General features: G+C 67.5%; 205 protein-coding genes and 1 pseudogene (1 of these 206 cut by a window edge). 116 read left to right on the plus strand and 90 right to left on the minus strand.

Annotated features, from left to right (window positions below):
- On the plus strand, positions 1-74 hold the 3' end of the coding sequence (gene ggt, locus HWX07_RS27865; protein ID WP_175878468.1) for a gamma-glutamyltransferase. The gene continues 1,648 nt to the left of window position 1, outside the view; 74 of the gene's 1,722 nt are visible here — the last part of the coding sequence; the start codon falls outside the window, past its left edge; it ends in the stop codon at positions 72-74.
- Positions 75-176: 102 nt separating this feature from the next.
- Here ggt and HWX07_RS27870 read toward each other — a convergent pair whose 3' ends face one another.
- On the minus strand, positions 177-1,100 hold the full coding sequence (locus tag HWX07_RS27870; protein WP_175878469.1) for an alpha/beta fold hydrolase: 924 nt from the start codon (positions 1,098-1,100) through the stop codon (positions 177-179).
- Between the two features lie 351 nt (positions 1,101-1,451).
- Here HWX07_RS27870 and HWX07_RS27875 point away from each other — a divergent pair, with 351 nt between their 5' ends.
- Positions 1,452-1,901, plus strand: coding sequence for a helix-turn-helix domain-containing protein (locus HWX07_RS27875; RefSeq protein WP_175878470.1), 450 nt, complete (start codon positions 1,452-1,454; stop codon positions 1,899-1,901).
- A gap of 183 nt (positions 1,902-2,084) precedes the next feature.
- Here the strand turns inward: HWX07_RS27875 and HWX07_RS27880 are convergent, their stop codons facing one another.
- Positions 2,085-3,401 (minus strand): TolC family protein, encoded by a 1,317-nt coding sequence (locus HWX07_RS27880; protein WP_244130042.1) that lies wholly within the window; start codon positions 3,399-3,401, stop codon positions 2,085-2,087.
- A gap of 380 nt (positions 3,402-3,781) precedes the next feature.
- Here HWX07_RS27880 and HWX07_RS27885 point away from each other — a divergent pair, with 380 nt between their 5' ends.
- From HWX07_RS27885 to ppk2, 7 genes are all read left to right on the plus strand, one after another.
- Complete coding sequence (locus tag HWX07_RS27885) at positions 3,782-3,955, plus strand: hypothetical protein (protein ID WP_006495012.1); 174 nt, start codon at positions 3,782-3,784, stop codon at positions 3,953-3,955.
- 224 nt (positions 3,956-4,179) lie between these two features.
- Complete coding sequence (locus HWX07_RS27890) at positions 4,180-4,365, plus strand: hypothetical protein (RefSeq protein WP_006479215.1); 186 nt, start codon at positions 4,180-4,182, stop codon at positions 4,363-4,365.
- Positions 4,366-4,507: 142 nt separating this feature from the next.
- Positions 4,508-6,628, plus strand: a complete 2,121-nt coding sequence (locus tag HWX07_RS27895; RefSeq protein ID WP_175878472.1) for a peptidase domain-containing ABC transporter — start codon at positions 4,508-4,510, stop codon at positions 6,626-6,628.
- Positions 6,625-7,629, plus strand: a complete 1,005-nt coding sequence (locus HWX07_RS27900; protein ID WP_175878473.1) for a hypothetical protein — start codon at positions 6,625-6,627, stop codon at positions 7,627-7,629. The genes HWX07_RS27895 and HWX07_RS27900 overlap by 4 nt, the downstream gene beginning before the upstream one ends.
- A 12-nt stretch (positions 7,630-7,641) precedes the next feature.
- Entirely contained in the window at positions 7,642-8,937 is a 1,296-nt protein-coding gene (locus HWX07_RS27905) for an HlyD family efflux transporter periplasmic adaptor subunit (protein ID WP_175878474.1), read from the plus strand.
- 4 nt (positions 8,938-8,941) lie between these two features.
- Entirely contained in the window at positions 8,942-10,336 is a 1,395-nt protein-coding gene (locus HWX07_RS27910) for an OmpW family protein (protein ID WP_175878475.1), read from the plus strand.
- An 87-nt stretch (positions 10,337-10,423) separates the two neighbouring features.
- Positions 10,424-11,374, plus strand: coding sequence for a polyphosphate kinase 2 (ppk2, locus tag HWX07_RS27915; RefSeq protein WP_175806316.1), 951 nt, complete (start codon positions 10,424-10,426; stop codon positions 11,372-11,374).
- A gap of 77 nt (positions 11,375-11,451) precedes the next feature.
- Here ppk2 and HWX07_RS27920 read toward each other — a convergent pair whose 3' ends face one another.
- Positions 11,452-12,039: a YigZ family protein gene (locus tag HWX07_RS27920; RefSeq protein WP_175878476.1), complete on the minus strand. Its 588-nt coding sequence runs from the start codon at positions 12,037-12,039 to the stop codon at positions 11,452-11,454.
- Positions 12,040-12,311: 272 nt separating this feature from the next.
- Positions 12,312-13,169, minus strand: coding sequence for a LysR family transcriptional regulator (locus HWX07_RS27925; protein WP_175878477.1), 858 nt, complete (start codon positions 13,167-13,169; stop codon positions 12,312-12,314).
- A 130-nt stretch (positions 13,170-13,299) separates the two neighbouring features.
- Here HWX07_RS27925 and HWX07_RS27930 point away from each other — a divergent pair, with 130 nt between their 5' ends.
- Together HWX07_RS27930 and HWX07_RS37210 are read left to right on the plus strand one after the other, a co-directional pair.
- Entirely contained in the window at positions 13,300-13,878 is a 579-nt protein-coding gene (locus HWX07_RS27930; RefSeq protein ID WP_175878478.1) for a DUF4865 family protein, read from the plus strand.
- Positions 13,875-14,000: a hypothetical protein gene (locus tag HWX07_RS37210; RefSeq protein ID WP_279607900.1), complete on the plus strand. Its 126-nt coding sequence runs from the start codon at positions 13,875-13,877 to the stop codon at positions 13,998-14,000. Before HWX07_RS27930 ends, HWX07_RS37210 begins: the two co-directional genes overlap by 4 nt.
- An 82-nt stretch (positions 14,001-14,082) precedes the next feature.
- On the opposite strand, the gene HWX07_RS27935 is transcribed toward HWX07_RS37210, so the two are convergent.
- Both HWX07_RS27935 and HWX07_RS27940 read right to left on the minus strand, forming a co-directional pair.
- Positions 14,083-16,284 carry a glycoside hydrolase family 3 C-terminal domain-containing protein gene (locus tag HWX07_RS27935; RefSeq protein WP_175878479.1) on the minus strand — a complete coding sequence of 734 codons (2,202 nt, stop codon included), beginning with the start codon at positions 16,282-16,284 and terminating at the stop codon, positions 14,083-14,085.
- Positions 16,285-16,765: 481 nt separating this feature from the next.
- On the minus strand, positions 16,766-17,872 hold the full coding sequence (locus HWX07_RS27940; protein ID WP_226209777.1) for a polysaccharide biosynthesis/export family protein: 1,107 nt from the start codon (positions 17,870-17,872) through the stop codon (positions 16,766-16,768).
- A 520-nt stretch (positions 17,873-18,392) separates the two neighbouring features.
- Between HWX07_RS27940 and HWX07_RS27945 the strand changes: the two genes are divergently transcribed.
- The 13 genes from HWX07_RS27945 (at position 18,393) to HWX07_RS28005 (ending at position 34,973) form a co-directional block, all read left to right on the plus strand.
- Positions 18,393-19,439 carry a dehydrogenase gene (locus tag HWX07_RS27945; protein ID WP_175878481.1) on the plus strand — a complete coding sequence of 349 codons (1,047 nt, stop codon included), beginning with the start codon at positions 18,393-18,395 and terminating at the stop codon, positions 19,437-19,439.
- Entirely contained in the window at positions 19,436-20,017 is a 582-nt protein-coding gene (locus HWX07_RS27950) for a D-sedoheptulose 7-phosphate isomerase (RefSeq protein ID WP_175878482.1), read from the plus strand. The genes HWX07_RS27945 and HWX07_RS27950 overlap by 4 nt, the downstream gene beginning before the upstream one ends.
- On the plus strand, positions 20,014-20,745 hold the full coding sequence (locus HWX07_RS27955; RefSeq protein ID WP_034174839.1) for a nucleotidyltransferase family protein: 732 nt from the start codon (positions 20,014-20,016) through the stop codon (positions 20,743-20,745). Before HWX07_RS27950 ends, HWX07_RS27955 begins: the two co-directional genes overlap by 4 nt.
- Positions 20,735-21,307, plus strand: coding sequence for a D-glycero-beta-D-manno-heptose 1,7-bisphosphate 7-phosphatase (gene gmhB / locus HWX07_RS27960; protein WP_006479202.1), 573 nt, complete (start codon positions 20,735-20,737; stop codon positions 21,305-21,307). Before HWX07_RS27955 ends, gmhB begins: the two co-directional genes overlap by 11 nt.
- Positions 21,308-21,534: 227 nt before the next feature.
- Positions 21,535-23,757 (plus strand): GNVR domain-containing protein, encoded by a 2,223-nt coding sequence (locus HWX07_RS27965; RefSeq protein WP_226209775.1) that lies wholly within the window; start codon positions 21,535-21,537, stop codon positions 23,755-23,757.
- A 42-nt stretch (positions 23,758-23,799) separates the two neighbouring features.
- A complete protein-coding gene (locus HWX07_RS27970) occupies positions 23,800-24,981 on the plus strand; it encodes a glycosyltransferase (protein WP_175878484.1) in 1,182 nt (393 codons plus the stop codon).
- A gap of 11 nt (positions 24,982-24,992) precedes the next feature.
- Positions 24,993-26,426: a DUF6418 domain-containing protein gene (locus HWX07_RS27975; protein WP_244130044.1), complete on the plus strand. Its 1,434-nt coding sequence runs from the start codon at positions 24,993-24,995 to the stop codon at positions 26,424-26,426.
- Positions 26,423-27,661: a hypothetical protein gene (locus HWX07_RS27980; RefSeq protein WP_023477338.1), complete on the plus strand. Its 1,239-nt coding sequence runs from the start codon at positions 26,423-26,425 to the stop codon at positions 27,659-27,661. Before HWX07_RS27975 ends, HWX07_RS27980 begins: the two co-directional genes overlap by 4 nt.
- Positions 27,662-27,773: 112 nt before the next feature.
- On the plus strand, positions 27,774-28,982 hold the full coding sequence (locus HWX07_RS27985) for a glycosyltransferase (protein WP_175878485.1): 1,209 nt from the start codon (positions 27,774-27,776) through the stop codon (positions 28,980-28,982).
- A gap of 200 nt (positions 28,983-29,182) precedes the next feature.
- Positions 29,183-30,994, plus strand: coding sequence for an alpha/beta fold hydrolase (locus HWX07_RS27990; RefSeq protein ID WP_175878486.1), 1,812 nt, complete (start codon positions 29,183-29,185; stop codon positions 30,992-30,994).
- 112 nt (positions 30,995-31,106) lie between these two features.
- A complete protein-coding gene (locus HWX07_RS27995) occupies positions 31,107-32,267 on the plus strand; it encodes an acyltransferase (protein ID WP_175878487.1) in 1,161 nt (386 codons plus the stop codon).
- Positions 32,268-32,432: 165 nt separating this feature from the next.
- Positions 32,433-33,647: a glycosyltransferase gene (locus HWX07_RS28000; RefSeq protein ID WP_175878488.1), complete on the plus strand. Its 1,215-nt coding sequence runs from the start codon at positions 32,433-32,435 to the stop codon at positions 33,645-33,647.
- 36 nt (positions 33,648-33,683) lie between these two features.
- Positions 33,684-34,973 carry a hypothetical protein gene (locus tag HWX07_RS28005; RefSeq protein WP_226209769.1) on the plus strand — a complete coding sequence of 430 codons (1,290 nt, stop codon included), beginning with the start codon at positions 33,684-33,686 and terminating at the stop codon, positions 34,971-34,973.
- A 24-nt stretch (positions 34,974-34,997) separates the two neighbouring features.
- Here the strand turns inward: HWX07_RS28005 and HWX07_RS28010 are convergent, their stop codons facing one another.
- The 4 genes from HWX07_RS28010 to HWX07_RS28025 form a co-directional block, all read right to left on the minus strand.
- A complete protein-coding gene (locus HWX07_RS28010) occupies positions 34,998-36,563 on the minus strand; it encodes a mannose-1-phosphate guanylyltransferase/mannose-6-phosphate isomerase (RefSeq protein ID WP_175878490.1) in 1,566 nt (521 codons plus the stop codon).
- Complete coding sequence (locus HWX07_RS28015; protein WP_171984285.1) at positions 36,560-37,168, minus strand: drug:proton antiporter; 609 nt, start codon at positions 37,166-37,168, stop codon at positions 36,560-36,562. The genes HWX07_RS28010 and HWX07_RS28015 overlap by 4 nt, the downstream gene beginning before the upstream one ends.
- Positions 37,169-37,792: 624 nt before the next feature.
- Positions 37,793-37,996 (minus strand): hypothetical protein, encoded by a 204-nt coding sequence (locus HWX07_RS28020; RefSeq protein ID WP_175878491.1) that lies wholly within the window; start codon positions 37,994-37,996, stop codon positions 37,793-37,795.
- A gap of 6 nt (positions 37,997-38,002) precedes the next feature.
- Complete coding sequence (locus tag HWX07_RS28025) at positions 38,003-38,329, minus strand: hypothetical protein (RefSeq protein WP_175878436.1); 327 nt, start codon at positions 38,327-38,329, stop codon at positions 38,003-38,005.
- A gap of 143 nt (positions 38,330-38,472) precedes the next feature.
- Between HWX07_RS28025 and HWX07_RS28030 the strand changes: the two genes are divergently transcribed.
- The gene (locus HWX07_RS28030; protein WP_175878492.1) at positions 38,473-39,864 is read left to right on the plus strand and encodes a sigma-54 dependent transcriptional regulator; all 1,392 of its coding nucleotides are present in this window, start codon (positions 38,473-38,475) and stop codon (positions 39,862-39,864) included.
- A gap of 41 nt (positions 39,865-39,905) precedes the next feature.
- Here HWX07_RS28030 and HWX07_RS28035 read toward each other — a convergent pair whose 3' ends face one another.
- The 6 genes from HWX07_RS28035 to HWX07_RS28060 form a co-directional block, all read right to left on the minus strand.
- Complete coding sequence (locus HWX07_RS28035) at positions 39,906-42,359, minus strand: glycoside hydrolase family 2 protein (RefSeq protein WP_244130046.1); 2,454 nt, start codon at positions 42,357-42,359, stop codon at positions 39,906-39,908.
- A gap of 29 nt (positions 42,360-42,388) precedes the next feature.
- Entirely contained in the window at positions 42,389-43,444 is a 1,056-nt protein-coding gene (locus HWX07_RS28040) for a DUF1839 family protein (protein WP_175878494.1), read from the minus strand.
- Entirely contained in the window at positions 43,441-44,415 is a 975-nt protein-coding gene (locus HWX07_RS28045; RefSeq protein WP_175878495.1) for an amino acid--[acyl-carrier-protein] ligase, read from the minus strand. The genes HWX07_RS28040 and HWX07_RS28045 overlap by 4 nt, the downstream gene beginning before the upstream one ends.
- Positions 44,412-45,608: an acyl-CoA dehydrogenase family protein gene (locus tag HWX07_RS28050; protein WP_006479191.1), complete on the minus strand. Its 1,197-nt coding sequence runs from the start codon at positions 45,606-45,608 to the stop codon at positions 44,412-44,414. The genes HWX07_RS28045 and HWX07_RS28050 overlap by 4 nt, the downstream gene beginning before the upstream one ends.
- Positions 45,605-45,856, minus strand: a complete 252-nt coding sequence (locus HWX07_RS28055) for an acyl carrier protein (RefSeq protein WP_006490451.1) — start codon at positions 45,854-45,856, stop codon at positions 45,605-45,607. Before HWX07_RS28055 ends, HWX07_RS28050 begins: the two co-directional genes overlap by 4 nt.
- 179 nt (positions 45,857-46,035) lie before the next feature.
- Entirely contained in the window at positions 46,036-46,818 is a 783-nt protein-coding gene (locus HWX07_RS28060; RefSeq protein ID WP_175878496.1) for a Crp/Fnr family transcriptional regulator, read from the minus strand.
- 921 nt (positions 46,819-47,739) lie between these two features.
- On the opposite strand from HWX07_RS28060, the gene HWX07_RS28065 reads away from it, so the two are divergent.
- The 4 genes from HWX07_RS28065 to polX all read left to right on the plus strand — a co-directional run bounded on the left by HWX07_RS28065 (position 47,740) and on the right by polX (position 52,633).
- Complete coding sequence (locus HWX07_RS28065; protein ID WP_027805863.1) at positions 47,740-48,522, plus strand: Crp/Fnr family transcriptional regulator; 783 nt, start codon at positions 47,740-47,742, stop codon at positions 48,520-48,522.
- Between the two features lie 11 nt (positions 48,523-48,533).
- Positions 48,534-49,940 (plus strand): undecaprenyl-phosphate glucose phosphotransferase, encoded by a 1,407-nt coding sequence (locus HWX07_RS28070; RefSeq protein WP_175878497.1) that lies wholly within the window; start codon positions 48,534-48,536, stop codon positions 49,938-49,940.
- Positions 49,941-50,321: 381 nt separating this feature from the next.
- Entirely contained in the window at positions 50,322-50,714 is a 393-nt protein-coding gene (locus tag HWX07_RS37270) for a TraR/DksA family transcriptional regulator (RefSeq protein ID WP_011547854.1), read from the plus strand.
- A 149-nt stretch (positions 50,715-50,863) separates the two neighbouring features.
- A complete protein-coding gene (gene polX / locus HWX07_RS28080; protein WP_175878498.1) occupies positions 50,864-52,633 on the plus strand; it encodes a DNA polymerase/3'-5' exonuclease PolX in 1,770 nt (589 codons plus the stop codon).
- Between the two features lie 45 nt (positions 52,634-52,678).
- Here polX and ald read toward each other — a convergent pair whose 3' ends face one another.
- Positions 52,679-53,794 (minus strand): alanine dehydrogenase, encoded by a 1,116-nt coding sequence (ald, locus tag HWX07_RS28085; RefSeq protein WP_053525573.1) that lies wholly within the window; start codon positions 53,792-53,794, stop codon positions 52,679-52,681.
- Between the two features lie 296 nt (positions 53,795-54,090).
- Between ald and HWX07_RS28090 the strand changes: the two genes are divergently transcribed.
- Entirely contained in the window at positions 54,091-54,507 is a 417-nt protein-coding gene (locus HWX07_RS28090) for a DUF3995 domain-containing protein (protein ID WP_069231893.1), read from the plus strand.
- A gap of 19 nt (positions 54,508-54,526) precedes the next feature.
- On the opposite strand, the gene HWX07_RS37050 is transcribed toward HWX07_RS28090, so the two are convergent.
- The gene (locus tag HWX07_RS37050) at positions 54,527-54,946 is read right to left on the minus strand and encodes a 2'-phosphotransferase (RefSeq protein WP_244130048.1); all 420 of its coding nucleotides are present in this window, start codon (positions 54,944-54,946) and stop codon (positions 54,527-54,529) included.
- A gap of 281 nt (positions 54,947-55,227) precedes the next feature.
- Here HWX07_RS37050 and HWX07_RS28100 point away from each other — a divergent pair, with 281 nt between their 5' ends.
- From HWX07_RS28100 to HWX07_RS28115, 4 genes are all read left to right on the plus strand, one after another.
- Complete coding sequence (locus HWX07_RS28100) at positions 55,228-55,968, plus strand: gluconate 2-dehydrogenase subunit 3 family protein (protein WP_023476869.1); 741 nt, start codon at positions 55,228-55,230, stop codon at positions 55,966-55,968.
- Positions 55,968-57,746, plus strand: a complete 1,779-nt coding sequence (locus HWX07_RS28105; protein WP_011547848.1) for a GMC family oxidoreductase — start codon at positions 55,968-55,970, stop codon at positions 57,744-57,746. Before HWX07_RS28100 ends, HWX07_RS28105 begins: the two co-directional genes overlap by 1 nt.
- Entirely contained in the window at positions 57,743-59,170 is a 1,428-nt protein-coding gene (locus tag HWX07_RS28110; protein WP_175878499.1) for a cytochrome c, read from the plus strand. Before HWX07_RS28105 ends, HWX07_RS28110 begins: the two co-directional genes overlap by 4 nt.
- Before the next feature lie 208 nt (positions 59,171-59,378).
- The gene (locus HWX07_RS28115) at positions 59,379-61,094 is read left to right on the plus strand and encodes a cation:proton antiporter (RefSeq protein WP_175878500.1); all 1,716 of its coding nucleotides are present in this window, start codon (positions 59,379-59,381) and stop codon (positions 61,092-61,094) included.
- A gap of 27 nt (positions 61,095-61,121) precedes the next feature.
- Here the strand turns inward: HWX07_RS28115 and HWX07_RS28120 are convergent, their stop codons facing one another.
- Positions 61,122-63,020, minus strand: coding sequence for a penicillin-binding protein 2 (locus HWX07_RS28120; RefSeq protein ID WP_175878501.1), 1,899 nt, complete (start codon positions 63,018-63,020; stop codon positions 61,122-61,124).
- Positions 63,021-63,184: 164 nt separating this feature from the next.
- On the opposite strand from HWX07_RS28120, the gene HWX07_RS28125 reads away from it, so the two are divergent.
- Positions 63,185-63,370 (plus strand): hypothetical protein, encoded by a 186-nt coding sequence (locus tag HWX07_RS28125; RefSeq protein WP_175878502.1) that lies wholly within the window; start codon positions 63,185-63,187, stop codon positions 63,368-63,370.
- Between the two features lie 68 nt (positions 63,371-63,438).
- Here HWX07_RS28125 and HWX07_RS28130 read toward each other — a convergent pair whose 3' ends face one another.
- Positions 63,439-63,786, minus strand: coding sequence for a DUF3564 family protein (locus tag HWX07_RS28130; protein ID WP_027807850.1), 348 nt, complete (start codon positions 63,784-63,786; stop codon positions 63,439-63,441).
- Between the two features lie 653 nt (positions 63,787-64,439).
- Between HWX07_RS28130 and HWX07_RS28135 the strand changes: the two genes are divergently transcribed.
- Complete coding sequence (locus tag HWX07_RS28135) at positions 64,440-65,654, plus strand: SDR family oxidoreductase (protein WP_175878503.1); 1,215 nt, start codon at positions 64,440-64,442, stop codon at positions 65,652-65,654.
- Positions 65,655-65,715: 61 nt separating this feature from the next.
- Here the strand turns inward: HWX07_RS28135 and hpaR are convergent, their stop codons facing one another.
- Entirely contained in the window at positions 65,716-66,156 is a 441-nt protein-coding gene (gene hpaR, locus HWX07_RS28140; protein WP_023476878.1) for a homoprotocatechuate degradation operon regulator HpaR, read from the minus strand.
- A 152-nt stretch (positions 66,157-66,308) separates the two neighbouring features.
- Here hpaR and HWX07_RS28145 point away from each other — a divergent pair, with 152 nt between their 5' ends.
- The 7 genes from HWX07_RS28145 to hpaI are packed head-to-tail and all read left to right on the plus strand — an operon-like array spanning position 66,309 to position 72,224.
- Complete coding sequence (locus tag HWX07_RS28145; RefSeq protein ID WP_175878504.1) at positions 66,309-66,998, plus strand: fumarylacetoacetate hydrolase family protein; 690 nt, start codon at positions 66,309-66,311, stop codon at positions 66,996-66,998.
- A complete protein-coding gene (locus HWX07_RS28150) occupies positions 66,995-67,759 on the plus strand; it encodes a fumarylacetoacetate hydrolase family protein (RefSeq protein WP_175878505.1) in 765 nt (254 codons plus the stop codon). The genes HWX07_RS28145 and HWX07_RS28150 overlap by 4 nt, the downstream gene beginning before the upstream one ends.
- A gap of 26 nt (positions 67,760-67,785) precedes the next feature.
- Positions 67,786-69,249 (plus strand): 5-carboxymethyl-2-hydroxymuconate semialdehyde dehydrogenase, encoded by a 1,464-nt coding sequence (gene hpaE, locus HWX07_RS28155; RefSeq protein ID WP_175878506.1) that lies wholly within the window; start codon positions 67,786-67,788, stop codon positions 69,247-69,249.
- Between the two features lie 46 nt (positions 69,250-69,295).
- Positions 69,296-70,144, plus strand: coding sequence for a 3,4-dihydroxyphenylacetate 2,3-dioxygenase (gene hpaD, locus HWX07_RS28160; RefSeq protein ID WP_175878507.1), 849 nt, complete (start codon positions 69,296-69,298; stop codon positions 70,142-70,144).
- A gap of 44 nt (positions 70,145-70,188) precedes the next feature.
- Positions 70,189-70,581, plus strand: coding sequence for a 5-carboxymethyl-2-hydroxymuconate Delta-isomerase (locus HWX07_RS28165; RefSeq protein ID WP_011547838.1), 393 nt, complete (start codon positions 70,189-70,191; stop codon positions 70,579-70,581).
- Positions 70,582-70,601: 20 nt separating this feature from the next.
- Complete coding sequence (gene hpaH, locus HWX07_RS28170) at positions 70,602-71,405, plus strand: 2-oxo-hept-4-ene-1,7-dioate hydratase (RefSeq protein ID WP_175878508.1); 804 nt, start codon at positions 70,602-70,604, stop codon at positions 71,403-71,405.
- Between the two features lie 12 nt (positions 71,406-71,417).
- The gene (gene hpaI / locus HWX07_RS28175) at positions 71,418-72,224 is read left to right on the plus strand and encodes a 4-hydroxy-2-oxoheptanedioate aldolase (RefSeq protein ID WP_175878509.1); all 807 of its coding nucleotides are present in this window, start codon (positions 71,418-71,420) and stop codon (positions 72,222-72,224) included.
- 75 nt (positions 72,225-72,299) lie between these two features.
- On the opposite strand, the gene HWX07_RS28180 is transcribed toward hpaI, so the two are convergent.
- Entirely contained in the window at positions 72,300-73,091 is a 792-nt protein-coding gene (locus HWX07_RS28180; protein WP_175878621.1) for a helix-turn-helix transcriptional regulator, read from the minus strand.
- 95 nt (positions 73,092-73,186) lie between these two features.
- On the opposite strand from HWX07_RS28180, the gene HWX07_RS28185 reads away from it, so the two are divergent.
- The 4 genes from HWX07_RS28185 to HWX07_RS28200 all read left to right on the plus strand — a co-directional run bounded on the left by HWX07_RS28185 (position 73,187) and on the right by HWX07_RS28200 (position 75,656).
- On the plus strand, positions 73,187-73,438 hold the full coding sequence (locus tag HWX07_RS28185; protein ID WP_124547649.1) for a hypothetical protein: 252 nt from the start codon (positions 73,187-73,189) through the stop codon (positions 73,436-73,438).
- Positions 73,439-73,470: 32 nt separating this feature from the next.
- Positions 73,471-74,433 carry a zinc-binding alcohol dehydrogenase family protein gene (locus HWX07_RS28190; RefSeq protein ID WP_175878510.1) on the plus strand — a complete coding sequence of 321 codons (963 nt, stop codon included), beginning with the start codon at positions 73,471-73,473 and terminating at the stop codon, positions 74,431-74,433.
- Positions 74,434-74,616: 183 nt separating this feature from the next.
- A complete protein-coding gene (locus tag HWX07_RS28195) occupies positions 74,617-75,084 on the plus strand; it encodes a helix-turn-helix domain-containing protein (protein ID WP_077219153.1) in 468 nt (155 codons plus the stop codon).
- Positions 75,081-75,656 carry a PIN domain-containing protein gene (locus HWX07_RS28200; RefSeq protein WP_077219154.1) on the plus strand — a complete coding sequence of 192 codons (576 nt, stop codon included), beginning with the start codon at positions 75,081-75,083 and terminating at the stop codon, positions 75,654-75,656. Before HWX07_RS28195 ends, HWX07_RS28200 begins: the two co-directional genes overlap by 4 nt.
- Before the next feature lie 174 nt (positions 75,657-75,830).
- Here HWX07_RS28200 and HWX07_RS28205 read toward each other — a convergent pair whose 3' ends face one another.
- The 5 genes from HWX07_RS28205 to HWX07_RS28225 form a co-directional block, all read right to left on the minus strand.
- Positions 75,831-76,922 (minus strand): porin, encoded by a 1,092-nt coding sequence (locus tag HWX07_RS28205; RefSeq protein ID WP_175878511.1) that lies wholly within the window; start codon positions 76,920-76,922, stop codon positions 75,831-75,833.
- A 152-nt stretch (positions 76,923-77,074) separates the two neighbouring features.
- Positions 77,075-78,142 (minus strand): ABC transporter ATP-binding protein, encoded by a 1,068-nt coding sequence (locus HWX07_RS28210; protein WP_023476885.1) that lies wholly within the window; start codon positions 78,140-78,142, stop codon positions 77,075-77,077.
- The gene (locus HWX07_RS28215; RefSeq protein WP_175878512.1) at positions 78,135-79,907 is read right to left on the minus strand and encodes an iron ABC transporter permease; all 1,773 of its coding nucleotides are present in this window, start codon (positions 79,905-79,907) and stop codon (positions 78,135-78,137) included. Before HWX07_RS28215 ends, HWX07_RS28210 begins: the two co-directional genes overlap by 8 nt.
- 108 nt (positions 79,908-80,015) lie before the next feature.
- A complete protein-coding gene (locus HWX07_RS28220; protein WP_175878513.1) occupies positions 80,016-81,116 on the minus strand; it encodes an ABC transporter substrate-binding protein in 1,101 nt (366 codons plus the stop codon).
- Between the two features lie 193 nt (positions 81,117-81,309).
- Complete coding sequence (locus HWX07_RS28225) at positions 81,310-82,791, minus strand: PLP-dependent aminotransferase family protein (protein WP_175878514.1); 1,482 nt, start codon at positions 82,789-82,791, stop codon at positions 81,310-81,312.
- Positions 82,792-82,892: 101 nt separating this feature from the next.
- Here HWX07_RS28225 and HWX07_RS28230 point away from each other — a divergent pair, with 101 nt between their 5' ends.
- The 3 genes from HWX07_RS28230 (at position 82,893) to HWX07_RS28240 (ending at position 86,346) form a co-directional block, all read left to right on the plus strand.
- Entirely contained in the window at positions 82,893-84,128 is a 1,236-nt protein-coding gene (locus HWX07_RS28230) for a multidrug effflux MFS transporter (RefSeq protein ID WP_175878515.1), read from the plus strand.
- A gap of 125 nt (positions 84,129-84,253) precedes the next feature.
- Complete coding sequence (locus tag HWX07_RS28235) at positions 84,254-84,928, plus strand: response regulator (protein WP_006479157.1); 675 nt, start codon at positions 84,254-84,256, stop codon at positions 84,926-84,928.
- A complete protein-coding gene (locus HWX07_RS28240) occupies positions 84,925-86,346 on the plus strand; it encodes a sensor histidine kinase (RefSeq protein ID WP_175878516.1) in 1,422 nt (473 codons plus the stop codon). Before HWX07_RS28235 ends, HWX07_RS28240 begins: the two co-directional genes overlap by 4 nt.
- A 61-nt stretch (positions 86,347-86,407) precedes the next feature.
- On the opposite strand, the gene HWX07_RS28245 is transcribed toward HWX07_RS28240, so the two are convergent.
- The 8 genes from HWX07_RS28245 to HWX07_RS28280 all read right to left on the minus strand — a co-directional run bounded on the left by HWX07_RS28245 (position 86,408) and on the right by HWX07_RS28280 (position 94,528).
- Entirely contained in the window at positions 86,408-87,274 is an 867-nt protein-coding gene (locus HWX07_RS28245) for an MOSC N-terminal beta barrel domain-containing protein (RefSeq protein WP_175878517.1), read from the minus strand.
- An 87-nt stretch (positions 87,275-87,361) separates the two neighbouring features.
- Positions 87,362-88,315, minus strand: a complete 954-nt coding sequence (locus HWX07_RS28250) for an ABC transporter substrate-binding protein (protein ID WP_175878518.1) — start codon at positions 88,313-88,315, stop codon at positions 87,362-87,364.
- 33 nt (positions 88,316-88,348) lie between these two features.
- Positions 88,349-89,533, minus strand: coding sequence for a cytochrome c (locus tag HWX07_RS28255; RefSeq protein ID WP_175878519.1), 1,185 nt, complete (start codon positions 89,531-89,533; stop codon positions 88,349-88,351).
- A gap of 50 nt (positions 89,534-89,583) precedes the next feature.
- Positions 89,584-90,405 carry an ABC transporter ATP-binding protein gene (locus tag HWX07_RS28260; protein WP_175878520.1) on the minus strand — a complete coding sequence of 274 codons (822 nt, stop codon included), beginning with the start codon at positions 90,403-90,405 and terminating at the stop codon, positions 89,584-89,586.
- A complete protein-coding gene (locus tag HWX07_RS28265; RefSeq protein ID WP_175878521.1) occupies positions 90,399-91,499 on the minus strand; it encodes an ABC transporter permease in 1,101 nt (366 codons plus the stop codon). The genes HWX07_RS28260 and HWX07_RS28265 overlap by 7 nt, the downstream gene beginning before the upstream one ends.
- A gap of 4 nt (positions 91,500-91,503) precedes the next feature.
- On the minus strand, positions 91,504-92,538 hold the full coding sequence (locus tag HWX07_RS28270; protein ID WP_175878522.1) for an ABC transporter substrate-binding protein: 1,035 nt from the start codon (positions 92,536-92,538) through the stop codon (positions 91,504-91,506).
- Between the two features lie 31 nt (positions 92,539-92,569).
- Positions 92,570-93,409, minus strand: coding sequence for a class II aldolase/adducin family protein (locus HWX07_RS28275; RefSeq protein ID WP_175878523.1), 840 nt, complete (start codon positions 93,407-93,409; stop codon positions 92,570-92,572).
- Between the two features lie 33 nt (positions 93,410-93,442).
- The gene (locus HWX07_RS28280; protein ID WP_175767496.1) at positions 93,443-94,528 is read right to left on the minus strand and encodes an LLM class flavin-dependent oxidoreductase; all 1,086 of its coding nucleotides are present in this window, start codon (positions 94,526-94,528) and stop codon (positions 93,443-93,445) included.
- A gap of 249 nt (positions 94,529-94,777) precedes the next feature.
- On the opposite strand from HWX07_RS28280, the gene HWX07_RS28285 reads away from it, so the two are divergent.
- The gene (locus HWX07_RS28285) at positions 94,778-96,124 is read left to right on the plus strand and encodes an acyl-CoA dehydrogenase family protein (protein WP_175878524.1); all 1,347 of its coding nucleotides are present in this window, start codon (positions 94,778-94,780) and stop codon (positions 96,122-96,124) included.
- 70 nt (positions 96,125-96,194) lie between these two features.
- Here the strand turns inward: HWX07_RS28285 and HWX07_RS28290 are convergent, their stop codons facing one another.
- The gene (locus HWX07_RS28290) at positions 96,195-97,169 is read right to left on the minus strand and encodes a LysR family transcriptional regulator (protein WP_175878525.1); all 975 of its coding nucleotides are present in this window, start codon (positions 97,167-97,169) and stop codon (positions 96,195-96,197) included.
- Between the two features lie 17 nt (positions 97,170-97,186).
- On the opposite strand from HWX07_RS28290, the gene HWX07_RS28295 reads away from it, so the two are divergent.
- Entirely contained in the window at positions 97,187-97,753 is a 567-nt protein-coding gene (locus HWX07_RS28295) for a cysteine dioxygenase (protein WP_011547818.1), read from the plus strand.
- A gap of 105 nt (positions 97,754-97,858) precedes the next feature.
- Positions 97,859-99,484 (plus strand): rhodanese-related sulfurtransferase, encoded by a 1,626-nt coding sequence (locus tag HWX07_RS28300; protein WP_175878526.1) that lies wholly within the window; start codon positions 97,859-97,861, stop codon positions 99,482-99,484.
- Positions 99,485-99,554: 70 nt separating this feature from the next.
- Here HWX07_RS28300 and HWX07_RS28305 read toward each other — a convergent pair whose 3' ends face one another.
- A complete protein-coding gene (locus tag HWX07_RS28305; RefSeq protein WP_175878527.1) occupies positions 99,555-100,700 on the minus strand; it encodes a glycerophosphodiester phosphodiesterase in 1,146 nt (381 codons plus the stop codon).
- A gap of 372 nt (positions 100,701-101,072) precedes the next feature.
- Here HWX07_RS28305 and HWX07_RS28310 point away from each other — a divergent pair, with 372 nt between their 5' ends.
- Positions 101,073-102,140 carry a phytoene/squalene synthase family protein gene (locus tag HWX07_RS28310; RefSeq protein WP_175878528.1) on the plus strand — a complete coding sequence of 356 codons (1,068 nt, stop codon included), beginning with the start codon at positions 101,073-101,075 and terminating at the stop codon, positions 102,138-102,140.
- A 480-nt stretch (positions 102,141-102,620) separates the two neighbouring features.
- A complete protein-coding gene (locus tag HWX07_RS28315; RefSeq protein WP_175878529.1) occupies positions 102,621-103,841 on the plus strand; it encodes a porin in 1,221 nt (406 codons plus the stop codon).
- Positions 103,842-103,948: 107 nt separating this feature from the next.
- On the opposite strand, the gene HWX07_RS28320 is transcribed toward HWX07_RS28315, so the two are convergent.
- The 3 genes from HWX07_RS28320 to HWX07_RS28330 all read right to left on the minus strand — a co-directional run bounded on the left by HWX07_RS28320 (position 103,949) and on the right by HWX07_RS28330 (position 106,395).
- Positions 103,949-104,368 (minus strand): cupin domain-containing protein, encoded by a 420-nt coding sequence (locus HWX07_RS28320; protein WP_175878530.1) that lies wholly within the window; start codon positions 104,366-104,368, stop codon positions 103,949-103,951.
- A gap of 10 nt (positions 104,369-104,378) precedes the next feature.
- Positions 104,379-104,816: a carboxymuconolactone decarboxylase family protein gene (locus HWX07_RS28325; RefSeq protein WP_053524703.1), complete on the minus strand. Its 438-nt coding sequence runs from the start codon at positions 104,814-104,816 to the stop codon at positions 104,379-104,381.
- A 94-nt stretch (positions 104,817-104,910) separates the two neighbouring features.
- A complete protein-coding gene (locus HWX07_RS28330) occupies positions 104,911-106,395 on the minus strand; it encodes a PLP-dependent aminotransferase family protein (protein WP_175878531.1) in 1,485 nt (494 codons plus the stop codon).
- A gap of 166 nt (positions 106,396-106,561) precedes the next feature.
- Between HWX07_RS28330 and HWX07_RS28335 the strand changes: the two genes are divergently transcribed.
- On the plus strand, positions 106,562-107,479 hold the full coding sequence (locus tag HWX07_RS28335) for a LysR family transcriptional regulator (protein ID WP_124483494.1): 918 nt from the start codon (positions 106,562-106,564) through the stop codon (positions 107,477-107,479).
- Positions 107,480-107,620: 141 nt separating this feature from the next.
- Complete coding sequence (locus HWX07_RS28340) at positions 107,621-108,370, plus strand: SDR family oxidoreductase (protein ID WP_006481722.1); 750 nt, start codon at positions 107,621-107,623, stop codon at positions 108,368-108,370.
- 68 nt (positions 108,371-108,438) lie between these two features.
- Here HWX07_RS28340 and HWX07_RS28345 read toward each other — a convergent pair whose 3' ends face one another.
- Together HWX07_RS28345 and HWX07_RS28350 are read right to left on the minus strand one after the other, a co-directional pair.
- Positions 108,439-110,076, minus strand: a complete 1,638-nt coding sequence (locus tag HWX07_RS28345; protein WP_175878532.1) for a glycoside hydrolase family 32 protein — start codon at positions 110,074-110,076, stop codon at positions 108,439-108,441.
- Between the two features lie 178 nt (positions 110,077-110,254).
- Positions 110,255-111,838, minus strand: coding sequence for a glycoside hydrolase family 68 protein (locus HWX07_RS28350; RefSeq protein WP_069231070.1), 1,584 nt, complete (start codon positions 111,836-111,838; stop codon positions 110,255-110,257).
- Between the two features lie 187 nt (positions 111,839-112,025).
- Here HWX07_RS28350 and HWX07_RS28355 point away from each other — a divergent pair, with 187 nt between their 5' ends.
- From HWX07_RS28355 to HWX07_RS28375, 5 genes are all read left to right on the plus strand, one after another.
- The gene (locus HWX07_RS28355) at positions 112,026-113,054 is read left to right on the plus strand and encodes a substrate-binding domain-containing protein (protein WP_175878533.1); all 1,029 of its coding nucleotides are present in this window, start codon (positions 112,026-112,028) and stop codon (positions 113,052-113,054) included.
- Positions 113,055-113,410: 356 nt separating this feature from the next.
- Positions 113,411-114,097, plus strand: a complete 687-nt coding sequence (locus tag HWX07_RS28360) for a type 1 glutamine amidotransferase domain-containing protein (protein ID WP_012338251.1) — start codon at positions 113,411-113,413, stop codon at positions 114,095-114,097.
- Between the two features lie 141 nt (positions 114,098-114,238).
- Positions 114,239-115,348: an NADH:flavin oxidoreductase/NADH oxidase gene (locus HWX07_RS28365; RefSeq protein ID WP_175878534.1), complete on the plus strand. Its 1,110-nt coding sequence runs from the start codon at positions 114,239-114,241 to the stop codon at positions 115,346-115,348.
- Positions 115,349-115,486: 138 nt separating this feature from the next.
- Positions 115,487-116,557 carry an AI-2E family transporter gene (locus HWX07_RS28370; protein ID WP_027811202.1) on the plus strand — a complete coding sequence of 357 codons (1,071 nt, stop codon included), beginning with the start codon at positions 115,487-115,489 and terminating at the stop codon, positions 116,555-116,557.
- Between the two features lie 221 nt (positions 116,558-116,778).
- A complete protein-coding gene (locus HWX07_RS28375; RefSeq protein WP_175878535.1) occupies positions 116,779-117,153 on the plus strand; it encodes a hypothetical protein in 375 nt (124 codons plus the stop codon).
- Between the two features lie 39 nt (positions 117,154-117,192).
- On the opposite strand, the gene HWX07_RS28380 is transcribed toward HWX07_RS28375, so the two are convergent.
- The 3 genes from HWX07_RS28380 to HWX07_RS28390 all read right to left on the minus strand — a co-directional run bounded on the left by HWX07_RS28380 (position 117,193) and on the right by HWX07_RS28390 (position 119,594).
- Positions 117,193-117,987 carry an SDR family oxidoreductase gene (locus HWX07_RS28380; RefSeq protein ID WP_175878536.1) on the minus strand — a complete coding sequence of 265 codons (795 nt, stop codon included), beginning with the start codon at positions 117,985-117,987 and terminating at the stop codon, positions 117,193-117,195.
- Positions 117,988-118,365: 378 nt separating this feature from the next.
- Entirely contained in the window at positions 118,366-118,920 is a 555-nt protein-coding gene (locus HWX07_RS28385; RefSeq protein ID WP_175878537.1) for an inclusion body family protein, read from the minus strand.
- Positions 118,921-119,039: 119 nt separating this feature from the next.
- Entirely contained in the window at positions 119,040-119,594 is a 555-nt protein-coding gene (locus HWX07_RS28390; protein WP_175878538.1) for an inclusion body family protein, read from the minus strand.
- Positions 119,595-119,956: 362 nt separating this feature from the next.
- Between HWX07_RS28390 and HWX07_RS28395 the strand changes: the two genes are divergently transcribed.
- Entirely contained in the window at positions 119,957-120,514 is a 558-nt protein-coding gene (locus tag HWX07_RS28395; protein ID WP_006479130.1) for an inclusion body family protein, read from the plus strand.
- Between the two features lie 240 nt (positions 120,515-120,754).
- Positions 120,755-121,600: an AraC family transcriptional regulator gene (locus tag HWX07_RS28400; protein WP_175878539.1), complete on the plus strand. Its 846-nt coding sequence runs from the start codon at positions 120,755-120,757 to the stop codon at positions 121,598-121,600.
- A 12-nt stretch (positions 121,601-121,612) separates the two neighbouring features.
- On the opposite strand, the gene HWX07_RS28405 is transcribed toward HWX07_RS28400, so the two are convergent.
- The 4 genes from HWX07_RS28405 to nthA form a co-directional block, all read right to left on the minus strand.
- Positions 121,613-122,200 (minus strand): LysE family translocator, encoded by a 588-nt coding sequence (locus HWX07_RS28405; protein ID WP_175878540.1) that lies wholly within the window; start codon positions 122,198-122,200, stop codon positions 121,613-121,615.
- A gap of 187 nt (positions 122,201-122,387) precedes the next feature.
- Entirely contained in the window at positions 122,388-123,650 is a 1,263-nt protein-coding gene (locus tag HWX07_RS28410; protein WP_175878541.1) for a GTP-binding protein, read from the minus strand.
- Positions 123,647-124,300: a nitrile hydratase subunit beta gene (gene nthB, locus HWX07_RS28415; RefSeq protein WP_124461139.1), complete on the minus strand. Its 654-nt coding sequence runs from the start codon at positions 124,298-124,300 to the stop codon at positions 123,647-123,649. The genes HWX07_RS28410 and nthB overlap by 4 nt, the downstream gene beginning before the upstream one ends.
- Positions 124,301-124,344: 44 nt before the next feature.
- Positions 124,345-124,944, minus strand: coding sequence for a nitrile hydratase subunit alpha (gene nthA / locus HWX07_RS28420; RefSeq protein ID WP_175878542.1), 600 nt, complete (start codon positions 124,942-124,944; stop codon positions 124,345-124,347).
- Positions 124,945-125,471: 527 nt separating this feature from the next.
- On the opposite strand from nthA, the gene HWX07_RS28425 reads away from it, so the two are divergent.
- From HWX07_RS28425 to HWX07_RS28440, 4 genes are all read left to right on the plus strand, one after another.
- Positions 125,472-126,368 (plus strand): transporter, encoded by an 897-nt coding sequence (locus HWX07_RS28425; protein WP_175878543.1) that lies wholly within the window; start codon positions 125,472-125,474, stop codon positions 126,366-126,368.
- A gap of 96 nt (positions 126,369-126,464) precedes the next feature.
- The gene (locus tag HWX07_RS28430) at positions 126,465-127,523 is read left to right on the plus strand and encodes a phenylacetaldoxime dehydratase family protein (RefSeq protein WP_175878544.1); all 1,059 of its coding nucleotides are present in this window, start codon (positions 126,465-126,467) and stop codon (positions 127,521-127,523) included.
- A 55-nt stretch (positions 127,524-127,578) separates the two neighbouring features.
- On the plus strand, positions 127,579-129,105 hold the full coding sequence (locus tag HWX07_RS28435) for an amidase (protein ID WP_175878545.1): 1,527 nt from the start codon (positions 127,579-127,581) through the stop codon (positions 129,103-129,105).
- 144 nt (positions 129,106-129,249) lie between these two features.
- Positions 129,250-130,290 (plus strand): helix-turn-helix domain-containing protein, encoded by a 1,041-nt coding sequence (locus tag HWX07_RS28440; RefSeq protein WP_175878622.1) that lies wholly within the window; start codon positions 129,250-129,252, stop codon positions 130,288-130,290.
- A gap of 76 nt (positions 130,291-130,366) precedes the next feature.
- On the opposite strand, the gene HWX07_RS28445 is transcribed toward HWX07_RS28440, so the two are convergent.
- The 6 genes from HWX07_RS28445 to HWX07_RS28470 form a co-directional block, all read right to left on the minus strand.
- Positions 130,367-131,851, minus strand: coding sequence for a heavy metal sensor histidine kinase (locus HWX07_RS28445; RefSeq protein WP_175878546.1), 1,485 nt, complete (start codon positions 131,849-131,851; stop codon positions 130,367-130,369).
- Complete coding sequence (locus HWX07_RS28450; protein ID WP_175878547.1) at positions 131,848-132,543, minus strand: heavy metal response regulator transcription factor; 696 nt, start codon at positions 132,541-132,543, stop codon at positions 131,848-131,850. The genes HWX07_RS28445 and HWX07_RS28450 overlap by 4 nt, the downstream gene beginning before the upstream one ends.
- 21 nt (positions 132,544-132,564) lie before the next feature.
- A complete protein-coding gene (locus tag HWX07_RS28455; protein ID WP_175878548.1) occupies positions 132,565-134,076 on the minus strand; it encodes an efflux transporter outer membrane subunit in 1,512 nt (503 codons plus the stop codon).
- Between the two features lie 5 nt (positions 134,077-134,081).
- Positions 134,082-135,311, minus strand: a complete 1,230-nt coding sequence (locus HWX07_RS28460; RefSeq protein WP_175878549.1) for an efflux RND transporter periplasmic adaptor subunit — start codon at positions 135,309-135,311, stop codon at positions 134,082-134,084.
- Between the two features lie 47 nt (positions 135,312-135,358).
- The gene (locus HWX07_RS28465) at positions 135,359-138,526 is read right to left on the minus strand and encodes an efflux RND transporter permease subunit (protein ID WP_175878550.1); all 3,168 of its coding nucleotides are present in this window, start codon (positions 138,524-138,526) and stop codon (positions 135,359-135,361) included.
- A 184-nt stretch (positions 138,527-138,710) separates the two neighbouring features.
- Positions 138,711-139,454 (minus strand): Crp/Fnr family transcriptional regulator, encoded by a 744-nt coding sequence (locus HWX07_RS28470; RefSeq protein ID WP_175878551.1) that lies wholly within the window; start codon positions 139,452-139,454, stop codon positions 138,711-138,713.
- Between the two features lie 168 nt (positions 139,455-139,622).
- On the opposite strand from HWX07_RS28470, the gene HWX07_RS28475 reads away from it, so the two are divergent.
- On the plus strand, positions 139,623-141,275 hold the full coding sequence (locus HWX07_RS28475; RefSeq protein ID WP_175878552.1) for an acyl-CoA synthetase: 1,653 nt from the start codon (positions 139,623-139,625) through the stop codon (positions 141,273-141,275).
- A 42-nt stretch (positions 141,276-141,317) separates the two neighbouring features.
- On the opposite strand, the gene HWX07_RS28480 is transcribed toward HWX07_RS28475, so the two are convergent.
- From HWX07_RS28480 to HWX07_RS28495, 4 genes are all read right to left on the minus strand, one after another.
- Positions 141,318-143,300 (minus strand): methyl-accepting chemotaxis protein, encoded by a 1,983-nt coding sequence (locus tag HWX07_RS28480; RefSeq protein WP_175878553.1) that lies wholly within the window; start codon positions 143,298-143,300, stop codon positions 141,318-141,320.
- A 139-nt stretch (positions 143,301-143,439) separates the two neighbouring features.
- On the minus strand, positions 143,440-143,871 hold the full coding sequence (locus HWX07_RS28485) for a YqaA family protein (RefSeq protein WP_059505133.1): 432 nt from the start codon (positions 143,869-143,871) through the stop codon (positions 143,440-143,442).
- A gap of 61 nt (positions 143,872-143,932) precedes the next feature.
- Positions 143,933-145,108: a voltage-gated potassium channel protein gene (kch, locus tag HWX07_RS28490; RefSeq protein ID WP_175878554.1), complete on the minus strand. Its 1,176-nt coding sequence runs from the start codon at positions 145,106-145,108 to the stop codon at positions 143,933-143,935.
- Between the two features lie 122 nt (positions 145,109-145,230).
- Positions 145,231-145,887 (minus strand): LysE family translocator, encoded by a 657-nt coding sequence (locus tag HWX07_RS28495; protein WP_175878555.1) that lies wholly within the window; start codon positions 145,885-145,887, stop codon positions 145,231-145,233.
- A 284-nt stretch (positions 145,888-146,171) separates the two neighbouring features.
- On the opposite strand from HWX07_RS28495, the gene HWX07_RS28500 reads away from it, so the two are divergent.
- Positions 146,172-146,654 carry an Lrp/AsnC family transcriptional regulator gene (locus HWX07_RS28500; protein ID WP_006479115.1) on the plus strand — a complete coding sequence of 161 codons (483 nt, stop codon included), beginning with the start codon at positions 146,172-146,174 and terminating at the stop codon, positions 146,652-146,654.
- 814 nt (positions 146,655-147,468) lie between these two features.
- Here the strand turns inward: HWX07_RS28500 and HWX07_RS28505 are convergent.
- Positions 147,469-149,124, minus strand: a complete 1,656-nt coding sequence (locus HWX07_RS28505; RefSeq protein ID WP_175878556.1) for an IclR family transcriptional regulator C-terminal domain-containing protein — start codon at positions 149,122-149,124, stop codon at positions 147,469-147,471.
- Positions 149,125-149,302: 178 nt separating this feature from the next.
- Here HWX07_RS28505 and HWX07_RS28510 point away from each other — a divergent pair, with 178 nt between their 5' ends.
- Positions 149,303-150,262, plus strand: a complete 960-nt coding sequence (locus tag HWX07_RS28510; protein WP_006482658.1) for an MBL fold metallo-hydrolase — start codon at positions 149,303-149,305, stop codon at positions 150,260-150,262.
- A 186-nt stretch (positions 150,263-150,448) separates the two neighbouring features.
- Positions 150,449-151,807 carry an MFS transporter gene (locus HWX07_RS28515; RefSeq protein ID WP_175878557.1) on the plus strand — a complete coding sequence of 453 codons (1,359 nt, stop codon included), beginning with the start codon at positions 150,449-150,451 and terminating at the stop codon, positions 151,805-151,807.
- A 119-nt stretch (positions 151,808-151,926) separates the two neighbouring features.
- On the opposite strand, the gene HWX07_RS28520 is transcribed toward HWX07_RS28515, so the two are convergent.
- Positions 151,927-153,363, minus strand: a complete 1,437-nt coding sequence (locus HWX07_RS28520) for a hypothetical protein (RefSeq protein ID WP_175878558.1) — start codon at positions 153,361-153,363, stop codon at positions 151,927-151,929.
- Between the two features lie 53 nt (positions 153,364-153,416).
- On the opposite strand from HWX07_RS28520, the gene HWX07_RS28525 reads away from it, so the two are divergent.
- Together HWX07_RS28525 and HWX07_RS28530 are read left to right on the plus strand one after the other, a co-directional pair.
- Positions 153,417-153,593, plus strand: coding sequence for a hypothetical protein (locus HWX07_RS28525; protein WP_175878559.1), 177 nt, complete (start codon positions 153,417-153,419; stop codon positions 153,591-153,593).
- A gap of 113 nt (positions 153,594-153,706) precedes the next feature.
- Positions 153,707-154,192, plus strand: a pseudogene (locus HWX07_RS28530) (MFS transporter); the annotation flags it as partial.
- Here HWX07_RS28530 and HWX07_RS28535 read toward each other — a convergent pair.
- Complete coding sequence (locus tag HWX07_RS28535; RefSeq protein ID WP_175878560.1) at positions 154,189-154,989, minus strand: SDR family oxidoreductase; 801 nt, start codon at positions 154,987-154,989, stop codon at positions 154,189-154,191. The pseudogene HWX07_RS28530 and the gene HWX07_RS28535 sit on opposite strands and share 4 nt — an antisense overlap.
- A 141-nt stretch (positions 154,990-155,130) precedes the next feature.
- Between HWX07_RS28535 and HWX07_RS28540 the strand changes: the two genes are divergently transcribed.
- Both HWX07_RS28540 and HWX07_RS28545 read left to right on the plus strand, forming a co-directional pair.
- On the plus strand, positions 155,131-156,096 hold the full coding sequence (locus tag HWX07_RS28540) for a GlxA family transcriptional regulator (RefSeq protein WP_175878561.1): 966 nt from the start codon (positions 155,131-155,133) through the stop codon (positions 156,094-156,096).
- A 78-nt stretch (positions 156,097-156,174) separates the two neighbouring features.
- Positions 156,175-157,323: an epoxide hydrolase family protein gene (locus HWX07_RS28545; protein ID WP_175878562.1), complete on the plus strand. Its 1,149-nt coding sequence runs from the start codon at positions 156,175-156,177 to the stop codon at positions 157,321-157,323.
- A gap of 108 nt (positions 157,324-157,431) precedes the next feature.
- Here HWX07_RS28545 and HWX07_RS28550 read toward each other — a convergent pair whose 3' ends face one another.
- Positions 157,432-157,923: a 2,4'-dihydroxyacetophenone dioxygenase family protein gene (locus HWX07_RS28550; RefSeq protein WP_050010988.1), complete on the minus strand. Its 492-nt coding sequence runs from the start codon at positions 157,921-157,923 to the stop codon at positions 157,432-157,434.
- Positions 157,924-158,091: 168 nt separating this feature from the next.
- Between HWX07_RS28550 and HWX07_RS28555 the strand changes: the two genes are divergently transcribed.
- From HWX07_RS28555 to HWX07_RS28565, 3 genes are read left to right on the plus strand one after another with little or no spacing between them, the layout of a single operon-like run.
- Positions 158,092-158,562, plus strand: a complete 471-nt coding sequence (locus tag HWX07_RS28555) for a MarR family transcriptional regulator (RefSeq protein ID WP_175878563.1) — start codon at positions 158,092-158,094, stop codon at positions 158,560-158,562.
- Positions 158,563-158,599: 37 nt separating this feature from the next.
- Positions 158,600-158,935, plus strand: a complete 336-nt coding sequence (locus tag HWX07_RS28560) for a hypothetical protein (protein ID WP_175878564.1) — start codon at positions 158,600-158,602, stop codon at positions 158,933-158,935.
- Positions 158,932-160,173: an MFS transporter gene (locus HWX07_RS28565; protein ID WP_175878565.1), complete on the plus strand. Its 1,242-nt coding sequence runs from the start codon at positions 158,932-158,934 to the stop codon at positions 160,171-160,173. Before HWX07_RS28560 ends, HWX07_RS28565 begins: the two co-directional genes overlap by 4 nt.
- 18 nt (positions 160,174-160,191) lie before the next feature.
- On the opposite strand, the gene HWX07_RS28570 is transcribed toward HWX07_RS28565, so the two are convergent.
- Positions 160,192-161,142, minus strand: a complete 951-nt coding sequence (locus tag HWX07_RS28570; protein WP_175878566.1) for a LysR family transcriptional regulator — start codon at positions 161,140-161,142, stop codon at positions 160,192-160,194.
- A gap of 105 nt (positions 161,143-161,247) precedes the next feature.
- Between HWX07_RS28570 and HWX07_RS28575 the strand changes: the two genes are divergently transcribed.
- Positions 161,248-162,603, plus strand: coding sequence for an aspartate aminotransferase family protein (locus tag HWX07_RS28575; protein WP_175878567.1), 1,356 nt, complete (start codon positions 161,248-161,250; stop codon positions 162,601-162,603).
- Between the two features lie 49 nt (positions 162,604-162,652).
- A complete protein-coding gene (locus HWX07_RS28580; RefSeq protein WP_175878568.1) occupies positions 162,653-164,170 on the plus strand; it encodes a CoA-acylating methylmalonate-semialdehyde dehydrogenase in 1,518 nt (505 codons plus the stop codon).
- Positions 164,171-164,297: 127 nt separating this feature from the next.
- Here HWX07_RS28580 and HWX07_RS28585 read toward each other — a convergent pair whose 3' ends face one another.
- Both HWX07_RS28585 and HWX07_RS28590 read right to left on the minus strand, forming a co-directional pair.
- A complete protein-coding gene (locus HWX07_RS28585; RefSeq protein ID WP_012338219.1) occupies positions 164,298-164,672 on the minus strand; it encodes a hypothetical protein in 375 nt (124 codons plus the stop codon).
- A gap of 294 nt (positions 164,673-164,966) precedes the next feature.
- Positions 164,967-165,767, minus strand: coding sequence for a helix-turn-helix transcriptional regulator (locus tag HWX07_RS28590; protein ID WP_175878569.1), 801 nt, complete (start codon positions 165,765-165,767; stop codon positions 164,967-164,969).
- A gap of 132 nt (positions 165,768-165,899) precedes the next feature.
- Between HWX07_RS28590 and HWX07_RS28595 the strand changes: the two genes are divergently transcribed.
- Both HWX07_RS28595 and HWX07_RS28600 read left to right on the plus strand, forming a co-directional pair.
- Positions 165,900-167,306 (plus strand): APC family permease, encoded by a 1,407-nt coding sequence (locus tag HWX07_RS28595; RefSeq protein ID WP_175878570.1) that lies wholly within the window; start codon positions 165,900-165,902, stop codon positions 167,304-167,306.
- 72 nt (positions 167,307-167,378) lie between these two features.
- A complete protein-coding gene (locus tag HWX07_RS28600) occupies positions 167,379-168,488 on the plus strand; it encodes a P1 family peptidase (RefSeq protein ID WP_175878571.1) in 1,110 nt (369 codons plus the stop codon).
- Positions 168,489-168,626: 138 nt separating this feature from the next.
- On the opposite strand, the gene HWX07_RS28605 is transcribed toward HWX07_RS28600, so the two are convergent.
- Both HWX07_RS28605 and HWX07_RS28610 read right to left on the minus strand, forming a co-directional pair.
- Positions 168,627-168,839 carry a hypothetical protein gene (locus tag HWX07_RS28605; protein ID WP_012338215.1) on the minus strand — a complete coding sequence of 71 codons (213 nt, stop codon included), beginning with the start codon at positions 168,837-168,839 and terminating at the stop codon, positions 168,627-168,629.
- A 136-nt stretch (positions 168,840-168,975) separates the two neighbouring features.
- Positions 168,976-171,159, minus strand: coding sequence for an FUSC family protein (locus tag HWX07_RS28610; RefSeq protein WP_175878572.1), 2,184 nt, complete (start codon positions 171,157-171,159; stop codon positions 168,976-168,978).
- A 198-nt stretch (positions 171,160-171,357) separates the two neighbouring features.
- Between HWX07_RS28610 and HWX07_RS28615 the strand changes: the two genes are divergently transcribed.
- Positions 171,358-172,305, plus strand: a complete 948-nt coding sequence (locus tag HWX07_RS28615) for a LysR family transcriptional regulator (RefSeq protein ID WP_124593342.1) — start codon at positions 171,358-171,360, stop codon at positions 172,303-172,305.
- A gap of 110 nt (positions 172,306-172,415) precedes the next feature.
- Here the strand turns inward: HWX07_RS28615 and HWX07_RS28620 are convergent, their stop codons facing one another.
- On the minus strand, positions 172,416-172,718 hold the full coding sequence (locus tag HWX07_RS28620; protein ID WP_175878573.1) for a DUF4148 domain-containing protein: 303 nt from the start codon (positions 172,716-172,718) through the stop codon (positions 172,416-172,418).
- A 215-nt stretch (positions 172,719-172,933) separates the two neighbouring features.
- Positions 172,934-174,076: a porin gene (locus tag HWX07_RS28625; RefSeq protein ID WP_175878574.1), complete on the minus strand. Its 1,143-nt coding sequence runs from the start codon at positions 174,074-174,076 to the stop codon at positions 172,934-172,936.
- A 340-nt stretch (positions 174,077-174,416) separates the two neighbouring features.
- On the opposite strand from HWX07_RS28625, the gene codA reads away from it, so the two are divergent.
- A complete protein-coding gene (codA, locus tag HWX07_RS28630) occupies positions 174,417-175,658 on the plus strand; it encodes a cytosine deaminase (RefSeq protein ID WP_175878575.1) in 1,242 nt (413 codons plus the stop codon).
- A 165-nt stretch (positions 175,659-175,823) separates the two neighbouring features.
- Positions 175,824-177,152, plus strand: coding sequence for a chloride channel protein (locus tag HWX07_RS28635; protein WP_175878576.1), 1,329 nt, complete (start codon positions 175,824-175,826; stop codon positions 177,150-177,152).
- 159 nt (positions 177,153-177,311) lie between these two features.
- On the opposite strand, the gene HWX07_RS28640 is transcribed toward HWX07_RS28635, so the two are convergent.
- The 5 genes from HWX07_RS28640 to HWX07_RS28660 form a co-directional block, all read right to left on the minus strand.
- Positions 177,312-178,640 (minus strand): MFS transporter, encoded by a 1,329-nt coding sequence (locus HWX07_RS28640; RefSeq protein WP_175878577.1) that lies wholly within the window; start codon positions 178,638-178,640, stop codon positions 177,312-177,314.
- Positions 178,641-178,863: 223 nt separating this feature from the next.
- On the minus strand, positions 178,864-179,796 hold the full coding sequence (locus HWX07_RS28645; RefSeq protein WP_006482842.1) for a 3-keto-5-aminohexanoate cleavage protein: 933 nt from the start codon (positions 179,794-179,796) through the stop codon (positions 178,864-178,866).
- A gap of 35 nt (positions 179,797-179,831) precedes the next feature.
- Positions 179,832-180,638 carry an SDR family oxidoreductase gene (locus tag HWX07_RS28650; RefSeq protein ID WP_175878578.1) on the minus strand — a complete coding sequence of 269 codons (807 nt, stop codon included), beginning with the start codon at positions 180,636-180,638 and terminating at the stop codon, positions 179,832-179,834.
- A 73-nt stretch (positions 180,639-180,711) separates the two neighbouring features.
- A complete protein-coding gene (locus HWX07_RS28655) occupies positions 180,712-181,422 on the minus strand; it encodes a GntR family transcriptional regulator (RefSeq protein WP_012338206.1) in 711 nt (236 codons plus the stop codon).
- A gap of 354 nt (positions 181,423-181,776) precedes the next feature.
- The gene (locus HWX07_RS28660) at positions 181,777-182,568 is read right to left on the minus strand and encodes an IclR family transcriptional regulator (RefSeq protein ID WP_175878579.1); all 792 of its coding nucleotides are present in this window, start codon (positions 182,566-182,568) and stop codon (positions 181,777-181,779) included.
- A gap of 160 nt (positions 182,569-182,728) precedes the next feature.
- Between HWX07_RS28660 and HWX07_RS28665 the strand changes: the two genes are divergently transcribed.
- The 5 genes from HWX07_RS28665 to HWX07_RS28685 all read left to right on the plus strand — a co-directional run bounded on the left by HWX07_RS28665 (position 182,729) and on the right by HWX07_RS28685 (position 187,127).
- On the plus strand, positions 182,729-183,505 hold the full coding sequence (locus HWX07_RS28665; protein ID WP_175878580.1) for an ABC transporter substrate-binding protein: 777 nt from the start codon (positions 182,729-182,731) through the stop codon (positions 183,503-183,505).
- A gap of 88 nt (positions 183,506-183,593) precedes the next feature.
- Positions 183,594-184,250: an amino acid ABC transporter permease gene (locus tag HWX07_RS28670; protein ID WP_175878581.1), complete on the plus strand. Its 657-nt coding sequence runs from the start codon at positions 183,594-183,596 to the stop codon at positions 184,248-184,250.
- Entirely contained in the window at positions 184,247-185,002 is a 756-nt protein-coding gene (locus tag HWX07_RS28675; RefSeq protein WP_012340072.1) for an amino acid ABC transporter ATP-binding protein, read from the plus strand. The genes HWX07_RS28670 and HWX07_RS28675 overlap by 4 nt, the downstream gene beginning before the upstream one ends.
- Positions 184,999-186,309, plus strand: coding sequence for an FAD-binding oxidoreductase (locus tag HWX07_RS28680; protein ID WP_175878582.1), 1,311 nt, complete (start codon positions 184,999-185,001; stop codon positions 186,307-186,309). The genes HWX07_RS28675 and HWX07_RS28680 overlap by 4 nt, the downstream gene beginning before the upstream one ends.
- 77 nt (positions 186,310-186,386) lie before the next feature.
- Complete coding sequence (locus tag HWX07_RS28685) at positions 186,387-187,127, plus strand: class I SAM-dependent methyltransferase (protein WP_175878583.1); 741 nt, start codon at positions 186,387-186,389, stop codon at positions 187,125-187,127.
- Positions 187,128-187,152: 25 nt separating this feature from the next.
- Here the strand turns inward: HWX07_RS28685 and HWX07_RS28690 are convergent, their stop codons facing one another.
- Both HWX07_RS28690 and HWX07_RS28695 read right to left on the minus strand, forming a co-directional pair.
- Positions 187,153-188,574, minus strand: a complete 1,422-nt coding sequence (locus HWX07_RS28690; RefSeq protein ID WP_175878584.1) for a cytochrome c peroxidase — start codon at positions 188,572-188,574, stop codon at positions 187,153-187,155.
- A gap of 93 nt (positions 188,575-188,667) precedes the next feature.
- On the minus strand, positions 188,668-190,341 hold the full coding sequence (locus HWX07_RS28695; RefSeq protein WP_175878585.1) for an alkaline phosphatase family protein: 1,674 nt from the start codon (positions 190,339-190,341) through the stop codon (positions 188,668-188,670).
- A gap of 401 nt (positions 190,342-190,742) precedes the next feature.
- On the opposite strand from HWX07_RS28695, the gene HWX07_RS28700 reads away from it, so the two are divergent.
- A complete protein-coding gene (locus HWX07_RS28700) occupies positions 190,743-191,600 on the plus strand; it encodes an EamA family transporter (protein ID WP_175878586.1) in 858 nt (285 codons plus the stop codon).
- Between the two features lie 70 nt (positions 191,601-191,670).
- Here HWX07_RS28700 and HWX07_RS28705 read toward each other — a convergent pair whose 3' ends face one another.
- From HWX07_RS28705 to HWX07_RS28715, 4 genes are all read right to left on the minus strand, one after another.
- On the minus strand, positions 191,671-192,162 hold the full coding sequence (locus HWX07_RS28705) for a hypothetical protein (protein ID WP_175878587.1): 492 nt from the start codon (positions 192,160-192,162) through the stop codon (positions 191,671-191,673).
- Positions 192,159-192,431, minus strand: a complete 273-nt coding sequence (locus HWX07_RS37055; RefSeq protein ID WP_347879193.1) for a M35 family metallo-endopeptidase — start codon at positions 192,429-192,431, stop codon at positions 192,159-192,161. Before HWX07_RS37055 ends, HWX07_RS28705 begins: the two co-directional genes overlap by 4 nt.
- Positions 192,329-192,871, minus strand: a complete 543-nt coding sequence (locus tag HWX07_RS28710; RefSeq protein ID WP_244130050.1) for a hypothetical protein — start codon at positions 192,869-192,871, stop codon at positions 192,329-192,331. Before HWX07_RS28710 ends, HWX07_RS37055 begins: the two co-directional genes overlap by 103 nt.
- A 321-nt stretch (positions 192,872-193,192) precedes the next feature.
- Positions 193,193-193,666: an Lrp/AsnC family transcriptional regulator gene (locus tag HWX07_RS28715; protein ID WP_077219217.1), complete on the minus strand. Its 474-nt coding sequence runs from the start codon at positions 193,664-193,666 to the stop codon at positions 193,193-193,195.
- Between the two features lie 325 nt (positions 193,667-193,991).
- Here HWX07_RS28715 and HWX07_RS28720 point away from each other — a divergent pair, with 325 nt between their 5' ends.
- From HWX07_RS28720 to HWX07_RS28745, 6 genes are all read left to right on the plus strand, one after another.
- Positions 193,992-195,377 (plus strand): amino acid permease, encoded by a 1,386-nt coding sequence (locus HWX07_RS28720; protein ID WP_175878588.1) that lies wholly within the window; start codon positions 193,992-193,994, stop codon positions 195,375-195,377.
- 46 nt (positions 195,378-195,423) lie between these two features.
- A complete protein-coding gene (locus HWX07_RS28725; protein ID WP_012340065.1) occupies positions 195,424-196,626 on the plus strand; it encodes an amino acid aminotransferase in 1,203 nt (400 codons plus the stop codon).
- Between the two features lie 167 nt (positions 196,627-196,793).
- Positions 196,794-197,192, plus strand: a complete 399-nt coding sequence (locus tag HWX07_RS28730; protein ID WP_124476359.1) for a DUF488 family protein — start codon at positions 196,794-196,796, stop codon at positions 197,190-197,192.
- 111 nt (positions 197,193-197,303) lie between these two features.
- The gene (locus tag HWX07_RS28735) at positions 197,304-197,594 is read left to right on the plus strand and encodes a DUF1488 domain-containing protein (protein WP_006479067.1); all 291 of its coding nucleotides are present in this window, start codon (positions 197,304-197,306) and stop codon (positions 197,592-197,594) included.
- A gap of 16 nt (positions 197,595-197,610) precedes the next feature.
- A complete protein-coding gene (locus HWX07_RS28740; RefSeq protein WP_124698612.1) occupies positions 197,611-197,850 on the plus strand; it encodes a UDP-glucose 4-epimerase in 240 nt (79 codons plus the stop codon).
- 153 nt (positions 197,851-198,003) lie between these two features.
- Positions 198,004-198,354, plus strand: a complete 351-nt coding sequence (locus HWX07_RS28745; RefSeq protein WP_175878589.1) for a metal ABC transporter ATPase — start codon at positions 198,004-198,006, stop codon at positions 198,352-198,354.
- 34 nt (positions 198,355-198,388) lie between these two features.
- Here HWX07_RS28745 and HWX07_RS28750 read toward each other — a convergent pair whose 3' ends face one another.
- The 3 genes from HWX07_RS28750 to lhpI all read right to left on the minus strand — a co-directional run bounded on the left by HWX07_RS28750 (position 198,389) and on the right by lhpI (position 200,702).
- The gene (locus HWX07_RS28750) at positions 198,389-199,168 is read right to left on the minus strand and encodes a helix-turn-helix domain-containing protein (RefSeq protein WP_175878590.1); all 780 of its coding nucleotides are present in this window, start codon (positions 199,166-199,168) and stop codon (positions 198,389-198,391) included.
- A gap of 16 nt (positions 199,169-199,184) precedes the next feature.
- On the minus strand, positions 199,185-199,595 hold the full coding sequence (locus HWX07_RS28755; RefSeq protein WP_175878591.1) for a response regulator transcription factor: 411 nt from the start codon (positions 199,593-199,595) through the stop codon (positions 199,185-199,187).
- A 171-nt stretch (positions 199,596-199,766) separates the two neighbouring features.
- Complete coding sequence (gene lhpI, locus HWX07_RS28760; protein WP_175878592.1) at positions 199,767-200,702, minus strand: bifunctional Delta(1)-pyrroline-2-carboxylate/Delta(1)-piperideine-2-carboxylate reductase; 936 nt, start codon at positions 200,700-200,702, stop codon at positions 199,767-199,769.
- Positions 200,703-200,966: 264 nt separating this feature from the next.
- Between lhpI and HWX07_RS28765 the strand changes: the two genes are divergently transcribed.
- The 7 genes from HWX07_RS28765 to HWX07_RS28795 all read left to right on the plus strand — a co-directional run bounded on the left by HWX07_RS28765 (position 200,967) and on the right by HWX07_RS28795 (position 209,064).
- A complete protein-coding gene (locus tag HWX07_RS28765) occupies positions 200,967-201,704 on the plus strand; it encodes a GntR family transcriptional regulator (RefSeq protein ID WP_012340060.1) in 738 nt (245 codons plus the stop codon).
- Between the two features lie 125 nt (positions 201,705-201,829).
- The gene (locus HWX07_RS28770; protein ID WP_012340059.1) at positions 201,830-202,951 is read left to right on the plus strand and encodes a branched-chain amino acid ABC transporter substrate-binding protein; all 1,122 of its coding nucleotides are present in this window, start codon (positions 201,830-201,832) and stop codon (positions 202,949-202,951) included.
- A gap of 68 nt (positions 202,952-203,019) precedes the next feature.
- Positions 203,020-204,027 (plus strand): trans-3-hydroxy-L-proline dehydratase, encoded by a 1,008-nt coding sequence (gene lhpH / locus HWX07_RS28775; protein ID WP_175878593.1) that lies wholly within the window; start codon positions 203,020-203,022, stop codon positions 204,025-204,027.
- Between the two features lie 185 nt (positions 204,028-204,212).
- A complete protein-coding gene (locus HWX07_RS28780; RefSeq protein WP_175878594.1) occupies positions 204,213-206,789 on the plus strand; it encodes a transglycosylase domain-containing protein in 2,577 nt (858 codons plus the stop codon).
- Between the two features lie 79 nt (positions 206,790-206,868).
- Complete coding sequence (locus HWX07_RS28785; protein ID WP_175878595.1) at positions 206,869-207,747, plus strand: PilZ domain-containing protein; 879 nt, start codon at positions 206,869-206,871, stop codon at positions 207,745-207,747.
- Positions 207,748-207,970: 223 nt separating this feature from the next.
- Entirely contained in the window at positions 207,971-208,300 is a 330-nt protein-coding gene (locus HWX07_RS28790) for a DUF4148 domain-containing protein (RefSeq protein WP_012340055.1), read from the plus strand.
- A gap of 359 nt (positions 208,301-208,659) precedes the next feature.
- Entirely contained in the window at positions 208,660-209,064 is a 405-nt protein-coding gene (locus tag HWX07_RS28795; RefSeq protein ID WP_012340054.1) for a lysozyme inhibitor LprI family protein, read from the plus strand.
- Between the two features lie 68 nt (positions 209,065-209,132).
- Here HWX07_RS28795 and HWX07_RS28800 read toward each other — a convergent pair whose 3' ends face one another.
- Together HWX07_RS28800 and HWX07_RS28805 are read right to left on the minus strand one after the other, a co-directional pair.
- On the minus strand, positions 209,133-209,780 hold the full coding sequence (locus tag HWX07_RS28800; protein WP_006479054.1) for a response regulator transcription factor: 648 nt from the start codon (positions 209,778-209,780) through the stop codon (positions 209,133-209,135).
- A complete protein-coding gene (locus HWX07_RS28805; protein WP_175878596.1) occupies positions 209,777-211,879 on the minus strand; it encodes a PAS domain S-box protein in 2,103 nt (700 codons plus the stop codon). The genes HWX07_RS28800 and HWX07_RS28805 overlap by 4 nt, the downstream gene beginning before the upstream one ends.
- A gap of 319 nt (positions 211,880-212,198) precedes the next feature.
- Between HWX07_RS28805 and HWX07_RS28810 the strand changes: the two genes are divergently transcribed.
- From HWX07_RS28810 to HWX07_RS28830, 5 genes are all read left to right on the plus strand, one after another.
- Positions 212,199-212,669 (plus strand): universal stress protein, encoded by a 471-nt coding sequence (locus HWX07_RS28810; RefSeq protein ID WP_012340052.1) that lies wholly within the window; start codon positions 212,199-212,201, stop codon positions 212,667-212,669.
- A gap of 306 nt (positions 212,670-212,975) precedes the next feature.
- Positions 212,976-213,482, plus strand: coding sequence for a cupin domain-containing protein (locus HWX07_RS28815; RefSeq protein WP_012340051.1), 507 nt, complete (start codon positions 212,976-212,978; stop codon positions 213,480-213,482).
- A 185-nt stretch (positions 213,483-213,667) separates the two neighbouring features.
- Complete coding sequence (locus HWX07_RS28820; protein WP_012340050.1) at positions 213,668-214,693, plus strand: DedA family protein/thiosulfate sulfurtransferase GlpE; 1,026 nt, start codon at positions 213,668-213,670, stop codon at positions 214,691-214,693.
- A 443-nt stretch (positions 214,694-215,136) separates the two neighbouring features.
- A complete protein-coding gene (locus tag HWX07_RS28825; protein ID WP_011547725.1) occupies positions 215,137-216,519 on the plus strand; it encodes an amino acid permease in 1,383 nt (460 codons plus the stop codon).
- A gap of 217 nt (positions 216,520-216,736) precedes the next feature.
- Positions 216,737-217,672, plus strand: coding sequence for a universal stress protein (locus HWX07_RS28830; protein ID WP_175878597.1), 936 nt, complete (start codon positions 216,737-216,739; stop codon positions 217,670-217,672).
- 505 nt (positions 217,673-218,177) lie between these two features.
- Here the strand turns inward: HWX07_RS28830 and HWX07_RS28835 are convergent.
- Positions 218,178-218,612, minus strand: coding sequence for a hypothetical protein (locus HWX07_RS28835; protein WP_175878598.1), 435 nt, complete (start codon positions 218,610-218,612; stop codon positions 218,178-218,180).
- A 538-nt stretch (positions 218,613-219,150) separates the two neighbouring features.
- Between HWX07_RS28835 and HWX07_RS28840 the strand changes: the two genes are divergently transcribed.
- Both HWX07_RS28840 and HWX07_RS28845 read left to right on the plus strand, forming a co-directional pair.
- Positions 219,151-219,405, plus strand: coding sequence for a DUF3562 domain-containing protein (locus tag HWX07_RS28840; RefSeq protein WP_012340047.1), 255 nt, complete (start codon positions 219,151-219,153; stop codon positions 219,403-219,405).
- 201 nt (positions 219,406-219,606) lie between these two features.
- Complete coding sequence (locus HWX07_RS28845) at positions 219,607-221,406, plus strand: methyl-accepting chemotaxis protein (RefSeq protein WP_012340046.1); 1,800 nt, start codon at positions 219,607-219,609, stop codon at positions 221,404-221,406.
- A 43-nt stretch (positions 221,407-221,449) separates the two neighbouring features.
- Here the strand turns inward: HWX07_RS28845 and HWX07_RS28850 are convergent, their stop codons facing one another.
- Positions 221,450-222,490 carry a sigma-54 dependent transcriptional regulator gene (locus tag HWX07_RS28850; protein WP_175878599.1) on the minus strand — a complete coding sequence of 347 codons (1,041 nt, stop codon included), beginning with the start codon at positions 222,488-222,490 and terminating at the stop codon, positions 221,450-221,452.
- 395 nt (positions 222,491-222,885) lie between these two features.
- Between HWX07_RS28850 and HWX07_RS28855 the strand changes: the two genes are divergently transcribed.
- From HWX07_RS28855 to HWX07_RS28870, 4 genes are all read left to right on the plus strand, one after another.
- Positions 222,886-224,862, plus strand: coding sequence for an ATP-binding protein (locus HWX07_RS28855; RefSeq protein ID WP_175878600.1), 1,977 nt, complete (start codon positions 222,886-222,888; stop codon positions 224,860-224,862).
- A 57-nt stretch (positions 224,863-224,919) separates the two neighbouring features.
- Complete coding sequence (locus tag HWX07_RS28860) at positions 224,920-225,330, plus strand: BON domain-containing protein (RefSeq protein ID WP_012340043.1); 411 nt, start codon at positions 224,920-224,922, stop codon at positions 225,328-225,330.
- Positions 225,331-225,409: 79 nt separating this feature from the next.
- Positions 225,410-225,955: a hypothetical protein gene (locus HWX07_RS28865; protein ID WP_012340042.1), complete on the plus strand. Its 546-nt coding sequence runs from the start codon at positions 225,410-225,412 to the stop codon at positions 225,953-225,955.
- 49 nt (positions 225,956-226,004) lie between these two features.
- Entirely contained in the window at positions 226,005-226,628 is a 624-nt protein-coding gene (locus tag HWX07_RS28870; RefSeq protein ID WP_175878601.1) for a DUF4142 domain-containing protein, read from the plus strand.
- 22 nt (positions 226,629-226,650) lie between these two features.
- Here the strand turns inward: HWX07_RS28870 and HWX07_RS28875 are convergent, their stop codons facing one another.
- Together HWX07_RS28875 and HWX07_RS28880 are read right to left on the minus strand one after the other, a co-directional pair.
- Positions 226,651-227,142: a PRC-barrel domain-containing protein gene (locus HWX07_RS28875; RefSeq protein WP_175878602.1), complete on the minus strand. Its 492-nt coding sequence runs from the start codon at positions 227,140-227,142 to the stop codon at positions 226,651-226,653.
- 96 nt (positions 227,143-227,238) lie between these two features.
- Complete coding sequence (locus HWX07_RS28880; protein WP_006491217.1) at positions 227,239-227,670, minus strand: CBS domain-containing protein; 432 nt, start codon at positions 227,668-227,670, stop codon at positions 227,239-227,241.
- Positions 227,671-227,901 lie beyond the last annotated feature (231 nt).

Genomic DNA, 227,901 nt, shown 5'->3' on the forward strand with positions numbered 1-227,901 from the left:
TCAAGATCGACGGCAAGACGCCGGAAGCGATGGCCGATCCGCGCGGGCGGGGGGTGACGCGAGTCATTCGGTGACGTTGATGTTGATGTCGACGTGAAGCGACGCGTGCGCGACAGCGACAGCGACCGCGCACGCGGTTCGGCAGCCGGTGTTTCGAGCCGGCTGCCGAAATTTTTTCAGCCCGTCGTTCGAATGAAATCAGCGATCCGCGTGGCAATGGCATCCGGCGCATCCTCGAAGCAGTAGTGCCCGACGCCCGCCAGCCGCTCGACGGGCGCGGACGGAAACAGCGCGGTAAAGAGCGGCAGGAAGTGGTCGGCGCCGAGCGTTTGGTCGGCGTCTCCCCAGATCGCGAGCGCGGGCTTGCTGCGTATCGCGCGCAGCGCCGCCGCATCGGGCGCCTCGAACCGGTGTGCGCCGACCGCGAACCCCCGTGCCCATCCGATCGCGCCGAGACAGTCGGCCGGTTGCACGAACGGCGCGCCGTATGCGGCGATCCACGTGTCGGTGATGATCGCGTGGTTCTCGAAGCCGTTCAGCTTTAACGTGCTCAGGATGTTGAATCCGAGCTGCCCGAGCACCGTTTCGAGCGTACCGTCGGCCGCCGCACGCATGATCCACTGGAACCACGGCGCATCGCGGCCGTTCGCCGTCAAGCGCTCGGCGAGATCGGTCTGCCCGAACGGCGTCGGTCCGTTGGCCGACACGATGCGCCGAATCCGGTCCGGATGCCGCGCGGCGAGCCCCATGCCGACCGGGCCGCCGAAGTCGTGCATCACCAGCGTGATGCGATCGAGGTCGTGCGCGAGCACGAAACGCTCGAGATTGTCGATGTGATCCTGCAGCCAGTAGCTGCGGTCCTGCGGCGTCGCGCTTTTGCCGAAGCCCATGTGATCGGGTGCGACGACGCGGTATGTCGGGCTCAGCGCCGTCACGAGGTGACGGAACAGATATCCCCATGTGGGTTCGCCATGCAGGCACAGCACGATTTCGCCGTCGCGCGGGCCTTCGTCCACGTAGTGCATCCGGAAGCCGGATGCGTCGTCGAAATGCGGGGCGAATGGAAAGGTGCCGTCGAACGTGGCATCGGACCGGATCATCGAATGCTCCTTCGGGGAGTTGGACAAAATGGTTTCAAGTTGAAACTGATTCGAGCGTAGATGATTCGGTTTCAAGTTGCAACCTCGTAAATCATGAGGGCAGTTGCCGAATGCGGGGCCGATGAAGTGGGGCGACGTGATGAAGCCCTTCAATGTATGGATTTATGGGCTGGAACGAATGAATTCATATGCCAATTCCGGCTGGAACGGTCATTCCGTTCACCGCTCCCGAACAGTCGGCGACCCAGCATTGATCTTTTCTACGTTCGGTTTTATATTGCAACCACATACTTCAACGAAAGCGATCGCCGTCGAGCCCGTATCCCGGCCAAGGCATCGCCGCCTGCCCCGATGAATCGACGCACCACGCACGAAAATTCCCTTTGCGGCGTCGCCCGCCCGCTGGACGCGATCGGCGACTGGTGGTCGCTGCTGATCGTTCGCGACGCGTTCGATGGCCTGCGCCGCTTCGGCGAATTCCAGAAGAATCTCGGCCTCGCGAAGAACATCCTGGCCGCGCGCCTGCGCAACCTGGTCGCGCACGGAATCATGGACGTCGTGCCGGCCGCCGACGGCGGCGCGCATTACGAATACGTGCTGACCGAGAAAGGCCGCGGGCTGTTTCCGCTGCTGGTCGCGCTGCGGCAGTGGGGCGAGGACTTCTTCTTCGAACCGGACGAGGCGCACGTACTGCTGGTCGACCGGAAGACCGGGCTGCCGGTCAGGAAGCTGGAACTGCGTTCGCAGGACGGCCGCGTGCTCGGCCCCGAGGACACGGTCGTGCTGCCGCCGCCCGACTGATGTAGCCCGAATCGGCGGGTATCCCCGCTTCAGCCACGTAGGCGGCTGCGTACGGGCGCGGTAAGCGACGAGCGGAATCGCGATGCGCCGTCGTTGAACTTCCGACCGGCCGGCACATCGACCTTTTCCTTGAAGGTTGTGTACGCAAGCTTGCTCGGGATACCGACGTATGGGACATCGCGTTCACCCCCGATCGCTCGCCGCGTTGCTGTCGAGGAAACTGTCCACCGCGATCAGCGATTGTTCGTCGAGCGTGCCGAGCACGCTTTTCAGCTTCAACTGAAGCTTCAGCGCATCGAGATAGCTGTCGAACAGCTTCTGCCGGATGCCCGAGATGTCGCGCCTCAGGTTCAGCGTTTCGTACGTCGTGCTGTAGCCGACCTGATGCGCTTTCATCGACGCATCGTAGGCGAGCCGCGCGGCCTGGAGCGACTGCTGCAGCGCGCGAATGCGCTTGCCGACCGATTCGAGCGCGGACAACGCCTCGCGGTGATCGGCGCCCAGTTGCTCCTCGACCTCGCGCAGCCGGTTGCGGTACTGCTCGGTCACGTGCTCGGCCTCGACCTGCCGGTAGTACACGCTGCCGCCGGAGAAGATCGGAATCGTGACTTGCACACCGACCGCGCTTTGATGGAAGTCCGAACGATCGGTGAGCCCGCGCAGGTTCGGGTTGAGTCCGCGTGAATACGACGCGAACAGGTCGACGGTCGGCAAGTGTTCGGCGCTGACGCGTTTCGCGGCAAGGCGCGCGACCTGGACGTCGCGATAGGCCTGCCGGTACGCGGGGTTGTCCTGCGGCGCATAGTCGCCGGACGGAATGCGCGGCGACGAGCCGCGCATCGCAAGCCGCGGCCAGCGCGAGAAATCGATCGTCGAACCGAGCAATGTCTCGTAGCGGGCGCGCCGCGCGTCGACGTCGGTCTGCGCGAGCGCTTCGTCGGATTGTGCGAGACTGCGGCGCGCCTCGATCTCGGCGGTGTCGCCGATCGTCTTCATCCCGAGTTGCGCCATGCGCCGCGTATCGCTTTCGAGCCGCGTGAGCGCGCTGACTTCGTCGTCGGCCGATTGCAGTTTCTCGCGCGCGCTCAGCAGATCGAAGCACGCGTTCGCGACGCGCAGGATCAGGTCCTGCTTCGCGACCTCGAGCTTCTGCTTCGCCGCTTCCTCGTACTCGGTCGCGCGCCGCATGTCGTACAGGTAGGGCACGTTGAACAGCGCCTGCGTGACCTGCGCGGAACCGTATGCCGCGTTGCTCGACCCGCTGACGTCGATGCCGAACAGGTTCGCGTGCGTGCCGTAGCGCCCCCACTCGAGCTGCGCGGCGGCCTGCGGCAGCATCTGCGCACGCGCCTCGGGAAATTTCTGGCGGGCCGCGTCGTATTCGCTGCGGGCCTGCAGGTAGCGCGGATCGTGCACGGACGCGTACTGGTAGGCGGTATCGAGGCAGAACGCACGGGCGTGTGCCGGCGCGCCGGCTATCGTTACAGCGAACAATGTCATGGTTGCAAGCCGGGGATTCCACCTAGTCGAAAATCTTGATAGGGAAATACCCGCATCCGGTGTCGCCGACTCGCGATTCGTGCGCCTCGTTTCAAACATGGCCGTCTCCGTCTCCTGTCCGTGCCACAATGCATTGCGGCGGGATTTAAACGTTTTGAAATTGAAATCCAAACAGCATGAATGCCTGCTACTCGCCGTGCATCGGAAAATGCGACTGTAAGAGTGTGTCCTCCATTGAATTCCGATGCGCCCGCATGATAGCCTGATTTCGGCTGGTAATCGCAGTGATTATTAGATTAACGAGTCGCTCGGGATTAAAAGCCGTTTGTCTTTCAGTGAAGGTTCTTTGCATCATCTTTATTTTTTACGAGGAGAGAATGATGAAGGTCATGACGACGGAACAGGTCAGGAATGTGCATGGCGGCGGTGCGATCAGCTCGCTGGGTAGCCTCGCCGTTGACGCCGCGCCGGTGGTGACCGCGCTCGGCCAGTTCCTGCCGAGCCTCGGCAATTACCTGCAGAACCCGAAGACGTTCAATAACACCGGCAAGTAACCGCCGTGCGCGGGGAGGCGCCCCCCGCGTCAGATGCTGCGAAACAGAAGGAAAAGAATCGATCGCCGCAGTGGAAATAAAGTGACTTCGGAATGCATTATTTCGAAATCGGGCGATTATCAGGAGACTGGAGTGCCGGATTATCACGTAATAAAGTGAACGGCCATCGGGCTTGCAATTGGCTGACGGCTGTTGGCATTCCGACAATATAAAGGCCACCACAAATGCGAGACATCACGGAAGAACAGGCCCGCCAGATTCGCGGCGGCGCGTCGCTTTACTCCAATTCGGCCGCCTATACGGTCGATCTCGTCAATCAGTCGATCGGGACCACGCTGCAGGGCCTGATGACCCAGTACCAGGCCCACGCCGTCGAACAGTTCCGGATGTCGCTCGGCTCGTCGCGCTGAGCGGCCCGCCGAGCGGCCGGCAACACCGATCTTCCGTCGCAGCCGGTAGCGCCGGCTGCGCCCATGCGTATCGCGCACGACCCGCCACGGGCCCGCACCGGCTGGCCCGGGCGGCGCGTCGTCGCGCCCCGGGTGCCCGACCATGCTCTTCAATACGCGTAAAGTCCGTCCGGTCCTGCAGGACGAAGTGACGGAGTGCGGCCTGGCCTGCCTCGCGATGATCGCGTCGTGGCACGGGCGCGAAACGACGTTGCGCACGCTGCGCAACCGCTATCCGGTGCGGATCGACTCCGGCCTGTCGTTCTTCGACCTGATGGAGATCTCGAACGATCTCGGCCTGCGCGCACGCGGGCTGCAGTTCGATGCGGGCGAGCTCGACGCGCTCAAGACGCCGTGCATCCTGCACTGGGGGATGAACCACTATGTCGTGCTGACGAAGGTCGGCTACGGCAGCGTGCATATCGTCGACCCCGCGCTCGGCGAGACGAGGCTGCCGCTCGCGCAGGCGCTCACGCACATCACCGGCTATGCGCTCGAACTGAATCCGGACATCGGTTTCACGCGGGCGGGGCAGGCCGACCGCATCCGGCTGCGCGACTACCTCGAAGGGCTGACCGGCATCCGCAAGAGCCTCGCGATCGGCATCGCGGGCGGCGTCGCCGCGCAGCTCCTGCTGCTGCTCGGCCCGTCGTACGTGCAATTGACGATCGACGAGGCGCTGAAGAAAACCGACGTCGACATCCTGTACCTGCTGACGATCCTGTTCGCGATCGTGTTCCTGTTCGACACGCTCTACGCGAACCTGGTCGGCAACATCAAGAGCTATCTGCGCAACATCGTGTCGCAGCAGTTGTCGGCGAACATGGTCGGCCATCTCGCGCGGCTGCCGATCGGCTATTTCCTGTTTCACAACACCGGCGATTCGATCTCGCGCGTGGCGTCGGTGTCGGAGGTCGGGCGGTTTCTCGTCGACGGGCTGGTGGGCGGGCTGCTGAACCTCGTCACCTGCACGCTGACGCTCGTGCTGATGCTGTATTACAGCCCCGTACTGGCCGGTATCAGCCTCGCGGGAATGGTGCTGTTCGCGTTGAGCCGGCTCGCGATCCAGCCGCAACTGCAGGACGCGATGTCGCAGATCCTCACGCGCGGCGCCGAGGCCGATGCGCTGCTGATCGAGAACATCCGGTCCGCGCATTCGATCAAGCTGCTGTCGGCCGAGACCGCGCGCAGCAGCCTGTGGGTCAACGCGTTCACGCAGAAACTGCAGGCAATGCGCCAGCAGGAGCGGCTGCAACTGCTGTTCGACGCGATCTCGAAGGGGATCGTGCACGTCGAGCAGCTCGTGATCGTCACGTACGGCGCGTGGCTCGTGATGCACGGCCAGAGCACGATCGGCGTGATCTACGCTTTCATCCAGTACAAGAACCTGTTCGCGGACAAGTTCATCGATTCGATCCAGCTCTACGTGCGGCGCAAGGTGCTGCAGGTGCACATGGATCGCGTCGCGGACGTGCTGCAGACCGAGACCGAGGAGCCGGCGCCGGACGCGGTCGTGCGGCCGGTCGACGGGTTCGACGGCGCGCTGTCGATCCGCGCGCTGTCGTACACGCCGAAGGGCGGCCATCGGCCGATCCTGAGCAATGTGGCACTCGACGTGCCGGCCGGCAGCAAGATCGCGATCGTCGGCCGTACCGGCAGCGGCAAGACGACGCTGCTGAACCTGATCTGCGGGCTCGTGCGGCCCGAGCCCGGCACGCTGTTCGTCGGCGGCGTCGATCTCGCGGAAGTGAACCTGAGGCAATACCGCAAGCATCTCGCGGCCGTCACGCAGTCCGACCAGCTGTTTCGCGGGACGATCCGCGACAACATCACGAATTTCGCGCCCGCGCCGCGGATCGGCGCGATGTTCGACGCGGCGAAGCTCGCGTGCATCCACGACGAGATCGAGCGGCTCGACCATCGCTACGACACGCCGCTTGGCGATACGCAGAAATTCCTGTCGGCTGGCCAGATGCAGCGGCTGCTGATCGCGCGGGCGCTGTATTGCGAGCCGCACCTGCTGATTCTCGACGAGTTTTCGTCGAACCTCGACCAGGCGACCACGCACGAAATCTGCCGCAACGTGCTGACGCTGCCGTGCACGATTGTGCTCGTCACGCACGATGCGTCGATCCTGTCGATGGTCGACCGGATCTACCGGATGGATGACGGCGTGCTGACCGATGCGACCGAGGCCTGGCGCACGAACGAGGAGGCGCGGTGATGCTCGGACGACTTTTCCTGCTCAATCCGTTCTCGTACGCGTTCCTGGTGCGCCGCGCGGTGCGGGCGATCGCGCTGCGCACGTCGCCCGCGCGAGGGCTCTGGCTGATGCGCTGGTGCTCGGGCGCGTGCCTGCGCTGCTTTCCGTGCATCCGAGAGTCGATCGAGCGCGCGGTCGCTTACATGTTGAGCGCCCACCTGAACGACGATCCGCGGCGCGTGCGGGAAGTGTCGGCCGCGATCGTGCGCGAGCTGTTCGAGGCCGAATTCGCGGGGCTCAAGCTGCGCACGCACAGCCTGGCATCAATGAAGACGATGATCGACGGGATGGCGTGCGAAGGCGAGGGCCAGTTGCGCGCGGCACTCGCGCGCGGCGGCCCGCTGATGCTCGCGGGGCTGCACTTCGGCAACCTGATGCTGTTCGTCACGAAGCTGCGCTTCATGATTCCCGACGACCGCAAGCTGATGGTGATCCTGCACCGCGACGCGCCGGGCGCGTTCTTCGACGATGCGCTGCGGCTCGTCGCCGAGTACGGCGCGGGCGAAGTCGAATTCATCGACATCGAGGAGCGCGTGCACCTGCGGCGGCTGATCACGAGCCTGCGGCGCGAGGCGCCCGTGTTCCTGCTGTTCTCCGACCTGCACGGCAAATTCGGCAAGACCAATCGCTGCCGGCTCGGCGGCCGCTGGGTGCGGATGGCCGGCGGCGGCGTGAAGCTCGCGGTCGAGCAGGGCATTCCGCTGCTCGTCGCGTATGCGACCGGCGTGCCGTTTCGCGATCGCTGCGCGGTGCATTTCACCGAGCTCGCGCCCGGCCCGCTCGCGCCGATGCTCGGTACCGACGACGACGCGTCGCCCGTGCGCGCGACGCACCAGCGCATCGTCGACCGTCTCGAGCAGGCGCTCGTGCGCCAGCCCGAGCAGTGGCATTTCTGGGAACACTTCACGCCTTACCTGATGCCGACGCCGCTGCTCGATGCGGCCGCGCGGCGTCGCTCCTGACGAGCCCGCCCCATGCCGACCTGGAATTCCGCCCTCCGAGAACAGAAGCCGTCGCGCAAGCTCGCGCGCGGCACGACCTTCGGCACCGTGATTCACGGCGTCGTCGACGTGCCGGTGTCGATGCGGTTCTTCTGCTACCTGTCGCTGGCGATGTTCGCGATGTTCGTGACCGCGCTCGTCGAGCTGAGCTATGCGAATACCGAGAGCGTGTCGGGGATGCTGACGCCGCGCTCGGGGCTGATCGGCGTCGGTGCGCCGCCGGGCTGGGCGGTGCGCGACATCTACGTCGGCAAGGACCAGCACGTGAAGGCCGGCCAGCGGCTGCTCGCGGTGACGCGCGACACGAGCTTCGTCAGCCAGGCGAACAACGTGCAGGGAATGCGCGCGGCGCTCGACCGACAGCGCGTCGAGGTGACGCAGCAGATCGATGCGGCGCGGCTCGAATACCGGTCGTCGGTGCAGCAGATCAATCAGCAGATCGCCGCACAAGGCGAGAGCCGCGGGCTGATCGACCGGCAGATCCAGGACCAGAAGCGCATCGTCGACGAGTATGGCGAACGGCGCGCGCGCGTGAAGCAGTTGCTCGACGAACAGGTCGTGACGCTCGAACAGTACAACCAGGTCAACACGCAGTACCTGCAGGCCGGGCAGGCGTACCAGGACTTGCTGCTGCGCCGCGCCGAACTCGCGAAGAACGCGATGAAGCTGCGTGGCGACCTCGACACGATGCAGAGCAAGTACGACGGCGCGAACGCGGAACTGAAGATCAAGCAGGAGGAGTTGAACGCGAAGGAATACAACATCGACGAGAACGTGAACCAGGTGCTGTACGCGCCGGCCGACGGGCAGATCGTGCGGCTCGACGTCGTGCAGGGTGGCGTGATCGACCCGCCCGGCACGCGCGTTGTCGAGATCCTGCCCGCGAAGGCTGACGGGCTGATCGCCGAGGTCTACATTCCGTCGTCGAAGGCCGGCTTCGTGAAGAAGGGGCAGGCGGTGAAGGTTGCGTACGCAAGCTATCCGGTGGAGAAATTCGGCACGTATCGCGGCAAGGTGCTGTCGATCTCGCCCGTCGCGTTCTCGGCGAAGGAGCTGAACCTGCCCGGCGATGCGGCCGCGCCGCAGACCTACTTCAAGACCTGGGTCGAACTCGCCGACCGCACGCCGTCGTTCGACGGGCGGCCGTTGTCGCTACGGGCCGGGATGATGCTGAAGGCGGACATCGTGCTGGAGCGGCGCAGCCTGCTTGAATGGCTGTTCGAGCCGTTGTACCGGATTCGCCAGCGTCTGTTCGGCGTGCCGGCCTGAGGCGATGGGCAATCGCGACACCCGCGGCCTCCGCGCGCGGCCGGGCACCGTGCGTCCGCTGTCGCGCTGGCTCGGCGCGACGCTGTTCGCATGCGCGGCCGCCGCGCATGCCGCGCCGCAGCCCGACGGCGACGCCGCGCCGCGCTGGCAGGCCGGCGCCGACGGGATCGGCTTCTGGCCGGGCGGCGATGCGGATGGCTTCGATGCGAGCGCATGGATGACCGATGCCGGGCCGGCGCGCGGCGCACGCAACGAAGCTTCGGCCGACGGGCGGCAATCCGAGACCATCCCGCTGACCGCCCGCAAGATCACGCTCGGGCAGCGAACCGGCGCGGCAGCGCGCGCCTGCGCGGCCGTCGGCGACACGGGCGCGGACGGCATCGGCTTCGACGATGGCCGTGCCGGCGGCGGTTGCGATCCGGCCGCCACGCACGATGCACCGGCCGACGACGCAGCGGCGCGCGGCGTCGTCCATGCCGACCGGATGCCGTACGAACTGCATCCGGTCGATCCATCGCGCCTGCCCGATCTGCCGGCCGCGCAGGCGCCGCCCTTGCTCGAGCAACTGATGGGCGACGACCGCAACATGATCGGCCTCGGCTGGCACTTCGTCGGGACGACCGGCCGCTCGACGCCCGTGACGACGCGCACCGACGCGCTCGGCCTGAACAGTTTCCAGAACGCGGGTTCGAGCCTGTCGCTCAGCAATACGAACACGCTGGCGTTCACGTTCACGCATTTTGTCTCGGAGCACTGGGCGGCCGAACTGGGCGCCGGCATTCCGCCGGTGCTGACGCTGCGCGGGCACGGCAGCATCGCACTGCCGCTCGAGCGCATCTTTGCCGGCGTCCACGGGCGCTTTCCGCTGATCGATCTCGGAAACACGCAAAGCAACCCGCTCGCGACCACGCGGGCCTGGCTCGGCTCGGTCGTGTTCAAGTACTACCTCGGCGAGCGCGACGACCGTTTCCGCCCGTTCGCGGGCATCGGCGTCAGCTACACGCGCTTCACGAACACGAACCTGAACCCCGTGTTCCAGCGCAAGCTCGCGTCGCTCGGCGGGCTGCTCGCGGCCGGCGCGGACATCGGCAGCCTGCAGTCGCTGCTGCTCGATCCGGCGCTGTTCCAGCGGATCTGGGATGCCGGTGGCGATCTGCTGCTGTCAGGGCGGACCAATGTGTCGGCGAAGGTGAAGAGCGTCTGGGAGCCGGTGTTCACCGTTGGCGCGAGCTACCAGATCACGCGCCGGTTCTGGCTCACCGGGATGGTGACCTACATCCCGCTGCGCACCCGGATCACGCTCGACATCAACCAGCCGAACCGCCTGCTGGCGTCGAATACGTTCGATATTTCGGCGAACCCGGTGCTGGCCACCGTACTGCTGAACTTCCGCTTCTGACGGCGCAGCCGGCCATTTTCATGAATTTGACGCGCGACGCTGGGATAATGGTCGAGTTTGGCTGCGTCAATGATGGAAGGAGGCCCCATGGGCGACAACGATACCCGCACCGAGACCGACAACCGCACCGAGACGCGCTCGATGGAGGAGCGCCAGCGCCGTTTCGAGGAAGATCTCGTCGACGCCTACGACGAAGAACTCGAGATGGAGCTCGACGACCGCCGCTTCGACAACAGTGAGGACCTGCTGTTCTCGCCCGAGCGTCGCGAAGCGCGCAAGGCGTATTTCCGCGAGTTGTTCCGCTTGCAGGGCGAACTCGTGAAGCTGCAGGACTGGGTCGTGAACACCGGGCACCGGCTCGTCGTCCTTTTCGAGGGGCGCGATGCGGCCGGCAAGGGCGGTGCGATCAAGCGCATCACGCAGCGCCTGAACCCGCGCGTGTGCCGGGTGGCCGCGCTGCCCGCGCCGAACAACCGCGAGCGCACGCAATGGTATTTCCAGCGCTATGTCGCGCATCTGCCGGCAGGCGGCGAGATCGTGCTGTTCGACCGCAGCTGGTACAACCGCGCGGGTGTCGAGCGCGTGATGAATTTCTGTACCGACGACGAGTACGAGGAATTTTTCCGGTCGGTGCCCGAGTTCGAGAAGATGCTCGTGCGCAGCGGGATCCAGATCGTCAAGTACTGGTTCTCGATCACCGACCACGAGCAGGAACTGCGCTTCCAGAGCCGGATCGAGGATCCGCTGAAGCAGTGGAAGCTGAGCCCGATGGACCTCGAAAGCCGCCGCCGCTGGGAGGCTTATACGGCCGCGAAGGAAGAGATGCTGCAGCGCACGCATATTCCGGAGGCGCCGTGGTGGGTCGTGCAGGCCGTCGACAAGAAGCGCGCGCGGCTGAACTGCATTCACCATCTGCTCGGCCAGGTGCCGTATCACGAGGTGCCGCGCCCGACGATCGATCTGCCGCAGCGCGAGCATCACGAGGATTACATTCGCCGGCCGGTGCCCGACAACATGATCGTGCCGGACGTGTATTGAGCGGTTCGGGGCGGCCGGACCGGCCACGGAGGCGCGCCGTGCAACGCGGCGCGCGGTCTTCTATCGAGCGAATCCAATCACAGGTCGGGGAAGCCCGAGCGCCCTTGCGTCAGGTCGAACAATTCGGCCCTTGCCGCGGCTTCGGCGTTTTCGGGCAGCTTGATCACCAGCTTCACCGTCATCCCGTACGCGCTGTCCACTAGCGCGTAACCCGCCTGTTCGATCCAGCGGCGCACGCGCGCCTCTTCCGGGTAGCCGATCTCGATCGCGAGCCGCGTGTGCCGAATGCGCTCGATGCGCTCGGCATCGAGCAGCGCCGATGCGATCGCATCCGTGTACGTCCGCACCAGCCCGCCCGCGCCGAGTTTCACGCCGCCGTAGTAACGCACGACCGCGCCGAGCACGCCGTCGAGGTCGTGATGGCGCAGCACTTCGAGGATCGGCCGGCCCGCCGTGCCCGACGGCTCGCCGTCGTCCGACATACCCGACTGGCCGCCCGCCAGCAGCGCCCAGCACACGTGGGTGGCCGCCGGATGCTCGTCGCGCAGGCGCTGCAGCACCTGCATCGCGGCATCGCGGTCCTCGACGGGAACCGCGTACGCGATGAAACGGCTCTTGCGGATTTCGAGTTCGCGGAGGCAGGAGGTGGCGAGCGAATAACTCATGCGTCGCGACGCGGAAAGCGTAGGGAAATCAAGGTGATGATGCCTGGTCGATGCTCGTGGTGCTGGCCCGCGGGCCGATGGATGGCGTCTGCATGAGCGCGGGGCGAAGACGGAATTTTACCGTGGCGCGCGTCGAGGGTATCCAGTTTGGCCGGCGACCGCCGTCTGGATGGCGAGCATGGCTTGAATCGGGCACGGTACCTGCGCGCGACATGCGCTGCTTTCGTTTCCTGCGCGTGGGTCAAGTCGATTGATCGATGCCGCGCACGGCATCAACGCACACCGACCGACGACCGCAGCGCCGCGCCCAGCGTGCGCAGCGCCTGCCGGGCGTGCGCATCGGTCAGGTTCGAGTAGAGCACCACGTCGCGCGTCGGCAACGGCGGCAGCCCGTAACGCATTCCCACGTCGACGGTGCCGGCGGGCGCCACGCGATGCCCGAGCGCCGCGACGGCCAGCCCCGCGGACACCGCCGCGCCGATCGTCGCCACGCCGCCGCCGACGAAGACTTCCGTCCACGCGACACCGGCTTCGTCCAGCGCGTCGACCGCCATGCGGCGCACGCTGCATGGTTCGGCCTGCGTGGCGAGCCGCAGCGGTTGCGGCGGATGGTATTCGAAATCGGCCGCCGCCATCCAGCCGAACGACTCCGACAGAATGGTTTCGCCGTCGAGCCGTCGGCTGTCGTGCTGCAGCGCGACGGCCGCATCGAGCAGGCCGCGATCGAACGCATCGAGCACGTCGCGCGACGCGGCGACGCGGATCTCCAGCACCAGCGCCGGCTCCGCTTCGCTCATCCGCCGCAGCAGCATCGGCAGATCGGCGCCGACGACATGGTGGCTGACGCCGATCACCAGCCGTCGCTGGCTCGTGCCGAATGCGCCGAGCGCGCCATGGTGAGCGGCCACCAGTTCGCGCGCCGGTTCCAGGAACGCGGTGCCGTCGGCCGACAGGCGGACCTGCCGTGGCGTGCGTTCCAGCAGGCGGCGGCCGAGCCCGTCTTCCAGCCGCTTGATCTTCAGGCTCACCGCGGATTGTGTCGTGTCCAGCGCTTCCGCGGCCCGCGTGAAGCTCTTGAGGTCGGCAGTCAGCACGAAGGCCTGCACGGCTTCGATGTCGAGCGTTTTCATCGCACCCTCGTTCATTTCAGAATCGAATCATTGAAATATTCTGCCATCGTCTTTTCAAATGATTCAAGGTCTTCTACGCTGCGTTCATGCCGTCCGGAATGCCGTCCGTTTCTTTCGTCAGGAGTCGATCATGCTGACCGCGTACTACGTGCACCGCCTGCCGGCGGACTACGACCTCGACATCATCCGCAATCGCGTGCGCGAGCGTGGCCGGCTGTGGGACGACACGCCCGACCTGCTGTTCAAGGGATTCCTGCTGCGCGAGGCCGGCCGCCACGGCGCGACGGAAAACGGCTATGCGTCGTTCTACCTGTGGCGCAACGAACAGGCGTTCGCACGGTTCGTGACGGACGGCCGCTACCGGGTCGTGACGGACAGCTTCGGCCGCGCGCCGATCGACACGCAGGTTGCGCTCGACGCGCGCAAGGGCGGTGCGTCGACGGGACGTTTCGCGCGTCTTGAAACGATCGAGATTCCGGCGGACGCCGATCTCGATGCGGTACTGGCGCGGGAGATTGACCGCAATCATGAAGCGGCGGCACGAGAGGGCGTGGTCGCGGCGACCGTCAGTCTCGATCCGCTGCGCTGGCGGTTGACGCGTGCGCTCGTGACGGAACACGAGCCGGACGACGGCGGCCCGGGCACGGTGTACCAGGTTCTGCATCTGGCGAGGCCGTTGCTCGATACGCTGGACGCCGGCGGCGCATGATGGCCGGCATCGCGTCGCGATTGCCGGCCGGCGTGGTGATTGCCGCGCATCTGGCGGGTGTGGTGGCGGGCATCGTCACGATTGCGGCGCTTGCGACGGTGCTGGCGCTGCTGTTCAGGTAACCCGCTTCAGCGCAGTGGTGGTTGGCGCGGGGGCGCCGCGCCTACGATGCACGGCGCCCCCGGTCGGTTCATCGTCGCTCGCTCAGTGGCCCTGCAAGCGGATATCGCGCGACGACGCGCCGACATACACGGTCCCGCCCGGCACGACCTTCCAGCCGTTGCGCGACGTATCCCACACGCTCTGCATCCGCGGCGACACGGTCACGCGCACACGCCGCGCCTCGCCCGGATTCAGCCGGATCTTCTCCCAGCCGACCAGCCGCTTCGGCGGTTCGTCCTTGTACGGCACGCCGAGATAGACCTGCGGTGTTTCCGCGCCGGCAACGCGCCCGTCGTTGCGCACGGTGAACGCGACGCTCAGCGAGCCGTCCCATTGCTTCGACACCGACAGCCCCGAATACGCGAAGTGCGTATACGACAGGCCGTAGCCGAACTCGAACATCGGCTTGATGTTGCGCGCGTCATACCAGCGGTAGCCCATGTCCAGTTTTTCCGCGTACACCGGGTCGGTGTCGAACGTGCCGTTTTGCCCCCACGTCGGCGAGTCCTGATCGCGCGCCGGGAACGTCACGGGCAGCTTGCCCGACGGATTGACCGCACCGAACAGCACGTTCGCGATCGCCTTGCCGCCGGCTTCGCCCGGATACCAGGCCTCGACGATGGCCGACACGTTGTCCTTCCACGGCATCAGCACCGGATTGCCGCTCTGGACGACCACGACCGTATGCGGATTCGCGCGCGCGACGGCTTCGACGAGCGCATCCTGGTTCGACGGGTTCGCGAGGCTCAGGCTCTGCAGATCACCGAAATCCTCGCCGGCCGGCTGCGCGACCACGACGATCGCGACATCCGAGCGGCCCGCGAGCGCCGCGGCCTGGTCGATCTCCTGCTGCGTGTACGCGCGGAACGGCGACTGCTGGTCGCTGTTGCCCGCATACGTGACCTGCGCGGCCGGCGCCAGCGCGCGGATCGCGGCGACGATCGGCACGTCGACCTTGAGCCACGGATTGCGCCACCAGCTGCAGCCGGTCGACGATCCGAACGTCAGGCCGCCGCAACCGGCGAACGAACCGGATACGGGGTCGCGCGTGTTGCCCGAGCCGCCGCCGGACAGCACGGCCGCATCCGCATGGCCGCCGATCACGGCGATCCGCGACAGTGCCGACGCGACGAGCGGCAACTGGTTGCCGTCGTTCTTCAGCAAAACGATCGATTGCTCGGAAGCCGCTTGCGCGAACCGGTTCCCGGCAGTGAAATCGATCGTGCCGCCGCCTTGGGCCGGATCGTCCATCACGCCCACGCGGATCATCACGGCGAGCTTGCGGCGCACCATGTCGTCGAGGCGCGCGGTCGACACCGAGCCGTTCGCGATCGCCTGCTTGACGGCCGCCGGCGTCAGGTACACGCTCGGCCCGACGTCTTCTTCCTCGTCGAGCCCGGCATTGATCGCGGCGGCGGTGCTGTGGGTGGCGCCCCAGTCGGACTGCACCTGGCCCTGGAAGCCCCACTCGTTCTTCAGCACGTCGTTCAGCAGGTGAGGGTTCTCGCACGCATAGGTGCCGTTCAGGCGGTTGTAGCTGCACATCACGCTACCGGGCCGCCCGCGTTTCGCGGCGATCTCGAACGGCAGCAGATACAGCTCGCGCAGCGTGCGTTCGTCGATCTGCGTATTGCCGCCCATCCGGCCGTGCTCCTGCTCGTTGCCCGCGTAGTGCTTGATCGTGGCGATGACTTTCTGCCGCTGCGTGGCGAGCGTGCGTTCGGCGAGCAGGTCGCCGGCGAGCAGCGGATCCTCGCCGAGATATTCGAACAGGCGGCCGCCGCGCGGCTCGCGCGCGAGGTTGGTGCCGCCGGCGAGGCCCATCCCGAATCCTTGCGCGCGCAACTGGATCGCGACCTGCTTGCCGTAGTCGTACGACAGCCGCCGATCCCAGCTCGCGGCGACCGCGATCGTGGCAGGGAACGTCGTGCTGGCCTGCGACGTGCTGCCGGAGCCGGTCGCCGAATCGACCATGTTGAGATCGGGAATGCCGAGCCGCGGCACGCCCTGGATGTAGCCGGCGCCGCCGCCCGGCACCTTTGACATTTCGTATTGCGAATGAATGAATTGAAGCTTCTCGTCGAGCGTCATCTTGCGCACGAGCAGGTCGGCGCGCCGTTGCGCGGCGGCCGATGCGAACGCGTCGGTCGCGTCGCCCTGCGCATTGAAATCGGCGTCGCCGGCGTAGGCATTGGTGCAGAGGGTCGCTGCCAGCACGACGGCCGGCCAGAGTTTGTCCCGCATGTTGCTCTCCTGATCGTATTGCCGGTTATTCGAATGATGTCTGGAGCTGCACACGTCCGGTGGATTCGCACCGGACGGATTCGGCTGGCGATGCAGGGTGGTTGCGCGTCGGCATGCCAGGCCAGGCGGGGAATCGTTACGGCCGGTTGGGCTCGACCAGTCAATGCGGGCGGCGACGCAGGCCGGTCCTCACTGTCGAATCGGGTGTAGCGATTCTCTGCTGCGACCAATGGTATGAATGTAGTTTGACTACAGCATCGGTGTTTCTACCGATCCGTGTGATCTTTATTTCGTAGTCATGCGGGGTGGAGTGGAAAGGCGGTCATCGTTCCCGACGAGGCGTGTTTGGTCGGGTAAGAAGTACCTGGGTGCAAGCGGTTTTGCATGGGAATGCGTCGGGCGGAGACCGGCTCGTTGCGTGCGCATCGAATGCGGGGAGGGCGCATCGGGCGAATCCGCTCCCCGCGTGCGGAAAGTGCGATTACTTCGTGACGAGTGCGCCCGTCAACCCCGCGCTGATCGCCGGCAGCAGCAGGTTCAGCACGCGGCTTGCGCGGACGAGCCCGGTGTTGTCGACATACACGACGTCCTTCGACGCGAGCGGGAACTGGTTCGCGAGCAGCATCGATACCGGCGACTGCATGTCGAGGTGATAGATGACGGGCGCGCTATCGGCGGCCTTGCGCAGCACGAACACCTGTTTCGCATTCGACGTCTGCTGGTTGAGCTGGCCGGCCTGCGTGAGCGCTTCGCTGAGCGTGAGCGAGCCGTCGCGCAGCGGTGCGACGGCTTGCGGCCTGACCACTTCGCCCATCACGTACACGGGATTGTCGTCGCGCGCGCTCACATGCAGCATGTCGCCGGGTCTCAGCATGATGTCCGCCGGGTTTTTCCCCGTCTTCATCATCTGCGCGACGTTCAGCGGGTAGATCGTGCCGTTGCGGGTGATCGTGACGCGGCTCTGGTCCGCCGTCGGCGCAAAGCCGCCCGCGCGGCTGACGGCTTCGATCAGCGTCATCGGGATGTCGTTGATCGGCTGTGCGCCCGGATTGCGGACCTCGCCGTCGATATAGACCTGCGTGGCGCGAAACGACGCGACGCGAACCGTGACCTGCGGCTTGACGAACACCTTGGCGAGCTCGGCCCTGACCTCGTGCTGGAGCTGCGCGACGGTCTTTCCGACCGCATGGATCGGATGCGGCACATACGGAAACTGCACGTTTCCGTTGCTGTCGACGACGAAGCCGGGCGCGGCGTCCGCGGCCTTCGTGTTCTGCACCGGCTGCCCGGCGGCCGTCGCGAATTCCGGGTGATCCCACACCGTGATCTGCAGCACGTCGCCGGCACCAATCCGGTACATGTCGGACTTCGCGAACAGGTTCGGCGGAATGGACGCACCGGGTGCGCGTTTCTGCTCGGCCCGGATCTGTTCGATCTGCGTCAGGTCGATCTGCTTGACCGGAACCTGCATGTCGCTGGTGACGTCGCCGTTGTCGGCGGTCGTGACCGGCAACGCGGTCGAACTCATGTGCTGCCCTGGCACCGTGCATGCGGACAGCGTCGCGATGGTCGCGAACGAGAATGCCATGGCCATGCGGCGCATGGCTGTGCGAAGGTGGCCCGGCGCCACGGAATCCAGCGGTTGAGCAATTTTCATTTTTTTATCCAGCATCGTTGAATCGATTGATACGTTATCCGGATCGAATCGAAAGCGCTTGTCGCACCCTCGATTCGTTCTGCACATCGTGACGACGCTCGCGGGCGGCGTTCAGGCGCACGGCAGTCCGCGCGTCGTTCGCGGCGACGCTGCTTCCGGCATCGATTGTCAAACATTGCCAATGACGGAAGGAAGTCGTCATGCGGGGGCGGGGACGTGACGGCGATTTCGATGCCGGTTCGCACGTCGCCGTGCCGGTCGCGAACAGAGCGTAACGCAGGTTGGACGCCTCGATTGAGCGCTGGCGGCTTAATGTAAGCCATCGCACGCAGCGTGCCGGACATCTATCGCATAGTGGCGCCAACGAACATGGTCGTGCATTCCCGGCCGAATGTGCGGGAGCGCGAACGGCATCGGGCCGACGGCCGACTCACTGTCTGCGAGAGATTTCATGACACGCTTCATTGCCCGTTCGAGGGCACCTTTGCGGTTGGGTCTGGGCGGCGGCGGAACCGACGTGCCGCCTTATTCGGACCGGTTCGGCGGTCTGGCGCTCAATGTGACGATCGAGAAATTTGCGTATGCGTCGATCGCGCCGCGCGACGACGCGAAGATCGAACTGGTGGCGGCGGATACGGATACGCGCTGGATCGGCCCGGTGTCGCCGGTGCTCGAAGTGCAGAACGGGCTCGGGCTGCATGTCGGCGTCTACAACCGGATCGTGCGGGATTTTCACGGCGGTCATCCGCTGGCCGTCACGATCACGACGTGCTCCGAGGCGCCGCCGGGGTCCGGGCTCGGCTCGTCGTCGACGATCGTCGTCGCGCTGGTCAGGGCGTTCTGCGAACTGCTGTCGTTGCCGCTCGGCGAATACGACATCGCGCATCTCGCGCACAACATCGAGCGAGAGGATCTCGGGCTTGCCGGCGGCAAGCAGGATCAATACGCGGCGACGTTCGGCGGGTTGAACTTCATGGAGTTCTATGGCGATCGCGTGATCGTCAATCCGCTGCGGATCAAGCAGGAAATCAAGGCCGAGATGGAGGCGTCGCTCGTGCTGTATTACACCGGCGTATCGCGCGAGTCGGCCAACATCATCAAGGAACAGAGCAGCAACGTGACGGAAGGCGTCGTCGATTCGCTCGCTGCGTTGCACGAAGTCAAGGACGAAGCCGTACGCATGAAAGAGGCCGTGCTGCGCGCCGATTTCGATGCGTTCGCCGCGTCGATGCGCGACGCGTGGGAATCGAAGAAACGGATGGCGAAGAACATCTCGAACTCGATGATCGACGACCTGTACCGGGTCGCGGTCCGGGCCGGTGCGAAGGCCGGCAAGGTGTCCGGCGCGGGCGGTGGCGGTTTCATGATGTTCTTCGTGGACCCGGTCGACCGGTCGACCGTGATGCGCGCGCTGGACGCATACAACGGAATCAACGGCCAGGTGCTCAACTGTACGTTCACCGACATCGGTGCGCAGTCGTGGAGAAAGAATCAATGACGATCGGGGCAGAGAGCGAAATTCGCCAGACGCTCGCGGTGCTGACGGCGCTCGTATCCGACCGTGAGCAACTGGCGCGGGTCGAGCAGGTGGCCGAGCGCGTGACGGAAGCGCTGCGGACGGGCAACAAGGTCCTGCTCGCGGGCAACGGCGGCAGCGCGGCGGACGCGCAGCATATCGCCGGCGAATTCGTCAGCCGTTTCAACTTCGACCGACCCGGGCTCGCGGCGTTTGCGCTGACCGTGGACAGCTCGGTGATGACCGCGATCGGCAACGACTACGGTTACGAGAAGCTGTTCGAGCGCCAGATTCAGGCGACCGGACGCCCCGGCGACATCTTCTGGGCGTACTCGACGTCGGGGCGGTCGCCGAACATCCTCCGCGCGCTGGAAGTGGCGCGGACAGCGGGCATGTTTTCCGTCGGCTTCACCGGCAACGGACCCGGCGCCGCCGAGATGCGCAAGCGTGCCGACATCTGCATCGAGATTCCGTCCGCGTCGACTCCGAAGATCCAGGAGGGGCACCTCGTGTGCGGCCACATCATTTGCGGCATCGTCGAAGAGCGGATCTTTGCATGAGCGCGATGCTGCCCTGCCTGATCCTTGCCGGCGGACTCGGCACGCGGCTGCGCCCGGTGCTGGGCGACGCGCTGCCGAAGGCGCTCGCGTCGATCGACGGCGAGCCGTTCCTGGCCTGGATGCTGCGCGGGCTCCAGCAACAGGGCGTGACGGAGGTCGTGCTGTCGCTCGGTTACGGCAGCGACCCGATCAAGTCGTTCGTGACGTCGCGCGACTTCGGCATCGCGGTTTCCGTGATCGAGGAAGACGAGCCGCTCGGCACCGGCGGCGCGATCGTTCATGCGCTGAATGCTCACGGTGCGCGCGACATGATCGTGATGAACGGCGATACGTTGTCGAATCTGGATCTGCGCGCGTTGGCGGCATTCCATCACGCAATGCGCCCCGATCTCGTCGTGGCGGCGACGCGCGTCGACGATGCGTCGCGCTACGGTACGCTCGAATTCGATGCGACGTCGCGCCGGCTGTCGGCATTCCGCGAGAAACGGCCGGCGCCGGGCTACATCAATGCAGGTACGTATGTCGTCAACGCGCGCAAGCTGCTCGGCTTCGCGCTGCCGGCGAAATTCTCGTTCGAGCAGGATTTCCTGGCCGAACGGGTCGACGCGCTCGACATCCGCGTATTCCCCGAGGTCACGGCGTTCATCGACATCGGCGTGCCGGCGGACTACCGGCGCGCGCAGACGGTGATTCCGTCGATGCTGGAGACCGGGACCAGTGAAGCCTAAAGCCCTGTTCCTGGATCGCGACGGCGTGATCAACGTCGACTACGGCTACGTGCACCGTCAGCAAGACTGCGTGTTCGTCGACGGCATCTTCGATCTCGTGCGGCTGGCCAATGCGACCGGGTATCAGGTGGTCGTCGTGACGAATCAGGCCGGGATCGGCCGCGGATATTTTTCGGAGTCGCAATTCGTCGCATTCATGGACTGGATGCGACGCAGGTTCGACGAGCGTGGCGCGAGAATCGACCGCGTCTATTTTTGCCCGCATCACCCGGTGGCCGGAATGGGCCGCTACCGGCAAGCATGTGCCTGCCGGAAGCCGCAGCCCGGCATGCTGCACGACGCGCGGCGAGATCTGGACCTCGACCTGTCCGCGTCGATCCTGGTCGGCGACAAGCCGTCCGATCTCGATGCCGGTGCGCGCGCGGGCGTCGGGCGGCGGTTCCTGTTCGTGGGCGACCGGCCCGGCCATGCGCAAGCCGACCCGGCGGCCGAGGTTGTCGCGCGGCTGTCGGACGTCGGCGCGGCGCTGCAACGCACGGGAATCGCCGCGGCGGGCGTGTAGCGGGCGGCAGTATCGACGACGGCACGCCGGAATGAAACCAACGAGGACTCGACGACGGCTGGCCGGCCGTTGCGCCGGTCGGGAAGCGCGGGGCATCCAGGCTCCGGACGCAACGCGCTCCGGGGCGGCACTGAAGGGTTTCCAGCCGGATTTTCAAAGACATGAACGTGAATCACAACACGCGTAAAGCGGCGAAGCCAGCCGGATCTTCCATTCTGGAGTTCAGCATGAAGATGGACCGACCTGCATTGACCGGGCATCAGAACGAACCGAAACAGGCTGCCGGACATGCGACGCGGTTGTCGCCGATCGATTTGCTGGAGAACGCGCTCGACAACGGGCGCCTGTTTGCGGCCGTGTTCGCGGCGTGCCTGCTGCTGGCGATCGTCTATGCGATGGCGGCCACGCCCGTGTATTCGGCCGATACGCTGATCCAGATCGAGGAGAACAAGGCCAGCGCGCTGGGATCGCTGTCGTCGATCTCCAAGGCGCTCGATATCCAGAATTCGGCGGTGGTCGGCGAAATCGACATCGTCCGTTCGCGCTCGGTCGTCATGGAAGCGATGAACGCGACGGCCGCCCAGGCGGAGGTGTCGGTCGAGAACCGGTTTCCGATCGTCGGCGGGCTGATCGGGTCCTTCCTGCCGAAGGATGCGAACGGCCTCGTCGACGCGCCGTTCGGGATGTCGTCGTGGGCCTGGGGCGGCGAGCGTCTGGAGTTCAGTGCGTTCGAGGTGCCGGCCGCGCAGGTCGGCAAGGCGCTGACGTTCGATTATCTCGACGGCAATCGATTCCAGCTGAAGGACCGCAGCGGCCAGGTGCTGCTGAGCGGGGTGGTCGGCGTGCCGAGCGCGAGCAATGGCTATCGCGTGGACGTGGCACGGATCGTCGCGCACCCGGGCGCGGAATTCCGGGTGCGACGCGTCGCCACCGACGTGCGTCTCGAAGCAATCCTGAAGAAACTCGGCGTGACCGAGACGAAGCGTCAGTCGGGCATCATGCAATTGAGCTTCGAGGATGCCGATCCCGTTTTTGCCGCGCGCATGCTCAATGCGATCGCCGCGGCCTACCTGAACTTCAACGCGAGACGCCGCGCCGACGATGCCGAGCGCACCCTCACGTTCCTCAACGCGCAGATGCCGATCGTCAAGGCCAGGCTGCAACAGGCCGAGCAGGCGCTGAACGCGTTCCGCAATCAGCAGGGTTCGATCGACGCGCAGGGCGATATCCGGCTGTTGGTCGAGCAACTGGCGTTCGTCGACAAGTCGCGGCTCGAAACGCGGCTCGAGTATCAGGATCTGCTGTCGAAATATGTGCCGGGGCAACCGCAGGTCGTTGCGGCGGCCAACAAGCTGAAGGAACTCGACAAGCAGGCCGCCGTGTTGAAGGACAAGGCTGCGCGCCTGCCGTCGCAGCAGCAGACGTACTTGCGTCTCGCGCGTGACGTCGAGGTCAACAACCAGCTCTATGTCGGCTTGCTGAACAATGCGCAGCAGTTGCAGATCGCGGAAGCCGGCACGGTCGGCAACGCATCGATCGTCGACAAGGCGGTCGTCAGCGACAAGCCGATCCGGCCGAAACGCCTGATGGCGATCCTGGCGGGCGCGGTGATCGGGCTGATGCTCGGGTTTCTCGCGGCGCAGGGCCGTGCACTGCTGGCCGGCCGCATTCGCGATCCGCATGAGCTGGAAGCGGCGCTCGGTATCCCGATGCTCGGCATTCTGCCGAATTCGCGCCGCCAGGCCGACGCGGATGCGCACGGAACGCCGGCGTTCTTCGCGACGCAGGCGCCGGCCGACGAGCCGCTCGCTGACGCGATGGACAGCCTGGCGCTGACGTTGCGGCACCGGCTGGCGGCCTATGGCGGCGACGCGAAGGTCGTGCTGGTGTCGTCCGCGGCGCCCGCGCAAGGCAAGTCGATGATTGCCGCCAATCTCGCGTACCTGTTCGCCGAGAGGGGGCTCAAGACGGTGATCGTGGATGCCAACCTGCGTGCGCCGGCGTTGCATCGCTATTTGCCCGTCACCGCGACGCAGGGGCTGTCCGACGTACTCAAGGGCACGCTGCCGGCCGACCAGGCGATTACCCGCGTGGCCGGGCAGCTCGATGCACTGCCCGCCGGAACCCAGCGCACGTCGGTGCGCAACCGGTTCGACATCGCGCGTCTCGACAAGCTGGTCGTGTCGCTGCGTAGCGGCTACGACATGGTCATCGTGGATGCGCCGGCCGCGCTGCCGGTGGCCGACATCGAGGCCTTGTCGCGGGTGGCCGACATGACGCTGCTGGTGGTGCGCCAGGGTTCGGCGAACTCGGCCGGCCTGACGGACGCGCTCGACAACCTCGGCAAGATCGGGGTGCGCATCGACGGGCTGGTGTTCAACGGTTTCGAGCCGTCGCCGTTGCGCGGCGTTCGCCGGATGGGCGCCGGCTTCGCCGCGGCGCGCGCGTGATCGCACGGGGAACGCGATGCAACCGGGCGAGGAGCGCAACGCATGAGTGATTCGATGGCAGGCAATGACGGGCTGCGGCGCGAAGCGCCCGCGGTGCGGGTCGTGTGGTTTCTCGGGCCGCGGCCGGTGAGCTGGAACGGCGTCATGCGATACAGCCTCAAATGTATCGACTTCATCCCGGCATTGGCGGGATTCGACGTGGAGCCGGTCGACATTCCGGCCGAGCCGCGTTCGTTGCGGCGCTACTGGACACAGTTCGTGCTGTATCCGCTGCGTTCGATCGCGGCGGCGCGCGCGGGGCACTTCGTGATGCTGTACCAGGAGGACCTGGCCTTCATGATTCCGCTGATTCGCTGGGCGGGCGGCCGCGTCGGCATCGTGCTGCATCACGTGCAGCGTCCGGGGCAGGTGCGCGGCGTCGTCGAGCAGTTGAAGAATGCGTACATGCGGTTGACGCAATCGCTGATTGCGACCGCGGACGTGGTGCTCGCGCCGTCCGACGTGACCGCGCAGGAAGCGCTGGCCGATCTGCGCATTCGTGCTGACCGGATCCAGGTCGTGCCTAATGCATTCGACGACCGCTATGCGCCGATCGACACCGAGGTGCGTGCACGGGCGCGCGCGATGCTGCTCGCGCGCTTCGGCATCGACACCGGCGAAGCGTGGGTCGTGCTGAACGTCGGCTCGGACGAAACGCGCAAGAACAATGCGACGCTGTTTCGCGCGCTCGCGTCGCTCGGACGCAAGGACGTGATGATGCTGCGAGTAGGGAGCGCGCAAAACCAGGCGAACCGCGAGGAATGCCGCGGCATCGCCGCCCAGGCGGGCATTTCCGCTCACTTCGTCGAGAACGTCGGCGACGAGGATCTCGGCTACTTTTTCCAGGCATCGGATCTGTACGTATCGCCGACGTTGCACGAAGGCTTCGGTCGCACCGTAATCGAAGCGCAGTTCGTCGGCGTGCCGGTGGTCGCGACCGATTTGCCGGTGTACCGCTATACGATGGGCGACTCGTTCGTGGCCGTCGCCAATGCGATGGATGCCGCCGAATGGGGGCGACAGATCGAACGCGTCGCCGGCGACCCGTCGCTGCGCGCTGCGCTGGTGAGCGCCGGGCGGGCGAACGCACGGCGCTTTTCGTCCGGCGCGGTCAGCGCTCAACTGCACGATGCGTTGGAGCGAGCCGTGCACGACCGGCCGCGCGCCGGCCGGGCACCAGCGTGAAAGAGGCGCCGATGCGAACGATTCGGGCCGACGGCCGGACCGCGGCGCTCACGGGTATGGCCGTGTCGACGCTGCTCGTGCTTGCGTTGAGCGTCAATGCGATGCTGCCGGCGCTCGGCGAGATGGAGCCGAGCGCGACCTGCACATTGCTGGTGGCGGTCGCGGGGTTGATCGCGCTGATCGTCGCGCGCCCGGTATTCGCCGTGTCGATCCTGTACACGCTCGTGATCGGCCTGACCGCATTCGTAGCCGGCGTGGGGATCGAATCCGGCGGTTTCCTGCGGGAAACGGACATCTTCGGCGTCGCGAACGGTGCGTTCAGCCGGCTGCTGTCGTTCTATGTCATTTTCGTCGCGTGCGCACTGTTCACGTTCGACCGGCTTCTGAACGCGCGCGCCGTCCACCCGCCGATCCGTGCGCGGATGACGCTTCAGCCGGTCAGCGTGGCGCTCGGGCTGGGACTGGTCGGCGCGATCCTCGCGACGGGCGTGCTGGCCGGCCTGACCGGCGGCTTCGCGGTGCTGAGCGGCGTGAACCGCTATGCGCTGCGCAACGACGCGTCGAACAGCACGCTGTTCAACCTGTTCCTGAACAACCAGACGTTCGTCGCGGTGCTGCTCGGCACCTTCTGCACGAGTTCGAACCGGGTCGTGCGCTGGACGTCCGTGTGCCTGATCGTCGTCGATCTGGTGCTCGAGGCGTTGCACGGCGAACAGTTCATGGCCGTGCTGCACGTTTGCCTGACGGTCCTGATCCCGTTCATCGCGATCCACGCGATGAACGGCAAGCCGGTCATGCGTTACCTGGGAATCGGCTCGGTCATCGCGCTAGTGATCGGCAGCGTGTCGGTGTTCTACGCGTACCGGGGGCAAGGGCTCGACATCGCGGAAACGGTGGTGTCGCGGTTTCTCGAGCAGGGGCAGGCGTGGTACGTGGTGGACGGCGACGCACACCTGTTCGGCGCGCCGACGTTCGGGGGCATGGCGGCGTTCGGGCGCTTCGTCGATTCGCTGGGCTCGTTCACCGAGCCGACGTTCTTCAGCGACGCGCCGGTGAGCGGGTTGCGCGACCTGATGCTGTCGTACGGCACACCCGACATCCTGAAGGCCTACGTGTTCGACGACGTGACGTTCACGATGGGCAACATGGCAGTGCCGGTCTACTGGTTCGGCTATGCGGGCGGCGCGCTCTTCATTGCGCTGACGGGCGCGATCTACGGCGTGGCGAGCGCGATGCTGATCCTGGTCGCGATGCGCGGCGGGGTCGTGATGCTGTGGCTCGCCACGAAGATCTTTGCCTACGCGACCTATGCGATGCAGCAGGGTGATTACTGGACGCTGTTCGGTGCGCGCACGCTGTTCTACCTGGCGATCGCGCTGATCTGGTGGCATTGCATCGACGCGCGGCGCGTGCACGCCGATGCGATGCGGACGGGGACATCTTGAACGCGTTCATCAGGCTCCTGTTTTCGTCGTTCGCGGGCGTGGTGTGCGAAAAGATCATCGGGGCGCTCGCGGCGATCGCGAGCAATCACCTGTTCGCGAACATCTACGGCGCGCGGCTGTTCGGCGAGCTGCAGTTCGCGTTGTCGCTGGCCTACGTGATCGGCAGCGTCGCGCTGATTTTCGGCGCACAGGTTATCCAGCCGATCCTCGGCAAGCACCCGCGTCTGCGGCACATGGTCGTCTACCGTGCGTTCCGCCTGCGGCTCACGCTCACGCTGGCCGTCATGCTGCTGTTCATGGGGATCGTGGTGATCGTCATGCGGCCGTCGAGCGTATCCGAGCTCACGTTGATCGCGGCCTTCGCGTTGATCGTGGAGCCGATCGCGCTCGGTTCGCTGATGGCCTATGCCGAATCGAAACCATGGGTGATCACGCGGGCGAGGGCGTACGCCAGCTGTGTGCGCGTGCTGTGGCTGTACATCGCGGCACATGCGTCGCTGGGCGTGATCGTCGCCGCGTTCGCGTGGCCGCTCGAAGCCTGCGTGGCGGCCGCGGCACCGTTCAGCCGCTATCGGGAACTGGCGTTGAAGTCGCCGAAATCGTTTCGCGGCAGCGCGGCCGTCACGAAAGCGCTGGTCGTGCGCGGGCTGCGGATCTGGCCGGCCATCGCGGCCAGCGTGCTGGTACTGCGCATGGACCGGCTGCTGCTCGGCGTGCTGGTGTCCAAGGCCGATCTCGGCATCTATGCGTCGGCGGCGTCGTTGGTCGAACAATGGAATTCGGTCGGCACGACGCTGGCGCTGGCATTGGCGCCGAGCATGGTCTTTTCGGCGCGGACCGAGCCGCTCGTGCGCGCCAAGGCGTTGAAGCTCGGCCTGTATCTTGGCCTCGTCGGCTGTATCGCGTGGGTCGGCAGCTACTTCGTCGGCCGCAAGGTGTTCCTGATGATCTACGGGCCCGCGTTCGTGCAGGGCGTGCCGATCATGATCTACGCGACCGGCTGCGCGATCGCCACGTTCGTCGATGCGGGGCTGAGCACGTGGCTCCTGGCCGTGCGCCGCTACCGGCTCATCATGATCAAGCAGGTGCTGATCGTCGCGGCGATCGTCGCCGCGCCGTTCGTCATGCCGCGCGCGCTGGTGATGTATGCGCCTTCGACGGGCATTGCGGTATCGCTTGTCGTGTTCTGGTGCGTGGTGCTCGGCAATCTCGCGTTCAACCGGGAGCGGCCATGAGCGGGTGCGCGGGCGGTCGTTCGCCGTGCCGGCAACGGGCCGCACGCGTGCGCCGGCATGCACCGGCGGGGCATGGAATCGGCAAGGTTTCGAATCGTTGGGGAGGTCGCTCGTGAAAAACCGGGTGTTGATGGTGATGACGCGGGACATTCCGCAGGACGTATCGAACGGGCGGGAGCGCACGCTGAGCTTCATCCGGAAGGCGATCGGCGACCACATGGACGTGACCGAATTCAAGATCCGGTCGGTGTTCGAGGACGGCGGCTGGCGCGCGAAGATCGGGGCCGCGGTGCGGGTCGGATGGAGCGTGTTGCGCGGCGCGCCGTGTGCGCTTCAGGTGGCGATGTTCTCGCATCCGCGCAAGCGCACGGCGCTGCTGCGCGCCGTCGAGACGATCAAGCCGGACGTGATCTATTTCGACGGCATCCGGCTCGTCGATTACGCGATCCTGGTGCGGCGCAGCGTGCCGGGCTGCCGGATCGTGGTGGATTTCGACGACCTCATGTCGCGCCGCGCGAACATCCTGCGCGAACAGGATTTTCCGTTGTCGGCCGGATATCTGGAGAAGTCGATTCCGGGGCCGTTCGTCAGGCTCGCCAACGCGAGGCTGGTCCGCAACGCATTCCTCGGCTATGAAGCGTTCGCGCTGAAACGGCAGGAGCGCGCGGCGATCGACTCGTCGCATGCCGTTACGCTGGTTTCGACGGAGGACGCGCAGTCGCTGCGGCGGTCCCTCACGAACGACGAGGCCGTGAAGACGCACGTGATCGCGCCGCCGATGCATGCGCTGGTGCCGATGCGGCGTCCGACGGCGCCGTTCCGGTTCATCTTCATCGGTTCGGACCGGCAGTTGCAGAACCGCCTCGCGATCGAATACCTGGTGGCGTTATGGGCGCGTATCCGGCCGGCTACGCCGCTTGTGATCTACGGGCGCATGGCCGGCCGGTACGCGCCCGTTCCGAACGTCGAATTCGCCGGATTCGCGCCGACCCAGGCGGATGTCTACACCGGGTGCTCGATCGCGTTGTGTCCTGCGTTTCTGCGCGGCGGCATCAAGTCGAAGGTGCTGGAGGCGGTTTCGTACGGTTGCGTGCCGGTCGGCAACGAAGCCGCCTTCGAGGGGCTGGGATTCCACGACGAGGCGCTTGCGATGAACGACGCGCGACTGGAGCGGTTCGTCGCCGATCCGGCCGCGGATCTGGATCGCGTCGTGGCGGCGGCCACACGCTTCGCCGCCTACTGCGAGCAGCATTTCAGCATGCCGGTATTCGATCGTCGGTGGCGCGAGCTGATCGCGCCGCCGGCCGGTAGCCCGTCGTGACGGGCGCCGCAACGAAGAGGAGGGCCTCGATGGTGTGATTCGAACGGCTCGCGGCCGGCCGGCTTCCGGACCTTGCATGTGCGGCATGGATACCGGAAAGGGGAAAGGCTTCCGCGAGCGATTTGCCGTCCTGCGGCCGATCGATTCAGCAGTCGGGCCGTCGGACGCCGTACCCATTCTTCACCGATACCTAATAGAAAATGAGACCGATCATATTTGGCGGGCGGTTCGGATGGCTGCATCCGGGCAACGGGACGCGGGGCGTCGTCCTGTGCAACGCTTACGGACACGAATCCGTCTGGAGTCACGGCGGCATGCGGAATCTGGCGGATCGCCTGTCGGCGAGCGGAATGCCGGTGTTGCGTTTCGATTACCGCGGCACCGGCGATTCCGCGGGGGCCGATGGCGCGAACGACCAGTTCGAAACGGCCGTCGACGACGTGTGCGCGGCGATCGCGCGATTGCGCGAGGAAACCGGCGTCGCACGGGTGACGCTGTGCGGCCTGCGGCTGGGCGCGGCATTCGCGTTGCTGGCGGCGGACCGATGCGAAGTCGACCAGCTCGTGTTGCTGGCGCCGGTGGCAAGCGGACGCAGCTACGTGCGCGAACTGTCGATCATGCGCAATATCTGGCTCGACCAGTTGCCGGCGCCGTTGCGCGCGGCCCAGCCGAAAGACGCGCCGCTCAACGTGCTCGGGCAGGTCTACAGTGCGGCGTTCCGTACGCGGCTCAATGCATTCGACGCGATCGACGCGTTGAAGGACCGCACCGGCGCGCCGGCATCGAGAACGCTGATCGTCGACATGAGCGCCGGCGGCACCGACGCGCTGCAGAAGCGGCTCGAAGCGCTGGGCGGCAAAGTCGAGCAAAGGCCGTTCGAAGGCTATGCGGCGTTCATGCAGGAGACGACGTTCTCCAGCTTGCCGACGCGCGTATTCGATGCCGTCGTCGACTGGATCGCGGCCACCGATGGCCGGCCGAGGCCGTCGTCGCGCGCCGTGTTGAAAACGGACTGGGAACCCGACCTGATGCTGCGCACGCCCGAAGCATGCGAGCGGCCGGTCAGATTCGGCGTGGCCGGCCGCCTGTTCGGCATCCTGTGCACGCCGCACGAGATGCACGACCGTGGGCCGGTGCTGCTGATCACGAACACGTCGGCCAGTCCGCACGTCGGCGACAGCCGGCTGTCGGTGCGGATTGCCCGTGAGCTGGCGCGTCGCGGCATCGCGTCGCTGCGCTTCGACGGACGTGGGATCGGCGACAGCTCGCCGGTGCACGGCGCCGGTTCGCCGCAAGATGAGCGCCAGCCGGTCTATTCGAGCGCCGTCGTCGAGGACGTCGCGACGGCCGCGCACTGGTTGAAGGAGCAGGGGTATCGACAGGTCGTGTCGTTCGGCATCTGCTCGGGTGCATACAGCGCATTGCGTGCGGCGCTCGCGGGACGCGCGCTGTCTGGCGTCATATCGGTGAACCTGCAGCGCTTCCACGTGCCCGACGGCATCTCGACCGATGCGCTGCGCCAGCATCGCCCCAATTCGATGGCCGGTTACCGCTCCTCGTTCTTCGAGCTGAAGAAGTGGAAGCAGGTGCTGAGCGGCGATCGAAAGATCATGCCGTTCGTCCGGCTCGTGCTGAAGCGCTCGACCACGGCGCTGGCGGTGCGGATCGGGGCGTGGCGACGCCGGATCGCCGGCTGGTCGTGCGCGGAGACGATGCCGGTCGATCCGCACGAGATCCTGCGTACGCTGCAGCGCAAGGAGGTGAGCGCGTTGTTCGTCTGCGGTGCATACGACAGCAGTCTCGATCTGGTGACGATGTATTTCGGGCCGCGCGGCAAGCGGCTGTCGCGATTTGCCGGCGCGCGCGCCGTCGTGCTCGACGATCTCGATCACAGCGTGTTCGGTTCGCATGCCGCCGACGCGGTGGTCGGGCTGTGCAGCGAATTCGTCAAGGGGCTCGAATCGCGTCGCGCGACGGCAGCGACGATCATCAACGCGGAGTCGCCGGCGTGATTCGATCCGGGCCGGGCTGTGTCACATGTCGAACAGTTGGCGCACGGAGGCGGTGCTACGGTAACGCATCCGTTCTCTGGCGATACCGCCCGGCTTCTACGCGACCCTGACGATGCATTCCGAACACTCCGGACGTCTGGACCATATCGATGCGATGCGCGCCGTCGCGGTCCTGCTCGTCATCTGGACACACTACGCCGAGCGGTTCGTCGCGCTGGCGGGCGCCCAGCAGTGGCTCGACACGCTGCAGCGCTCGGTCAATTTCGGACGGATCGGCGTGGTGGTCTTTTTCGGCATCAGCGGCCTGCTGATCCCGGTCAGTTTGCGCGGCCAGGCGGGACCGGGCACACGGCGCTTCCTGATCCGCCGTTTCCTGCGGCTGTATCCGGCATTCTGGTTGTCCATTCCGATCGGCTGCGTCGTCTTCTGGACGTTGTTCGGCAAACCGGTGAGCGTGGCGCTGCTGATCGCCAATGCGACGATGATCCCGACCGCGTTCGGGCAGGAACCGGTCATGGGGCATTACTGGACGCTCGAAACGGAACTGTATTTCTACGGGCTTTGCCTCGTGCTGTTCTGGTGGGGCGGGCTGCACCGGATGCGCGACCTGTCGTTCGCCTGCATCGGGCTGTGTGCGGTGTTCGTGATCACCGTCGCGCTGCACGTCTTTCCCGATGACACACTGGGCCAGTACAAGGCCATGCCGTACCACCTCGCGATCATGTTCTGGGGCGCATGCTTTCGTCAGGCTTACGACCGACCGCTCGACACGGTGCGGGTGAGCCGAGGGCGTGGCGGTATCACGCTGACGTACCGGTCCGTGGCGGGCCTGCTGACGGCGATGATCGTCGGCGTGGCGCTCGTCGGGGCGGCCAACGACTGGCGGCATCACAACGTCGACCATCTGCCGTCGTCGCTGGCTTACGTGGCCGGCATCGCGATCTTCGTGGCGATGGCGACGGTATTGAAAGTCCGCGCGCGCGGGATGGCGAAGCTGGGCGAGGTCAGCTACTCGATTTACCTGTTTCACGCGATCCCGCTGTTCGGCTTCTACTGGCTGTGCGAACACTACCGATGGACCGGATGGCCGCTGGGCGTCTACATGATCGTTCCGGTCGTCCCTTTGATTGCGTTGTCGTACCTGAGCTACCGGTATTGCGAGGCGCCCTGCGTGCAGCTCGCGCATCGCCTGACCGCGTCGCGGCCGCGCGATGATCTGCCGCTCGGCAATCGGCCGGTCAATGCGACGCAGGACCCGGTCGGGAACGGATGACACGCGCGGACGGATGAAACGACGCGGCGCGGCGATCCCGCGTTGCCGATACGAATGGAATGAACGGTATGGAGAGGCGATGATGCTGGCGAGTACGGTGGTGCACGACGATTGCGGCGGCATGTCGCGATACCGGATGGTTCAACACACGTTTGGGATATCGAATTGAACGGTTTGTCGTCAATCGGCTCCCGGGAGGAAGCGACGCGCATCGTCGTCGTCAACGACTACGCGCGCAAGGGTGGCGCGGAGGAGGTCTACCAGACCTCCATCGAGGTGCTGCGAAACATCCCGGACGTGGAGGTGACCTCGTTCGACGAGACCAATTTCCCGGCGGGCGCAGGCGCGCTCACGCGCGGCTGGAATCGCGCCGCGGCGAACGCGCTGGCGGCGTTGCTCGACGACGTGCGTCCGCATCGCGTGCTGGTGCACAACTATCACAATCTGCTGACGCAATCGATCCTGCCGGTGCTCGCGCGGCGGCGCCGCGAGCAGGGATTCCGCACGTATCTGACGTGCCACGACTACCATCTGGTGTTCTACAACCCGAACCTGCTCGCCTATCGCGACGGGCGTCCGGTGCCGGTTCCGGTCGATGCGCTGTCGAATCCGGCGCGCTTGCTCGCACTGGCGAGCCCGCGCGGGCGGCTGCACGACACGGTGAAGAAACTGCACTGGCACGCGGTGTACGCGTATTGCAATCCGCGGGACGTATTCGACCTGTTCCTGTGCCCGAGCCCGTACATGCGTACGGCGCTGGCGCAGCGAGGCATCACGCGAACCGCATTGCTGCCGAATCCGGTGAGCACGCTGGCGGAGCCGTTCCCGCCGCGCGTGGGCGATCGCGAGCAGTTCGATCTCGCCTATGTGGGGCGGCTCGACGCGGAGAAGGGCATTCACGAGTTCATCGAACTGGCGCGGCAGACGGCGTTTCACCGTATCGGTACCCTGACGCTCTACGGCGACGGGACCTTGCGCGCGCAGCTCGAAACGCGCCACCACGATCTGGTCGAGGCCGGCCGGCTGCGTTTCGCCGGGCGACTCGGGCACGGCGAGCTGTTTCATGCGCTGCGCGCCCACGATGCACTGGTCCTGCCGTCCGTCTGGGCCGAAAACGCGCCGCTCGTGCTCGTCGAGGCCGCCACGCTGGGGCTACCGGTGCTGGCGCACGAGATCGGCAGCCTGTCGACGTTCGGCAGCGAGATCGGCAACAAGATCCTGTACCGGAATTCGCCGGCGGGCCTGACGGGGGCGCTCGATGAACTGGGGCGCCACCTGCACACTGCCGATCGACACTACGATTGTTCGGCTTACACGCCGTCGCGCTACGCGGCCCAGCTTGCGTCGTGGATGGGGCTCGGCGGGCAGCACGCCGGTTAGGGCGTGCCGCCGCGACACTCACGCGGGAGAAAGATCATGCGGGCATTGCGACGTATTGCGGCGGTCGCGCTGGGTGCGCTGGCGCTGTCGGCCGGTTCCGGCTCCAGCCATGGCGGCGAGCGGGTGGCGGCGCTCGCGCCGGCCAATACGTCCGGCAGCCGCGATTTCAAGGGGTCGTCGAACGGGCTGCTCGCCGGCACGTCGTCGATATCGAAAATCGATGTGCACACGCTGCTGTATTCGGGCAGCACCACGCAGGTGCTCGCGCACTATCTGCCGTGGTGGGGCCCCGACCCGCGCGGCGTGAATGTCGGCTATCGGTCCGACGATCCCCACCAGGCGTTTCGCACCTTCGCCGACATGCGTTCGAGAGGCATCGACGGCGTGATCGTCGACTGGTACGGCGCAGGCCATTTCGTCGACACCGCGTGGCAGGCATCGCTGCCCGAACTGGCGAAGTTTCCCGGGATGACGTTCTCGATCATGATCGACAGCGGTTCCTTCAAGTTCAATGCGTGCCGCGGCTGCGACCTGACCGAGACGATCCTGCACAACCTCGCGTACATCAGCCGCGAATACTTCACGTCGAGCCAATACCTGCGCTACGACGGTCATCCGGTCGTGTCCGAGTTCGGGATGGATGCGGTCGGGAAGGCCGACTGGGCACGGATTCACGCCGCATACCCCGACATCTACTGGATTCATACGTTGGCGCAGGGCTTCGATCTTCCGTACAGCAAGGGCGCGTATGTGTGGGCGCAGCCGTCGCCGCGGGCCACGCCGCAAGCGATCGGTACGCGGCGCGACCTGCTGTATCGCGAGCGCTTCTACGACATCGCGCGGAACCAGCCGCCGGGGGCGATCACGGTCGGTGGCGTGTGGAGCGGCTTCGACGATACGAAGGCATCGTGGGGCGCCGCCGCGCCGCGCTTTCTTGCGCCGTCGTGCGGCCGGACCTGGCTGGACACGTTCAGGAGCATCAACGAACGCTACAGCGTGCAGCGGCAACTGCCGTTCGTTCAGCTGATCACATGGAACGACTACGAGGAAGGCAGCGCACTCGAAACCGGCATCGCGAGTTGCACCGCAATCGACGCGCAGCCCGTGGGCGCGAGCGTGGCCGTGCGAATCACCCATGCGGAAACCGTCGACCATCTCGAGCTGTACGAGCAACTCGGCGACGGAACGTTCAGCCTGGCCGGCCGCTATCCGGCCGATACCATCAGCATGCCGCTGCCGGACGGCCGGGCAGGCACCTACTTCATCAAGGCGGTCGGCAAGCCGTTCATCCAGAACGTCGTGTCGACGGCCGTCGTCGTGCACTGACGCGCGGGCGCCAAGCCCGTTCGGTCAGCGTGCGTCGTCGGACGCCGGCACAGCAAGCACGGCCGTCTTCTGCGTCGCCGGTTCCGGCGGTACGCAAGTCGCCCGCCCATACTGATCCTCGAACCGCACGATATCGTCCTCGCCGAGATAGTTGCCCGACTGCACCTCGATGATTTCGAGCGGAATCCGGCCGGGATTCTCGAGTCGATGCACTTCGCCGACGGCGATGTACGTCGATTCGTTCTCGCACAGCAGGAATGTGTCGGCGCCGCGCGTCACCTTCGCGGTGCCGCGCACGACGATCCAGTGCTCGGCGCGGTGATAGTGCATCTGCAGCGACAGCCGCTTGCCGGGTTCGACGACGATCCGCTTCACCTGGAAGCGCTCGCCGAGATCGATCGAATCGTAGTGGCCCCACGGCCGCTGCACCTTGCGGTGTTCGCTCGCCTGCGGGCGCTGGTCGGTCTTCAGGCGCGCGACGATGTTCTTCACGCGCTGCACGTCGTGCTTGTTCGCGACCAGCACCGCATCGGCCGTCTCGATCACGACGACGTCCTTCATCCCGACGCACGCGACGAGGCGGCCTTCCGAACGCACGAGGCTGTCCTGCGTATCCTCGAAGACGATCGGCCCGCGCGCGACGTTGCCTTGGTCGTCCTTCGGCATGATTTCCCAGATCGCGTCCCACGTGCCGACGTCCGACCAGCCGGCCGCGAGGGGCACCACGATGCCTTCGATGCCGAGTTCGGGGTGTTCCGCGAGGCGCTCCATCACCGCATAGTCGATCGAATCCGCCGGACACGCGTCGAAGGCCGCCGCATCGATCCGGAAGAACGGATCGTCGGCGATGCCCGCGCGCCACGCACTGTCGCAGGCGGCGTGGATGTCCGGCGCGAGCGCGCCGATCGCCTTCAGCCAGACCGATGCGCGTGTGACGAAGATCCCGCTGTTCCACCAGTAATCGCCCGACTGCAGATAGCGCTCGGCGAGCGTTGCATCGGGCTTTTCGACGAAACGCCCGATCGCGTAGCCGCCCTGGCTGCCGTGGCGGCCCGAGCGCGGTTCACCGACCTGGATGTAGCCGTAGCCTGTCTCCGCGCGGCGCGGCAGCACGCCGAGCGTGACGATCGCGCCTTCCTGCGCATAACGCGCCGCGCGCGCGATCGCGTCCTGGAACGCGCCGACGTCGACGATCACGTGATCGGCCGGCATCACGGCGAGCACGGGATCGTCCGCGAGCGCGCTCGCGTCGAGTGCGGCAAGCGTCAGCGCGGGCGCGGTGTTGCGCGCGGCCGGCTCCAGCAGGATGCGGGCAGGCGCCGAGCGACCGTGTACCTGCTCGGCGCTCATGAAGCGATGCTGTTCGCCGCATACGAGCAGCAGCGTGTCGCCGAGCGACGCGTTCGCGATGCCGTTCAGGCGGCGCGCCGTCGCCGACAGCGGCGATTCGTTCGAGACCAACTCGATCAACTGCTTCGGATACTGCTCGCGCGACAGCGGCCACAGCCGCGTGCCGGAGCCGCCGGCGAGAATCACCGGCAGGATGCTCGGCAGGTCGGGTTCGGGAACCGGGCGGAGGGTGCGGGTCATCGGTTCGCTCCGGTATCGGCGGGTAGCCGGGGGTGAGCGCGGCCGTCGGCGCGTGCGTCGTCGTTGCGCGAGACCGAAACGGCTCGCGAGAGCAGCTGACGCAGCGCGCCGGCCGCGCGGTCGGCCGATCGGACCAGGCCAACGAACGGCGCGCCCTGTTCGAGATACGGGCCGTAGGCCTTGCGGAATCCGAACTGTTTATAGAACGCCTGACGTGGCGCAGGCACGTGCGTGCGCACCGCGGTGTCCGGCCAGGCGGCCTGCGCGGCGGTGAGCGCGCGCTCGATCAAGCGTTCGAGCGTGTCGTCGTCGCGGCAGCTTTCGCTCGTCAGCACCTTGTCGATCACGACGTCCGGATCGATGTCGTCGCCGGGCAGGATGCGCGCGTAGGCGGCGACTTCCGTCGTGTCGCCGTCGCGCACGCTCGCATAGACGTGCAGCGCGCCCGCGTCCTTGCCGTCGATGTCGAGATGCGTGTGTGCGTCCTCGACCACCAGCACGGCGTTGCGCGCGCGCAGGATTGCATAGAGATCGACGGCGCTCAGATGTTCGAATTCACAACAATGCCATTCCATGATGCTGTCCTCGCGTGATGCCTTCGGCATGCCGCGCCGCACGGACGCGATCGTTCCGTGCAGCGCGGCGATTCTCATCATCCGGATGCGCGGTACGGCGGTCTGTTCGAAAGCGTACTCACGCTCGGGATTCGCACGCCGGTGCGGGATGCGGGGCGATGCGCGTGACGCGCGAGCGTCGCAAGGTGCGGTAGCACACACCGTCCGGGCCGGTGCCTTTTCATAATTGATTCATCGTGACGGCCTGCAATGAAGCATGGCCGGAGGACATCGCACGCAAACGAGGCACGGGAGGCGGGACCGGGAATTGCGATCGTTCAGGGCGAGTAATCGCGGGCGGCAGTACCGGACACAGGGTCGCCGCGAATTGGGTGGCGCCGGCGGGTTCATGCGCTCTCGCCGCGCTCCAGTGGAATGGCGCGCACCTGCGCGGTGCACCCGTCCGTCGTCGGTATGCTGCCGCTCGCGCGCATGCGCGGCCGCCGCGATCTGTCAGGCGTCGGCTGGCGTGCGAGCCTTGCGGCTGGCGCGGCGCGCAAGGAAGACGATCATGCTGCACCGCACGACACGCGCGCCCGCGCCCGGTATTCACGCCGACTCATGCGGGTCGGCGTGAACCCGCCGAAAAGAGCCGGTTCGGCGCGACGTCGGGGATTACGCGGTGATTACGACGTGTAACGGCCGGGCGGCCCGGCCGCGGCCGCGATGCGATTCGGCTCCCAGGCGGCGCGCGGGATTATGCGGCGCGGCGAACACGGCGCCGCGATTTTTGGGGGATTTCGATGGAAATAACGGGCAATCGGCGGAATCAATCTTGCGGAAAAGTAGTATTTGCCACTGATTGACGGGAATGGTCATAGATAATCAAATCTCAGTGGTCAAAAGCGCACAGCGCCGCGCCACGGCCAGCGTAACCGACTGATTCAGGTTTATCGTTTGGTAACAAGACCAACGCGAAACGGGGTGTAGATTCAGGTGCGGATGAAATGGAGCGATCAATCCGGGCGCGGTTTGGCCGCCCTCCGGTTCAGCATCGGGCGCGACTGTCGTGTACGACGCGACGCACATGCGGACGGAATTTCCGTTGCCGACGTGCCCCGCCTGACGGCGGGTCGCTTCAAAGCCGGAATGTCGTGGCTCGCGTAGCCGCGCATTCCGTTCGAGTTCGATGACAACGAGGCCGGATGACATTCGGCTCGACCTCCGGGGGTTCTCGCCGTGTGCAGTTTCGATCTTCGCCAAGGCTGCGGAAACGCAGCGCGGAAAGGTGGCCATGCGCCGCCGGCCGCAGCGCACGCGTACGGTTCGCGGAGTGCAGAAAATGATGGTTCGTTATGAATATGCCAATAACGCGCGATAAGAGCGCCGGCGTGGGGAGCGGTAACGGGCAGCGTCCGCTGATTTACTGGACGCAGTCGCCGTCCGTGATGCTGCGAAAGGAATTGTCGCGCCGCGACTGGAAAGTATCGGTCGTCGCGCATGCGAACGAGCTGCGCGACACGTCCGGCGAAATTACCTGCGGCATTCTCGACTTGAGCGGCGGCCACGCCGATGCGATCGGCAGCATCGCGTCGACCTGCGCGTCGATGCGCGATGTCGTCTGGGTGGCGCTCGTGGATGTCGGCCAGACCGCCTCGCCGAACGTGCGGGCGCTGTTGCGCGACTACTGCTTCGACTATGTGACGTTGCCGGCGTCACACCAGCGGATCGCCGATACGGTCGGCCACGCCTACGGCATGGAATGCCTGTTCGCACGCGATCGCGAACAGCTCGAATCGGAAGAAAAGGGCATCGTCGGCACCTGCAGCGCGATGCTGCGGCTGTTCGATACGGTGCGGCGTTTCGCGCGCACCGACGCACCGGTGTTCGTGTTCGGCGAAACGGGAACCGGCAAGGAACTCACGGCCGTCGCGATCCATCGTCATTCGGAACGGCGCAAAGGCCCGTTCGTCGCCGTCAACTGCGGCGCGATCCCGCCGCATCTGCTGCAATCGGAACTGTTCGGCTATGAGCGCGGTGCGTTTACCGGCGCGAACGCGCGCAAGATCGGCTACGTCGAAGCCGCGAACGGCGGCACGCTGCTGCTCGACGAAATCGGCGACCTGCCGCACGAAAGCCAGGCGAGCCTGCTGCGATTTCTGCAGGAGCGTTCGATTCACCGTCTTGGCGGAAGCGATCCGGTGCCGGTCGACGTCCGGATCGTGTCGGCGACGCACGTCGATCTGCGCGAGGCAATGGAAGAAGGGCGTTTTCGCGCCGACCTGTTCCACCGTCTCTGCGTGATGCGCATCGACCAGCCGCCGCTGCGCGCACGCGGAAAGGACATCGAACTGCTCGCGCACCACATGCTCGAACGCTTTCGCGGCGACGCGCGCCATCGCGTGCGCGGGTTCTCGACGGATGCGATCACGGCGCTCTACAAGCACGACTGGCCGGGCAATGTCCGCGAGCTGATCAACCGCGTGCGCCGTGCGGTCGTGATGACGGAGGGGCGCCTGATCACCGCGCAGGACCTCGAGCTCGAATACTGTCTCGACGCGGCGTCGCCGTCGGTGGCCGACATCCGCAAGTCGATCGAACGCGAGGCGATCGAAACCGCGTTGCTGCGCACGCGCGGGCGCGTTGCCGCTTCGGCGCGCGAACTCGGCGTGTCGCGCGCGACGCTGTATCGCTGGATGGAGGCGTACGGTATCGAGCGGCCGCGCGGAACGGGCTCGTCCGATTGATACATGGCGGCACGACGCTCGCGGTAGCCGCGAGCGTCGCGTCAGCCGGCCTGCGTGGCCCGCACCGCGCGCGCGGCGTTCACGGCGCGGATTTCCACCGCGGGCGGCAGGCTGTCGTCAGCCGCCGCGGGCTTCCCGTCGATTCGCAATGGAATCAGCGCGATGCGAGCCGGCGTGCCGGGCGCGAGATGGAACCAGTCGTCGCTCGGCATGAAACCTGGTGCGTCGATTTGCACGTGGCGGGCGACGTGCCGGGTGTCGATGTCGACGTGCCAGGTCTCGCCGGTGCGCGACACGCATGCCTCGATCCCGGGTTCGCGGCGCGCCAGCACGGCCGGATGCGTGCGGGACGGAAAATGGAACGCCTGCGACAGCAACGTGCCGTCGTCGGCGCGCAAGGTCGCGACGACCGTATCGTGTTCGCACGGCCCGAAACGGTACGCGTAGGTCCAGTCGAAGAAGCGGCCGAGCAACTCGGCCGAGCCGAGCCGCACCGTGTCGTACGCGGCGATCCGCACCGGGCAGCCGGCCCGCGCGACCGGCGTGCGGCCGTCACGCAGCGCGACCAGCTCGATCGCCGCCGACAGCGGCGCCGGGCGCTCGTTGACGACATGCACGTCGAGCCCGTTCAGCCCTTCGTCGACGAGCAGCACCTGGATCGGCTGCAGCACCTGGCGCAGCGCATACCAGGCCGATTTCGGCCGGTGCGCGGCGTCGATCACCCCCCATCCGGCGCCCGGCATCACGTCCTGGAACTGCCACACGAGCGCGCCGGCGCAGCGCGAGCCGGCGCGGCGCCATTCGGAAAACGTCTCGCGCATCACGTCCGCGATCACCGCCCGCGACAGCTCGATATAGCGTGCCGGATCCTCCCGCCGCAGCCGGTCGGGCGCGACGTCGTAGAGCGTCTGCAGATAGTGGTCACGGATATCGTCGAAATCCCACGACGTGCCGGGGTCGCGCGGCACGGCCGCCTTCCAGCGCGGCTCGTGCACGCCGGGCCAGCCGAGTTCCGCGAGCGTCGCATCACACGGCACGTTCGCGAACGCGAGGCATTCGCTCGCGAAGCGCACGTCCGCGCGGCGCGCGTCGTCGAGCGGACGCAGGTATGCGCCGACGCCGTAGTAGTGCGACACGCGTTCGCGCGGCGTGAACGGCAGCACGCCGCCGTCGGGCGAATCGGGCACGTAGGGGACATCGGGGCGGTGCGCGGCCGCGTGGCCGGCCAGCCGGTCGGCCGTCAATTCGAGGAAGCGCTGCTTCGGCCCGAGCCCCGACATCGCGGCTTGCTGCGCGATCTCGCTGCCGCCGCACAGCACCGCGAGCGACGGCGAGGCGCCGTGACGCGAGAGGAACTGGCTCGCTTCGCGATCGACGTTGGCCGCGAACGCGGGATCATCGAGCGCGTAATCGAAGTTCGCGAAACCGAAGTCCTGCCACACCAGCAGCCCGAGCCGGTCGCACGCCGCGTGGAATGCGTCGGCCTCGTAGGTCATCGTGCCGCCGACGCGGATCATGTTGAAACCGGCGTCACGGGCGAGCCCGAGCAGGCGGCCGTAGGTCGCGTCGTCCGCGTGCAGCGCGAGCGGCGCGGCGCTGCTCCAGCATGCGCCGCGCGCGAACACGGGCACGCCGTTGATACGCAGTCCGAACCCCTTGCCGTCGGCGCCGGGATCGATCTCGATCGTGCGAAAACCCGTCGAGCCGAGCGGCCGGCGCGTAGCGCCGATATGCAGCGCGATCTCGTAGAGCGCCGGTTCGCCGTGCGTATGCGGCCACCAGCGGCGCACGTTGGGGATCGCGACGCTCGTGCGCAGCCGGTCGGCGCCGGCCCGCTCGAGCGTCGCGTGATGTTCGCCGCACGACAGCCGCGCCGCGAACGTGTCGGGCAGCGGCGCGGCGAACGTCAGTTCCGCATCGAGCCAGCCCGTGTCGCCTTCGACGCGTGCCTGCAGTTTGTAATCGGTGAGAACGTGCCCGTCGGCCGGATCGAGGACGTCGACGGGCCGCCACGGGCCGGTTGGCACGTACGGCGGAAACCAGCCCGGCATGTGCCCGAACAGCGACGTGCGGATCGTGCGCAGCCCGGCCGGCTCGGCCAGCCGCGTGCGCCAGCGCGCACGGCGCGGTGCGCGTGCGTCGCGCAGATGCGGCGCGAGTGCGCGGAAACAGATCGTCAGCCGGTGCGTGCCGTCGAGCGACACGGGCACGTCGTGCGCGACGAACATGCTGTCCGAGAGGAGGATCGGCGTGTCGTCGAGCCAGGCCTGCGCGAGCGTCGCGAGGCCGTGAAAGCGCAGGATGCGCGGCCCGCGCCCGCGCAGCTCGAGGCGGTACCAGTGGTCGCGCTCGTCGAGCGACGCGGCTTCGTCGAGCCGGCCGGCCAGCGCGAGCGCCTGCGCGACCGTGCCGGGCACCGGCGCCGCGATCCAGCCGCCGTGGTCGGCAGGGAGGTCGCGCGGGTCCCGCACGGCGCCCTCGGCCGTCGCCAGCATCGACCACGCGGGCAGGGGGCGCGCGCGCGTCACCGCATGGCCGACACGGGCTCCGTGTCGTAGCGCACGGGCGTCACGTGCCGCAGCGGCGCACCGATCTGCCGCGCGCACGCGACGAGGTCGCCGTATGCGGTCTCGATCGCTTCGAGCGTCGAATCGCCGCGCTCTTCCTTGCCGCGTGCGCACGCGCGCGCGAGCCGGAATTCGAGCACCATCGCTTCCGACGCGATGCGATCGCACGCGGCGCGGATCTCGGCGAACGGCCCGGTGCAGCCGCTCGCCTGCAGCCAGCGCGCATAGTGGCCGAACAGTTCGAAATTCGCGCCGAGCTGACGCACCGAATTGAACGAATACGCATGGAAGCGCTCGAGCGGCGCCTCCGCGAGGATGGGCGCGTCGGCCTGCAGCTGCCGACGGAACGCCGCGATCGGATCGACGACCGGCAGGCGCCGCAGGTGGCGCTGCAACGCGGCGAGCGACGCCTCGCAGAGCGCGCGCTCGTCGAGCGGCGCAAAGCGTCGCTTCGCGCATTCGACGTACGGCGGCAGCGTCATCGGCGAACTGCTGCCGACGAGCCCGTTGTAGTCGAAATCCTCGGCGACGTAGTAGCCGGTGTTGTGGAAGTAGCCGATCTGGTGGTTCGCGCGATCGATCGCATCGATGCCGATCGTCGTCTTCGTGTGCTGGGTGCGGTAGCTGCTGCCGCGCGTATCGGGCAGGAACCACGCATCGACCTCGACGATCATCAGGTGGCCGCGTGCGACCTGCGTCTCGATGTGCTGGTCGAGCGGTTCGTAGATCGAATGTTCCTGCACGACGATCCCGTAGAGCCGTTCCAGCTCGTCGTGCGGAAACTTGAAGAACGTGAACTGGTCGCCCTCGAAATCGAGCGCGATCGTAAACGGCAGTGCCGCGTACGGATTGAGGCCCCACCACCGGAGCACCTCGAGCCACATGTCGACGTAGCAGTTGGTCTGTTTCCAGACCATCTCCTGACTGTGCAGCGGGTGCGGCCGGTAGTGGCGCGCGCGGTGGCGCACGCTCTCGAACGACGCGTCTTCGCCGTCGCGGGAAACGAACCTCATCGCGTGCCCCACAGCACGTCGCGGACTGCTTGCGGCCATGCGTCGATGTCGAAGCCGTGGTGACGGAACAGCGCGAGCGTGAGCCGCTCGAGACCGAAGCCGACGCAGCCCGTGTGCGCGACGTCGCCCGTCGCGGTGCGGATGTCCCACAGCAGCCCGAAATGGTCCATGTGGTAGTTGAAGCTCAGGCACGCGGTCTGGCGATCGTCGTGCTCGATCGGGATCAGCAACTCGAACTTCAGGTTCTGCTCGCGCTGGCTGTTCGCGACGATCTTGCCGCCGCGCCCGAAGAACGGGTCGTTCGCGAGATCGATCGCATTCGGCAGGCCCAGCGACTCGATCATCCGCGTGCCGCGTTCGATCCACGTCTCGCGGAACGAGACGATCTGCTCGGGCGTGCCGATCCGCACGTACTCGCGCATCCGGAACAACTGCATGCGGGTCGGGTCGAGCGACGGTTCGTGACGGAAGCAGTACGAGAACACGTCGACGATGCGGCCGTCGGCCGGCAGCGCGCCCGCGCGGGCGACGACGGGATAGACGGGGTAGCACGCGGCCGGCGTCATCACGACGTAGGTCGGCTTCTGGTTCTCGGTCCAGTCGTCGCCGCGATCGAGGCATTGCAGCACGCGCTGATGCTGGCGTTCGTCGCCGCAGAACGCATGCACGCTGCCCGCCAGTTGCGGGAAGCTCTTCATGTATTCGCTGCGCTCGAACTCCAGGCGGCTCATCGCCGGCGGAAAGCGCAGCACTTCGGCCTGCTGGTCGGCGCCGATGCGCGTGACGAACGCGTCGAGCGCCTCGACCACGCGCTCGAATCGTTCGCTGCGGCCGAACAGGCCCTGGATACCGGTCGAAACCAGCAGGCCCGCATCGATCAGCGCGTCGCGCAGCGGATTGACGCCCGCGCGGTCGAGCGGTGCGTCGGCGGGAACGGAGGCGGCGGAGGGCACGGCGAGGCGATCGTTCACGTATGTTTCTCCAGCGTCGCGGGACGCAGCGCGAGCAACAGGCTCGCAGTGTTGGCGGCAATGCGGTCGTTGCTGATCATCAGCGGCGCCGCGTGCAGGTCGCGAATGTGGCGGCCGATGCTGAACGGCGTGCCTTGCTTGTAGCCGGCCATTCCGCAGATCATCATCGCCTGCTGCGCGACTTCGAGCGCGGTCGCCGACACGTAGGTCTTCAGCGTATTGATCTCGGCGGCCCACGCCATGCCGGCCGACCACGAGCGGGCCGACGCGTTCGCGTGGAGGCGCAGCACGTTGTCGACGCGGGCCTGCATCGCCTGCATCAGCGCAAGCGATTCGGCGATGCGCCGCGCGGCGGGCGATGGCGCGCCGTCGGTCTGGCGCGCCTGTGCGCGGAAGAACTGGTGCGCGCGATGAAACGCGTCGCCGGCCACGCCGATCCATACCGCGGCCCACAGGATGTGCGAGACCGGCACCATCGTTTCCTCGGCGATCTTCGCGAACGGCACCGGCAGGCATTGCACGGCGGCGCCTTGCGCGTCCAGCACGAAGCCGTTGCTGCACGTGCCGCGCATGCCGAGCGTGTCCCATTCGCCGCGGCGCGTGAGCGTATAGCCGTCGCGCAGCAGCGTGACGAGCACCTGCTCGGAAGCCGGCGCATCCGCATCGCGTCGCGCGGTGGCGAGAATACCGTCGGCGTAGTCGCCATACGAGATCGTCGGCGCGGATTTGTGCAGCCGGAATCCACCGCCGTCGATTTCGAGTGCGCACTGGCTCGCGCGCAGGTTGCCGCCGACGCCGTCTTCCGACGTGGCCGATGCGAGCAGCCATTGGTGGCGCACGAGCTGTTGCAGGAACAGCCGGTGCCAGCCCTGGTCGGCGGCGTGGTCGACGATGCAGGCGACCTGGATCTGGTGCATCGCAAACACCATCGCCGACGACGCGCAGGCCTGGCCGAGGATCGAGCAGGCCGACGCGATGTCTTCCAGCGACGCGCCAGCGCCGCCGAGATGGGTCGGCACCATCGCGCCGAGCAGGCGGCGCGCGCGCATCGCCTCGATCGCCTCGACGGGGCAGCGCGCGTCGCGATCGACCGCATCGGCATGCTGGGCGGCGATCTGCGCGACGGCATGCGCGGCCTCGTCGAGCCGATGCGAATCGCTGTCGGACGCGAGTTCGGGAAGCAGCGCGCTCATGCGGAATGCTCGGTGCGTTGCAGCGTGGCGATCGTGTCCGCGAGCGCGTCGATGCTGCGGAACAGGTTGCGGTTCAGCATCTCGTCGGGAATCTCGATGTTGAACTGCTTTTCGATCGCGAGCATCAGCTGGATCGTATCGAGCGAGGAAAGGCCCGCTTCGTAGAGGTCGTCCCCGTCACCGATCGAATCGATCGCGGCTTCGAGGTGGGCGACGTGCTTCAGGATGGTTCTGATTTCGTTTTTCACGTGCTGCTCCGGCGTGCGTGGTGTCGTCCGCTCGGGCAGACGCGCGATCAGCGCTGACATCCCCCCGGCAGTCCGGCATCAGTAGACCATTGGCAGACACGGCGTTCTGTTCGCCACCCTACAAACGGCTGACCCGGCACGCGGGCGGCGTCGAAACGCCGTCCCGGCCGGTGCGCCGATCACGCGCGCGACGCGGCCGGCACGCCCGAGTCGGCCGACAGGATGCGCTTCATCTCGTCGCGCACGATCGCGCGGCAGCCGCACGACATTTTTTCGAGGCCGTCGAGGTCCGCGAGCTCGATCGAGCTGCGGTATTGCCGGATCAGGCCGAGCTTCTGGATCTCGCCGGCGGCGTCCGTGACCGTTTCGCGCCGTACGCCGAGCATTTGCGCGAGCATGCTGTGCGTCACCTGGATCTCGATGCTGCGCGTGCGGTCGAACGCGAGCAGGAACCATCTGCATAACTGATGTTTGAGCACGTGATGACGGCTGCAGAACGTGATCTGCGACACCTGCGCCATCAGCAGCCGCACGCAGACGAACACGAGGTGGCGGATCACCGGCGACGCATCGAACGCGGCGGCGAACACACGCCGGTCGAGCCGGTAGACGAAGCCGTCGCGGCACGCGAGCGCACGACACGGCATCCGGCCGCTGCCGCCGATCACATCGTCGCAGACCACGCTTTCGCTGCCGATCTCCGCGACTTCCAGCGTCATGCCGCCGGACGACACGTACTGCAGCGAAATCGCGGTCGTGACCGGCAGGTAGACCGCGGCGAGCATTTCGCCGGGTTCGCAGAGCACTTGCCCGGATTTCAGGTGAACGAGTTGAAGGTGGGGCGTCAGTGTGGCGAGCTCGTCGCGGTCGATGGCCGCGAGAAACCGGTTGGCGTCGAAGCTGTGGGAAAGCTCGATCATGCCGTTCGCATGCGCGACGGCGTCGGCGGCCAGATGAGTCACGGCGCATCCTCGCAGGTTGGCGGTCGCGCGTCGTCTCGTCGAACCCCGGAATGGGATTTCGCACGATCGTGCGGACTTTTGTGGATCAAAAAACGGAATGACGATACTCGCGAAAAAGGCTAGCACGCAATTGAATTCTTTCAATTCCGCATTCTGTAATTTTACAAAGTTTGACGGTTGAGATTGAGCGCAAACGTTATGCCGATTTAAGAATTCATTTCGCCAGAATTAATCATCCTGAAATGGAATCGTGTGCTCGCTTGCCATTCGATGTCGATAGGGAATCAATCGAACGACGTGCGGATCGTACAGCGAAAGTGTCGGGAAGGCATTGAACATTATTTGACAAATAAATGGGGTTCGCCTGATTTTCCATTTGAATCAATGGCTTGTGGGTGATGTGTGCGGTAGCGAACAGAGTGCCGAACGGGTGTGCCGATTCAAATTTGAGACAGTTTGAAACGAGTGTGTGCGGTGCGGCGGACCGGGCAAATGCTGCGCCGCACATCACGGAAACAATTGAAAATCGGTCGTAAGTATTTGAACGATAAGCGTCGTGGTCGCCGTTTGGTCACCCGGATCCGATACGCCGGAATTGATCAGTCGAATGCGCGCTGTGTCCAGTGGATGGAGGAGTGTCCGGAAATGAGACGTTTTTCAGCTTTTGGGGTCGGTTATTCGAGGGCGTTAAATCGGATGTGATTCATATATTAAGGACAGGCGGCTATTGGCACGTAAATCGCTTATTCGGGCTGGCGTGTAGAGAACGGGACAGTCGACTCAATCGGGCAATGACAAACCGATGGCCAGTCGGATTCAGGGTTGTGGGCCGCAACCGCTGTCAATGTCCTGGCGCGCATCGCGATAACGAGTTCCGTGCATGCGGTTGCAGGCGGCGCGGACGATAAAAGGGATACAGACATGCTTCATCTTCACTCGAGCTATTCGGCGAATGCCATTCTTGCTGCCCTCCCGGAGGACAGCATCCGCACCATCGCACCGCATCTCGAACTGGTCAGGATCAAGGCCGGGATGCTCGACCGGGTTGGCGAGCCGATGCGTCATCTGCATTTTCCGACGACGGCGATGATGTCGGTCCAGCACCTGATGGAGGACGGTGCGATGGTCGAGGTGGCGGTGGTCGGCCGCGAGGGCGTGGTCGGGCTGGGGACGCTGGTCGGCGGCATCGCGGCGTCGAACCGGGTCGAGGTGCGGATCGGCGGGATGGCCTATCGCGTGCCGAGTTGCGTGATGCGCGCTGAATTCGAGCGGTCGCCGCAGACCTATCGGCTGCTGCTCAACACCTGCCAGGCGACGATGGCACAGATCTCGCGCAGCGCGCTGTGCAACCGGCACCACTCGGTCAGCGAGCAGCTCAGCCGCTGGCTGCTGCTCGCGCACGACCGGATCGACGGCGACGAGCTGGCGGTCACGCAGCAGACGATCGCGAACATGCTCGGCGTGCGGCGCGAGGGCGTGACGGAAGCGGCCGGGAACCTGCAGGAAGCCGGGCTGATCCGGCAGCGCCGCGGCCGCATCACCGTGCTCGACCGCGACGGCCTCGAACATCACGCATGCGAATGCTATGACCTGATTCGCGCGGACTATCGCCGGTTGCTCGGTACGCGCGGGAATGCGATGCCGGCGACGGTTCGCCCGCGCATGCCGGAGGGGCACCGCGGATTTCCCGCACACGGTGCGTGACGATGCAGTCGATGTCCGGTGGAACGAATGCGATGCGGCGTGCCGCGATCGCGGCGGCCGACGTTGTGCTCGTGCTGGCCGGCGCGCTCGTTGCGCAGGCGGCGTCGGGTCTCGGCTGGCATGCGCTGTCCGACGCGCAGCGCGGTGCGATCGCGCTGCTGTGCGTGCTGACGGTGGCGCTGCTGCCGCGTTACCCGCGCACCGTGCGCGGCGGCGTGGCGGTGCAGGGTGGCGCGCACGTGTTGACGCACACGCTGGTGGCGGTCGTTTGCGCGAGCGTGCTGACGGTGGCCGGCACGATGTGGATCATGAATCGCGGCGGCACGGTGACGGCTCACTGGATCGTGCGCACGGTGCTGGCCGGCGACGCGGCGCTGCTGCTCGGGCGCGCTGCGCTGCTGGGGCTCGCGCTGACGCGCGGCGACCCGCGGGCGCGGCAGCGCCGCGTCGCCGTCGTCGGGGCAACGGCGTACGGGCGCGTGGCGATCGAGCGGATGCAACTGGCGCCGAATGGCCCGTTCGTCGCCGCATGCGTATTCGACGACGATGCACAGGCTGGCGCGGGCGGCATCGGCGGCGTGCCGGTGATCGGCGACTGGAACGCGTTGCGCGAACTGATTCGCGGCGGCGACATCGACGAGGTCTGGCTCACGCTGCCGATGTCGCACGAGTGGCGAATCCAGCGCATCGTGCGCGAGCTGCGCGACGAGTTCGTCGAGTTGCGGCTGTTGCCCGACGTGCGGCAGATGGCGGTCGTCGATCGCTCCGCGACCGACGTGCTCGGCATGCCGGCGATCAATCTCGCGACCACGCCGCGCTCCGCGCCGGAGCTGTGGGCCAAGTTCGCGTTCGACCGGCTGTTCGCGTTCGGCGTGCTGATTCCGTTGCTGCCGCTGCTGACGATGCTGGCGATCGCGGTCAAGCTGTCGTCGCCGGGGCCCGTGCTGTTCAGGCAGCGCCGCAAGGGGGTCGACGGCCGCGAGTTCGATATCCTCAAGTTCCGGACCATGCGTGTGCATCGCGCCCAGCCGGGCGTCGTGCGGCAGGCGTCGCGCAACGATTCGCGCATCACGCGCGTCGGCGCGTTCCTGCGCCGCACGTCGCTCGACGAGCTGCCGCAGTTCTTCAACGTGCTGTTCGGGCAGATGTCGGTGGTCGGCCCGCGTCCGCACGCGATCGAACACGACGACTTCTACCGGCAACTGATCGACTGCTACATGTACCGCTACCGCGTGCGGCCCGGCATCACCGGATGGGCCCAGGTGAACGGCTATCGCGGTGAAACGCGCAAGGTCGAGGCGATGGAGGCACGCGTGAAGTTCGATCTGTTCTACATGCAGAACTGGAGCTTCTGGTTCGACATCAAGATCATCCTGCTGACGGTGGTGCGCGGCTTCATTGGGCGCAATGCATTTTGAGGATGACGAATGATCGAAGCGGCGCCGCGCGAGCGATCTTCCCGATGGCGTGAGGCCGGTTCGGGCGCGCGGATGCAGCGCCGTGGCCGCGCCGGAATTGCTGCGCTGCGGTTGTGCCGGCGGGCTTCGGGGCGCGCGCGGCGGGGCGGAATTCCTCGTCCGTCCCCAGTTTCCCACCTTCGCCGCTGCATGGCCGGCACGCTGATTCCGGTCAACACACGCGTGTTCAATGGGTTTATCCTGCGTCGCATGCGTCCGGCGTTTTGCGCGTCCGGCCGCTCATCCGGATGCGACGGCACGGGGCATGCCCGCGTGCCGCACACCCGCGCGATACCGCGCGCCGCTCCTTTTCGCGCGGAACCCGGAACAGGAGAGACGGCCATGTCGCTCGACCCACAACAACGGCAGACGCTGAAGCAGCGGCTGAACGAGAGCGAGCAGACGCTGCGTGCGGAGATCCGCACCAGCGAAGACCAGCGCGCGTCCGAATCCTATGCGGAGCTTGCCGGCGCGGCGCCGGACGAGGGCGACGAGGCGAACGCCGACCTGTTCGTCGACGTCGATCATGCGTTGATCGGCATGAAGCTGACCGAACTGCGCGCGATCGGCCGCGCCCAGCAGCGGATGCGCGACGGCAGTTACGGCGAATGCATCGACTGCGACGGCTCGGTCGGCTACGAACGCCTGCTGGCGCGCCCGACCGCCGAACGCTGCACGCATTGCCAATCGCTCTACGAGCGGCGCTACGCCACGACGCCGCGCGCGTCGCTCTGACGTCGCGGTTCCCACCGCGCCGCACGTACGGCGCGACCGGCGCAGGATGACCAACGGACGCCCGGCGGCGTCGACATGCGGCGCCGGGCGGGCAGACGCCGTCGAGCAGGCGCGCGGCGCCATCCACGTGGAAGGGAGCCACGCCAATCATGCCGATCCACAATGCCGAGTGCGCGGCCGTGTTCGCCGAGATCGCCGACATGCTCGAGATCCAGGGCGCCAATCCATTTCGCGTACGTGCGTACCGCAACGCCGCGCGGACGATCGCCGACTACGGTCGCGACATCCCGACGATGATCGCGAACGGCGACGATCTCGGGAAGATTCCGTCGATCGGGGCCGATCTTGCGTCGAAGCTGCGCGAGATCAACGCGACCGGCACCTGCGAACTGCAGCAAACCTTGCGTCATGCGTTGCCGGGCGCGATCGTCGAGCTGCTCGACGTGCCCGGCCTCGGCGCGAAACGCGTGAAGGCGCTGCATGACGCGCTGCACGTCGATTCGCTCGAACAGCTGCGCGCCGAAGCGAAGAACGGGCACGTGCGCGAGCTGCCGGGCTTCGGCGCCAAAACCGAAGCGCATCTGCTCGAAGCGATCGACGATCGCCTGCAGCGCGAGCCGCAGCGCTTCCTGCTGCCCGAGGCCGCGCACGCGCTGATGCCGTTGCTCGAACGCCTGCGTGCGGTGGCCGGTGTCGGCAAGGCCGTGCCGGCCGGCAGTTTCCGCCGCCGCCGCGAGACGGTCGGCGATCTCGACATCCTCGTCACCGCACGTGATCCGGTCGCGGTCACCGAAGCGTTCGTCGGTTACGGCGAGGTGGCGCGTGTGCTCGCGCACGGCAAGACCCGGTCGAGCGTGATGCTGGCCAACGGATTGCAGGTCGACCTGCGCGTCGTCGATGCCGATGCGTTCGGCGCGGCGCTCGTCTACTTCACGGGGTCGAAGGCGCACAACATCGCGCTGCGCCGGATCGCGCAGGCCGGCGGCCTGAAGATCAACGAATACGGCGTGTTTCGCGGCGACGAGCGGATTGCCGGCGCGACGGAGGCATCGGTCTACGCGGCCATCGGGCTGCGCGAGGTGCCGCCCGAGTTGCGCGAGGATCGCGGCGAAATCGATGCGTCGCGCGCCGGCACGCTGCCGGCGCTCATCGAGCGCAAGCATCTGCATGGCGACCTGCACGCGCATACCGATGCGTCGGCCGGTCGCGACGGCCTGCGCGCGATGGCCGCCGCCGCGCGTGCACGCGGGCTCGCCTACCTGGCCGTCACCGACCGCGTGCCGCCTGACGGCGGCGATCGCGACGGTTTCGACTGGCTCGCGCGGCAGCTCGACGAGATCGACCGCATCAACGCGACGTTCGACGATTTCGTGTTGCTCAAGGGCGTGGAAGCCGGTATTCGCGAGGATGGCAGCCTGGACGTGCCCGATGCGATGCTCGGCCGGCTCGATCTCGTCGTCGGCGCGGTACGCGATGGTTTCGACCTGCCGCGCGGCGCGCAGACCGATCGCATGCTGCGTGCGATGGAGCATCCGTATTTCACGATTCTCGCGCACCCGACCTGTCGCGTGCTCGGCGAGCGCGACGCGTGCGAACTGGACGTGCCGCGCGTGCTCGCGCAGGCCGCCGCGCGCGGCTGCTTCGTCGAACTCGATGCGCAGCCGCGGCGCTTCGACCTGCCGGACGTCTGGTGCCGCGAGGCCGCGAAGGCCGGCGTGCCGGTCGCGATCGGTTCGGATGCGTACGGCGCGGACGAACTCGACCATCTTGCGTTCGGCGTCGATCAGGCGCGGCGCGGCTGGCTGACGCGGCAGGACGTGCTGAACACGCGCACGCTTGCGCAACTGCGGCCGCTGCTGGCACGCACGATGGACGGTGCGGGCGGCGGCGTGAAGCGGACCCCGTCGAGGGGCGCGTGAACGCCACGCGGCCGGCCGCGCTGCGTTCGCCTCATGCCGGCAGGATCATGCGAGTACGCCGGTCGCCGGGACGTAGGGCAGGCCGAGCGCCAGCGCGACCGCTTCGTACGTGATGTGACCGTCGCACACGTTCAGGCCCGCGCGCAGATGCGGATCGTCGAGCATCGCCTGCTTCCAGCCCTTGTCGGCGAGCGCGAGCGCATGGCCGAGCGTTGCATTGTTCAGCGCAAAGGTCGACGTGCGCGCGACCGCGCCGGGCATGTTCGCGACGCAGTAGTGGACCACCCCGTCGACCACGAAGGTCGGCGCCGCGTGCGTGGTCGCATGCGAGGTCTCGAAGCAGCCGCCCTGGTCGATCGCGACGTCGACGACGACCGCTCCCTTGCGCATCGTCGCGATCATGTCGCGCGTGACGAGCCGCGGCGCCGACGCGCCCGGCACGAGCACGGCGCCGATCACGACGTCGGCATCGCGTACGGCTTCGTCGACCGTATGCGCATTCGAGCAGACGGTTGCGATCCGGTTGGCGAACACGAGATCGAGCTGGCGCAACCGGTTCACGTTGTTGTCGAGCACGGTGACGCGCGCGCCGAGGCCCACCGCCATCTGCAGCGCACCGGTGCCCACGACGCCCGCACCGAGCACGACGACGTGCGCGGCCGGCACGCCCGGCACGCCGGCCATCAGCAGGCCGCGGCCGCCGCGCGGGCTTTCGAGGTGGGTCGCCGCGACCTGGATCGACATGCGGCCGGCGACTTCGCTCATCGGCGCGAGCAACGGCAGGCCGCCGCCGGGGCCCGTCACGGTTTCGTACGCGATGCAGACCGCGCCGGATTTCACGAGCGCGGCGGCCTGGTCGGGATCGGGCGCGAGATGCAGGTACGTGTAGAGGATCTGGCCGCGCCGCAGCATCGCGCATTCGGTGGGCTGCGGCTCCTTGACCTTGATGATCATGTCGGCGCGCGCGAAGATTTCTTCGGCGCCATCGCTGAGCGACGCGCCCGCGGCCGTGTAGTCGTCGTCGAGCAGGCCGATCGCCGTGCCCGCGCCGCGCTGCACCAGCACGCGATGGCCGTGCCGCGTGAGCTCGCGCGCGCCGGCCGGCGTGAGGCCGACGCGGTATTCGTGGTTCTTGATCTCCTTCGGCACACCGATCAGCATGAGTCGCCTCCATGGCCTTCGTTATCGTCGTCGTGCGGGTAGCCCGTTGCGCAGCGCCTTGCCGACCGCAGTACTGGAATAACAGGGTAGTAGTGCGCGGAGGGAAGTCAAGCGACCGGGCTGGGCGCTGGCGCATGCGCACTGCAACGCAGCATGCGTCGCCGTCGGTTGCGACCGGACGTCGCAATGCGCGCGTAACCGGGTTTCGGTATCGTCATGCGTGTCGCGGGCCGGGGCCGCGAGCCGAACATCTTTCGGCAAAACGACGAGACAACGAGACGAGGACCTTGATCGACATGACCGGTGCGTATTTCAGCGTGCCGACGCTTTGCGCCATCGCGCTCGTGCACGTCTACTGGGCGTTCGGCGGGCGATTGGGCAAGCGCGCGGCCATTCCCGAGCAGGATGGCGTACCGCTGTTGCGGCCGACCGCGGTCGGCACGCTGGCCGTCGCGCTCGCGCTGCTGGGCGGGGCAGGCGTGGTCGCCGCGCGTGCCGGCTGGCTGGGGCGCAACGCGTATCCCTGCACGATCGCGTTCGCGGTCGTTGCGCTCGCATTGATCTTCGCGGTGCGCGCCGTCGGCGATTTCCGCTACGTCGGCTTCTTCAAACGGATTCGCGGGTCGCGTTTCGCGCGGATGGACACGCTGTATTACTCGCCGCTGTGTGCGGCACTGGCGCTGTCGATCGCGTCGATGTTCTGGCCGTGGTGAGAGAGGAACGGTGCGCGATTCAGTCCGCGTGCGTGTCGATCAGCTCGAGATATTCGGCCGGCATGGCATCGGTCGGCTCCGCACCGTTTTCGGCGGCGAAGAACGCGTGGCCCTGCCGGTGCATCCGCTTCGCCTTCACTGCGAGGATCGCGGGCACGCCGTAACGCGCCGCGGCCAGCGCCGTCCGGATCTCCGCCGACAGATGCACGCCCGGTTCCGCCGCCGCCGCCCGATCCTCGCTGTCCGCCATCACCTCATCCTTGCACATTCGGGCATCCGGTTTTCCCATTGTTGCTGATTTCGATGCACTGAATTGCATTGAACCCCCTAGAAATGGAACCGGTTCCATATATAATTCGCCGCACTCGTCGCCGCGCCCTGAAAGAGGGTCGTGCACGTTGCGCTTGCCGTCGGCGGACGCGACGTCTAAGTTGAACAAGGGTCATGGGCGATGACGGGTAGATGCCGGCCAATGCCGGTATTTGTCCGACGATAGGGCCCGCAAAGAGGTCGATCCGCGCAACGCCGCCGGCACCGGCGGCGAGCGCGGCTGCAATGACGGCGTCACCGCGAATCGCGGCCGGGCGCCTGCATCGAGGTTGTGCGCAACACACGAAAGAACAGGGCGACCGGCCGCCTGAGGCACGGCTGCCGTGCCGGGCACGCGGCATGCGGAATGCGCGCGTCCGAACCCCGATCCCCAACGATCAACATCCGACCATGTCCACGCCACCTGACAAACCCAATTCGCGTCGCCGTTTCCTGCGCACATCGGTCGCGCTCGTGCCGATCGCGTCGGTCGCCGGCTGCGACCTGCACTCGTCGTCGCCGTCCGCGACGACCGCCGGCAACGCGTCCACTGCATCGGCCAGCGCCGAACGCGCGCCGTACAAGCCGACCTTTTTCGATGCGAAGGAATGGGCGTTCGTCCAGGCCGCCGTCGACCGGCTGATTCCGGCTGACGCCGAAGGCCCCGGCGCGCTCGAGGCGGGCGTGCCCGAATTCATCGATCGCCAGATGGAGACGCCGTATGCGCACGGCGCGACGTGGTACATGCAGGGGCCGTTCCAGCAGGGCGTGCCCGAGCTCGGCTACCAGTTGAAGCTGGTGCCGCGCGACATCTACCGGCTCGGCATCGCGGCCGTCAACCGCTATTGCGAGAAGACGCACGGCAAGGCGTTCGCGGATCTCGACGCGCCGACGCGCGACACGGTGCTCGGCGCGCTGGAAAAGGGCGGTGCGCAGATCGACGACGTCCCGCCCGGCGTATTCCTCGGCCAGTTGCTGCAGAACACGCGCGAAGGCTACTTCTGCGATCCGGTGCATGGCGGCAATCGCGACATGGCCGCGTGGAAGATGATCGGTTTCCCGGGCGCACGCGCGGATTTCATGGATTTCGTCAACCAGAGCGGCAAGCCCTATCCGTACGGCCCCGTCTCGATCAACGGGGAGCGCAGCTGATGGCCGCAGACAAGAAGCCGCACGTCGATGCGGTGATCGTGGGCTTCGGCTGGACCGGCGCGATTCTCGCGAAGGAACTGACCGAAGCGGGATTGAACGTCGTCGCGCTCGAGCGCGGCGAATATCGCGACACCTATCCGGACGGCGCGTACCCGAACACGATCGACGAGCTGACCTACAACATCCGCAAGAAGCTGTTTCTCGACCTGTCGAAGACGACCGTGTCGATCCGTCACGGCCTGCAGGACACCGCGCTGCCGTACCGGCAGCTCGCCGCGTTCCTGCCGGGCGAAGGCGTCGGCGGCGCGGGGCTGCACTGGTCGGGCGTGCACTTCCGGATCACGCCGGAAGAGCTGCGCCTGCGCAGCCACTATGAAGAGCGCTACGGCAAGAAGTTCATCCCCGAAGGGATGACGATCCAGGATACGGGCGTGACCTACGACGAGCTCGAGCCGCATTTCGATTTCGCCGAGAAGGTGTTCGGCACGTCGGGGCAGGCGTACAAGGTCGGCGGCAAGGTGGTCGGCGACGGCAACGTGTTCGAGGCGAACCGCAGCGACAACTTCCCGCTGCCCGCGCAGCTCAACACCTATTCGGCGCAGCGCTTCTTCGATGCGGCGCATTCGCTCGGCCTGCACCCGTACCGGCTGCCGTCGGCGAACACGTCGGGGCCGTATACGAACCCGTACGGCGTGCAGATGGGCCCGTGCAACTTCTGCGGCTACTGCAGCGGCTACGCGTGCTACATGTATTCGAAGGCGTCGCCGAACCTGAACATCCTGCCCGCGCTGAAGCAGGCGCCGAACTTCGAACTGCGCTCGAAGTGCCACGTGCTGCGCGTCGACCTCGACGACACGAAGAAGCGCGCGACCGGCGTGACCTACGTCGATCCGGCCGGGCGTGAAGTGCACCAGCCGGCCGATCTCGTGATCGTCGCCGCGTTCCAGTATCACAACGTGCACCTGCTGCTGCTGTCGGGCATCGGCAAGCCGTACGACCCGATCTCGGGCGAAGGCGTGGTCGGCCGCAATTTCGCGTACCAGAACCTGTCGACGATCAAGGCGTTCTTCGACAAGGACACCTACACGAACCCGTTCATCGGCGCGGGCGGCAACGGCGTCGCGGTGGACGATTTCAACGCGGACAACTTCGACCACGGCCCGCTTGGCTTCGTCGGCGGCTCGCCCCTGTGGGTGAACCAGGCCGGCGTGAAGCCGATCAGCGGCATCGCCACGCCGCCCGGCACGCCGCAGTGGGGCTCGGCGTGGAAGAAGGCCGTCAAGGACAACTACGCGCACACGATCTCGATGGATGCGCACGGCACCAACATGTCGTACCGAGACGTGTATCTCGACCTCGATCCGACCTATCGCGATTCGTACGGCCAGCCGCTGTTGCGGATGACGTTCGACTGGAAGGACAACGACATCAAGATGGCGCAGTACGTGACCGGGCAGATGAAGAAGATCGCGGAAGCGATGGGGCCGAAGGCGATCGGCGTGTCGACCCGCGAATTCGGCAAGCACTTCGACTCGCGCCAGTACCAGACGACCCACCTCGTCGGCGGCGCGATCATGGGCACCGACCCGAAGACGAGCGTGCTGAACCGCTACCTGCAGTGCTGGGACGTGCACAACGTGTTCGTGATGGGCGCGTCCGCGCTGCCGCAGGGCATCGGCTACAACCCGACCGGGATCATCGCGGCGCTAGCCTACTGGTCGGCACGCGCGATCCGCGAGCAATACCTGAAAAATCCCGCCCCGCTGGTGACCGTATGAAGAGGACGATGAACCACCACAACGCCGCGCGTCCGGTGTCCCCGTTGCGGCGCGCGCTGGCGATCGGCACGGCATGGGCGGCATTCGGGCTGGCGGGCGGCGCCGCGTTCGCGCAGCCGGCGTCCACGCCGGGTGCGGCTTCGGGCGCGGCGGCTGCGCCTGCCGCCCAGTCCGCCGACGCGGCGCTCGTCAAGCGCGGCGAATACCTCGCCCGCGCAGGCGACTGCATCGCCTGCCACACCGCGAGCGGCGGCAAGCCGTTCGCGGGCGGCCTGAAGTTCGACACGCCGATCGGCGGCATCTACTCGACGAACATCACGCCGGACCCGAAGACGGGCCTCGGCGGCTGGACTTACGAGGACTTCACCCGCGCGGTGCGCGAAGGCGTGCGCAAGAACGGCGACACGATGTATCCGGCGATGCCGTTCCCGTCGTACGCGCGCCTGACCGACGACGACATGAAGGCGCTGTACGCGTACTTCATGCACGGCGTCGCGCCGGTCGAGCACGAGAACCGCAAGGTGGACATCGTGTGGCCGCTGTCGATGCGCTGGCCGCTCGGCATCTGGCGCAAGATGTTCGCGCCGTCGCCGAAGCCGTTCGACGCGGCGTCGTACACCGACCCGGTGGTCGCGCGCGGCGCATATCTGGTGCAGGGGCTCGGCCACTGCGGCGCGTGCCATACGCCGCGCGCGCCGACGATGCAGGAGCGGGGGCTGACCGACGCGGACGGCCTCGACTTCCTGGCCGGCGGCGCGGCGATCGACGGCTGGGTGCCGACGAGCCTGCGCGGCGAGCCGCGCACGGGCCTCGGCACGTGGAGCGAAACCGAGATCGTGCAGTTCCTCAAGACCGGCCGCACGCTGCGCACGGCCGCGTTCGGCGGGATGACGGACGTGGTCGGCCACAGCATGCAGCACATGACCGACGACGACCTGAACGCGATCGCGCGCTACCTGAAGACGTTGCCGCCGCGCGTGCAGGGCGAGCAGCCGCACGTGTACGACGCGGCCGCGGCGAAGGCGCTGCAGGCCGGCGACGCGAGCAAGCCGGGCGCGGCCGTCTATCGCGACAACTGCATGGCCTGCCACCGCAGCGACGGCCACGGCTACACGCGCGTGTTCCCGGCACTCGCCGGCAACCCGGTCGTGCAGGGCGACGATCCGACCTCGCTGATCCACGTCGTGCTCGAAGGCAGCGCGCTGCAGGGGACGCGCACCGCGCCGTCGACCTTCACGATGCCGCCGTTCGGCTGGCGCCTGTCGGACCAGGAAGTCGCGGACGTGTCGAACTTCGTGCGCACGAGCTGGGGCAACACGGGCGCGCCGGTGACGGCCGCGCAGGTCGCGAAGGTGCGCAAGAGCGTGCCGTCGACGCGGCCCGAGCCGCCGCCGGGCGCGCGATTCCCGCAAGCGTCGCGCTGACCGCAGCGGCGGGGCGTCCGCCCCGCCTGCCGCCCGGCCCACGTCGACGTGCGGCCGGGCGCGCAACGCCTTTCCCTTCGCCGGGGTCGCGCCCCGCAACCCGCGCCGCCGCGTGAAATTTTCGCGGCTGCGCGCCATTTTTCCGCCTCATCCCTTATCCTTCCACTCTTGAACCTTACTAAATAGTTACAAGAGCTTGGGAGGGGGGATGCCTCATGACGTCAGCCTGATTGCGTTGCTCGCGGCCGGTTTCGGTCTCGCGATGATCTTCGGTTACCTCGCGTCGCTGCTGAAAATGCCGCCGCTCGTCGGCTATCTGCTCGCCGGGATCGTGATCGGCCCCGGCACGCCCGGTTTCGTCGGCGACCTGTCGCTCGCCCAGCAGCTCGCGGAAGTCGGCGTGATGCTGCTGATGTTCGGCGTCGGGCTGCATTTCTCGCTCGGCGATCTCCTCGCGGTGCGCAAGATCGCGCTGCCGGGCGCCATCGTCCAGATCACCGTCGCGACGCTGCTCGGCGGCGGGCTCGCGCTCACGTGGGGCTGGAGCCTCGGTGCGGCGCTCGTGTTCGGGCTGGCGCTGTCGGTCGCGAGTACCGTCGTGCTGCTGCGCGCGCTCGAGGGGCGCGGGCTCGTCGAGACGGTCAACGGGCGCATCGCGGTGGGCTGGCTGGTCGTCGAGGATCTCGTGATGGTGCTCGTGCTGGTGCTGCTGCCGCCGGTGGCGGGGCTGCTCGGCGGCACGCCGCCTGGCGACACGCATGCGGCCGGCGGCAGCGTGTGGGGCACGCTCGGCGTCACGATGCTGAAGGTCGCCGCGTTCATCGCACTGATGCTCGTGGTCGGCAAGCGCGTGTTCCCGCGCATTCTGTGGCTCGTCGCGCGCACCGGCTCGCGCGAGCTGTTCACGCTGTGCATGATCGCGGCTGCGGTCGGCATCGCGTTCGGCGCGGCGAAGCTGTTCGACGTGTCGTTCGCGCTCGGTGCATTCTTCGCCGGGATGATGATGCGCGAGTCGGAATTCAGCCGGCGCGCGGCCGACGAGACGCTGCCGCTGCGTGACGCGTTCTCGGTGCTGTTCTTCATCTCGGTCGGCATGCTGTTCGACCCGAAGGTGCTGCTCGACGAGCCGCTGCACGTGATCGAGGTCGCGGCGATCGTGCTGATCGGCAAGACGGTCGCGGCCGTCGCGCTCGTGATCGCGTTCCGTTATCCGCTGAACACGGCGTTGACGGTCGGCGCGGGCCTCGCGCAGATCGGCGAATTCTCGTTCATCCTCGCGGGGCTCGGCCGTGCACTCGGGCTGCTGTCGGCCGAAGGGCAGAGCCTGATTCTCGCGGTTGCGCTGATCTCGATCGCGATGAACACGCTGCTGTTCGCGATGATCGATCCGGCGCTCGCGTGGATCCGCAAGCATTCGGCGTTCGCACGCAAGCTCGAGGCGCGCGACGATCCGCTCGCCGCGCTGCCGATGTCGACGCCGCAGACGCATCTGACCGGGCAGGTCGTGATCGTCGGCTACGGGAAGGTCGGCACGCGGATCGCGCATGCACTGGATGAGCGCGGGATCGCGTATGTCGTCGTCGAGCAGAATCGCGAGCTCGTCGAGAAGCTGCGTGCGGACGGCATCGCGGCCGTGTCGGGCGACGCGATCGAGCCGATCGTGCTCGTGCAGGCGCATATCGCCCGCGCCGGGATGCTGGTCGTCACGCTGCCCGACGTGTTCGACGTGCGGCAGATCGTCGAGATCTCGCGCACGCTCAACCCGGCGCTCGAGGTCGTGCTGTGCACGAACAGCGGCGACGAGGCCGCGCTGCTGTCGAGCGAGGGTATCGGCACCGTGTTCATGGGCGAGACCGAACTCGCGCGCGGGATGACCGAGCACGTGCTCGGCCGGATGGTGAAGCCGGTCGCGGCCGCGCATTGACGGCGCGCGGCCGGGCCCCTGGCGTCGTCAGCCCGCGGCAGCCGCCTTCGCGGGCGCGGAAGTGCCGGATTGCGCGGCCGTCCTGAGCGATGTCGACGGTTTCTGCGCGACGGTCGCCGTGGCCGGCCCCGTCGCTTTCGGCGCCGCGACCGTCTTCTGCGGCGCGGCCGCCTTCGCCGGCGCATTCTTCTCCGGTTCGACCGGCGCATCGGGCGGCACACCGAGCAACTGCAGCGAGCCGCTCGTGACCGACGCGAACACCGGGCCGGCCACCGTGCCGCCGTAGTAACCCTTGCCGCGCGGCTCGTCGATCATCACCGCGACGATCAGGCGCGGGTCGCTCATCGGCGCCATCCCCGCGAACAGCGCGCGGTACTTGCCCTTCGCATAGCTCGCGCCGACCTGCTTGCGCGCGGTACCTGTCTTGCCGCCGATCCGGTAGCCGTCGACCCGCGCGCGGCGCCCGGTGCCGCCTTCGCCGACCGCCATCTCGAGCATCGAGCGGATCGCGGCGGCCGTTTGCGGCGACGTCACGCGGTGGCCGCGGTGCGCGTCGATCGTCTGCTGGTCGGTGCCGTTCTTCAGCAGCGACACCGGGTGCAGCGTGCCGTCGCCCGCATAGGCGGTGTAGGTCTGCGCGATCTGCAGCAGCGACATCGACAGTCCGTAGCCGTACGCCATCGTCGCCTGCTCGATCGGCCGCCAGCGCTTGTAGCCGCGCAGCCGGCCCGACGCGACGCCCGGGAACGTCAGCTCCGGCGCGCGGCCGATCCCGTACTCCTGGTATTTGTTCCAGATCGTTTCGGCGGGCAGGTTCAGCGCCAGTTTCGCGAGCGCGACGTTGCTCGACTTCTGCAGCGCCTGCGATACCGTCAGCGACCCGTGGTTCGACGTGTCGTGGATCACCGCCGGGCCGATCTTGTAGGTGCCCGGCGACGTGTTGATGATCGTGTTCGGCGTGACCTTGCGCTCGTCGATCGACAGCGCGACGACGAGCGGCTTGATCGTCGAGCCCGGTTCGAACGTGTCGATCACCGCACGGTTGCGCAATTGCTGGCCGGTGAGGCGGGCGCGGTCGTTCGGGTCGAAGGTCGGATAGTTCGCGAGCGCGAGGATCTCGCCGTTCCGCGCGTCGAGCACGACGACACTGCCGGCCACCGCGTTGTTCTCGATCACGGCCGCCTTGAGCTGGCTGAAGGCGAGCTGCTGGATGCGGCGGTCGATCGTCAATTCGATCGTCGCGCCGTGCTGCGCGGGGACGAGCGGCCGTGTGTCCGACACGATGCGGCCGAGCCGGTCGCGGATCACCTCGCGCTGGCCGGACGTGCCTTGCAGGCGCGCATTCGCAGCGAGCTCGACGCCTTCCTGGCCCTTGTCCTCGACGTTCGTGAAGCCGACCACGTGCGCGGCCGATTCGCCTTCCGGGTAGAAGCGCTTCGAATCGGCGATCTGCGTGATGCCGTCGATCGCGAGCTTGTCGAGCCGGCTCGCGGTGTCGGCGTCGACCTGCCGCTTGAGCAGCACGAACGTCTTGTCGTTGCCGAGACGCCGCTTCACCTCGACGAGCGGCAGGTCGAGCAGCTTCGCGATCTGCGGGTAATCGGTGTCGGCGACCTGTTTCGGGTTCGCCCAGATTTCATAGGTCGACAGGCTGACCGCGAGCATTGCGCCGTTGCGGTCGACGATGCGCCCGCGCATCGCGTCGAGCTCGATCGTGCGCTGGTAGCGCTTCTGGCCCTGGCCGACGTAGAAATCCTGGTTCGCGACCTGTACCCAGAAAGCGCGCGCGATCAGCGCGGCGAACGCGAGGAACACGACGACCACGATGAGCCTCGAGCGCCACATCGGCAGGCGCGACGCGAGCATCGGATTCTTGGTCGCCGCCGCGTACGGATCGGCAGGGTGGGTCTTCTTTTTCACGCTCATGCAATGGCCGGGTCGGGCCGCCGGGCGGCGGCGCGTCAGTCTGAATAATGCGATTGTAATAAATGAGTAAACGTCATGTTGGGAAAGTATGTTCCGGCCCTTCAAAAAAGGCGAAGGTCAGGCCATCTGGAACAGGGAAAGGAAGCGGCAGGAAAGGTGGGCCAATGCAGGATTCGTCGGCAGCGGATGCCGACGAAACCGGGCGATCATCGCATGCCGATCCGGGCAGGCGGTTCGGAACATCGCTCGATCGCGATCGCCCGCGGCGCGCGATCAATTGCCCGCACGCCGGTTATTTCTTTAATCCAGAAAATGAAAAGCGCCTCGAACCGTGGCGCCATTCATGCTGAATATCGAAATGAATATCACTGCTACCGGAATAAACCCGAAAACCGCAGACGATTCACGTCAATAATACCTACCGCGCAACGGAAATAAATTCCCGGTATTCCGGCTGGGTCGTGCAGGTATCGACCGCCTGCAGGCGCCACGCGCCGTCGGGATGCTCGCCGGCGAGCACCGCGGGGCCCTGTTCGCGCCGCATCGCGTCGAACGACAGCCCCTTCAGCTGACAGACGGCATTGCCGCTGTCGGCCGCGCACAGCGCCATCGCGCCTTCGACGTCGCGAACCTTGCCCCAGGTCGGAAGATCGATGCCCTGATGTGCCTCGCGCGACCACAGCCCTTCGTCGGTATCGACCCACAAGACCGCGAAGGAATGCCGGGTTGCCGATTCGCTGCCATTAATCCGAATGGTGAGGCGCATTGGATCGTCTCCTGAAAAAGATGACGCATTCGACCGTTTTGACTTGAACAGTCTAGATAGACTGGTGTGAAACGCAAGTGATAATCCGCAATAAACCCGGATCGAGTCTATTTCCGTTTCAGATGAAACGATGTCTGACGATTCATGGTCATTCCCGAGGCATCAGCATGCGCGGGCGATACCGGCGACAGGCGGTGGCCGGGCGGGCGCGCGCGGCGCTCCGGACATGGAATGACAGCGCCGCCGGCCGCGTCGATTGGTCGCGCACTGACTGCTCGCGGGAAAGCGGGGCGAGCGACGCCCTGTGGCGCCCCTCGGATGCAGCCGGCCCGAACCTTTCAGCGGGTTGATGCGGCGGCTGGCACGACACACTCCGACAATCGCGTACAAATCGGCACACTTTCACGAAACTTTCGGGACAGACTTGCATGCGGTCGGGCCCCACACTGGGAACTTCCCGATCCTGTGCCGCGGACGCCCGTCCGCGCCGGCTGCCGCCGCCTCGTGCCAGAGCGCGATCGACGCGATCGCAGGCCGCACGCCCGATCGGGAGGCGCCGGGGCGCGCGTCAGCCCCGGTCCGGCCGGTGAGCCGTGCGCGGCCCGCAACCGCGGGCACCGCGCCGCCCGGCCGACTCTTCGAAGGAGACTATCGTGCTGATCTGGAAAACCGCGTTGTCGCTGAACTGGCGGACGAGCCTCGTGTCGCCGGCCAGCGCGCCGGTCGCGGCGGCGAACGTCGGCCGGCTGGTGCTGACCGGCGCAACCGGCTTCATCGGCAGTACCGTGCTGACGGCGCTCGTCAATGCGGGGCTGCTCGAACGCATCGTCTGCGTCGTGCGCGCGCAGGACCGCGGCCATGCGGTCGCGCGGCTGCGGGAAGCGGCGTTGCGCGCGGGGCTCGCGCCGTACTGGGCGTCGCGCCTGACCGATGCGAACGTGATCGTCGGCGCGCTCGGCGACGTGTGGCACGGCGCCGATGCGCCGCGCCTCGCCGGCGCGACGCACGTGATTCATTGTGCGGGCCATGCGTCGCCGGCCGACGGCGCGCACCTGCAGGCCGACATCGCCGACGCGGTGCACTTCGCCGAACGCTTTGCCCGCGCGCCGCGCCTGCAGCGCTTCGTGTACGTCGGCACGGCCTACGCGCATGCGGGCCGCGGCGGGATCGTGCGGGAAGAGGCGGAACGCGACGCGGAGGACGACGTCGCGCCGCTGGCCGACGAAGGCCTGCCCGGCGCGGTGCTGGCGGCCGACTACCTGCATGCGAAGGCCCGGACGGAGCAGCGTCTGCGCGCGCTCGGGCTGCCGCTCGTCGTCGTGCGGCCGTCGCACGTGGTCGGCCATACGGTGCTCGGGACGCGTCCCGCGCCGAATTCGTTCTGGATGTTCCGGCTCGCACATGCGGCGCGCCGCTTCACCGCGCGGCCGATGACGCGCATCGACATCGTGTCGGTGGACGACGTGGCGCGCGCGACGATGCTGCTGGCCGTCAAGCCGACGCTGGCGCACGACGTCTATCACGTGTCGGCCGGCGACGAGGCGCCTCAGGTCGCACAGATCGTGCGCGCGATGGACGAGGCGGCGGGAATGACCGGGGCGCCGCGCTACGCGGCGTGCGCGCCGGCGGAACTGCCGCTGGTCGTGCGCGATGTGCTGGGGCGTGCCGACCCGGCACTCGAGCGCGTGATCGGCCGGGCACTGCAGCGCTGCGGGGAATTCGCGACGGTCGATCGCGTGTTCGACAATCGCCGCGTGCGCGACGAAATCGACTTCGAGCCATTGCCGTTCATCGATTACGTCGAGGAGTGCATGCGCACGTCGCGCGGCGTGGCCGTGACCGAACTGATGCGCGGCGCGATCCACTGATACCGATCGCCCGCATCGTACCGGCGCCTGCTCCCGCACGCGGCGAGGGCGGGCGCCGTCTTTACGCCTGGCTGCCGAGCTCGATGAGCCGGTCGAGCGCGCGGTAGATGTCTTCGAGGCCGTCCTGGCCGAAGCGCGACTCGAGCTGACGATATTGCTCGTCGATGCGCGGACCGATCTCCGTCACCAGTTTCCTGCTTTGCGGCGTCAGGCTGACCAGCAGCCGGCGCTGATCCTCCTGCGCGCGCGTGCGCGTGATCAGGCCGTCGCGCTCCATCCGTTCCAGCACGCCGGTCAGGCTCGGGCTCAGGATGCAGCAGCGTTTCGCGATCTGTCCGGCTTCGAGCGCCTCCGTCGGTTCGCCGTCGAGCACGCGGATGATCCGCCATTGCTGTTCGGTCAGCGAGAATTCCTTGAGAATGGGGCGAAACAGACCCATCAGCGTTTCGCGGGCCTCGAGCAGCAGCATGGCCAGGTTGCGATGGTCGAGCGTACGGTTCATCGGGATGAGCAGAGGACGGGGACGCATCAATCTTAACAGCCGAAGCTGATGAATTTCGCGTCTCAGGGTAATCGAGGTTGCCAGCGCCCGATTGTTTACTTAAGATATTAACTATTGACGATGCGCCGCGACGCGCGGCAGGGGAATGACGCATGGAGCTGTCTTGCACGACCGCCGCGGCGCCGCCGTTGCCGGTCGCCATCGGTACCGTCTACGGGGCCTTGCTCAACGAGCGCGCGGCGCTCGACGCGCTCGGCGATGCGGTGAACGCGCCGCCTTACGGCCGCCCGCCGCAGGCGCCGATCCTCTACATCAAATCCGCCAACACGCATGCGGCCGACGGCGCCGCCGTGGTCGTGCCGGCCGGTGTCGACGCACTGGAGATCGGCGCGTCGGTGGCCGTCGTGTTCGCGCGGCGCGCGACGCGCGTGACGGCCGCGCGGGCGCTCGACTACGTGCACGGCTTCACGCTCGCGAGCGACGTGTCGGTGCCGCATCCCGATTACTACCGTCCGGCTGTGCGCTTCAAGTGCCGCGACGGCTTCTGCCCGCTCGGGCCCACGATCGTGCCGGCCGCCGCGCTTGCCGATGTCGACGCAATCGACCTGACGGTGCGGATCGACGGCGAAGTGGCGGCATCCGCGTCGACCGCGACGCTGATTCGCCCGGTGCGCGCGCTGATCGCCGACGTGACGGCCTTCATGTCGTTCGACGCGGGCGACGTGCTGTTGCTCGGCGTCGCGGGCGGCGCACCGCATGCCCGCGCGGGCAGCACGATCGAGATCGCCGCGGCCGGCATCGGCACGTTGCGGCATACGCTGATGGCGGAGGATGCCCGATGAAGACGGCGCGCGTGATCTACAACGGCGCACTGCATGCGGCCGAACCGGCCGGCGACGCCGCGATCCGCCTCGATACGGGCCGCGTGGTGGCCGAGGACGCGGTGGCGTGGCTGCCGCCCGTCGCGCCGCGCACGACGTTCGCGCTCGGCCTGAACTACGCGGACCATGCGAAGGAGCTCGCGTTCAACGCGCCGAGCGAACCGCTGATTTTCCTGAAGGGGCCGAATACGTTCGTCGGCCACCGGTCGCTGACCGTGCGCCCCGCGGACGCCACGCACATGCACTACGAGTGCGAACTGGCCGTCGTGATCGGCCGGCCCGCGCGCCACGTGGGCCGCGCGCAGGCCATCGACTACGTGGCCGGCTATACGGTCGCGAACGACTACGCGATCCGCGACTATCTCGAAAACTACTACCGCCCGAACCTGCGCGTGAAGAACCGCGACACCTGCACGCCGCTCGGGCCGTGGTTCGTCAGCCGCGACGAGATCGGCGACGCGGGCGACCTGACGCTGCGCACGACGGTGAACGGCCGGGAGACGCAGCGCGGCAGCACGCGCGACATGGTGTTCGACGTGCCGGCGCTGATCGAGCACATCAGCAGCTTCATGACGCTTTCGCCGGGCGACCTGATCCTGACCGGCACGCCCGAGGGGCTGGCGGACACGCAGCCGGGCGACGAGGTCGTGACCGAAATCGAAGGAATCGGCCGGCTCGTGAACACGATCGTCGGCGAGGCAGACTACTATCGCGCCGGCTGAGCCCGTCGCCCAAGGAAGGAGAGCACATGACCATCAAGCACTGGATCGGCGGCCGCGAAGTGGAGAGCCGCGAAACCTTCGCGACGCTGAACCCGGCGACGGGCGACGTCATCACCGACGTCGCCTCGGGCGGCGAGGCCGAGGTCGACGCGGCCGTGCGCGCGGCGAAGGAAGCGTTCCCCAAATGGGCGAACACGCCGGCAAAGGAGCGCGCGAAGCTGATGCGCAAGCTCGGCGAGCTGATCGAGAAGAACGTACCGATGCTCGCCGCGCTGGAAACGCAGGATACTGGCCTGCCGATCGCGCAGACGAGCAAGCAGCTGATTCCACGCGCGTCCGAGAACTTCAACTTCTTCGCGGAAGTATGCGTGCAGATGAACGGCCGCACCTATCCGGTCGACGACCAGATGCTGAACTACACGCTGTACCAGCCGGTCGGCGTGTGCGCGCTGGTGTCGCCGTGGAACGTGCCGTTCATGACTGCGACGTGGAAGACGGCGCCGTGCCTCGCGCTCGGCAACACGGCCGTGCTGAAGATGTCGGAGCTGTCGCCGCTGACGGCCGACCAGCTCGGCCGGCTCGCGCTCGAAGCCGGCATCCCGCCGGGCGTGCTGAACGTCGTGCAGGGCTACGGCGCGACGGCCGGCGATGCGCTCGTGCGGCATCCGGACGTGCGCGCGGTGTCGTTTACCGGCGGCACGGTCACCGGCAAGCGGATCATGGAGCGCGCGGGCCTCAAGAAGTATTCGATGGAGCTCGGCGGCAAGTCGCCGGTGCTGATCTTCGACGACGCCGACTTCGACCGGGCGCTCGACGCATCGCTGTTCACGATCTTCTCGATCAACGGCGAACGCTGCACCGCGGGCTCGCGGATCTTCGTGCAGCGCACGATCTACGACCGCTTCGTACAGGAATTCGCCCGCCGCGCGAATAACCTGGTGGTCGGCGATCCGACCGATCCGGGCACGAATCTCGGCGCGATGATCACGCGCCAGCACTGGGAGAAGGTGACGGGCTATATCCGCATCGGCGAGCAGGAAGGCGCGCGCGTGGTCGCCGGCGGCGCGGACAAGCCGGCCGGGCTGCCCGAGCATCTGCGCAACGGCAATTTCGTGCGGCCGACCGTGTTCGCCGACGTCGACAACCGGATGCGCATCGCGCAGGAAGAGATCTTCGGGCCGGTCGCGTGCATCATCCCGTTCGACGACGAAGACGACGGGCTGCGGCTCGCGAACGACACGGCGTACGGCCTGGCGTCCTACATCTGGACGCAGGACGTGGGCAAGGTGCACCGGCTCGCGCGCGGCATCGAGGCCGGGATGGTGTTCGTGAACAGCCAGAACGTGCGCGACCTGCGCCAGCCTTTCGGCGGCGTGAAGGAGTCGGGCACGGGGCGCGAGGGCGGCGAGTACAGTTTCGAGGTGTTCGCGGAGATCAAGAACGTGTGCATTTCGATGGGTTCGCATCACGTTCCGCGCTGGGGCGTGTGACGGGCGCCGGCCGTGTTGTCGCAAGAACGATAGGGAGACTTGAACGATGGGCAAACTGTCCCTCGCCGCGAAGATCACGCACGTGCCGTCGATGTACCTGTCGGAATTGCCCGGCAAGCATCACGGCTGCCGCGAAGCGGCGATCCGCGGCCACCAGCTGATCGGCGAGCGCTGCCGAGCGCTCGGCGTCGACACGATCGTCGTGTCGGACGTGCACTGGCTCGTCAACGCGGGCTATCACGTGAACTGCAATGCGCGGTTCGCGGGCGCCTATACCAGCAACGAGCTGCCGCATTTCATCCGCGACATGCAGTACGCGTATCCGGGCAACCCGGCGCTCGGCCGGCTGATCGCGGAAACGGCCACCGAGCGCGGCGTGGCGACGCGGGCGCACGAGATCGACAGCCTCGAGCTCGAATACGGCACGCTCGTGCCGATGCGCTACATGAACGGCGACCAGCACTTCAAGGTCGTGTCGATCGCCGGCTGGTGCATGTGGCATCAGCTCGACGAAAGCCGGCGCTTCGGCGAGGCGCTGCTCGAGGCGATCGAGAAGAGCGATTCGAACGTCGCGTTCCTCGCGAGCGGCTCGCTGTCGCACCGCTTCAACGACAACGGCAGCCCTGAGGAATCGATCCACCAGATCAGCCGCGAATTCTTCCGGCAGGTCGACCTGCGCGTGGTCGAGCTGTGGAAGCAGGGCGATTTCAAGACCTTCTGCGCGATGCTGCCCGAATACAACGTGCATTGCCACGGCGAAGGCGGCATGCACGACACGGCGATGCTGCTCGGGCTGCTCGGCTGGGATCGCTACGACAAGCCGGTCGAGATCGTCACCGACTATTTCGCGAGCTCCGGCACCGGGCAGATCAACGCGATCTTCCCGCTGCCCTGAGCGTTGCCGCCCGCCACGCCTTCGAATCCGACTGGAGAGTTGCCATGCCACACATCGTCGTCGAATACACCGCGAACATCCGCGACGACGCGCGCATTCCCGCGCTGCTGCGCACGATCAACGCGACGCTGATCGCGCAGGGCGGCGTGTTTCCGACCGGCGGCATCCGCTCGCGCGCGATCGAGCTGCACGACTACTGCGTCGCGGACGGCACGGAGGACGACGCGTTCGTCCACGTGACGCTGAAGATCGGCGCGGGCCGCAGCGACGAAACGAAACAAGCCGCGTGCGACGCGCTGTTCGATGCGATCAAGGCCCATTTCGCCGAGCTGTACGCGAAACGCTACCTCGCGCTGTCGATGGAACTGACCGAGTTCAGCGAAAGCGGCTCGTACAAGCACAACAACATTCACGCCCGCTACAAGCGGGCCGGCTGAACCCCATTCCCGATCCGACCATGCTCGAACCCGCCCTCATCGACCAGCTCGCGCACCGTCTGCACGACGCCGAGCGCGCACGCACGCAGATCCGACAGATCTCGCTCGACCATCCCGACATCACGATCGACGACGCGTATGCGATCCAGCGTGCGTGGGTGACCCTCAAGCTCGCGGAGGGCCGCACGCTGAAGGGGCACAAGATCGGCCTCACGTCGAAGGCGATGCAGAACACGTCGCAGATCGACGAGCCCGACTACGGCGCGTTGCTCGACGACATGTTCTTCGACGACGGCGGCACGATCCCGACCGGCCGCTTCATCGTGCCGCGCGTCGAGGTCGAGCTCGCGTTCGTGCTCGGCAAGCGGCTCACGGGGCCGAACTGCACGATCTTCGACGTGTACGACGCGGTCGATTACGTCGTGCCGGCGCTCGAGATCATCGACGCGCGCAGCCAGTCGATCGACCCCGATACGAAACGGCCGCGCAAGGTGTTCGACACGATTGCCGACAACGCGGCGAACGCGGGCGTCGTGATCGGCGGCCGGCCGGTGCGCCCGCAGGACGTCGATTTGCGCTGGGTCGCGGCGATCATGTCGCGCAACGGCGTGGTCGAGGAAACTGGTGTCGCGGCCGGCGTGCTGAACCATCCGGCGAACGGCGTCGCATGGCTCGCGAACCGGCTGGCGCGCTTCGACGTCGCGCTGGAGCCGGGACAGATCGTGCTCGGCGGGTCGTTTACGCGGCCCTGCGCGGCGCGATCGGGCGATACGTTCAGCGTCGACTACGGCCCGCTCGGGACGATCCAGTGCTACTTCGAGTGAGGTGAGCGAACGATGCAGATTCCGTCGAATGTCTTCAAGGCCGCGCTCGCGCGCGGCGACGCGCAGGTCGGCCTGTGGCTCGGCCTCGCGAATCCGTACAGCGCGGAAGTGGTTGCGGGCGCCGGTTTCGACTGGCTGCTGATCGATGGCGAACATGCGCCGAACACGGTGCCGACGATCCTCGCGCAACTGCAGGCGATCGCGCCGTATCCGTCGCATCCGGTCGTGCGCGTGCCGTGGAATGATCCGGTGATCGTCAAGCAGGTACTCGATCTCGGCGCGCAGACGCTGCTCGTGCCGATGGTCCAGAGCGCGGACGAGGCGCGCGCGGCGGTGGCCGCGACGCGTTACCCGCCGCACGGGATGCGCGGTGTCGGCAGCGCGCTGGCGCGCGCGTCGCGGTGGAATCGCGTCGGCGAGTATCTGCATCGCGCGAACGACGAGATGGCCGTGCTCGTGCAGGTCGAGACGCGCGCGGGGCTCGATGCGATCGATGCGATCGCGCGGGTCGACGGCGTCGATGGCGTGTTCATCGGGCCGGCCGATCTTGCGGCCGATCTGGGCCATCTCGGCCATCCGGGGCACCCGGACGTGCAGGCCGCCATCGACGGCGCGATTCGCGCGATCAAGGCGGCAGGCAAGGCGCCGGGCATCCTGAGCGCGGATGAAGCGGCCGCGCGGCGCTATCTGGAAGCGGGTGCGTTGTTCGTCGCGGTCGGTGTCGATACGACGCTGCTGGCACGGAGCGCGGAGCGGCTCGCCGCGCAGTTCAAACGGAACGGTGGCGACGCCGTGAAGCAGGGCGACGGTCCGTATTGATGCGGCGGCGGGCGGTTTTCCCGTGCCGACCGCTGGCCTTTCGCCGTGCGGCGTCATGCCCGCGCATGGCCTCGCCTATCGCTGTACCTGGCTTCCCGCCTCCATATACTTCCCCGGCGTCGTCCCCAGCGCACGCCGGAACATGTCGATGAACGCGCTGACGTTGTCGTATCCGAGATCGAGCGCGATCGTCGTCACCGGCACGCCGTCGGCAATACGCTCCAACGCCCGCAGCAGCCTGGCCTGCTGACGCCACTGCGCGAACGTCAGCCCCGTCTCGGCGACGAAGCGGCGGCTCATCGTCCGCGCGCCGATGCCGGCCCATTCGGCCCATTCCTCGAGCCGGCGGTCGTTCGCGAGATCCGCGGCCAGCGCATCGGTGATTTTCACGAGCCGCGGGTCCCGCGGCCGGACCAGCCCCAGCGCCTCGGCTTCCGATGCCGCGATTTCATCGAGGATCACGTCGGCGATCCGGGTTTGTGCGGCATCCAGATCGGAATCGCCCCAGCTTGCCGCACGCTGCACGGCTTCGCGCAGCAGCGGCGTCGTGCGGATCGCGCGCGGCGTCGCCGGCAGCGCCGCGCAGCGGGCTTCGGCGATGAACGCCGACCACCCGGCGATCGGCCCGAACGAGCGCAGCGAATGCCGGCAATGCGGCGGAATCCAGATCGCATGGATCGCCGGCACGACCCACTCCTGATCGTCGAGGCCGATCGTCACCAGCCCGCTCAGCGCGCCGACGAGCTGGCCGCGCGCATGCGAATGCGGCGCGGTGATACGCGGGTCGCGTTGCGACAGGACGGCGGCGACCACGAACGGGCCGTCGTCGGACGTGACGAAACGGGCGGGCAGGAGCGGATCGGACATGGCCGGATATCGGTATCGAATGGCTGTTATACCGGAGATCGGCCGGTTTCGCACGCCTACACTGCGTCCATCGATGACAACCGGAGCAAGACGCGATGCGAGCCGAACAGATGCTTCCCGACCATGCCAACCAAGTCGATGCCGGCGGAACGACGATCCGCAAGGGGACCGTCGGCGCGTTTCTGGTCAACGCGCGCGTATTGATCGACCCGAACGCCGCGCCGGCCGAGAGGGCGCGTGCGGAGGCCGATGCGATCGAGGCGTTGCCTGCACTGCGTGCGCTCGGCCTGTTCGACGTGCTGGAAGTACGCGATCCCGCGCTGCGCGCATGGCTCGATGCCCGGTAAAGGCCCACCCCTTCAGAATTGAAGGAATCACCATGAAAGCAGCAGTCGTTGAAGGCGCTGGACAGCGTCCGGTTTATACGGAGTTCGAACCGCCGAGCGCGATGCCGGGCCACAGCATGATCGACGTGAAGGCGTCCGCGCTGAGCCGTATCGCGCAAGGGCGTGCGGCGGGGACGCATTATTCCTCCGTTGGCGGTTATCCGTTCGTCGTGGGTGTCGACGGCGTGGGGCGTCTCGACGATGGCCGGCGCGTCTACTTCTTCGGTGCGCCCGCGCCGTTCGGCGCGATGGCCGAGCGTACGATCGCGCCCGATACGCAGTGCGTGCCGCTGCCGGACGCGCTCGACGATGTCACGGCCGCGGCGATCGCGATTCCCGGGATGTCGTCGTGGGCGGCGCTGACCGAACGCGCGAGGTTCGTTGCGGGCGAGACCGTGCTTGTCAACGGCGCAACGGGAACGTCGGGGCGGCTCGCGGTGCGGATCGCGAAGCATCTCGGTGCAGCGAAGGTGATCGCCACAGGGCGCAACGCGGCCGCGTTGCAGGCGTTGCTGAGTGCCGGCGCGGACGCGGTGGTGCCGCTGCAGCAGGACGCCGTGCATCTGGCACGGGCGCTCGAGCCGCATTTCCGCGCGGGCGTGGACGTCGTGCTGGATTATCTGTGGGGCGCCAGCGCGCAGACGCTGCTGGTTGCCGCCGCGAAGGCGACACCAGGCGGGCGGCGGCTGCGTTTCGTGCAGATCGGCTCGATGGGCGGCGCGGACTTGCTCGTGCCCAGCGCCGTGCTGAGGGCGACCGCGATCGAGCTGATGGGCAGCGGCTTGGGCAGCGTGCCGTTGCCGCGCCTGCTGGCGTCGGTGCGCGGCGTGTTCGAAGCGACCGGGGATGCAGGCCTCGCGATCGACACGCGCACGGTGCCGCTGTCGGCGGTCGGTGAACACTGGGGCGATGCGAGCAGCGTCGTGCGTTTGGTGTTCACGATGCGTGGCGAGTGAGCGTCGATCGGCGTGCAGCGATCGTCGCCCGCCAAGAGTAAGGACCAGAAGCTGGGTGATGGCGCGTATTGACTAATATCGAGGGTCGGCGGCCTTATAAGGGTTCTATCTATTTTCGTTTATTGCGAATTTCGTTTGTTTCGAGTAAGATGGCGCATCTGAGAACCCGTTTGGGAGTGCGCGATGCCCCATACCTCGATGTCCGATACGATCTTGCCGGTGGAGCGCGAGGTGCAGGCGGCTGTCGAAGGCCAGCGTGCGCTGGCGGCTTATCTGGCCACGCGAACGGAAATACAGCGCATCCAGATTTTCGATGACGACAATCGTGCGCATCAGGTCGAGCTTCCGACTTCTGCGCTGCGTCTGTTGGTCGACATCCTCGCGGAGCTTGCAGATGGCAACGCGGTCAAGGTCGTGCCCGTTCATGCGGAACTAACCACGCAGGAAGCAGCCGACCTGCTCAATGTGTCCCGCCCACACCTGATCAAGCTGCTCGAATCGAAGGCGCTGCCGTATCACAAGACTGGCAAGCACCGTCGTGTGCGCTTTTCCGATCTGATGCGTTACAAGACCGAACGCGAGCAGGCGAGCGCCAGTGCGATGGAAGAGTTGAGTCGGCAAGCGCAGGAGTTCGGGATGGGCTACGAATGACGAGTTCGCCATTCACGGCGGTCTATGATGCCTGTGTGCTGTACCCGGCCCCGCTACGCGATTTCCTGATGTGGCTCGCATTGAGCGGATGTTTCAGGGCTCGCTGGAGTGCCGATATCCACAACGAATGGAAACGGAATCTGCTGCGCAAGCGCGTGGACCTCAGTGCCGCGCAACTCGACCGTACCGCGAGTCTGATGGATCGGGCGATACCTGATGCGCTGGTGACCGGGTACGAAGCGCTGATCGAGGGCCTGAGGTTGCCGGATGCTGATGATCGACATGTCCTGGCCGCCGCGATCCGCTGCAACGCCAGTGTGATCGTGACGTTCAATCAGAAGGACTTTCCCGACGCAGTGCTGTCGACGTATGGGGTGGAAGCGCAGCATCCCGACGTATTCGTCGACAATCTCTTCGATCTCGAGCCGGCTGCGGTTGTCGGCGCGGCACGGCGACAACGCGAAATGCTCAAGCATCCTCCGATGATGGTGGACCGCTACCTCGACATCCTGCAGCGGCAGGGCATGGTTCAGACCTGCAAGGCGCTCGAAGCTTACCGGGCGATTCTTTGAACGAGCCGCGATGGCATTCGCGTGCGCAGCGAATCGCGGGTGCGTTGTTCGCATGCCTGTTCCAATGCGTTTCCTCGGCCGTCTGTGCCGGTGCTCCGACATGCGACGAGGCGGAGGAGGACGCGCTGCAAAACTCATACACCGCGTCCTCCGACCGCCGTCACGTCGCAACGATCAAAACCGCTGCTGAATCCCCGCCGTCACCCCGACCTGCGTGGTGCCATACCCGGCGAAGTCGCGCGACACGCCGACCTTCTGGTCATGTTTCGCGATCGCGAACGCCCCGGCCGCATACAGCACCGTGCGCTTCGACAGCGCGTACTGCGCACGCACGGACACCAGCGTCGGGTCGGCATCGGTACCGCCCTTGATGTTCTGGTGATAGACGGCCGCGATCAGCGAGAACGTCGGCGTGAACTGGTACGACCCGCCGAGCCAATACATGTCGCTCAACTGGTTCGCGGCCGTGGTGTGGAACGTGCGCCGATAGTTGCGATAGCCGGCCATCGTCTTCAGGTTGCCGAAGTCGTAGCTCAGGCCTGCGTGTATGCCCTGGATGTAGTTGACGGTATCGGCCGGCGTGACGCTGTCGGCCGCGCCGTTCTGCCGGTCGAACGTGACGACCGCCGCGAACGGCCCCGTCTCGTAGCCCACCGCGAAATCGTATTTCGAGCTGGTCTTCATGCTGCCCGGCACGTTGCCGAAACCGTACAGCGCGCCGAACTTGAAGCCGCTGAATTCGCCGTCGTAGCGCACCGCGTTCGACGAGCGCGTGAACAGGCCGTCCTTGCGGCCGCCGGTCGCCATCGACGAGGTCGCCCACGAGTAGTTCTGCGCGTAACCCATCGGGTCGAACGGCAGCATGTAGTCGTAAGTGACGGTGAAGTTGCGGCCGAGCGACAGCTCGCCCCATTTCCCTTTCAGGCCGACCGTCGCGCGGCGCGCGAAGATCGAGTCGGGGCCGTCGTCGGAGGCGCCGTTCGCGAGGTCGATCCCGCTTTCGAGCCGGAACACGGCCTTCAGCCCGCCGCCGAGATCCTCGACGCCGCGCAGGCCCCAGCGCGACGTGTTCTTGTTGCCCGACTTGAGCTTGACCGAATTGCCGCCTTCCGGCGCCGCGTGGTTCGTGAATTCGATGCCGGCGTCCATGATCCCGTACATCGTGACCGACGACTGCGCGTGCGCGGCCGGCGCGGCGAGACAGGCGGCCGCGGCCGAACCGGTGAGGACTACTGTTCGAATCGAACGTTCTGCGCGTGACTTCATTGACGGTGTCTCCTTGGTTCTTGTGGGTTGGGTGAAACGGATACGGCGCGCAACCGCGCAATTGCCCGCGGCGGGCGCCGGGAAGCGTCCGCCGGGCAGGAAGGCGGCTGCGTGGAGTGACAGGCGGCGGCACGCTGGCCGCCGCGCTTGGGTCAGCCCGCTTTCGCGAACGCCCAGCAGTCGTTGGTCGGGAATTCGATCCAGTGCTTGCCGGCCGCGCGCGGTACATGGCCGAACGCACGCAGGCGCATCTCGCCGCAATGGAACAGGTACTCCCAGCGATCGCCGAGATACATCGACGTGACGAGGTCGGCCTGCAGGCGGTTCGCGCCCGGGCCATCGGTGACCTGCACGCGTTCGAGACGGATCACGGCCTGGGCGTCCTGGCCGGGTGCCAGCGTGTCGCGGGCAAGCGCCTGCAGTTGCCAGCCGTCGCCGGCGAGCGTCACGCATTCGCCGTCGATCGCGGCGACGCGCGCGTCGATCCGGTTGTTGCTGCCCATGAATTCGGCGGTGTACAGCGAGCGCGGCGCGCCGTACAGCTCGGCCGGCGTGCCTTCCTGCTCGATGCGGCCGTTGCGCAGCAGCAGGATGCGATCGGACATCGCCATCGCTTCGGTCTGATCGTGCGTCACGCAGAGCGCCGACAGCCCGAGCGACACGATCAGCTCGCGCAGCCACGCGCGCGCTTCCTCGCGCAGCTTCGCGTCGAGGTTCGACAGCGGCTCGTCGAGCAGGATCACCGGCGGGTTGTAGACGAGCGCGCGGGCGATCGCGACACGCTGCTGCTGGCCGCCCGACAGCTGATGCGGAAAGCGTTCGGCGAGATGGCCGAGGCCGAGCTGGTCGAGCGCGGTCTGCACGCGGCGCTTCTGTTCGGCCGGCGCGACGCGGCGCAGCTTGAGGCCGTAGCCGACGTTGTCGGCGACGGTGCGGTGCGGCCACAGCGCGTACGACTGGAACACGAGGCCGAGCGAGCGCTGTTCGACCGGCAGGTCGACGCGTCGAGCGCCGTCGAAGAACACGCGGTCGTCGAGCTGGATGCGGCCGTCCGACGGCTGTTCGAGGCCGGCCACCGCACGCAGCAGCGTAGTCTTGCCGCTGCCCGACGCGCCGAGCAGGCACACGACTTCGCCGGCCTTCAGTTCGAACGACACGCCCTTGAGGATCGGGTTGGCGCCGTAGCTGAGGTGCAGATCGTCGACGATGAGCTTATCCATGAAGTTTCACTCCGAAACGCAGGGCCACGCCGAGACCGGCGCCGACCATCGCGATGTTGATGACAGAGAGCGCGGCGACCTGGTCGACGGCGCCGGTCGCCCACAGCGACACGAGCAGCGCGCCGATCACTTCGGTGCCGGGCGACAGCAGGTAGACGGCGGTCGAGTATTCGCGCTCGAAGATCATGAAGATCAGCAGCCACGCGGCGAGCAGGCCGAAGCGCACGAGCGGCAGCGTCACGTCGAGCGACACGCGGCTGCGGGTCGCGCCGACGCTGCGGCCCGCTTCCTCGAGTTCCGGGCCGACCTGCAGCAGCGCGCTCTGGATGAGCCGCATCCCGTACGCGAGCCACACGACCGTGTACGCGATCCAGATGCTCCACATCGAGTTCTTCAGCTCGCGCAGGCCGGGCACGAACAGGAAGATCCACAGGAACGCGAGACCGGCGAGGAGACCCGGCACCGCGCGCGGCAGCAGCACGAGGTAGTCGAGCAGCTTGGTCGCCCAGTCGGGGCGGCGGTGGCCGGCGAACGCGACGAGCGAGTAGAAGCCGATCGCGAGCGCGCCGCCGATCACGCCGATGCCGAGCGTGTTGACGATCGCGCGCACCAGGTTGTCCTGCTCGAACAGTTCGATGAAGTTCGACAGCGTCAGCACTTCGGCGAGCGCGACGCCTTCGCCCCAGTTGGTCACGAACGCACGCAGCACGATGCCCGAGATCGGCACGATCACGGTCAGCATCAGCCACAGCGCGACGATCGCGAGCGCGATCCAGCGCCACACGCCGAGCGGCAGCACGGTCGCGCGGCCGGCCTTGCCCTTCACGGTGACGAAGCGGCTCGCGGTCTTCAGCAGGCGGCGCTGCAGCAGCACGAGCGGGAACGTGATCGCGACGATGCACACGGCAACCGCGGCCATCAGGTGATACGACGGCACGCCGAGCTTGTTGGTCAGCTTGTACAGGTAGGTCGCGAGCACGAGGTGGCCTTCCGGATCGCCGAGCACGAGCGGCAGCCCGAACACCTCGAAGCCGAGGAAGAACACCAGCACGCCGGCGAACAGCAGCGCGGGCATCGTCATCGGCAGGCTTACGTCGAGCGCGACGCGGAACGGGCGGGCGCCCGTCACACGCGCGGCTTCCTCGACGTCCGAGCCGAGGTTGCGCAGCGCGGCCGACGAATACAGGTACACGTGCGGCACGTGCGTGAGGCCCACGATCACCGTGATGGCGAAGATCGAATACACGTTCCAGGGCACGTTCTGCACCCCGAACAGTGCCTTGAACCACACCGAGTAGAAGCCGACCGGGCCGGCCGCGACCACGTAGCCGAACGCGAGCACCATCGGCGACACGAACACCGGCGTGAGCAGCAACGGTTCGAGCCAGCGGCGGCCGGGCAGGTCGGTGCGCACCATCAGGAACGCGAGGATGCCGCCGAGCGGGATCGAGATGAACAGCATCCCGCCGGCGATGATGAACGAGTTCTTCACGGCCGACCAGAAGTCGGGATCGCTGAAGATGAAGCGGAAGCCTTCGATGCCGAGCGTCTTGTTCGCGTCGAAGAACGGCGCGGACAGCAGGCTCTGGAACAGGATGAAGCCGAGCGGCAACGCGACCGCGACGGTCAGGACCGCGACGACGATCCAGCGCAGCATGCCGGCGAGCGGCTGCAGGCTGCTGACCGGCAGCGCGGGAATCGCGTCGCGCGGGCCGGTGGCGGGCGGGACGGCCGGTGCCGTGCCGCGTGTGCTGGTTGAAAGCATGAGTTCGCCCCTGCGGCCATCCGGATGGCCGCCTCAAGGAAGTCGGTAAGGGGAAGGGGCCGCCCGCGCGCGGTGCGGCGGGCGGCCCGAGGTCAGCGGCTCAGCGCATCAGCGCTTGATCGCCTGCTGCCATTGCTTCAGGAACGCGAGGCGCTTCGACTGGTCGAGATAGACGAGCAGCCCGGTGCCGATCTGGATCGGCTTCAGCGAATCGCCGAGTTCCTTCGTGAGGCTCGCGGCCGACGTTTCGCCGGTTACGTCCGCGCGGATCGCGTACAGGTTCGCCTGGTTCGCGATCAGCGTCTGGCCGCGCCTGGACAGCAGGTAATCGACCCACAGCTTCGCGGCGTTCGGGTTCTTCGCCTTCTTCGACACCGTGGCGAGACGGCTCACGACCTGCGTGTAGTCCTTCGGAAACACGTAGCCGATCGACTTGTCCTTCTTCGCCTTTGCATAGGCATACGAACCGATGATGTTGTAGCCGATCAGGTTCTCGCCCGACGAGATGCGCTCCATCATCGCGCCCGTGCTCGACTGCAGCTTCGGGCCGGTCGCGCCGATCGCCTTGACGAGTTCCCACGTGACCTTCTCGTTCACGTGCGCGTCCTGGGTCAGATAGTTGAAGCCGACGCCCGATTTTTCGATGTCATAGGTCGTGACCTTGCCCTTGAACTTGTCGGCCTGAGTGGTGAGCAGCTTGATCAGGTCGGCGCGCGTCGTCGGCACTTCGTTCTCGGGGATCAGCCGCTTGTTGTAGACGATCGCGAGCGGCTCGAACGTCGTGCCGTACGCCTGCTTCTGGTACTGCGCCCATTGCGGCACGTTCGGGCTTTCGGGCGAATCGTAGGATGCCATCAGGCCGTCGTTGACGAGCTTGACCTGCAGGTCCATCGCCGAGCTCCACAGCACGTCGGCGCTGGTGCTGCTCGCCGCGTTCTCGCTGATGTAGCGGTTGTACAGCTCGGTGCTGTTCATGTCGTTGTACTCGACCTTCACGCCGTACAGGCTTTCGAAGTCCTTGATCAGCGGACGCACGAGGCCCGTGTCGGTGGTCGAGTAGACGATCAGCTTGCCTTCCTTCTTCGCGGCGTCGATCACGCCCTGGTAGTTCCCCGGGTAGCCGGCCGGAACCTGTGCGACGGCGCTGCCGGCGGCAGTGCCCAGAACGATCGCCAGCGCGGCGGCGAGGTGCTTCGGTGCAAACGGCATGTCTTCCTCCAGTGATGCGTGGGTTTTGTTCGAGTGACGCGGATGTTAATTGCGGGGCACTTTCAGCCTGCTTTCATTCCGGTTCGCAATCGCGCCGTTCGTGTCATGGATTTCCCGAGGTGGACGCGGCCGCCGCCGCGGGTTGCGCGGCGCGCGGCAGGGCTTGAAAGGTGGGGCGACGCGGGGTTGCGGACTACGCGGAAGTGGCCAGCAGTTGGCCGAGGAGGCGGCCGCCATGCCGCGCGTGGGCGGCCGTCAGCGCGGCATAGCCCACGACGACGCCCGCTTCGCGGCGGGCGCTTCGACAGAAGCCGCGGATCGATTGCAGCTCGACGCCGGCCGCGCGGGCTTGCGCGACATACGTGGCATCGTCGATGCCGGGCGGCAGCCACAGCACGAAATGAAAGCCCGCGTGCTCGCCGGTCACCGAGTAGCGGCCGCCGGCATGTTTCTCGAGCTGGTCGAGCACGATGTCGCGCCGCTGGCGGTACGCGTGGCGGGCGGCGCGCAGGTGCTTCGCGAAATCGCCTTGGCCGATGAAGCGGGCCAGTGCCAGTTGCGGCGCGACGCCGACCGAGCGCGCGGTCGCGTGCCACACGGCGGACAGCGCCGGCCGCAGTGCCGACGGCACCACCATGAAGCCGATGCGCAGCCCGGAAAACAGCGTCTTGTTGAACGACCCGCAATAGATCACACGGTCGCACGCGTCGAGTGATTTCAGCGCGGGCAGCGGGGCGGTCTGGTAGCTGAATTCGCCGTCGTAGTCGTCCTCGATGATCCACGTGCGGTTGCGCTGCGCCCAGTCGAGCAGTTCGAGCCGGCGCGAGACCGACATCGTGACGCCGAGCGGCGCCTGATGGGCCGGCGTCACGTATGCGGCGCGTGCATCGGGATGGCGATTCAGTGATGCGGTGTCGATGCCTTCCCGATCGACCGGCACGTCGATCACGGTGGCGCCCGCGATCGTGAAGATCTGCCACGCCGACGCATAGCCGGGGTCCTCCATCAGCACCGTCGAGCCGGGTGCGAGCAGCGTGCGTGCGACGAGGTCGATCGCATGTCGGATGCCGGTCGTGATGACGATGTCGCCGGCCTCGCACGGGATGCCGCGGTATTCCCGCAGGTACGCGGCGATCTCGGCGCGCAGGCTTTCGACGCCCAGTGCCGGTGTCGCGCCGAGATCGTCCGCCGTCGCGGCGAGCAGGCTGGCGCCGAGCGCCTTCTTCCATTGCTGCATCGGCAGCAGGCCGGGATCGGCGAGCCGCGCGACGAACGGGACGCCCGGACGCACGCCGTGTTCGGGCTCGGCCGGGGCGGTGGGCGCCGGGGGGGCGATGGTACCGGGGAGAGGGCTGCCGTCTCGCGACCGCGCGGCCGCGCGCAGATAGCTGTCCGGCACGATCGCGCACACGCGCGTGCCGGACCCTTGCGTGCGGGCGATGTAGCCCTCGGCGCACAGGACGTCGTACGCCGCTTCGACGGTGCCGCGCGCGATGTCCCAGCGCGCGGCCAGCGTGCGGCTGGATGGCAGCGGACTGTCGCCGGGCAGCAGGCGTTTCAGGATCGCGTCGCGAATCGTGTCGGCGATGCATTCCTGCTTCGAGTGCGGGCTGCCGCCCGACAGCCCGGCAGGGCGCGGCAGGTCCAGCGGAATCGCGGCTTTGCCTCGCGGCATAGTGGTCCAGTCGACAGTCGATTTAATGGTCCTTCAGCTTATATCACTTTCGCCTTAGATTGCTGTCGACCCCACTCATCCGACCGATCGGGACTTACCGCATGAAGACGCGTTCACTACCCCGCCGGGGCTGGCTGTTCCTGTTGATGCTCGTCGTGTGCCTGCCGCGCATCACGATCGATGCGTACCTGCCGTCGCTGCCCGCGATGGCGGATGCGCTGCACGGCACCGACGCGCAGCTGCAACTCACGCTGACCCTGTACATGGTCGGCTATGCGCTGTCGATGCTGGTGTCGGGGCCGCTGTCCGACCGCTACGGCCGCCGCCCGGTGCTGCTCGGCGGCCTTTGCCTGTACGTCGTCGCGAGCGTCGCCTGCGCATGGTCGACCAGCATCCCGGCGCTGATGGCCGCGCGCATGTTCCAGGCGCTGGGCGGCTGCAGCGGCACCGTGATCGGCCGCGTGATCGTGCGCGAACGCTTTCCGGCCGCGACGCAGGCCACGATGCTCGGCCATATTTCGGCGGGCATGGCGCTGTCGCCGGTGGTCGCGCCGCTGGCCGGCAGCGCGATTGCCGAGTGGCTCGGCTGGCGCGGCGTGTTCGGCTGGCTGGCGGCGGGCGGGCTGGTCGCGACCGCGATGGTGCTGCGCTACCTGCCCGAGACCCGCGAGCGCGACGCGCGGCCGCCCGCCGGCGCCGGGCTGCAGCGGACCTACGCCGGCCTGCTGCGCGAGCGGCGGTTCCTGCGTTATTCGCTCGCGATCAGCTTTGCTTACTGCACCTACTATCCGTTCATCGCGGAATCGTCGACGCTGTTCCAGCGGCACATCGGCGTGTCCGGGCCGGTCTATGCGGCGATCTTCGGCGTGACCGTGCTCGGCTACCTGATCGGTTCGAGTGCGTTCGCGCGGACCAGCACGCGCCGGACGGCCGATTCGGTCATCGCGGCGGCGGCGGCCGTCAATCTGGTCGGCGCCGCCGTGCTGTGGGTTGGCGGCGCGCTCGCGCCGGCTTCGGTGACGGCGCTCGTCGCGCCGATGTTCGTCGTGATGATCGCGGTCGGGATCGCGATTCCGGCCTGCCAGTTCGCGGTGATGCAGCCGTACACGAAGATCGCCGGCACGGCGTCGGGGCTGTTCTTCTTTATCCAGATGGCGATCACGGCCGCGTGCGGCGGCGTGCTGGCGGGGTTGTCGGACGGCACCGCACACCCGATGATCGTCGTCACGGTCGGCGCGAGCGTCGCGTTCGTCGCGGTGGTGGCCGGTTTCCGCGAGCGGCGCGTGACCGGCGAGGCGCGCATCGTGGCGCGCAACCGGCCGGCTGCCGAGCGCTGAGCGGCTGCCCCCGGCATCGCGGGCGGCGGCTTCGCGACACCCGCGCAACCCGTATTTGCGCGAGGCGTGGAGACGGAAAGGATCATGTAATGTAGCGGGCTGTCGCTGACCTTACCGGAATCCCCATGCGTGTGCTGCTCGTCGAAGACAACCCGAACCTGGCCCAGTCGCTGAACGATGCGCTGAGCGCCGCGCGCTTCGCGGTCGATCACATGGCCGACGGCGAGGCGGCGGACCACGTACTGCGCACGCAGGATTACGCGCTGGTGATTCTGGACCTCGGGCTGCCGAAACTGGACGGGCTGGAGGTGCTGCGACGGCTGCGCGCGCGCCGCAACCCGGTGCCGGTGCTGATCCTCACCGCGCACGGGTCGGTCGAGGACCGCGTGAAGGGGCTCGATCTCGGCGCCGACGACTATCTCGCGAAGCCGTTCGAGCTGACCGAGCTCGAGGCGCGCGCCCGCGCGCTGATCCGGCGCAGCCTCGGGCACGAGCATTCGCGCGTCGAGTGCGGGCCGCTTTCGTACGACAGTATCGACCGCAGCTTTCATCTGGCGGGCGAGCCGCTGTCGCTCACGCCGCGCGAGCGCTCGGTGCTCGAGGTGCTGATCCTGCGCAACGGCCGCGCGATCAACAAGGACACGCTGTCGGAGAAGATCTTCGGGCTCGACGAGTCGGTCAACGCGGACGCGATCGAGATCTACGTGTACCGGCTGCGCAAGAAGCTGGAGAACACGGGCGTCGCGATCGTCACGCTGCGCGGGTTGGGCTATCTGCTCGAAGCGAAGGCGGAAGGATGACCCGCCCGAACCTGCGCGCGCAGGTCGCGCTGTGGCTGCTGCTGCCGCTGCTCGGCCTGCTCGCGCTCGACTCGTGGCTCACGTACCAGCGTGCGATGAGCGCCGCGCACGTCGCGTTCGACCGCACGCTGTCGTCGTCGCTGAAGTCGATCCGCGAAGGCGTGCGGCTCAACGACGGCGAGATCGAGGTCGACCTGCCGTATCTCGCGCTCGAAATGCTGGAATCGAGCGACGGCGGCAAGATCTACTACCTGATCCGCGAGGACAACGGCCACACGATCACCGGCTATCCGGACCTGCCGCTACCGCAGGGCCGCGACGCGGGCGACGGCGCGCTGTTCGTCACGCGCTACTACGACGTCGTGTATCGCGGCGAGCAATTGCGGATGGCCGCGCTGCGCATCCCGGTGCACGACGTGCCGACCGCGCAGTCGCGTATCGTGTGGGTGATGGTCGGCGAGACGATCGAGGCGCGCCAGGCGCTCGCGCGCGAGATCCTGATCGGGTCGCTGTTGCAGGAAGGGCTGCTCGTCGTGCTGGCGCTCGGGATCGTGTGGCTCGGCGTCGGCCGCGGGCTGCGGCCGCTGAACCGGTTGTCGGCCACTGTCGCCGCGCGCAGCGAGGACGACACGACGCCGCTCGACACGGGCGCGATACCGAGCGAACTCGCGCCGCTCGTCGATTCGATCAACCAGTACATCGGCCGCACGCAGCGGATGCAGGTAGCGCGGCGGCGCTTCTTCGCCGATGCGGCCCATCAGTTGAAGACGCCGCTCGCGGCCGTGCAGGCGGGCGTCGAACTCGCGCTGCGGCCCGACGAGCAGCCGCGCGCGAACGTGCACCTGCGACGCGCGAACGGCGCGGTGCGGCAGGCCGCGAAAATCGTCCAGCAACTGCTGTCGCTGTCGCGGCTCGATTCGGACAGCGGTCATGCGGTCGCGCACAAGCCGGTCGCGCTGCACCGGCTCGCACGCAGCGTGACGCTCGACTGGTCGCCCGTCGCGCGCGCGCGCGACATCGATCTCGGCTTCGAGCACGAGGCCGACGTCGACGTGCTCGGGCAATTCGACTTGCTCGGCGAGATGATCGGCAACCTGATCGACAACGCGATCCGTTATGCGGGCGACCACGCGGTGATCACGGTGCGTATCTCGCGCGACGGCGAACAGGCGCGGCTCGACGTGATCGACAACGGGCCGGGCATTCCGGCCGACGAACGCGATGCGGTGTTCGAGCGCTTCCATCGCGGCAGCAAGACGCAGACGGTGGAAGGCACCGGGCTCGGGCTGTCGATCGTGCGGGAAATCGCGCGCGTGCATCAGGGCAGCGTGACGCTGACCGATGCGGTAGGCGGCGGCCTCGTCGTGACGATCCGGCTGCCGGCGGCGGCGGGCGACGCGATGCCGCGCGCCGCGTGATGGCGCGCGACGATACCGCACGCGAAGGGGGCGGGCGACGCTGTTCGGTTTCGGTTCCGGCTCAATCGCCGAAGCCGATCTCCGCTTCGACCGTTTGCCCGACTTCGAGCCACGCGCCCGCGCCTTCGACGACGATCGCATTGATGCCGAACGTCAGCGCGCCGTCGTAGTTCGGGTTCGCGCGATAGGTCTGCATCGTGTCGGTCGGCTCGTGCGGCCATGCGGGGTCGGGCGCGCCGGTGGCCTGGTCGATCGTCGGCATCGGGCAGCGCGTGCACAGCTTCACGAGCCGCAGCCGCACCGGCGTCTCGCCGTCGGCATCGAGGTGCTCGACGAAATCCTCTTCGTACGCATCGAGATCCGACACGACGATGTTCGGCCGGAAGCGGTTCATCGGAATGGCCGGCGCGCCTTTCGCGGCGAGCCTCGCGTTCAGGTCGTCGAGCGACGACTGGCCGATCACCAGCAGCGGATAGCCGTCCGCGAACTGCGTATGCGTATCGATCTCGCCGGTCCATTTGCGGTTGCAGCCGCGGCGCGCGTCGGGGCCGAAGCGCGCGAGCTTCGTCGGCACGCCGAGGAATTCGGTGAGCCACGCGGCCGTGTCGGCGCCCGTGTCGATCGCGTCGACGGTGTCGCGCCACACGGTCGCGGCCATCTTCGGCGTGGCGGGCGTCGCGTCGCCGTCGAGCGGCGTGCGGATTTCCGGCATGCCCGGCGCGTTCAGCACGAGCGCATCGCCGTCGAGCGTCGGGCGGAGCAGCGCGAGGCGCGGGTGCGTGCGCTGCGTGAGCATTTGCCCGTGCGGATCGGTGATCAGCCAGTGGCGGTCGTACGCGAGGCCCGTTTCCAGCAGTTGCGCGCGCGTCAGCGCGATGCCGGCGCAGGATTTGATCGGGTAGACGAAGAGTTCGGTGATGGCTGGCATGACGCTGGCTGAAGGCGGGATGATCGAAGCGCGATTGTGCCAGATCGTGCCGCAGCCGTTTGGGTGGCCGCGCGCGCCCCGTGCTCGTCACGCGAGCGGGAAGCCCGTGTCGAAGGTGGTGCGCACGTCGAGCGGCTGGCGCAGCAGCCCGGCCTTCAGGTAGAAGTCGGCCGTGCGCTGCTGTTCGGCGATCACCGTCGCATCGATCGGTTGCCAGCGCGTGCCGCGGCGCTCGAATTGCAGCTTCGCGGCGGCGGGCGGAATGCCGATGATGCGCGCAAGTGCGGCCGAATACGCGTCGACGTGCCGGTACGACCAGGCCTGCGCGCGCACGACGCGCCGCAGGAAATCGTGCAGCACGTCGCGTTTCGACGCGATCGCCGCGTCGGTCGCCGCCAGATAGCTGAGGCCCGACCACAGCCCGCGGCCGTTGACCAGCACGCGCGCGCGGCCGCTCGTTTCGGCGAGCGCGGTATAGGGCTCCCAGGTTGCCCACGCGTCGATCGAACCGGTGGCGAGCGCCAGCATCGTGTCGGCCGGCGGCAGGAAGCGGAACGACACGGCATCGGGCGGCAGGCCGGCCGCGTCGAGCGCCTTCAGCGTGACGAAATGGCCGATCGAGCCGCGCGTGGTGCCGATGCGCTTGCCTTTCAGGTCGGCCGCGCCTTTCAGCGCGGCGTCGGGCTGCACGAGCACGGCCGTGCCGTACGGATCGGAGCGGTTCGCGCCGATCACCTTGATGCGGGCGCCCGATGCGAGCGCGAAGATCACCGGCGCGTCGCCGATCGGCCCGCAGTCGACGGCGGCCGCGTTCAGCGCTTCGGCGAGCGGCGCGGCGGCCGGAAATTCGGTCCACGCGATGTCGTACGCGAGGCCGTTCAGTTCGCCGGCCGCTTCGAGCAGCGCGCGCAGCCCGCCTTTCTGGTCGCCGGCGCGCAGCAGCGGGCGGGCGCCCGATTGCGCGCGCACGGCGGCCGGCGCGGCGGCGATCGTGGCAAGGGCGCTCGCCTGGGCGAGGAAGTGGCGTCGGGTCGGATTCATCGTGAAGTTCGGTTGAGGGAAGGGTTCATGAATTCAATGCGGGAGCCCGGCTTGTACGTCACGCACGGGTTCCCGATCGACGCGCAGCAGCAGTGCGGTTAGCGCGTCGCCGCGGGTGGCCGGCGTGGACGGCTGGACAGCCGCCGTATCCGAGCGGCACAGCAGGTCGGCATCCGACCAGCCGGCGCTGCCCGGCAACGCGCGCGCCCGCAGCCAGCCGCGTCGATCCGCAAGCAGTTGCGTGCCGCCGAGTGCCTCGGGCGCGACGCCGGCAATCGTCGCGAACGCGCGCCACGCATCGGCGGTCGTCGCGACGCAGTTCGCGCGCGCTGCAGTCGACGGCGGTACGGGCGCGCCGCGTTCGGTGACGAGCAAGGTCTGCCAGCGCGCGTCTTCCGGCGGTGGCGTGGCGTCCGGCGCGAGCGCGACGACGCGCACGCGCTGGCCTTCGCGCCAGCGCTCGAGCGCCTGGGGCGCGGCGTCGCCGCACCGCACATCGAGGGCCGGCAGCGGGACCGGCATCGGCCACGCGCCTTCCGCCTGCGCGCCGCTGCCGGCGGCCAGCGCTTTCAGGTAGTCGAGCACGGCCCAGGTGTCCTGCGGGCCGAGTGTTGCCGCGAAGCCGGGCATCGTCGACGCGCCGCGCTCGTCCTGCGTGCCGTGGCGCACGCGCCAGAACAGTTCGCCGTCGAGGCGACGCGCGAGCAGCGCGCCGGCGAAGGTCGGCGGCCAGTGCGCGAGCGTGGCCGCGAGCGGCCCTTCGCCGCGTCCGTCCGCGCCGTGGCAGGTCGCGCAATGTTGCGCATACAGGTGCGCGCCGCGCATCACGTTCGATACGGAAAACGGCGCGGGATCGCGCTGGAAGCTCGTCGGCACGGCCGGTGCGAGCCACAGCGAAACAGGCGGCCACGGCGCGAACCACGCGATGGCCAGCGCGGCGCCGGCCAGCACGACACGCCACTTGCGCGAAGCGGGCGCGGTGCACGCGAGCACGACGGCCAGCGCCGTCACGCCGCAGGCGAGCGCGAGCTGCCGCGTGAGCCCGGCGTCGATGCGCAGCGTTTCGAGCGCGATGCGATGCGCCCACGGCCACGCGGCCTGGCCGTCGGCATCGCCGGTCAGGCCGATCGCATGCAGCCCACGCGCCAACGCGATTTGCGCGCGATACAGCAGTTGCAGGAACGCGATGGCCCAGTCGGCGAACGGCGGCGCGTTCATCGCGCGCGTCTCCGGCGGATCGCGGTCAAACGTCGAACGGCAGCCGGCATCTACCAGCTCGCATCGAGCCCGAGATGCCGCAGCGCGTGGTGCCGCAATTCGGCGAGGCGCGGGTCGCCGCGATGGCGCGGGTAGGGCAGGTCGACGCGCAGTTCGGCGACGATCGTTGCCGGGCGCGGCCCGAACACGATCACGCGTTGCGCGAGGAACAGCGCTTCTTCCACGTCGTGCGTGACGAGCAGCGCGGAGAAACCGTCGCGTTGCCACAGCGCGGTCAACTCGGCCTGCATCGTGAGCCGCGTCAGTGAATCGAGCTTGCCGAGCGGCTCGTCGAGGATCAGCAGGCGCGGATCGTTGACGAGCGCGCGGGCGAGCGCGACGCGCTGCGCCATCCCGCCGGACAGCTGATGCGGAAACACGTTCGCGAACTCCTGCAGCCCGACGCGCGCGAGCGCATCGTCGACGCGATGCTGCGCGGTACGCGCCACGCCGCGCGCTTCGAGGCCGAGCGCGACGTTCGCGTGCACGCGCCGCCACGGGTACAGCGTCGGGTCCTGGAACACGACGATGCGCGACGGATCGGGGCGCTCGATCGGCACGCCGTCCTGCGCGATGGTCCCTTGCCGCGCAGCGTCGAGCCCGGCGACGAGTCGCAGCAGCGTCGATTTTCCGCAGCCGCTCGGGCCGAGCAGCGCGACGAATTCGCCGGCCGCGACCGACAGCGACACGTCGTCGAGCACCGGCAGCGCACCGCCGGGGCCGTCGAACGCATGGCTTACGCGGCGGATGTCGATGCGCGCACCGCGCGGCGGCGTGACGGCAGGCGCCGCGACAGTGGCGGCGGACGGTTCGAGTACGGCGGCGCTTACCATTTGACGGTTCCTTTCTGCCACGCGAGCACGCGGTCGCGCACCGCGAACAGCAGCGCGATCAGCCCGGAAAACAGCAGCGCCATCACGATCAGCGCCGCATACATGTTCACGTACGACGCCCAGCCCTGCGCCCAACTCAAATACCAGCCGAGCCCCGACTTGACGCCCATCATCTCGGCGACGACCAGCACCGTGAACGACGCGCTCAGTCCCATGAAGATGCCGACGAACACGTGCGGGAGCGCGGCCGGAATCGCGACGCGCAGCACGAGGAAGCGTGCGTTCGCGCCGAGCGTGCGCGCGACGTCGTAGTACTGCTTGTTCACGCTCGCGACGCCCGACCACGTCAGCACGGCAACCGGGAAGCCGGTCGCCAGCGCGATCAGGAACGCGGCGGCCGAATAGCTCGACGGGAAGAAGTAGAACGTGAGCGGCAGCAGCGCGGTGGCCGGCACCGGCCCGAGCACGCGCAGCACCGGATGCACCCAGTAGCCGATCCGGCGCGACCAGCCGATCGACACGCCGACCGCGAAGCCGACCGTGACGCCGTACGCGAAGCCGAGCGCGAGCAGCTTCAGTGTGTTGGCGGCGCTACCGGCGAGGCGCGGCCAGTCGTCGACGTAGACCTCGATCAGCGCCTGCGGCGGCGCGAAGAACGGCGTCGGCAGCCAGCCGGTTTTGGCGGTGACGATTTCCCACGCGGCGAGCACGAGCGGCAGCGCGACGAGCCACGGGCCGGCCGGCCGTACCCGCGCGAGCCGCGTGCGGGTCGCCGCAACCCGATGGCCGAGCGTCGCGGCGACGAGCAGCAGCGCGGCGATCGTCCACGCAGCCGTGCCGAACGTGTCGGTGTACGCCCAGTCGCTGAAGCCGACGATCCGGTTCGGCCACAGTTGCGTGAGCGCGCCGAGCGCGGCCCACGCGAATGCGGCGGCGATTCCGGTCGGCCAGGTGCGCGCGCGCCGGGCTTCTGCGGCCAGCGTGGCTTCGCAAGTCGTGCAGGCTGCGCGCGCGGAAGCGCTGGCGTTGGCGTTCGTGTCGCCTGCCGGCGCCGACGCGGTGCGTGCGGCGCAAGCGTGTTCGATCGTCGACATCGCGTTACCCCAGTACGTTCGCATAGACCTGCTGCGCGAAGCGCTGCGGGTCCGTGCTCTTCTTCAGCACGCTGATGCGGCGGAAATCGTCCGCATAGAACGCGATTTCCTGCTGCAGGTCGACGTTGGTCGGGTGATGCGTGTAGGTGAGCGTCGCGTACAGCTTGCGCAGATCCTCGGGGCTGATCTTCGGCGAATACTTCGCGAACACCTTCGCGGCTTCGTTCGGGTTGTCGTGCGTGTACTCGGTGGCCTGTACGATCGAGCGCGCGAGCGCGGCGGCCGACGGCCGATCGTTGCGCACGAGGTCGCCGCGCGCGCCGATCACGCAGCACACCTTGCGCGCGTATTCGCCGGACAGGTTGGTCGCGAGTTCGGTGTACGCGCCGTTGCTGCGCTTTTCGAGCAGATACAGATTCGGGTCGCCGTCGGCGATCGCGTGGATCTCGCCCTTGTCGACCGCGACGCCGAGCAGGTCGGCCGGATACTGCCGCCACGTGATGTCGCGCTCCGGGTCGATGCCGTTCTTCGCGAGCAGGATCGAGAAGAAGTGCTTGCCGGGCGCGGCAAGATCGCTGACGCCGACGGTCTTGCCCTTCAGCGCCTGCAGCGTCGTGACGCCGGCCGCCTTCGCGCCGAGCAGCCGCACGCAGCCGCCGTGCGAGCTGCCGATGATCTTCACGTCGAAGCCGGCTTCGAGCGGCTTGAGCCAGCGGTGGATCATCCCGACCGCCGCATCGGCCTTGCCGGTCGCGATCGATTCGAGCAGTTGATCGGTCGAGCCGCTGTAGTTGATCAGCTCGACCTGCAGCCCGTTCTTCTCGAAGAAGCCGCGCTCCTGCGCGACGACGATCGGCGTCAGGCAGAACGCGTTCTGGTTCCACGCGAACGTGAGTTTCTTCAGCGGCGGCGCGGACCACGCCTTGCGGCCGAGCGTGATCGCCGGCACGGCGAGCACGGCGGCGCCGGCCGCGCGCAGCAGCCGGCGGCGTTGGTCGTCGTGCGTGTCGGCGGGCGCGGGTGCGGTGGTGTGGGTCATTGTGTGGTCTCCGGGGTGGCGCAAGGGCGGCTCAGTCGAGCAGATCGGGTTCGTCGGCGACGACGCGCGCGAACAGGCTGTCGAACGCATGCAGCGCACCGTCGGGGCCGCCGATCTGGCCATGCGTATGACGCGCGGTGGCGTGATCGATCGGCTGCGGCGTGCCGGCCGCTTCGGCCAGCAACTGCGTGTGCGCGGCGTTGTCGAGCGCGATGTACCACCACGCGGCGGCCTCGACCGTCGGGCCGGCCGTCAGAATCCCGTGGTTCTTGAGGATCACGCCCTTGTGCGTGGTGCCGTCCGGCTTCGCGAGCGCATCGGCGATCCGCGCGCCTTCGCTGGTGTCGACGACCATCCCCGTGAAATCGTCGAACAGCGCGTGGTCTTCATAGAACACGCACGCGTCCTGCGTGAGCGGATCGAGCGGGCGGCCGAGCGTCGACCAGGCCTTGCCGTAGGTCGAATGCGTGTGCGCGGCGGCGACGACGTGCGGATGGGCTTCGTGGATCGCCGCATGTATCGCGAATGCAGCCTTGTTCAGCGGCCGCTGGCCGATCGCGGTTTCGCCGCGTGCGTTGACGAGCAGCAGGTCGGACACCTTGATCTGCGAGAAATGCACGCCGAGCGGGTTCACCCAGAAGTGATCGGGCAGCTCCGGATCGCGTGCGGTGATGTGGCCGGCGAGGCCCGCCGCGAAGCCGAAGCGCGCGAACAGGCGGAACGCGGCCGCGAGCCGCTCCTGCCGGTGGCGGCGCTCGGCGGCGACGTCGACGCGCGGCGCGGGCGGGTCGAACCAGAAATGCTGGCGCGGGGTATCGGCGAGCACGAGGCCCGATGCGGTACGGTGGGGCGAGGACAGGACGGCGGACATGGTCGCGTATGGCTCCGTTGGGCTCGGTTGGGCTCAGGCGGCGCGGCGCGCCGCGTCGCGTGCGGCGACGGCGCTGCGCACGCGCGGAATCAGTTCGCGGCCGTAGTCGATCGCGTCTTCGAGCGGATCGAAGCCGCGGATCAGGAACGTCGTCACGCCGAGGTCGTAGTAGTCGAGCAGCGCGTCGGCGACCTGTTCGGGCGTGCCGACGAGCGCCGTCGAATTGGAGCGCGCGCCGGTGAGCTTCGCGATCTCGGTCCACAGCCGCTTGTCGACGCGCGAGCCGCGCTCGGCCGCCGCGAGCAGGCGGCGCGCGCCTTCGCTCTGCTGCGGGCCGCCGGCGCCGAGCCCGGCCGCTTCGCGCAGCCGGCGCGTCTCGTCGAGGATGCGGTGCGCACGCGCCCATGCTTCGTCCTCGGTCGCCGCGAGGATCGGACGGAACGACACGGAGAAGCGCACCTGGCGGCCGTGCTTCGCGGCTTCGGCGCGCACGCGCGTCGTCAGGTCGCGCACCTGGTCGAGCGATTCGCCCCACAGCGCGTAGACGTCCGCGTGCTTGCCGGCCACCGCGAGCGCCGCTTCCGACGCGCCGCCGAAGTAGATCGGCACATGCGGCTGCTGGAACGGCTTCACTTCCGAGAAACCCTGCTTGAACCGGTAGTGCGCGCCGTCGTGATCGAACGGCTGCGGTTCCGTCCAGATCCGCCGCAGGATGCCCAGGTATTCGTCGGTGCGCGCATAGCGTGCGTCGTGATCGAGGAAATCGCCGTCGCGTTGCTGTTCGCTGTCCGAGCCGCCGGAGATGAAGTGCACGGCGAGCCGGCCGCGGCTGAACTGGTCGAGCGTCGCGATCTGCCGCGCGGCGAGCGTCGGCGCGGTGAAGCCCGGGCGATGCGCGAGCATGAAGTGGATGCGCTCGGTCGCGGCGGCCGCGAACGCGATCGTCAGCGTCGCCGACGGGCCGGTCGAGTGATGCGGCACGAGGATCCGGTCGAAGCCGGCCGTTTCGTGGGCGCGGGCAAAGTCGCGCACATAGTCGGGATCGACCACGGGGCCGGACGCCGGATGGATTTCCGACTGCTTCTGGCTCTGGATCATGCCGATGAATTCGACGCTCATCTGGGTCTCCGGTGCAGGGATGTCCCGGCGCACGGCCGGCCGGGAATGGAGCGCAGGTTAACGCCGGGATCATGCAGAATGGAAATAATCAATCCCGATTTGAATATCAGATTTGCATGGTTTGGGGCCGCATGCGTTGCGCATACGCTGTGGGCTCGCAAATTGTGATCGGGCGCGCGTGGGTGCCGTGTTGGCCGCCTTTGTCATCCCTTCGCCGCCGTGTTCGACCTACCCAGGGATTCCGTTTCGATGTCCGCCAGCCTTGCCGCCTCCTCGCCGTCACCGCAACCCGCGCTGCGCCTCCTGCCGGCCGACGCCGCCACCGACGCCGCCGACGAGACGAACGACGCGCGCCTCGCCGCGCTGCTCGAGCGCCTCGCCCCCGAACTCGCCGCCGATGCGGCCCGCAACGACGTCGACGGGCGCTTTCCGCACGAGAACTTCGCGCGGCTGCATCGCGCCGGGCTGATCGCGCAGGTCGTGCCGCGCGAGCATGGCGGCGCCGGGGCGACGCTCGCGCAAGCGAGCCGGATCGTCGCGGCCGTCGCGCGGGCCGATCCCGCCACCGCGCTGGTGCTGACGATGACGTATCTGCAGCATCGCGCGCTCGGCCGCGCCGACAACCGCTGGCCGGCGCAGGTGCGGCGCGCGGTGTTCGACAGCGCGGTCGCGCACGGCGCGCTGATCAACGCGCTGCGCGTCGAGCCCGCGCTCGGTTCGCCGTCGCGCGGCGGGCTGCCGGACACCATTGCGCGCCGCGACGGCGACGGCTGGCGGCTGTCGGGCCACAAGCTCTACAGCACCGGCATTCCGGCGCTGCGCTGGCTGGCCGTGTGGGCGCGCACCGACGAACCGGCGCCGCGCGTCGGCGTGTTTCTCGTGCCGCGCGAGCGCGCGACCGACGGCGAGCGCATCCGCGTGATCGAAAGCTGGAATCATCTTGGCCTGCGCGCATCGGGCAGCCATGAAGTCGTGTTCGACGACGTGCCGCTGCCGGCCGAATATGCGGTCGACGTGCGCGCGCCCGACGCGTGGGTCGTGTCGGCCGCCACCCATGCGGATGCCGACGCGCAGGCCGATCAGCAGGCGTGGATGGTCGTGTTGCTCGGCAGCCTGTACGACGCGGTGGCGCGCGCATCGCGCGACTGGCTGGTCGAATTCGCGACGACGCGTGCGCCGAGCGGGCTCGGCGCGCCGCTCGCGACGCTGCCGCGCGTGCAGGAGGCGGTCGGCGAAATCGAGGGCTGGCTGCACACGAACCGGGTGCTGCTCGACGATCACATCGCGCGCACCGACGCCGGCAATGCGCCGTCGGTGACGACCAGCGGTCTCGTCAAGCGCACCGTGACCGAGCAGGCGATCCGGACGGTCGAGCAGGCGCTGAAGCTGTCGGGCAATCACGGGTTGAGCCGCGGCAATCCGCTGGAGCGCCACTATCGCGACGTGTTGTGCAGCCGCGTGCATACGCCGCAGGACGATGCGATCGCGGTGGCGGCGGGGCGGGCGGTGCTCGATGCGGCGCCGCGCGGGCAGACGCACGCGGCGGCGGACGCGGCGTCACGCAACGGGGGCGAACGCGGTCGACATGATGCGTGAGCCGGGCCGGGTTGCCGGGCACGGCAACGGCGTGGCGCGACGCAGACGCCGCGCGGCCGCCACAGTCAGGTCAAGCGGCCTTGTCGTGCGATCGCTCGGGCAGCGCGAACGCGGCGCGCGCATGCGCGGCGATGGCCGCGAGCGGCGCGTCGAAACGGGCCGCATCGTGCCGGCGCAGCAGCCACAGATCGATCTGCGGCTTGAAATCGGCGAGCGGCACGATGTCGAGCGCGTCGCGCAGCGGGCTGCCTTCGACGAGCGGCAGCGGCATCAGCCCGAGGCCGAACCCGTTCGCGACGCTCTGCAGTTGCAGGTCGCGGCCGTACGCGTCGAGCGTGACCGGCATCGGCAGGCCCTGCGCGTCGAGCGCGCGCCGCAGGCCCGCACGAAAACCGCAGCCGTCTGGATTGAGCACCCAGCCGCGCGCATGGCAATCGGCGAGCCGGTAGCTGCGGCGCGGCCAGTCGCCCTTGCGGCCGACCGCGACGAGCCGCGTGTCCAGCAGCCGAACGCCTTCGACCTGCGCCGGCAGCACCATTTCGCGGGCAAGGAAGACGAGCGCCGCATCGAGTTCGCGGCGGGTGATGCGTTCGACGAGCAGGCCGCCCCATGCGGTCGTGACGTGCGTCGCGAGCGCGGGCCATTGCGCGGCGAGATCGCCGATGAGCGCCGGCAGCATCAGCTCGCCGAGCCCCTGCGTGAGCCCGATCCGGAATTCGCCGGCCGGCGGCTGCTGTCCGGCCGTCAGTTCGCGCAGCGCGTCGACCTCGCGCAGGATCGCGCGACACTGTTCGAACACCTGCCGGCCGATGTCGGTCGGGCGCGGCGGCTTCGTGTTGCGGTCGAGCAGCGTCACGCCGAGCGCTTCCTCGAGATTCTGGACGCGCCGCGTGATCGCGGGCTGCGTCATCCCGAGCTCGGCCGCGGCCTGGCTCAGGGTCTGGCAGCGGACGACCGCTGCAAAAGCGTCGATATCGCTAATTTTCATGTTTGTTCTGCATGGTCTTTCAGGTGCATCATGACGATCCATCATATTCGGCATCATATTCGAGGAGACGGCCGATGAGTACGCTTTCGTTGCAACAGACGCCGCTGCGTCCGTTCGTCGAGGGGCTGGATGCGCTGCTCGCGTCCGGCGCGAACGAGGCGCGCATTCTCGACGAGGGCGGCGCGCTGCTCGCCGCGCTCGTCGAACACGACGACTGGTTGCCCGACGCGTTCGCGCAGCCCGATCCCGAGCGCTACCGGCAGTACCTGCTGCATCTGGACCCGGACGAACGCTTCTCGATCGTCAGCTTCGTGTGGGGGCCCGGCCAGGCGACGCCGATCCACGACCACACGGTGTGGGGGCTGATCGGGATGCTGCGCGGCGGCGAGTTCTCGCAGCCGTACCGGTTCGACGCGGCCGGCAAGCCGGTGCCCGCCGGCGACGCCGTGCGGCTGCGGCCGGGCGAGGTCGAGGCCGTGTCGCCGCGCATCGGCGACGTGCATCGCGTGACCAACGCGTTCGCCGACCAGGTATCGATCAGCATCCACGTGTACGGCGCGAACATCGGCAAGGTCGAGCGCGCGGTGTACCTGGACGACGGGACCGTGAAGCCGTTCGTGTCGGGCTATTCGAATGCCTGACGCGCAGCCCGCTGGCGTGGCCCGTTGCGGGCGCGCGCCGGCAGGGCCACGCTTGCTCCGTTCCGCTTCATTCACCGACTTCAACGTATTCAACATAGAGACATCGTGACGCAATCCGCCGATTCCATTTCCCGCTTTCCCGTCGCGTCGTACCAGGACGTACGCGCACGCTTGCTGGCCCGCGACGAGATCGCGCTGATCGACGTACGCGAGGAAGATCCGTACGCACAGGGCCATCCGCTGTGGGCGGCCAACTTTCCGTTGTCGAAGCTCGAACTCGACGCATGGACGCGGATTCCGCGCCGCGACACGCCGATCGTCGTGTTCGGCGAGGCAGGCGGCGAGGATCTCGCGCCGCGCGCGGCCGCGACGCTCGCGCGGCTCGGCTACACCGACGTGCGGCTGCTCGACGGCGGCCTCGCGGGCTGGGTTGCCGCGGGCGGCGAACTGTTCATCGACGTGAACGTGCCGAGCAAGTCGTTCGGCGAATGGGTCGAGGCCGAGCGCCATACGCCGTCGCTGTCCGCGCAGGAGGTCCAGGCGCTGATCGATGCGAAAGCCGATGTCGTGATCGTCGATGCGCGCCGCTTCGACGAGTACCAGACGATGAACATCCCGACGTCGACCAGCGTGCCGGGTGCGGAACTCGTGCTGCGCGTGCGCGCGCTCGCACCGAATCCGCGCACGCAGGTGATCGTCAACTGCGCGGGCCGCACGCGCAGCATCATCGGCACGCAATCGCTCGTCAACGCGGGGCTGCCGAATCCGGTCGCCGCGCTGCGCAACGGCACGATCGGCTGGACGCTGGCCGGCCAGACGCTCGAGCGCGGTGCGCAGCGCCGCTTTCCGGACGAGATCGACGCGACGCAGCGCGCCGAAGCGCGTCGGGCCGCCCGTGCGGTGGCCGAGCGCGCGGGCGTGCCGCGCATCGCGCTCGAGGACGTCGCCACGCTCGACGAACCGGGGCGCACGCTGTACCGCTTCGACGTGCGCACGCCCGAGGAATACGAAGCCGGGCATCTGCCGGGCTTCCTGAGCACGCCGGGCGGCCAGCTCGTGCAGGAGACCGACCATCACGCGGCCGTGCGCGGCGCGCGGATCGTGCTGGCCGACGACGATGGCGTGCGCGCGGACATGACCGCTTCGTGGCTTGCCCAGATGGGCTGGGACGTGCGCGTGGTCGAGCCGGCTGGCACCGCGGCATTCACCGAGCGCGGCCAGCCGCCGCGCGACGTGCCGGCGACGCCGCCCGTAGCCGATGTGTCGCCCGCGACGCTCGCCGGCTGGCTGAAGGAGGCCGCGCCCGGCGAGGTCGCGATCGTCGACGTGACGGCCAGCGCGAACTACGTGAAGCGGCATATCCCGGGCGCATGGTTTGCCGTGCGCGCGCAGTTGCGCGACGCGCTGGCGGCGATTCCGCCCGCGAAGCGCTACGTGTTCACGTGCGGATCGAGCCTGCTGGCGCGATTCGCGGCGGATGACGCCCGCGCGCTGCTGCCGGCATCGGCCGAGATCCGGGTGCTGACCGGCGGCACGGCCGCGTGGATCGACGCCGGGCTGCCGCTGGAGAGCGGCGAGACGCATCTGGCGTCGCCGCGCGTCGATCGCTACCGGCGTCCGTACGAAGGCACCGACAACGCGGCCGCCGCGATGCAGGCGTATCTCGACTGGGAATACGGGCTGGTCGACCAGTTGAAGCGGGACGGCACGCACCACTTCAACGTGATCTGAGCGACGCGGGGCAACCGGGTGCGGCACGTCGTGCGCGGCGCCCGGTCACGAAGCGGATCGGCGCTTCGAATCAGCGCTTGAACGTATCGACGGCCGTGCGGCCGACGGCCGGATCGTCGGTGAAGAAGCCGTCGATCCCCGCGCGCAGGTAGGCCTGGATCTCGCGCACCGAGCCGGCCGTGTTGCGAGTGGCCGGCGTGCCGCCGTCCTTCAGCGACGCGGGCAGGAAGTTGTTCTCCGGGCGGAACGTGTACGGATGCACGACGAGGCCGGCCTCGTGCGCGTAGCGCACGTACGGCGTCGGCTGCTGCAGCGTGCCGTCCGCGGCGACCGCGATGATCGACGTCTTGTACGGCCCGACGCCGTTCGCATAGGTCGCGATCTCGCGCATGCCGTCGCGCGTCGACAGGTCGCCGTAGGTGCGCGTGTCGTTCGCCTTCACGAAGTCGTACGGGCGCTGAGCGGCTTCGTCCATCAGCTGCACGAGCTTCCAGTTCGGCTGGCTCGACTTGATCCGGTTGCGGATCGTCTTCAGGTTCGCGACTTCGAACGACTGGATGTAGACGGTCGCCGTGCGCGACGTGTACGTATCCTTCAGCAGCGCGTCGACGAGGCGGTCCTCGAGCGGCAGGCCGATCGACTGGAAGTAGGTCGGATGCTTGGTTTCCGGGTACAGGTGGATCGTGCGGCCGGTCTGCGCGGACATCTGCTTCGCGAGCGCGACGATCTCGTCGAACGTCGGAATCTCGAACTGGTCGTTGTACGCGGTGTTGGCCGGGCGCACCTGTGGAATCCGCTCGCGCGCCCGCAGCGTCTTCAGCTCGGCGAGCGTGAAATCCTCGGTGAACCAGCCGGTCAACTGCGTGCCGTCGATCGTCTTGGTCGCCTTGCGGCTCGCGAACTGCGGCAGCGCCGATACGTTCGTCGTGCCGGAGATCTCGTTCTCGTGGCGCGCGACCAGCACGCCGTCGCGGGTCGACACGAGGTCGGGCTCGATCACGTCCGCGCCGTCCTCGATCGCCTTGCGGTACGACGCCAGCGTGTGTTCGGGGCGCAGCGCGCTCGCGCCGCGATGGCCGACCACCTGGACCTTCGCGGAAATCGGCTGCGTGGGATCGCGCGTCAGATCGTCGTCGCCGCCGCACGCGGCGAGCAGGAACGCGGCGGCACAGGCGAACGGGACGTAGCGCAGGGAGGTCGGGCGCTTGAGGAGCATGTCGATGAACCTTCGAAACGGAGTCGGAAAGGGCGTTCGCGCCGGTGGCCCGCCGGAATGCCGGGCCATGCGGAATCGAACGGTGCGCGATCGTCGCATCGAATAATTACATATGTATTACTTCAACCTTTCCGTTCTTTTTTGCCGGGGGGCGAGGCACGCGGCGGCGCGCTCGAGCGCAGGCTTGTCCGCGCCGCATTCCGGCCGTCACGGCGAACCCGCGCGCCGGATGCACTAAACTTGCGGGAATTTTGCATTGCCGCACCGGGGGCCGAGGCCCGCCTGGTGCGACGATGCGGCGACTCGCGGCCGGCGCGGGCGCCCGGCGCCCGTGTGCGTCCGGGGCCCGCGCCGGCCGATTTTTCCCGACCCATGACGACCCATACCGATCCCGCCTACCTGCTCGGCGAGCTGCTGAAGAACGTTTCCCGCTCTTTCTACCTGACGCTGCGCGTGCTGCCCGACGGCATGCGCGACCCGGTCGGCCTCGCGTATCTGCTCGCGCGCGCGGCCGACACGATCGCCGACACGGCGCTCGTCGCGCCCGATCGCCGCGCGGCGCTGCTGACCGACCTGCGCGACGACATCGAACGGCTCGGCGACGGCGCGGCGCTGTCGCGTTCGCTCGAGGACGTGACGCGGATGCAGACCGATTCGCACGAACACCTGCTGCTTGGTTCGATGGAGCCGATGCTCGCGCTGCTGCGCGCGCAGCCGGAGGCCGATCGCGCGTCGATCCGCAAGGTCGTCGCGACGCTCACCGCGGGGATGGAATTCGACCTGCGCACGTTTCCGCACGAGCAGTCGGGGCAGGTCGCCTCGCTGCCGACGCGCGACATGCTCGACCGCTACACGTATCTGGTCGCCGGCTGCGTCGGCGAATTCTGGACCGACATGACGGGGATGCACACGCGCGCCGCGCGTGGCTGGGATCTGGCCGACATGCGGGAGAAGGGCATCCGTTTCGGCAAGGCGCTGCAGATGACCAACATCCTGCGCGACTGCGCGAAGGACCTGCGCATCGGCCGCTGCTACCTGCCCGACGACGTGCTGGGCGCACACGGGCTCGTCGCGGCCGACCTGATGCAGCTAGAAGCATCGGAACGTGCGCGCGGCGTGCTGGTCGACCTGCTGCGCGTCGCACTCGACCAGTATCGCGACGCCTGCCTGTATACGCTCGCGATTCCGCGTCGTTTCGTGCGGCTGCGGCTCGCCTGCCTGTGGCCGATCATGATCGGCCTCGAAACGCTCGAACTGCTGGCCGGCCACGCGGCGTGGCTCGACCCGGCGAAGCCGGCCAAGGTGCCGAGAAAGCGCGTCTACCGGATCATGGCGGCGTCGCTCGCAATGGTCGGCTCGAACACGGCGGTCCGTTCGCGTCTGACCGCGCTCGCCGATGCGGTGACCGCGCGGCTCGCGCGCCCCGCCACGCGGCACTGAAGATCGCCGGCGCGGCAGGCGCCGGCATCGCCTCCCGGCCCGCATTCGTCGGGCCGTTCCCGTCCGGTCTCCGGCACGCCGACTAAAAACGTTTTCATGATTTCGTGTCTCGAAATGTGGGTGTCACGAACGTGGGCGATCCTGCGCGGCGGCGTGAATCGCGGCGTCAGCTTCGATCGCGCATTTGTAAGATCTTTTGTCGCCGAAGGCGTCTGACGACATTGGACGGTCGTGTTGCACCCGTAAAAATGTAAAGCTAGGGTTTTCACCGGCAAATGCCGGAAACGCCCGCTGCACAAGCTTTTCGGGCTGTCATGTAACCGTTTGGTGAACCCGCGCGTTGCGTCGATCATACGATGACCGACTGCACATGTTGGGAAACAATTGGTAATCCGTCAGAATCGCGTCGGCATGTACTCGCACATGTGTCGGTCATAAAACCACACCAGAAAAGAAACATTCTTTGAGGACGGAGAATCAATGAAAAAGCGCGTCGCTTTCGCCATGACGGCAGTCGGTCTCGCAGCCGCTACCGCCGCCCACGCCCAGAGCAGCGTGACCCTGTACGGTATCGTCGACAACGGTATCGCTTGGCAGAACAACTCGTCGGCAGTCGGTGCAACCTCGGGTGGTCACTCGAAGGTGCAGATGTCCACCGGCGTGTGGGCAGGCAGCCGCTTCGGCCTGAAGGGCAGCGAAGATCTCGGCGGCGGCACGAAGGCGATTTTCCAGTTGGAAGCCGGCGTCAACACGGCTAACGGCTCGTCGCAGTGGACCAACGGCATCTTCACGCGTCAGGCATGGGTCGGTATGACGAACCCGACGTACGGTACGCTGACGGCCGGCCGTCAGTACACGGCGTACTACACGCTGCTGTCGCCGTACAGCCCGACGACCTGGCTGACGGGCTACTACGGCGCGCACCCGGGCGATATCGATTCGCTGGATACCAGCTACCGCGCGAACAACTCGCTCGTCTACATGTCGCCGAAGTTCTACGGCTTCACGGTCGGCGGTTCGTACTCGTTCGGCGGCGTCGCAGGCGCGACGAACCGCGGCTCGACGTGGAGCGCGGCGATCCAGTACCTGAACGGCCCGGCAGGCATCGCGGTCGGCTACCAGAAGGTCAACAACTCGACGCTCGGCGGCGGCGTGTGGGGCGCGAACTCGACGGTCCAGAACGGCCTGACGGCAGCGGGCGACGGCAACCAGCCGGCAGTCTCGTCGATCAACAACGGCTACGCGACCGCGCAATCGCAGCAGCGTATCGCCGTGACGGCGGGCTACCAGTTCACGCCGGCATGGGATATTTCGGCGTCGTACTCGAACGTCCAGTACACGCCGGGCACGGGTTCGTTCTTCCGGAACAAGGCAATCTTCAACACGGCTGGCGCCGTGCTGCACTGGAAGGCAGCTGCTCAGTGGGACTTCGCGGCAGGCTACTCGTACACGGCCGCAACGCAGTCGAACGGCATCACGAGCTCGGCCAAGTACCACCAGGTCACGCTGTCGCAGTACTACAGCCTGTCGAAGCGCACGGGCCTGTACGCGGTTGAGGCTTACCAGCACGCAAGCGGCAACACGCTGAACGGCCGCGGCAACGCAATCATCTCGGCGACCACGTCGATCGGTGACGGCGTGGGCGCAGGTTCGAAGCAGAACCAGATCGGCGTCGGCGTCGGCATGATCCACCGCTTCTGATGTCGCGCGGCGCGCGAGCGCCGCTCACGGCATGCGGTATGAAAACCGGCCTTCGGGCCGGTTTTTTCGTTTACGTCGCGAGCCGATGCACGATCCGTCGCATCGGATCACTGATCGATCGGCGACTTCAGCGGCTGATGCTCGCCCGTCAGCCCGAACACGACGAGCTGCGCGGGCTCGGTCGCGCTCGCGTTGCGCGACACCTGATGGCGCGAGCCGGGCGGCTCGTACCAGCCTTCGCCGGCGCGATAGCGGCGCAGCGGGCCGTCATTCACCTGCGACAGCACTTCGCCTTTCGACACGACGGCGAACACCGAGCCGAGGTGCTTGTGCGCTTCGGACGCCTGACCGGGCGCATAGTCGACCGTCGCGACGACGGCGAGCTTGCCCGGCGCTTCGGGCACGGCCTGCTGCATGATCGCGTGCACGTTGTCGCCGGCGTCGTGCGCGTGGGCGGCGGCCGGCGCGGCCGCGGCGAGCATGAGCCCGGCGCACAGCGCGACGCGGGGGAGCGGGGAACGGATCATCGTCGCCGCCTCACTCGGGCATCTTGCGGAACGCGATCGCGAGGCGGTTCCACGAGTTGATCGTCGCGATCAGCATCGACAGGTCGAACAGCTCCTCGTCGGTGAAGTGCGGCTTCACGGCTTCCCAGACGGCGTCGGGCACGTGGTTGCCGGCCACCAGCGTCAGCGCCTCGGTCCATTCCAGCGCCGCGCGTTCGCGCTCGGTGAAGAACGGCGTTTCGCGCCACGTGACGACGGTCGCGAGACGGCGGTCGGTTTCGCCGCCCTTGCGCGCGTCGGTCGTGTGCATGTCGACGCAGAACGCGCAGCCGTTGATCTGCGACGCGCGCAGGCGGACGAGTTCGGCGAGCGGCTTCTCGATCGAGCTCTTCGCGAGGAATTCCTCGGCGTTGCGCATCACCTTGATCGCATTCGGGCTGGCGGCATAGAAGTTCAGGCGCGGTTGCATGGCAGGTCCTTTTCGGTTGGAGCGCCGGGGTGGCGCGACAGGACCCACTTTAGGACGGGTACTGGCCTGCTTAAATAGCCAATTATGTGGAAATTCAGGTAACCAGCGGTGTCTCGCTCGCGATGCCGGCATCCAGCAGCCCGGCCAGCTTCGCGAGCGCCGTGTCGATGCGCAGCGCGTCGATCCCGCCATAGCCGAACAGCAGCCCCGGGCGCACCGGCACGCCCACGTGGAACGCCGAAATTCCGTACAGGCCGATGTCCTGAGCCCGCGCCGCGCGAACCAGCGCCGCTTCGTCGAGCCCCGGTTTCAGGCGCGCGGCGAGATGGATGCCGGCGGTCGGGACGATCGCATCGAACCACGGCGCGAGTGTGCCGCGCAGGTGCGCGATCAGCATCTTGCGGCGCGCGTCGTAGTGCTTCTGCACGCGTTTCAGGTGCCGCGCGAAATCGCCTTCGTGCATGAAGCGCGCGAGCGCCGCCTGCGTCAGCGTGCAGGTGTGCCAGTCGACGATCTGCTTCGCCTTGGCCAGCGCGCCGCGCAGCGCGCGTGGCGGAATCGCGTAGCCGATCCGCAGTTCGGGAAAGATCGTCTTCGAGAACGTGCCGACGTACGCGACGAGGCCCGTGCGGTCGAGGCTCTTCAGCGATTCGACCGGCCGGCCCTCGAAGCGGAATTCGCCGTCGTAGTCGTCCTCGATGATCACCGCGCGGCGGCGCTGCGCCCATTCGAGCAGCGCGACGCGGCGCTCGAGCGTCATCGGCATGCCGAGCGGGAACTGATGCGACGGCGTCACGTAGACGAGCCGCGCGTCCTCCGGCAGCCGTTCCGTGACGAGGCCCTGCGCGTCGACCGGCACGCCGATCACCGTCGCGCCGAGCGACGCGAACGCGGCGCGCGCGGGCGGATAGCCGGGATCCTCGACCGCGACGACGTCGCCCGGCCGCACGACGACGCGCGCGAGCAGGTCGAGCGCCTGCTGCGCGCCTTGCGTGACGAGCACGTCGTCCCAGCTGCAGGCGACCGCGCGGCTGAATCCCGCGTAGCGCGCGATCGCACCGCGCAACTGCGGATCGCCGGCCGGATCGTGGTACTGGCCGGGGCCGCGCGCCTGCTGGCGCAGCGCGTGGTGCAGGCAGCGCCGCCATGCGTCGAACGGGAACAGCGTCTTGTCGGTCACGCCGCCGCGAAAGTCGAAGCCGGGCGAATTCTGCGGCGCGGGCATCGCGAGCGCGTCGGGCAGGTCGTTCCACAGCGCGCGCGCATCGACCGCATCGACGCGCGGCCGCTCGTCGACGATCGACGGCGCCGACGTCACCGCGGCGTGCGGCACGCGCGCGAGGCCGTCGGCGACGAACGTGCCGTCGCCGGCGCGCGTAGTCAGGTAGCCCTCGGCCACCAGGCGCTCGAATGCGTCGAGCGTCGTCTTGCGCGACACGCCGAGTTGTTTCGCGAGATCGCGCGTCGACGGCAGCCGCGCGCCGCCTTCGAGACGCCCGTCGACGATCGCCGTGCGCAATTGCCGGAAGATTTGCCCCGTCAGGTCGTGACGGCCTTCGATGCGGATCGCGATGTCCATCGCAGTGGTTACCTCGATTCGTGTGATTTCGGCTTGGTCAGCATACCGGAACTCGACCGCGCCGGCGGCGGTTCGGGGGCTCGCAGCCGCGGCCGCCATCGCGCGATTGGACCGCCGTGCGCTGCTGCCTTACGATCCACCACAAACCTCACCGCGGAGTGACCTCATGCTGTCCGAAGACGAACTGGCGCTGCTCGACGCGATCCGCGCCACCGGCAGCCTGTCGCGTGCCGCCGCGCGGCTCGGCAAGGCGCCGTCGACGGTGTCGCATGCGGCGCGCCAGCTCGAAACGCGGTTCGACGCGCTGCTGTTCGACCGGCGCGGCTACCGGCTGCAGCTCACGCCGGCCGGACAATTGCTGACCGACGAGGCGGCGCGGCTGGCGCTCGACGTCGCCCGGCTGACGCAGCGCGTGCGGCAGGTTGCGAGCGGCTGGGAGGACCGGCTGTGGATCGTCAGCGACGAGGTGCTGGAGTTCGATACGCTCCTGCCGGTGGTCCGCGCCTTCGACGCGCTCGATTCGGGCGTGTCGCTGCGCTTCACGCACGAGGTGCTCGGCGGGACCTGGGAAGCGTTGCGCGACGGCCGCGCGGATCTGGTCGTCGGGGCGACCAACGAGCCGCCGGCGATGCCGGGCCTCAAGTGGTTCGAGCTCGGGGCGATGGAGTGGGTGTTCGCGGTGTCGCCGCGCCATCCGCTGGCAGCCGCGAGCGGGGTGCTGACGCGCGACGCGATCGGTGCGCACCGCTCGGTCGTCGTCGCCGATTCGTCACGGCGGGCGGCCGGCCGCGCGTATGGCCTGCTCGGCGGGCAGGCGGTGCTCGCGGTGCCGTCGATGCGCGCGAAGATCCTCGCGCAGCGCGATGCGCTCGGCGTCGGCTGGGTGCCGCGCCGGCGCGTCGCGTCGCTGCTCGCGCGCGGCGAACTGGTCGAGAAGCCGACGGCCGATCCGCGCGAGCCGAACCTGCTGTACGTCGCGTGGCACGGTGATCGTGACGGCCGCGCGCTGCAATGGTGGCTGGAGCAACTGCGCGAGCCGCGGCTCGCGCGGCGGCTGCTCGACGGGATCGACGTGGTCGGCTGAGCGTGGCCGGCTGAGCGCGCTCGCTCAAACATGTTCGACGTTTTCGAACATGTCCGTCGTGCCCGTCGCACGGCAAGGCCGCGCGCCGCGCGCATCCTGTGTTCACGGTCAACTCACCGGTTCACATCACAGGAGAACATCATGCAACGCTTCGAAGGAAAGACGGTCCTCGTCACGGGCGGCAACAGCGGCATCGGCCTGGCGGCCGCCAAGGGATTCGCGGCCGAAGGCGCGCGGGTCGTCATCACCGGGCGCGACGCCGAAACGCTGGAAGCCGCCCGTCAAACGCTCGGCGAAGGCGCGCTGGCGATTCGCAACGAAGCCGGCAGCGTCGCGTCGGCTCGCGCGCTGGCCGACGCGCTCGCCGCCGCCGGCGTGCGGCTCGACGCCGTATTCGTCAACGCGGGCGTCGCGAAACTCGCGCCGTTCGCCGACAGCGACGAAGCGATGTGGGATCTCGTGTTCAACACCAACGTGAAGGGCGCGTATTTCCAGATCCAGTCGCTCGTGCCGCTGCTGAACCGCGGCGCATCGATCGTGATCAACGGCTCGATCAACGCGCACATCGGGATGCCCGGCTCGTCGGTGTACGCGGCGAGCAAGGCGGCCGTCAATTCGTTCGCGAAGACGCTGTCGACGGAACTGCTGCCGCACGGCGTGCGCGTGAACGTGGTGAGCCCGGGGCCCGTGCAGACGCCGCTGTACGGCAAGCTCGGGCTCGACGCGGCGACGCTCGACGCGACGGCCGACAAGATCAAGGGCCTCGTGCCGATCGGCCGGTTCGGCACGCCGGACGAAATCGCGTCGACGGTGCTGCACCTGAGCGCGCCGGAATCCGCGTTCATCGTCGGCGCGGAAATCATCGCGTCGGGCGGGATGGGATTGCTCTAAGGGGGCGACGCGGGCGGGGCCCGTAACCGGCGATGCGATGCCGGGCGAGCGGGCCCCGTCACCTGCACCTATCGCGACGCACAGGCGCCGCGCGTGTCGTCGCCGGTTTTCAACTGCGTCACCGTCAACCCCGCGAACGTCGCGCGGCCTTGCTCGGCGAACACGGCCACGCGATCCGCGTCGAGCGGCGGAAAGATCAGGTCCGTCAGCGCCACGCGGCCGCCATTGGCGAACACTTCGACCGAGCCGCGATCGACGACGATTTCGAGCCGCAACTGCCCGTGTTCGAGCGGCAGATCGACGATGTGCTCGCGGCTGAACGTGCCGGCGAAATTCGCTTCGCCGGATTGCGAGCGGTCGAGCGTCAGCGTGCGCTTCGCCGTGTCGTACACGATCCGGGTGCCGATCGAGCCGTCGGCCGAGCGCCGGACGATCAGGCCCGCGCGCGCGGCACGCTGCGGCGAGATCGTCACCGTGATGCGCTGGACGACGCCGCGCGTCGCGGCCGATAGCGCCCGGGTAGCGGAGTCGACCGTCAGGTCGCCTTCATGCACGGCGGGCCGGCCGTCGGCCCATGCGTCGAAGGCGGCGGCCGGCGCGACGATCAGGGTCGGCTCGCCGTCGATCGTCTTCAGCGCCAGTTCGCGCGGTAGCGTGGTCGCGCCGCGCCATGGAGTGGTCGGCACCTTGGCCGCGTAATCCCAGTTGCTCATCCATGCGATCGCGACCGGCCGGGCGCCCGGTGCGCCGGAGAACGTGCCGGCCGCGTAAAAATCGGCGCCGTGATCGACCCAGCGGAATTGCGCGGGATCCGAACCGGCGGGCGCGACGCGGTCGGGCACGAACGTGCGGCCGTCGAAGTTGCCGACGAAGTACATCGCGCCGGAACCGCCCGCGATCGACCACGGATTCACGTTGACGATCATCACCCACTTGATGCGGCGGGGATCGCCGTCGAGCGGCAACGGTATGAGGTCCGGCATTTCCCACAGCGCGCCCGCATGCGGCACGTCCGGCAGCGTGAAGTCGCTCAGGAACGACCAGTGGATCAGGTCGTCGGAGCGATAGAGCTTCACGACGTGCGCGTCGGCGACGACCGTCGTCATCAACCAGTAGCCGCCCGCCGCATACCACGATACTTTCGGGTCACGAAATTCCTTCGATTCCGGATCGAGCGTCAGCACCGGGTTGTGCGCATACGGCTGCCAGGTCGTGCCCTGATCGAGGCTGTACGCGAGCGACTGCGCCTGGATGCCGGGCGCGTGACCCGAGCCGGTCTTGTAGACGCTCGTATAAAGCGCGACGAGCGGCGTGTGGCCCGGCGTGCCGAGGCCAGACGTGTTCAGGGTGTCGGCGACGATCGAGCCCGAGAAGATTTCCTTGGTGGCGTTCGCGCGCATCGCGACCGGCTGCTCGCGCCAGTGGACGAGGTCGGTGCTGGTCGCGTGCCCCCACGACATGTTGCCCCAGTCGTTGCCGAGCGGGTTGTACTGATAGAACAGGTGATAGCGGCCGTTCGCGTAGACGAGCCCGTTCGGATCGTTCATCCAGTTGCGTTGCGGCGTGTAGTGGAGGGCGGGCCGCCATTGCGGCGTGTCGTTGTCGGGCGGCGCGTGGCACGGAGCGGCGACGGCCTGCGTGCAGGCCAGGCAGGCGAACAGCAGCCGGACGAGCCGGACGGAACAGCGGAAAGACGTCGAATTCATGCGGGACCAGGCGCTTCGTCGGGCGAAGCGGGAAAGGACGGCGCAGGCCGTCTGCAACGACGGCCTGCGCAACGGTCAAAGGAAAAGTCGAAAGAAAAAGAGGAGGCGCACACGCGACGCGCGCGATACGCACCTCCTGAACCTCGTGCCTCTATCGACGATGGTTGTTTTGGGTTTCCTAGTTGCCCTGGCCGTTGCCGTCGTTGTGGCCGGCCCCCGTCGCCGGCAGGTTCGCCGGGATGTCACCGTAGCCGCCGAGGCCGCCGCGTCCATACGCGCGATCGACCGCCGTCGACGTGCCGTTGATGTTCACCTTCACCGTGGGCGCGAGCGTGCCGCCGCGGCGCGGGCCGATCGCATCGATGAACGACTCGACGAGCCCGCCCGGCATCACGTAGTGCGAATACGACTGGAATTCGCGCGGGTTCTGGTTCGGGTCCTGCGAGTACGGCGCGCCGGCCGGTGCGGAGAAGTCGGTCGGGTTGCCGAGCACGAGGCCGCTGCCGCCGTTCAGCGGCAGGAAATCGCTGCGGATGCCGTTGCCGACGAAGCCGTACACGCCGTCCGGGCCGTCGACGCCGGCCGCCATCGTCGTGCGGTGGCTGATCGTGAACAGGTAGTACTTGCCGTCCTTCAGATAGATCTGCGGGCGCTCGGTCTGGTCGTCCACGCAGTTCGCCGACAGGATCGGCGGCAGGAACTTCCACGCGGTCAGTTGCGGGTTCGTCGCGACCGCGAGGCCGACGTTGGCCTTTTGATACACTGCGCCCGAATTCATCACCGCGTTGAGATCTTCGCGGTTCGGATCGTTCGGCGCGTAGCCGAGATCGGCCTCGGTGCAGGTGCGCGCGCCGCGCGGGCCGCCGGTGTTGCCTTCGAACACCATGTAGGTCTTGCCCGGATGCGCGGGGTCGGTGAACACGAACGGATCGCGGAACGAGAAGTAGGTGTTCTGCTGGCCGGTCTGGTAGTAGTTGCCGTCCGGCTGCAGCAGCGCCTTGTGATCGTCGAAGCCGGTGAACCACACGTGCTTGTCGTCGGCGTGGATGTTGCCGTCGGCGCGCGTGATGATCGCCTGCGGCGGCGTGATGTCGGCGCCGCCGGGCGCCGAGCGGTTGAACGACGTCGCGGTGTAGTAGAGGCTGACGTTGCTGCCGTTCGTCAGGCGCGCGGAGCCCGACCATTCGGCGTTGTTGGTCATCGGCGCGGTGCCGAACACCCGGGCGCTCGCGCCGTCGGGGAAAAGGTGGCCGCCCCAGGTCCAGCCGCCGTTCGCGGGGCGTTGCGACGCGGGGATGCCGGCGCGGCGATAGAAGAAGCCGATGCGGGCGTGGACATGACGGTCGTCGAACGTGTAACCCGCGTGCGGATCGGCGGTGAGCGAGAAGATCACCTCCCAGCCCTTGTAGCTGAGCTGGTTCGCGCGCAGGTCGGCCAGCGGCCACGTGTCCCACACCCACACGTTCGAGTTGATCAGCGGGAAATCCTGCGGGATGTCCGGCATCGTCAGCGCTTGCGGCAGCGAGTTCTTGTCGGCGCCCGCGGTGTGCGATTGCGCGACGATCTGGCGGATGTCCGCCCGCGTCCAGCGCATCGTGAAGTTGCCTTCGGGATCGTAGGCTTGCTGGGTATGGGGCGTGGGCACGGGCGCGCCCGTGCCGCTGGACTGCGCGTGCGCGACGGACGCGAAGGCGGCGAGTGCGCCGCCAGCGAGCAGCAAACGTTTGGCCGCGACCGGACGGAAAAGGGGAAAGTATGTCATCTCGTCGTTGTTTCCTGGGAAGGTGAAAGTGAACGGCTGAGTGGGCATCGATGTCCAAACCGGTTTGGATGCTATTTCAAACCGGTTTGGAACGCAAAAGATATTTATTTGACGGTAATCGTTACCAATTGGAAATAATTACCCGGCCGGCGTGTCCCGGGCTTCGGGCAGCCGGGCGGATCGACGCATGCGAGGAGTGACGGTGAAGGTGAATCTGAAGGCGCTGTCGGACGCGCTGGGCCTGTCGCGGACGACGGTCAGCCGCGCGTTGAACGGTTACGACGACGTGAGCGAGGCGACGCGCGAGCGCGTGGCGAAGGCCGCGCGGGAAATGGGCTACGTGGCCGATCCCACCGCGCGCCGGCTGGCGACCGGGCGGGCCGACATGATCGGGATCGTCTATCCGTTCGGCGCCGGCGATCTCGGCGATCCACGGTTCGCCGAGGTCGTCGCGGGCATCACCGAGCGGCTCGCCGAGCGCAATCTCGATTTCATCATCGCGTCCGCGCGACCGAACGCGGAACTGGAAACCTATCGGCGGATCGTCGACGGCAAGCTCGTCGACGGGCTGATCGTCGCGCGCACGCGGGTCGACGATCCGCGGATCGCGTACCTGCAAGCGAGCGCATTTCCGTATGTCGCCTACGGCCGTACGCAGGCCGCCAACCCGTACGCGTGGTTCGACTTCGACAACGAGGCGGGCGCGCGCGACGCGGTGCGCCGGCTGATTGGCTTCGGGCATCGGCGCATCGCGATGATCAGCGCGCCGCTGGCGCTGAATTTCGCCGCGCAGCGGCGTGCCGGTTATCTGTCGGCCTTGCGCGAAGCCGGTATCGACGCCGATCCGGCGCTGCTCGTCGAGAGCCCGTTCACGCACGACGGCGGGCAGCAGGCGGCGCGGGCGTTGCTCGCGCTCGCCGAGCCGCCGAGCGCGCTGCTGGTCGACAACAACATCGCGGGCAGCGGCGCGTTTCGCGCGCTGGTCGACAGCGGGCTGCGCCTCGGGGCGGACCTGTCGCTGATCGTCTATGACGGCGTGCCGCCCGACATCGCGCACCCGTATCGCGTCACGGCGGTCGTGCAGCCGACCGGGCATGCGTCGGGGCGTGCGCTCGCGGAACTGATGCTGCGGCTGCTGGACGACGGCGTGTGCGATCAACGGCTCGAAGCGCCGGCCATCGAGGCGGGCGACACGGACGGTCCGTTGCGCGGGTAGCCCGCACACCGGCGGCGAGGCGACGGCGGGCGGGCAAGTGACGGCGGCCGTTGCTGAACGGCGCCCCCGCCGCAAAGGCCATGACGATGGCAGGGACGAATAGGTGTTCTTCTAGACGACCGGTCTAATCCAGCGCTATCATCCGTGCTGGTGAATGCGGCGACGTCTCGGGCAGATTCAAGCGGCGAGATGCCGTCGTTTTATTTCGACCGCTTCTAGACGACTGGTCTAATAGGCATATATCGCATAAGGATGAATGAACCGCACGTTGCCGCGCGCCCACTGACTAACCGACAGGCGTGGCGCGCCGACGTGCGGCCCCGTTCCCCCGTTCATTTTCGAAGGAGTGTCCGATCATGAAGATTCTGGTTGTCCTGACCTCGCACGACACGCTCGGCGACACCGGCAAGAAAACCGGCTTCTGGCTCGAGGAACTGGCCGCGCCGTACTACACGTTCAAGGATGCGGGCATCGAGTTGACGCTCGCGTCGCCGAAGGGCGGCCAGCCGCCGCTCGATCCGAAAAGCAGCGACCCGACGGCCCAGACCGACGCGACGCGCCGTTTCGACGCCGATGCCGCGGCCAAGGCCGAACTCGCGTCGACGCGCAAGCTGGCCGATGTGTCGGCGGACGACTACGACGCGGTGTTCTACCCGGGCGGCCACGGCCCGCTGTGGGATCTCGCCGAGGATCTGCATTCGATCGGCCTGATCGAGCGTGCGCTCGCCGCCGGCAAGCCGGTCGCGGCGGTGTGCCACGCGCCGGGCGTGCTGCGCCACGTGAAGAACCCGCAGACCGGCGAGTCGGTCGTGCGCGGCAAGCGCGCGACGGGGTTCACCAACAGCGAGGAAGCGGCCGTCGAGCTGACCGAAGTCGTGCCGTTCCTCGTCGAGGACATGCTGAAGACCAACGGCGCGGAATTCGAGCGCAGCGCCGACTGGGCGCCGCATGTCGTCACCGACGGGCTGCTGATCACCGGGCAGAACCCCGCGTCGTCGGCGCCCGCGGCCGAGGCGCTGCTCGCGAAGCTCGGCCACCGCTGAAAGCATGGCGTCGGCCCGGCCGGCGCCGCGTCCTTGCCGTCGCCGGGCGCAGCCAGCCCGCCGACGGCCCGCATCGCTGCGTCGTGCGCACCGCATGACGCATTTCCAGCCGTTTTGCAGAACCAAGCAAAGGAGTCGTGGATGTCTGCCCTGTTCGAACCGTTCAAACTCAAGGACGTCACGCTGCGCAACCGCATCGCGGTGCCGCCGATGTGCCAGTACGTCGCCGAAGAGGGCGTCGTCAACGACTGGCATCACGTGCACCTGGCCGGCATCGCGCGCGGCGGCGCGGGCCTCGTGATCGCCGAGGCGACGGCCGTGTCGCCGGAAGGCCGCATCACGCCGGGTTGCGCCGGGTTGTGGAACGACGCGCAGGCCGAGGCGTTCGCGCCGTCGGTCGCGGCGATCAAGGCGGCCGGCGCGGTGCCCGGCATCCAGCTCGCGCACGCCGGCCGCAAGGCGAGCGCGAATCGCCCGTGGGAAGGCGACGACCATATCGCCGACGGCGATCCGCGCGGCTGGCAGACCATCGCGCCGTCGGCCGTGCCGTTCGGCGCGCATCTGCCGAAGGTGCCGCGTGAAATGACACACGACGACATTGCCCGCGTGCAGGCCGACTTCGTCGCGTCGGCGCAGCGTGCGCGCGATCTCGGCTTCGAATGGCTGGAGCTGCACTTCGCGCACGGCTATCTCGGCCAGAGCTTCTTCTCGGTGCATTCGAACCAGCGCACCGACGAGTACGGCGGTTCGGCCGACAACCGCGGCCGCTTCCTCGTCGATACGCTCGCGGCCGTCCGCAAGGTCTGGCCCGAGCATCTGCCGCTGACCGCGCGCCTCGGCGTGATCGAATACGACGGCCGCGACGAAGAAACCCTCGCCGAATCGATCGCGCTCACGCAGCGGATGAAGCGCGAAGGGCTCGACATGCTGAGCGTGTCGGTCGGCTTCTCGACGCCCACCGCGCAGATTCCGTGGGGCCCGGCGTTTCTCGCGCCGATCGCCGAGCGCGTGCGCCGCGAGGCCGGGCTGCCGGTATCGTCCGCGTGGGGGATCGATACGCCGCAACTGGCGAACCGCGTGGTCGAGCAAGCGCAGCTCGATCTCGTGATGATCGGCCGCGCGCACCTGGCCGATCCGCACTGGCCGTATTACGCGGCCAGGCAGCTAGGCGTCGAGCGTCCGTCGTGGACGCTGCCCGCGCCGTACGCGCACTGGCTCGAGCGCTACCGGGTCGCCGACAAGGTGGCTTAAGCGGGGCGCGTCGACGCAGCGCCGCGACGGTGCGCGCATCCCGCGTGCCGCCGATCCGGCGCCGATGGATAGAATGGCGGTTCGTCCAGGCCGGTTGCCTGGGCGGACCGCCATTTTTTTCATTTCGACAGAGGTGCCATGGGCGCACATGTCCCGTCGTCTCACGATTCCGCCGCGCGGCCGCGCGTCCAGCAGATCGCCCGCGTCGCGCTGTATGCGGCGCTGCTGTTGCTCGCGCTGTGGGTGATCCGCGACTTCATTCCCGCCATCGCCTGGGCCTGCGTGATCGCCATCGCGATGTGGCCGCTGCTGAAACGCTTCGAATCGCACCGGCTGTTCCGCAGCCGGCCGACGCTGATCGCGACCGTCATCACGGCGGCGATTTCGCTGCTCGTCGTGCTGCCGGTGGCCGTCGCGACGACCCAGGCGTTCGCGCAGGCGCATGACCTGCGCGAATGGCTGCGCACGATCCAGGACAACGGCATTCCGCTGCCGGACGTGGTCAGCCGGTTGCCGTACGGCGCGGCGCAGATCACCGAATGGTGGCAGGCCAATCTCGGCCATCCGCTGCATGCGGCCACCGCGATGCACGGCGTCAACGGCGAGAAATTCATCGCGTTCGGCCGGCAATTCGGCACGAAGCTCGCGCACGTGCTGCTCGAATTCGGTTTCATGCTCGTCACGCTGTTCGTGATCCTGCGTGCCGGTCACAAGTTGTCGGGTGCGTTGTTGCAGGGGGCGCGGCGCGCGTTCGGGCGCAACGGCGCGGAACTGATCGAGCGGATGGTCGCGGCCGTGTACGGCACGGTGACGGGGCTCGTCGTCGTCGGGCTCGGCGAGGGCGCGCTGCTCGGCGTCGCCTACGCGCTCGCGGGCGTTCCACATGCGGCGCTGCTCGGCCTCGTCACGGCGGTCGCCGCGATGCTGCCGTTCTGCGCGCCGGTCGTGTTCTGCGGCGCGGCGCTCTGGCTGTTCGTGCAGGGGGCGACCATGTGGGCCGTCGTGGTCGCGGCGCTCGGGTTCATCGTCGTGTTCGTCGCCGAGCATTTCGTGCGGCCGGTGCTGATCGGCGGTTCGACACGGCTGCCGTTCCTGCTCGTGCTGTTCGGCATCCTCGGCGGCGCCGAGACGTTCGGCCTGATCGGGCTGTTCGTCGGCCCGGCGCTGATGACGGTGCTCACGATGCTGTGGGCCGAATGGATCGCTTGAGCGTGCATGCCGCTGCATCGGTTCGACGTCGCGGTGCAATGGCGCGGCGGGCCGCGCACGCGGAGGCCGGCGGCAACGATCGCTGACGATTCGGCTGGCGCGGATGCGCGCAAATGCAGGGATTCGGATAAAGATCTCTACATTTCTTTTCGATCCGGACCCAAAGGTCGAGTAGCATGGGGCTTTCGATCACGCCGGTAGGCGCAGCAGATTTCCCGAGCATGCGATTGATTCCGATGTCCCGTCCCGCAGCGACGCTGTCCCTGGCCGCCGGCTGCCTGATGTTGCATGGCTGTGCGTGGTTCGACTCGTGGCTGCCGTTTTCGTATTCGCGCACGCCGCTGGCACGGGCCGCGTCGCGGCACGGCGCGACGCGCGCCGACGTCGTCCGCGCCGCCGGCAACCCGCGCAGCGTCTGGATGGTCCGCAACGGCAGCGGCGTCTGCTACAACTACTTCATCGAGCACGGCAACGATCATCGTGCTTTCTTCGTCGTGTTCGACAAGGCTGGCGTCGTCACGCAACACGGCTTCGATTCGTGCATGGACGCCGACCGCAAGGGCGCGCTCCAGCAGGGCAAGAGCGCGTCGCGATAGGGCGGGGACAACGCGCCGCGCCAGCGCGTCATACTGCCGTCACGCTATCGTGTCGACCACACCGCCGTCGACGCGCAACGCCGCGCCGGTCGTGGCCGATGCCTGCGGCGAGCACACGTACACGACCAGGTTCGCGACTTCCTCCGTCGTCGCCGGCCGCTGGATGATCGAGCTCGCGCGCGCGCTGCGTACGAATTCCACTGCAATGTCGTCGATGCTGCGGCCCGTTTCGTCGGCCTGCGCCTTCAGCATCTCGCGCACACCTTCCGACATCGTCGGCCCCGGCAGCACCGAATTGACCGTCACGCGGGTGCCGGCCGCGAGCTTCGCGAGGCCGCGTGCGATCGACAACTGCGCGGTTTTCGTGAACCCATAATGAATCATGTCGACGGGGATGTTCAGGCCCGATTCCGACGAAATGAACACGATGCGCCCGGCATTGCGTTCGATCATCCCTTTCAGGTAATGCCGTGCGAGCCGCACGCCGGACATCACGTTGATCTGGAAATAATGTTCCCATTCGGCGTCGTCGATGTCGAAAAACGCCTTCAGGCCGTAGATGCCCGCGTTGTTGACGAGAATGTCGGCATTCGGCGTGTGTTGCGTGACGCGCGCGACGCCGGCCGCGTCGGACAGGTCGGCGGCGACGCCGTCGAGGCTTGCGCCGGGCACGGTGTCGCGCAGTTTCTCGAGCGCGGATTGCACCGACTGGTCGCTGCGGCCGTTGACGACGACGTGCGCGCCGGCGCGCGCGAAGCCTTCGGCGATCGCGAGCCCGATGCCGGCGGTGGAAGCGGTAACGACTGCGGTCTTGCCTTTCAGATCGATCTGCATGAGCGTGACGGGGAAGAGTGAACGAGGGCCGCCGCGCGTGCCGCGGCGGACGGAATTCAAAGCTTAGGCAAATTCCGCTCAATAGGCCATGTCGCGAGCGCGTCGGCAGCGGTCGCGCGGAAAATCCGGGGGGTATTGCGGACGCGCGAGATTCCTGTCGGTTCGGGGCAAGCAGGCGCGAAATTGGTATTCCGCGCGTGCTTCCCCCGCGGGATACCAAACCGATGACGTATTCGCCGGCTGCGACGGCAACCTGTCGATATCCGGCCCGCCAGGATCGGCGCTTCAGCCGATCCTGGCGGATATCGTGCATGCCGCCGGCCCGCTCGCGACCCACGCTCGCAGAACGGGCGAACCGTCAACGATGAAACACGAAGATCACGAACACGTGACGAACCAGTCCCACCAGTAGTATCCCAACAACTCCTGGGTACTTCTTTCCAGCGTATAGAGCCCGAAGCAGGCGCCAAGCGTTTCGATCCCGCTCTCTCTTGCCTTGGCGCCGAGGCTGACGAACGTCTGCGGCTTCGTCAGCGGCGGCAGGCCGTCGCGCGTTTCGGGGTTCGGTTGCACGGCGTTCACGTCGAGGAAGTCCTGCGAAAAAGGATTGAAGACTTGCTGGCCGAACAGGTGCGAAACCTGATAAATCAGCACCGCGTCTTCCGCGTTTTCATAGAGGGAGACTGCCCTGAGTGAAACCGTGTCGCCGGGATACAGCGTCAGAACGGGGTCCGCCGGGCCATTTCCGATCGACGCGCCGCGCGCGCCGGTGTAAAGCAGGCGCACGGCGCGATGATCGACGGCGATCGGTAACTCGGGTTGCTTGCTCGGATGCGGGTACCTCAGCTTGATATATTCCGTGTCGACGACGGCGAGGATGTCGATTTGCTGCGAGGTTGTGTCGCGAGTGAGACTTCCAAGATCGGCTGTCATACGGGTGCTCCATTCTGGTTTTATCGCGGAAAAGGGGCTGCGCCCGGTGGGGTGCCGCGTGAAACCCGCCGGCTTGAATCGCTCCCGTATCGCATCGGAGCGAGTTGTCGGGGCTCGCTTCAAGCAGCGGAGGCTTGCCAGACCCAGAAGAAGTAGCCGAACAAGGATTTCTTGTTTTGATTCCGCGTATAAAGCGCAAAACTCGTTCCGAGGTTCTCGACTCCGAAGGATTTTGCTACGGCGTCGAACCGTTGAAAGACTTGGGGTTGCGCCGAGATCGCGATGATGTCGGGCGTCTCGGCCGCACTGGGTGCGGCAACCTGTTCGATGGTATGCGCGGCGAATTGACTGAAGACTTCCGCGCCCGAGTAGTGCCGGACGTTGTAAATCAACGCAGAGTCGTCCGAATTGTCGGAAAGTGACGTCCCCATCAGCGATACCTTGTCGCCGACCTGCAATTTCAAGCCCAGGCTACCGGTGCCTTCCGAGCTGCTCACGCCGGGCAAGCGGCTGTTGAGCATGAACACGGCGTTGCTGCTGATGGCCGTCGGGCGGTTCGCGTTCTGGCTCGGATTGGGATAGATTGTCTTTAAATAATGCGCGTCGATAACCGCAAGGATGTGAATGAATTGAGCGGTTTGTTCCAGATCGATGCTATCAAGATCGACTTTCATTTAAATGCCTCCATGACAGGTCAATTGCCCGTTCGGTGCGCGTGGCGCATCGGCGATGCGCTTCGCCAGTATTGTCCATTTGTATTTGTTTTAGTACCTGTCAGGTTTGATGGGGGATTAATTTTGGTGAGAATTGATTTTTTGGTCGGAGAGGGGCGGCGTCGTCGTGTAATCGCCTGTAATTGATTTTTATGGATTTTCAAGATCTTAATTTCAGGCTTCCATGTGCGGGTTCAAACGCTCGCCACCGCGTAATCGGTTGTAATTGATTTTGGCAAGCGAATGAATTGATATTGTCCTTGACGCGCTAATGACGTGTCGTCGGACTCAAATTCATAACGCTTAGTGAATGGAGATTAACCATGGCTTCCGAAATCACGCTTGCATCAAGCGCGCAGGACATCAACATCATCGCGGTGATCGATACGGAATGGGTCAAGAAGACGTATCCGAATCCGAGCCAGAATCAGGCCGCGCCGACGGGCATCGCCCACAATGGCCAGTTCCTGATCTGCACCGGTGCGCGTGGCGTCAAGGGGCAGGGTACGGCCGACCTGGAAATCACCGCCTACCCGGGTGACCGCGTCCAGTTCACCGGCGTGTCGATCTACGACAACTCCGACGATGCCGTGATCATCTACAACATCCCGCGCTATCAAGGCGACGAGGTATTCAACCCGTTCGTCTGCAACACGGTCGTCCGCAATGGCGCGGTGGAACCCAACCCGGATTCGGGGACCCGCAATGGCCTCCCGCCGCTGAAGAAGCAGCTCACGTTCGCGACCTTCGACTCGTCGGTCCGGCGAAGCGGGACGGAATATTTCGGCGTTTGCTTCGCGCTTTACAAGCTCGTCGGCGGGCAGAACCAGGAACTGTTCGGCTACTACTGGTGGGATCCGAAGATCATCGTTCCGGCCTGACCCGCTGCTGTCGGCTTCAGCGCCCGAGCACGCGGAAACGCGTGCAAGCAGGGGCGCTGTTTCAGCGTAAGCGCGCCATCCTCCGCACCTCGTGCGGGAAGTCGGCGGCGCAGGGTGGTGCCCACGATCATGTCCGTGGGCACCACCATTCTGCGTAGCATCGAAGCCGCGCGATCCGGTTGCGCGGCGCCGCACAGTCTTGTACGGTGAGCGTTCGTCGTTCGAACCGGAGCCCGCCGCGTGAGCCGTACCGCCAACCGATCCGCCGTACCGTCGCCGTTCTGGCGCGACACCGCGCTGCCGTTCATCGAGGCGCGCACTGTCGACGACGGGCGCGCGATCTGCTACGCGAAGCACACGCACGACACGTTTTCGGTGGGCGCGATCGTCGGCGGCACGAGCACGTACGTGAACGGCGCGACGAACGCGCACGTCGGGCGCGGCGTGCTGGTGATCATCGACCCGGAGCAGGTGCACGCATGCAACCCGTACGGCCCCGATGCGTGGGCGTACCGGATGGTCTATGTCGACGTGCCGTGGCTCGCGCGGCTGCAACACGCGCTGGGCCGCGATCCGAACCGCGATTTTCACGGGTTTTCGCCGAAGTTGACCGAGCGCGGCGATCTGTTCGCGCGATTTGGCGGCTTCTACCGCACGCTCGTGTCGCCCGGCATCGATGCGCTCGGCAAGGAGAGTGCGGCGGTCGAATTCTTCACCGCGTTGCACGGCGCGCTCGATCGCGAACCGCCCGATGCGCGGCCGGGCGACGACAACGCGAAGCTCGCGCGCGCGGCCGACTACATCGCCGCCCATTGCCGCGAGGCCGTCTCGCTCGATGCGATCTGCGCGGCGGCCGACCTGTCGCCGTCGTACCTGATCCGCGCATTCAATGCGCGTTACGGGATGACGCCGCATGCATTCCTGATCGATCGGCGCGTGCAGTACGGCCGCACCGAATTGCGGCGTGGCAGGCCGATCGCCGAGGTCGCGCTCGACGCCGGCTTTGCGGATCAGGCTCACTTCCAGCGCGCGTTCCGGCGGATCGCGGCCGCGACGCCCGGGCAGTACCGCAGCGCGATGCGCTGACCGCCACGGCCGCTACACGTCGAGCAGAAGCAGCGCGCTGCCCGCGAGCAGCAGCGCCATCAGCCGGTTGAACACGCGCATGCGCCGCGCGTTCGCGAGCCGGTGCCGTAGCGACGCGCCCGCATAGCCCCAGCATGCGATCGACGCGAAGCAGATCACCAGATACAGCGCGGCGAACTGCCAGACCTGCGCGCGATCGCCATCGGCCGCATACGCGCCCATCGCGGCCACGCATGCAAGCCACGCCTTCGGATTGAGCCACTGCATCGCCGCGCCGGACGCCGCCGACGGGCCGGCCACGTCCGGATCGGCCGACAACCGGCCGTCGTCGAGCACGAGCCGCAGCGCCATATACAGCAGGAACGCGATCCCCGACCACTGCGTGGCCGTCGTCAGCACGGGCCAGCGCGCGAGCGCCGCGTGCAGGCCGAGGCCGATCAGCAGGAACAGCGCGACGAAGCCGAGCGTGGCGCCCGCCGCGTAGCGCAGGCTCGCGCCGAGGCCGTGGCGGGCGCCCGCGCTGAGCGCGACGATGTTGACGGGACCGGGGGTGATCGACGAGGCGAGCGCGAACGCGGCCATCGAAACCAGCATGCTCATCAGGTGTCTCCATGCGACATGTTGAAAGTCGCATCGAGACTACGGGCGCGGCGTCGGCCCGTATTGAAGAAAACTGCCCTCGGCGGCGCGGTCGGGATTCACGTCATGCTGAGCCGGGTGCAGCGCTCACGGGCCGACCGAAAGCGACAGGACGCAGGCGTGGCCGCCGAAGCCATCGAGTCTCATTTCACGGATGGGCGGGCGTCGCGAGCGCGTCGAACGCATCGGCTTCCGGAAGCTGGCGCCACGACTCCGGGCCTGCGTCGATTTCCTTGACCGTCAGCAGGCACGCATCGAGTTCGCGACGCAACTGGACGTGATCGATCGACTGCCCGATGAACACGATTTCCTGCCGGCAATCGCCCGCCGGCTCTTCCCATTGCTTCAGCACACCCTCGCGACGATAGTCGTCGTGCGGCCAGTCCGACGGTGGCGTAAACCGCCACCATCGGCCAACGTAGCCCCACTGGAACGTGTCGCCGGCCTGCACGAGCATGGCGGTTTCCGCATATCGGTGCGCGGCCCACACATATCCCTTGCAGCGAAGCAGTCGGCCGTTGGTCCAGGGGCGGCGCAGCCACGCGAGCAGGCGCGCAGGATGAAACGGTGCACGTTCGCGATAGACCCACGATGCGATTCCGTATGTATCCGATTCCGGCGGACGTTCGTCGGCCTGCATGCGTTGCATCCATCCCGGCGATTCGACGAGCGCCGGTAGATCGAAGCGTCGCGTATCGAGGACGTCCGACGGATCGACCTTGCCGTGCTGCATCGGCAGGATTCTCGCCGATGGATTCAGTGAGGCCAGAATCGCGCGCAGCCGCTCGAAACCCGCGTGGCCGATCCGGTCGAGTCGGCTCACGAGGATCACGTTCGCATATTCGACTTGTTCGATCAGCAGGTCCGACAGCGTGCGCGGCGGACCGGCATCGCCGCCGTTCGCGAGCGTGGTGTCGCGCGTGACCGGTTCGGCCGACGCGATCATGTCCTCGAACGTCTCGCCGTTGACCACCGTGACGAGCGTGTCCAGCCGCGCGAGTTCGCTGAGGCTGAAACCGTCCCGGTCGAGAAACGCGAACGTCTCCGCGACCGGCATCGGCTCCGAGATGCCCGTCGACTCGATCAGCAGATAATCGAAGCGATGCTGCCGCGCGAGCGTGCTGATCTGCTCGAGCAGATCGGCGCGCAGCGTGCAGCAGATACAACCGTTGGTCATTTCGACCAGTTCGTCCTCGCCGCGATGCAGCTCGACGTTGCGCCGCACGTCGTCGGCGTCGACGTTGACCTCGCTCATGTCGTTGACGATCACGGCGACCTTCAGGCCGGCGCGATTGCGCAGGATATGGTTCAGCAACGTCGTCTTTCCGGCGCCGAGGAAGCCGGACAGCACGGTGACCGGAATCCTCGGCGGCGGGGTGGCCGGCACGTGTCGATTGGCCGGCGTCGTCATGCGCTCTGCCCGGATGCGCGATCCAGGTAGCCTTCGAACAGGTCGACCACGACATAGCCGTCGTCGGCGGCGTCGCCCCACAGGTCCTTCACGCGGAACTCGACATGATAGGTCGGTTGATGCGCGGCGCCGGTGTCGCCGTGGCCGATCGCATCCGGGAACGGCCACGATTCGGTCGTCCGGTGCAACACGACGCCCGTCTTGCCGCGAACGTAGCCCGGCGCGCGGATGTGTCCGCTGACGTATTCGTCGCGAACGACGACGCGATCGCCGACCTCGAACCGCGTCGACTCGGCCGGGGCCGCCCGGCCGGCGGAGCGCGGCGGGTTCGCGAGCCGGAAAGGCGAACCGAGCGCGCGGTCGAGTTCATCCTGCGTGAGCACGCCGGTTTCGACGAGCAAGGTCGCGGTCGCGATCACGTAGCGCTCGTAGTAGCGCGTGCCGACGTGCTGGCGCACGTCGATGCGCTCGACTGCGTGACGTACCTCGTCGACGCTGAATTTTTTCAGTTGGTCCACCCCGACGAACATCAGGCTGTACGCGAGATGTTCCCAGTCTTCCTTGAAGACCGGTTTGTAGCCGAGGCTGTTGATCGTATGCGGCACCGGGCCGAAACCCTGGAATCCGCCGAGGTCGTGAAAGCCGTCCATATGTGATCTCCGAGTGGAAGGTCGAGAGCGAAACGGGGTGCGCGTCAGTGCGCGCGCGGCAGCGCGACGCCGATCAGCACGTCCTTCGTGACGAGCGTGCGCAGTTGTTCCTCGGTCATGTGCTCGGTGCCGGCCGGCCGCACGGGCAGCACGAGATAGCGGCTTTCGGCGGTCGTATCCCAGACCTTCACGACGACGTCGTCGGGCAGGTCGGTGCCGAGCTCCCGCAGCACCGTGCGCCCTTCGCGCACGAGCCGCGCACGATATTCGAAGCCCTTGTACCACTCGGGCGGCAGTCCGAGCACCGGCCAGTTCGTGCATGAGCACAGGCTGCAGACGATCACGTTCTTCAGTGTCGGGGTGTCCTCGAGCGCGACGATGTATTCGCCCTGCGGGCCGGTGTAGCCGAACTGCGCGCATGCGGACGTGCCGTCCTTCAGCAGAAGTTCGCGAAATGCCGGGTCGACCCACGCACGCGCGACGATGCGCGCGCCGTTGGCCGGATCCCAGGTCGTGGACATCAGCTCGGTCAGCGTGTCGATATAGCCGTCTGGAATCAGGTTCTTCTCCTTCATCACGCGAAACAGCGCCCAGGCGCGTTCGCCGGGCGTCGAGACGGTTTCCTCGGAAGGAATCGTGTTCATCGTGGGGCTCCTTGTCGTGGTTCGGGTCGACCGCCGCCACGGCGTGGCGACTGCCGTGGCGGGGTGTGGGTGCGACGTGTCGTGTCCGTCACGCTCGACGAGCAGGGTAAGAAGAGAAAAAACGCGGTTCTTTGCCGGCACGGATCGGAAACTGTGCCGAGACGGCCCCGTGGCGCGGCAGGCGACGACGCGCAACGGATGCGCGGCGATTCGCGGCGATTCGCGGCAATTGACCGGCGCCCGGCGCGAAAACAGTGGCAGCCGGCGCACGTTTTGCGACCGTTGTATGGCATCGGGCGCGCAGGTCCGCCACAGCCAATTTCTTGTTCCGCCGGAAAACAGAACTGCGGATTTTGCCTTTCTATTCTCACCCTCAAGCGACGGCCGTTCGATGTCGCGAATCGTCGGCACTCCCCGAGTACCGGCGGAACAACAGTCAGCCAGCACCCCGCGATTCCACCGTCCGGCGACGGTTCCCGTTCGTCGTACGTCGAGCGTGGCGGTGTCTGCGCATCCAGGTGAGGAGCATGATGGACAACGTCAACAGAATGAAACTGAAGCGCGTCGCGCGCTGGATCGGCCTGTCGCTGATGGTCGTCGCATCGCATTACGCGGGCGCGGTCGAGGTCGATCCCGGCGACTACGAGCAGTATCCGGTGGGCGCGACGATCGGCGTGCTGTACTACAACTATTCGGCGACGAACGCGTACTACGCGAATGGTCACCGGACCTCGGATTTCGACCTGCAGTCCAATGTCGGCATCGCCCGCCTGCTGCATGTGTTCCAGCTCACCGACCGGCTCACGATCGATCCGCAGGTGCTGCTGCCGTTCGGTCACATCAGCAGCTTCGGCAACGCAGGCGCACTTGGCAGTACGAATGGTGTCGGCGACGTGATCCTGACCGCGCCGTTGAAATTCCGCCTGAACGAAGCGAAGGACGTCGTCGCCGCGACGGTCTACGTTTACGCGCCGACCGGGAGTTACGACCAGAACCGCGGCCTCAATCTCGGCGCCAACCGCTGGTCGCTCGATTTCCAGGCAGCCTACGTCAAGCACTTTTCGCCGCAGTGGGCACTCGATCTCGTCGGCGACGCGATCTGGTACGGCAACAACACGTCGTACGGCGCGAGCGGTGCGACGCTGCATCAGCGGATGAGCTACAGCGCCCAGGCGATGGTGCGTTACATGCCCGATCCGGGCACGTCGCTCGGCATCGGCATCACCCAGCTCTGGGGCGGTGAAACGAGCGTCGACGGCGCGGACAACAACGACGCGCTGCGCACGACGCGCCTGCGGATCACCGCGGCGAAGTTCGTGACGAAGGCCGACCAGGTGCAAATCCAGCTCGGCACCGACCTGAGCGTGCGCAACGGTCCGAAGAACAGCGTGCTCGCCGGTCTGCGTTACGCACACATCTTCTGACGACCCGCATGCACCGGGATAGGGCCGGTGCATGCCGCTCCGTGTCCCCCAACGTCGAACCCTCGACACCCGATTCCCTTTCCAGAGAGGTCACGCATGGAATCCGCCATCGACAAACACCTGATCTGCCCGCGGACGCTGTCGCGCCGCGTCGCCGACGATTACCAGCCGCCGTTCCCGATGTACGTCGCCCGGGCCGCCGAAGACCTTAACCAGGTCGTGATGGGCTATTTCGGCGTGCAATACAGCGGCGCCGACAAGCGCGCGGCGGCGCTGGCCGCGTTGCGCCGGATCGTCGCCGATTTCGGTGCGCAGGACGGCCCGAACAACTTCGACCTGACGCAACACACCGACGACGAGGGCTACGAGAACCTGATTGCCGTCGGCTACTGGCGCGATCCGGCCGCGTATGCGCGCTGGATCGCGTCGCCGGCGCTCGTCGAATGGTGGGCCTCCGACGCACGCCTCGCGGACGGAATCGGCTACTTCCGGGAAATCGTCGCGCCGCGCGCCGAACAGTTCGAGACGCTTTACGCATTTACGAGCGATTTCCCCGGCGTCGGCGCGATCATGGACGGCGTCAGCGGCGAGATCGAGGAGCACGGCTACTGGGGCTCGATGCGTGACCGGTTCCCGATCTCGCAGACGGACTGGATGGCTGCGGACGGCGAGTTGCGCATCGTCGACGGCGATCCGGCTCGCGGCGGCCGTGTGGTCGTACTGGCACACGACAACATCGCGCTGATTCGGTCCGGCCAGGACTGGCGCGCGGCGGAGAGCGACGAGCGCCGGCTGTATCTCGAGGAGATCGAGCCGACGCTGCGCAGCGGAATGCAGTTCCTGCGCGACAACGGCAAGGACGTCGGCTGCTACAGCAACCGCTACGTGCGCTCGATCGATCTCGACGGCAACCTGCTCGACGAGAGTTACAACATCGGCCACTGGCGCTCGCTCGACCGCCTCGAGCGGTGGGCCGAATCCCATCCGACGCACCTGCGGATCTTCGTCACGTTCTTCCGCGTCGTCACCGGGCTGTCGAAACTGCGGCTGTATCACGAAGTTTCAGTCTTCGACGCAAAGCATCAGGTCTACGAATACGTGAACTGCCATCCGCGCACCGGACTGATGCGCGACGCTGTCGCCATCGCCCGCTGAATCCCGCCGGCGCCGCCCAGGCTGGCGGCGCCGCTTACCGAACTGGAGAACGTCGATGGCCATCAAACGCCCGACCCGCGAACAACTGTCCGACATTGCAGCCGGTTTCGGCTTTCATGTCGATTCCCGCCAGCTCGCCGACTACGACGATGCACTGCAGGCGAACTTCGACGCGTACGACGTGATCGACGCGCTGCCCGACCATCTGCCCGTCGTCGCGTATCCGCGCACGCCCGGCTACCGCCCGGAAGGCGACGAGAACCGTTACGGCGCATGGGCGCGCAAGAGCACGATCCACGGCGCCGCCGACGGCAAGCTGCGCGGCAAGACGGTGGCCGTGAAAGACAACATCTGCGTCGCCGGTGTGCCGATGCGCAATGGCGCGAGCACGTTCGAGGGCTACGTGCCCGATATCGATGCGACCGTCGTCACGCGGGTGCTCGACGCCGGCGCGACGATCGCCGGCAAGGCGACCTGCGAGTACTACTGCTTTTCCGGCGGCTCGCACACGAGCGCGTCGGGGCCGGTGCACAATCCGCGCAAGGCCGGACACTCGTCCGGCGGCTCGTCGTCCGGCAGCGGCGCGCTGGTCGCGAGCGGCGAGGTCGACATGGCGCTCGGCGGCGACCAGGGCGGCTCGGTGAGAATCCCGTCCGCCTATTGCGGCATCGTCGGGATGAAGCCGACGCACGGGCTCGTGCCGTACACCGGCGCGATGCCGATCGAGGCGACCGTCGATCATCTCGGGCCGATGACGGGCAGCGTGCTCGACAACGCGCTGTTGCTCGACGTCATCGCGGGCGACGACGGGCTCGATCCGCGCCAACGGATGTTGCCGCCGCGTGCCGATTATCTCGGCGCGATCCGCGACGGCATCGCGGGTCTGCGGATCGGCGTGCTGCGCGAGGCGTTCGGGCTCGCGAATTCGGAGAAAGTGGTCGACGAGGCCGTGCGGGTCGCCGCGCTGCGCTTGCGCAAGCTGGGCGCGAGCGTCGACGAAGTGTCGGTGCCGCTGCATGCGGCCGGCACCGCGATCTGGCTGCCGATTGCGGCCGAGGGCGCGACGCAGCAGATGATGAAGGGCAACAGCCATGGTTTCAACTGGGGCGGCCTGTACGTGACCGGCATGATCGATCATCACGCGGGCTGGCGCGAGCGCGCCGACGAGCTGCCGGATACCGTGAAGGTGACGATGCTGCTCGGTGAATATTTCACGAGCCGGTATCGCGGGCGCTATTACGCGAAGTGCCAGAACCTCGCGCGACGCTTGCGATCGGCTTATGACACGGCGCTGCAATCGTACGACGTATTGCTGATGCCGACCGTCCCGATGCGCGCGTCGGAACTGCCGAAGCCCGGCTGTGCGATGTCCGAATCGCTGACGCGCGCGTTCGAGATGCTCGCGAATACCGCGCCGTTCGACGTGTCCGGGCATCCGGCCATGTCGCTGCCGTGCGGGGTAGCCGACGATCTGCCGATCGGGCTGCAACTGGTCGGGCGTCGCTTCGACGAGGCGACGATCTACCGCTGCGCCTATGCGTATGAACAGTCTTCCGATTGGCGCCAGACGACCTTCGCATGACATCCCCGGCGCGGCCGCGCATCGCCGCCGCGCCGCCTGTCGGTCCGGCCGGCAACGCGGCTTGCACGGTTGCCGATTGGACAATGCGCTTTTGAACGGGCACGCTACCGGTTGCGTGTTGGCTAAACGATGTGGGGCATGACCATGACGATGCGTCCTTTTCCGCGCGCCGCAAGCGGCGACGCGCCCGGCCCGGCGTCCGACGGCCCGCCGGGCGAATGGACGAATTCGGCCATCGAGGTGGCGACCGACGGCTCGGTCAGCCAGCGTATCGAGTTCTGGCGCGAGACGATTCTGCGTTTGTTCGCGGACGTGCAGATCGCGGCCGTGCAGAAAGCCGATTTCTTCGGCCAGGTGCGGCAGCGCAAATGCGAAAAGATGCGGATCTCGGAAATCTACGCAAGCGAACAGGCCGTGAGCCGGCGCTATCGCCAGGCGCGCAGCGAGTATGAGGACAAGTATTTCGGCGTATTGATGCTCGAGGGCAGCCAGTCGGTCGAGCAGGACGGCAAGATCGTCACGCTGCATCCCGGGGATTTCGCGATCTACGACGCGACCCGGCCGCACCACCTGCAGTTCGGGCAGTCGTGGCGCGAGATCGTCGTCAGCATTCCCCGCGCGACCCTGAACCAGCTCGTCGTCGGGATGGAACACCGCACGGCCTGCCCGACGCACACCGGGGCGGGCGTCGGCAGCGTCATGCGGGCGTTTCTCGAACAGATGTCGTCGCAGATCCGCAGCGTGACCGAGGACGAGATGCGGCAGTTGTCGGATACCGCGATCTCGCTGATCGCGATGACGCTCGGCGGCATGCAGCGCAACGACCTCGCGCAATCGAGGATGAAGGCGTTGACGCTGACGCGGGTGAAGCGGCATCTGCTCGAGCACCTGCACGATCCGGAGCTGAGCCCGATGATGATCGGGCGGTCGATCGGGATGTCGTCGCGGTACATCAACAAGCTGTTCGAGGCCGAGAACACGTCGCTGATGCGTTACGTATTGAACCTGCGGCTCGAACGGTGCGCGCAGGATCTCGCGAATCCGCAATGCGCGGTGCTGCGCGTGTCCGACATCGCGTTGCGCTGGGGATTCAACGACATGTCGCATTTCAGTCGCGTGTTTCGGGAGCGGTTCGCGATGTCGCCGCGGGCGTGGCGCGAGCAGGGCGGCAAGCCGCGCGCGTAACGCGTCGTTCCGGGCCGCGTTCGCGGCGGGCAAGCGCCGATCGGAGGCGGCTGGACGTCGACTGGCGCGGCCGCCGTCAGTGCAACGCGCGCGGCGCGTGCGTCGGGCGAGCGTCGTGCGGATCGGCCGGATTGGCTGATTCGGCAGAATCGGCCGGCCCGGCGGCGTCGGCCGGACGCAGCGCGCCGCCCGGCCAGGGCTGCGTCGACACCGAGAAGCCGAACGTATTGACGCCGCCCGAGCACGCGACGAACACGCCGCCGCCGTGCATCTCGGCCACGGCCTTGACGATCGACAGTCCGAGCCCGTGATTTTCCTTGCTGTTCGCGCGTGCTTCCTCGAGCCGGTAGAAACGCTCGAACACGTGCGAGCGCTGCACCGGGTCGATCGGCTCGCCGGGGTTCGACACGGCCATCTCGACGAGCGTGTCGCGGCACGTGATCGTCACGTTCAGCGTCGCGCCGGGCGCCGAATGCTGGATCGCGTTGATCAACAGGTTCGTCATCGCGCGGCGGAACAGCGACGGATCGACGGCCGCGCGCGCGTCGCCGTGCAGTTCGGCACGCAACTGCGCCTCGTCGAGCGGGATTTCGAGGAAGTCGAGCATGCGCCGCACCTCGTCGGCGAGCGACACGTCCTTCAGGTCGCTCGCGCGCTCGCCGCGGTCGCTGCGCGACAGGAACAGCATGTCGTTGATGATCACGCGCAGCCGCTCGAATTCCTCGAGGTTCGACTGCAGCGTCTGGCGCATCCGGTCGACCGAGCGGTCGCGGCTCGTCAGCGCGACCTGGGTCTGGCCGATCAGGATGCTGATCGGCGTGCGCAGCTCGTGCGCGACGTCCGCGTTGAACGCTTCGAGCCGCGCATAGGTTTGCTGGATGCGTTCGAGCGCGCCGTTGAACGAGGTGGCGAGATCGCGCAGCTCGGTCGGCAGCGCGTCGGTGTGCAGCCGCTGGCGACGGTTCGTCGCGCTCACGCTCGCGGCGTCCTGCGACAGCCGGTCGAGCGGCGCGAGCCCGAAGCGCGCGACCGCGCGGCTCAGCAGCAGCGTGATGACGGTGGCCGTCGCGATCAGCGCGGCCAGTGTCCAGCCGAAGCGGCGCAGCATCCGCTGCGTCCGCTCGCACGATGTCGCGACGACCAGTTGCAGCGTCGGCCGCTCGCCGGCGCCGGCCACCTCGACGGTTTTCGTCATCACCGCGTAGCTGCTGTCGTTGAGCTGGTAGCGCTGGAACGCGCCGAACGGCGGATCGAGCGGCACGCCGTCGACGGGGCTGCCGAAGCGGAACGCGGGGTTGTTGCTGATCACCTGGTAGTGCGTCGAGCCGTCGGGCGGTTCGAGATCGGCGAGCTTTTCCTGCATCAGGCGGCCGCGTGCGTCCGTGGTCGCGTGCGACACGATCATCGCGGCGACCTTGGCGCGCGTGTCGAGCGTTGCGCGCAGCTCGGCGAACAGTTGACGCTCCATCATCACGAACAGCCCGCAGCCGACCAGCGTGAACACGAGCAGCGACACGATGCCGAACATCGCCGAGAGCCGCAGGATGATCGAGCGTTTCATGCGCGCCGCTCCGTGTCGCCGTCCTCGCGCGCCTCGAGCACGTAGCCCATGCCGCGGATCGTGTGCAGCAGCTTCTCGGCGAACGGACCGTCGAGTTTCGCGCGCAGGCGCTTGATCGCCGTCTCGACGACGTTCGCGTTGCTGTCGAAGTTCACGTCCCACACGAGTTCGGCGATGGTCGTCTTCGACAGCACCTCGCCGCTGCGCCGCGCGAGCACGCCGAGCAGCTGGAATTCCTGCGCGGTCAGGTCGAGCCGCGCGCCGTCGCGGGTCGCGCGGCGGCCGATCAGGTCGACGCGCAGGTCGCCGATCGAGATCAGCGTCGATTCCTGCACGCGCGCGCGGCGCGTCAGCGCACGCAGCCGTTCGATCAGTTCGAGGAACGAGAACGGCTTGGTCAGATAGTCGTCGGCGCCGCCGCGCAGGCCCCGCACGCGGTCGTCGACACGATCGCGCGCGGTCAGCATGATCACGGGCGTCTGTTTCTGCGCGCGCAACGCACGGAGCACGCCGAAGCCGTCGAGCTTCGGCAGCATCACGTCGAGCACGATCACGTCGTAGTCGAATTCGACGGCTTTCCACGCGCCGTCCTCGCCGTCGAGCGCGGTGTCGACGACCCAGCCTTCCTCGGTCAGGCCGCTCTTCAGGTATTCGACGACTTTCGGTTCGTCTTCGACGATCAGCACTTTCATGTTCGTATTCCGCTAACCGGGTTAAGGGCCGACGCCCGCGGTGCGCTGCGGGCCCGCCGACGCGACGTCGGACGGCGCCGGGCCGCTCGCCGCATCGCCGTCCCAGCCGCCGCCGAGCGCCTTCGCGAGAAACACGACGAGCGCCGCGCGCTGGCCCTGGATCTGCACGGCCTGGCGCTCGCTCGTCAGCAACTGCTGCTGGGCCGTCAGCACGTCGATGAACGGCGTCAGGCCGCCCGCGTAGCGGTCCTGCGCGAGCGAGACGAGCTTGCGCGCGTCGTCGACGGCCGCGGAAGCCTGCTGCGCGGCCTGCGCGAGCACCGACAGCCCGGTCACCGCATTTTGCACCTCCTGGAACGCGGTGAGCACGGTCTGCCGGTAGCTGGCCTGCGCGGCGACGTAGCCGGCCTGCGCGAAATCGACGCCGGCCTTCAGCTTGCCGCCCTCGAACAGCGGCTGGCTGAGCGAGCCGCCGACCGACCACAGCAGCGCCGGCACGGTGAACAGGCCCGCGAAGCGGGTCGCGTCCCAGCCGATGTCCGGCGACAGCGTGATGCGCGGGAAATACGCGGCGCGCGCGACGCCGATCTGCGCGTTCGCGGCGGCCATCGCGCGTTCGGCCGACGCGACGTCGGGGCGCCGCTGCAGCAGGTCGCTCGGCATGCCGGTCGGCAGCGCGGGCGCGTTGATCGGCACCACGCGCGGCGGCAGCGAGAAGGCGGGGGCCGGCGTGCCGACCAGCGTCGCGATCGCGGTTTCGACCTGCGCGCGCTGCTGGATCAGCAACTGCGCCTGCGTGCGCGTCGCGTCGAGCTGCGCGCGTTGCTGCAACAGGTCGAGGCCCGACACCGCGCCGAGGTCGTGGCGCGCGCTGACGTAATCGAGCGCCTTCTGTTGCAGGTCGATCGAGCGCTTGACGACGTCGATCTCGGTGTCGAGCTCGCGCAGCGTGAAATAGCTCGACGCGAGGTCGGCGCTCAGCACGAGGCGCGCGTTCGCGAAATCGTCGCGCGCCTGCTCGGAGTTGGCCTGCGCGGCTTCGACGTTGCGCCGCACGCGGCCGAACAGGTCGAGTTCGTAGCTGACCGCCGCGCCGACCTGGATGTCGTTCTGCACGGTCGACATGCTCTGCGTCGCGTAGTTGGTCTGCGGCCGGTCGGCGGAGATCTTGAAGCGCTGGCCGCTCGCGTTCAGCCCGACGGCCGGATACTGCGCGGACGCCACCGACGCGAGCGTCGCTTTCGCCTGGTCGTAGCGCGCGGCCATCGCCTTCAGATTCTGGTTGTTGCGCAGCGCGTCGGCTTCCAGCGCGTCGAGCTGTGCGTCGCCGAACGCCGTCCACCAGGCGGGATCGAGCGGCGCGCGGGCCGGCGCGGCCGGCTGCCAGTATGCGTCCGCTGGGTCGAGCCGCCACGCGGCCGGCGTATCGACGGGCGGGCGCCGGTAGTCCGGGCCGACCGTGCAGCCGGCGAGCACCGCGGCCGCGACGATCGCGACGGCGCCGATCGCGGCCGGGTGCACGCGGGGGCGCATCGCGATCACGACTTCGCCCCCGCGACGGCAGAGGCCGGCTGCGCCGCCGGCGCCTGCACGACGACCCGGTCGCCGGTCGCGAGCGCGTCGCTCGGGTTCGCGACAAGGCGGTCGTTCGGCGTGATCGGCCCGTCGACTTCGAGCGTCTGGCCGATCGTGCGCACGACCGTCACCTGTTTCAGATGGACCTGGCCGTTCGCATCGACGGCGGCGACCGTCGGGCCTTCGGCGCGGAACAGCAGCGTATTGGCCGGCACCTGCAGGCGGCCGACCGGCGTCATCGGCAGCGTCGCCTGCACGTACGCGCCGGGCAGCAGCCGCCCGTCGGGGTTCGGCAGCGTGATCTCGATCTGCAGCGAACGCGTCGCGACGTCGATCGCCTGCGACGTGCGCGTGATCGTCCCGTCGAAGGTCCGCCCCGGCAGCTCGGCCTGCGCGACGCTCACGTGCTGGCCGACCTTCACCTGCTGCGCATACGCCTGCGGCACCTGCACGTACAGGCGCAGCCGGTCGGCCTGCACGACCGTGAACAGCGCGCGGCCCGCGTTGCCGGAATTGACGAGATCGCCGACGTCGACGTTGCGCTGCGTGACGATCCCGTCGATCGGCGCGACGATCCGCTGGAAGCCCTTCAGCTCGGTGAGGCGGCGCATGTTCGCATCGGCCGCCGCGAGGTTCGCGTTGCCCTGGCTGAACGCGCCTTGCCGGTCGTCCAGCTCCTGCTGCGACACGGCATCGCGCTGGCGCAACTGCTGCGCGCGGTCGAACGACGTCTTCGCGAGCGCGAGCGCGGCTTGCGCCTGCTGGCGCTGCGCGGTGGCCTGCGCGAGTTCCTGGTTCAGCTCCGGCGTGTCGAGTTCGGCGAGCGTTTGCCCCTGCTTCACGTGCGCGCCGATATCGGCCTGCCAGCGCAGCACGTAGCCGCTGGCGCGCGCATAGATCGGCGCCTCGACGAAGCCGCGCAGCGTGCCGGGCAGCGTCAGCTTGCCGCCGGTGGCCGCGTCGACGGGATGCACGACGCTCACGTACTGGCGCGTGTTCTGCTCGGCGACCGCGTCGAGGCGATGCTGGTTCAGCACGTTGACCACGATGGTGCGTGCGGCGCCGGCGGCCAGCAGCACGCCGATCACGATCAGGACGATCCGTCCGCGCCGCGACACCGACGCGCGCGCCGGCAGGTGCATGCCGTGTTCGTCCACCTGGATGCCGACGGCGCTGTGATGTTTCTCTTCCATGAATTCAACCAATTCAACCGGGTAGTAGGTGAAAAGCAGGGCGAAAGTCAGTGTCCGGCCTGGCGCGCACGCCGCCGGGCCAGCCGCGCATGCACGCCGCCGAACACGAGCGGCACGAACAGCAACGTCGAAACGGTCGCGAACAGCAGCCCGCCGATCACCGCGCGGCCGAGCGGCGCATTCTGTTCGGCGCCTTCGCCGAGACCGAGCGCCATCGGCACCATCCCGATGATCATCGCGAGCGCCGTCATCAGCACCGGCCGGATGCGGGTCGCGCCGGCCTCCAGCGCGGCCGTGAGCGGCGGCGCGCCCGCCGCGAGGCGCTGCCGGGCGAACGACACGACCAGGATGCTGTTCGCGGTCGCGACGCCGACCGTCATGATCGCGCCCGTCAACGCGGGCACGCTCAGGTGCGTGCCGGTGATGAACAGCATCCACGCGATGCCGGCGAGCGCGGCCGGCATCGCGCTGATGATGATCAGCGGATCGAGCCACGACTGGAAATTGACGACGATCAGCAGGTAGACGAGCACGATCGCCATCGCGACGCCCGCGCCGAGGCCGAGATACGACGTGCGCATCGTCTCGATCTGGCCGCGCATCGCGAGGCCGGTGCCGCGCGGCAGCGACGCGCGCGCGTCGGCCACGATGCGGTCGATTTCGCCCGCGACCGCGCCGAGATCGCGTCCTTCGACGCTCACGTACACGTCGATCGCCGGGCGGATGTTGTAGTGCGTGATCACGGCGGGGTTCGCGGTGCTGCGCACCTGCACCAAGTTGCCGAGCAGCTGCAGCGGCGCGCCGGTGCGGCCGCTGGCCGAGATCGGCGTGCCGAGCAGGTCGTCGACCGACGCGATGTCGTATTGCGGGGTCTGGATCTGCAGCGGGTACTGGACGCCGGTGCGCGGGTTGATCCAGAACGAGGGCGTCGTCTGCGAGCTCCCCGACAGCGAGATCAGCATGTTCTGCGCGACGTTCTGCGCGGAGAGATTGAGCTGCTGCATGCGCGTACGGTCCATGTCGGCCAGCAGGGTCGGCTCGTCGTTGCGTTGCAGCACGTGCACGTCGACGGCGCCGGGGATTTGCCTGATCTTTTTCATCAGGCTGCTCGCAATGGTCATGTTACTCGCGAGATCGTTGCCGAGCACCTGCACGTCGATCGCGGCCGGCTGCCCGAAGTTGAGGATCTGCGTGATGATGTCCGACGGCTGGAAGAAGAACTCGACGCCCGGGAAGCGCTGCGGCAGCAGCGTGCGCAGTGTTTCGACGTAGTGCCCGGTCGCGCGGTGGCCGGGCTTCAGCGCGATCAGCAGCTCGCCGTCGAGCGTGCCGATCGTGCCGGCGTTGCTGTACGACAGGTTGATGCCGCTCACCGGCAGGCCGAGGTTGTCGACGATCGCGCCGAGCTCGTCGGGCGGCACGGTTGCGCGGATCACGCGCTCGACCTGGTCGGCGAGCCGCGCGGTTTCCTCGATCCGGTAGCCGGTCGGCGCGCGCACGTGCAGCCGGAGATTGCCGGAATCGGCGTTCGGGAAGAAATCGCGGCCGAGCATGAACACGAGGCCGGTCGACAGCACGCAGAAGCCGAGGAAGCACAGCGCGTAGAAGCGGCGGCGCACGAGCAGGATGCTGAGCAGCACGATGTACCACGCGCGCAGCCGTTCGAACGCATGGTTGAACGCGTGATGGATGCGTGCGAAGCGCGACGTCGAATGATCGGCGCCGGTGTTCGCCTGCTGCGGGCGGAACAGCAGCATCGCGAGCGTCGGCACCAGCGTGCGCGACAACACGTACGACGCGAGCATCGCGAACACCACGGCTTCCGCGAGCGGCACGAACAGGAAGCGCGCGACGCCGGTGAGGAAGAACATCGGCACGAACACGATGCAGATGCACAGCGTCGATACCAGCGCGGGCACCGCGATCTCGCCCGCGCCTTCGAGGATCGCGTCGTGCAGGTTCGTCCCCAGATGCAGGTGCCGCTCGATGTTCTCGATCGTGACGGTCGCGTCGTCGACGAGAATGCCGACCGCGAGTGCGAGCCCGCCGAGCGTCATGATGTTGATGGTCTCGCCGAGCGCGGACAGCGCGATCAGCGACGTGAAGATCGACAGCGGGATCGAGATCGCGATGATCAGCGTGCTGCGCCAGTTGCCGAGGAACAGCAGGATCATCATCGCGGTCAGCACGGCGGCGATCAGCGCCTCGTGGATCACGCCCTGGACGGCCGCGTTGACGAACACCGACTGGTCGAACAGCGGCGTGATCGTGAGCCCTTCGGGCAGCGTCGGGATCACCTTCGGCAGCAGCGCCTTCAGGTCCGACACGACCTTGAGCGTCGACGCGTCGCCGCTTTTCAGGATCGAGATCAGCACGCCGCGCTGGCCGTTCTGGCGCACGACGTTGGTCTGCGGCGCGAAGCCGTCGCGCACCGCCGCGACTTCGCGCAGGTAGGTCGTCGCGCCGTTGATCGTCTGGACCGGCAGGTTGCTGATGTCGGCGACCGTATCGGCCGACGCGTTCGTGTCGATCCGGTATTCGGTCTGACCCATCTTCGCGGTGCCGGTCGGCAGCACGAGGTTCTGCGCGTTGACCGCGTTGACGATGTCGGCCGGCGTGAGGCCCTTCGCCTGCAGCGCCTGCGGGTCGAGGTCGATCGCGACCACGCGCGTGCGGCCGCCGTACGGGAACGGAATCTGTACGCCCGGCACCGTGATCAGCTGCGGGCGCAGGAAGTTGAGCGCGATGTCGGCGAGCGACTGCTCGCTGAGCGTCTGGCTCGACAGCCCGAGCTGGATCACCGGAATGCTCGACGCGGAATAGGTGATCACGAGCGGCGGCGTGGCGCCCTGCGGCATCTGCCGCACGATCGCCTGCGCGGACGACACCGTCTGTGCGATCGCCGTCTGCACGTTCGCGCCCGGTTGCAGGAACACCTTCACGACCGCGATGCCGGGCAGCGACGTCGATTCGACGTGCTGGATGTTGTTGACGGTGGTCGTCAGGATGCGTTCATGCACGGACGTGATGCGGTTCGTCATCTCCGTCGCGGAGAAGCCGCTGTAATTCCAGATCACGCTGATCACGGGGATGTTGATCGCGGGCAGCACGTCGACCGGCGTGCGCATCAGCGCCAGCGGGGTGGCCAGCACGATCATGATGGCCATGACGATGAACGTGTAGGGGCGCCTGAGCGCGAGATTGACGATCCACATGAAGGCGGCGGGGCAGGCGGTGATCGGCGGCGGTGAAGGGAACCCGAATGATAGGCGTCGGCCCGCAACGGGTTACTGTCGCGAAACTGGCGGAATTGTCAGGTTGGGGCGTGGCGTCCGTCGGCCGATTCCGCGGACGGAATGCGTCGTCGCGATGGCGACGGTTTCGCGCATCGGGCGGCGCTCACAGCTGCTCCATGCCGAAGCGCGCGAGCGCGTCGAGATCGACGACCTCGATCTGGTTGTACGCGAGCCGCAGCGCGCCGAGCTTCTCGAGCTGCTGCAGCGCCTGGTTGATCCGCTGGCGCGACACGCCGACGAGCATCCCCAGTTCCTCCTGCGAGATCGACAGCGACGGGCCGGTGTCCGGGTAAAGCGCGGGATTGAACAGTTGCGCGAGCGCCTGCGCGACGCGCGCGTCGACGTCGAGCAGCCGGCTGTTCTGGATCGACGCGATGAATTCGCCCATCCGGTTGTTCAACTGATGAATCACGAAGCGCGTGAACGGCAGGCTCGTGTCGAGCAGCGCATGGAACGTGTCGACCGGCACGAACAGCACGGTCGAGCGCTGGATCGCGACGACCTCGTACTTGCGCAGCTCGCGCTTGATCACGCTGCCTTCGCCGAACCAGCCGCCCGACGGCACGCCGGAGAACGTGCAGCCGCGCCCCGACACGTTGAAGATCGCGAGCTTCAGCAACCCCTGATGGACGCCGATCCAGTATTCGGACGGCGCGAGCCGGTGCGCGATCACGTCGCCCGCTTCGCACTGCGCGACGTGCGACTCGGCCAGCACGCGCGCCTGGTGTTCGGGCGCCAGCGTGCGAAACCACGCGCACTGGCCGAACAGCGTCGCGAGCGGCGCCAGCGGGCCCGGTTCGGGGGGCATGTCGGCCGGCTGGGCGGCCGCTTGAGGGTGGTCGTGCATCGGTGCGGGTTTGCGAGGATAGGGATAACGCGCAGCGCTTGGGCGGCACTCTGTCGTTTCGATGACAGACGGCTCACAATAGCGCCCGTTAGGCTGTCGGCAATTGAACCACATCAAAACGATCCGGGGTGCATGCGCCCCGGTGGACAGAACACGGGAGACAGGATCATGACGCAGATGTTCGAGGCCGGGCTCGGCCGCCGCGACGCCAATTACGTGCCGCTCACCCCGATCGATTTCCTGATCCGGGCGGCCGAAGTCTACGGCGAGCGCCTCGCGATCGTGCACGGCGACGTGCGGCGCACGTGGGGCGAGACCTGCACCCGCGCGAAGCAGCTGGCGAGCGCGCTCGCGCAGGCCGGCGTCGGGCGCGGCGACACGGTCGCGGCGCTGCTGCCGAACATCCCGGCGATGGTCGAGGCGCACTTTGGCGTGCCGATGGCCGGCGCCGTGCTGAACACGATCAATACGCGGCTCGACGTGCCGTCGGTGCTGTTCATGCTGCGTCACGGCGAGGCGAAGGTCCTGATCGTCGACACCGAATACGCGGAGCTCGCGCATCGCGCGGCGCTGGAGGTGCCGGGCCTGAAGATCGTCAGCGTGGCCGACGCGATGCCGGCCGACCCCGACCGTTTCGCGGGCGCGACCGACTACGAGGCGTTCGTGGCCGGCGGCGACCCCGATTACGCATGGACGCCGCCCGCCGACGAATGGGAGGCGATCGCGCTGAACTACACGTCGGGCACGACCGGCGACCCGAAGGGCGTCGTCTACCACCATCGCGGCGCGTATCTCGCGGCGATCAGCAACATCCTCGAATGGGACATGCCGAAGCACGCGGTGTATCTGTGGACGCTGCCGATGTTCCATTGCAACGGCTGGTGTTTTCCGTGGGCCGTCGCGGCGCGCGGCGGCGTGAACGTGTGCCTGCGCAAGTTCGACGCGAAGACCGTGTTCGACCTGATTCGCCGCGAGCGCGTCACGCATTACTGCGGCGCGCCGATCGTGCAGAGCGCGATCGCGAACGCGCCGGCCGAGTTCCGCGCGGGGATCGACCATACGGTGCACGCGATGGTCGCGGGCGCGGCGCCCGCGCCGGCCGTGATCGCGAAGATGAAGGAGATCGGCTTCGACCTGCTGCACGTGTACGGGCTGACCGAGGTCTACGGCCCGGCGACCGTCTGCGCGAAGCAGGCGCACTGGGACGCCGTGTCCGACGAGGAACGCGCGCGGCTGAATGCGCGCCAGGGCGTGCGCTACCACCTCGAGGCAGGCGCGACGGTGCTCGATCCCGACACGATGACGCCGGTGCCGGCTGACGGCGAGACGCTCGGCGAGATCATGTTCCGCGGCAACATCTGCATGAAGGGCTACCTGAAGAATCCGAAGGCGACCGACGAGGCGTTCCACGGCGGCTGGTTCCATACGGGCGATCTCGCGGTGCTGATGCCGGACGGCTATATCCGGATCAAGGATCGCAAGAAGGACATCATCATCTCGGGTGGCGAGAACATCTCGAGCATCGAGGTCGAGGATGCGCTGTACCGGCATCCGGCGGTGGCCGTCGCGGCCGTCGTCGCGATGCCCGACCCGAAATGGGGCGAGGTGCCGTGCGCGTTCGTCGAGCTGCGCGAAGGCGCGAGCGCGACCGAGGCGGAAATCGTCGCGCACTGCCGGCAACTACTCGCGGGCTTCAAGGTGCCGAAGGCCGTACGCTTCGGCGAACTGCCGAAGACCTCGACCGGCAAGATCCAGAAGTTCCAGTTGCGTAATGCGGTCGGCTCGGACAAGGCGATCGACCTGGCGGGCGACAAGAAGTAGGCGAGGCCCGGCCGCGGCCGATCGTTCGTCGTCCGGCGTTCGTCACGCGTCGCGTGCGAGCCGGAACACGCTGACCGCGTCCGACAGTTGCGCGGCCTGCTCGCGCAACGCGACGGCCGCGCGCTCCGCATCGGAGATCAGCGTCGCATTCTGCTGCGTCGCTTCGCCGATCTGCGTGACGGCCAGGTTCACCTGCTCGATGCCGGTCGATTGTTCGCGCGACGCGGCGCTGATCTCGCCGATCAGCGTGCGCACCTGGTCGACCCGCGCGACGATGTCGCGCATCGTGCCGCGCGCGGCGTCCGCGATCCGGTAACCCTGTTCGACCGTCGTCGTCGATTCGGCGCTCAGCGCGTCGATCTCCTTGACCGCGGCCGCGCTGCGCTGCGCCAACGCGCGCACCTCGGCCGCGACCACCGCGAAGCCCTTGCCGTGTTCGCCCGCGCGGGCGGCCTCGACGGCCGCGTTCAGCGCGAGGATGTTGGTCTGGAACGCGATGCCTTCGATCGCGCCGGTGATCTCGGCGATCCGGCGCGTCGCGCGGCCGATGTCGTCCATCGTCGCGACCACGCGCTGCACCGCGGCGTCGCCGTTGGTCGCGGCGGCCGATGCGTCCGCGACCAGCGCGTTGGCCTGCGCCGCATGCTCGGCGCTTTGCTGCACGGCGGCGGTGATCTGCTCCATGCTGGCGGCCGTTTGCTCGACGCTGCTGGCTTGCGTCGCGATTCGCGCTGCGATGTCGCCGCTGCCGGCCGCGATGCCGACCGTGCCGTGCGCGATGTCGGCCGCGCCGTTGCGCACTTGCGCGACGATCCGCGCGAGGCCGTCGCCGATCCCGTCGACCGCCTGCACGAGCCGGCCGATCTCGTCGTTGCCCGCGTTGCCGTGCGCGGCCGCGCCGTCGCGGATGCGCACGCTGAGATCGCCCGCCGCATAGCGCTCGGACGCGCGGGCGGCGGCTTCCAGCGGCCGGCTCACGACGCGTCGCACGACGACGACGAACAGCGTCGCGAACGCCGCGACGAGCACGGCGCCGATCATCAGGAAGCGGTTGCGGGTGGCGCGCATGGTGGCCAGCAGTTCGTCGTCGAGCGCGATCCCGCCGACGAGCCATTGCCACTGCGGAATCGTCGTGAACGACACGAATTTCGCGGTCGGCCCGGCGTCGTGCGCGGCGGGGTCGGTCGACGTGTACGCGAGCCGGCCCTGGGCCGTCGCGAGCATCTGCGCGTAGGGTGCGCGCGTGTCGTCGGCCCGTTGGCCGGCCGCATCGGGATGCACGACGAAGGTGCCGCGCGACGGGCCTTGCGACGCATCGAGCACGAAGTAGTAGCCGTTGTCGCCGATCTTCAGCGCGCGGATGCCGTCCTCGACGAGCTTGAGCTCGGCGCCGATGTCGAGGCCGACGAACAGCGCGCCGATCACGCGGCCGGTCGCGTCGGTCACCGGCTTGTACTGCGTGATGTACGACCGGCCGAACAGCTTCGCGAGGCCCGTGTAGCTGCGCCCGGCGACGAGCGGCGCATACGCGGGGCCGGCGCGGTCGAGCTTGGTGCCGACCGCGCGCGCGCCGTCCTGCTTCTTCAGCGACGTCGTGATGCGCACGAAGTCGTCGCCGTCGCGCGCGAAGATCGTGGCGATCGCGCCGCTTTTCTTCAGGAACTGATCGGGAATCGAATAATCGAGGTCGAGCGGCTGGCCGCCCGCGAGGAGCGTCGGCGCGGCGACGCCGCCGATATCGACCGTGCGTGCCGGGTCGAGCGAGAAATCGGCCGGCAGGAAGCTCGCGAACAGCGCCATCGAGCGGCTGGCTTCGGCGCTCAGCGCCTTGTCGAACAGGTCGACCATCGCGCGAATCGACTGTTCCTTGTCGTCGATCCTCAGGTGCGCTTCTTCGGCGAGTTGCTGGCCGGCGAAATGGGCGAGCGTCCACGCGAACACGGTAAACAGCAGGGCGACGAGCGCGCACGCCAGCGCGGCCAGACGCGCGCCGACGCTCACTCGGCCCAATTGGGTCATTCTCATGAGACATCCTGAGTGGGAGTGAGAGGAGGCGGAACGCACGCGTCACCGCTCGTGGTCCCGTTAATACGGCAACTTTCGCGAAATCTTTAGCGGATGTCGCGAATCGCGGGCCGACAGGCGGCCGAAGGGGAAGCGGAGGTCAGTGCGTGACGAGCCACGCGACGGCCAGATACCGGCCGACTTTCGCGATCGTCACGATCGCGAGAAAGGTCGGCAGCGGCTCGCGCAGCACGCCGGCGATCATCGTCAGCGGATCGCCGATCACCGGCGCCCAGCTCAGCAGCAGCGACCACCGGCCATAGCGTGCATACCAGCGTTCGGCGCGCGCGAGCGCGGACGGTTTGACCGGAAACCAGCGGCGCTCGCGAAAGTGCTCGATGCCGCGCCCGAGCGCCCAGTTGATCGCCGAGCCGGCGACGTTGCCGACGCTCGCGACGAGCACCAGCGCCCACACGGGTTCGCGCCCGGCCAGCAGCAGGCCGGCGAGCACGGCTTCGGACTGGAGCGGAAACAGGGTCGCGGCGACCATCGACACGGCGAACAGGCCGCCGTAAGTGAGTAATTCGGACATCGCGGGATTGTACCGGCCGCGCGACGGCCAGCCCCGGTCACGCGGTCATCGGCTCACGATCTCATGCGGCATCCGTCGTGCCGAACAGCAGGTGCGAGATCATCGACTTGTCGACCGGTTCGTCGTTGAGCGTGCTGGCGAGCAGTTCGCCCGCGAGCTGCTGCGGCGAGAACACCATGTCGGGCTTCAACAGCCGCAGCCGTTCGAGGTTGCGCTGCTGGTTCACGAGCGCGACCGTGCGCACCGACGGCGCGATCTCGCGGATCGCGAGGATGATGAACGCGTTTTCGGCGTCGTCCGAGCGCAGCGCGAGCACCGCGCGCGCGGTCGCCGCGCCGGCGCTTTCCAGCACCGCATGGTCGGTCGCATCGCCGACGATCAGGTCGGTCGAGGCCGGATAGTTGTGCTCGACGCCGGCCGGCACGACGACGGTCACCGCGTAGCCGCGCTTGCGCAGCCCGTCGTGCACCGCATGGGCGACGGGTGTCGCGCCGACGATCAGGAAATGATGCTTGCGGATCACGTTCGAAATGCCTCCCTTGACGATCCGTTTCAGATTGCCGCCGATCACCGGGCCGACGACCGCGCTGATCGACGTCGCGAATACCGTGATGCCGAGCACGATCACCGATGCGGTGAACAGGCGCGCGGTCGGCGCGTGCGGCACGATGTCGCCGTAGCCGACGGTCGACATCGACACGATCGAGAAATAGACGGCGGTGGCGAGATCGTGGACGGGCGGCGTGAATTCGTCGCCGAGATAGAGCACGCCGAAAGTGGCGTAGATCAGCAGCGACACGATGCTCAGCAACGCGAACAGGCTGCTGGCGGCCACGCTCGCGCGATCGAAGTGCCGCCAGTAGTACAGCAGCGCCACGACCAGCACGGCCGTATAGACGAACACCGCGTGGCTGCGATAGCCGCCGAGCACGCTGATCGCGGCGGCCGCGACCAGCAGCAGGATCGACAGTACCCACGCGACGCGGGCGCGCAGCACGATGCCGATGGCCATCGTCGCGAGGCCGGCCGCGACCACCACCTGCGGCAGCACGACGAGCCCCATGTTGTCGACGAGATTCAGCGCATCGGCGAGCCATGCGCGGTGCAGGCCGAGACGCGCGTGCTCGACGACGGGGCGCAGCACCATGAGCGCATCGAGCGCAAGCAGGAGGGCGAGATACCAGTGCAGGCCAATCGGCGCGAACAGGCGCCGCAGGCGGGATGTGACGTGCTTCATTCAGTCGCCCGGCAGGCCCGGGCATGTCCAACGAACCAGGCGCTACCCTAAAGCATTCGGCGCCCGGCTGCTTTTTCGAGGCGCCTGACAGCGGCGCCGACGCAGTCCGTTCGCGCGGCCGTTCAGTTCCAGCCGACCATGATCGCGCCCATCCCGACGAGCAGCCCGCCCGTCACGCGGTTCATCGCACGCATCCGCGTCGGCCGCTGCAGCGCGCGGCTCAGCCGGTGCGAGAACAGCGCCATCGATGCGACGCCGCCCGCGAACAGCAGCGCGAACGTCGCGGCGAGCAGCAGGTATTGAAGGTTCAGGCTCCAGTCGGCAGTCGGGCTGATGAACTGCGGAAAGAACGACGGAAAGAACAGCAGCGTCTTCGGATTCAGTCCGGAAGTCGCGACGCCGCGCCAGAACAGCGCGCGACCGGAATCGGCGTCCGGCGCGGCGATGGCCGTTCCCGCGTCGGTCTCGGCCGGCGACGTGGCCGCGCCGGCCGGCGTGCGGCTCAGCCATTGCTTGCCGCCGAGCCAGACGAGATACGCGGCGCCGGCCCAGCGCAGCACGGTCAGTGCGTGTTCATCGAGATGGACCAGCGAGTTGAGGCACAGCGCGGTCAGCGCGAGTTGCAGCAGCACGGCGAGCGTGCCGCCCCAGACGCACGGCAGCGCGCGGCGCCAGCCGGTGCGCAACGCCTGGTTCATCGTGAGCAGGTTGACGGGGCCGGGCGCGTAGATGAGGACGACGGAAGCAGCGAGGAACGACAGATAAAGCTTGAACGACATGACGGACGAGCAGGAACGGGGAGGCAGGCACCGGCCCCGCACGCGGTCGGATGGGCGTGCGGGCGGCGGGGAATCGCATGCCTGGCGGCCGGCGCCGCAACTCGTGATTGCGGCCGTGCGTTCCGTTGCGAGGGGTGGTCGCGGGGAGCGTGCCGGACAGCAGGCATGGAGAAAATGTATCAAGCAGCCCGATTAAAAGGCTTCCTGTTTTCCAGCAAAACGGCCCTGAAACCGGAATCCCGTTCAGATAGAATGCCGATTTTCAGTAGAAGATTCTTCTCGCCATGGCTACCCGCGAACGCACGCCCAAAACGCTCGACAATCAGGACCGCAAGATCCTGGGTGCATTGCAGAAAAATGCGCGTCTGTCGAACGCCGAACTGGCCGAACAGATCGGCATGTCGACCACCGCCTGCTGGAATCGCACGCGGCAACTCGAACTCGACGGCTACATCGACGGCTATGTCGCGCTGGTCAACCAGCGCAAGCTCGGCTACGCGGACATCGTGATCCTCGAAGTCACGCTCGATCGCCATGAAGACGACGCACTGGCGCGCTTCGGCGCCGAACTGGCGGCGCTGCCGGAGGTGCTCGAGGCGTATCTGGTGTCGGGCGAGTACGACTACTGGATCAAGGTCGCGGTGGACGGCACGGCCGGCTACGAACGCTTCCTGCGCGAAAAGCTGTACCGGATCTCGAGCATCCGCCACAGCCGTTCGATGTTCGCGCTGCGGTGCATGAAGGATGTGCCTTCGATTCAGGTGTGACGGGTTGGAGACGGGGGCGACCGTCGTTGAAACCGCAGTGCGCGCGGGACGGCGCGGGTGCGAAGGAAACCGGTAAACGGCCGGGGCGGAAGGCTCGCCAGGGAAATGGCCGGCGGGCACACAAAAACGGATGAATCTTCCGCCGGCGATGACCGGGCGCAAAAGTGCGCCGACGGGCAATGGCTGCTCGCCCAAGCAAGCTGGCTTAGCGATCCGCGCCCAGATGCATGAATCGGCCCCGGTATCGGCCTGAAACACAGCCTCGAGACGATCTTGAAACACTCGCCGCACGACGAGGATATTCGGCCGGGACGAGCCCGGCTTCTTGCTATCTGTCCAGCGCAACCGCCCGGTGCCCGGCGCAACAACCGCTGTCGGCGCGCGTGGGCGCGAGCGGATCAGGCGGCCGGCGATCAGGCCGCCGGCAGTCCAGTCCGCTCAGCGCGGCAGGCGCGCGTGTGCTTCAGCGATGACTTCGCAGTTCTCGAGGTGCAGTGCCCAAGCTTCCGCCAGCAGCTCGCCAACACGTGCGAGCCAGCCAGTGGATTGGGTGGAACGATCGGAGACATTAGACGTTTGCATGACGGAGCCCCATAGAGGTGGCGAGTTAGGGATAACCCTAATCATAGCGAAACGGCTCCGCCTTGTGAAATGCGATTTCGTTATATGAGAATTACTGACAATTCATGTTGCTGCTGCGCAACATGAATATTGGCCGCCCGGGCGTGTCGGCTAGGCGTGACGAGGCCGCGCCGGCACGGCCTCGCGGGCAGAAAGAAAGGGATTCGAACGTACGTTGGGGAAAAGGACGCGATTACCGGCCGATCCACCCGAAGCGCCACGACAGCCGCCGTGTCGCGGCGCGCAGCGTCTGCGCCAGCTCGCTGTCGGGCCCGCGCGGGAAGCCGCGCGACGAGCCGATGATCGCGATCACGAGCCGGATGCTGCCGGTGTGATCGAACACGGGTGCGGCAATCGTCCCGATGCCCGGCACCGGCGCGTCGAACGCGAAATCGAGCTCGTCCGCGCGAATCGCCGCGAGCCGTGAGCGGAAAGCCGCGTCGTCCGGTGCGGCATGCGCGCCTGCGAGCCGCACCGGCTCGTTGGCGAGCAGGTCGGCCAGCACGTCGTCGGACATGCCGGACGCGAAAATCCTCCCGATCGCCGTATTGACGAGCGACATCACGGTGCCCACCTGCAGGCTCACGTGCTGTGGCCGCGCCGATTCCTCGAGCCGGATCACGGTTGGCCCGAGCGGGCCGAGCGTCGCGGCGGCCACGCTCATGTCGGTCGCGGCGGCCAGCGCGACGATCTCGGCTTCCGCGTCGCGCGTCGGCGACACGCGCTGCATCGCGATCAGGCCGAGCGCCTGCGCCAGCGGGCCGCCGTCGAAGCAGCCGGCGTCGTCGCGGCTCAGCAGGCCGATCTTCTGCAGGCTGACCAGATGCGGAAATGCCTTCGCGGACGGCATGCCGGCCGCCGTCGCGAGATCGCGCAGCGGCAGCGCGCGGCCCGCCGACACCAGCGCGAGCAGCAGGTCGCCGGTGCTGTCGAGCGCATTGATCCCGCGCTGCGTTTTTGCGTCGTCGGCCAGCGCGGGCGGTACGCGTGCGACGCCTGGCGCCACCGCCGGCGCGGGCGCCGGTTCTGCATGCGCCGTGCCGAGCGACGCGGTGGCCTGCCGCGCCGCGTCGCGCAACGCCGCCGCGATCGGGCCGTCCCAGTCGACATCGATCGAGCCCGTCGAACCGATCACCGTCAACGCGAGCTGCAGGCGCCCGTGCGGATCGAGCACCGGCACGCACATCCCGCTGACGCCCGGGCTCGGCCGGTCGATGCTGCGTTCGATGCCGCGGGCACGGATCGCATCGAGTTCGACGGGTTGCGCATCGGCGTCCGGCGCGGCCGGCTCGCTTTCGGCGCCGGCAAGCGTATCGCCCGCACCCGCCTGGCTGGCCGCCATCGCATCGAGTTGCGCGGCGTCGCCGAACGCGCGGAACACGCGGCCGGTTGCCGTGGTGTCGAGCGACATCACCGAACCGACGTGCAGGTTCACGTGCAACGGATAGCCGCCGTGCTCGATGCGCACGATCGTCGGGCCGAGCACGCCCGGCACCGACAGCGCGACGCTCAGCCCGACCGTTTCCGCGAGCCGCACCGCGTGCGGCAGCGTCGCCCGGTAGGCCGGCTGGCGCTCGATCGACATCAGCCCGAGCCGCAGCGACAGCGGGCCCGGCTCGTAGTTGCCGGTGATCGCATCGCGCTTCACGAGCGCGAGCCGCGTCAGGCTTACGAGATAGGTGTGCGCCTGCGCGGTGGAGAGATCGGCTGCCGCGGCCAGCTCCGACAGCCCGAGCGGCTTGCGCCGGCGCGCGAGCGCGTCGAGCAGCCGGCCGCCGACCTCGACACTCTGGATGCCGCGCTGCGCCTTGGGCGGCGCATCGTCCGCGCTGACTTCGTGGTTCTGCACGCGATGATTCTTCCGTTGACGAAACCCCGCATGGTATCCGACGCCATTTTGAGCGCCAGCCCGCAGGTTTACCCGTATTAGACAATAACAAGCGTGTTTGCCATTGACAAATATTCGGGGCGAGCAGATGATCCGCTCACTCCCCCTCAACACATGGCTCGCAGCCACGGAACGCACAATGGCCAAAGCATTCGCCTCCCAAGCCGATCTGGAAGAGAAGAAAGTCACCTGGACGAAGCTGTCCGAGAACGCCTACGCGTATACAGCCGAAGGCGACCCGAACTCGGGTGTGATCATCGGCGACGACAGCGTGCTGATCGTCGACACGACCGCGACGCCCGCGATGGCGCAGGACCTGATCGCGAAGATCCGCAGCGTGACCGACAAGCCGATCAAGCACGTGGTGCTGTCGCATTACCACGCGGTGCGCGTGCTCGGCGCGTCCGCGTACTTCGACGAAGGCGCGCAGCACGTGATCGCGAGCCGCGGCACCTACGAGATGATCGTCGAGCGCGGCGAGGCCGACATGAAGTCGGAGATCGAGCGCTTCCCGCGCCTGTTCGCCGGCGTCGAGACGGTGCCCGGCCTGACCTGGCCGACGCTCGTGTTCGAGCGCGAGATCACGCTGTTCCTCGGCAAGCTCGAGGTGAAGATCATGCACGTCGGCTCGGGCCATACGAAGGGCGACACGATCGTCTGGCTGCCGTCGCAGAAGGTGCTGTTCTCGGGCGACCTCGTCGAATACGACGCCGCGTGCTATTGCGGCGACGCGCAGCTCGAACAGTGGCCGGCCACGCTCGAGGCGCTGCGCGCGCTCGGCGCCGAGAAGCTCGTGCCGGGCCGCGGCCCCGCGCTGCTGAATCCCGCTGAAGTGAACAAGGGCCTCGACTACACGAAGGATTTCGTTACGACGCTGCTCGCGCAGGGCCGCAAGGCCGTCGAGCGCAATCTCGACCTGAAGGCGGCGATGGCGCTCACGCGCGAAGCGATGGACCCGAAGTTCGGCCACGTGTTCATCTACGAGCACTGCTTGCCGTTCGACGTGTCGCGCGCGTTCGACGAGGCGAGCGGCATCGCGCATCCGCGCATCTGGACCGCGCAGCGCGACAAGGACATGTGGGCCGCGCTGCAGGACTGAGCGGCCCACGGCGGCGGGGCGGCGCTCACATGATCGCCTTGCCGTTTCCCTGAAGGTCGCGGCATGCGCGGCGGCATCGCGCCGCGGTGCCGGCGACCGTATCCGGTCTCACAAGAAAGCAGGGCGCATGCACGCCCTCGGAGACTGCCGCGCGCTCGACATCGCGCGGCCCGTTTGGAGAGAGACATGCCCCAATCGCTTCCCGCCGAAGCGACCCTCGCGCACGCGAGCGCGTCGGCGCCGACTTCCGCATCCGCATCCGGATTCAGTGACGCGCTGCTGTTCCGCAAGATCGCGTGGCGGATCGTCCCGTTCCTGTTCCTCTGTTACGTCGTGTCGTTTCTCGACCGCATCAACATCGGCTTCGCGCAGTTGCAGATGAAGCACGATCTCGGCTTCAGCGATGCGATGTACGGCCTCGGCGCCGCGGTGTTCTACGTCGGCTACGTGTGCTGCGAAGTGCCGAGCAACATGCTGCTCGCGCGGTTCGGCGCGCGCCGCACGTTCACGCGAATCATGCTGCTGTGGGGCCTCGCGTCGACCGGGATGATGTTCGTGTCGCAGCCGTCGCATTTCTACGTGCTGCGCTTCCTGCTCGGCGTGTTCGAGGCCGGCTTCTTCCCCGGCATCGTGCTGTACCTGACCTACTGGTTCCCCGCGAACCGGCGGGCGGCGGCGATCTCGGTGTTCTTCGCGGGCGTCGCGGTGGCCGGCGTGCTCGGCGGGCTGATGTCGGGCTGGATCATGCGCGACATGAGCGGCGTGCTCGGGCTGCACGGCTGGCAGTGGATGTTCGCGATCGAAGGGGCGCCGGCGATCCTGCTCGCGTTCGCCGCCTTCACGTTGCTCGTCGACCGGCCGCAGGACGCCGCGTGGCTCACGTCCGACGAAAAGGCGCGCGTCGCCGCGCTATGCGCCGACGGCCGCGCACCCGGCAATGCGCACGACGGCCGCAGCGTGATGGCCGCGCTCGCGAACCCGCGCGTGTACCTGTTCGCGTTCATCTATTTCTCGCTGACCTGCGCGTCGCTGACGCTGAACTTCTGGATGCCGCTGATGATCCGCGACTTCGGCGTGACCGACGTCGTCGCCGTGAGCCTCTACACGGTCGTGCCGAATGCGGTGGGCGCGGTGGGGCTGGTGCTGATCGCGCGCCGCTCGGATCGCACCGGCGAGCGCCGCAAGCACTTCGCGTGCTGCACGATCGGCGGCGGGCTTGCGCTCGCGGCGCTGACGCTGCACCTGCACAGCTTCGCGGCGATGCTCGCGTGCCTGTCGATCGCGGCGACGCTGATCTTCGCGGCGCTGCCGATCTTCTGGGCCGTGCCGACCCGCTACCTGTCCGGCAACGCGGCCGCGGCCGGGATCGCGTTGATCAGCAGCATCGGGATCACGAGCGGCATCGTTAGCCCGTGGGTGATCGGGATGATCCGCACGCGCACGGGCAGCATGGATCTCGCCGTCTATCTGCTGGCCGCGCTGCTGGTGGTGAGCGGCGTGGCGCTGATGGTTGGCGTGAAGGGCGAAGGCGCGCGGCGCGCGTGAACCACGGCTGGTCGCCGTCGCCGTTGTCGTCGGCGGCGGCCGGCGTCGCGTTTGCTGCCCGGCCCGTATTCGCATCCATCGAGGAGACGATCGATGCCCATCCCGGTCGACGCTAAAAGTTAGTTACCTGTACAGAGAAAGGAAACTGTGTCAGTACCCGTACCAATAAACTTCACACTAGTACCGCTTTGGTTCTGCACGTTCACTGCCGCTGCCGTACCGCTGGTGTCGTTAGCTGAACACCAGTACGACGAAGAAGAAGTAAACACAGCATTACCGCTGAACGTGACAATAGCGGTACCCGAAGCGAGTGCAATCGTACCGACGACTTTGTGCGGGGCGTTCACGGCAGTGCCGGACACCGAGTACACCGGCAAGGTACCTGTGCCAGTCGTCGAGAGATTCCCTGCACCAGTCAGCTTCATGACCGGAGTCGTCGTTACGGTGCCAGAAGCGTTGGCTTGGAACCAACTAAACCCACCCGGCGCACCGGCGGTAAAGTTGATGAAATCGGTTTCGCCTTGACCACCGCCTTGTCCATTCCACGCCAGTCCTAATCCACCTGCACCGCCGATCGTGGAGCCAAATGTAGGGAACGTACCGCTGACGTTATACGAGAAAGTACCTGCTCCTGATACCGCCAAACCGTTACCAAATGACGCACTACCAACCAGTGCCAAGTTACCACTGGTGTTGATCGTCGCTTTGTTGTTACCCAGACCATCTTGGAAATACGTGTACCCATCCCCAAAGACCATTTTCATGGATTCCGTAGTCGCATCACTACGAATACTGGCAACTTCCTTGCCGGCTGCACCAAACCACTGAATGGCATGCTTCTGACCTAAAACAATTGCACCACCTTCACCACTGCTGGTATCAAGCGACGAGTTTTGAAACACGATGCCTTTTTCATACGCAGTGTTGTTATTGATGATGCCAATTGCCGCAGACGAGTTCGTAGCGCTGGTAGTAACGTCAGGACGGCCCGACGACAACCACAGGCCCATGGTTGATCCGGTTTGGATCATGTTGTACGGATCAAGCGTGATCACCGAACCCTGGTTGACTGTATCAATTTCCAGACCTTGAGAGGTACCGGCACCTGCCGAGCGGCGATTCTCAAGATAACCAGCATAGCCCGTTTGAACTGCAGTGGCATTGTTATTCAAGTTATACCCTGCAACACCAATCGAACCCATCGAACCAGCCGTCCCGTTATCCGACGTACGACTTGCACCAAGCAGCGCGATATAGCCTGCCGCCGATTGAGACCAAACCGAAGCGCAATTTGTCGTGCAAGGGACAATCGGAGAAAGCCAGTCTGTGGTATTTCCAAACTTCGCAATCCCACTTGCAGCGCCATTGACAGCAAGAGAAGCAAACGCTGCGTTGGCTGCACTATTTAACACCCATGATTGAATGTTGTTCAGCGTGGCGGTTGTAATTGCACCGTTCTTTGACATGATGACTTCTTCGGAGCCAGTGAAAGTTTGTCCCCAAACAGAGAACGAACTCAACAGGCTCAGCAAGCCTGCAACCAGAAATTTTTTCATTACCACGGTCTCCAAGAGAGCTAACGTTTCACAAAAATCGACAAGGACAGCCCGTGAAGGCCATCCTTGTCGATTCTTTTACCTTAACAGGTCGTAAAATTACCAAGCGACCTGACGCATTTTCTGCCGCGATCCGCAGATGTGGTTGCGAAGCGTTCGATTTCGATTTTCCGGCGATTTTTCTGCTGGTCAGACAGTTTAATTGTGCAAAGGGGCGCGTTCATACATGACCTCTTAGGCCTTTCTGAGAGGTCCGTTCCAGCCCGCGCGTTAGCGCTTGCGAACGCAAATCGACGTTCGAACCAGCACGCCATGCACCTGTCTTGCGATCGACATGTAGCGGACCGACGTCGTCGCCGCGAGCCTCTACACGGTCGTGCCGAATGCCGTGGGCGCGGTGGGGCTGGTGCTGATCGCGCGCCGCTCGGACCGCACCGGCGAGCGCCGCAAGCACTTCGCGTGCTGCACGATCGGCGGCGGGCTCGCGCTTGCGGCGCTGACGCTGCACCTGCACAGCTTCGCGGCGATGCTCGCGTGCCTGTCGATCGCGGCGACGCTGATCTTCGCGGCGCTGCCGATCTTCTGGGCCGTGCCGACCCGCTACCTGTCCGGCAACGCGGCCGCGGCCGGGATCGCGTTGATCAGCAGCATCGGGATCACGAGCGGCATCGTCAGCCCGTGGGTGATCGGGATGATCCGCACGCGCACGGGCAGCATGGATCTCGCCGTGTATCTGCTGGCCGCGCTGCTGGTGGCGAGCGGCGTGGCGCTGATGGTCGGCGTGAAGGGCGAAGGCGCACCGCGCAGCGTGGCCCCCGCCAGCAACTAGCGCGCCGTGGTGTAGCGCGGCGCGGGCGTATCGGCCGACAGGTGCGGCGCCATTGTGCGGCGCGCGGCCTCGTACGCGTCCCATTCGTCGCCCGCGTGCAGCGACGGGATCGTCACGAGCTCGCCGCGCTCGAACCCGACCAGCGCCGCATCGACCATGTCCGGCGCCGTCATCACGATTTCCTTCGGCAGGTGCTCGAGCGGCAGGCCGCCCGTCTGCCAGAACTCGGTGGCCGTCGCGCCGGGCAGCACGGCCTGCACCTGCACGCCCTTGTCGGCGAGCTCGTGATGCAGCGACTGGCTGAACGCGAGCACGAACGCCTTGCTGCCGCCGTACACGCCGTTCAGCGTTTCCGGCGAGATCGCGACGATCGACGCAATGTTGATCACCGCGCCGCGACCGCGTGCGACGAAGCCGGGCACGGCCGCATAGGTCAGACGCGTGAGCGCGGTCACGTTCAGGTCGATCATCCGCGTCATCGCGTCCACGTCGCTGTCGAGCAGCGGCGCATGCGTGCCGATGCCCGCGTTGTTGACGAGCAGCGTGATGCTCGCGTCCTGTTTCAGCTTGGCTTCGACGCCGGCGAGCGCCGCGCGGTCGTTGAGGTCCGCGTCGACGATCTCGACGCTGCGTTGCGTGTCGTTCGTGATGCGCTCGGCGAGGGCGTTCAGCCGGTCGCGGTTGCGCGCGACCAGGATCAGGTCGTAGCCGCGGCGCGCGAGGCGGTCCGCGTAGACGGCGCCGATGCCCGACGATGCGCCGGTAATGAGGGCGGTACCGCGATGTGCTTGCGTCATGATGTGCTCCGTTTCGATGAGGATGGCCGGATGGCGTGAAGGCATTCTGGCCTAGAAGCGCGGCGACACAAATGACGCAGATGGGTATGATTCCGGACATCGGGCCCATCGGGCCAATCGGCACGGAACCGGAGAACGCACATGCACCGAATCGGCTTTCTGATCAGCGACGGCTTCCAGATCATGGCGCTCGCCGCGCAGTCGGTGTTCGAGTACGCGAACATGGGAATGGACGCGCCGTTCTACGCGATGGACAACTATTCGGTCGACGGCGGCGACGTGCGCTCGTCGCTCGGGCTGCCGGTCGCCACGCGCGCGCTGCGCGGGCAGCTCGGCGTCGACACGTGGATCGTCGCGGGCGTCAACGATCCGCTCGCCGCGCCGGCGCCGGCCGGCGTGGTCGCCTACCTGCGTCGCGCGAACGGGCAGGCGCGGCGGATCGCCGGCATCTGCACGGGCGCGTTCGTGCTGGCCGAGGCCGGGCTGCTCGCGCAGCGTCGCGCGACCACGCACTGGGCGTTCGGCCGGGACATGCAGCGGCACTACCCGGAGATTCGCGTCGAGGACGACCGGATCTTCATCGTCGACGGCCCGATCTGGACGTCGGCCGGGATGACGGCCGGCCTCGATCTCGCGCTCGCGATGGTGGAAAAGGATCTCGGCGCCGACGTTGCGCGGTCGGTCGCGCGCAAGCTGGTGATGCATCAGCGCCGGGCCGGCGGCCAGTCGCAGCATTCGGAAATGCTCGATCTCGCGCCGAAATCCGACCGGATCCAGAGCGCGCTCGACTACGCGCGGCGGAATCTCGGTCGCGCGCTGACCGTCGAGGAACTTGCCGAGGCCGTGCACCTGAGCCCGCGCCAGTTCAGCCGCGTGTTTACGCTCGAAACCGGGCAGTCGCCGGCGAAAGCGATCGAGCGGCTGCGGCTCGAAGCGGCGCGGCTGATGATCGAACAGAGCCGCCATCCGCTCGACGTGATCGCGAAGGAGAACGGTTTTCGCGATCGCCGGCACATGCGCGAGGCGTTCGTGCGCGGGTTCGGCGTGCCGCCGCAGGCGTTGCGGCGCGACGCACGGATGGAGACGGACGCGCGCGAAACGGGCTGACGCGCGCGACCGCCTGCCGCCAGCGCGGGTCGGAAAAATCGCGCAGAATCTCGTCGACATGTTTCGCGAGGAGACACGATGCGCGCCGAACCGTTCGACATTGCGATACCCGATCAAGCGCTCGACGATTTGCGGCGGCGCGTGCGCGACACCCGCCCGCCCAACCTGACACCCGCCGAGCCGTGGCAGCAGGGCGCCGACGGCGCGTGGCTGCGCGAACTGGCCGCGTACTGGGCCGACGGCTTCGATTGGCGTGCAGCGGAACGCGCGCTGAACCGGCTGCCGCAGTTCGTCGCGGACGTCGGCGGCCGACGCGTGCATTTCGTGCATCGGCGCGGCACCGGCCCGAAACCCTATCCGCTCGTCGTCACGCACGGCTGGCCGGGTTCCGCATTCGAATTCCATGCGCTGATCGATCGCTTGTGCAACCCGGCCGCGTTCGGCGGCGATCCGGCCGACGCCTTCGACATCGTCGCGCCGTCGCTGCCCGGCTTCCTGTTTTCTCCCGCGCCGGCGGCGCCCGGCACGTCGGCGCTTCAGGTCGCCGACTGCTGGGCGGCATTGATGGCCGGCCTGGGTTACCAGCGGTTCGGCGCGCTGGGCGGCGATCTGGGCGCGGGCGTGTCGGTCGCACTCGGCGTGCGGCATGAGGGCGTGATCGACGGCATCCATCTGAACTACCTGCCCGGCAGCTACGAACCGCCGATCGACGCGGCGCGGCCGCTGACCGACGACGAGCAGGCGTTTCTGAAGCAGCGCGGCGAGTGGGCGGCGCTGGAAGGCGGGTACGCGTACGTCCACATGACGAAGCCGCAGACGCTGGCCGTCGCGCTCAACGATTCGCCGCTCGGGCTGGCCGCGTGGATCGGCGAGAAATTCCGTGCGTGGAGCGATTGCGACGGCGACGTCGCGCGCCGTTTTTCGCACGACACGCTGCTGACGGGCATCTCGCTCTACTGGTTTACCGGCTGCATTGGCTCGTCGATGCAGATGTACTGGGAGAACCGGCTGCAGCCGATGCGGTTTGCGCCCGGGCAACGCCTGGCGGTGCCCGTCGGCTTCGCGCGCTTCCCGAAGGAAATCAGCCGCCCGCCGCGCAGTTGGCTCGAACGCGTATTCGACGTCGTGCAGTGGACCGACATGCCGAGCGGCGGCCATTTCGCGGCGATGGAGGAGCCGGACTTGCTGGCCGACGATATTCGGCGGTTTTTCAGGCGTTTTCGATAACGGGCGGGCAAGCCTGGCGGCGGAAACGAATACTGGAGGACGCTCGCGCGTGACGGGATGGACGGGGCGCGGCACGATGCGCGTCGCGTCGCCTGTCTTGCCGCGTAATTACCGCGTGACGAACGCCGTGGCCGCATCCGGCGCCGTCCGCGCATGCTTGCGCTGGCGCAGCAGCGCGACGCGGCAGTTCTCGCGCGCCGTTTCGCGGCCGTCATCGTCGAGCAGCACGAGGTCGCCGCGCATCACGTTCAGCGTGATCACATCCTCGCCCGGCGCGCCGAGCGTTTCCGGCGTATGTACCGAGCCGGCCGGTTCGAGCACCGTCGAACCGGCATGCGCGACCCAGTCGTATTCGCGGTAGCGCCACGCACCCTGCAGCGTATGGACGAACACCTCGCCGTCGTGACGGTGGCGCGGCAGCGTGCCGCCGGCCGGCATCTTCAGCAGCGCGGTCAGCGTGTCTTCGGCCGCGTTGATGTGCAGGTACTTGATCGCGAGCCCCGGCAGGTCGGCGCTCATCGGCAGCCACGGCAGCGCGTCGCCGGGCAGGCACGAGATCGGCGGCAGGTCGGTGGAGAGCGGGGCGGACGGCTGCGTCATGGCGGAAGGCGGTGCGGGAACGGGAAGCCCGCATTATCGCAGAGCCGGAATGCGCGGCCGAACGAGGCGCGGCGTCGCGCCGAAAGCATGCGTGGCCGCCCGATCCTTACACGATGAAATATACAGTCAAACTGTACAGTTTGACTGTCGATGTGCTATCTTGAATTTATGAACTCGCCATCGTCTTCCCCCGATACCCTCCCGCTGGCCGGTCTCGCCGGCGAACTCCGCATCTCGGTCGGCAAGCTGATGCGGCGTATGCGGGAGCAGACCCATCCGAACGACCTCACGTCCTCGCAGAAATCGGTGTTGCTGCGGCTCGATCGCGACGGCCCGGCGACGGTATCGGCGCTTGCGCGTGCCGAAAGCGTGCGCCCGCAGTCGATGCGGGTGACGGTCGCCACACTCGAGGCGCTCGGCGCGGTCGCCGGTGCGCCCGATCCCACCGATGGCCGGCAGACGCTGATCGCGCTCACGCCCGGTTTCCGCAAGATGCTGCAAGCGAACCGCGCGGCCAAGGACGACTGGCTGTTCCGCGCGCTGCACGCGCAACTGTCGGCGGCGGAGCAGGCCGAGCTCGCGGCGGCCGTGAAGCTGCTGCAGCGGCTCGCCGAATTCCAGGACCCGACACGTCCGTAAACCGTATCGAACCGCTCGCCGAAAGGATGGCCCGCCCATGAACTTCCTGCATCTCGTGTCGTACTTCTTCGGCGGCGCGTTTCTCGCGAACGCCGTGCCGCATCTCGTCAGCGGGCTGCGTGGCGAGCCGTTCCAGACGCCGTTCGCGAATCCGCCCGGCCGCGGGTTGTCGTCGTCCACCGTGAACGTGGTGTGGGGCGTCGTGAACCTCGTCATTGCGTATGCGCTCGTGTGCCGGGTCGGCGACTTCGACCTGAAGATCACGGCCGACGCGGCGGCGTTCGGCCTCGGCATCCTCGTGCTCGGCCTGTTCCTCGCGTGGCATTTCGGCGAACTGCACGGCGGCAACGAGCCCGACCGGGAGCGGCCGTGAGCGTGCCGGCAGCGGGCGTGTTCCGCTCGCTTCGCAGCTTCAACTACCGCGTATGGGCGATCGGCTCGCTGGTGTCGAACATCGGCACGTGGATCCAGCGCACCGCGCAGGACTGGCTCGTCCTCACGCAGCTCACGCATCACGACGCGTCTGCGGTCGGCACGGTGATGGCGCTGCAGTTCGGGCCGCAATTGCTGCTGTTGCCGTGGACCGGCTACGCGGCCGACCGCTTCGACCAGCGCAAGCTGCTGATGGCGACACAGGCGCTGATGGGCGCGCTGGCGCTCGTGCTCGGCGTGCTGACGGTCACCGGCGCGGTGCGGCTCGAGCACGTGTATGTGTTCGCGTTCCTGTTCGGCTGTGCGTCGGCGTTCGACGCGCCGGTGCGGCAGACTTTCGTCGCGGAACTGGTCGGTGACCGCGAACTCGCGAACGCGGTCGCGCTCAATTCGACGTCGTTCAATGCCGCGCGGATGGTCGGCCCGGCGGCGGCCGGCTTCCTGATCGCATCGGTCGGCACCGGCTGGGCGTTTCTCGCGAACGGGCTCAGCTTCTTCGCGGTGCTGGCGTCGCTGTCGCGGCTTCGGGAGGACGAACTGCGCACCAATGTGCGGGCAAACCGCTCGCGCGGCAGCCTGCTCGACGGATTCCGCTACGTGTGGCGCCGCCCGGACCTCACAGCCATCCTCGTGATGCTGTTCCTGATCGGCACGTTCGGGCTGAATTTCCAGTTGTTCATTTCGACGATGGCCGCCAGCGTGTTTCACGTCGACGCGCGCGGGTTCGGTTTCCTGTCGTCGATGATGGCGGTCGGCACGATCTCGGGCGCGCTGCTCGCCGCGCGCCGCGAGCAGCCGCGCTTCCGTCATCTGTGGATCGGCGCCGCGCTGTTCGGGCTCGGCTGCACGTTCGCCGCGCTGGCGCCCGGCTACTGGTCGTTCGCTGCCGCGCTGGTGCTGACCGGCGTCGCCGCGATCACCTTCATGAACTCGACCAACAGCCTGATGCAGCTTTCCACCGAGCCGGCGATGCGCGGCCGCGTGATGGCGCTGCGCCTCGCGGTCGCGCTGGGCGGCACGCCGATCGGCGCGCCGGTGGCCGGCTGGGTCGCGAACCATCTCGGCCCCCGCTGGGCGCTCGGCGTCGGCGCGGCGTCCGGCTTTGCCGCGGCGCTCGTCGCGACCCATTTCGTCACGCGCAAGCGGGCGCAGCCGCGCCCGGGCGGGGACGGGGCCTGACCGAACCGGAAGCCGCCGCTATGCCGCCGGCAGCGCCCCCGCATGCGCGGCTTCGAGGCACGACTGGAACAGCAGCGCGGCCCGCGACGGCCGCGGCGAGCGCCGCAGCAGGCTCACGAACCGGCACTGGTAATTGAACCGGTGCGGCGCGATCGGCTGCATCAGCCCCTTGTTTTCGAAACTCTCCGCGTAGTGATCGGGCAGGAACCCGAGATAGCGGCCCGACAGAATCAGCGTCGCGATCGATTCCTGATCCGACGCGGTCGCGCTGCGCGTGAGCTTCGCGCGATGGCTCAGCTCCATGTTCGGCGAATGGAAGCCGAGCCCGGCGAACGCGTGGTTGCGGACCGTCGTCCACGTGAGCTTGCCGTGCGGCGCGTCGAAGAGCGGATGCTGGCGGCCGCAGTAGAGCAGCATCCGTTCGTCGAACAGCGCCGAATACACAAGGCTGCCCGAATTGCGGTGCACCGGGATGATCCCGACCTGGTAGCTGCCGTCGATCACCCCGCGCTCGACCTCGTTGATCGACGCGACGTGCAGGTTCAGCGCGACGTCGGGCGCTTCGTCCGCGAATTGCCGGATCGCGTCGCCCAGGCGCGCATTCGGGTTGGTGGCCGTTTTGTCGAACACGGCGATGTGAAGTTCTCCGCCCATCTTGTCGTGAATGCCGTCGATCCTGCTGCGAAATGCTTCCATCGACGCGAGCAGCCGCAGCGTCTCCTCGTACACCGTCTGCCCCTCGGGCGTCAGCGTGAAGCCCGCGCGGCCGCGCCGGCACAGCACGAGGCCGAGCCGCGTTTCCAGATCCTTCACGTGCCGGCTGATCGTCGAGATGCCGATATTCAGTTCCAGTTCGGCCGCCGCCATCCCGCCGCATTGCACGACGCCCTTGAAGACCCGCAGCAGGCGCAGATCCATGTCGCTGAGCTGTCCGAGCAGCGCGCGGCTCTTCGGTTTCTTTGCTTGCATGATTGAGCAAGTGAACATTGATATTGCGATATTCAAAAGACTAATTGGCGTCCCGACAATGCGCAATATCAACCCGAGGAGGAGGGGCGCGCCGCGCCGACCGACATGACCGACATCACCACCGCCCAGCACGACGACACGAACCTCCGCACCGACGCCGAATGGCTCGACGCGCACTGGATGCCGTTCACGGCCAACCGCCAGTTCAAGGCCGATCCGCGGCTGATCGTGTCCGGCAAGGGCGCGTACTACACCGACGCCGAAGGCCGCAAGATCTTCGACGGTCTGTCGGGCCTCTGGTGCACGGGCCTCGGTCACGGCCGCACGGAGATCGTCGAAGCCGTGAGCCGCCAGGTCGCGCAGCTCGACTACGCGCCGGCCTTCCAGTTCGGCCACCCGAAATCGTTCGAGCTCGCCAACAAGATCAAGGAGCTGACGCCGGCCGGCCTCGACTACGTGTTCTTCACGGGCTCGGGCTCGGAAGCGGCCGACACGTCGCTGAAGCTGGCCCGTGCGTACTGGCGCGCGAAGGGCAAGGGCACCAAGACGCGCCTGATCGGCCGCGAGAAGGGGTATCACGGCGTGAACTTCGGCGGCATCTCGGTCGGCGGGATCGGGCCGAACCGCAAGCTGTTCGGGCAGGGCCTCGACGCCGATTTCCTGCCGCATACGCAACTGGCCGAGAACAAGTTCTCGCGCGGCATGCCCGAGCACGGCGCCGAGCTGGCCGATCGCCTGCTCGAACTGATCGCGCTGCACGACGCGTCGAACATCGCGGCCGTGATCGTCGAGCCGTTCTCCGGCTCTGCGGGCGTCGTCGTGCCGCCGAAGGGCTATCTGAAACGCCTGCGCGACATCTGTACCGCGCATGACATCCTGCTGATCTTCGACGAGGTCATCACGGGCTTCGGCCGGGCCGGCGCGATGACGGGCGCCGACGCCTTCGGCGTGGTGCCGGACATCATGAACTTCGCGAAGCAGGTGACGAACGGCGTGCAGCCGCTCGGCGGCGTGATCGCGACGAAGGAGATCTACGACACGTTCATGGCCGCGGGCGGCCCCGAGTACATGCTCGAGTTCCCGCACGGCTACACGTATTCGGCGCACCCGGTCGCGTGTGCGGCCGGCGTCGCGGCGCTCGACCTGCTGGTGAAGGAAGACGCGGTGGCCCGCGTGCGCGATCTCGCGCCGTATTTCGAGGCGGCCGTGCACGGGCTGAAGGGCCAGCGCCACATCGCGGACATCCGCAACTACGGGCTGGCCGCCGGCCTGACGATCGCCGCACTGCCGGGCGAGCCGGCACGGCGCCCGTACGAGATCGCGATGCGCTGCTGGGCGAAGGGCTTCTACGTGCGCTACGGCGGCGACACGATCCAGCTCGCGCCGCCGTTCATCGCCGAGAAGCGCGAGATCGACAACCTGATCAACGCGCTCTCCGACGCGCTGAACGAAGTGGATTGAGCCCGCGCTCGTTCCCAGCGACAACCGAATTCACGAAAGAGCCTGAACGATGAAACACGACAGCAATGTGACCTCTACCGTCGGCCACCTGATCGACGGCAAGCGCGTAGACGGCGGCAGCCGCGTCCAGCCGGTGTTCGACCCGGCGACCGGCGAATCGCGCAAGAGCGTCGCGCTCGCCGACAAGCTGACCGTCGAAGCCGCGATCGCATCCGCGCAGGCTGCGTTTCCGGCATGGCGCAACACGCCGCCGCTGAAGCGCGCCCGCGTGATGAGCCGCTTCAAGACGCTGCTCGAAGAGCACGCCGACGAGCTGTGCGCGCTGATCACCGCCGAGCACGGCAAGGTGCTCGCCGATGCGATGGGCGAACTGCAGCGCGGGATCGAGAACGTCGAGTACGCGACCTACGTGCCCGAGTTGCTGAAAGGCGAGCACAGCAAGAACGTCGGCCCGGCGATCGATTCGTGGAGCGAGTTCCAGGCGCTCGGCGTCGCGGCCGGCATCACGCCGTTCAACTTCCCGGTGATGGTGCCGCTGTGGATGTGGCCGATGGCCGTCGCGTGCGGCAACACGTTCGTGTTGAAGCCATCCGAGCGCACGCCGTCGTCGACGCTGCGCATGGCCGAGCTCGCGCTCGAGGCCGGCCTGCCGCCGGGCGTGCTGAACGTCGTGAACGGCGACAAGGAAGCGGTCGACACGATCCTCGCCGATCCGCGCGTGAAGGCCGTGAGCTTCGTCGGCTCGACGCCGATCGCCGAATATATCTATTCGACCGGCTGCGCGCACGGCAAGCGCGTGCAGGCGCTCGGCGGCGCGAAAAACTTCGCGGTCGTGATGCCGGATGCCGATATCCCCAACGCGGTGAACGCGCTGATGGGTGCTGCATACGGCTCGTGCGGCGAGCGCTGCATGGCGATTCCGCTCGTCGTCGCGATCGGTGACGAAACGGGCGACCAGGTCGTCGCGGGGCTGAAGGCCGAGATCGAGAAGATGAAGGTCGGCCCGGGCAACGGCGCGGGCGTCGACATGGGCCCGCTCGTCACGCAGCAGCATTTCGAGAAGGTGACGGGTTTCGTCGAAGCGGGCGTGGCGGCGGGCGCGACGCTCGTCGTCGACGGTCGCGGCGTGAAGGTCGACGGCCACGACGGTGGTTACTACCTCGGGCCGTGCCTGTTCGACAACGTGAAGCCCGGCATGCCGATCTACCAGCACGAGATCTTCGGGCCGGTGCTCGGCGTGATCCGCCTGAAATCGCTCGACGAGGCGATGGCGCTGATCGATGCGCACGAATACGGCAACGGCACCTGTCTGTTCACGCGCGACGGCGAGGCCGCGCGCTACTTCAGCGACAACATCCAGATCGGCATGGTCGGCATCAACGTGCCGCTGCCGGTGCCGGTCGCGTACCACTCGTTCGGCGGCTGGAAGCGTTCGTTGTTCGGCGACCTGCATGCATACGGCCCGGACGCGGTGCGGTTCTACACGAAGCGCAAGACGATCACGCAGCGCTGGCCGTCGGCCGGCGTGCGCGAAGGGACGGTGTTCAGCTTCCCGTCGAACCGCTGAGTTGACGCGCGCACCGGCTGCATACGGCCGGTGCGACGTGCGGTGTTGCCAAGGCTCGCCCCGATCGACGATCGGGGCGGGCTTTTTTACGTGCTGGCGAAATGCACGGAACGCGGCGAACGAAGGCTTACGGGGCGACCACGTGCCACACGTTCTTGAAGTTGTCGCCGTTGCGCTCGCCCTGTTTCATGTCCTTCGAGAAGAAGTACAGCGGCTTGCCCTTGTACGCCCATTGCGGGCTGCCGTCGTCGCGCTTGACGATCGTGTAGGGCCCGACCGGTACGTCGGTCGCGCTGGCCTTGTACGGCGGCCAGAGGGTTTCGCATGGGCCGGTGCAGGCGCTGGTGCCGGCGTTGGGCTTGTCCTTGTCGAACGAGTAGACGGTCATCCCGTTCGCGGCGACGAGCGCGCCGTTTTCTTCCTTCGTGATGGATCCCTGGGCCGTGGCCGAAGCTGACGCAATGGCGAGCAGGGCGGAGCTGACGAGCAGCGCGGCTTTCATGAGTGCCTCCTGATAGTCCGGTGGGCGGCCGCGATCGCGCACGGGCGAGCGTGCGCCGGAATCGCGATGAATGGTGCCGGAGCACGGCGCCGTCGCCGCCCGCCCGCGCCAGCGACGGCGGGGCGAATAGCGGCAAACGGGGCGCCTTATTCACGATAGGCGGTTTTTGGCGGCGCTGCGAGAAGATCGGGGGGCATATCGGCGGCCCGCACGCAGCGCGCCACGGCGCGACGATCATCGTCAGGTATTCGGCATCCGTCCCCGAGCCGGGCTCGCGCGCGCCGGTCGCTGCACTCATCCCGCCGCATCTTCTCCCAACGCCTGGATGAACCGCGAAAACAGCTCGGGTTGTGACGAAATCCCGAGCTTTGCGTACAAATGCCGTCGATGGACCTTCACTGTTTCGGGTGATATCGCCAGTCGCTCCGCGATCGCCTTCGACGAATTGCCGCGCAGCACCATCCGCGCGATCGACATCTCGCGGTCGGTCAGCACACCCGCGCCGAAGCGGGCGAGCGCCTGTTCGACGCGCGCGCCGAGATCGGCGTCGGGCGCCGCACGCGCGGCGTCGCCCACCAGCCGCCAGTGCTGCCGAATCGCCGCGAGCACCCACGGCATCGCGGCCGTCAGCTTGCCGAGCGGCTCGACGTCGAAGCGCGTCGACGCACCGAGCGACAGCGACAGCAGCGTGTCGGCATTCGGCCGCACGAGAATCTGGATCTCGTCGTCGCCGACCGCATCGCGGAAATAGCTCAGGAAATACTCGCTCTGCCGGAACAGGTCGGGCGCGACTTCCTCGAGCCGGTAGCAGCCGTCGGCGAGCCCGTCGTGCGCGGCCTGCAGGAACGGATCGAGCAGATATAACCCATTCAGGTAAAGCGGCACGGGCGACGCGGTGTCGGTGCCGCCCGTGTCGTATTCGTCGAGCACGAGCGGTACGCCGTCGTGGCCGATCGCGGTCGCCAGCGCGTTGTCGAACGGCGCCATTTCATTGAGCAGCAGCACCAGGAATCGCCAGAAGCGCGGCTGGCCGAGATGATCGATTGCGCGGCCAAGCGCCTGGTGCATCGCGATTTCGGAAAAGAGACGATCCATACCACCACCGGAAGGGCGTAACACGAAGGGGGAATAGCGGTCCTGAAATTGGCTTCCTAGACTGCCACGCAATCAATCGGGCCCGAGTATGGGTGTTCAAAAAAACGCAGCACAGGAGCACAGGAGAACGAAATGGCGATGATGTCGGAATCGACGGGCAGCCTGCAAGCGGCGCCTGCCACGGAAGACGCGCCGCGCGCGCTGTCGCAGACGCTCAGCGTGCGCGACGCAGTGATGATCACCGTATCGGGCGTGACGCCGGCCAGCTCGATCTTCGTGATCGCGCCGTTCGCGATCCAGCAGGCCGGCAGCGGCGCCGTGCTGTCGTTCGTGCTCGGCGGCGTGCTCGCGCTTGCGTTCGCGCTCTGCTATGCGGAACTGAGCGCCGCGCACCGCAGCGCGGGCGGCGAATACGTGATGGCCAAGCGCGTGTTCGGCACGCTCCCCGGCTACCTGACCTTCATCACGGTGCTGTCGGTCAGCGTGTTCATCCCGGCCGTGCTGGCGAGCGGCGCCGCGCCCTATCTGAACAACGCGCTCGGCACGCACTTCGGCAACCAGTCGGTCGCGCTGACGATCGTGCTGCTCAGCTATCTGCTCGGCATGTTGAACATCAAGACGAACGCATGGATCACCGGCGCGTTCCTGGTCGTCGAAATCGGCGTGCTGATGCTGATCGCGGGGCTCGGCTTCGGATCGCCGCATCGCGGCGCCGAAGTGCTGATCGCCCCGGTCGTGGCAAGCGGCAATGCGCTCGTGCCGGCGACGCTCGCGGCCATCGTGCCCGCCATCGGCACCGCGATCTTCTGCTACAACGGCTTCGGCTCCGCCGCCTATCTCGCGGAAGACCTGCGCGGCGGCAACCGCAACGTCGCGAAGGCGGTGATCTATTCGCTGCTCGTGATCCTCGTCGTCGAGCTGGTGCCGCTCACCGCGATCGTGCTGGGTGCGCCGTCGCTGACGGAACTGACCAAAAGCGCCGATCCGATCGGCTATGTCGTGCGCTCGCTGAGCAATCCGGCCGTGTCGCGCGTGGTCAGCGGCGGGATCTTCCTGTCGGTGTTCAACGCGATCATCGCGATCGTGATCACGATGGGCCGCCTGCTGTACAGCAGCGGCCGGCATGCGCTCTGGTCGCGCACCTGCAACCGCGCGTTCTCGACGATCCACCCGCGCCTCGAATCGCCGTGGCTGGCGACGCTCGCGCTCGCGATACCGTCGGCCGGGCTCGTGTTCGTGTCGAGCCTCGACGAGCTGACCGCGTTCACGGTCGACCTGTTGCTGCTGATCTATCTCGTCGTCGGGCTGGCCGCGCTCGCGAGCCGGTTCGTGCGCCGCGACGTCGAGCATCACTACCGGATGCCGCTGTGGCCCGTGACGCCGCTCGTCGCGGTGGCGGGCGCCGCGTACACGCTTTACACGACGCTGGCGACGGCGACGAAACCGACCGACCTGATCATCATCGCGGGGCTGCTGGTCGCGGCGCTCGTGATGTACGTGGCCTGGGCGCGCCACAGCGAAGCATTCCGCGCGCTCTGAGCGCCCGATCGCCCCCTTGCATCACCGACACACCGAACCATTGAAAAATCGAAAGACTGGAGGAATCGCATCATGCGCACGAGGGATCTCGGCATCCGCATCGGCCTCGGCACGCCGGGCCGCTTCAACGCGATCACGGACGTACCGGGTGTGCGGGTCGGACATTGCACGCTGAACGTCGAGAACGGCGACGCATCGATCCGCACCGGCGTCACCGTGATCGAGCCGCGCGCGGGCGCCGTGCACGATTCGCCGTGCTTCGCGGGTGTGCACGTGCTGAACGGCAACGGCGACGCGACCGGGCTCGAATGGATTCGCGAAGCGGGCCTGCTGACGACGCCGATCGCCTATACCAACACGCACAGCGTCGGCGCGGTGCGCGACGCGCTGGTCGCGAACGAACGCGAAGCGGCCGCGGGCCGCGTGTACTGGTGCATGCCCGTCGTGATGGAAACCTACGACGGACTGCTGAACGACATCTGGGGGCAGCACGTGAACGCCGCGCACGTCCAGCGCGCGCTGGACGCCGCGCAGTCGGGACCGGTCGCCGAAGGCGGCGTGGGCGGCGGCACGGGCATGATCTGCCACGAGTTCAAGGGCGGCATCGGCACCGCGTCGCGCGTGCTGGCGAACGATGCCGGCGGCTGGACCGTCGGCGCGCTCGTGCAGGCGAACTACGGTGTGCGCGAGATGCTGCGCGTAGCCGGCTACCCGGTCGGCGAAGTGCTGCGGCACGTGCATTCGCCGTTCCGCGAGGCCGACGCGAAAGGCGAAGCCGGCATGGGTTCGATCGTCGTCACGATCGCGACCGACGCACCGTTGCTGCCGCATCAATGCGCGCGTCTCGCGCAGCGCGCGAGCGTCGGGCTCGCCCGCGTCGGCGGCGGCACCGAGGATTCGAGCGGCGACATCTTCCTCGCGTTCGCCACCGGCAACGCCGGCTTGCCGGCGGTGAACTACGGCAGCAAGGGCACGCCGACCACCGGCGTACGGATGGTCAACAACGACCATATTTCCGCGCTGTTCGTCGCGGCGGCGGAAGCGGTGGAGGAGGCGATCGTGAATGCGCTGGTCGCGGGCGGCGACGTCGCGTCGCGCGGGACGCGGGTCGAAGGGCTCGGGCAGGCGCGCTTGCTGGACGCGTTGCGCGAAGTGGGTTGGCGGCCGGGGCGCGGCGCCTGAAACGGCAAGCGCCGCTTCAATCGAAGCGGCGTGGGGCGGGGCGGCGATGCGGCGGGCGGCCTGGGCGCCGTCCGCACGCGCTTGCGTTGCATGCAATGCGGGCGATACGGGCCGGGCCGTGACGACGCGGCGTCATGCTCAGCTGCCGAAGTAGATGTTGCAGAAGCTGACGGGGCCGACGCAGGCGTTCGGGTCTTCCTGCTTCGATTGCGCACGATCGACGCGGCCGGCGGCCTGGATCGCCTCGGCGCGGTTCGCCTGTTGCGGTGCGGCGTCTGCCGGCGCCGGCTGCGCGTGAGCGACGGCAGCGGTGAGCGACAGGGCAACGAGGGCGAGGTGCAGCGGCTTCATTTTGTTTCTCCTGGGTGAGTGCCAGTCTCGCTGGCAGTGAGGAAACTATAGGCTCGCACTGCTTAAAGATTAATCACCGCGGCTGTAGAGCTTATTTCCATCCGGAACAACGATCCCGTTGCGCACGCACCCGTTTTCAATGACGGTGCCGGTTGAACGGCGCGTCCTTGTCCAGCAGCGCGCTGCGCATGAAGTGCAGGCAACCGACGATCCTTTGCATGCTGCGGCGCGCGTCGGGCACCGCGTACCACGCCTGCAGCGTGTGCTGTGCCGCACGGATCGCGAGATTCACCGATTTCAGCGTGCGCGCATGGCGACTGGGCGTCGGATCGTCGAAGAAGCGCGGCAGTTCGTTCAGCACCGCATCGATCGAACCGGTCCAGCGCAGCGTCTGTGGCGGTTTCGACGCGCGGAACGCGTGCAGTTCGTCGCGCAGGTCGATGACCGCGTGGCCGACCTCGAGCGTCGACAGCATCCAGCGCAGTGCATCGCGATGCTGCCGCGTACGACGCACCAGCAGCGTGCGCAGTTGCGCCATCAGATCGTGCGTGCTCGACTGGAAGCGCTGCGCGAGGCCGTCCGGCGCGCCTTCGCATGCAAGCGTCACCTGGCGGCGCAAGTCGTGCGCGATCCGTCCGGTGAGCCAGGGCATGTGGGTCGGCAATACGACGGCGAACACGAGCGAGCACGCGAGCATCGCGACGACGACCGCCAGCCCGTTGTTGATCAGCACTTCGGGCGTATACGCGATCGTGTTGTCGGGGCCCGCGAGCAGGCAGAAGAACACCGCGAAGCCGATCCCGTAGCCGGACAGCCCTGGCCGCATCGCGAGGAACGCGCCGAGGCCGAGCACCGGCGCGAGCGCCGCGCACAGCAGCGGAAAACCGTCGATGTTCGGATAGACGTAGCACAGGAACAGGTAGCCGACCGCGGTCGCGAACGCCGCCCCGACGCCCATCTGCGCGACGAACTTCGGCGCGCGCGGCGAGGTCGAGCTGAGGGCGCACGCGATCGCGGTGGCGATCACCGCGAGCGAGCCGCTCGGCCATTCGGACGCGATCCAGAATGCGCTCATCGCGCCGACGGCGACCACCGTGCGCAGGAACGCGAAGCCGACGAAGAACGCATTGGTTTTCACCGCGTAATGCGTGACCGAGCGCTCGAACGCGTGATCGTCCTGGTCGAGCGACGCGTACGTGTCGACGTAGCCGAGATATTCGCCGATGAACCGGTACAGCAGCTCGATCGCGGTATCGAAGTCGAGCAGGCCGCCGGCCGCATGGTCCTCGATGGTTCGCCGCGACGCGCGCGCGGCCTTCGGCAACGCACCGTGGAAGCGGCGCAGTTCGAGCAGCGCGCCGGTGGCCGGTGCGATGCCGCGCTGGCGTTCGTCGCGCAATGCGGCGAAGCGCAGCGCCAGCGCGTCGACGTGCGGCGCCAGCGCATCGAGCACCGCGTCCGACTGATTCGCGCGCAGCCGTTTGACGAGCTGGTGCAGCGCATGCAGCCGCGTGCACGCGTTCATGAACTCGCTGTTCAGCCGAGCAAGCCGACGGCTGCGCGCGCGAATGTGCGGGTCCTCGAACGATGCGAATGCGCGGTTCGCTTCGAAGCCGACGATGTCGTCGACGAAATCGGCGAAGCGCCGCTCGAAATCGCCGCGCGCGACGTCGCCTGCCAGCGCGCCGGCCGTGAACGCCGCGAACGTCGCGTGGCGCGCGCTCAACGAACGCATCAGCGCCTTCGCGGAACTCAACGGCAGGATCAACGCGCTGACCGCGCCCGAGCACGCAATGCCGAGTGCGACTTCCGCGGCCCGCGTGAGCGCGGACTGGAACAGCGTCTGCGGCGTCATCACGGCCGGCAGGCCGATCAGCGCGGCCGTGTAGCCGGCGAGCACGAAGCCGTACCAGCGGAAGTGGCGGTTGCGCACCGCGAGCGCGATGCAGCCGCCGATCCACAGCGTGATGCCGGCCATGTACAGCTCGGGCTGCTGCGCGAACAGCCCGCCGAGCGCGAGCGCGCCGACGAGGCCGGCCGCCGTGCCGAGCACACGATAGAAGCTCTTCGCGAACACCATGCCCGACAGCGGCTGCATCAGCACGAACACGGTCGTCATCGCGGTGCGCGGCTGCGACATCTCGAGACGCATCGCAATGCCCATCGCCAGCAGCGCCGCGAGCACGGTTTTCGCGAGGTGCAGCCAGATCAGCCCGTCGGTCGCGGCCCAGTCGCGCGCCGCGTTGCCGAGGGGATCGAGCCATCGCCTCCATCGGGCCGGTTCGATGGAAGGTCGCGCGATCGCAGGTTGTGGCTTCATGAAAAAGGGCCCAAGGCCGACCGCGCGAGGTGCCGCGGCGCGTCCGAACGGGTCCGTTCGACTGGTGAGGCGCCGATTGTAGGAGCGCGGCGCCCGCGCATTAACGCAGCTGCGGGGAAACGATAGTTGCAGCCGGAGTAACAATCTGTCGCATCCAGTGGAGGAAAATGGCGGCTCCGCTACAGGTCGCTCACAGGAATGGATACGCTACAAAACATGCGGGTGTTTTCGCGCGTCGTCGAGACGGGCAGTTTCACCGCCGCCGCGCAATCGCTGAATTCGACGACGGGTGCGATGTCGCGCGCGGTGTCGGAGCTGGAGGCGCGCCTGCGCACCCGTCTGATGAATCGCTCGACGCGCCGTCTTGCGCTCACGTCGGCCGGCGAAAGCTATCTGCGGCGCTGCCGCCAGATCCTCGCCGACGTCGACCGCGCGGAAGAAGAGGCGAGCTGCGCGCACGAGCGCCCGGCCGGCGTGCTGCGCATGCACAGCTTCGCGAGCGTCGGTCATCACTATGTATTGCCCACGCTGACGCGCTATCACGCGCAATTCCCGGACGTGTCGATCGAGCTGTCGCTGTCGCAGCGCATGCCGGACCTGTTCGACGGCACGAGCGACACGGCCGTCGTCACCGCGTCGTCGCTTCCCGATTCGGAACTCGTGTCGCACCTGCTCGGCTCGACGTTCAGCATTCTGTGCGCATCGCCCGACTACGTGAAACGGCACGGCGTGCCGGCCCGCCCGCAGGATCTCGCCGCGCACGCGTGCCTGACGCTGTGTACGCCGGCGTTCCCGACGCACGAATGGGTGCTCGAAGGGCCCGAAGGCGTCGAGCAGATCCACGTCGCGGGGCCCGTGCAGACCAATACCGCCGAATCGCTCGCGCTTGCGATCCGCGACGGCATCGGGATCGGCATGCTGCCGCTGTATTCGGCGATCGACGCGCTGCGCGACGGCTCGCTCGTCCGCGTACTGCCCGCGCATATCCTGCAGAAGATGAACGTGTATGCGCTGTACCCGTCGCGCCGCTTCGTCGATGCGAAGGTGCGGACCTGGGTCGAAATGCTGCGCGCGCAGGTGCCGACGATGATCGCGCGCGACGTCGAGATGCTGAACGCGATCGACCGCGAACCGCAGGCCGCCTGAGCACAGGCTGTCTGAAACCCGCACGCGCATCGGCGCGCGGCGGGTTGCTTCATGCAAACACCCGATACACATCGCTCGCCACGCATGCGTGAGGCGAGCGACGCGCATCGTCACAGCGCGGGCTTGGCCGCCGCGCCCGATTCGGTCGCCGGCTCGCCGGCCGGGCCATAAGCGGCCTGCGCCGCTTTTCGCTCGGCGAGACGTTTCGTCTGCAGTCGTTCCTGCGCCGAGAGGATGTCCTCCGGATAGTTGCCGATTTCCCCGCGCGCCGGGTTGTAGCCGACCGATTCGAGATCGACCAGCTCCTGCAGCACCTGCGCGCGCGTGACGGGCGACTTCGCCTGCTGGGCGAACGACAGGGCCGGTGCGGCGAGCAGGACGGCAGCGGCGGCGGTAACGACGAGCGATTTCACGTGGTTCTCCTGAATAGGGGGTGGGTGGCCGGATCGACACGCGGCGCGCGGCGCCGACCTTCGACGTCAGTCTACGTAGCGCGTCCGCGTGCAAACACCCCGATTCCAGGAGGGCTGCGTTCCAGAAGCAACAACATTGGCGCGGTCGCCCGCACCGGGCGAACCCGTGAGCGCACACGGGCGCCGTGCATACGGGCGACGTCATGCGATGCCGGTCAGAACCGCGTGCGCATGCCGATCGTGCCGACCACCTGATTCGCGGTGCTCGATGCGCCGCCCGACGTGTTGATGAACGCCTGGTAGCCGCGGCCCGACGCGTGCTGGAACATCGCTTCCGCGTACAGGTCGGTGCGGCGCGACAGCTTGTACACGGCCTGCAGGTTGGCCTGATGCCACTTCGGGTCGGTGCCGTGCCTGCTGTCGGGATTCGACACGCTGGCGTCCGTATAGACATAGGCCGCGCCGACGCTGACGGCCGGCGTGACCGCATAGCGCACGTTCACGTCGTAGTTGTCGAACGCGATCTGGCCGCTGGAGCCGAACGCGCCCGTGTTGTCGTACTGCGAGCGCGTGTAGACGAAGCCGACGGTCGCCGGGCCGAACACGTAGCTGACGCCGCCGCCATACGTGCGCATGCGGTCCGAGCCGATCGACCAGCCGCCCTGGTTCAAGCTTTTCGCTTCGGCCGAATCGGTCGCGCCGGGGCTTGCGCTCGTCGAACCCTTGGTGCCGTTCATCTGCAGGTACGCACCGGCCAGCTTCAGCGGGCCGTTCGTGTAGCTCGCGGCCACGCTGTATGCGCGGTTCGCGCTGAAATTCGCCGAGTTGGAAAACGCGTACAACGCGCCGACCTTGAAGCCCGCGACCGTGTCGCTCGTGTACTTGACCGCGTTGTTGATGCGCACCGAATGGTTCAGGTTGTCGTTGTCGAACGGATGCGCGAAGCCCGTATCGCCGAAATCGCCGGACGTCGCCGACAACGGCGCGACGAAGTCGACCATCGTGTCGTACTGGCGGCCGAGCGTCAGCGTGCCGTAGCCGGCCTGGCTCAGGCCGACGTACGCGTGCCGGCCGAACAGCTTGCCGTCCTGGCCCAGCCCGCCGTTGTTCGCGTTGAAGCCGTTTTCGAGCACGAACAGCGCTTTCAGCCCGCCGCCGAGATCCTCGCTGCCGCGCAGGCCGAAGCGGCTGCCATTGATCGTGCCGGTCGTCATGCGCCACTGCGCCGCGCCGTTCGCGTTGTTGGTATAGGCAATGCCGGCGTCGATCAGGCCATACAGCGTGACCGAACTTTGCGCGTGGGCGAGCGGCGTGAAGAGTGCGGCGGCGCTCGCGCCGGCGATCAAGGTTTTTTTCATGGTGAAGCTCTCCTGCGTGTGGGACTGGAAACCAAAGTTCGGCGCAAGTATAGGAATGCGCGGCACGCGCACGGCCGTCCGGGCCGCGAGCGCACTGTTCCAGATCCGGCAAGCATCCTTCACAAAACTGACACGACGCGGCGCGCGCACGCTGGGCAGGCGATTCTTGCGTGGCGGGCGGCCCGCGGCTTCCGCCCGGTACAGCCTGGTTGTCGTGTCGATGCAACATGCGCGACTGGTGCGCGCATCGCTGCTTTTCCTCCATACTGGTCGCTCGGACCGCACGGCCGCCGACGCAGATCGCGCGGCCGTGTCAACGCATACGACAAGAGGCCTCCCCATGAACCTGTTCAACGTACGCCTGCGCGGCCGCGACGGCCTGTTCACGATCGGCATCGATGCCGGCAAGATCGCGCGGATCGATGCGCAAACCGCGCCGATCGCGTCGACGAACCCCGACCATATCGATGGCGGCGGCCGTCTCGCGATTGCGCCGCTCGTCGAGCCGCATATCCACCTCGATGCCGTGCTGACGGCCGGCGAACCCGCGTGGAACATGAGCGGCACGCTGTTCGAGGGCATCGAGCGCTGGGCGGAGCGCAAGGCGACGATCACGCACGAGGACACCAAAACGCGCGCGCATGCGGCGATCGGCATGCTGCGCGACCACGGGATCCAGCACGTGCGTACGCACGTCGACGTGACCGATCCGACGTTGGCCGCGCTGAAGGCGATGCTGGAAGTGAAGGACGAGGCGCGCGGGCTGATCGATCTGCAGATCGTCGCGTTCCCGCAGGAGGGCATCGAATCGTTCGACGGCGGCCGCGCGCTGATGGAGCAGGCGATCGAGCTGGGCGCGGACGTCGTCGGCGGAATTCCGCATTTCGAGAACACGCGGGAGCAGGGCGTCAGCTCGATCCGCTTCCTGATGGATCTCGCGGAACGCACGGGCTGCCTCGTCGACGTGCACTGCGACGAGACCGACGATCCGCATTCGCGCTTTCTCGAAGTGCTCGCGGAAGAAGCGCGCGTGCGCGGCATGGGCGCGCGCGTCACCGCGAGCCACACGACCGCGATGGGTTCGTACGACAACGCGTACTGCTCGAAGCTGTTCCGGCTGCTGAAGCGGGCGGGGCTGAACTTCATCTCGTGCCCGACCGAGAGCATTCACCTGCAAGGGCGCTTCGACACGTTCCCGAAGCGGCGGGGCGTTACGCGCGTCGCGGAACTCGATCGGGCCGGGATCAACGTGTGCTTCGGGCAGGATTCGATCAAGGACCCGTGGTATCCGCTCGGCAACGGCAACATCCTGCGCGTGCTCGATGCGGGCCTTCATATCTGTCACATGATGGGCTACCAGGACTTGCAGCGCTGCCTCGACTTCGTGACCGACCACAGCGCGACGACGATGCATCTCGGCGACGGCTACGGCATCGCGGTCGGGCGTCCGGCGAACCTCGTCGTGCTCGACGCGGACAGCGACTACGAAGCCGTACGCCGGCAAGCGAAGGCCACGCTGTCGATGCGCCACGGGAAGGTCATCATGCGGCGCGAGCCGGAGCGCATCACGTACCCGGATTGACACGGAAGGCGGGCATCGCGGCCTGCCGGCCTTCATATATTCGAAAAATACATCAGTCGATTCGAAAAATACGTTTGTCTCATGATTCGCGCGGGCCTACGATGCGGTCTTGATGGCGGCGCGCCGAGTGCGCGCCGGCCCCTTCGATCCCCGTTCGCCGACCCCATGCGCCTCGATCTCCCGTCTGCTCCCGCTTCTTCTTCACCGCCAGCCAGCCCGTTCGCGCGCATGGCCGTCGTCACGGTCCTGACCGGTATCGGCGCGGGGCTCGGCGGCATGCTGCTCGCGTTGCTGCTGCACGCGATCCAGCACCTCGCGTACGGCTACAGCATCGCGCACGTGATCGGGTCCGAGAGCTTCCTCACTGGCGTGACCGCGGCCGAGCCGCTGCGCCGGCTCGCGGTGTTGGTCGGCTGCGGGATCGTCGCCGGCGGCGGCTGGTGGGCGCTTTACCGGTATGGCCGGCCGCTCGTCAGCATCCGTCGCGCGGTGCGCGCGGCCGATCCGCGGATGCCGTTCGTCAGCACGACGGTTCACGCGCTGCTGCAGATCGTCACCGTCGCGCTCGGTTCGCCGCTCGGCCGCGAAGTCGCGCCGCGCGAGATCGGCTCGCTGCTCGCCGGGCGGTTCGCGCATGCGGCGCGACTCACGCCTGACGATTGCCGGCTGATGGTTGCGTGCGGCGCCGGTGCGGGGCTCGCGGCCGTCTACAACGTGCCGCTCGGCGGCGCGATCTTCGTGCTCGAGGTGCTGCTCGGCACGTTCGAAATACGTGCGCTGATCGTGGCGGTCGTGACGTCCGCGATCGCGGCGATCGTCGCGTGGGTCGGCCTCGGCAACGAGCACCAGTACACGGTACCGGCGTTCGTGCTGAGCACGCCGCTCGTCGCATGGTCGATCGTCTGCGGGCCGCTGTTCGGCTTCGCCGCGTACGGTTTCGTGCGGCTCACGACCCGCGCGCGGGCGAACGCGCCGAAGGACTGGCGGCTGCCGGTGTTCGCGCTGCTCAACTTCGCGATGATCGGCGTGCTCGCGATGGCGTTTCCGCAATTGCTCGGCAACGGCAAGGGGCCGGCATCGCTGGGCTTCGACGGCACGCTGACGATCGGCCTCGCGGCGGTGCTGCTCGTGCTGAAGGTGATGATCGAGGCCGGCAGCCTGCGGGCCGGCGCGGAAGGCGGGCTGCTGACGCCGGGCCTCGCGAACGGCGCGCTGCTCGGGGTCGTGCTCGGTGGGCTGTGGAGCGCCGTGTGGCCGGGCGCATCGCTCGGCGGATGCGCGCTGATCGGCGCGACCGCGTTTCTCGCCGCGTCGATGCAGATGCCGATCACGGCCGTCGTGCTGCTGCTCGAATTCACGCGCGCGAATCACGACTGCCTCGTGCCGATGCTGGTGGCGGTGGCGGGTTCGCTCGTTGCGTACCGGTTCGCGCAGCGGGTGGCGGAGCGGCGGTCGAGCAAGGTCGCGAGCACGCCGGCGACGGTGGCCCGTTGATTCGCCGATCCGTCGAGATTCGCGACCCGCGTGGCGACACGCATATCGCCTCATCAAGTGCCCACCCGATCGTCGCGAGCACGTATCTGTTCTGATCGAATGTAGCGAGATGCGGACCGGGTGAGACCCGCATCCTTGCCGCTCGAATCACATCCGCCTTCAACCGCGCGACCGCACGTCGGCGTGCTCGTGCCCGTGCCGCAACGCGAGGCTCGCGAACGCCGCGACGACGAGCGCGGCCGCCAGCAGCGTCAGCCCGTTTTTCGCATTGCCGGTCGCCTGTTCGATCGCGCCGACGACGGTCGGCCCGACGAAGCCGCCGAGCAACCCGCACGTATTCACGAGCCCGAGCCCGCCGGCCAGCGCGCTGCCGGCGAGCCGCGACGCCGGAAACGTGAATACGATCGACTGCACGACGAAGAACATCGATGCAGCGACGCACACGCAGAGCAGCCCCGCCAGCGGCGACGCATGCGCAGCGCCGACCATGCCGGCGGCCATGACCACCAGCCCCGCACACAGCATCCGGCGCGAATGACGCGACTCGCGTGCGAAGCGCGGCAGCGTCCCGGCGCCCAGCGCGGCGGCGAGCCAGGGCAGCGACGTCAGCAACCCGACCGCGACCGGCGAGAGCCGCCCCGACGCGCCGATGATGCCCGGCAGGAAGAAGATCACCGTGTAGATGGTCAGCTGGTGGCAGAAGTACACGAAGATCGCGAGCCAGATCTGCGGATCGCGCAGCGCGGCGCCGAACGCATGGCCGCCGTGCGCGGCGACGCCCGCGTCCTGTTCGGCCGCCAGCTTGCGCTCGAGCGCGCGGCCGGTTTCCGGGGCGAGCCACGGCGCGGCGCTCGGACGGTCCGGCAATCGCGTCCATACGACGAACGCGAGCAGGATCGCCGGAATGCCTTCGACGACGAACAGCCATTGCCAGCCATGGAAATCGAGCGTGCCGTCGAGTTCGATCAGCGCGCCGGCCAGCGGCCCGCCGACGATGTTCGCGATGCACACGCCGAGCAGGAAATAGCCGGTGGCGCGCGCACGCTCCTCGCGGCCGAACCAGTACGTCAGATACAGCATCACGCCGGGAAACAGGCCGGCTTCGGCCACGCCGAGCAGCAGGCGCATCACGTAGAACGACGTCTCGCCGCTCACGAACGCCATCGCGACCGACAGCGCGCCCCACGTGATCATGATCCGCGTGATCCAGAAGCGCGCGCCGACGCGATGCATGATCAGGTTGCTTGGAATCTCGAACAGCGCGTAGGTGAGAAAGAACAGCCCCGCGCCGAGCCCGTACGCGGCCGATGAAATGCCGAGATCGACGCCCATCGAATGTTTGGCGAACGCGATGTTGGTGCGGTCGAGAAAGCTGATCACATAGGCGGCGATCAGCAGCGGCATGAGTTTGCGGAACAGCAGCCGGTTCAGCGACGCGTTCGCGTCGCCGGCGGCGGACGACAAGGCCTGAGCGTGATGAGTGGACATGCGGACGACTCCGGTAAAGGCGAACCGGCGCGCACGGCAAGCACGGCGCGCCGCGTTCGGCAAATGCCGCCGCGGTGCACGCAGCGGATGGGCAGACGACGGAGCCGCGCCGGCGGCGCTCGAACGGAGCGGGGCGATCAAGGGCGTCCTGGCGCCGGCCGGCTCGGGCCGGCGCCTTGTCACTGCGCTTGCGGGTTCTCGTGTTGGGGGCGCGACCCGGCGATCAGAAGTTCACCGCGTCGCCGCCCTTGAGTGCGAGCATCGCGCGCGCCTCGGCCGGTGTCGCGATCTCGAGCGACAGGCCTTCGAGCACCTGACGCATTTTCAGGACTTGCGCGGCGCTCGATTCAGCGAGCTTGCCGGGCGCGATCCACAGCGAATCCTCGAGCCCGACGCGCACGTTCGCGCCTTGCGCGGCGCCGATCGTCGCGAGCGGAATCTGGTTGCGCCCGGCGCCGAGGATCGACCACACGTAATCGCTGCCGAACAGGCGGTCGGCCGTTCGGCGCATGTGCATCAGGTCCTCCGGATGCGCGCCGATCCCGCCGAGCAGGCCGAACACGCTTTGCACGAAGAACGGCGGCTTCGCGAGGCCGCGGTCGACGAAGTGCGCGAGGTTGTACAGGTGCGAGATGTCGTAGCACTCGAATTCGAACCGCGTGCCGTTCGCGCCGCAGCGCGTGAGGATCGTCTCGATGTCCGCGAACGTGTTCTTGAACACGAGATCGCGGCTTTTCTCTAAATGTTCGCGCTCCCACGGATGCTTCAGCTCGCGGAAGCGCTCGAGCATCGGGTACAGCCCGAAGTTCATCGAACCCATGTTCAACGACGCGACCTCGGGCTGGAAATGCAGCGCCGGCTGCAGCCGTTCGTCGACCGTCATGTGCGGGCTGCCGCCCGACGTCAGGTTGATCACCGCGTCCGTCTGCGCCTTGATGCGCGGCAGGAATTCGGCGAACACGGCCGGGTCCTGCGTCGGCTTGCCGTCGGACGGGTTGCGTGCATGCAGGTGCAGGATCGCCGCGCCGGCCTGCGCGGCCGCGACCGCGGCCGTTTCGATTTCGTGCGGCGTCACGGGCAGGTACGGCGACATCGACGGCGTATGGATCGCGCCGGTCGGCGCACAGGTGATGATGACTTTGCGAGCGTTTGCCACGGATGGTTTCCTTTCGATGAACGATGCAGGAGGCCTCAGAGCACTTCGACGTTGCCGCAGACGGAGATCGCCTGCCCGGTTATCCCGTGCCCGCCCGGCGAACACAGGAACAGCGCGGTCGCGGCGATCTCGGCCGGATCGGTCATGCGCCGCAGCGAGATCTTCTCGAGATAGCGCTGCTCCATGTCGTCGTAGCCGATGCCGAGCTGCTGCGCGCGCGCCTCGATCACGCGGCGCATCCGCGGGCCGCGCACGATGCCGGGCTGGATCGCGTTCACGCGGATGCCGAGCGGCCCGAGCTCGATCGCGAGGCTTTTCACGAGGCCGACCACCGCCCATTTGGTGGCCGCATACGGCGTGCGGAACGCATAGCCGAGCCGGCCGGCGACCGACGACAGCGCGATGATCGCGCCGCCGTGTTTCGATTCGCGCAGCAGTGGCACCGCGCGGCGTGCGAACTGGAATTGCGCGTTCAGGTTGATCGCCACGGTTTGTTCCCACTGCACGGGGTCGATTTCGTCGATGCCGCCGGTCGGGCCGGCGATGCCCGCGTTGTTGACCAGCACGTCGAGGCCGCCGAGCCGCGTCGACAGGTCGGCGAACACGCGCTCGACGGCGGCCGGGTCGGACACGTCGGCCAGCGTCGCGCTGATCGCACCGGTCGGGCCACGCGGCGGCCGGTCGGCGAGCGCCGCGATCGCGGCTTGCGACGCGTCGCACACGTGCACGCGCGCGCCGCATTCGGCGAACGCGTCGGCGATTTCGAGGCCGATGCCCGACGCGCCGCCGGTCACGAGGACGCGCAGGCCGTCATAGGGTTTCAGCAGGTCGGAAGCTGTCATGCCGGGTTGTCTCCATCTTTGGTGTTGTGGAATGACGGCCGCTCGCGTGTCGGGCGGCCGTGGCACGCGGCCGCTACGGTTTCGCGTTCACGGTCCGCGGCGTCTGTTCGGCCCGCAGCGTCTCGGCGAGATCGTGCGCGGCGCCGCCGATGTCGAGCGCGATGCCGGCCCGCACGCCCGCGCCGTCGCGCCGTTCGAGCGCATCGACGATCGCGCGGTGCGCATCCATCGAGCGCCGCATGTGCGGGATGTCGAGCGCGACCATGTTGAGGAACGGGCCGACGCGCATCCACAGGTTCTCGACGATCGCGAGCGTGTTTTCGCTGGCGCCGTGCGCGTAGATCGCGCTGTGGAACGCGAAATTGCTTTGCAGGTAGGCGCGCGAGCGGCCGGCCTCGGCGTGTGCCTGCATCGTTTCGCAGGTCTTGCGCACGGCCGCGATCTGCGCGTCGGTCATCCGCTCGCACGCGCGTTCGGCGATGCAGCCTTCGAGTGCGATCCGCACGTCGCGGAGTTCGTCGAGCATGTCGAGCGTCATCGGCGGGACGACGAGCGCGCGATTCGGGCCATCGACCAGCGCGCGTTCGGCGCGCAGTCGCGTGAGTGCGGCCCGCACGGGCATCGTCGACGAGCCGACCGCCTCGGCGACGCTGCGCAGGCTCAGCGCCTGGCCGGGCGCGAAGCGACCGCTCATCAGCGCTTCGCGCAATTGCTGATAGACCTTGTCGGCCATCGTTTCCTGTTCGATGACTTTCAGTGCGGGCGGGACGATGCGAGGCGGCAAGGCGGGGTTCTCCTGGGCTTGATCTGCGATCTGTGATCACACTGGCGATGTGCGAAGTTTTGACGATCGGCAGAGCCGAGTCAAGTCGAACGGGATCGGGGAAAACGAGGGGGAGGGGCGGCGAAGCGGGGGAAGATCGGCGGCTACGGTGGTCTTTCTGATCGAGACCTTTCCGTTTCGGGCGGCAACCGGATGCAGTGCAAGTGTCGCCCGGGCCGGCGCACGGACGCGCTTTCGAAACTTCGAGGATCTGGGTCGTGATGCGGTGCGTGGCCGCCGCTTGCAAGCAGGAAGCTCGCATACGCAAGGGCGTTGACCGCAGCCTCCGTGCGTTGCGCGACTGGATCGGCGACGCTATTCAAGCGTCCGGATCGAATTGCTGATCCCGCGCGCGCAGTCGATCACCGCCGGCGCGAGCTTGCGGCGCGCGTCGTCGAACGTCCAGCGGCTCGTCGGCGCGACCACGTGCACGGCCGCGACCGGCTGCCCCTGGCTGCCGAGCACGGGCGCGGCAATCGACATGTCGCCGATGAACAGTTCTTCCTGGTTGGTCGCGTATCCTTCGCGCCGCGCGCCGTCGAGCAATGCAACGAGATCGTCCAGCGCCGTGACCGTGCGCGGCGTATGCGGCGTGCGCGCCATGCCGTCGAGCCGTGCGCGTGCGTGGTCCGGCGGCAACGCGCTCAGGAACGCGCGGCCGCTGCCGGTGCAGTACATCGGGATACGGCTGCCGATCGGCATGTGGATCGGCACGAACTTCGTCGACACGAAACGCGCGACGTACACCATTTCATCCTCGTCCGGCTCGGTGAGATTGGTGGTTTCGCCGGTCAGGTTCGTGAGCTCGGACAGGAACGGATTCGCGACGTCGATCAACGTATCGGCCGCGAGATAGTTGAAGCCGATCCGCATCACATGCGGCGTGAGCTGGTAACGCCGCGTGACCGGATGCTTGCGGATGTAGCCGAGCTTCTCGAGCGTATAGACCATCCGCTGCGCGGAGCTTTTCGTCATGCCCGCCGCGTCGGCCACTTCCGCCAGCGTCATCGTGCGCCGCTTCGCGCTGAACGCGCGCAGCACGTTGAGCCCTTTTTCCAGCGACTGGTTGAACAGCAGATCGTTTGCTTGGTCGGACGACGTTTCCATGGCGAGGGGCGAGATCAATTCGATATCGCATCTTATCGTATCGAATATCGATACGCAAAAATCTATTTGCGATGTTTTTGATTCGTTTTAAGATCAATCCATCGTCGCAGTGTCGATCAACGACCGGCCGGCGCACCGGATTATTCGAGAAGGAGTCACCATGGTTCCGTTCATCAAGCGGTTCGGCGCGCTGGCCGCCGGTTTCGTCACCTGTATCGCACTCTCCACGGCTTCGGCGAGCGCCGTTGCCGCCGAGCCCACGCTGAAGGTCGGCGCGACGGCCACCGGCGTGCCGTTCACGTTTCTCGACGTCAAGAGCAATTCGATCCAGGGGATGATGATCGATGCGATCACGGCGGCCGGGAAGTCGGCCGGGTTTCGCGTCGACGTGCAGCAGACCGTGTTCTCGGCGCTGATCCCGTCGCTCACCACGCAGAAGATCGACATCATCTCGGCCGCGATGCTGAAGACGCCGGCGCGCCAGCAGGTCGTCGATTTCTCCGACACCGTCTACTCGTTCGGCGAAGGCCTGATCGTGAAGGCCGACGATCCGGGCCGCTATACGTCGATGGACGATTTCAAGGACCAGGTGGTCGGCGCGCAGGTCGGCACGGCATTCGTCGATGCGCTCAACAAGAAGGGCATCTTCAAGGAAGTCCGCACCTACGATTCGATCGCCGACATCATGCGCGACGTCGCGCTCGGCCGTATCAAGGCCGGCTTCGCCGACCAGCCGATCGTCGCGTACCAGATCGAGCACGGCGTCAATCGCCAGGTGCGGCTGGTGCCCGAATACCAGAGCGTCGTGAAGGGGCAGGTGTGCTTCATCGTGCGCAAGGGTGACAACGCGACGCTCGAACAGCTCAACGGCGCGATCCGCAAGATGAAGAGCGACGGCACGCTGCAGCAGATCCTGCAGAAGTGGCACATGAGCTGAGCGTCGGCGCTCGCTTCCCGACCGGCATCGCCCGCGCGTCGCGGGCATCCCCAGCGGCGTGCCGTTCGGACGTCGCATAGGAGACCTCATGTTTTTCCAGAACGCGATCGATTTCCTGCCGATCCTGCTGAAGGGCGCGGTGGTCACGATCGAGATCACCGCATGCGCGTTCGTGCTCAGCTCGGTGCTCGGGCTGATCCTCGCGTTGATGAAGGTGTCGCACAATCGTGCCGTCTCGACCGCCGGCAGCACGATCGTCAACGTGATTCGCGGGCTGCCGATCATCGTGCAGCTGTTCTACATGTACTTCGTGCTCCCCGATCTCGGCGTGCAGCTGTCGGCGTTCCAGGCTGGCGTGCTCGGCCTCGGCATCGCGTATTCGGCGTATCAGGCCGAAAACTTCCGCGCCGGCATCGAGGCGATCGACCGCGGCCAGATCGAAGCCGCACACGCGATCGGCATGCGCGGCCCGATGATCATGCGGCGCGTGGTGCTGCCACAGGCGTTCCGCATCGCGCTGCCGCCGTACGGCAACACGCTCGTGATGCTGCTGAAGGATTCGTCGGTCGCGTCGACGATCACGGTCGCGGAAATCACGCGCGCCGGCCAGCTGATCGCATCGTCGACGTTCCAGAACATGAGCGTCTACACGCTCGTCGCGCTGCTGTATCTCGCGCTTGGCCTGCCGCTGATGTTCGCGGTGAACCGGCTCGGCAAGCGGCTCGCACTGAGGAGGGGCGCATGATCCGGATCGATTCCATTCATAAACGGTTTCAGCAGCACGCGGTGCTGAAGGGCGTGAGCCTCGACGTGCAGCAGGGTGAAGTCGTGTGCCTGATCGGGCCGTCCGGCTCCGGCAAGTCGACCGTGCTGCGCTGTATCAACGGCTTCGAGACCTACGACGAAGGGTCGATCACGATCGACGGCGTGAAGGTCGACGCGCATTCGAAGCGGATTCACGAGCTGCGGATGCGGGTCGGCATGGTGTTCCAGCGCTTCAACCTGTTTGCCCACCGCACGGCGCTCGAGAACGTGATGGAAGGGCCGGTGCACGTGCGGCGCGTGCCGGCCGCGCAGGCGCGCGAGCAGGCGTGCGCGTTGCTCGACAAGGTCGGCCTCGCGCACCGGATGAATGCGTATCCGTCCGAGCTGTCGGGCGGGCAGCAGCAGCGCGTCGCGATCGCACGTGCGCTCGCGATGGAGCCGCAGGCGATCCTGTTCGACGAGCCGACGTCGGCGCTCGACCCCGAACTCGTCGGCGAAGTGCTGGGCGTGATGCGCGGGCTGGCCCGCGACGGAATGACCATGGTGGTCGTCACGCACGAAATGGCATTCGCGCGCGAGGTGGCCGACCGCGTGTGCTTCCTGCACGACGGCACGATCTGCGAAAGCGGGCCGGCACGCGCCGTGCTGACGCAGCCGAGCCATCCCCGCACGCAGGAATTCCTGCGTCGCCTGCTGGCGTCGGACGGCGCCGACCACCCGGATCGAACATGAGCGTAACGAATGCGGCACCCGGACGGCCCGACGCGCAGTGGCCGGATTCGCTGTGGGCGGCGACCGCCGCGCTGGCACCCGATACGCCCGCGCTCGACGCATCGGTGTCGTGCGACGTGGTGATCATCGGCGCCGGCTTCACGGGCCTGTCGACTGCACTGCATCTGGCCGAACGTGGCGTGAACGTTCGCGTGATCGACGGCGCGCAGCCGGGCTGGGGCGCATCGGGCCGCAACGGCGGGCAAGTGATTCCCGGGCTGAAATACGACCCCGACGAACTGGTCCGCCGGTTCGGCGACGAGGCCGGCGAGCAGCTTGCCGGTATCGTCGGCGGCGCGGCCGATACCGTGTTCGACCTGATCGCGCGGCACGGAATCGACTGCGATGCACGTCGCGAGGGGTGGATTCAACCCGCGCCGACCACAGCAATGCTCGACACGGTCGCAGGCCGTGCGCAGCAATGGGCCGCGCGCGGCGCGCCGGTCGACGTGCTGAGCCGCGACGACGTCGCGCGACGGCTCGGTACGCCGGCGTATGCGGGCGGCTGGATCGATCGCCGCGCCGGCAGCGTGCAGCCGCTCAGCTATACGCGCGGTCTCGTGCGGGCAGCTCAGGCGAGCGGGGCGGTCGTGCACGGATCGACCCGCGCCGTCGGCCTGACACGTGCCGACGGCCGCTGGCGGGTCGCGACGTCCGGCGGCGCGACGCTGTCGGCCGAGCGCGTCGTGATCGCGACCAACGGCTACACGGACGGGCTCTGGCCCGGCTTGCGCCAGTCGGTGATCGCCGCGAACAGTTTCATCGTCGCGACGGAGCCGCTCGCGCCGGCGCTCGGCCGCGGCATCCTCGCCGGCGGCGAGGTCGCATCGGATGCGCGGCGTCTGCTGCTGTACTTTCGCCGTGACGCGGCCGGACGCCTGCTGATGGGCGGCCGCGGCCCGTTTGCCGAACCGCGCGCGCCGAGCGACTGGCGCCATCTCGAACGCGCGACGACGCTGCTGTATCCGCAACTGAAGGGCGTCCGGTTCGAATACCGCTGGGCGGGGCGCGTCGCGATCACTGCGGATTTCCTGCCGCACGTGCACGAGCCCGCGCCGGGCGTGACGATCGCGCTCGGCTACAACGGCCGCGGCATCGCGATGGCGACGACGCTCGGCAAGCATCTGGCCGCGCATCTGTCGGGCGATGCGCAATTGCCGCTGCCGTTGCGCGTCACGCCGATCCGGCCCATTCCGTTGCACGGGCTGCAGCGTTTCTATATCGCGGCCGGGGTCGCCTGGTATCGGTTGCTCGACAGCCTGTCCTGACCCATCTTTGACGGCAGTCGCCATTCGTCATCCGATCGGGCAGAATCGGCCTGCCCAGTTTCGACGGACGATACCGCATGACCGAACCGAACGAACCGAACGAATCGCCCGGCCTCCGCGCTTACGCGAGCTTCGCGCAACGCTATGCGGACCTCGCGCCGACGAAGGCGCACAACGCGCTCTACGAGCGGCCGGCATCCATGGCGCTGCTCGGCGACGTCGCGGGCCTGACAGTGCTCGACGCCGCCTGCGGGCCCGGCATCTGCAGCGCGCATCTCGCCGGTCACGGCGCGACCGTGCATGCGTTCGACGTGACGCCGGAGATGGTTGCGCTCGCAAGGACGCGCTGCGCTGGCCTGCCGGTCGACGTCAGGGAAGGCGACCTGGAGGCGCCGCTCGCGTGGCTGCCCGACGCGTCGGTCGACAAGGTGCTGTGCTCGCTCGCGCTCGACTACGTGCGCGATCTCGCGCCGACGTTGCGCGAATTCCGGCGCGTCGCGCGGCCGGGCGGAACGCTCGTGTTCTCGATGGCGCATCCGATGCGCGACTGGATGGACGAACGCACGCGCGGCGACGGCACGTATTTCGACACGTCCCGCTTCGGTTTCCACTGGTCGGGGTTCGGCGAGCCGAAGCCGTACGTCGAAGCGTGGCGGCGGCCGCTCGCCGACATCCTGAACGCGGTCGCCGACGGCGGCTGGCGGCTCGAGCGCTTCGTCGAGCCGACGCCGCTGCCGGAGATGCAAGCCGTATCCGAACGGCTCCACGCGGAGCTGTCGCTGGCGCCGGCCTTCCTGTGCATCCGCGCGCGCTGCTGATCCGGGCGCGACGCCCGGCCGGCGCTCAGTGTTGCGCCGGGGCGTCCGTCAGCGTGCCGAGAAACGCTTCGATATCCTTGATGTCCTGCGCCGTCATCGCGGGTTTGTCGCCCGGCTTGCGATCGAACGGCGCGTCGGTCACGTCGACGTTCGCGCGATATTTCGGCGGAATGTCGTCGTATTCGTCGACCTTGCCGTCCGCGCCGCGCGCATAGAACTTCTGCGGCGAGATGCTGCGCTCGTTGTAGAACGCCATCACCTGATCGAGCGTGTGGAACACGCCGTTGTGGAAGAACACGTGGCGCGTCGCCGCATTGCGCAGCGTCGGCGTCAGAAACATCCCGCAATACTGCGTCTGGTCCTTCAGGTCGTCGCGGAACGGCCCGCACACCCCGAGATCGTAGAACGCCGGGTTGCGATTCTGCGCGAGCGCGCGGTTGCGCGGCGCGCCGAGCGCCTCGTACTGGTAATCGGTAAACATCGGCGGCAAGCCGTCCTTGCCGGGCTTCGACAGGTGGCAGCCCGCGCAATTCGCCTTGTCCGGATCGTTGAACAGGCGCAGCCCGCGCAGTTCGGCCTGCGTGAGGCGCGCACGGCCTTCGAGCCAGCGGTCGTACTTGCTGTCGTACGGATGGAACGACGGATCCTCGACCTGGTAGCGCGCGATCGCGAACATCGCCTCCGACACCGCGAGCTGCGGCGTGGAGAACACGCGCGCACCGAACAGCTGCTCGAACTGCGCGCGATGCGACGACTGCGCGAGCTTGCGCGCCACGTCGTCGATGCTCGCGTTCGCCATTTCGACCGGATTCAGCAGCGGGCCGAACGCCTGTTGTTGCAACGTATCGGCGCGGCCGTCCCAGAACATCCCGCCCTGGGGCACGAGCTGCGGCGCGGCCGACGTGCCGGCCACCTTCTGCGCCTTGACGACGCCGGCCGCCGCCGTGGCCTGCTGCGCGACGCTCGGCGCGGCGTCGTTTTCACCGGCGTCGGGGCCGATGCTGAAATTCGGCTGACGGTACAGGTACATCAGCGACGGCGGCGGACGATAGCCCTGCTGTGTCATCGCGAGACCGCCCGGCTGCACGTCGAGCGCATTCGGTGGGCCATACGCATGATCCGGACTATGGCACGACGCGCACGACTGCTTGCCCGATGCGGACAGCGACGGATCGTGGAACAGCGCGCGCCCGAGCTGCGCGACCGCCGACAGCGGCTGCGCGGCGGGCCGCTGCAGCACGACCGGATGCGGATTCGCGCCGGTCCAGTCGGCGACCACGGTGCCGATCGCCGCCGGCACCTGGGCGGGAAACGCGATCGCGAACGCGCCATAGCCGATCACGGCCGCGCCGAGCACGTATGCGGCACGGCGCAGCAGGCGGGAAGGGGCGCGCGGCGCGGGCGTGCCGGAGGCATCGGGGGACGGAAAGGCGGGGCGAGCTGTCATGCTGTCGGTCGAAAATCGGCGTCGCAAGAAGCGACGCGTTAAATGGAAACGGCCGGCGCGTGATGCGCCGGCCATGCGGTCATGCCGTGACGGTCAGATCGCCGGGGCCGCGCTCAACGCGGTGCCGAGCGTCGGGTCGAGATACAGCGGCGCCGTGTTCGGCTTCGACGTGAAGTCGAACAGGTTGCGCAGGTCGCCGGCCGTCGCATCGAACGAACCGCCGCCGATCCGCTGGCCGCCGAGCCAGTTGTCCTCGATGAAGCGCACGACGGACGACTGGTCGAGCATCGTGTGATCGACGTAGTTCTGCTTCGCATACGGCGAGATCACGACCAGCGGAATACGCACGCCCGGGCCGCAGCGGCCGTTCACGGTCGCGCCGTTCACGCCGGTGGTGCCGCCCGTGCCGCATTTGCCGGCGCCGTTGAGCTGGTCGACCGGGTCCGACGACGCGTGCGTCGGCGCCGTGTACACGTGGTCGTACCAGCCGTCCGAGTCGTCATAGGTGACGATCACGGCCGTGTTCTGCCAGTCCGGCTGCTGCTGCAGGAAGTTGACGACCTTCGTCACGAACGCCTGCTCGTCGAGCGGATCCGAATAGCCCGCATGCCCGTCCTGCGCGGCCGGCGCCTTCAGGTAGCTGACCGACGGGAAGTTGCCGGCCTTCACGGCGGCGAAGAAGTCGTCGGTGTCGTACTGGTGGTTCGCCGGTTCGGCCGTCTTGCCGTCGGTCTGGACGCTCGAACCGATCGCCGCGATCGAGCTCGGGCGCGTGTGTTGCGGGTTCGCGGTCGACGCGTAGTACTGGAACCAGTTGTGGTGCGGGATGTAGTCGGCCGTCGCGGCGTTCACGGCGGTAGCGACCGTGCTGCGCGCGCAGCCCGTCGTGCCGTTGCCGTTCGTCGTCGACAGGTTGAAGCCGCCCATGAAGCCGCCCCACGTGATCTTCGCGGCATTCAGCAGGTCGCCGATGTTCTTGCCGGTCATCATCGCCTGGTCGGTCGTGCTCGAACACACGTCGAAGCCCGGATCGACGTCGTTGATCATCGTGAGGCCGCCCTGGCCGTCATTGATGTAGTACGAGCTGGCGGCGAGCGTCGACGGCTGCTTCGACGTCTTGACGATCTGCATCCCGTTGGTCTGGCCCGCGACGACGTTCAGCGCGCCGGGCGTCGACGGCCCGTAGACCGTCGTGAACGTGTTGTCGCTCATCGCGAAGCGCTGCGCGTAGTTCCACAGCGCGGTCACCGTGTTGCCGTCGAAGTAACCCATCACCTGGCCCTTCGTGCCGAACGCGCCGGCGCCGCCCGACGAGCCCTTGCCGGTGTACTTCGGGAACAGGTCGGCGAGGCCGTTGTCCTCGGCCTGCTGTTCGGCCGTGTACGCGTGGTTCTGGTCGGCGGTCGCGGCCTGCGTGCGGTCGAGGCGGAACGGGTTCGCCGCGTCGGTGCCGTTGGCCGTGTTCGTGAAGTTCGGGTTCGCGGTGAGCAGCGTGCCCGTCAGGCCGTTCGGCGTCGGCGTGCCGGATTTGGCGGTGAACGCCGGTTCGCCCGACGGGTTCGTCGCGTTCGGGTAGGTGCCGAAGTAGTGGTCGAACGAGATGTTTTCGCCGTAGATCACGACGACGTGCTTGATCGGCGTGGCGGTCTGCAGCGCATCCTGCGACGAGACGACGGGCGCCGGTGTGGAATCGTCGCTGCCGCCGCAGGCGAACAGCGCAAGCGTGGCGCCGGCGCAGGCGGTGACAAGCAAGGCTTGACGGAACATCGGGAAACTCCAGGGTAAGGCCTTCGATGGTGGAGAACGGCTCCGTCGCCGTGTCGGTTCGGCGCGGAGCTCGTGAGGGAGCACGCGCATTGGAACAGCCGCGTATGAAGATATGGGGACGGAGTGTTTTCGCGAGGGTTGCGCTCCGGTATCGGTTTCATTACGGCGCAGCGCGATGCGAAAGAGAACGGAAAGGGGCGGACCGCTGGCAACCTCCGCGTCACATGTCGCGGCGTGCGGGCTGCTTGCGGCGCAAGCGATGCCGGGCGGGCGGCGGGGAGCAACCGGCCCGATCTTTTACGAGGCGTCGTGCGTCGCTTTTTTGACAATTCGGTGACGCATTCATACGATGAACGGCTGTCGCGCCCCGCGCGGCTTCCGACCGTCAGGGAGTATTGAGCGTGCCGATCCCCGTTCTGTTTGCCGTTCTGTGCGCGGCGTTCCTGCACGCGTCATGGAATGCGCTGGTGCGCAGCAGCGGCGACCGGCTGCGCTCCGCCACGGTGCTGCAGATCGCGATCGGGCTGTTCGCGCTGCTGTTCCTACCAGCCGCCGCGCCGATCACGCCGGCGAGTTGGCTCTGCGTCGTCGCGTCGGCCGTGATCCACGTCGTCTATACGCTGCTGCTCGTCCGCGCGTACGAACACGGCGACCTGAGCGTCGCGTATCCGGTCGCGCGCGGCACCGCGCCGCTGCTCGTCACGCTCGGCGCGGCGGCGTTCGCGGGCGAGCGCCTGAACGTCGGCGCGCAAGGCGGGCTCGTGCTGATCTGCGCGGGCATCATGGCGATCGGGCTGGAGCGCGGGCGCGGCGCGAAACACCGGATGACGCAGGTGCTGCCAACCGCGTTCGCGACCGGCGTGTCGATCGCGGCGTACAGCGTGGTCGACGGGATCGGCGTGCGCGAGAGCGGCAGCACGGTCGGCTATACCGCGTGGATGTTCGTGCTGACCGGCGCGCTGATGGCCGCGTACTACCGGCTGCGGGCGGGGCCGTTGCGGCTGACGCAGGAGGTCGGCGAGACGGCGAAAGCGGCCTGCGGCGGCGTGTTCGCGGCGCTCGCGTACGGCATCGTGATCTGGGCGATGGACTGCGCGCCGATGGGACCGGTGTCGGCGCTGCGGGAGACGAGCGTGGTATTCGCGGCGCTGATCGCGCGCGTGTATCTCGGCGAGCGGCTGACGCCGCGCCGGGCGGGCGGGTGTCTGGTGATTGCGTGCGGGGCGCTGCTGATCAGTGCGTTCGAGGCGGTGCGGTGAGCAAACGCCAAGATGGCCCCGGTCGGACGCCGTGAACGTATGCGCGCAGCCGACAAATCGTCCTTGTATATCACCGAATCGCCTTGCTTCGGGGCGTAACGCGCGGGTCGTCGCAAAGCCTTTGACACCCGCTGCGGCAAAGGGGGGTTAGCTCGATGTCGATCTGGAACAGCGTTAGTGTTCCGTCGCTGTTCCGCACCATGGCATCGGTGAATGTTTTTTTGTCGATGATGATGTGTTCGTTCCTGATCCCAAGTTGCTTCAGATATTCGCTCGCGATCTTGGCTCGCTCGGTCTTCAGGCGCTCGCCGTTCCGTTCCATCGTATATGCACCGGATATGACAACGGCCTGAATCTCTGCATCCGGCCATTTTCGCGCCTCGATTACAGCATTTGCGATTTTCAGCCTGTCAGCATTGGTCACGTCGACGCTGTTGAGCGGTAACGGGATTCGCACCGATTCCCCAATCGTGCATGCATGTGCTGGAAAGATGCCGGCGCATGCCGACAGTGCGATCACCAGTGAGATACCGGAGATGACGGCTTTGATATGGACTCTCATTCCATGATTCTCTTGTCGAAGGTTGCGATGTATCCCGTAATGCTGTCCGCATTTCTGATGGCGACGTCGGCATTGTTTTCCGCAAAAGCCCTTAGCCCGGATTCTGTGTCGGAGTATATGATGTCGTCGGAATTGAATGTGTCGACATAGTGCGTGCATTCATGGATCAGTGTTTTAACCTTTGATGCCGTCCATAGATCTCCGTTTGAAATTGTGCAGAATTTTGAATAGATGGCGATGATCCGCTTCTCGGAGTCCGGCTTGCATATCCCTGGATGTTGTTACCGCTGTCGGGTACTACACTGCAGGTAAGGCGTCTGTTCAGGGAGTCGTCCCATCGGACGATCTTCTCCGGCACGAGCTCCCGCATCGCAGTGAGTAGCCTGGGCAGGCCAGCGGCAAGGACTGATCTGACATCATTGTCGGAGCGGCCGAAGTAGAATCGAGCCCGCGCTTGTTCGGCCTTGTCCCAAGCTGTGACGCCCTCAATGCGCTGTAGTATCAGAGAGATTGCTGCATCACGAGCCTTCATGATCAGCTTTCGGAATTCCCTGTTACTCATATTCGAGCATATGGGAGTCGTGTTGATTGACACATACACCATCGATCCGGGGTTGGTGTTGGTGACGGCACCAGAATGGACCAAAACCCAATCCTCACTGTCGTCAATGTCGAAGTCGTACGGCTTTTTGTCGAAAAAATTGGTCATGCGCTAGCGCCCCTTTACACGGATTCTCAAGGATCAAGCTGATTTCTTGAGGAATGCTCTAGGGTCGCCAGAAGGGCGATTATTGTCCATCGGACGTATTCGAAATTTTGATTGAATCTGCCCGTGGCTCGTAGCGGGCCGCGCATACGAACATGGGATCGTTACGCTCGAGGCAATGAGGAGGGGGTTGCGAGACGCGCTACGCGAGGTGGGAATAGGCCGACGGCGGATTCGAGCCTATTCGCGCTGGTCACGTGCTTTCATTTGGATTGCGGATGCCAGGCGCCTGAATGGCGCCCGCTGCGAATCCACGTGCGGCGGTCAAGCTTCCACCGGCATCGCACTCGTACACTTGATCTCGTCGAGGCACACGCTCGAATGCACGCCGCTCACGCCGGGAATGCGCATCAGCGTTTCGAGCAGGAATGTCGACAGCCCCTTCAGATCGTGCGCGACGACTTTCAGCACGTAGTCGATATCGCCCGTCACCGAGAAGCATTCCTGGATCTGCGCGAGATCCGACACGAGCTTCTGAAACTTCGACAAATCGCGGATATGCCCGCGCTCCATCGTCACGTGCACGAACGCGGTGACGCCGAAGCCGAGCGTATCGGGGCACAGCCGCGTTTCGTAACGGCGGATCGCGCCGATCTCCTCCAGCCGCCGGTGGCGCCGCAGCGTCTGCGCGGGCGACAGGCCGACGGCCTTCGCCAGGTCGAGGTTCGACGCGCGGCCGTTCTCCTGCAACACCGACAGCAAGTGGCGATCGATGCGATCGAGAACCGGTTCAGGCATTTTTGTTTCCTCATCTGTCTCCTGGATGCAATCTTATCTCATAATGTAGGGTTTGCATGAGCGGGTTACGCAACCCGATTTCGCCGTCGCGACGCTAAACTGACGCCGGATTTTCGTGTGCGGCCGCGGCAATGCGGCGTGGGCGGACGAGTCGGCGGCCAATCAGGCCGGCACGCCGACGCGAATCGGTGCCGCCACCACGCGAAGATTGCAGTCCCCAACCCGGCGCCCCCACGAACGGCCGCCGGCACAGTAAAAACAGCGCCCGGCACACCGAGGCGCGCCGCACCCCGCCGCAGGCGGAGGCGGACAGAGTGGAGAAGACATGGTTTCTGGAAACGAGAGCGACGGCCTGAAGCGCGGGCTGAAGAACCGGCACATCCAGCTGATTGCGCTCGGCGGCGCGCTCGGCACGGGGCTGTTCCTCGGCATCGCGCAGACGATCAAGATGGCCGGCCCGTCCGTGCTGCTCGGCTATGCGGTGGCCGGCATCGTTGCGTTCTTCATCATGCGCCAGCTCGGCGAGATGGTCGTCGACGAGCCCGTCGCGGGCTCCTTCAGCTACTTCGCCAACAAATACGTCGGCCACTTCACCGGTTTCCTGTCCGGCTGGAACTACTGGGTGCTGTACATCCTCGTCAGCATGGCCGAACTGTCGGCCGTCGGGATCTACGTGCAGTACTGGTGGCCGGGCGTGCCGACCTGGGTGTCGGCGCTCGTGTTCTTCGTCGCGATCAACCTGCTGAACCTGGCGAGCGTGAAATCGTACGGCGAGACGGAATTCTGGTTCTCGATCATCAAGGTCGCCGCGATCGTCGGGATGATCGGCTTCGGCGGCTGGCTGCTCGCAAGCGGCCATGCAGGGCCTGAAGCGAGCATCGCGAACCTGTGGCAGCACGGCGGTTTCTTCCCGAACGGCGTGTCGGGGCTCGTGATGTCGATGGCCGCGATCATGTTCTCGTTCGGCGGGCTGGAGCTGATCGGCATCACCGCGGCCGAGGCCGACGATCCGAAGCGCAGCATTCCGCGCGCGACCAACCAGGTCATCTACCGCATCCTGATTTTCTACATCGGCGCGCTGGCCGTGCTGCTGTCGCTGTATCCGTGGGAGAAGGTCGTCACCGGCGGCAGCCCGTTCGTGCTGATCTTCCACGCGCTGAGCAGCAACCTGGTCGCGAACGTGCTGAACGTCGTCGTGCTGACGGCCGCGCTGTCGGTCTACAACAGCGGCGTGTACAGCAACAGCCGGATGCTGTTCGGCCTCGCGCGGCAGGGCAACGCGCCGAAGGTGCTGTGCTCGGTGAACAAGCGCGGCATCCCGCTTGCCGCGCTCGGCGCGTCGGCGCTCGCGACCGGCGTGTGCGTGCTGGTCAACTACTTCATGCCGGGCAAGGCATTCGAGGTGCTGATGGGCCTCGTCGTGTCGGCGTTGATCATCAACTGGGCGATGATCACGCTGATCCACCTGAAGTTCCGCCAGGCCAAGCGTGCTGCCGGGGAGGAGACTTCCTTCCGCAGTCTGGGCTATCCTTTCACGAATTACCTGTGCCTGGCATTCATGGCCGGCATTCTCGTCGTGATGTACCTGACGCCGGATCTCCGCCTGTCGGTGTACCTGATCCCGGTATGGCTCGCGGTGCTCGCGATCGGGTATCGCTTCCGTCAGAAGAATGCCGGCTTTGCGGTGCACGACGGCGCCTCCGCACGCTGACGCAGGCCACGACCGACCATTCTTCCAAACGAGACCGACTCAAGCCATGTTCGAACACATCGACGCGTATCCGGGCGACCCGATCCTGACGCTCAACGAGAACTTCCAGAAAGATCCGCGCGACCAGAAGGTCAACCTGAGCATCGGGATCTATTTCGATGCCGAAGGCCGGATTCCGGTGATGGGCGCCGTGCGCGAAGCCGAAACCGCGCTGCAGCGCGACAGCGGCCCGAAGCCGTACCTGCCGATGGTCGGCCTGGCCGCCTATCGCGACGCCGTGCAATCGCTGGTGTTCGGCGCCGATCATCCGGCCCGTGCGGCCGGCCGCATCGCGACGCTGCAGACGCTCGGCGGCTCGGGCGCGCTGAAGGTCGGCGCCGATTTCCTGAAGCGCTATTTCCCGGATTCGCAGGTGTGGCTGAGCGATCCGAGCTGGGAAAACCATCGCTTCATCTTCGAGCGCGCCGGCTTCACGGTGAACACGTATCCGTACTACGACGAGGCGACGGGCGGCCTGAAGTTCGACGCGATGCTCGCGGCGATCGACGCGCTGCCGGCGCGCAGCATCGTGCTGCTGCACGCGTGCTGCCATAACCCGACCGGCGTCGACCTCGACGAAGGCCAGTGGGAGAAGCTGATCGACGTGATCGAGGCGCGCGGGCTGCTGCCGTTCGTCGACATGGCGTACCAGGGCTTCGGCGCGGGCCTCGACGCGGACGCGTTCGCGGTGCGCGAACTGGCCCGCCGCGGCGTGCCGACGCTCGTCGCGAACTCGTTCTCGAAGAACTTCTCGCTGTACGGCGAGCGCGTGGGCGGCCTGAGCGTCGTTTGCGAAGACGCGGCCGCGGCCGAGCGCGTGCTCGGCCAGCTGGCCGGCGCGGTGCGCTCGAACTACAGCAACCCGCAGACCTACGGCGCGAAGGTCGTCGCAACCGTGCTCGGCACGCCGGCGCTGCGCAAGCAGTGGGAAGAGGAACTGTCGGCGATGTGCCGCCGCATCGCGCGGATGCGCCAGTCGATCCACGACGGCCTGCGCGACCACGTGAGCGGCGAAGCGCTGACGCGCTACGTGAAGCAGCGCGGGATGTTCACGTACACGGGCCTGACCGAATCGCAGGTCGACGCGCTGCGCGAGGTGCACGGCGTGTATATCCTGCGTTCGGGCCGGATGTGCGTGGCGGGCCTGAACGACTCGAACGTGGGCATCGTCGCGGACGCGATCGGCAAGGTGCTGAAGAGCGGCGTTTGAGTGCAGCGCGCCCAGGCGCGCAACGGTTAGGAACCGGCTGTTTCCCGTCGCGGGAACAGCCGGTTTTTTGTTGGGCGGCCGTCATGTGGGCTGCCCGGCTGACGCCGGGGCGGGCGCGGCGGTACGATCACGGGATCGCATGCAACGCAGAGGAATAAAGGAGCGACATGGGCATCCGGATCATCCAGCTCGGCACGCCGCGCGCGGCCGGCGAAGGCCTGCGGATCGGCACGGTGCGGCGGCCGCCGCGCGGCGTGCCGAAGGCGGAATTCGCGTCGCGCAACTACTATGATGTATGGTTGCCGACGCTGTCGCCGAGCCCGGAACTCGTCGCACAGGCGCAGGCCGCCGAAACCGACGCCGAATGGAAGGCGTTCAAGCGCCACTTCCGCGCGGAGATGGCGCACGGCGATCCGGCGAAGGTGCTGGACCTGCTGGCCGCGCTGTCGGCGACCACCGCGCTCTCGATCGGCTGCTACTGCGATGACGAACGCCATTGCCACCGCAGCGTGCTGCGCGAGCTGCTCGCGGAGCGCGGCGCCGCGATCGAGCCCGACGCGAGCTGAAACGGCGTCGCGCGGCCGCACCGTGATCGTGCAGTGCGGCAAACCGGTTGACGTGGGTCAAGCGCGCGGCCGCGCGCGCCACTATGCTCTCGTCATGGAGCCATCACGACGATGACAGGCCGACAGATGCACATTGTTTTCCCGTCCGAGCCGCCGGAATACTGCGCACGCGACCTGGTCGTCGCGTTTTCGGCGCTGGTCGACGGCCATTGCGTCCAGTGCGCGGTCACGGCCGAGGCGCTGGAAGATCATTTCGGCGCGCGGTCGCTGCTCGAGCGCGATCTGCTGAGCGCATTCGATGCGCACCGGTCGGCCATCGAGGCGATGGCGCGGCGCATGCTCGAGGAAATCGGCGGCCGGCCGGTGTTGCTGCACAGCGGGCACTTCCGGCTCGGAGACTGATACCGCAGGAGGGCGCATGACACTGCAGGGCAACATTCACGAACGCGACTGGTCGGTCGAAGTGGAGACGCGCCCGTGCGAATCGGGCGAGTTCCGCTGCCGCGTGTCGGTCGAGCACGGCGCCGGCCCCGCGCGGTTTCATCATACGTTCGAGCACAGCCACGCGTATCCGACGGAGCGCGAGGCAATGATCGAAGGGCTGCGGGCCGGCATGACGTGGATCGAGATGAAGGCGTCGCAAACCTTCAACGTATGAATGGTCCCGCGCCAGCCGGGCGCGGGCAGACTATCGGCCGGCAGCGATCGGGCAAGGCGCGCCGCGCCGCGGAAAACACGTGCCGCTTCACCATGAAGCGGCCGGCACAGGCAAGGTGGTCGACGAGCGGGCGGCCCCGTCAGGAGACACGACATGGGCGTGGGCATGCAGATCGCCTGCCTCGGATTCACGGGTTCGGCCGCGGTCGAGGCCGAAGCCGGCGCGCAACTGGTGCGGCTCGAACGGTTTCGCGCGTTGCTCGACGGCTGCCATCTCGCGATCGAAGCGCGCACGCTGGCCGATGGCGCGCGCCTCTACGACGTGCGGCTCGATCTGTCGATGCGCGACGCGGCGCCCAGATCGCTGCCGCCGTGCGTCGGCGCCGACGTGGACGATACGCTGCGCCGCGCGTTCGCGCAGGCCGAACAGGCGCTGCTCGCGTGGCAGTCGGGCACCGCAACGGTGGCGCTGCGCGACGCGGCGACCGGCGACGCGCTGCATTGATGCGGCGGCGGCCATCCGCCGCCGCGTACCGGATTCAGACCCGCGCGAGCGCTTGCGCGTCGATGATGCGCACGCGCTTGCCGCGCGTTTCGACGAGCGCGTCGCGATGGAACCGCGAGAACATCCGGCTGACGGTTTCGAGCTTCATCCCGAGATAGCAGCCGATTTCCTCGCGCGTCATCCTCAGGTTGAATTCGGTCGCCGAATAGCCGCGCGCCTCGAACCGCGACGACAGGTTCAGCAGAAAATGCGCGACGCGCTGCTCGGCCGACATCGTGCCGAGCAACAGCATCTGGCTCGATTCGCGGACGATCTCGCTGCTCAGCATCTGGTAGAGAAAGTGCTGCATCGGCTTTATCTCGCGGCACGCCGCTTCGAGCGCGCCGAACGGGATGATGCACACCACGCTGTCCTCCAGCGCGATCGCGTCGCAGCAGTGCTGGCCGCCGCCGATGCCGTCCATCCCGAGCGTTTCGCCGGCGATCTGGAAGCCCGTCACGTGCTCGCGGCCGTCGCGATGCATCATCACCGTCTTGAACGAACCCGCGCGCACCGCATAGATGCTCTGGAACGGATCGTCGGTGCGGAACAGCGCGTCGCCCTGGCGAACCTGCCGCGTCGTGCAGATGATCGCGTCGAGGCGGCCGTATTCGGCGGGGGTCAGGTGCGGCGGCAGGCACATCGAGCGCATCGCGCAGGCCGAACAGCGTGCGGCCGGATGCTTGGCGGCGTCGGCGCGCGCGACCGGGTGCAGGGCAATCGTTGGCCGGGGTACGACGGATGCGTCGGCGGCGAAGGCGGTGGCGGTGGACATGAGGCGCTCCGGCTCGTCAGGGGCGGTGGCGGTGCGCGCGAGCGTGCACCAGGGATTCGATGACACGGCATGCGGCGTCGAATTCGACGGTCTTGTCGAAGAAGTAGTTGGCTCCCGCCGTCGCGCATGCCTCTCTGAATGCCGGCGCCGAGTGATTCGTCAGCACGATCGTGACGATGCGCGGCGCGGCCTTCGACAGCATCCCGATCAGGTCGAGACCGCTGCCGTCCGCGAGCCGCACGTCGACGATCACCACGTCCGCGCGGCTGCTGCGGATATGCGCCCACGCGTCCTGGCCGTCTTCCGCTTCGCCCACCACGGCGACGCCGCGGATCGCGCCGACGAGCAGCGCGATCCGTTGGCGGACGGCAACCGCGTGATCGACGAGGAACACCCTGAGCGCGGCGGGTGACAGGCTGGCATTCATGCCGGCAGTATCGTGTTGCGCCGCCGAAATTGAAATCGGCCGAATTGGAAGTTCGTGTAGGCCGCTTCGACGCGGTGTAGGGCGTTTCCTACACCGCGTACGGGAAATCGCCGGGGGCGATCCCGACAACTCCGATGCCGCGGGGAGCGGCCGAACGGTGGCGCGTCCGGCTCAGCCGGCCTGGCGCGCGGCCAGCGCGTCGCGCGCGGTGCGGCATGCGGCCAGATCCCATGCTGCGCAGCCGACGCTCTTGAACAGCAGCGGGCCGCCGCGGGCGAAGGCGCCGTTCAGCACGTCGGCGAGCGACGCGACGTGCTGCCAGTCCACCTGAGCGACGATCAGGTCGCCGGCTTCGTGGCGCGCGCCGGCCGGATCGTCGACCACGAGCCGGCTGCCCCGCACCGTGCTCGCGTCGATCTCGGCGGCATCCGCGGTGAACGCGCCGACACCCACCACGAGCCGGCCTTCGCGCGCGGCTTCGCGGTAGACGGGCGTGCGGCTCGTCGTCAGCGTGACGACCACGTCGATCGCGTCGGGGATCGCGTCGCCGTCGAGCGGCGCGAGCCGCGGCGCATGCGCGCGGTGGGCGGCGCAGAAGGCGGCCGCGCCGTCCGCGGTCGTGCCGCGCACGTGAAGGCGCGCGTCCGGAAAGATCGCCGCGAGCGCTTCCGCGTGATTGGCCGTCTGCTTGCCGGTGCCGATCAGCAGGATGTCGCGCGGCGCGGCGCCATGCAGCGCCTGGATGCCGAGCGCGGTGATCGCCGCCGTGCGGCGGCCGGTGACGGTCGGGCCGTCGAGCGCGAAGCGCATTTCGCCAGTGGCGGCGTCGTACGCGGTGACCTGGCCGAGGATCGTCGGCAACCCGCGCGCGCCGTTGCCGGGGCACACGTTGACGAGTTTGTGGCTCGCCAGGTCGTGGGCGCTCGACGGCATCGACAGCATCACGCCGCCGCCTTGCAGCGGCACGACCAGGCGTTCGGGGCTGACGATGTCGCCTGCCGCATACTCGGCGACCGCTTGCCTGAGCGTGGCGAGCAGCGCCGGGTAGTCGAGCAGTGCGGCCGTGTCGGCCGCGTCGAAAACGGGAATCGGGGAAGAGGCGGTCATCGTGTACGTCGTGGGCGTCGGTGAGCGGGGCGACGGACGCATGCCGCGCCCGCCGCAGGTCTGCCGGATACCGTGACACCAGGCAGTCTGGATCGAATCTATACCACTTGCTGGCGCACCTGCAACCCAGAAAATAAAGCGCTTCGCGGATTTTGGTTCTAATATCTGGCCAGAAGGCTCGCCACCGCCGCGCTGCCCGCGCCGCTCCGGTATAGTGCGAACCCATTTCCCGATCCACGCCCGCGAACGGGCAGGAGCCATCCGATGATGTCCGCGCGTCCCGACACACTCGAAGGCGGTTTCAGGCCGCTGCAGATCTACGAGCAGGTAGCCGAAAAGATCCGCGACGAGATCCGCGCGGGGCGCTATGCGGCCGAGTCGCGGCTGCCGTCCGAGCGCGAACTCGCGGCGCTGTTCCAGGTCGGCCGGCCGGCCGTGCGCGAGGCGCTCGGCGCGCTGCAGAACGAAGGGCTCGTGTTCACGAAGCGCAATTCGGGCACCTACGTCGTCGCGGCCCCGCTCGAGGTGCTGGCGCAGCGCGGCGACGCGCACGCGGCGTTGGAGGCCGACTTCAGCCCGACGTCGACGCTCGACGTGCGGCTGATCCTGGAGCCCGCGATCGCGCGCCTCGCGGCCGCCCATGGCCGCGCCGACCCCGGCGCCGAACGCTATCTCGCGCAGATGGAAACCATCACCGACGTCGACGACCCGCACCAGCGCGCGCTGTGGAACGAGAGCGACCGGCTGTTCCACCGGCAGCTCGCGCTGATGACCGGCGATGCGTTGATCGTGAAGATCGCGGACGAAGTCGCGAAGACGATGGACCAGCCGTTGTGGAAGCGGCTGAAGGACGACGGCATCTACGACGCGGGCCGGATCAGGCTCTACGTGTCCGAGCACCGGCTGATCTACGAGGCGATCGTCTCCGGGGATGCCGATGCGGCTGCGTTCTATGTCGAACAGCACATCCGCCGCGTGCGGCGCGACATTGCGCCGAAGTGACACGCCTCGGACGCGATCATTCTGGTCTTTAATATGACCAAAATCTGATCATTATTTTGAAATTGCTTGCGATGTGACCACGCGTGTCCTACATTGGTTTCACACAAAACCAATCAGGAGACATCATGCGACACCTCGTGACCGCGCTCTCGGTGGCCGTTGCCGCCGGGGCGCTGACTTCCGCGCACGCGCAGGAAGTCGTGATGATCGGCCATTCGGCGCCGCTTACGGGCCCGCAGGCCGCCAACGGCAAGGACAACGAAAACGGCGCGCGGCTCGCGGTCGAGGAGCTCAACAAGGCCGGCGTGAAGGTCGGCGGGAAGACCGTCACCTTCAAACTGGTTTCCGAAGACGACCAGGCCGACCCGAAGGCCGGCGTGCAGGTCGCGCAGAACCTCGTCGACAAGGGCGTCGTTGCCGTGCTCGGGCCGTACAACTCGGGCGTCGCGATCCCCGCGTCGCGCGTGTATTCGACGGCCGGCGTGCCGATCCTGCCGGTCGCGTCGAACCCGGCGCTGACGAAGCAGGGCTTCAAGAACATCTTCCGGATCGGCGCGAGCGACGAGCAGCTCGGCGGCACGATGGCCACGTTCGCCGCGAAGACGTTGCATGCGAAAACCGCCGCCGTGATCGACGACCGCACCGCGTACGGGCAGGGTGTCGCCGAGCAGTTCATGAACGTCGCGAAGGCGAACGGGATCAAGATCGTCGATCAGGAATACACGAACTCGTCGGCCAGCGATTTCCTCGGCATTCTCACCAAGATCAAGGCCGCCAACCCCGACGTGATCTTCCTCGGCGGCTATGCGGCGCAGGGCGCGCCGATGGCCAAGCAGATGAAGCAGCGGGGCCTGCGCGCGAAGCTGCTCGGCGGCGACGGCATCTGCTCGGCCGACATGGGCAAGGTCGCGGGCGAGGCCGCGTCGATCGTCTACTGCGCGCAGGGCGGGGTCGCGCTCGAGAAGACGGCGGCCGGCCGCGAATTCCTGAAGAAGTACCACGACGCCTATCACACCGATACACAGGTCTACGGCGTCAACTACTACGACGGGATGAAGCTGCTCGCCGACGCGATGGTCAAGGCCGGCACGACCACCGACAAGGCGAAGCTGAGCGCGCAGCTCGCGAAGTCGAACTACGCGGGCGTCGCGGGCACCTATTCGTTCGACGCGAATGGCGACCTGAAAGGCGCGCCGACTACCGTCTACGTGATCCGCAACGGCCTGCCGGAGCCCTACGCGAAGTAATTGCCGCATCGCCTGTCAGCGGACGGCGGCCCGACCGCCGTCCTTCGTTTCAACGCACCCGATTCACCATGAAAATTTCCCGATCCCTGTCCACCGTCGAGGTGCACACCGGCGGCGAGGCGTTCCGCATCGTCACGAGCGGGCTGCCGCGCCTGCCCGGCGACACGATCGTCCAGCGCCGCGCGTGGCTCAAGGCGCACGCCGACGAGATCCGCCGCGCGCTGATGTTCGAACCGCGCGGCCACGCCGACATGTACGGCGGCTATCTGACCGAGCCGGTCTCGCCGAACGCCGATTTTGGCGTGATCTTCGTGCACAACGAAGGCTACAGCGACCATTGCGGACACGGCGTGATCGCGTTGTCGACCGCGGCCGTCGAACTCGGCTGGGTGCAGCGTACCGTGCCGGAGACGCGGGTCGGCATCGACGCGCCGTGCGGCTTCATCGAGGCGTTCGTCCAGTGGGACGGCGAGCACGCGGGGCCGGTGCGCTTCGTCAACGTGCCGTCGTTCATCTGGCGGCGCGACGTGTCGGTCGAGACGCCGTCGTTCGGCACCGTGACCGGCGACATCGCTTATGGCGGCGCGTTCTATTTCTATGTCGACGGCGCGCCGTTCGACCTGCCGGTGCGCGAATCCGCGGTCGAGAAGCTGATCCGCTTCGGCGCGGAAGTGAAGGCGGCCGCGAACGCGGCCTATCCGGTCGTGCATCCGGAGATCCCGGAAATCAACCATATCTACGGCACGATCATCGCGAACGCGCCGCGCCATGCGGGCTCGACGCAGGCGAACTGCTGCGTGTTCGCGGATCGCGAGGTCGACCGCTCGCCGACCGGTTCCGGCACCGGCGGGCGCGTCGCGCAGCTCTACCAGCGCGGGCTGCTCTCGGCCGGCGACACGCTCGTCAACGAATCGATCGTCGGCACGGTGTTCAAGGGGCGCGTGCTGCGCGAAACGACGGTCGGCGACTTTCCGGCCGTGATCCCGGAAGTCGAGGGCAGTGCGCATATCTGCGGGTTCGCGAACTGGATCGTCGACGAACGCGATCCGCTCACGTACGGATTTCTCGTGCGCTGAGCCGCGGCGCCGGTCGCCCCGCTGTCGCGTCCCCGTCGCGCGGCGTTCAGGTTGTCGTACCAGGTTTGGCGCGTCGTTCCGGTTGCCGGGCACGCGCCTTTTTTGCGTGAGCGCCGTCGCGACACCGCACCGCGCATGCCGGCGCAAGGCCGCGGCGGGCCGGCCGGCCGCGCGAGTTTGGTACGATGCAGCCTTTTCAGCCGAGCCCCACCCGCGTGAATCGCCGAAACGTGTCGTCAGTGCGTGCCTTGTGTGCCAGATGGGTCGCGCGCGCCCAATCCGCCGCGGCGGCCGCCGTCGCGCGGGCCAAGCCTCTCGCCGCCACCGCGTGGCACCATGTCCGCCACCCGACGCGCCGTGGCGTGCTGCTCACGGTCGCTGCCGTGCCGGCGCTGTTCGCGGTGTACGTGGTCGTGCTCATCCCGTTCACGCCGGGGATCGGCGACATCCGCAAGGCGCGCGTCGACCAGCCCGCGCAGGTGCTGTCGGCCGACGGCAAGCTGCTGGCCGAATTCAAGCCGTCGAACCGCGAATGGGTGCCGCTCAAGCAGATTTCGCCGCGCATGGTCGACGCGCTGATCGCCACCGAGGATCACCGCTTCTACGAACACCACGGCCTCGACTGGAAACGCACGGCGTCGGCCGCGCTGCATACGTTCTCGGGCAGCCGGCAGGGCGGCTCGACGATCACGCAGCAGCTCGCGCGCAACCTGTATCCGGACGAGATCGGCCGCGCGCCGACGCTCACGCGCAAGGTGAAGGAGGCGATCACCGCGCTGAAGATCGAGGCCGTCTACAGCAAGGACCAGATCCTCGAGACCTACCTGAACACGGTGCCGTTCCTGTACAACGCGTACGGCGTCGAGATGGCCGCGCGCACCTATTTCGACAAGTCGGCCGACGAACTCGACGTGCTCGACAGCGCGACGCTCGTCGGGATGCTGAAGGGCAACAGCTACTACAACCCGGTGCTGAACCCCGAGCGCGCGCTGCAGCGGCGCAACACGGTGCTCGGCCAGATGGTGAAGTACGGCAAGCTGTCGGCGGCGCAGTTCGCGCAGTTGCAGCGCCGGCCGCTGCGCATCGACTTCGAGCGTCAGAAGGAGCCGCCCGGGCCGGCGCCGCATTTCGCGCAGCAGTTGCGCAAATGGCTGATCGCGTGGGCCGACCGCAACGACTACAACATCTACTCGGACGGGCTGATCGTGCGCACGACGATCGACTCGCGGCTCCAGCAGATGGCGACGCAGGCGCTGACGCTGCAGGGCAATCAGTTGCAGGGCATCGCGAACAACGCGTGGAGCGGCCGCGACGGCTGCGGCACCGACAACGAGGTGTTCCGCACCTTCATGCGCGAATCGCCCGAGTACAAGGCCGCGCAGGACGCCGGCAAGGACGACGCGGCGGCGATGAAGATGCTCGCGGCCGACCGCGGCTTCCTGCGCGCGCTGTGCAAGGCGAAGACCGACGTGCAGGCCGGCTTCCTCGCGATCGACCCGCGTGACGGGCAGATCCGCGCGTGGGTCGGCAGCCGCGACTTCACCCGCGAGCCGTTCGACCACGTCGCGCAGGCGCGGCGCCAGCCGGGCTCGACGTTCAAGCCGTTCGTCTATGGCGCCGCGTTCGCGAGCGGGATGAAGCCGGAGGATACGTTCATCGACCAGCCGGTCGAGATCGCGCTGAAGGGCGGCGAGATCTGGCGGCCGAACGACGACGTGCCGCCGACCGGTAAGCCGATGACGCTGCGCGATGCCGTCGCGCTGTCGCGCAACCGGATCACCGCGCAGGTGATGGAGAAGGTCGGGCCCGGCGCCGTCGCGCGGCTGGCGCGCGACATGGGCGTGCGCGAAAGCCCGCTCGAACGCGTGCCGTCGCTCGCGCTCGGCACGAGCCCGGTCACGCTGAAGGAAATGGTCGCGTCGTACGCGACGATCGCGAACGGCGGCCTGTACGTCGAGCCGCAGATGGTGACGCGCATCGAGAACCGCCAGGGCGAGGTGCTCGCCGAATACGCACCGGCGCCGCCCGAGCGCGCGCTGGATGCCGAAACCGACAAGACGCTGCTCGACGTGATGCGAGACGTCGTGACGCGCGGCACGGGCGGCAGCATCCGCACGCGCTTCGGCATCCGCGGCGACGTGGCCGGCAAGACCGGCACGACGCAGGACAACGCGGACGGCTGGTTCATCCTGATGCAGCCGGGCCTTGTCGCCGGCGCGTGGGTCGGATTCGACGACGGCCGCGTGACGCTGCGCAGCGATTACTGGGGGCAGGGCGCGCACAGCGCGCTGCCGATCGTCGGCGATTTCTTCCAGCGCGCGCAACGCGCCCGGATCGTCGATACCAAGGCGAAATTCGATACCGAGCCGTCGCCGGGCTGGTTCGGATCGCTGCGCGAGCGCGTGACCGACCTGTTCGACACGTGGTTCCCGCCCGAGGCGAAGAAGGCGCCCGCGCCGGTCAGGACGCAGCGTATCGAGCGTCCGGCCGAGACCGACGAGGGCGCGGCGTCGGCTGCCTCGGCGCCGGATGCCGCTTCCGGCGGGATCGTCGAGGAATGGGTGCCGGCGTCCGAAGTGGCCGCATCGGCCGCGGCGCTGTCGTCGGGCGCGTCGCAGCCGCCGCAGTTTGCGCCGCCGCCGGCGGGTGCCAGTGCGACGAGCGCAAGCAGCGCCGGTATCGGCGTCGCGCCTTCGGCCGTGCCGGCGCCGCCGCCGGCGTCGGTACCGGCTACCCCTGACGCGACCGGCGCTTCGCAGTAACGAAGCCGTTCAGGTTCCGCGCGATGCTGCCGTAATCAAGTTGTCACGATAGCTCGCGCGGTCGCTCCGCGCTTCTCCGATGCGGCTTTCCACCGACTACGTCGCGCTCGCGCGCGACGATCTTTCTGCGGGCGTCCCGCTCGGCTTCGACCTCTACGACGCCGACGGCGCCGCGCTGCTGCCGACCGGCGCGACGCTGCGCGACGTGGCGCAGCACGCTTTCCTGTTCGACCATTTCCGCCCCGTACGCCGGCGCGAGGACGCCGATGCCGATGCGCGCGGGACCGCGACTGCGGCCGCGCCCGCCACGCGCATGGGCCTGTCGGCGGGCGCCGCGATCGGCATTCGCCGCCGGGTTGGCACGACGCGCGCGTTGCAACGGTGCCGGTTGATCGGCGTCGGCGCGTCCGGGGCGCTGTTCGTCGAGCCGCAGCCCGCTGCCGTGCTCGAGTTCGCACGCGGCGACGGCGTCGAAGCGGTGGCAATCGGCCGTGCCGCGGTGTCCCGTTTCGGCGCGACGGTCGAATCGGTGCAGGCGTCGGGCGCCGCGCCGTTCATGATCCTGTCGCCGCCCGGTTTCGTCGACCGGCTGCGCACGCGCGCCGAGCCGCGCGTGCCGGTGCGCATCGCGGCCTGCTGCAACGGCGGAGCACAGGGGGCCGAAGGCATCGGATTGGTGCACGACATCAGCCTGAGCGGGCTGTCGATCGCCGTCGACCGGCCGATCGCGGCAACCGGCGAGCCGTTGCGCGTGCTGCTACCTTACGAAACCGGCGGCCGCGTCGAGCAACTGGCGCTCGATGGCACCGTGCGGGCCGTGCATGCCGACCCGGCGGCCCGGGCGCTAACGCTGCATCATGCGGCGTTCGACGACATCGATGCCGACGACCTGATTCGCCTCAAGGCGTTGCTGTTCGACAGGCAGATGGCGTCGGCGGATACCGATCGCCTGCGCTGACGCGCGGCCGAGCGCGCCGGATATCGAATCGTGGCATTCGGCACATGCGCGGCGATAATCATCTGACGAATCGACTTATTCCCGTGAGATTGTACGGTTTCGGTCAACAGTGAATTTGCGATTTAAGTATTTACCCTGATGGCGGCGACTCCTAGACTTCTACTCATGCGCAACGACTTCGAGTCCGAAGCGCCTGACAAAACAATCCTGGAGGTAACGCATCATGAAATCGCTGATCAAGGCAGTTGCACTGGCCGCCCTGGTGGCCGCACCGGTCGTCTCGTTCGCCCAATCGAACCAGCAGCCGCTGACGCGCGCTCAAGTGCGCGCCGAACTGGTCCAGCTCGAAAAGGCCGGCTACAACCCGAATGACTGGATCAACTATCCGGAAAACATCCAGGCCGCCCAGGCCAAGATCGCCGCCGCGCAGAACACCGGCGCGCAAGCCGACGCAACCGGCTACGGTTCGAACCCGGTCGCGACGTCGCAATCGGGCCAGCGCGCGGTCGCGCCGGCCGTCAGCGACCGCTCGTCGGTGTACTTCGGCCACTGAGCCGGTCGTGGTTTCGCGGTCCTCGGGCCGCGGCTGCGCCCCATCGAGAAAGCCCGCACGCGTATCGTGCGGGCTTTTTTGCGTCTTCTTCATCGAGTCGCCCGACGCACGAATTTCGGCGGCCAAACCGGTGGCGGATATTCCGCGGCGCGCATGAGCGACACGCCCGATGCCGGTTGGCGCTGGTTCAACGACATCTTGCCATAAACGATCACACCCCTCGCAGCGCCGCACCCGCTGACAATCCGTCGCGCGTGCGCTAGCATCGCGGGCGATGCCGCCGCGGCAGCGCGGCCAATGCACACGGGGCGCAGCAGGGCTGCCGGGTTCCACACTTCAACGAACAACAAGGAGCATCCATGCGTTTCTTGACTGGTCTGCTGGGCTCGCTGGCGCTGGTGGCGAGCGTCGCCCATGCGCAGGCGAATTGTGCGGACGCGACGGATCAGGCGACGATGACGGCGTGTGCCGATCGCGCGTACAAGAAATCCGACGGAGAGCTGAACCGAACCTACCAGGCCGTCACGGCCCGCCTGCGCGGTGCGCCGCCGCTCGCCGACAAGCTCGTGAATGCGCAGCGCGCGTGGATCGCGTACCGCGATGCCGAATGTCATTTCTCGAGTGCGAATGCCGAGGGCGGCAGTGCGTACCCGATGGTCGTATCGACCTGTCTCGACGATCTGACGAAAGCGCGCACGGAAACGCTGAAGGGCTATCTGTCCTGCGAGGAAGGCGACCTCGCGTGCCCGGTGCCCGGGAAGTAACCATTCGTACGCGGGCCCGGTGAGCGAGGCCCGCACTGCGCCGGCGGGACGTCGTCCTACACGTCGTCCTACACGTCGTCCGTTTCGTCGAGCAGCTTGTGCCGCATCGCGTAACGCACGAGCGCCGCCTCGTGCGGCATCTGCATCTTTTCCAGAATCCGGGTCTTGTAGGTGCTGACCGTCTTCGCGCTCACGCACAGCGCATTCGCGATCTCGGTCAGCGTCTGGCCGGCGGCGATCCGCCGGAACACATCGAATTCGCGATCGGACAGCCGCTGGTGCGGCAGCGTTTCAGCCGGCTCGTTCAGGCTCTGCGCGAACTGCTCGGCCATCGCGAGGCTCACGTAGACGCCGCCCGACGCCACCTTCGTGACCGCGCCGACCAGCTCCGCGCTCGCGCTTTCCTTCGTCAGATAGCCCGACGCACCCGCGCGGAACGCCCGCACCGCGTATTGCTGCTCCGCGTGCATCGTCAGCACGAGCACGCGCAGCGCGGGCTTCTCGTCCTTGATCTGCTTGATCAGCTCGACGCCGTTGCGGCCCGGCATCGACAGGTCGAGCACGAGCACCTGCGCGGGCGTCGCCCGCACCAGCGCGATCGTCGACGGGCCGTCGAAGGCTTCGCCGGCCACCTCGAATCCGGTGGCGTTCTGGAGGATGTGCCGCAGACCGTCGCGTACGAGCGTATGGTCGTCGGCGATGAGCACCTTGATCATGTGATGAGCGTGTCCTGTTGAACGGTGGCGAGCGGAAACGCGACGGTGATCGAGAAGCCGCGCGCGAGCCCGGTGTCGATCGTCACGGTGCCGCCCAGCATGTGCGCGCGTTCGCGAATGCCGATCAGGCCGAATGATTTGTCCTCGTGGGCCGGACCGCCGGGCGCCGCGCCGCGGCCATTGTCCGCGACGCGCAGCACGCAATGGCCTTCCTCGACGTCGAGCCGCAACGCCACGCGCGTCGCATCCGCATGGCGCGCGACGTTCGTCAGCGCTTCCTGGACGATGCGAAACAGCGTGGTCGCGCCCGCGCTCGTGAACGTGAGGCCGCCTGTCTCGATGTGGCGCTCGACATCGATCCCGTAGCGGTTCGTGAAATCGTTCGCGAGCCATTCGATCGCGGGGACGAGGCCGAGATCGTCGAGCATCACCGGCCGCAGGTCGGCCGCAATGCGCCGCACCGACGCGACCGTCGCGTCGATCAGCCGCCGCATGCCTTGCAGATGCGTCTGCACGCCTTCGTCGGGTTGCGCGCGGCCGGGCATGCGCAGTTGCTGCTCGACGACCGACAGGTCCATCTTCAACGCGGTGAGCTGCTGCCCGAGGTCGTCGTGCAGCTCGCGGGCGATGCGGGTTTTTTCCTCCTCGCGCACGTTCTGCAGGTTCGCGGACAGTTCACGCAATTCCTCGCGCGATTGCTTCAGCGCATTCTCGGCCCGCTGCCGCTCGGTGATGTCGCGCAGCATCACCGTATAAAGCTTGCCTGACGCGTCGCGGATCTGCGAAATCGACGCTTCGATCGGGAATTCCTCGCCGTTGGCCCGCAGCCCGAACAGCACGCGCTGGTGGCCCATCTGCCGCTCGGACACACCCGTCACGCCGAACTGGTCGACGTGCTTCGCATGTGCGGCGCGGAACCGCTCCGGAATGAAGCGCGACAGCGGCGCGCCAATCGCCTCCATGGCGGACACGCCGAACACCTGCTCGGCCATCGGATTGAAGATCACGACGGTTTGCTTCTCGTCGATCGTGATGATCGCTTCCATCGACGAACGGATGATGCCCATCATCCGTGCCTCGTTGAGTATGCCGCGGCTGCTCGCGCCGGCATCGGCGCGGCTGCGCAGCAGCGCATGGACGAGCGCCGCGAACCCGAACGACGCGATCAGCCCGGCGGCGAGCACGGTGCCGGCCGCACGCTGCGCGCCGGTCGCGCTCGGCCGGCCGTCCGCGGAATAGGCGAGCGTCAGCGCGGTGCCGCCGAAATTCAGCACATCGGTACGCCGCATCAGGTCGGGCGACGCCGACGCTTCGTCGGTCGTCGTCTCGACGCTGGCGATCGCGCGCGAATCGCCGCCGGCGGTCATCCACAGGTCGATTCCGCGTTCCGCATCGAGCGCGCGCTCGATCAGGCGCCGCGGGCTCAGTGCCGCGAACAGCACCCCGTCGGCGCCGGCTTCGCGCGCGCCGGAGGGCTTGGCGGCGGCCAGCGGCGAGGTGGCCACGGGCAGGAACAGCGTCAGGGTACGGGCGTCGCGGGAGGCGTCGTCGTCGGCGGGATGGACGCCGAGCGCGATGTCACCGGTCTGCAGCGCGCGCATGAGCGGCGCCGCGTCGGACGCGCCGAAACGCACGACCGGCGAGCTCGAGATGGGGGCGCTGAGCGTCGCTGCCGCGAGCGGATCGGCCGGCAGCGGCTTTGCGCCGGCCAGCGCGCCGCGCGCCGCGGGCGTGAGCGGCGCATAGCCGATCTGCCGGACCGGCGAGCGGCCGCTGTCGAGATCGAGCGTCTCCGCATATCGGCGCCATTGGCCGGGCGTCATGTCCGGGACGAGCCCGAACGTGCCGCGCGCGCCTTCGAGCACGGCGACGCCGGCCTGCAACTCGTGGCGCAGCATCGCCGTCACGTGCGTCGTGCGGCGTTCGAAACGCGTATGAACGGCGCCTTGCCACTGCTCGCGCACCAGCAGCGCGACGCCGAGCGACAGCAGCGCGCCCGCGCACAGTGCAGCGACGCCGGCCGCGAGCGGCTGGCGTAGCATGGTCTGGAGGCGCGTGGGCCCTCGGGCGTCTCGCGTCGGGGTTCCACTGGGGGTCATTCGATGGCCATTCTGTTGTTCGGGCTACCCGGGGCACTCGGACAGCGCGGCAAAACCGGGAAAACTCGCACCGGCTGCGTGCAACGACTATTTTGAAGATTAAATTGTGCGCGCTTTACACATTTTTTGTAATGGGGTCGGTTGAAATAGCGGCAAACGACATGAAGCTGCGGGCGCGCCGGCCGCGCTTGATGCGCGTCAACGCACACGTCGGCACGTGGGGCAGACTGTTCGGCAGGCAAGCCGGCACCGGGCCGGCTTGCGGTAACGGATCGTGATTGCGCAGGGCGCGACGCGCGCCCGGGCGGAGGGACGGACCATGTACAAGCGGATTTTCGTCGGGCTCGACGGCAGCCCGAGCGCGCGTCTCGCGCTGAACGAGGCGATCCGGATCGCGACGGCTTCCGGCGGCGAAGTGACCTGTGCGTATGTCGTCGAACATCGGCCGCAGCTCGTCGACGTCGACGCCGGCTTCGCCGCCGAGCGCGATGGCGATGTCGCCGCGACCGATGCCGCGACGCCGGTGCTCGACCACGCGAAAGCGGTGCTCGCGCAGCAGCATGTGCGGGGCACGGTGCGTGCGCTCGACGCGTACGGCGAGGACATCGCGACGGTACTGATGCGCACGGCGGCCGAAGCCGACGCCGACCTGATCGTGATGGGTACGAGCGGGCGGCACGGCCTGCGCAGACTGTTGCTCGGCAGCGTGGCGGAATCGCTGCTGCGTGCGGCCGATCGGCCGGTGCTGCTGGTGCGGCACGGCGAGCCGGGCGCGCCGGCGACCGCTTGATCCCGGCGGGACGATTGCCGACGCTGCGCGCGGATCGGGGGGGCGACCGGCTGCCGGGCGCCTGGTCGGCTGTCGGCTTGGTCGGGCGCGTTGCATCTTGCGACCAGTACGCTCGCCGGTGCGCGACCGCGCGTCGACGGTTGCATCCGGGCACGCAGTTCTGGCAGCATCGGCCGGTGTCCGCTTGTTCGCCGCGCGCATGGCCGCGGCGATCGACGCAGGGACATCCGGCGGCACCCGGTCGCCTGAATCGAGATCGGACGGCCCGCCGGATGCCGGTTTCCTACCTTACCGACGTCATTTGCCATGCCGATTTCCGCGACCGACCTGATTCGCCAGTTCGACCTGCAGCCGCATCCCGAAGGCGGCTATTTCCGTGAAACCTACCGCGCGACCGATCCGGTCGTGCGTCCGGCCGACGGTGCGTCCCGTGCCGCGTCGACCGCGATCTATTACCTGCTGTGCGACGGCGCGTATTCGTCATGGCACCGCATCCGCTCCGACGAGGTCTGGCATTTCTATGCGGGCGATCCGATCGAAGTGTGGGTGCTCGACGGGCGCGACGGGCTGACGATCCACCAGCTCGGCAACCCGCTCACGCATCCCGGCACCGTGTTCCAGGCGGTCGTGCCGGCCGGAAGCTGGTTCGGTGCGCGCTGCGCGTCGCCGGCGCACGTCGCGCTCGTCGGCTGCACGGTTGCGCCGGGGTTCGAGTTCGCGGAATTCGAGCTGGCCGATGCAGCCGCGCTGGCGGCCGAGTTTCCCGATTATGCGGAACATGTCGCGCAGCTCGCGCAGCGCTCCGACGTGTGACCGTCACGGTCGCGTCACGCGGCGCGCAAAGCCCGTGCCGACGGCTCGTGTTCCGCGCGGTCGAGGTCAAACCCGTTTAGAATGCCCCTGATGCACCGGTCGGTCGCGAACATGTCGCGGCGGCCGTTGCGCCGCCGTACCGACGGCCCTGTCGCGCGGCCCGCATGTCTTCCAGGAGCGCCGCCGTGTGGCACTTTCCCATCGCTATTCCATCGTCGCTCGGCCCGTGGGCCGTGTTCGCGAGCGTGTTGATCACGCAGCTCGGTGTGCCGGTGCCGGCCGTGCCGATGCTGATTCTCGGCGGCACGATGGCGGCGATGGGGCAGGCGTCCTGGGTCAGCATGTTCGCGGCGGCGATCGGTGCGACGATGCTGGCCGATTCGCTGTGGTTCTTCATGGGCCGCACGCGCGGCCGGCGCCTGCTGAACGGCCTCGTGCGCTTCTCGCTGTCGCTCGACACGACGCTGCGCTTCGCGCGTAACGTATTCGAAAGGTACGGCGCGCCGCTGCTCGTGCTGTCGAAATTCCTGCCGGGCCTCGGCCTCGTGTCGGCGCCGCTGCTCGGCACGACCGCGATCGGCATCGGCGTGTTCCTGTTCTGGGATCTGGCCGGCGCGTCGCTGTGGGCGGCGTTCTGGCTGATCGGCGGTGCGGCCATTCACGACCAGATCGTCCAGTTCGTGCTGTGGGTGCGCGCGAGCGGCGGCACGATCCTCGACGCGTTCCTCGCGATCTTCATCACGTTCCTGCTGTACCGCTGGGTGCGCCGCGTACAGTTCCGCCGCTATCTCGCGCAGGTGCGTATCTCGCCGCCGCAGCTCGTCGAGATGATGACGTCCGACGAACCGCCGCTGATCTTCGATGCGCGGCCGAAGGCGATCCGCGACCGCGAGCCGTACCGGATTGCGGGCGCGGTGCCGGTCGATCTCGATTCGCCGGACCTGCTCGACCCGGAAGTGCTGAAACGGCCGATCGTCGTCTATTGCGTGTGCCCGAACGAGGCGACCGCGAAGCGGCTGATCGCGAAGATGCAGCGCAAGAAGATGATCCACAACATCCGCGCGCTGAAGGGCGGCCTCGATGCGTGGGAAAAGCACGGTTATCCGGTCGAGCCGCTGCCGGCCGATCTGGATTCGTCGCGGTATTTCGTGCGGCCTGATCATGGTGGTCTGGAAGGCGAATATACGGTGCGGGCGACGTTGTCGAAATAAATACGCCCACCGCTTTACGCGCATTCGAATTCCCCACCACTTTCACCCGCCGCGATTTCCCCCAAAATCGCCTGGCACGAAACCGCCGATCCTCCCTATAATCCCGCCTGCATATTGCGTGCGCGAAATTGCGCACATTCGACGCGCGTTCGTTCGCGCCGAAAGCGATGAATCCCGTTGTCGCTCGTCACGCGCACAGCCGCGTCGCGCGGGCCGCTCGGGGGTATTCAGTGAAAGGCTCGATCCGTTTTTCCGGATTGTTCCGGAAAGGTCGGATAATCCGCAGCAATTCCAACCGGATTGACGCGGTATCCGTGTCGTTTCTTATTCGGAAATCGACAGCGGCGATTATTTCGTTTTCGGCTGCCACAATCGGCATGAACGGGCGCGCATGGTCATCGACACAATGACGGCGGCCCGCTCGCGGCTGCCAGGAGACGGATTTGAAACAACCAGAAGACCAGTTGCACCGCGGGCTGGAAGAGCGGCACATCAACCTGATGGCGCTCGGCGCGACGATCGGCGTCGGCCTGTTCCTCGGCTCCGCCACCGCGATCCGCACGGCCGGCCCGGCCATCCTGCTGACCTACCTGCTGGGTGGCCTCGCTATCTTCCTGATCATGCGTGCGCTCGGCGAGATGGCGATCACCAACCCGGTCGCCGGCGCCTTCAGCCGCTATGCGCGCGACTACCTTGGCCCGCTCGCCGGTTACCTGACCGGCTGGACCTACTGGTTCGTGTGGATCGTCACCTGCATGGCGGAAATCACCGCGGTCGGCGTCTACATGCACATGTGGTTCCCGGGCGTGCCGAACTGGATCTGGGCGCTCGCGGCGCTGCTGGCGATGGGCTCGGTGAACTTCATCGCGGTCAAACTGTATGGCGAATTCGAATTCTGGTTCGCGCTGATCAAGATCGTCACGATCGTGCTGATGATTATCGGCGGCGGGCTGATGATCGCGTTCGGCATCGGCAACGGCGGTGTCGCGACCGGCATCTCGAACCTCTGGTCGCACGGCGGCTTCATGCCGAACGGGATCAACGGCGTGATCGCCGCGCTTCCGATCGTGATGTTCGCGTATCTCGGCGTCGAGATGCTCGGCCTCACGGCCGGCGAGGCGCGCAACCCGGAGAAGTCGCTGACGAAGGCCGTGAATTCGGTGTTCTGGCGCGTGCTGATTTTCTACATCGGCGCGCTGTTCGTGATCATGTCGCTCTATCCGTGGGACCAGATCGGCACGCAAGGCAGCCCGTTCGTGATGACGTTCTCGCGGCTCGGCATTCCTGCCGCCGCCGGCATCATCAACTTCGTCGTGCTGACCGCGGCGCTGTCGTCGTGCAACAGCGGCCTGTTCAGCACCGCGCGGATGCTCTACAACCTCGCGCAGCAAGGCCAGGCGCCGGCCGCGCTCGGTCGCGTGAACCGCAGCGGCGTGCCCGTGTACGGCGTGGCCGTGTCGGTCGCGCTGCTGCTGATCGGCGTGTTGCTCAACTATCTCGCGCCGCAGCACGTGTTCACGTGGCTCACGTCGGTGTCGACGTTCGGCGCGATCTGGACGTGGTGCGTGATCCTGATCGCGCAGATGCGGTTTCGTCGCACGCTATCGGCCGACAAGGTCGCGCGCCTGCCGATTCGCGTGCCGTTCTATCCGCTCGGTTCGTTCGTCGCGCTCGGCTTTCTCGTGCTGGTCGTCGTGTTGATGGCGTTCACGCCCGATACGCGCGTCGCGCTCGTGATCGGGCCGGTGTGGATCGTGCTGCTCGGCATCGCGTACGCGCTGTTCTACGCGAACCGTCCGGCCGCGTCGATGCCGACGAAGTCGTAAACGGAGGGAGCGGGCGGGGTGCCGCACGATCGTTGATCGCGATCATGCACGCGCGGGCCGGACGGCCTATGCTGAACGAACGCATTGCTTGCCCGCGCTTCGCGTGGCATCCCCCGATCCCCCGCGACCGCGGCGGCTATCCGGCCGCCGCGCGCCGCTGCCGCGCGAAGCTCCCGTCGTCGTTCAGCGACGACGCGCACGCACGGAGATCGTCGCCATGCAGCCTGCCCAATCCATTCCGACGCTCGCGCGGATCGCGCTGGCCGTCGACCCGACGCCCGAATCGCTGACCGCCGCGCGCTATGTGCGCACGCTGCTGCGCCCCGGCATGCGATTGCGCATCATTTGCGCGATCGACAATCCGCGCCTCGTGTTGCCGGACATTCCACGCATCGACGCGCTGCTGACATCCGCGCGCGAGGACATGATGCGCGAAGCGCAAGCCACCTGCGAGCGGATCGCTGCGCTGTTCGCCGACGTCGGCATCGACGTCGAACAGGCGGTCGTCGATACGTCGGTCACGGGCGGCTCGGTCGCCGACGCACTGGTGAACGATACGTCGACGTGGCACGCGGACGTACTCGTGATCGGCGCGAATCCGCATCACGGGCTGTTGCGGCTCGTCGAAGGCGCGATGTCGGACACGCTGACGAAACGCGCGCGCTGCGCGCTGCTGATCGTGCCCGGCACCTATGCACGGCCGACGGACGGCGCGCTGCAGCGGCTGATGTTCGCGGTCGACGGCAGCGAGCCGTCGCTGCATGCGGTGCGCGTCGGGCTCGGCTTCGCGGCGCCGGGGACGTTGCTGTATGCGGCGTACGTGATCGACCGCGCGGTTCGTCTGACCGATGTCGTGCCGGTGCGCGCGCTCGAGGATGCGTATCGCGCGGAGGGCGAGGACGCGCTCGCGAAGATCGGCCCGTTGTTTCATGCGACGGGCAATCCGACCAAGCGCGGCATCGTCGAAACGCATCCGACCAGCGACGACGTGGCCCATGCGCTGATGCGCGATGCCGTGCACTGGCGGGCAGAGCTGCTGGTGGTCGGCACGCATGGCCGTCGCGGCATTGCCGCCTGGCTGATCGGCAGCGTCGCACGGCGCGTGGCACACCTCGCGCAGGTGCCCGTGCTGCTGGTGCGTGGTGCGGAGTGAATCGCGCGTCGTTGCGATCGATGCGGCTCAGGATTGACCTGCATCAGAAACGCAACGCGCATCGCGTGAGACAGTGATGGAACGTCCGGTGACGCGGCGGGTCTGTCGTGCTTGCACACGATCCCGCGCCTGCATGCGGGTAGCCATTTCCACCGCATTCGCTTCCGTCACATCATTTCAGGAGCCGCGCCACGGGTTTATACGGCGCGTCGACCGACCGGGAACTCTCTGGCACGAGGGTAGGCAACCGACGACGGTTGCCTTGGAGGACGGGCGGGGTGCAAGTCACCCCGTCCGCTTTCCGCGTGGCCCCGTCGAATCCACTTCCCGCAGCAAAGGGTGTTGAATGCGGCCGCGTCGAGCGGCGCATCATCGCGCGCGTTCGCTTCGATATGGATCGAGACGACCGTGAACGCGTGCACGGCAGCGCGCCGGCATGGCAGCCGCGCCGTGGCGCGCGCAGCCATCGCACGGTACCGTACCGTATGTCGGTGAAGTACGGAGATCAGAGGGTACGAAGAGTGGATCGCAGGTCGTGCCGACGGCCAGCGCCGCGTCGTACCCGCACATGCGGACGCACGACATGCAGCGGCGCACACGCGCTGCACGTGCGGCTACGCAAACGATTCGCATGCGGCCAGCCAGGGCGTGCCTTGCGGCGGGGCTCCGATCCGGCCGGCGCATCGGCCGCGTGTCGTGCACAGAGCGCCGCGGCGAACCGCTGCAACGCGAGGACCGACCCCGCGACGCTCTGGTATTTTTCGCGGCCGATCTGCCCGTCGAGCGTGACGAGCAACCCGGCCTCGCGTGCGAGCGCGAGCAGGGTGTCGAGATCGTCGGACGGACGGTTGCCGCCCGACGCGGCCCGGGCGGGCAGGGCGCGCGCGTTGCCCGACGCGCGCCGCTGGCCGTCCCGGGCCGGCAAGTTGCGATGTGCCATGGTTGGTCTCCTGCGCCGGACCCCGCATGCCGGCTCGACGGCCGACTGAGCGATGTTCCGGTATGAACGCCTGGTTCATGTGACCAGTATCGTGTGGCGAGGGCGCGCTGCCAAGCGGCGCGCGCTGAAGTCGCTGTCAGGAAATTGCGCGATGCGTATCGGAATCCGCTGACACGCGCGGCGGCCGACCGGCCGGTCCGGCGCATTCGTCCGACGAATGCATGGCAGAGGCGCGCTTGACGCATGATTTCGGACGATCTAAGTTTCCCCACTGCATCGGCGTCGCGCGGCGTTCCATCCGCCGCCGGTCGCCAGTGTCGCGCCCGGGGTGGCGTGGCAGGGCTTTCAGTTTCGTTCGCGGGCCATGTGCATCGCGAACCCCGCGCGGCCGGTTCGGAAACGAATCGGCGCGGCGGCACGCAATGTGCCGTTGATCGCGCGCAAACACGCGTCGGCGCATCGTACGCCGCTCGTCTATCCAGTCTTTAAGCTTCCAGTACCGTCATCTTTTCGTTCCTCGACCGTCAGGAGTCTGTCGATGTCCAAGGACAATTTGCTCGATTCACTCAAGGAAGCCGCCGAACGGCGCGCGATCGGCGCGGATCAGCTGCGTGCGATGCTCGACGACGAAGTGCGCGCGCTGTCGTCCGGTGCGCGCGTGCACGACTACATCCATGTATTCGCGATCCGGCACCTGCGCGAGCGGATGCGCCAGAAGGACGATTTGAGCCGCGATACCCGGGCCGACGCGGCGCCCGCGGACGACGATCCGCGTCCGAGCCACCGGTTGTAGCGGAGGGAAGCCGGGCGCCGGGACCGGCGCGCGGCACGCCCGTCGAAGCCGGGCATCCTGACGATCCGCCGACAGTCGCCGACGCGTTTCGTCATATGATTCATTGAATTGTCACAACGACCTCAAGTAAGCGGTGCGATTTGCCGTTTACCCGGTGAATTCGTCCACCGGGCGTTCCCGCTCCCTTACCGAGTCGTTGCCATGTTCTCGTCCATTCGCGCCCGCATCCTTGCCGCGTGCGTCGCTATCGTCGTATTCGCGCTGGTCGCGTCGACCCTGATCAACTATTTCATCGCACGCTCGTACAACGACGACGCGATCGACCGCAACCTGATCTCCGTCGCCAGCGGCCACGTGGTCGGGATCGCCGACTGGGTCGCCACCCGCAGCCGGATGATCGCGTCGCTGCAGGACGCCGCGCTGACGCCCGATCCGCTGCCGGTGTTCAAGCAGATGGCCGCGGCCGGCGGCTTCACGAACGTCTATGCGGGCTACGCCGACAAGGCGTTCCACTTCTCCGATCCGACCGGCATCCCGCCCGACTACGACCCGACCGGCCGGCCGTGGTACAAGCAGGCCGCGCAGGCAGGCAAGCCGGTCGTCACGCCGCCGTACGTCGATGCCGGCACGGGCAACCTCGTCGTCACGTTCGCGGTGCCGATCCTGCGCGACGGCGCGCTGAAGGGCGTGGTCGCCGCGGACGTGTCGATGGACAGCGTGATCGCCAACGTGAAGTCGATCCGCCCGACGCCGGCGAGCTTCGGGATGCTGGTCGACAGCAGCGGCCACGTCGTCGCGCACCCGGACGCCAAGCTCACGCTGAAGCCGGTCGCAGACGTCTCGCCCGAACTCGGCTCGCTGGGCGTGGCCTCGATCGCGGCGGCGAATGCGCCGGTCGAGGTCGGCGTCGGTGGCGACGCGAAGCTGGTGCGCGCGAAACCGGTGCCGGGCACCGACTGGTACGCGCTGGTGCTGCTCGACAAGACCGAAGCGACGGCCGGGATGCGTTCGCTGCTGACCGCATCGCTGATCACGCTGATCGTGATCGTCGGCGTGGCGTCGCTGATCATCGGCGCGATCACCGCGACCGCGTTCCGCCGCCTGTCGCAGGTACGCCAGGCGATGGCCGCGATCGGCTCGGGCGCCGGCGACCTGACGAAGCGGCTGCCGGCCGACGGCCGCGACGAAGTCGCCGACATCGCGCGCTCGTTCAACAGTTTCGTCGACAAGCTGAACGACGTGATGCGCCAGATCCGCGACGCCAGCGAATCGGTGCGCACGGCCGCGAACGAGATCGCGGCGGGCAACCAGGACCTGTCGTCGCGGACCGAATCGGCGGCGGCGAGCCTCGAGGAAACGGCCGCGTCGATGGAAGAGATCACCGCGACCGTCGGTCAGTCGGCGGCGGCCGCCGGCCAGGCCGACGAACGCGCGGCGGCCGCGTCACGGATCGCGTCGCACGGCGGCGTGGTCGTGTCGGACGTGGTCGCGACGATGGGGAAGATCGAGGAAGCGTCGGGCCGGATCGGCGACATCATCGGCGTGATCGACGGGATCGCGTTCCAGACCAACATCCTCGCGCTGAACGCGGCCGTGGAAGCGGCCCGCGCGGGCGAACAGGGCCGCGGCTTCGCGGTCGTCGCGCAGGAAGTGCGCAGTCTCGCGCAGCGCAGCGCGCAGGCGGCGCGCGAAGTGAAGGTGCTGGTCGAATCGACGGTCGCGAGCGTGTCGGCCGGGTCCGGGCAGGTGCGCCAGGCCGGCGACACGATGCGCGAGATCGTGGCCAACGTGTCGAACGTGACGACCATCATCTCCGAGATCACGCACGCGGCGAACGAGCAGACACGCGGCATCCAGGAAGTGAACCGCGCGGTCAGCCAGCTCGACGAAATGGTGCAGCAGAACGCGGCGCTCGTCGAACAGTCGACCGCGGCGGCCACCGCGCTGCAGTCGCAGGCGAACGCGCTGGCGACGACGGTCGGGCAATTCAAGGTGGCCTGATTCGGCTGGCGACTGACGGCCCGCGGCATGCGGGCCGCACCGCTTACGAGTCGTCCTGGTCACGCATCAGCGCGAGCCGGTTGTAGAGCGTCTTCAGGCTGATGCCGAGCGCCTTGGCCGCGCGCGGCTTGTTGCCGTCGAAGTGACGCAGCGTCTCCGCGATGAAGCGTTGCTGCGCATGGTGCAGCGTCGCGCCGACCGGCAGCGCCATCGCGCCTTCCGCCGTGCTCTCGGCTGCCGGCAGCGCCTGCTTCGGCAGCGCGACGTCGATCCCTTCGTCCGCCAGGATGTACGCGCGCTCGATCGTGTTGTGCAGTTCGCGCACGTTGCCGGGCCACGAATACGCGCGCAACGCGGCGATCGCCGCGTCGGTCAGCCGCTTGTGCGCGCGATGCCGCGCGTTCAGCGTGTCGACGAATTCCTGCGCGATCATCTCGACGTCGCCGTCGCGCTGGCGCAGCGGCGGCACGTAGATCGCGAACGCGGCGAGCCGGTAGAACAAGTCCTCGCGCAAGCGGCCGTCGCGCACCGCATCGGCCGGATTGTGCCGAGTGGCCGAGACGAACCGCACGTCGAGCGGAATCGGCTCGGTGCCGCCCACGCGCACGATCGTGTTCGACTCGATCGCCCGCAGCAGTTTCACCTGCAGCGCCGCGGGCATTTCCGCGATTTCGTCGAGCAGCAGCGTGCCCCCGCGCGCGGCTTCGAAGAAACCTTCACGCTGCGTGATCGCGCCGGTAAAGCTGCCTTTTTCGTGCCCGAACAGTTGCGCCTCGGCAAGCTCGGCCGGAATCGCGCCGCAGTTCATCGGCACGAACGGGCCGTCGTGCCGCGCGCTCAGATCGTGCAGCCGACGCGCGACGATATCCTTGCCGACCCCGCTTTCGCCGGCAATCATCACGCTCGCGCGGTTCGGCGCGATTTTCTCGATACGGCCGAGCAGCGTGCGCATCGCGGCAGACCGGCCGGACAGCCGGCGACCGTCTGCGCGCTGCTTCGTCCGGTTGGCGGATTCACCCATAGGCGTTCGCGGGCCGTTTTGAAAAACGGCATCACACGTTCCGTTGATTGCAATATTTATCATCGACAGCGAAACGACCGCAAAGGTGCCGCCGTATAGAAAATTCCAATGTGCGCGGCGCGAGCGAAAGAAGCAGGCCATCGGTTTCTTTCGCAAGCCGTGGCGTGACACCACGTTCGAGTCGGCCCGCGCTTTTTTTACAGAAACCCGATGAAAAAAGCGGCCGGCCGCACATTACGACGGCGTGCGACGGCGCGGGAGGCGAGGGAGACGACCCACCACGTCGCCCGTGCGGGCGCAGCGGCCAGCCTCCATTGCCGCGACCGTGAGATCCGTGCGCCACCAGGTACGCTGTTTGCTGGCGTTTTCACGCTCGCCCGGCGCGTTCGACGGCACGCCGCATGGCCGACAGGGGGTATGCCTCCGCACGACGACAGCCGGCGCGATGCAAGGATGCAATGACGACTCTGACCCGTGAGGTGTTCCGGCAGGGGGCATGGGTCGTACTGGCCGTCGGGCTCGCGACCGCGCTGCAAGCGTGGGCGATTCGGGTTGTCGGCGAGCACGCGCCCTTTGCACCGCTGCCTTTTTACGCAGGTGTGGCGGCCGCCGCATGGCTGACGTCGTTCGGCGGCGGCCTCGCCGCGGCCGCCGCGAGTGTCGGCGTGATCGGCGCATTGTGGTGGCGCGACGCGTCGCTGCCGGCGCTGCTGGCGCAAGCCGGCGCGTTCGTCGCGATCAGCTTCGTCGAATGCGTGCTGGTGGCGGTCGTGAAGCCGCTGCTCGCGAACGATCGGTTGCGGGAGATCGGCGACGACGAGAGCGAGCCGTCGTCCGTGAGCGTGCCCGACGACGGGCTGCTGCGCCGGGTGGTCGATGCGTCGCCCGACGCAATCGTCGGGACCGATGCCGCGCGCCGGATCACCAGCTGGAATCCGGCCGCGGCCAGCATCTTCGGCCTCGATACGGCCCAGGCGAACGGCCGCGACATCGTCACGATGATCGCGCCGCGCTGGTTGCGCCGGCACGCGGTGCCCGCGTCGTTCGCGGACCTGCGCGCGCCGGTCGGGCCGCTCGACGTACTCTGCGTGCGCCCCAACGGCGGCCGTTTTCGCGCCACCTTCGCCGCGTCGCCGATCGTCGACGCGCAGGGCCACTGCGCGGGCCTGTCATTGACGTTGCGCGAAGCGGGCGAACGCCGCCGCAGCGAACGCCACCACCTTCGCTCGCTGCGCGGCGCCCGCGACGCGCGCGTGCAGGCCGACGCGTCGAACCGGCTGAAGGACGAGCTGCTGGCGACGGTGTCGCACGAACTGCGCACGCCGCTGAACGTGATCTACGGCTGGGTCGAGGTATTGCGCAACGCCGACGGGCAGGATTTCGCGCAGCAGGCGGTCGACGCGATCGATCGCAGCGCGCGCTCGCTGTCGCACATGGTCGCCGACCTGCTCGACGCATCGTCCCTCGCGACCGGCCGACTGCGCCTCGAACGCGTGCCGGTCGACCTCGTGCGGATCGTGCGCGACGCCGCGCGTGAACTCGACACGACCGCCCAGGCGAACGGGCTCGTGCTGTCGACGGAATACGCGATGCCGGCCTGCGTGATTCCGGCGGATGGCGAACGCCTGCGCCAGCTCCTGTCGAACCTGCTGTCGAATGCGATCAAGTTCACGCCGCCGGGCGGCCGCGTCAACGTATCGCTGACGCGCGCCGGCGAGCGCGTGCGGCTGTCGGTGTCCGACACCGGGCAAGGCATTGCGCCGGAATACCTGCCGCACCTGTTCGAGACGTTCAGCCGGCCGGAAGGCGCGTTCACGTCGCCGAAGCGCGGCCTCGGGCTCGGCCTGTCGATCGTGCGCAACATCGCGCAGCTGCACGGCGGCGAGGTGGTCGCGACGAGCGCGGGCGCCGGGCGCGGCATGACCGTCACGGTCACGCTGCCGGCCGGCTGGGACGCCGACGATCCGATGGAGCAGCCGTCGCGGGCGAAGGGCGCGTCCGACACGGTCGCGCTCGACGGCCAGCGCGTGCTGGTGGTCGACGACGACGCAACGTCCCGGACCAGCCTCGCGGCGGCGCTCGAAACGATGGGCGCACAGGTATCGACCGCGCGGTCGGGGCACGATGCGCTCGAAGCGGTGGAGCGGCAGCCGCCGAGCGTCGTGCTGTCGGATCTCGCGATGCCGGACGGCGACGGTTACTGGCTGCTGGACCGGATCCGGCGCTTGCCGAACGGCGGCGGACATCTGCCGGTCGTCGCGGTGACCGCGCACGCCGGCAAGGCCGACCGGCGCCGGGTGATGGCCGCAGGATTCGATGCCTATCTGTGCAAGCCGGTCGACATGCCGACGCTCGCGAGCGTGATCGTCGACGTCGTACCGGATGACGCGGGCGACACGGGCGACACGAGCGACGGGAAGCCGCGTCGGCGGTAGCCAGCCGTATCCATACGGCGCGGCGGCGGGTCGATCGCATACGAAAAAGGAGGCACGATGGACGCAACGGAACACACGCGGCACGACCGCACCGGCGGCAAGCCGGCGCGCACGCGACACAGGACGCCGGTCGTGCCGATCGCGAGCATACTGATGCTGTCGTGTGCATGGATCGCGACACCCCGCTACGCATCGGCCGAGGAGGGCACGCGTGCGAAGCTCGCCAGCCAGGCGTCGGCCGTCGGGGGCCAGATCCGCGATGCGACGCTCGCGTCCCGTGTCAGGGCCGCGCTCGTCGCCGAACGCGGCCTGGCCTCAGGCGACATCGACGTGCAGGTGCGCGACCGCGTGGCCGAACTGACGGGCAACGTGCCCGACGAGCGGCAACGCGCGACCGCGATCCGCGTCGCGCACGACGTCAGCGGCGTGAGCGGCGTGCGCGACAAGCTGCAGATCCGCCGGAAGTAACGTGATGCGCGGGCCAGCGCCGGGCCGATCGGGCGTCGCGCGCCCGCGACCCTGCGCGTCACCGGGCAGGAGGTTCGACATGGACACCATCATCGCGGGCCGTTTCTCGCGGCTCGAGCAGGCGGAACGCTGCGCGGAGCAATTGCGCGGCCACGCCATGCACCGGGACGACGTGAAGGTCTTCTTTCTCAATCCGCCGGGACAGCACGCACTGTTCTGGCTTGGCGGCGACGTCTATGCGGACTCCGCCGCGCGGCCCGGCGGCCTCGGTGCGCTGGAAGGCGTGGCCATCGGCGCGATCGTCGGGCTCGTCGGGGCCGCGCTGCTGTATCTGGGCGGGCTGCATTCCCCCCTCGCGTGGATCGGCGTGCCGCTCGTCGGCGGCTATGTCGGCGCGTTGTGCGGCGCGCTCGGCCGGATGCGCGGCGATGCGCCGGAAGGGCACGGCGCGCTGAAGCAATGCGAAAACGGCGTGGTGCTGGCCGCGCACGTGACGCGGCGCACGATCACGTTCGCGGAGCGGACGATGCTCGCCGCCGGCGCGCTGTCGGTGGAGCGTACCGAGGGCGCGTGGCACAACGGCGCATGGACCGATTTCTTCACGTCGGCCCATCGTCCCGCGTGACGGCAAGCCGCGCGGCCGGCCCGCTCCGTCGCCCGACACGGAGGCGCGGATGACAAAAGCAAACCGGACGAAGCAAAGCAGGCGTCGACCGGTGGCCTTGGCTGGGGCCGCCGCCGGCGTCCTGACGCTTGCCCTCTCGCACGCGCAGACGCCGCCCGCTTCGTCCGCGCAGGTCGCGCCGGGCGTCATCCGTCCGGGCCCGACCGCCGACGAGGCCGGCATGACGCAGCGGCCGACCGGCATCGACGCCGAGTTCGTCGACAAGGCGGGCATGCTCGGCAAGGTGGAGCGACAGGCAAGCCAGCTCGCGCTCGACCGCTCGTCGAACGCGGAAGTCAAGGCCTTCGCACGCCGGATGCTCGACGATCACGCGCGTATCGCGGACGAATTGCGGCGCATCGGGGCGCAAAAAGGCGTGCCGGTACAGACGCGGATGCTCGTCGATCCGGCGGTGACGGCATTGCGAGCGAAGGAGGGGCGTGCGTTCGATACGGCGTATGTGGCGCTGGCCGGGCCCCGCGCGCACGAAGCGGCGATCCGGCTCTACGAAACGGAGGCAAAGGACGGCCGGGACCCACAGCTGCGCGCATTCGCGGCCCGCACGCTGCCGGTATTGAACGCACACCTGAACGCCGCGCGGCAACTCGCGAAGACGGTGGCCGCCGCGCGGTGACCGGCTTTCAGGCGGGCAGGCTTCAGTGTTGCCGCGTGGCGTCTTCGGGGCCGCCCGGCGACGCCTCGTACGGCGGTGAATCGAGCGCCGTTTCGCCTTCCTCGATCAGCCAGTACGGCGAGCTGCCGTAGTACGCATGCAGTGCTTCGGCCCATTCGGGGTCGGCCATCGTGGGCCAGCGGCTCTTGTCGAAGCCGGGCGCTTCGCGCACACGGGCGGTGTCGACGGGCAGCACGAAGCATTGACGCTCGGCGTCGAGGACGAGCGCGTTCCACGGCACCGCGAGCAGCTTGTCGCCGATCCCGAGCAGGCCGCCGGACGACACGACCGCATACGCGATTCGCCCGGCGCGCACGTCGAGCATGATGTGGGCGATCTTGCCGATATCGTCGCCGTCGATCGTCAGCACGCGATCGCCTTCGAACGTGCTGGCGGCCATCACGTCGGGCCCCGGCCCACCTCCGGCCGTGCGCGAATTCGCGCTGGCGACGCGCGACGGTTTGTCCGTTGTCATCGAAAACCTCCTGGTCGAAGCGGCAGCCCGGCCACGCGCGAACGCGTTGCGCGGGTATTGCGCCGGGGTAGCAGCGCGGGATGAGGGAAACGCCGGTCAGCGGCGGCGCGGTAGCGATACGTCCTCGAGCGTATTGGCCAGCTCGTCGCGCGCCGGGCCGCCCGCGCGCGTCGCGATGTCGCCGAGCGACACCATGCCGACCAGCTTCAGGCTGCGGTCGAGCACCGGCAAACGATGCAGTTGCACGTCGGCCATCCGTTGCTGGACGTCACCGACGCCGTCGTCCTCGACACACCACTGCACGGGCCTGGACGCGACCGCCTGCACGGGCGTATCGGGCGAGTGGCCGTGCGACAGCGCCCGCACCGCGAGGTCGCGATCGGTCACGATCGCGACGAGTTCGGTGCCGTCGCAAACCGGCAGCACGCCGATATCGAAGCGCTGCATCAATTCGGCCGCATGGCGAATCGTGTCGGTCGGCGCGACGCAGACTACGTCGCGCGACATGATCTCGTTGACGCGATACATGAACGCCTCCTTCGTGATCGGGACGATACGGGAGCAGGCCGCGTGCCGCGCGCGATGCGCACACGCCGGGCCCGGGTTGCCGAGCGACGGAGAAATTTGCCAGCCCGCTTGTACATCTTCCACGGCGGCAGCCGCGGCGTCGATGCGGGACGTCAGTGGCCGATGCCCGTCATCGTGACGATCGCCAGCACCACCGCGCTTTCGATCGCGGCCAGCGCGGCGACGCCGGCA

The organism is Burkholderia sp. BCC0097, from assembly GCF_902832985.1.
Taxonomy (GTDB): Bacteria; Pseudomonadota; Gammaproteobacteria; order Burkholderiales; family Burkholderiaceae; genus Burkholderia; species Burkholderia orbicola.

Excerpts from the sequence above, each read along its gene's own strand:
- HWX07_RS27870 (WP_175878469.1), bottom strand. The coding sequence starts at position 1,100 with ATGATCCGGTCCGATGCCACGTTCGACGGCACCTTTCCATTCGCCCCG.
- HWX07_RS27875 (WP_175878470.1), top strand. The coding sequence starts at position 1,452 with ATGAATCGACGCACCACGCACGAAAATTCCCTTTGCGGCGTCGCCCGC.
- HWX07_RS27880 (WP_244130042.1), bottom strand. The coding sequence starts at position 3,401 with ATGACATTGTTCGCTGTAACGATAGCCGGCGCGCCGGCACACGCCCGT.
- HWX07_RS27885 (WP_006495012.1), top strand. The coding sequence starts at position 3,782 with ATGAAGGTCATGACGACGGAACAGGTCAGGAATGTGCATGGCGGCGGT.
- HWX07_RS27890 (WP_006479215.1), top strand. The coding sequence starts at position 4,180 with ATGCGAGACATCACGGAAGAACAGGCCCGCCAGATTCGCGGCGGCGCG.
- HWX07_RS27895 (WP_175878472.1), top strand. The coding sequence starts at position 4,508 with ATGCTCTTCAATACGCGTAAAGTCCGTCCGGTCCTGCAGGACGAAGTG.
- HWX07_RS27905 (WP_175878474.1), top strand. The coding sequence starts at position 7,642 with ATGCCGACCTGGAATTCCGCCCTCCGAGAACAGAAGCCGTCGCGCAAG.
- HWX07_RS27910 (WP_175878475.1), top strand. The coding sequence starts at position 8,942 with ATGGGCAATCGCGACACCCGCGGCCTCCGCGCGCGGCCGGGCACCGTG.
- ppk2 (WP_175806316.1), top strand. The coding sequence starts at position 10,424 with ATGGGCGACAACGATACCCGCACCGAGACCGACAACCGCACCGAGACG.
- HWX07_RS27920 (WP_175878476.1), bottom strand. The coding sequence starts at position 12,039 with ATGAGTTATTCGCTCGCCACCTCCTGCCTCCGCGAACTCGAAATCCGC.
- HWX07_RS27925 (WP_175878477.1), bottom strand. The coding sequence starts at position 13,169 with ATGAAAACGCTCGACATCGAAGCCGTGCAGGCCTTCGTGCTGACTGCC.
- HWX07_RS27930 (WP_175878478.1), top strand. The coding sequence starts at position 13,300 with ATGCTGACCGCGTACTACGTGCACCGCCTGCCGGCGGACTACGACCTC.
- HWX07_RS37210 (WP_279607900.1), top strand. The coding sequence starts at position 13,875 with ATGATGGCCGGCATCGCGTCGCGATTGCCGGCCGGCGTGGTGATTGCC.
- HWX07_RS27935 (WP_175878479.1), bottom strand. The coding sequence starts at position 16,284 with ATGCGGGACAAACTCTGGCCGGCCGTCGTGCTGGCAGCGACCCTCTGC.
- HWX07_RS27940 (WP_226209777.1), bottom strand. The coding sequence starts at position 17,872 with ATGGCATTCTCGTTCGCGACCATCGCGACGCTGTCCGCATGCACGGTG.
- HWX07_RS27945 (WP_175878481.1), top strand. The coding sequence starts at position 18,393 with ATGACACGCTTCATTGCCCGTTCGAGGGCACCTTTGCGGTTGGGTCTG.
- HWX07_RS27950 (WP_175878482.1), top strand. The coding sequence starts at position 19,436 with ATGACGATCGGGGCAGAGAGCGAAATTCGCCAGACGCTCGCGGTGCTG.
- HWX07_RS27955 (WP_034174839.1), top strand. The coding sequence starts at position 20,014 with ATGAGCGCGATGCTGCCCTGCCTGATCCTTGCCGGCGGACTCGGCACG.
- HWX07_RS27965 (WP_226209775.1), top strand. The coding sequence starts at position 21,535 with ATGAAGATGGACCGACCTGCATTGACCGGGCATCAGAACGAACCGAAA.
- HWX07_RS27970 (WP_175878484.1), top strand. The coding sequence starts at position 23,800 with ATGAGTGATTCGATGGCAGGCAATGACGGGCTGCGGCGCGAAGCGCCC.
- HWX07_RS27975 (WP_244130044.1), top strand. The coding sequence starts at position 24,993 with ATGCGAACGATTCGGGCCGACGGCCGGACCGCGGCGCTCACGGGTATG.
- HWX07_RS27990 (WP_175878486.1), top strand. The coding sequence starts at position 29,183 with ATGAGACCGATCATATTTGGCGGGCGGTTCGGATGGCTGCATCCGGGC.
- HWX07_RS27995 (WP_175878487.1), top strand. The coding sequence starts at position 31,107 with ATGCATTCCGAACACTCCGGACGTCTGGACCATATCGATGCGATGCGC.
- HWX07_RS28005 (WP_226209769.1), top strand. The coding sequence starts at position 33,684 with ATGCGGGCATTGCGACGTATTGCGGCGGTCGCGCTGGGTGCGCTGGCG.
- HWX07_RS28010 (WP_175878490.1), bottom strand. The coding sequence starts at position 36,563 with ATGACCCGCACCCTCCGCCCGGTTCCCGAACCCGACCTGCCGAGCATC.
- HWX07_RS28015 (WP_171984285.1), bottom strand. The coding sequence starts at position 37,168 with ATGCCGAAGGCATCACGCGAGGACAGCATCATGGAATGGCATTGTTGT.
- HWX07_RS28020 (WP_175878491.1), bottom strand. The coding sequence starts at position 37,996 with ATGACCATTCCCGTCAATCAGTGGCAAATACTACTTTTCCGCAAGATT.
- HWX07_RS28025 (WP_175878436.1), bottom strand. The coding sequence starts at position 38,329 with ATGTCATCCGGCCTCGTTGTCATCGAACTCGAACGGAATGCGCGGCTA.
- HWX07_RS28030 (WP_175878492.1), top strand. The coding sequence starts at position 38,473 with ATGAATATGCCAATAACGCGCGATAAGAGCGCCGGCGTGGGGAGCGGT.
- HWX07_RS28035 (WP_244130046.1), bottom strand. The coding sequence starts at position 42,359 with ATGCTGGCGACGGCCGAGGGCGCCGTGCGGGACCCGCGCGACCTCCCT.
- HWX07_RS28040 (WP_175878494.1), bottom strand. The coding sequence starts at position 43,444 with ATGAGGTTCGTTTCCCGCGACGGCGAAGACGCGTCGTTCGAGAGCGTG.
- HWX07_RS28050 (WP_006479191.1), bottom strand. The coding sequence starts at position 45,608 with ATGAGCGCGCTGCTTCCCGAACTCGCGTCCGACAGCGATTCGCATCGG.
- HWX07_RS28065 (WP_027805863.1), top strand. The coding sequence starts at position 47,740 with ATGCTTCATCTTCACTCGAGCTATTCGGCGAATGCCATTCTTGCTGCC.
- HWX07_RS28070 (WP_175878497.1), top strand. The coding sequence starts at position 48,534 with ATGTCCGGTGGAACGAATGCGATGCGGCGTGCCGCGATCGCGGCGGCC.
- HWX07_RS37270 (WP_011547854.1), top strand. The coding sequence starts at position 50,322 with ATGTCGCTCGACCCACAACAACGGCAGACGCTGAAGCAGCGGCTGAAC.
- polX (WP_175878498.1), top strand. The coding sequence starts at position 50,864 with ATGCCGATCCACAATGCCGAGTGCGCGGCCGTGTTCGCCGAGATCGCC.
- ald (WP_053525573.1), bottom strand. The coding sequence starts at position 53,794 with ATGCTGATCGGTGTGCCGAAGGAGATCAAGAACCACGAATACCGCGTC.
- HWX07_RS28090 (WP_069231893.1), top strand. The coding sequence starts at position 54,091 with ATGACCGGTGCGTATTTCAGCGTGCCGACGCTTTGCGCCATCGCGCTC.
- HWX07_RS28100 (WP_023476869.1), top strand. The coding sequence starts at position 55,228 with ATGTCCACGCCACCTGACAAACCCAATTCGCGTCGCCGTTTCCTGCGC.
- HWX07_RS28105 (WP_011547848.1), top strand. The coding sequence starts at position 55,968 with ATGGCCGCAGACAAGAAGCCGCACGTCGATGCGGTGATCGTGGGCTTC.
- HWX07_RS28110 (WP_175878499.1), top strand. The coding sequence starts at position 57,743 with ATGAAGAGGACGATGAACCACCACAACGCCGCGCGTCCGGTGTCCCCG.
- HWX07_RS28115 (WP_175878500.1), top strand. The coding sequence starts at position 59,379 with ATGCCTCATGACGTCAGCCTGATTGCGTTGCTCGCGGCCGGTTTCGGT.
- HWX07_RS28120 (WP_175878501.1), bottom strand. The coding sequence starts at position 63,020 with ATGAGCGTGAAAAAGAAGACCCACCCTGCCGATCCGTACGCGGCGGCG.
- HWX07_RS28125 (WP_175878502.1), top strand. The coding sequence starts at position 63,185 with ATGCAGGATTCGTCGGCAGCGGATGCCGACGAAACCGGGCGATCATCG.
- HWX07_RS28130 (WP_027807850.1), bottom strand. The coding sequence starts at position 63,786 with ATGCGCCTCACCATTCGGATTAATGGCAGCGAATCGGCAACCCGGCAT.
- hpaR (WP_023476878.1), bottom strand. The coding sequence starts at position 66,156 with ATGAACCGTACGCTCGACCATCGCAACCTGGCCATGCTGCTGCTCGAG.
- HWX07_RS28145 (WP_175878504.1), top strand. The coding sequence starts at position 66,309 with ATGGAGCTGTCTTGCACGACCGCCGCGGCGCCGCCGTTGCCGGTCGCC.
- HWX07_RS28150 (WP_175878505.1), top strand. The coding sequence starts at position 66,995 with ATGAAGACGGCGCGCGTGATCTACAACGGCGCACTGCATGCGGCCGAA.
- hpaE (WP_175878506.1), top strand. The coding sequence starts at position 67,786 with ATGACCATCAAGCACTGGATCGGCGGCCGCGAAGTGGAGAGCCGCGAA.
- hpaD (WP_175878507.1), top strand. The coding sequence starts at position 69,296 with ATGGGCAAACTGTCCCTCGCCGCGAAGATCACGCACGTGCCGTCGATG.
- HWX07_RS28165 (WP_011547838.1), top strand. The coding sequence starts at position 70,189 with ATGCCACACATCGTCGTCGAATACACCGCGAACATCCGCGACGACGCG.
- hpaH (WP_175878508.1), top strand. The coding sequence starts at position 70,602 with ATGCTCGAACCCGCCCTCATCGACCAGCTCGCGCACCGTCTGCACGAC.
- hpaI (WP_175878509.1), top strand. The coding sequence starts at position 71,418 with ATGCAGATTCCGTCGAATGTCTTCAAGGCCGCGCTCGCGCGCGGCGAC.
- HWX07_RS28180 (WP_175878621.1), bottom strand. The coding sequence starts at position 73,091 with ATGTCCGATCCGCTCCTGCCCGCCCGTTTCGTCACGTCCGACGACGGC.
- HWX07_RS28185 (WP_124547649.1), top strand. The coding sequence starts at position 73,187 with ATGCGAGCCGAACAGATGCTTCCCGACCATGCCAACCAAGTCGATGCC.
- HWX07_RS28190 (WP_175878510.1), top strand. The coding sequence starts at position 73,471 with ATGAAAGCAGCAGTCGTTGAAGGCGCTGGACAGCGTCCGGTTTATACG.
- HWX07_RS28195 (WP_077219153.1), top strand. The coding sequence starts at position 74,617 with ATGCCCCATACCTCGATGTCCGATACGATCTTGCCGGTGGAGCGCGAG.
- HWX07_RS28200 (WP_077219154.1), top strand. The coding sequence starts at position 75,081 with ATGACGAGTTCGCCATTCACGGCGGTCTATGATGCCTGTGTGCTGTAC.
- HWX07_RS28205 (WP_175878511.1), bottom strand. The coding sequence starts at position 76,922 with ATGAAGTCACGCGCAGAACGTTCGATTCGAACAGTAGTCCTCACCGGT.
- HWX07_RS28210 (WP_023476885.1), bottom strand. The coding sequence starts at position 78,142 with ATGGATAAGCTCATCGTCGACGATCTGCACCTCAGCTACGGCGCCAAC.
- HWX07_RS28215 (WP_175878512.1), bottom strand. The coding sequence starts at position 79,907 with ATGCTTTCAACCAGCACACGCGGCACGGCACCGGCCGTCCCGCCCGCC.
- HWX07_RS28220 (WP_175878513.1), bottom strand. The coding sequence starts at position 81,116 with ATGCCGTTTGCACCGAAGCACCTCGCCGCCGCGCTGGCGATCGTTCTG.
- HWX07_RS28225 (WP_175878514.1), bottom strand. The coding sequence starts at position 82,791 with ATGCCGCGAGGCAAAGCCGCGATTCCGCTGGACCTGCCGCGCCCTGCC.
- HWX07_RS28230 (WP_175878515.1), top strand. The coding sequence starts at position 82,893 with ATGAAGACGCGTTCACTACCCCGCCGGGGCTGGCTGTTCCTGTTGATG.
- HWX07_RS28235 (WP_006479157.1), top strand. The coding sequence starts at position 84,254 with ATGCGTGTGCTGCTCGTCGAAGACAACCCGAACCTGGCCCAGTCGCTG.
- HWX07_RS28240 (WP_175878516.1), top strand. The coding sequence starts at position 84,925 with ATGACCCGCCCGAACCTGCGCGCGCAGGTCGCGCTGTGGCTGCTGCTG.
- HWX07_RS28245 (WP_175878517.1), bottom strand. The coding sequence starts at position 87,274 with ATGCCAGCCATCACCGAACTCTTCGTCTACCCGATCAAATCCTGCGCC.
- HWX07_RS28250 (WP_175878518.1), bottom strand. The coding sequence starts at position 88,315 with ATGAATCCGACCCGACGCCACTTCCTCGCCCAGGCGAGCGCCCTTGCC.
- HWX07_RS28255 (WP_175878519.1), bottom strand. The coding sequence starts at position 89,533 with ATGAACGCGCCGCCGTTCGCCGACTGGGCCATCGCGTTCCTGCAACTG.
- HWX07_RS28260 (WP_175878520.1), bottom strand. The coding sequence starts at position 90,405 with ATGGTAAGCGCCGCCGTACTCGAACCGTCCGCCGCCACTGTCGCGGCG.
- HWX07_RS28265 (WP_175878521.1), bottom strand. The coding sequence starts at position 91,499 with ATGTCGACGATCGAACACGCTTGCGCCGCACGCACCGCGTCGGCGCCG.
- HWX07_RS28270 (WP_175878522.1), bottom strand. The coding sequence starts at position 92,538 with ATGACCCACACCACCGCACCCGCGCCCGCCGACACGCACGACGACCAA.
- HWX07_RS28275 (WP_175878523.1), bottom strand. The coding sequence starts at position 93,409 with ATGTCCGCCGTCCTGTCCTCGCCCCACCGTACCGCATCGGGCCTCGTG.
- HWX07_RS28280 (WP_175767496.1), bottom strand. The coding sequence starts at position 94,528 with ATGAGCGTCGAATTCATCGGCATGATCCAGAGCCAGAAGCAGTCGGAA.
- HWX07_RS28285 (WP_175878524.1), top strand. The coding sequence starts at position 94,778 with ATGTCCGCCAGCCTTGCCGCCTCCTCGCCGTCACCGCAACCCGCGCTG.
- HWX07_RS28290 (WP_175878525.1), bottom strand. The coding sequence starts at position 97,169 with ATGATGCCGAATATGATGGATCGTCATGATGCACCTGAAAGACCATGC.
- HWX07_RS28295 (WP_011547818.1), top strand. The coding sequence starts at position 97,187 with ATGAGTACGCTTTCGTTGCAACAGACGCCGCTGCGTCCGTTCGTCGAG.
- HWX07_RS28305 (WP_175878527.1), bottom strand. The coding sequence starts at position 100,700 with ATGCTCCTCAAGCGCCCGACCTCCCTGCGCTACGTCCCGTTCGCCTGT.
- HWX07_RS28310 (WP_175878528.1), top strand. The coding sequence starts at position 101,073 with ATGACGACCCATACCGATCCCGCCTACCTGCTCGGCGAGCTGCTGAAG.
- HWX07_RS28315 (WP_175878529.1), top strand. The coding sequence starts at position 102,621 with ATGAAAAAGCGCGTCGCTTTCGCCATGACGGCAGTCGGTCTCGCAGCC.
- HWX07_RS28320 (WP_175878530.1), bottom strand. The coding sequence starts at position 104,368 with ATGATCCGTTCCCCGCTCCCCCGCGTCGCGCTGTGCGCCGGGCTCATG.
- HWX07_RS28325 (WP_053524703.1), bottom strand. The coding sequence starts at position 104,816 with ATGCAACCGCGCCTGAACTTCTATGCCGCCAGCCCGAATGCGATCAAG.
- HWX07_RS28330 (WP_175878531.1), bottom strand. The coding sequence starts at position 106,395 with ATGGACATCGCGATCCGCATCGAAGGCCGTCACGACCTGACGGGGCAA.
- HWX07_RS28335 (WP_124483494.1), top strand. The coding sequence starts at position 106,562 with ATGCTGTCCGAAGACGAACTGGCGCTGCTCGACGCGATCCGCGCCACC.
- HWX07_RS28340 (WP_006481722.1), top strand. The coding sequence starts at position 107,621 with ATGCAACGCTTCGAAGGAAAGACGGTCCTCGTCACGGGCGGCAACAGC.
- HWX07_RS28345 (WP_175878532.1), bottom strand. The coding sequence starts at position 110,076 with ATGAATTCGACGTCTTTCCGCTGTTCCGTCCGGCTCGTCCGGCTGCTG.
- HWX07_RS28350 (WP_069231070.1), bottom strand. The coding sequence starts at position 111,838 with ATGACATACTTTCCCCTTTTCCGTCCGGTCGCGGCCAAACGTTTGCTG.
- HWX07_RS28355 (WP_175878533.1), top strand. The coding sequence starts at position 112,026 with ATGCGAGGAGTGACGGTGAAGGTGAATCTGAAGGCGCTGTCGGACGCG.
- HWX07_RS28360 (WP_012338251.1), top strand. The coding sequence starts at position 113,411 with ATGAAGATTCTGGTTGTCCTGACCTCGCACGACACGCTCGGCGACACC.
- HWX07_RS28365 (WP_175878534.1), top strand. The coding sequence starts at position 114,239 with ATGTCTGCCCTGTTCGAACCGTTCAAACTCAAGGACGTCACGCTGCGC.
- HWX07_RS28370 (WP_027811202.1), top strand. The coding sequence starts at position 115,487 with ATGGGCGCACATGTCCCGTCGTCTCACGATTCCGCCGCGCGGCCGCGC.
- HWX07_RS28375 (WP_175878535.1), top strand. The coding sequence starts at position 116,779 with ATGCGATTGATTCCGATGTCCCGTCCCGCAGCGACGCTGTCCCTGGCC.
- HWX07_RS28380 (WP_175878536.1), bottom strand. The coding sequence starts at position 117,987 with ATGCAGATCGATCTGAAAGGCAAGACCGCAGTCGTTACCGCTTCCACC.
- HWX07_RS28385 (WP_175878537.1), bottom strand. The coding sequence starts at position 118,920 with ATGACAGCCGATCTTGGAAGTCTCACTCGCGACACAACCTCGCAGCAA.
- HWX07_RS28390 (WP_175878538.1), bottom strand. The coding sequence starts at position 119,594 with ATGAAAGTCGATCTTGATAGCATCGATCTGGAACAAACCGCTCAATTC.
- HWX07_RS28395 (WP_006479130.1), top strand. The coding sequence starts at position 119,957 with ATGGCTTCCGAAATCACGCTTGCATCAAGCGCGCAGGACATCAACATC.
- HWX07_RS28405 (WP_175878540.1), bottom strand. The coding sequence starts at position 122,200 with ATGAGCATGCTGGTTTCGATGGCCGCGTTCGCGCTCGCCTCGTCGATC.
- HWX07_RS28410 (WP_175878541.1), bottom strand. The coding sequence starts at position 123,650 with ATGACGACGCCGGCCAATCGACACGTGCCGGCCACCCCGCCGCCGAGG.
- nthB (WP_124461139.1), bottom strand. The coding sequence starts at position 124,300 with ATGGACGGCTTTCACGACCTCGGCGGATTCCAGGGTTTCGGCCCGGTG.
- nthA (WP_175878542.1), bottom strand. The coding sequence starts at position 124,944 with ATGAACACGATTCCTTCCGAGGAAACCGTCTCGACGCCCGGCGAACGC.
- HWX07_RS28425 (WP_175878543.1), top strand. The coding sequence starts at position 125,472 with ATGATGGACAACGTCAACAGAATGAAACTGAAGCGCGTCGCGCGCTGG.
- HWX07_RS28430 (WP_175878544.1), top strand. The coding sequence starts at position 126,465 with ATGGAATCCGCCATCGACAAACACCTGATCTGCCCGCGGACGCTGTCG.
- HWX07_RS28435 (WP_175878545.1), top strand. The coding sequence starts at position 127,579 with ATGGCCATCAAACGCCCGACCCGCGAACAACTGTCCGACATTGCAGCC.
- HWX07_RS28440 (WP_175878622.1), top strand. The coding sequence starts at position 129,250 with ATGACGATGCGTCCTTTTCCGCGCGCCGCAAGCGGCGACGCGCCCGGC.
- HWX07_RS28445 (WP_175878546.1), bottom strand. The coding sequence starts at position 131,851 with ATGAAACGCTCGATCATCCTGCGGCTCTCGGCGATGTTCGGCATCGTG.
- HWX07_RS28450 (WP_175878547.1), bottom strand. The coding sequence starts at position 132,543 with ATGAAAGTGCTGATCGTCGAAGACGAACCGAAAGTCGTCGAATACCTG.
- HWX07_RS28455 (WP_175878548.1), bottom strand. The coding sequence starts at position 134,076 with ATGCGCCCCCGCGTGCACCCGGCCGCGATCGGCGCCGTCGCGATCGTC.
- HWX07_RS28460 (WP_175878549.1), bottom strand. The coding sequence starts at position 135,311 with ATGGAAGAGAAACATCACAGCGCCGTCGGCATCCAGGTGGACGAACAC.
- HWX07_RS28465 (WP_175878550.1), bottom strand. The coding sequence starts at position 138,526 with ATGTGGATCGTCAATCTCGCGCTCAGGCGCCCCTACACGTTCATCGTC.
- HWX07_RS28470 (WP_175878551.1), bottom strand. The coding sequence starts at position 139,454 with ATGCACGACCACCCTCAAGCGGCCGCCCAGCCGGCCGACATGCCCCCC.
- HWX07_RS28475 (WP_175878552.1), top strand. The coding sequence starts at position 139,623 with ATGACGCAGATGTTCGAGGCCGGGCTCGGCCGCCGCGACGCCAATTAC.
- HWX07_RS28480 (WP_175878553.1), bottom strand. The coding sequence starts at position 143,300 with ATGAGAATGACCCAATTGGGCCGAGTGAGCGTCGGCGCGCGTCTGGCC.
- HWX07_RS28485 (WP_059505133.1), bottom strand. The coding sequence starts at position 143,871 with ATGTCCGAATTACTCACTTACGGCGGCCTGTTCGCCGTGTCGATGGTC.
- kch (WP_175878554.1), bottom strand. The coding sequence starts at position 145,108 with ATGAAGCACGTCACATCCCGCCTGCGGCGCCTGTTCGCGCCGATTGGC.
- HWX07_RS28495 (WP_175878555.1), bottom strand. The coding sequence starts at position 145,887 with ATGTCGTTCAAGCTTTATCTGTCGTTCCTCGCTGCTTCCGTCGTCCTC.
- HWX07_RS28500 (WP_006479115.1), top strand. The coding sequence starts at position 146,172 with ATGGCTACCCGCGAACGCACGCCCAAAACGCTCGACAATCAGGACCGC.
- HWX07_RS28510 (WP_006482658.1), top strand. The coding sequence starts at position 149,303 with ATGGCCAAAGCATTCGCCTCCCAAGCCGATCTGGAAGAGAAGAAAGTC.
- HWX07_RS28515 (WP_175878557.1), top strand. The coding sequence starts at position 150,449 with ATGCCCCAATCGCTTCCCGCCGAAGCGACCCTCGCGCACGCGAGCGCG.
- HWX07_RS28520 (WP_175878558.1), bottom strand. The coding sequence starts at position 153,363 with ATGAAAAAATTTCTGGTTGCAGGCTTGCTGAGCCTGTTGAGTTCGTTC.
- HWX07_RS28535 (WP_175878560.1), bottom strand. The coding sequence starts at position 154,989 with ATGACGCAAGCACATCGCGGTACCGCCCTCATTACCGGCGCATCGTCG.
- HWX07_RS28540 (WP_175878561.1), top strand. The coding sequence starts at position 155,131 with ATGCACCGAATCGGCTTTCTGATCAGCGACGGCTTCCAGATCATGGCG.
- HWX07_RS28545 (WP_175878562.1), top strand. The coding sequence starts at position 156,175 with ATGCGCGCCGAACCGTTCGACATTGCGATACCCGATCAAGCGCTCGAC.
- HWX07_RS28550 (WP_050010988.1), bottom strand. The coding sequence starts at position 157,923 with ATGACGCAGCCGTCCGCCCCGCTCTCCACCGACCTGCCGCCGATCTCG.
- HWX07_RS28555 (WP_175878563.1), top strand. The coding sequence starts at position 158,092 with ATGAACTCGCCATCGTCTTCCCCCGATACCCTCCCGCTGGCCGGTCTC.
- HWX07_RS28560 (WP_175878564.1), top strand. The coding sequence starts at position 158,600 with ATGAACTTCCTGCATCTCGTGTCGTACTTCTTCGGCGGCGCGTTTCTC.
- HWX07_RS28570 (WP_175878566.1), bottom strand. The coding sequence starts at position 161,142 with ATGCAAGCAAAGAAACCGAAGAGCCGCGCGCTGCTCGGACAGCTCAGC.
- HWX07_RS28575 (WP_175878567.1), top strand. The coding sequence starts at position 161,248 with ATGACCGACATCACCACCGCCCAGCACGACGACACGAACCTCCGCACC.
- HWX07_RS28580 (WP_175878568.1), top strand. The coding sequence starts at position 162,653 with ATGAAACACGACAGCAATGTGACCTCTACCGTCGGCCACCTGATCGAC.
- HWX07_RS28585 (WP_012338219.1), bottom strand. The coding sequence starts at position 164,672 with ATGAAAGCCGCGCTGCTCGTCAGCTCCGCCCTGCTCGCCATTGCGTCA.
- HWX07_RS28590 (WP_175878569.1), bottom strand. The coding sequence starts at position 165,767 with ATGGATCGTCTCTTTTCCGAAATCGCGATGCACCAGGCGCTTGGCCGC.
- HWX07_RS28595 (WP_175878570.1), top strand. The coding sequence starts at position 165,900 with ATGGCGATGATGTCGGAATCGACGGGCAGCCTGCAAGCGGCGCCTGCC.
- HWX07_RS28600 (WP_175878571.1), top strand. The coding sequence starts at position 167,379 with ATGCGCACGAGGGATCTCGGCATCCGCATCGGCCTCGGCACGCCGGGC.
- HWX07_RS28605 (WP_012338215.1), bottom strand. The coding sequence starts at position 168,839 with ATGAAGCCGCTGCACCTCGCCCTCGTTGCCCTGTCGCTCACCGCTGCC.
- HWX07_RS28610 (WP_175878572.1), bottom strand. The coding sequence starts at position 171,159 with ATGAAGCCACAACCTGCGATCGCGCGACCTTCCATCGAACCGGCCCGA.
- HWX07_RS28615 (WP_124593342.1), top strand. The coding sequence starts at position 171,358 with ATGGATACGCTACAAAACATGCGGGTGTTTTCGCGCGTCGTCGAGACG.
- HWX07_RS28625 (WP_175878574.1), bottom strand. The coding sequence starts at position 174,076 with ATGAAAAAAACCTTGATCGCCGGCGCGAGCGCCGCCGCACTCTTCACG.
- codA (WP_175878575.1), top strand. The coding sequence starts at position 174,417 with ATGAACCTGTTCAACGTACGCCTGCGCGGCCGCGACGGCCTGTTCACG.
- HWX07_RS28635 (WP_175878576.1), top strand. The coding sequence starts at position 175,824 with ATGCGCCTCGATCTCCCGTCTGCTCCCGCTTCTTCTTCACCGCCAGCC.
- HWX07_RS28640 (WP_175878577.1), bottom strand. The coding sequence starts at position 178,640 with ATGTCCACTCATCACGCTCAGGCCTTGTCGTCCGCCGCCGGCGACGCG.
- HWX07_RS28650 (WP_175878578.1), bottom strand. The coding sequence starts at position 180,638 with ATGACAGCTTCCGACCTGCTGAAACCCTATGACGGCCTGCGCGTCCTC.
- HWX07_RS28660 (WP_175878579.1), bottom strand. The coding sequence starts at position 182,568 with ATGGAAACGTCGTCCGACCAAGCAAACGATCTGCTGTTCAACCAGTCG.
- HWX07_RS28665 (WP_175878580.1), top strand. The coding sequence starts at position 182,729 with ATGGTTCCGTTCATCAAGCGGTTCGGCGCGCTGGCCGCCGGTTTCGTC.
- HWX07_RS28670 (WP_175878581.1), top strand. The coding sequence starts at position 183,594 with ATGTTTTTCCAGAACGCGATCGATTTCCTGCCGATCCTGCTGAAGGGC.
- HWX07_RS28675 (WP_012340072.1), top strand. The coding sequence starts at position 184,247 with ATGATCCGGATCGATTCCATTCATAAACGGTTTCAGCAGCACGCGGTG.
- HWX07_RS28680 (WP_175878582.1), top strand. The coding sequence starts at position 184,999 with ATGAGCGTAACGAATGCGGCACCCGGACGGCCCGACGCGCAGTGGCCG.
- HWX07_RS28685 (WP_175878583.1), top strand. The coding sequence starts at position 186,387 with ATGACCGAACCGAACGAACCGAACGAATCGCCCGGCCTCCGCGCTTAC.
- HWX07_RS28690 (WP_175878584.1), bottom strand. The coding sequence starts at position 188,574 with ATGACAGCTCGCCCCGCCTTTCCGTCCCCCGATGCCTCCGGCACGCCC.
- HWX07_RS28695 (WP_175878585.1), bottom strand. The coding sequence starts at position 190,341 with ATGTTCCGTCAAGCCTTGCTTGTCACCGCCTGCGCCGGCGCCACGCTT.
- HWX07_RS28705 (WP_175878587.1), bottom strand. The coding sequence starts at position 192,162 with ATGAGAGTCCATATCAAAGCCGTCATCTCCGGTATCTCACTGGTGATC.
- HWX07_RS28710 (WP_244130050.1), bottom strand. The coding sequence starts at position 192,871 with ATGACCAATTTTTTCGACAAAAAGCCGTACGACTTCGACATTGACGAC.
- HWX07_RS28715 (WP_077219217.1), bottom strand. The coding sequence starts at position 193,666 with ATGCCTGAACCGGTTCTCGATCGCATCGATCGCCACTTGCTGTCGGTG.
- HWX07_RS28720 (WP_175878588.1), top strand. The coding sequence starts at position 193,992 with ATGGTTTCTGGAAACGAGAGCGACGGCCTGAAGCGCGGGCTGAAGAAC.
- HWX07_RS28725 (WP_012340065.1), top strand. The coding sequence starts at position 195,424 with ATGTTCGAACACATCGACGCGTATCCGGGCGACCCGATCCTGACGCTC.
- HWX07_RS28730 (WP_124476359.1), top strand. The coding sequence starts at position 196,794 with ATGGGCATCCGGATCATCCAGCTCGGCACGCCGCGCGCGGCCGGCGAA.
- HWX07_RS28735 (WP_006479067.1), top strand. The coding sequence starts at position 197,304 with ATGACAGGCCGACAGATGCACATTGTTTTCCCGTCCGAGCCGCCGGAA.
- HWX07_RS28740 (WP_124698612.1), top strand. The coding sequence starts at position 197,611 with ATGACACTGCAGGGCAACATTCACGAACGCGACTGGTCGGTCGAAGTG.
- HWX07_RS28745 (WP_175878589.1), top strand. The coding sequence starts at position 198,004 with ATGGGCGTGGGCATGCAGATCGCCTGCCTCGGATTCACGGGTTCGGCC.
- HWX07_RS28750 (WP_175878590.1), bottom strand. The coding sequence starts at position 199,168 with ATGTCCACCGCCACCGCCTTCGCCGCCGACGCATCCGTCGTACCCCGG.
- HWX07_RS28755 (WP_175878591.1), bottom strand. The coding sequence starts at position 199,595 with ATGAATGCCAGCCTGTCACCCGCCGCGCTCAGGGTGTTCCTCGTCGAT.
- lhpI (WP_175878592.1), bottom strand. The coding sequence starts at position 200,702 with ATGACCGCCTCTTCCCCGATTCCCGTTTTCGACGCGGCCGACACGGCC.
- HWX07_RS28765 (WP_012340060.1), top strand. The coding sequence starts at position 200,967 with ATGATGTCCGCGCGTCCCGACACACTCGAAGGCGGTTTCAGGCCGCTG.
- HWX07_RS28770 (WP_012340059.1), top strand. The coding sequence starts at position 201,830 with ATGCGACACCTCGTGACCGCGCTCTCGGTGGCCGTTGCCGCCGGGGCG.
- lhpH (WP_175878593.1), top strand. The coding sequence starts at position 203,020 with ATGAAAATTTCCCGATCCCTGTCCACCGTCGAGGTGCACACCGGCGGC.
- HWX07_RS28780 (WP_175878594.1), top strand. The coding sequence starts at position 204,213 with ATGCAGCCTTTTCAGCCGAGCCCCACCCGCGTGAATCGCCGAAACGTG.
- HWX07_RS28785 (WP_175878595.1), top strand. The coding sequence starts at position 206,869 with ATGCGGCTTTCCACCGACTACGTCGCGCTCGCGCGCGACGATCTTTCT.
- HWX07_RS28790 (WP_012340055.1), top strand. The coding sequence starts at position 207,971 with ATGAAATCGCTGATCAAGGCAGTTGCACTGGCCGCCCTGGTGGCCGCA.
- HWX07_RS28795 (WP_012340054.1), top strand. The coding sequence starts at position 208,660 with ATGCGTTTCTTGACTGGTCTGCTGGGCTCGCTGGCGCTGGTGGCGAGC.
- HWX07_RS28800 (WP_006479054.1), bottom strand. The coding sequence starts at position 209,780 with ATGATCAAGGTGCTCATCGCCGACGACCATACGCTCGTACGCGACGGT.
- HWX07_RS28805 (WP_175878596.1), bottom strand. The coding sequence starts at position 211,879 with ATGACCCCCAGTGGAACCCCGACGCGAGACGCCCGAGGGCCCACGCGC.
- HWX07_RS28810 (WP_012340052.1), top strand. The coding sequence starts at position 212,199 with ATGTACAAGCGGATTTTCGTCGGGCTCGACGGCAGCCCGAGCGCGCGT.
- HWX07_RS28815 (WP_012340051.1), top strand. The coding sequence starts at position 212,976 with ATGCCGATTTCCGCGACCGACCTGATTCGCCAGTTCGACCTGCAGCCG.
- HWX07_RS28830 (WP_175878597.1), top strand. The coding sequence starts at position 216,737 with ATGCAGCCTGCCCAATCCATTCCGACGCTCGCGCGGATCGCGCTGGCC.
- HWX07_RS28835 (WP_175878598.1), bottom strand. The coding sequence starts at position 218,612 with ATGGCACATCGCAACTTGCCGGCCCGGGACGGCCAGCGGCGCGCGTCG.
- HWX07_RS28840 (WP_012340047.1), top strand. The coding sequence starts at position 219,151 with ATGTCCAAGGACAATTTGCTCGATTCACTCAAGGAAGCCGCCGAACGG.
- HWX07_RS28845 (WP_012340046.1), top strand. The coding sequence starts at position 219,607 with ATGTTCTCGTCCATTCGCGCCCGCATCCTTGCCGCGTGCGTCGCTATC.
- HWX07_RS28850 (WP_175878599.1), bottom strand. The coding sequence starts at position 222,490 with ATGATAAATATTGCAATCAACGGAACGTGTGATGCCGTTTTTCAAAAC.
- HWX07_RS28855 (WP_175878600.1), top strand. The coding sequence starts at position 222,886 with ATGACGACTCTGACCCGTGAGGTGTTCCGGCAGGGGGCATGGGTCGTA.
- HWX07_RS28860 (WP_012340043.1), top strand. The coding sequence starts at position 224,920 with ATGGACGCAACGGAACACACGCGGCACGACCGCACCGGCGGCAAGCCG.
- HWX07_RS28865 (WP_012340042.1), top strand. The coding sequence starts at position 225,410 with ATGGACACCATCATCGCGGGCCGTTTCTCGCGGCTCGAGCAGGCGGAA.
- HWX07_RS28870 (WP_175878601.1), top strand. The coding sequence starts at position 226,005 with ATGACAAAAGCAAACCGGACGAAGCAAAGCAGGCGTCGACCGGTGGCC.
- HWX07_RS28875 (WP_175878602.1), bottom strand. The coding sequence starts at position 227,142 with ATGACAACGGACAAACCGTCGCGCGTCGCCAGCGCGAATTCGCGCACG.
- HWX07_RS28880 (WP_006491217.1), bottom strand. The coding sequence starts at position 227,670 with ATGTATCGCGTCAACGAGATCATGTCGCGCGACGTAGTCTGCGTCGCG.